The sequence below is a fragment of the Xanthobacter lutulentifluminis genome (assembly GCF_043194675.2).
Classification (GTDB): domain Bacteria; phylum Pseudomonadota; class Alphaproteobacteria; order Rhizobiales; family Xanthobacteraceae; genus Xanthobacter.
Genome location: NZ_CM195525.1, coordinates 511,750 through 734,718, shown reverse-complemented (window position 1 = coordinate 734,718; position 222,969 = coordinate 511,750). Strand labels below are relative to the sequence as shown.

General features: G+C 70.7%; 205 protein-coding genes, 2 tRNA genes, 1 other RNA gene and 2 pseudogenes (2 of these 210 cut by a window edge). 86 read left to right on the top strand and 124 right to left on the bottom strand.

From position 1 onward, the window contains the following. Positions 1-332, bottom strand: partial view of an aldehyde dehydrogenase gene (locus V5F49_RS03340; RefSeq protein ID WP_394114595.1) — the 5' portion only. The gene continues 1,147 nt to the left of window position 1, outside the view; the window shows 332 of its 1,479 coding nt (coding positions 1-332); the start codon lies at positions 330-332; the stop codon falls past the left edge of the window. Between the two features lie 120 nt (positions 333-452). On the opposite strand from V5F49_RS03340, the gene V5F49_RS03335 reads away from it, so the two are divergent. Then, positions 453-1,172, top strand: coding sequence for an IclR family transcriptional regulator (locus V5F49_RS03335; RefSeq protein WP_394114596.1), 720 nt, complete (start codon positions 453-455; stop codon positions 1,170-1,172). Positions 1,173-1,323: 151 nt separating this feature from the next. On the opposite strand, the gene V5F49_RS03330 is transcribed toward V5F49_RS03335, so the two are convergent. The 10 genes from V5F49_RS03330 to V5F49_RS03285 form a co-directional block, all read right to left on the bottom strand. After that, on the bottom strand, positions 1,324-2,493 hold the full coding sequence (locus V5F49_RS03330) for a M20 aminoacylase family protein (protein WP_394114597.1): 1,170 nt from the start codon (positions 2,491-2,493) through the stop codon (positions 1,324-1,326). A 54-nt stretch (positions 2,494-2,547) separates the two neighbouring features. Further along, positions 2,548-3,039 carry an L-2-amino-thiazoline-4-carboxylic acid hydrolase gene (locus tag V5F49_RS03325; protein ID WP_394114598.1) on the bottom strand — a complete coding sequence of 164 codons (492 nt, stop codon included), beginning with the start codon at positions 3,037-3,039 and terminating at the stop codon, positions 2,548-2,550. Between the two features lie 26 nt (positions 3,040-3,065). Continuing rightward, positions 3,066-3,776 carry an ABC transporter ATP-binding protein gene (locus V5F49_RS03320; RefSeq protein ID WP_394114599.1) on the bottom strand — a complete coding sequence of 237 codons (711 nt, stop codon included), beginning with the start codon at positions 3,774-3,776 and terminating at the stop codon, positions 3,066-3,068. A gap of 13 nt (positions 3,777-3,789) precedes the next feature. Then, on the bottom strand, positions 3,790-4,542 hold the full coding sequence (locus V5F49_RS03315) for an ABC transporter ATP-binding protein (protein WP_394114600.1): 753 nt from the start codon (positions 4,540-4,542) through the stop codon (positions 3,790-3,792). Continuing rightward, positions 4,539-5,549, bottom strand: a complete 1,011-nt coding sequence (locus V5F49_RS03310) for a branched-chain amino acid ABC transporter permease (protein WP_394114601.1) — start codon at positions 5,547-5,549, stop codon at positions 4,539-4,541. Before V5F49_RS03310 ends, V5F49_RS03315 begins: the two co-directional genes overlap by 4 nt. Continuing rightward, a complete protein-coding gene (locus V5F49_RS03305) occupies positions 5,542-6,456 on the bottom strand; it encodes a branched-chain amino acid ABC transporter permease (protein WP_394114602.1) in 915 nt (304 codons plus the stop codon). Before V5F49_RS03305 ends, V5F49_RS03310 begins: the two co-directional genes overlap by 8 nt. Before the next feature lie 183 nt (positions 6,457-6,639). Further along, positions 6,640-7,767, bottom strand: coding sequence for an ABC transporter substrate-binding protein (locus tag V5F49_RS03300; RefSeq protein WP_394114603.1), 1,128 nt, complete (start codon positions 7,765-7,767; stop codon positions 6,640-6,642). A 76-nt stretch (positions 7,768-7,843) separates the two neighbouring features. Beyond that, the gene (locus V5F49_RS03295) at positions 7,844-8,350 is read right to left on the bottom strand and encodes an L-2-amino-thiazoline-4-carboxylic acid hydrolase (RefSeq protein ID WP_394114604.1); all 507 of its coding nucleotides are present in this window, start codon (positions 8,348-8,350) and stop codon (positions 7,844-7,846) included. A gap of 48 nt (positions 8,351-8,398) precedes the next feature. Then, entirely contained in the window at positions 8,399-9,700 is a 1,302-nt protein-coding gene (locus V5F49_RS03290) for an NAD(P)/FAD-dependent oxidoreductase (RefSeq protein WP_394114605.1), read from the bottom strand. A 34-nt stretch (positions 9,701-9,734) separates the two neighbouring features. Further along, the gene (locus V5F49_RS03285) at positions 9,735-10,427 is read right to left on the bottom strand and encodes an amino acid racemase (protein WP_509210772.1); all 693 of its coding nucleotides are present in this window, start codon (positions 10,425-10,427) and stop codon (positions 9,735-9,737) included. A 198-nt stretch (positions 10,428-10,625) separates the two neighbouring features. Between V5F49_RS03285 and V5F49_RS03280 the strand changes: the two genes are divergently transcribed. Continuing rightward, entirely contained in the window at positions 10,626-11,087 is a 462-nt protein-coding gene (locus V5F49_RS03280; protein WP_394114607.1) for an Lrp/AsnC family transcriptional regulator, read from the top strand. 109 nt (positions 11,088-11,196) lie between these two features. Here V5F49_RS03280 and V5F49_RS03275 read toward each other — a convergent pair whose 3' ends face one another. The 3 genes from V5F49_RS03275 to V5F49_RS03265 all read right to left on the bottom strand — a co-directional run bounded on the left by V5F49_RS03275 (position 11,197) and on the right by V5F49_RS03265 (position 12,899). Beyond that, a complete protein-coding gene (locus V5F49_RS03275) occupies positions 11,197-12,318 on the bottom strand; it encodes an MFS transporter (RefSeq protein WP_394114894.1) in 1,122 nt (373 codons plus the stop codon). A 71-nt stretch (positions 12,319-12,389) separates the two neighbouring features. Then, positions 12,390-12,686 carry a hypothetical protein gene (locus V5F49_RS03270; RefSeq protein ID WP_394114608.1) on the bottom strand — a complete coding sequence of 99 codons (297 nt, stop codon included), beginning with the start codon at positions 12,684-12,686 and terminating at the stop codon, positions 12,390-12,392. 138 nt (positions 12,687-12,824) lie between these two features. After that, positions 12,825-12,899: transfer RNA gene (locus V5F49_RS03265), tRNA-Thr, on the bottom strand. A gap of 656 nt (positions 12,900-13,555) precedes the next feature. Here V5F49_RS03265 and V5F49_RS03260 point away from each other — a divergent pair. After that, on the top strand, positions 13,556-13,843 hold the full coding sequence (locus tag V5F49_RS03260; RefSeq protein WP_394114609.1) for a hypothetical protein: 288 nt from the start codon (positions 13,556-13,558) through the stop codon (positions 13,841-13,843). A 249-nt stretch (positions 13,844-14,092) separates the two neighbouring features. On the opposite strand, the gene V5F49_RS03255 is transcribed toward V5F49_RS03260, so the two are convergent. Continuing rightward, complete coding sequence (locus V5F49_RS03255) at positions 14,093-15,106, bottom strand: zinc-binding alcohol dehydrogenase family protein (protein ID WP_394114610.1); 1,014 nt, start codon at positions 15,104-15,106, stop codon at positions 14,093-14,095. A gap of 41 nt (positions 15,107-15,147) precedes the next feature. Continuing rightward, on the bottom strand, positions 15,148-16,131 hold the full coding sequence (locus V5F49_RS03250; protein WP_394114611.1) for a zinc-dependent alcohol dehydrogenase family protein: 984 nt from the start codon (positions 16,129-16,131) through the stop codon (positions 15,148-15,150). Positions 16,132-16,230: 99 nt separating this feature from the next. Between V5F49_RS03250 and V5F49_RS03245 the strand changes: the two genes are divergently transcribed. Continuing rightward, a complete protein-coding gene (locus tag V5F49_RS03245; protein WP_394114895.1) occupies positions 16,231-17,106 on the top strand; it encodes a LysR substrate-binding domain-containing protein in 876 nt (291 codons plus the stop codon). A gap of 18 nt (positions 17,107-17,124) precedes the next feature. Here V5F49_RS03245 and V5F49_RS03240 read toward each other — a convergent pair whose 3' ends face one another. The 8 genes from V5F49_RS03240 to V5F49_RS03205 form a co-directional block, all read right to left on the bottom strand. Next, on the bottom strand, positions 17,125-17,886 hold the full coding sequence (locus V5F49_RS03240; RefSeq protein WP_394114612.1) for an SDR family NAD(P)-dependent oxidoreductase: 762 nt from the start codon (positions 17,884-17,886) through the stop codon (positions 17,125-17,127). Positions 17,887-18,020: 134 nt separating this feature from the next. Then, positions 18,021-18,758 (bottom strand): nitroreductase, encoded by a 738-nt coding sequence (locus V5F49_RS03235; protein ID WP_394114613.1) that lies wholly within the window; start codon positions 18,756-18,758, stop codon positions 18,021-18,023. After that, the gene (locus V5F49_RS03230; RefSeq protein WP_394114614.1) at positions 18,755-19,492 is read right to left on the bottom strand and encodes a FadR/GntR family transcriptional regulator; all 738 of its coding nucleotides are present in this window, start codon (positions 19,490-19,492) and stop codon (positions 18,755-18,757) included. Before V5F49_RS03230 ends, V5F49_RS03235 begins: the two co-directional genes overlap by 4 nt. Next, positions 19,476-21,134 carry an acetate--CoA ligase gene (locus tag V5F49_RS03225; protein ID WP_394114615.1) on the bottom strand — a complete coding sequence of 553 codons (1,659 nt, stop codon included), beginning with the start codon at positions 21,132-21,134 and terminating at the stop codon, positions 19,476-19,478. Before V5F49_RS03225 ends, V5F49_RS03230 begins: the two co-directional genes overlap by 17 nt. Before the next feature lie 47 nt (positions 21,135-21,181). Further along, positions 21,182-22,384 (bottom strand): CaiB/BaiF CoA transferase family protein, encoded by a 1,203-nt coding sequence (locus tag V5F49_RS03220; RefSeq protein ID WP_394114616.1) that lies wholly within the window; start codon positions 22,382-22,384, stop codon positions 21,182-21,184. A 14-nt stretch (positions 22,385-22,398) separates the two neighbouring features. Continuing rightward, on the bottom strand, positions 22,399-23,190 hold the full coding sequence (locus V5F49_RS03215; protein WP_394114896.1) for an SDR family NAD(P)-dependent oxidoreductase: 792 nt from the start codon (positions 23,188-23,190) through the stop codon (positions 22,399-22,401). Further along, positions 23,190-24,395 (bottom strand): acyl-CoA dehydrogenase family protein, encoded by a 1,206-nt coding sequence (locus V5F49_RS03210; protein WP_394114617.1) that lies wholly within the window; start codon positions 24,393-24,395, stop codon positions 23,190-23,192. Before V5F49_RS03210 ends, V5F49_RS03215 begins: the two co-directional genes overlap by 1 nt. A 12-nt stretch (positions 24,396-24,407) precedes the next feature. Continuing rightward, a complete protein-coding gene (locus V5F49_RS03205; protein ID WP_394114618.1) occupies positions 24,408-25,547 on the bottom strand; it encodes a phosphotransferase family protein in 1,140 nt (379 codons plus the stop codon). A gap of 272 nt (positions 25,548-25,819) precedes the next feature. Between V5F49_RS03205 and V5F49_RS03200 the strand changes: the two genes are divergently transcribed. The 9 genes and pseudogenes from V5F49_RS03200 to V5F49_RS03160 all read left to right on the top strand — a co-directional run bounded on the left by V5F49_RS03200 (position 25,820) and on the right by V5F49_RS03160 (position 34,171). Continuing rightward, positions 25,820-27,196 carry an ABC transporter substrate-binding protein gene (locus V5F49_RS03200; RefSeq protein WP_394114619.1) on the top strand — a complete coding sequence of 459 codons (1,377 nt, stop codon included), beginning with the start codon at positions 25,820-25,822 and terminating at the stop codon, positions 27,194-27,196. A 100-nt stretch (positions 27,197-27,296) separates the two neighbouring features. Continuing rightward, entirely contained in the window at positions 27,297-28,100 is an 804-nt protein-coding gene (locus tag V5F49_RS03195; protein ID WP_394114620.1) for an ABC transporter ATP-binding protein, read from the top strand. Continuing rightward, positions 28,036-28,938 (top strand): annotated as a pseudogene (locus V5F49_RS03190) (AMP-binding protein); the annotation flags it as partial. The gene V5F49_RS03195 and the pseudogene V5F49_RS03190, both read left to right, overlap by 65 nt. 681 nt (positions 28,939-29,619) lie before the next feature. Beyond that, positions 29,620-30,390, top strand: coding sequence for an ABC transporter ATP-binding protein (locus tag V5F49_RS03185; protein ID WP_394114897.1), 771 nt, complete (start codon positions 29,620-29,622; stop codon positions 30,388-30,390). Between the two features lie 11 nt (positions 30,391-30,401). Then, complete coding sequence (locus V5F49_RS03180; RefSeq protein WP_394114621.1) at positions 30,402-31,292, top strand: branched-chain amino acid ABC transporter permease; 891 nt, start codon at positions 30,402-30,404, stop codon at positions 31,290-31,292. 3 nt (positions 31,293-31,295) lie between these two features. Beyond that, positions 31,296-32,360 (top strand): branched-chain amino acid ABC transporter permease, encoded by a 1,065-nt coding sequence (locus V5F49_RS03175; protein WP_394114622.1) that lies wholly within the window; start codon positions 31,296-31,298, stop codon positions 32,358-32,360. A gap of 59 nt (positions 32,361-32,419) precedes the next feature. Beyond that, entirely contained in the window at positions 32,420-33,223 is an 804-nt protein-coding gene (locus V5F49_RS03170; RefSeq protein WP_394114623.1) for an enoyl-CoA hydratase, read from the top strand. A 126-nt stretch (positions 33,224-33,349) separates the two neighbouring features. Next, positions 33,350-33,637 (top strand): hypothetical protein, encoded by a 288-nt coding sequence (locus V5F49_RS03165; protein WP_394114624.1) that lies wholly within the window; start codon positions 33,350-33,352, stop codon positions 33,635-33,637. 249 nt (positions 33,638-33,886) lie between these two features. Then, positions 33,887-34,171, top strand: coding sequence for a hypothetical protein (locus tag V5F49_RS03160; RefSeq protein WP_394114625.1), 285 nt, complete (start codon positions 33,887-33,889; stop codon positions 34,169-34,171). Between the two features lie 181 nt (positions 34,172-34,352). Here the strand turns inward: V5F49_RS03160 and V5F49_RS03155 are convergent, their stop codons facing one another. From V5F49_RS03155 to V5F49_RS03140, 4 genes are all read right to left on the bottom strand, one after another. Further along, on the bottom strand, positions 34,353-34,868 hold the full coding sequence (locus V5F49_RS03155; protein ID WP_394114626.1) for a Dps family protein: 516 nt from the start codon (positions 34,866-34,868) through the stop codon (positions 34,353-34,355). Positions 34,869-35,229: 361 nt separating this feature from the next. Then, entirely contained in the window at positions 35,230-35,604 is a 375-nt protein-coding gene (locus V5F49_RS03150; protein ID WP_509210739.1) for a response regulator, read from the bottom strand. Between the two features lie 119 nt (positions 35,605-35,723). Beyond that, positions 35,724-36,380: a response regulator transcription factor gene (locus tag V5F49_RS03145; protein ID WP_394114628.1), complete on the bottom strand. Its 657-nt coding sequence runs from the start codon at positions 36,378-36,380 to the stop codon at positions 35,724-35,726. After that, positions 36,377-37,855, bottom strand: a complete 1,479-nt coding sequence (locus V5F49_RS03140) for a sensor histidine kinase (protein ID WP_394114629.1) — start codon at positions 37,853-37,855, stop codon at positions 36,377-36,379. Before V5F49_RS03140 ends, V5F49_RS03145 begins: the two co-directional genes overlap by 4 nt. Before the next feature lie 536 nt (positions 37,856-38,391). Here V5F49_RS03140 and V5F49_RS03135 point away from each other — a divergent pair. Further along, positions 38,392-39,084, top strand: a complete 693-nt coding sequence (locus V5F49_RS03135; protein ID WP_394114630.1) for a helix-turn-helix domain-containing protein — start codon at positions 38,392-38,394, stop codon at positions 39,082-39,084. Positions 39,085-39,236: 152 nt separating this feature from the next. Further along, positions 39,237-39,488 (top strand): hypothetical protein, encoded by a 252-nt coding sequence (locus V5F49_RS03130; RefSeq protein ID WP_394114631.1) that lies wholly within the window; start codon positions 39,237-39,239, stop codon positions 39,486-39,488. 90 nt (positions 39,489-39,578) lie between these two features. Here V5F49_RS03130 and V5F49_RS03125 read toward each other — a convergent pair whose 3' ends face one another. Then, the gene (locus V5F49_RS03125; protein ID WP_394114632.1) at positions 39,579-40,127 is read right to left on the bottom strand and encodes a superoxide dismutase family protein; all 549 of its coding nucleotides are present in this window, start codon (positions 40,125-40,127) and stop codon (positions 39,579-39,581) included. 251 nt (positions 40,128-40,378) lie between these two features. Here V5F49_RS03125 and V5F49_RS03120 point away from each other — a divergent pair, with 251 nt between their 5' ends. Together V5F49_RS03120 and V5F49_RS03115 are read left to right on the top strand one after the other, a co-directional pair. After that, entirely contained in the window at positions 40,379-42,313 is a 1,935-nt protein-coding gene (locus V5F49_RS03120) for a hypothetical protein (RefSeq protein WP_394114633.1), read from the top strand. Beyond that, positions 42,310-43,914, top strand: coding sequence for a PEP/pyruvate-binding domain-containing protein (locus V5F49_RS03115; RefSeq protein WP_394114634.1), 1,605 nt, complete (start codon positions 42,310-42,312; stop codon positions 43,912-43,914). The genes V5F49_RS03120 and V5F49_RS03115 overlap by 4 nt, the downstream gene beginning before the upstream one ends. Positions 43,915-43,998: 84 nt before the next feature. On the opposite strand, the pseudogene V5F49_RS03110 reads toward V5F49_RS03115, so the two are convergent. The 6 genes and pseudogenes from V5F49_RS03110 to V5F49_RS03085 form a co-directional block, all read right to left on the bottom strand. After that, positions 43,999-44,865 (bottom strand): annotated as a pseudogene (locus V5F49_RS03110) (AraC family transcriptional regulator ligand-binding domain-containing protein); the annotation flags it as partial. Positions 44,866-45,471: 606 nt separating this feature from the next. Continuing rightward, positions 45,472-46,293 carry a TIGR00282 family metallophosphoesterase gene (locus V5F49_RS03105; protein WP_394114635.1) on the bottom strand — a complete coding sequence of 274 codons (822 nt, stop codon included), beginning with the start codon at positions 46,291-46,293 and terminating at the stop codon, positions 45,472-45,474. A 33-nt stretch (positions 46,294-46,326) separates the two neighbouring features. Beyond that, positions 46,327-46,965 carry a 5-formyltetrahydrofolate cyclo-ligase gene (locus tag V5F49_RS03100; protein ID WP_509210738.1) on the bottom strand — a complete coding sequence of 213 codons (639 nt, stop codon included), beginning with the start codon at positions 46,963-46,965 and terminating at the stop codon, positions 46,327-46,329. Continuing rightward, positions 46,955-47,109: non-coding RNA, 6S RNA (gene ssrS, locus V5F49_RS03095), on the bottom strand. Before ssrS ends, V5F49_RS03100 begins: the two co-directional genes overlap by 11 nt. Positions 47,110-47,188: 79 nt before the next feature. Further along, positions 47,189-47,572: a cell division protein ZapA gene (locus V5F49_RS03090; RefSeq protein ID WP_394114637.1), complete on the bottom strand. Its 384-nt coding sequence runs from the start codon at positions 47,570-47,572 to the stop codon at positions 47,189-47,191. Positions 47,573-47,577: 5 nt separating this feature from the next. Beyond that, positions 47,578-47,883 carry a DUF4164 domain-containing protein gene (locus tag V5F49_RS03085; protein ID WP_394114638.1) on the bottom strand — a complete coding sequence of 102 codons (306 nt, stop codon included), beginning with the start codon at positions 47,881-47,883 and terminating at the stop codon, positions 47,578-47,580. Positions 47,884-48,227: 344 nt separating this feature from the next. On the opposite strand from V5F49_RS03085, the gene tkt reads away from it, so the two are divergent. The 13 genes from tkt (at position 48,228) to ubiG (ending at position 64,848) form a co-directional block, all read left to right on the top strand. Then, on the top strand, positions 48,228-50,219 hold the full coding sequence (gene tkt, locus V5F49_RS03080; RefSeq protein WP_394114639.1) for a transketolase: 1,992 nt from the start codon (positions 48,228-48,230) through the stop codon (positions 50,217-50,219). A gap of 108 nt (positions 50,220-50,327) precedes the next feature. Further along, positions 50,328-51,335, top strand: a complete 1,008-nt coding sequence (gene gap, locus V5F49_RS03075) for a type I glyceraldehyde-3-phosphate dehydrogenase (protein WP_394114640.1) — start codon at positions 50,328-50,330, stop codon at positions 51,333-51,335. Positions 51,336-51,356: 21 nt separating this feature from the next. Further along, positions 51,357-52,547 (top strand): phosphoglycerate kinase, encoded by a 1,191-nt coding sequence (locus V5F49_RS03070; RefSeq protein ID WP_394114641.1) that lies wholly within the window; start codon positions 51,357-51,359, stop codon positions 52,545-52,547. Between the two features lie 206 nt (positions 52,548-52,753). Further along, the gene (locus V5F49_RS03065) at positions 52,754-53,779 is read left to right on the top strand and encodes a class I fructose-bisphosphate aldolase (protein WP_394114642.1); all 1,026 of its coding nucleotides are present in this window, start codon (positions 52,754-52,756) and stop codon (positions 53,777-53,779) included. A gap of 124 nt (positions 53,780-53,903) precedes the next feature. Then, positions 53,904-54,527 carry a thiamine phosphate synthase gene (locus tag V5F49_RS03060; protein ID WP_394114643.1) on the top strand — a complete coding sequence of 208 codons (624 nt, stop codon included), beginning with the start codon at positions 53,904-53,906 and terminating at the stop codon, positions 54,525-54,527. Continuing rightward, positions 54,524-55,726: a tetratricopeptide repeat protein gene (locus V5F49_RS03055; protein ID WP_394114644.1), complete on the top strand. Its 1,203-nt coding sequence runs from the start codon at positions 54,524-54,526 to the stop codon at positions 55,724-55,726. The genes V5F49_RS03060 and V5F49_RS03055 overlap by 4 nt, the downstream gene beginning before the upstream one ends. A 392-nt stretch (positions 55,727-56,118) precedes the next feature. Beyond that, positions 56,119-56,610, top strand: a complete 492-nt coding sequence (gene pal, locus V5F49_RS03050) for a peptidoglycan-associated lipoprotein Pal (protein WP_394114645.1) — start codon at positions 56,119-56,121, stop codon at positions 56,608-56,610. A gap of 184 nt (positions 56,611-56,794) precedes the next feature. Beyond that, the gene (gene ybgF, locus V5F49_RS03045; RefSeq protein WP_509210737.1) at positions 56,795-57,751 is read left to right on the top strand and encodes a tol-pal system protein YbgF; all 957 of its coding nucleotides are present in this window, start codon (positions 56,795-56,797) and stop codon (positions 57,749-57,751) included. 6 nt (positions 57,752-57,757) lie between these two features. Beyond that, complete coding sequence (tilS, locus tag V5F49_RS03040) at positions 57,758-58,867, top strand: tRNA lysidine(34) synthetase TilS (protein ID WP_394114647.1); 1,110 nt, start codon at positions 57,758-57,760, stop codon at positions 58,865-58,867. Positions 58,868-58,982: 115 nt separating this feature from the next. Then, a complete protein-coding gene (ftsH, locus tag V5F49_RS03035) occupies positions 58,983-60,905 on the top strand; it encodes an ATP-dependent zinc metalloprotease FtsH (RefSeq protein ID WP_394114648.1) in 1,923 nt (640 codons plus the stop codon). A gap of 225 nt (positions 60,906-61,130) precedes the next feature. Continuing rightward, positions 61,131-62,672: a murein biosynthesis integral membrane protein MurJ gene (murJ, locus tag V5F49_RS03030; protein ID WP_394114649.1), complete on the top strand. Its 1,542-nt coding sequence runs from the start codon at positions 61,131-61,133 to the stop codon at positions 62,670-62,672. A gap of 290 nt (positions 62,673-62,962) precedes the next feature. Then, a complete protein-coding gene (trpS, locus tag V5F49_RS03025) occupies positions 62,963-64,000 on the top strand; it encodes a tryptophan--tRNA ligase (protein WP_394114650.1) in 1,038 nt (345 codons plus the stop codon). A gap of 104 nt (positions 64,001-64,104) precedes the next feature. After that, a complete protein-coding gene (gene ubiG / locus V5F49_RS03020) occupies positions 64,105-64,848 on the top strand; it encodes a bifunctional 2-polyprenyl-6-hydroxyphenol methylase/3-demethylubiquinol 3-O-methyltransferase UbiG (protein WP_394114651.1) in 744 nt (247 codons plus the stop codon). 113 nt (positions 64,849-64,961) lie between these two features. On the opposite strand, the gene V5F49_RS03015 is transcribed toward ubiG, so the two are convergent. From V5F49_RS03015 to V5F49_RS02995, 5 genes are all read right to left on the bottom strand, one after another. Beyond that, the gene (locus V5F49_RS03015; RefSeq protein ID WP_394114652.1) at positions 64,962-65,462 is read right to left on the bottom strand and encodes a DUF1178 family protein; all 501 of its coding nucleotides are present in this window, start codon (positions 65,460-65,462) and stop codon (positions 64,962-64,964) included. Then, on the bottom strand, positions 65,459-66,343 hold the full coding sequence (locus tag V5F49_RS03010) for a carbon-nitrogen hydrolase family protein (RefSeq protein ID WP_394114653.1): 885 nt from the start codon (positions 66,341-66,343) through the stop codon (positions 65,459-65,461). The genes V5F49_RS03015 and V5F49_RS03010 overlap by 4 nt, the downstream gene beginning before the upstream one ends. A 129-nt stretch (positions 66,344-66,472) precedes the next feature. Further along, on the bottom strand, positions 66,473-66,727 hold the full coding sequence (grxC, locus tag V5F49_RS03005) for a glutaredoxin 3 (protein WP_394114654.1): 255 nt from the start codon (positions 66,725-66,727) through the stop codon (positions 66,473-66,475). A 60-nt stretch (positions 66,728-66,787) separates the two neighbouring features. Next, on the bottom strand, positions 66,788-67,495 hold the full coding sequence (locus tag V5F49_RS03000) for a ComF family protein (protein WP_394114655.1): 708 nt from the start codon (positions 67,493-67,495) through the stop codon (positions 66,788-66,790). Positions 67,496-67,923: 428 nt separating this feature from the next. Beyond that, complete coding sequence (locus tag V5F49_RS02995; protein ID WP_394114656.1) at positions 67,924-70,560, bottom strand: heavy metal translocating P-type ATPase; 2,637 nt, start codon at positions 70,558-70,560, stop codon at positions 67,924-67,926. 141 nt (positions 70,561-70,701) lie between these two features. On the opposite strand from V5F49_RS02995, the gene V5F49_RS02990 reads away from it, so the two are divergent. Then, complete coding sequence (locus tag V5F49_RS02990) at positions 70,702-70,977, top strand: metal-sensitive transcriptional regulator (RefSeq protein WP_394114657.1); 276 nt, start codon at positions 70,702-70,704, stop codon at positions 70,975-70,977. Between the two features lie 212 nt (positions 70,978-71,189). Here V5F49_RS02990 and rsmD read toward each other — a convergent pair whose 3' ends face one another. Continuing rightward, the gene (gene rsmD, locus V5F49_RS02985) at positions 71,190-71,741 is read right to left on the bottom strand and encodes a 16S rRNA (guanine(966)-N(2))-methyltransferase RsmD (RefSeq protein WP_394114658.1); all 552 of its coding nucleotides are present in this window, start codon (positions 71,739-71,741) and stop codon (positions 71,190-71,192) included. 16 nt (positions 71,742-71,757) lie between these two features. Next, positions 71,758-73,749, bottom strand: coding sequence for a pseudouridine synthase (locus tag V5F49_RS02980; RefSeq protein ID WP_394114659.1), 1,992 nt, complete (start codon positions 73,747-73,749; stop codon positions 71,758-71,760). 179 nt (positions 73,750-73,928) lie between these two features. On the opposite strand from V5F49_RS02980, the gene V5F49_RS02975 reads away from it, so the two are divergent. Then, positions 73,929-74,372: a nucleoside deaminase gene (locus V5F49_RS02975; RefSeq protein WP_394114660.1), complete on the top strand. Its 444-nt coding sequence runs from the start codon at positions 73,929-73,931 to the stop codon at positions 74,370-74,372. A 57-nt stretch (positions 74,373-74,429) separates the two neighbouring features. Here the strand turns inward: V5F49_RS02975 and V5F49_RS02970 are convergent, their stop codons facing one another. The 7 genes from V5F49_RS02970 to V5F49_RS02940 all read right to left on the bottom strand — a co-directional run bounded on the left by V5F49_RS02970 (position 74,430) and on the right by V5F49_RS02940 (position 80,004). Beyond that, positions 74,430-74,834 carry a hypothetical protein gene (locus V5F49_RS02970; protein ID WP_394114661.1) on the bottom strand — a complete coding sequence of 135 codons (405 nt, stop codon included), beginning with the start codon at positions 74,832-74,834 and terminating at the stop codon, positions 74,430-74,432. 146 nt (positions 74,835-74,980) lie between these two features. After that, on the bottom strand, positions 74,981-75,880 hold the full coding sequence (locus V5F49_RS02965; protein WP_394114662.1) for an alpha/beta fold hydrolase: 900 nt from the start codon (positions 75,878-75,880) through the stop codon (positions 74,981-74,983). A 93-nt stretch (positions 75,881-75,973) separates the two neighbouring features. Then, the gene (locus V5F49_RS02960; protein ID WP_394114663.1) at positions 75,974-76,261 is read right to left on the bottom strand and encodes an HdeA/HdeB family chaperone; all 288 of its coding nucleotides are present in this window, start codon (positions 76,259-76,261) and stop codon (positions 75,974-75,976) included. A gap of 144 nt (positions 76,262-76,405) precedes the next feature. Further along, positions 76,406-77,398, bottom strand: a complete 993-nt coding sequence (gene mepA, locus V5F49_RS02955; protein WP_394114664.1) for a penicillin-insensitive murein endopeptidase — start codon at positions 77,396-77,398, stop codon at positions 76,406-76,408. Continuing rightward, on the bottom strand, positions 77,398-78,447 hold the full coding sequence (locus tag V5F49_RS02950; protein WP_394114665.1) for a L,D-transpeptidase: 1,050 nt from the start codon (positions 78,445-78,447) through the stop codon (positions 77,398-77,400). Before V5F49_RS02950 ends, mepA begins: the two co-directional genes overlap by 1 nt. A 331-nt stretch (positions 78,448-78,778) precedes the next feature. Next, a complete protein-coding gene (sfsA, locus tag V5F49_RS02945; RefSeq protein WP_394114666.1) occupies positions 78,779-79,492 on the bottom strand; it encodes a DNA/RNA nuclease SfsA in 714 nt (237 codons plus the stop codon). Further along, positions 79,492-80,004, bottom strand: a complete 513-nt coding sequence (locus tag V5F49_RS02940) for a PaaI family thioesterase (protein WP_394114667.1) — start codon at positions 80,002-80,004, stop codon at positions 79,492-79,494. Before V5F49_RS02940 ends, sfsA begins: the two co-directional genes overlap by 1 nt. 158 nt (positions 80,005-80,162) lie before the next feature. Here V5F49_RS02940 and V5F49_RS02935 point away from each other — a divergent pair, with 158 nt between their 5' ends. Then, entirely contained in the window at positions 80,163-80,492 is a 330-nt protein-coding gene (locus tag V5F49_RS02935) for an SMR family transporter (protein WP_394114668.1), read from the top strand. Between the two features lie 68 nt (positions 80,493-80,560). On the opposite strand, the gene V5F49_RS02930 is transcribed toward V5F49_RS02935, so the two are convergent. Further along, a complete protein-coding gene (locus V5F49_RS02930; protein WP_394114669.1) occupies positions 80,561-81,187 on the bottom strand; it encodes a GNAT family N-acetyltransferase in 627 nt (208 codons plus the stop codon). A gap of 246 nt (positions 81,188-81,433) precedes the next feature. Continuing rightward, positions 81,434-82,702: a glycerate kinase type-2 family protein gene (locus tag V5F49_RS02925; protein ID WP_394114670.1), complete on the bottom strand. Its 1,269-nt coding sequence runs from the start codon at positions 82,700-82,702 to the stop codon at positions 81,434-81,436. 309 nt (positions 82,703-83,011) lie between these two features. Here V5F49_RS02925 and V5F49_RS02920 point away from each other — a divergent pair, with 309 nt between their 5' ends. Both V5F49_RS02920 and V5F49_RS02915 read left to right on the top strand, forming a co-directional pair. Beyond that, positions 83,012-83,914, top strand: coding sequence for a methyltransferase domain-containing protein (locus V5F49_RS02920; RefSeq protein WP_394114898.1), 903 nt, complete (start codon positions 83,012-83,014; stop codon positions 83,912-83,914). Between the two features lie 109 nt (positions 83,915-84,023). Next, positions 84,024-84,482: an acyl-CoA thioesterase gene (locus V5F49_RS02915; protein ID WP_394114671.1), complete on the top strand. Its 459-nt coding sequence runs from the start codon at positions 84,024-84,026 to the stop codon at positions 84,480-84,482. A gap of 94 nt (positions 84,483-84,576) precedes the next feature. Here V5F49_RS02915 and phbB read toward each other — a convergent pair whose 3' ends face one another. Next, the gene (gene phbB / locus V5F49_RS02910) at positions 84,577-85,299 is read right to left on the bottom strand and encodes an acetoacetyl-CoA reductase (protein WP_394114672.1); all 723 of its coding nucleotides are present in this window, start codon (positions 85,297-85,299) and stop codon (positions 84,577-84,579) included. A gap of 206 nt (positions 85,300-85,505) precedes the next feature. Further along, entirely contained in the window at positions 85,506-86,684 is a 1,179-nt protein-coding gene (locus tag V5F49_RS02905; RefSeq protein ID WP_394114673.1) for an acetyl-CoA C-acetyltransferase, read from the bottom strand. Positions 86,685-86,979: 295 nt separating this feature from the next. Here V5F49_RS02905 and phaR point away from each other — a divergent pair, with 295 nt between their 5' ends. Next, positions 86,980-87,609: a polyhydroxyalkanoate synthesis repressor PhaR gene (gene phaR, locus V5F49_RS02900; RefSeq protein ID WP_394114674.1), complete on the top strand. Its 630-nt coding sequence runs from the start codon at positions 86,980-86,982 to the stop codon at positions 87,607-87,609. 415 nt (positions 87,610-88,024) lie between these two features. Here the strand turns inward: phaR and V5F49_RS02895 are convergent, their stop codons facing one another. After that, the gene (locus tag V5F49_RS02895; protein ID WP_394114675.1) at positions 88,025-88,426 is read right to left on the bottom strand and encodes a hypothetical protein; all 402 of its coding nucleotides are present in this window, start codon (positions 88,424-88,426) and stop codon (positions 88,025-88,027) included. Between the two features lie 349 nt (positions 88,427-88,775). Continuing rightward, entirely contained in the window at positions 88,776-88,961 is a 186-nt protein-coding gene (gene rpmF / locus V5F49_RS02890; RefSeq protein ID WP_394114676.1) for a 50S ribosomal protein L32, read from the bottom strand. Positions 88,962-89,308: 347 nt separating this feature from the next. On the opposite strand from rpmF, the gene V5F49_RS02885 reads away from it, so the two are divergent. Next, on the top strand, positions 89,309-90,214 hold the full coding sequence (locus V5F49_RS02885) for a peptidylprolyl isomerase (RefSeq protein WP_394114677.1): 906 nt from the start codon (positions 89,309-89,311) through the stop codon (positions 90,212-90,214). A 70-nt stretch (positions 90,215-90,284) separates the two neighbouring features. On the opposite strand, the gene V5F49_RS02880 is transcribed toward V5F49_RS02885, so the two are convergent. The 4 genes from V5F49_RS02880 to fabD all read right to left on the bottom strand — a co-directional run bounded on the left by V5F49_RS02880 (position 90,285) and on the right by fabD (position 95,692). Further along, positions 90,285-90,695, bottom strand: coding sequence for a hypothetical protein (locus V5F49_RS02880; protein WP_394114678.1), 411 nt, complete (start codon positions 90,693-90,695; stop codon positions 90,285-90,287). 557 nt (positions 90,696-91,252) lie between these two features. Continuing rightward, a complete protein-coding gene (locus V5F49_RS02875) occupies positions 91,253-93,751 on the bottom strand; it encodes a hypothetical protein (protein ID WP_394114679.1) in 2,499 nt (832 codons plus the stop codon). Between the two features lie 96 nt (positions 93,752-93,847). Next, positions 93,848-94,591 carry a 3-oxoacyl-[acyl-carrier-protein] reductase gene (gene fabG, locus V5F49_RS02870; RefSeq protein WP_394114680.1) on the bottom strand — a complete coding sequence of 248 codons (744 nt, stop codon included), beginning with the start codon at positions 94,589-94,591 and terminating at the stop codon, positions 93,848-93,850. A 114-nt stretch (positions 94,592-94,705) separates the two neighbouring features. Next, complete coding sequence (gene fabD / locus V5F49_RS02865) at positions 94,706-95,692, bottom strand: ACP S-malonyltransferase (protein WP_394114681.1); 987 nt, start codon at positions 95,690-95,692, stop codon at positions 94,706-94,708. Positions 95,693-95,962: 270 nt separating this feature from the next. On the opposite strand from fabD, the gene V5F49_RS02860 reads away from it, so the two are divergent. The 6 genes from V5F49_RS02860 to V5F49_RS02835 all read left to right on the top strand — a co-directional run bounded on the left by V5F49_RS02860 (position 95,963) and on the right by V5F49_RS02835 (position 101,276). Continuing rightward, the gene (locus V5F49_RS02860; RefSeq protein ID WP_394114682.1) at positions 95,963-96,934 is read left to right on the top strand and encodes a polysaccharide deacetylase family protein; all 972 of its coding nucleotides are present in this window, start codon (positions 95,963-95,965) and stop codon (positions 96,932-96,934) included. A gap of 296 nt (positions 96,935-97,230) precedes the next feature. Continuing rightward, on the top strand, positions 97,231-97,677 hold the full coding sequence (gene rpsF, locus V5F49_RS02855; protein ID WP_394114683.1) for a 30S ribosomal protein S6: 447 nt from the start codon (positions 97,231-97,233) through the stop codon (positions 97,675-97,677). Continuing rightward, a complete protein-coding gene (gene rpsR / locus V5F49_RS02850; protein WP_168456403.1) occupies positions 97,677-97,937 on the top strand; it encodes a 30S ribosomal protein S18 in 261 nt (86 codons plus the stop codon). The genes rpsF and rpsR overlap by 1 nt, the downstream gene beginning before the upstream one ends. Before the next feature lie 179 nt (positions 97,938-98,116). Beyond that, positions 98,117-99,040, top strand: coding sequence for a DUF2232 domain-containing protein (locus tag V5F49_RS02845; protein WP_394114684.1), 924 nt, complete (start codon positions 98,117-98,119; stop codon positions 99,038-99,040). A 46-nt stretch (positions 99,041-99,086) separates the two neighbouring features. Then, positions 99,087-99,668, top strand: a complete 582-nt coding sequence (gene rplI / locus V5F49_RS02840; protein WP_394114685.1) for a 50S ribosomal protein L9 — start codon at positions 99,087-99,089, stop codon at positions 99,666-99,668. Positions 99,669-100,010: 342 nt separating this feature from the next. Beyond that, on the top strand, positions 100,011-101,276 hold the full coding sequence (locus V5F49_RS02835; protein WP_394114686.1) for a cyclopropane fatty acid synthase: 1,266 nt from the start codon (positions 100,011-100,013) through the stop codon (positions 101,274-101,276). 45 nt (positions 101,277-101,321) lie between these two features. Here the strand turns inward: V5F49_RS02835 and V5F49_RS02830 are convergent, their stop codons facing one another. Continuing rightward, on the bottom strand, positions 101,322-102,770 hold the full coding sequence (locus V5F49_RS02830) for a sodium:proton antiporter (protein ID WP_394114687.1): 1,449 nt from the start codon (positions 102,768-102,770) through the stop codon (positions 101,322-101,324). Positions 102,771-103,069: 299 nt separating this feature from the next. On the opposite strand from V5F49_RS02830, the gene leuS reads away from it, so the two are divergent. Genes leuS through holA form a run of 3 tightly spaced genes read left to right on the top strand, consistent with a single transcriptional unit; the run spans position 103,070 to position 107,333 of the window. Continuing rightward, complete coding sequence (gene leuS, locus V5F49_RS02825; RefSeq protein WP_394114899.1) at positions 103,070-105,724, top strand: leucine--tRNA ligase; 2,655 nt, start codon at positions 103,070-103,072, stop codon at positions 105,722-105,724. Next, a complete protein-coding gene (gene lptE / locus V5F49_RS02820; protein WP_394114688.1) occupies positions 105,711-106,304 on the top strand; it encodes an LPS assembly lipoprotein LptE in 594 nt (197 codons plus the stop codon). Before leuS ends, lptE begins: the two co-directional genes overlap by 14 nt. Before the next feature lie 3 nt (positions 106,305-106,307). Continuing rightward, positions 106,308-107,333, top strand: a complete 1,026-nt coding sequence (holA, locus tag V5F49_RS02815; protein ID WP_394114689.1) for a DNA polymerase III subunit delta — start codon at positions 106,308-106,310, stop codon at positions 107,331-107,333. 11 nt (positions 107,334-107,344) lie between these two features. On the opposite strand, the gene V5F49_RS02810 is transcribed toward holA, so the two are convergent. The 3 genes from V5F49_RS02810 to V5F49_RS02800 form a co-directional block, all read right to left on the bottom strand. Continuing rightward, positions 107,345-108,703: an AmpG family muropeptide MFS transporter gene (locus V5F49_RS02810; protein ID WP_394114690.1), complete on the bottom strand. Its 1,359-nt coding sequence runs from the start codon at positions 108,701-108,703 to the stop codon at positions 107,345-107,347. Positions 108,704-108,823: 120 nt separating this feature from the next. After that, entirely contained in the window at positions 108,824-109,498 is a 675-nt protein-coding gene (locus V5F49_RS02805) for a response regulator (protein ID WP_394114691.1), read from the bottom strand. 102 nt (positions 109,499-109,600) lie between these two features. Next, a complete protein-coding gene (locus tag V5F49_RS02800; RefSeq protein WP_394114692.1) occupies positions 109,601-110,074 on the bottom strand; it encodes a secondary thiamine-phosphate synthase enzyme YjbQ in 474 nt (157 codons plus the stop codon). 117 nt (positions 110,075-110,191) lie between these two features. On the opposite strand from V5F49_RS02800, the gene V5F49_RS02795 reads away from it, so the two are divergent. Next, positions 110,192-111,148 (top strand): alpha/beta hydrolase, encoded by a 957-nt coding sequence (locus tag V5F49_RS02795; protein WP_394114693.1) that lies wholly within the window; start codon positions 110,192-110,194, stop codon positions 111,146-111,148. A gap of 12 nt (positions 111,149-111,160) precedes the next feature. Here the strand turns inward: V5F49_RS02795 and V5F49_RS02790 are convergent, their stop codons facing one another. After that, positions 111,161-111,649, bottom strand: a complete 489-nt coding sequence (locus V5F49_RS02790) for a hypothetical protein (protein ID WP_394114694.1) — start codon at positions 111,647-111,649, stop codon at positions 111,161-111,163. Positions 111,650-111,737: 88 nt separating this feature from the next. Next, positions 111,738-112,361 (bottom strand): 2-hydroxychromene-2-carboxylate isomerase, encoded by a 624-nt coding sequence (locus V5F49_RS02785; protein WP_394114695.1) that lies wholly within the window; start codon positions 112,359-112,361, stop codon positions 111,738-111,740. Between the two features lie 387 nt (positions 112,362-112,748). Here V5F49_RS02785 and V5F49_RS02780 point away from each other — a divergent pair, with 387 nt between their 5' ends. Together V5F49_RS02780 and V5F49_RS02775 are read left to right on the top strand one after the other, a co-directional pair. Further along, the gene (locus V5F49_RS02780; RefSeq protein WP_394114696.1) at positions 112,749-113,102 is read left to right on the top strand and encodes a hypothetical protein; all 354 of its coding nucleotides are present in this window, start codon (positions 112,749-112,751) and stop codon (positions 113,100-113,102) included. Further along, complete coding sequence (locus tag V5F49_RS02775; RefSeq protein ID WP_394114697.1) at positions 113,099-113,551, top strand: phage holin family protein; 453 nt, start codon at positions 113,099-113,101, stop codon at positions 113,549-113,551. Before V5F49_RS02780 ends, V5F49_RS02775 begins: the two co-directional genes overlap by 4 nt. A gap of 6 nt (positions 113,552-113,557) precedes the next feature. Here V5F49_RS02775 and V5F49_RS02770 read toward each other — a convergent pair whose 3' ends face one another. The 6 genes from V5F49_RS02770 to V5F49_RS02745 form a co-directional block, all read right to left on the bottom strand. After that, positions 113,558-114,019, bottom strand: a complete 462-nt coding sequence (locus tag V5F49_RS02770; RefSeq protein WP_394114698.1) for a DNA polymerase III subunit chi — start codon at positions 114,017-114,019, stop codon at positions 113,558-113,560. Between the two features lie 142 nt (positions 114,020-114,161). Continuing rightward, positions 114,162-114,506 (bottom strand): Rieske 2Fe-2S domain-containing protein, encoded by a 345-nt coding sequence (locus V5F49_RS02765; RefSeq protein ID WP_394114699.1) that lies wholly within the window; start codon positions 114,504-114,506, stop codon positions 114,162-114,164. A gap of 304 nt (positions 114,507-114,810) precedes the next feature. Beyond that, complete coding sequence (locus tag V5F49_RS02760) at positions 114,811-116,307, bottom strand: leucyl aminopeptidase (RefSeq protein WP_394114700.1); 1,497 nt, start codon at positions 116,305-116,307, stop codon at positions 114,811-114,813. A 256-nt stretch (positions 116,308-116,563) separates the two neighbouring features. Next, positions 116,564-116,929: a 30S ribosomal protein S16 gene (gene rpsP, locus V5F49_RS02755; protein ID WP_394114701.1), complete on the bottom strand. Its 366-nt coding sequence runs from the start codon at positions 116,927-116,929 to the stop codon at positions 116,564-116,566. A 109-nt stretch (positions 116,930-117,038) separates the two neighbouring features. Beyond that, positions 117,039-118,580: a signal recognition particle protein gene (gene ffh / locus V5F49_RS02750; RefSeq protein WP_394114702.1), complete on the bottom strand. Its 1,542-nt coding sequence runs from the start codon at positions 118,578-118,580 to the stop codon at positions 117,039-117,041. 232 nt (positions 118,581-118,812) lie between these two features. Then, entirely contained in the window at positions 118,813-119,382 is a 570-nt protein-coding gene (locus V5F49_RS02745; protein ID WP_394114703.1) for a hypothetical protein, read from the bottom strand. A 225-nt stretch (positions 119,383-119,607) separates the two neighbouring features. Between V5F49_RS02745 and V5F49_RS02740 the strand changes: the two genes are divergently transcribed. From V5F49_RS02740 to V5F49_RS02725, 4 genes are all read left to right on the top strand, one after another. Beyond that, positions 119,608-120,504: an alpha/beta fold hydrolase gene (locus V5F49_RS02740; RefSeq protein ID WP_394114704.1), complete on the top strand. Its 897-nt coding sequence runs from the start codon at positions 119,608-119,610 to the stop codon at positions 120,502-120,504. 296 nt (positions 120,505-120,800) lie between these two features. Continuing rightward, positions 120,801-121,754 (top strand): amidohydrolase family protein, encoded by a 954-nt coding sequence (locus tag V5F49_RS02735; RefSeq protein WP_394114705.1) that lies wholly within the window; start codon positions 120,801-120,803, stop codon positions 121,752-121,754. A gap of 102 nt (positions 121,755-121,856) precedes the next feature. Next, the gene (locus V5F49_RS02730) at positions 121,857-122,126 is read left to right on the top strand and encodes a DUF6460 domain-containing protein (RefSeq protein WP_394114706.1); all 270 of its coding nucleotides are present in this window, start codon (positions 121,857-121,859) and stop codon (positions 122,124-122,126) included. Between the two features lie 7 nt (positions 122,127-122,133). Further along, on the top strand, positions 122,134-123,459 hold the full coding sequence (locus V5F49_RS02725) for an MATE family efflux transporter (RefSeq protein WP_394114707.1): 1,326 nt from the start codon (positions 122,134-122,136) through the stop codon (positions 123,457-123,459). A 3-nt stretch (positions 123,460-123,462) separates the two neighbouring features. On the opposite strand, the gene V5F49_RS02720 is transcribed toward V5F49_RS02725, so the two are convergent. Next, positions 123,463-123,813 carry a DUF952 domain-containing protein gene (locus V5F49_RS02720; RefSeq protein ID WP_394114708.1) on the bottom strand — a complete coding sequence of 117 codons (351 nt, stop codon included), beginning with the start codon at positions 123,811-123,813 and terminating at the stop codon, positions 123,463-123,465. Between the two features lie 197 nt (positions 123,814-124,010). Between V5F49_RS02720 and V5F49_RS02715 the strand changes: the two genes are divergently transcribed. Next, on the top strand, positions 124,011-124,673 hold the full coding sequence (locus V5F49_RS02715; RefSeq protein WP_394114709.1) for a S24 family peptidase: 663 nt from the start codon (positions 124,011-124,013) through the stop codon (positions 124,671-124,673). A gap of 35 nt (positions 124,674-124,708) precedes the next feature. Here the strand turns inward: V5F49_RS02715 and V5F49_RS02710 are convergent, their stop codons facing one another. Genes V5F49_RS02710 through V5F49_RS02700 form a run of 3 tightly spaced genes read right to left on the bottom strand, consistent with a single transcriptional unit; the run spans position 124,709 to position 127,879 of the window. Then, positions 124,709-125,137, bottom strand: coding sequence for a hypothetical protein (locus tag V5F49_RS02710; protein WP_394114710.1), 429 nt, complete (start codon positions 125,135-125,137; stop codon positions 124,709-124,711). A gap of 37 nt (positions 125,138-125,174) precedes the next feature. Further along, positions 125,175-126,818, bottom strand: coding sequence for a cisplatin damage response ATP-dependent DNA ligase (locus tag V5F49_RS02705; RefSeq protein WP_394114711.1), 1,644 nt, complete (start codon positions 126,816-126,818; stop codon positions 125,175-125,177). Continuing rightward, positions 126,815-127,879, bottom strand: a complete 1,065-nt coding sequence (locus V5F49_RS02700; RefSeq protein WP_394114712.1) for a ligase-associated DNA damage response exonuclease — start codon at positions 127,877-127,879, stop codon at positions 126,815-126,817. The genes V5F49_RS02705 and V5F49_RS02700 overlap by 4 nt, the downstream gene beginning before the upstream one ends. A 60-nt stretch (positions 127,880-127,939) precedes the next feature. Here V5F49_RS02700 and V5F49_RS02695 point away from each other — a divergent pair, with 60 nt between their 5' ends. Then, entirely contained in the window at positions 127,940-128,866 is a 927-nt protein-coding gene (locus V5F49_RS02695) for a methyltransferase domain-containing protein (protein ID WP_394114713.1), read from the top strand. A gap of 6 nt (positions 128,867-128,872) precedes the next feature. On the opposite strand, the gene V5F49_RS02690 is transcribed toward V5F49_RS02695, so the two are convergent. Both V5F49_RS02690 and V5F49_RS02685 read right to left on the bottom strand, forming a co-directional pair. Next, a complete protein-coding gene (locus V5F49_RS02690; RefSeq protein ID WP_394114714.1) occupies positions 128,873-129,379 on the bottom strand; it encodes a tyrosine phosphatase family protein in 507 nt (168 codons plus the stop codon). Next, entirely contained in the window at positions 129,376-129,939 is a 564-nt protein-coding gene (locus tag V5F49_RS02685) for an HD domain-containing protein (RefSeq protein WP_394114900.1), read from the bottom strand. Before V5F49_RS02685 ends, V5F49_RS02690 begins: the two co-directional genes overlap by 4 nt. Positions 129,940-130,146: 207 nt before the next feature. Between V5F49_RS02685 and V5F49_RS02680 the strand changes: the two genes are divergently transcribed. The 3 genes from V5F49_RS02680 (at position 130,147) to V5F49_RS02670 (ending at position 131,442) form a co-directional block, all read left to right on the top strand. Further along, positions 130,147-130,620 carry an NUDIX hydrolase gene (locus V5F49_RS02680; protein ID WP_394114715.1) on the top strand — a complete coding sequence of 158 codons (474 nt, stop codon included), beginning with the start codon at positions 130,147-130,149 and terminating at the stop codon, positions 130,618-130,620. Between the two features lie 47 nt (positions 130,621-130,667). Next, complete coding sequence (locus V5F49_RS02675; RefSeq protein ID WP_394114716.1) at positions 130,668-131,063, top strand: TIGR02301 family protein; 396 nt, start codon at positions 130,668-130,670, stop codon at positions 131,061-131,063. 106 nt (positions 131,064-131,169) lie between these two features. After that, a complete protein-coding gene (locus V5F49_RS02670) occupies positions 131,170-131,442 on the top strand; it encodes a hypothetical protein (RefSeq protein ID WP_394114717.1) in 273 nt (90 codons plus the stop codon). A gap of 407 nt (positions 131,443-131,849) precedes the next feature. Here V5F49_RS02670 and acs read toward each other — a convergent pair whose 3' ends face one another. Next, the gene (gene acs / locus V5F49_RS02665) at positions 131,850-133,805 is read right to left on the bottom strand and encodes an acetate--CoA ligase (RefSeq protein WP_394114718.1); all 1,956 of its coding nucleotides are present in this window, start codon (positions 133,803-133,805) and stop codon (positions 131,850-131,852) included. A 233-nt stretch (positions 133,806-134,038) separates the two neighbouring features. On the opposite strand from acs, the gene V5F49_RS02660 reads away from it, so the two are divergent. Next, positions 134,039-134,410, top strand: a complete 372-nt coding sequence (locus V5F49_RS02660) for a DUF423 domain-containing protein (protein ID WP_394114719.1) — start codon at positions 134,039-134,041, stop codon at positions 134,408-134,410. A gap of 21 nt (positions 134,411-134,431) precedes the next feature. Here the strand turns inward: V5F49_RS02660 and lpxK are convergent, their stop codons facing one another. The 7 genes from lpxK to V5F49_RS02625 all read right to left on the bottom strand — a co-directional run bounded on the left by lpxK (position 134,432) and on the right by V5F49_RS02625 (position 140,229). Then, positions 134,432-135,451 (bottom strand): tetraacyldisaccharide 4'-kinase, encoded by a 1,020-nt coding sequence (lpxK, locus tag V5F49_RS02655; protein ID WP_394114720.1) that lies wholly within the window; start codon positions 135,449-135,451, stop codon positions 134,432-134,434. After that, positions 135,451-136,746, bottom strand: a complete 1,296-nt coding sequence (locus V5F49_RS02650) for a 3-deoxy-D-manno-octulosonic acid transferase (protein WP_394114721.1) — start codon at positions 136,744-136,746, stop codon at positions 135,451-135,453. Before V5F49_RS02650 ends, lpxK begins: the two co-directional genes overlap by 1 nt. Beyond that, entirely contained in the window at positions 136,743-137,438 is a 696-nt protein-coding gene (locus V5F49_RS02645; RefSeq protein ID WP_394114722.1) for a lysophospholipid acyltransferase family protein, read from the bottom strand. Before V5F49_RS02645 ends, V5F49_RS02650 begins: the two co-directional genes overlap by 4 nt. A gap of 135 nt (positions 137,439-137,573) precedes the next feature. Then, a complete protein-coding gene (locus V5F49_RS02640) occupies positions 137,574-137,816 on the bottom strand; it encodes a DUF4170 domain-containing protein (protein WP_394114723.1) in 243 nt (80 codons plus the stop codon). An 11-nt stretch (positions 137,817-137,827) separates the two neighbouring features. Further along, positions 137,828-138,694, bottom strand: a complete 867-nt coding sequence (locus V5F49_RS02635) for a 3'(2'),5'-bisphosphate nucleotidase CysQ (protein ID WP_394114724.1) — start codon at positions 138,692-138,694, stop codon at positions 137,828-137,830. Positions 138,695-138,776: 82 nt separating this feature from the next. Beyond that, complete coding sequence (ubiA, locus tag V5F49_RS02630) at positions 138,777-139,745, bottom strand: 4-hydroxybenzoate octaprenyltransferase (RefSeq protein WP_394114725.1); 969 nt, start codon at positions 139,743-139,745, stop codon at positions 138,777-138,779. Positions 139,746-139,752: 7 nt separating this feature from the next. Next, on the bottom strand, positions 139,753-140,229 hold the full coding sequence (locus tag V5F49_RS02625; RefSeq protein ID WP_394114726.1) for a hypothetical protein: 477 nt from the start codon (positions 140,227-140,229) through the stop codon (positions 139,753-139,755). Between the two features lie 429 nt (positions 140,230-140,658). On the opposite strand from V5F49_RS02625, the gene V5F49_RS02620 reads away from it, so the two are divergent. From V5F49_RS02620 to ilvC, 3 genes are all read left to right on the top strand, one after another. Next, positions 140,659-142,419 carry an acetolactate synthase 3 large subunit gene (locus V5F49_RS02620; protein ID WP_394114727.1) on the top strand — a complete coding sequence of 587 codons (1,761 nt, stop codon included), beginning with the start codon at positions 140,659-140,661 and terminating at the stop codon, positions 142,417-142,419. Between the two features lie 187 nt (positions 142,420-142,606). Further along, on the top strand, positions 142,607-143,122 hold the full coding sequence (gene ilvN, locus V5F49_RS02615) for an acetolactate synthase small subunit (RefSeq protein WP_394114728.1): 516 nt from the start codon (positions 142,607-142,609) through the stop codon (positions 143,120-143,122). 169 nt (positions 143,123-143,291) lie between these two features. Next, complete coding sequence (ilvC, locus tag V5F49_RS02610; RefSeq protein WP_394114729.1) at positions 143,292-144,311, top strand: ketol-acid reductoisomerase; 1,020 nt, start codon at positions 143,292-143,294, stop codon at positions 144,309-144,311. 96 nt (positions 144,312-144,407) lie between these two features. Here the strand turns inward: ilvC and V5F49_RS02605 are convergent, their stop codons facing one another. From V5F49_RS02605 to V5F49_RS02595, 3 genes are all read right to left on the bottom strand, one after another. After that, complete coding sequence (locus tag V5F49_RS02605) at positions 144,408-144,878, bottom strand: YybH family protein (protein WP_394114730.1); 471 nt, start codon at positions 144,876-144,878, stop codon at positions 144,408-144,410. Positions 144,879-145,113: 235 nt separating this feature from the next. After that, entirely contained in the window at positions 145,114-146,706 is a 1,593-nt protein-coding gene (locus V5F49_RS02600; protein ID WP_394114731.1) for a DHA2 family efflux MFS transporter permease subunit, read from the bottom strand. A 32-nt stretch (positions 146,707-146,738) separates the two neighbouring features. Beyond that, positions 146,739-147,941 carry an HlyD family secretion protein gene (locus V5F49_RS02595; protein WP_394114732.1) on the bottom strand — a complete coding sequence of 401 codons (1,203 nt, stop codon included), beginning with the start codon at positions 147,939-147,941 and terminating at the stop codon, positions 146,739-146,741. A 135-nt stretch (positions 147,942-148,076) separates the two neighbouring features. Between V5F49_RS02595 and V5F49_RS02590 the strand changes: the two genes are divergently transcribed. From V5F49_RS02590 to V5F49_RS02575, 4 genes are all read left to right on the top strand, one after another. Then, a complete protein-coding gene (locus V5F49_RS02590) occupies positions 148,077-148,739 on the top strand; it encodes a TetR/AcrR family transcriptional regulator (protein ID WP_394114733.1) in 663 nt (220 codons plus the stop codon). A 147-nt stretch (positions 148,740-148,886) separates the two neighbouring features. Beyond that, positions 148,887-150,788 carry a type I secretion system permease/ATPase gene (locus tag V5F49_RS02585; RefSeq protein ID WP_394114734.1) on the top strand — a complete coding sequence of 634 codons (1,902 nt, stop codon included), beginning with the start codon at positions 148,887-148,889 and terminating at the stop codon, positions 150,786-150,788. Continuing rightward, positions 150,775-152,181: an HlyD family type I secretion periplasmic adaptor subunit gene (locus tag V5F49_RS02580; protein ID WP_394114735.1), complete on the top strand. Its 1,407-nt coding sequence runs from the start codon at positions 150,775-150,777 to the stop codon at positions 152,179-152,181. Before V5F49_RS02585 ends, V5F49_RS02580 begins: the two co-directional genes overlap by 14 nt. Positions 152,182-152,325: 144 nt before the next feature. Further along, complete coding sequence (locus V5F49_RS02575) at positions 152,326-153,258, top strand: amidohydrolase family protein (protein ID WP_394114736.1); 933 nt, start codon at positions 152,326-152,328, stop codon at positions 153,256-153,258. Between the two features lie 28 nt (positions 153,259-153,286). Here V5F49_RS02575 and V5F49_RS02570 read toward each other — a convergent pair whose 3' ends face one another. The 13 genes from V5F49_RS02570 to V5F49_RS02510 all read right to left on the bottom strand — a co-directional run bounded on the left by V5F49_RS02570 (position 153,287) and on the right by V5F49_RS02510 (position 168,804). Next, positions 153,287-154,009 (bottom strand): ABC transporter ATP-binding protein, encoded by a 723-nt coding sequence (locus V5F49_RS02570; RefSeq protein WP_394114737.1) that lies wholly within the window; start codon positions 154,007-154,009, stop codon positions 153,287-153,289. A 10-nt stretch (positions 154,010-154,019) separates the two neighbouring features. After that, entirely contained in the window at positions 154,020-156,011 is a 1,992-nt protein-coding gene (locus V5F49_RS02565; protein WP_394114738.1) for an ABC transporter permease subunit, read from the bottom strand. Between the two features lie 4 nt (positions 156,012-156,015). Then, the gene (locus V5F49_RS02560) at positions 156,016-156,915 is read right to left on the bottom strand and encodes a branched-chain amino acid ABC transporter permease (protein WP_394114739.1); all 900 of its coding nucleotides are present in this window, start codon (positions 156,913-156,915) and stop codon (positions 156,016-156,018) included. A gap of 231 nt (positions 156,916-157,146) precedes the next feature. Beyond that, positions 157,147-158,352, bottom strand: a complete 1,206-nt coding sequence (locus V5F49_RS02555) for an ABC transporter substrate-binding protein (RefSeq protein WP_394114740.1) — start codon at positions 158,350-158,352, stop codon at positions 157,147-157,149. A 494-nt stretch (positions 158,353-158,846) separates the two neighbouring features. Continuing rightward, positions 158,847-159,242 carry a hypothetical protein gene (locus V5F49_RS02550; protein WP_394114741.1) on the bottom strand — a complete coding sequence of 132 codons (396 nt, stop codon included), beginning with the start codon at positions 159,240-159,242 and terminating at the stop codon, positions 158,847-158,849. A gap of 23 nt (positions 159,243-159,265) precedes the next feature. After that, on the bottom strand, positions 159,266-160,132 hold the full coding sequence (locus V5F49_RS02545) for a hypothetical protein (protein ID WP_394114742.1): 867 nt from the start codon (positions 160,130-160,132) through the stop codon (positions 159,266-159,268). A 25-nt stretch (positions 160,133-160,157) separates the two neighbouring features. Beyond that, positions 160,158-162,344: an FAD-dependent oxidoreductase gene (locus V5F49_RS02540; RefSeq protein WP_394114743.1), complete on the bottom strand. Its 2,187-nt coding sequence runs from the start codon at positions 162,342-162,344 to the stop codon at positions 160,158-160,160. Between the two features lie 572 nt (positions 162,345-162,916). Beyond that, a complete protein-coding gene (hisN, locus tag V5F49_RS02535) occupies positions 162,917-163,747 on the bottom strand; it encodes a histidinol-phosphatase (RefSeq protein WP_394114744.1) in 831 nt (276 codons plus the stop codon). Continuing rightward, the gene (locus V5F49_RS02530) at positions 163,737-164,549 is read right to left on the bottom strand and encodes a DeoR/GlpR family DNA-binding transcription regulator (RefSeq protein ID WP_394114745.1); all 813 of its coding nucleotides are present in this window, start codon (positions 164,547-164,549) and stop codon (positions 163,737-163,739) included. The genes hisN and V5F49_RS02530 overlap by 11 nt, the downstream gene beginning before the upstream one ends. Positions 164,550-164,563: 14 nt before the next feature. Further along, a complete protein-coding gene (locus tag V5F49_RS02525) occupies positions 164,564-165,631 on the bottom strand; it encodes an ABC transporter ATP-binding protein (RefSeq protein ID WP_394114746.1) in 1,068 nt (355 codons plus the stop codon). Between the two features lie 11 nt (positions 165,632-165,642). Continuing rightward, a complete protein-coding gene (locus tag V5F49_RS02520; protein WP_394114747.1) occupies positions 165,643-166,530 on the bottom strand; it encodes a carbohydrate ABC transporter permease in 888 nt (295 codons plus the stop codon). Between the two features lie 8 nt (positions 166,531-166,538). Further along, positions 166,539-167,441, bottom strand: coding sequence for a carbohydrate ABC transporter permease (locus V5F49_RS02515; RefSeq protein ID WP_394114748.1), 903 nt, complete (start codon positions 167,439-167,441; stop codon positions 166,539-166,541). A gap of 64 nt (positions 167,442-167,505) precedes the next feature. Beyond that, a complete protein-coding gene (locus V5F49_RS02510) occupies positions 167,506-168,804 on the bottom strand; it encodes an ABC transporter substrate-binding protein (RefSeq protein WP_394114749.1) in 1,299 nt (432 codons plus the stop codon). Between the two features lie 292 nt (positions 168,805-169,096). Here V5F49_RS02510 and V5F49_RS02505 point away from each other — a divergent pair, with 292 nt between their 5' ends. Continuing rightward, on the top strand, positions 169,097-170,068 hold the full coding sequence (locus V5F49_RS02505) for a metallophosphoesterase (RefSeq protein ID WP_509210736.1): 972 nt from the start codon (positions 169,097-169,099) through the stop codon (positions 170,066-170,068). 45 nt (positions 170,069-170,113) lie between these two features. Here the strand turns inward: V5F49_RS02505 and V5F49_RS02500 are convergent, their stop codons facing one another. The 3 genes from V5F49_RS02500 to V5F49_RS02490 are packed head-to-tail and all read right to left on the bottom strand — an operon-like array spanning position 170,114 to position 173,394. Further along, positions 170,114-170,797: an ABC transporter ATP-binding protein gene (locus V5F49_RS02500; protein ID WP_394114751.1), complete on the bottom strand. Its 684-nt coding sequence runs from the start codon at positions 170,795-170,797 to the stop codon at positions 170,114-170,116. Next, positions 170,790-172,016, bottom strand: a complete 1,227-nt coding sequence (locus V5F49_RS02495; protein ID WP_394114752.1) for an ABC transporter permease — start codon at positions 172,014-172,016, stop codon at positions 170,790-170,792. The genes V5F49_RS02500 and V5F49_RS02495 overlap by 8 nt, the downstream gene beginning before the upstream one ends. Positions 172,017-172,071: 55 nt before the next feature. Continuing rightward, positions 172,072-173,394 (bottom strand): efflux RND transporter periplasmic adaptor subunit, encoded by a 1,323-nt coding sequence (locus tag V5F49_RS02490; RefSeq protein WP_394114753.1) that lies wholly within the window; start codon positions 173,392-173,394, stop codon positions 172,072-172,074. 192 nt (positions 173,395-173,586) lie between these two features. Between V5F49_RS02490 and V5F49_RS02485 the strand changes: the two genes are divergently transcribed. Beyond that, on the top strand, positions 173,587-173,889 hold the full coding sequence (locus tag V5F49_RS02485; RefSeq protein ID WP_394114754.1) for a putative quinol monooxygenase: 303 nt from the start codon (positions 173,587-173,589) through the stop codon (positions 173,887-173,889). Between the two features lie 32 nt (positions 173,890-173,921). Here the strand turns inward: V5F49_RS02485 and V5F49_RS02480 are convergent, their stop codons facing one another. Beyond that, positions 173,922-174,863 carry an SH3 domain-containing protein gene (locus V5F49_RS02480; RefSeq protein ID WP_394114755.1) on the bottom strand — a complete coding sequence of 314 codons (942 nt, stop codon included), beginning with the start codon at positions 174,861-174,863 and terminating at the stop codon, positions 173,922-173,924. 8 nt (positions 174,864-174,871) lie between these two features. Further along, on the bottom strand, positions 174,872-175,252 hold the full coding sequence (locus V5F49_RS02475) for a hypothetical protein (RefSeq protein ID WP_394114756.1): 381 nt from the start codon (positions 175,250-175,252) through the stop codon (positions 174,872-174,874). 324 nt (positions 175,253-175,576) lie between these two features. Here V5F49_RS02475 and fabI point away from each other — a divergent pair, with 324 nt between their 5' ends. The 5 genes from fabI to V5F49_RS02450 all read left to right on the top strand — a co-directional run bounded on the left by fabI (position 175,577) and on the right by V5F49_RS02450 (position 180,368). Further along, positions 175,577-176,341, top strand: coding sequence for an enoyl-ACP reductase FabI (fabI, locus tag V5F49_RS02470; protein ID WP_394114757.1), 765 nt, complete (start codon positions 175,577-175,579; stop codon positions 176,339-176,341). An 82-nt stretch (positions 176,342-176,423) separates the two neighbouring features. Further along, a complete protein-coding gene (locus V5F49_RS02465; protein ID WP_394114758.1) occupies positions 176,424-177,833 on the top strand; it encodes a bifunctional enoyl-CoA hydratase/phosphate acetyltransferase in 1,410 nt (469 codons plus the stop codon). Then, on the top strand, positions 177,830-179,047 hold the full coding sequence (locus V5F49_RS02460; protein WP_394114759.1) for an acetate/propionate family kinase: 1,218 nt from the start codon (positions 177,830-177,832) through the stop codon (positions 179,045-179,047). The genes V5F49_RS02465 and V5F49_RS02460 overlap by 4 nt, the downstream gene beginning before the upstream one ends. Further along, a complete protein-coding gene (locus V5F49_RS02455; protein ID WP_394114760.1) occupies positions 179,044-179,697 on the top strand; it encodes a CoA transferase subunit A in 654 nt (217 codons plus the stop codon). Before V5F49_RS02460 ends, V5F49_RS02455 begins: the two co-directional genes overlap by 4 nt. 17 nt (positions 179,698-179,714) lie before the next feature. Next, a complete protein-coding gene (locus tag V5F49_RS02450; protein WP_394114761.1) occupies positions 179,715-180,368 on the top strand; it encodes a 3-oxoacid CoA-transferase subunit B in 654 nt (217 codons plus the stop codon). A gap of 249 nt (positions 180,369-180,617) precedes the next feature. On the opposite strand, the gene V5F49_RS02445 is transcribed toward V5F49_RS02450, so the two are convergent. Together V5F49_RS02445 and V5F49_RS02440 are read right to left on the bottom strand one after the other, a co-directional pair. Beyond that, positions 180,618-183,020 (bottom strand): DUF3141 domain-containing protein, encoded by a 2,403-nt coding sequence (locus V5F49_RS02445; protein WP_394114762.1) that lies wholly within the window; start codon positions 183,018-183,020, stop codon positions 180,618-180,620. Between the two features lie 224 nt (positions 183,021-183,244). Continuing rightward, positions 183,245-184,204, bottom strand: coding sequence for an Lnb N-terminal periplasmic domain-containing protein (locus tag V5F49_RS02440; protein ID WP_394114763.1), 960 nt, complete (start codon positions 184,202-184,204; stop codon positions 183,245-183,247). Between the two features lie 454 nt (positions 184,205-184,658). Here V5F49_RS02440 and V5F49_RS02435 point away from each other — a divergent pair, with 454 nt between their 5' ends. Next, positions 184,659-187,190 (top strand): NfrA family protein, encoded by a 2,532-nt coding sequence (locus tag V5F49_RS02435; RefSeq protein WP_394114764.1) that lies wholly within the window; start codon positions 184,659-184,661, stop codon positions 187,188-187,190. A 21-nt stretch (positions 187,191-187,211) separates the two neighbouring features. On the opposite strand, the gene V5F49_RS02430 is transcribed toward V5F49_RS02435, so the two are convergent. Further along, entirely contained in the window at positions 187,212-187,733 is a 522-nt protein-coding gene (locus V5F49_RS02430; RefSeq protein ID WP_394114765.1) for a MerR family transcriptional regulator, read from the bottom strand. Positions 187,734-187,798: 65 nt separating this feature from the next. On the opposite strand from V5F49_RS02430, the gene V5F49_RS02425 reads away from it, so the two are divergent. Next, positions 187,799-190,072 carry a heavy metal translocating P-type ATPase gene (locus V5F49_RS02425; protein ID WP_394114901.1) on the top strand — a complete coding sequence of 758 codons (2,274 nt, stop codon included), beginning with the start codon at positions 187,799-187,801 and terminating at the stop codon, positions 190,070-190,072. A gap of 203 nt (positions 190,073-190,275) precedes the next feature. After that, the gene (locus V5F49_RS02420) at positions 190,276-190,662 is read left to right on the top strand and encodes a hypothetical protein (protein WP_394114766.1); all 387 of its coding nucleotides are present in this window, start codon (positions 190,276-190,278) and stop codon (positions 190,660-190,662) included. Between the two features lie 231 nt (positions 190,663-190,893). Here the strand turns inward: V5F49_RS02420 and V5F49_RS02415 are convergent, their stop codons facing one another. The 3 genes from V5F49_RS02415 to V5F49_RS02405 all read right to left on the bottom strand — a co-directional run bounded on the left by V5F49_RS02415 (position 190,894) and on the right by V5F49_RS02405 (position 195,204). Next, the gene (locus tag V5F49_RS02415; RefSeq protein ID WP_394114767.1) at positions 190,894-192,099 is read right to left on the bottom strand and encodes a GGDEF domain-containing protein; all 1,206 of its coding nucleotides are present in this window, start codon (positions 192,097-192,099) and stop codon (positions 190,894-190,896) included. Positions 192,100-193,103: 1,004 nt separating this feature from the next. Continuing rightward, positions 193,104-194,288: an MFS transporter gene (locus V5F49_RS02410; RefSeq protein WP_394114768.1), complete on the bottom strand. Its 1,185-nt coding sequence runs from the start codon at positions 194,286-194,288 to the stop codon at positions 193,104-193,106. A gap of 40 nt (positions 194,289-194,328) precedes the next feature. After that, entirely contained in the window at positions 194,329-195,204 is an 876-nt protein-coding gene (locus V5F49_RS02405; protein WP_394114769.1) for an alpha/beta fold hydrolase, read from the bottom strand. A 132-nt stretch (positions 195,205-195,336) separates the two neighbouring features. Between V5F49_RS02405 and V5F49_RS02400 the strand changes: the two genes are divergently transcribed. Further along, on the top strand, positions 195,337-196,260 hold the full coding sequence (locus V5F49_RS02400) for a LysR family transcriptional regulator (RefSeq protein ID WP_394114770.1): 924 nt from the start codon (positions 195,337-195,339) through the stop codon (positions 196,258-196,260). A 215-nt stretch (positions 196,261-196,475) separates the two neighbouring features. Here the strand turns inward: V5F49_RS02400 and V5F49_RS02395 are convergent. Then, positions 196,476-196,551 (bottom strand) — tRNA-Ile (locus tag V5F49_RS02395). A 262-nt stretch (positions 196,552-196,813) separates the two neighbouring features. On the opposite strand from V5F49_RS02395, the gene V5F49_RS02390 reads away from it, so the two are divergent. Continuing rightward, on the top strand, positions 196,814-197,503 hold the full coding sequence (locus V5F49_RS02390) for an SIMPL domain-containing protein (protein ID WP_394114771.1): 690 nt from the start codon (positions 196,814-196,816) through the stop codon (positions 197,501-197,503). A gap of 151 nt (positions 197,504-197,654) precedes the next feature. Next, positions 197,655-198,995 carry an NUDIX domain-containing protein gene (locus tag V5F49_RS02385; protein WP_394114772.1) on the top strand — a complete coding sequence of 447 codons (1,341 nt, stop codon included), beginning with the start codon at positions 197,655-197,657 and terminating at the stop codon, positions 198,993-198,995. 387 nt (positions 198,996-199,382) lie between these two features. Here V5F49_RS02385 and V5F49_RS02380 read toward each other — a convergent pair whose 3' ends face one another. The 4 genes from V5F49_RS02380 to ltnD form a co-directional block, all read right to left on the bottom strand. Further along, on the bottom strand, positions 199,383-200,180 hold the full coding sequence (locus tag V5F49_RS02380; RefSeq protein ID WP_394114773.1) for a DUF2189 domain-containing protein: 798 nt from the start codon (positions 200,178-200,180) through the stop codon (positions 199,383-199,385). A 180-nt stretch (positions 200,181-200,360) separates the two neighbouring features. Next, a complete protein-coding gene (glsA, locus tag V5F49_RS02375; protein WP_394114774.1) occupies positions 200,361-202,250 on the bottom strand; it encodes a glutaminase A in 1,890 nt (629 codons plus the stop codon). Between the two features lie 195 nt (positions 202,251-202,445). Next, on the bottom strand, positions 202,446-202,763 hold the full coding sequence (locus V5F49_RS02370; protein WP_509210735.1) for a hypothetical protein: 318 nt from the start codon (positions 202,761-202,763) through the stop codon (positions 202,446-202,448). A gap of 584 nt (positions 202,764-203,347) precedes the next feature. Beyond that, positions 203,348-204,277, bottom strand: a complete 930-nt coding sequence (ltnD, locus tag V5F49_RS02365) for an L-threonate dehydrogenase (RefSeq protein ID WP_394114776.1) — start codon at positions 204,275-204,277, stop codon at positions 203,348-203,350. Positions 204,278-204,483: 206 nt separating this feature from the next. Between ltnD and otnC the strand changes: the two genes are divergently transcribed. Further along, positions 204,484-205,170, top strand: coding sequence for a 3-oxo-tetronate 4-phosphate decarboxylase (gene otnC, locus V5F49_RS02360; RefSeq protein WP_394114777.1), 687 nt, complete (start codon positions 204,484-204,486; stop codon positions 205,168-205,170). Between the two features lie 81 nt (positions 205,171-205,251). Here otnC and V5F49_RS02355 read toward each other — a convergent pair whose 3' ends face one another. The 5 genes from V5F49_RS02355 to ssuD form a co-directional block, all read right to left on the bottom strand. Next, a complete protein-coding gene (locus V5F49_RS02355; RefSeq protein ID WP_394114778.1) occupies positions 205,252-206,265 on the bottom strand; it encodes a polysaccharide deacetylase family protein in 1,014 nt (337 codons plus the stop codon). Positions 206,266-206,430: 165 nt separating this feature from the next. Continuing rightward, entirely contained in the window at positions 206,431-207,330 is a 900-nt protein-coding gene (locus V5F49_RS02350) for an ABC transporter permease (protein WP_394114779.1), read from the bottom strand. Then, complete coding sequence (locus V5F49_RS02345; protein ID WP_394114780.1) at positions 207,323-208,141, bottom strand: ABC transporter ATP-binding protein; 819 nt, start codon at positions 208,139-208,141, stop codon at positions 207,323-207,325. The genes V5F49_RS02350 and V5F49_RS02345 overlap by 8 nt, the downstream gene beginning before the upstream one ends. Before the next feature lie 7 nt (positions 208,142-208,148). After that, positions 208,149-209,177 (bottom strand): ABC transporter substrate-binding protein, encoded by a 1,029-nt coding sequence (locus V5F49_RS02340; protein WP_394114781.1) that lies wholly within the window; start codon positions 209,175-209,177, stop codon positions 208,149-208,151. 23 nt (positions 209,178-209,200) lie between these two features. After that, positions 209,201-210,373, bottom strand: coding sequence for an FMNH2-dependent alkanesulfonate monooxygenase (gene ssuD / locus V5F49_RS02335; protein WP_394114782.1), 1,173 nt, complete (start codon positions 210,371-210,373; stop codon positions 209,201-209,203). Positions 210,374-210,617: 244 nt separating this feature from the next. Between ssuD and V5F49_RS02330 the strand changes: the two genes are divergently transcribed. The 6 genes from V5F49_RS02330 (at position 210,618) to V5F49_RS02305 (ending at position 219,858) form a co-directional block, all read left to right on the top strand. Then, the gene (locus V5F49_RS02330; RefSeq protein WP_394114783.1) at positions 210,618-211,703 is read left to right on the top strand and encodes an LLM class flavin-dependent oxidoreductase; all 1,086 of its coding nucleotides are present in this window, start codon (positions 210,618-210,620) and stop codon (positions 211,701-211,703) included. Between the two features lie 74 nt (positions 211,704-211,777). Next, a complete protein-coding gene (locus V5F49_RS02325; protein ID WP_394114784.1) occupies positions 211,778-212,641 on the top strand; it encodes an ABC transporter permease subunit in 864 nt (287 codons plus the stop codon). Continuing rightward, complete coding sequence (locus V5F49_RS02320; protein WP_394114785.1) at positions 212,638-213,348, top strand: ABC transporter ATP-binding protein; 711 nt, start codon at positions 212,638-212,640, stop codon at positions 213,346-213,348. Before V5F49_RS02325 ends, V5F49_RS02320 begins: the two co-directional genes overlap by 4 nt. A gap of 24 nt (positions 213,349-213,372) precedes the next feature. Next, positions 213,373-214,365 (top strand): NrtA/SsuA/CpmA family ABC transporter substrate-binding protein, encoded by a 993-nt coding sequence (locus tag V5F49_RS02315; RefSeq protein ID WP_394114786.1) that lies wholly within the window; start codon positions 213,373-213,375, stop codon positions 214,363-214,365. 39 nt (positions 214,366-214,404) lie between these two features. Beyond that, on the top strand, positions 214,405-215,634 hold the full coding sequence (locus V5F49_RS02310; RefSeq protein WP_394114787.1) for an acyl-CoA dehydrogenase family protein: 1,230 nt from the start codon (positions 214,405-214,407) through the stop codon (positions 215,632-215,634). Positions 215,635-216,336: 702 nt separating this feature from the next. Beyond that, positions 216,337-219,858, top strand: a complete 3,522-nt coding sequence (locus V5F49_RS02305; RefSeq protein WP_394114788.1) for a DNA translocase FtsK — start codon at positions 216,337-216,339, stop codon at positions 219,856-219,858. 146 nt (positions 219,859-220,004) lie between these two features. On the opposite strand, the gene V5F49_RS02300 is transcribed toward V5F49_RS02305, so the two are convergent. Together V5F49_RS02300 and V5F49_RS02295 are read right to left on the bottom strand one after the other, a co-directional pair. Next, positions 220,005-221,612 (bottom strand): serine hydrolase, encoded by a 1,608-nt coding sequence (locus tag V5F49_RS02300; RefSeq protein WP_394114789.1) that lies wholly within the window; start codon positions 221,610-221,612, stop codon positions 220,005-220,007. Between the two features lie 152 nt (positions 221,613-221,764). Further along, positions 221,765-222,969, bottom strand: partial view of a sensor histidine kinase gene (locus V5F49_RS02295; protein ID WP_394114790.1) — the 3' portion only. The gene runs 1,108 nt beyond the window's last position; the window shows 1,205 of its 2,313 coding nt (coding positions 1,109-2,313); its start codon lies off the right edge, out of view; its stop codon occupies positions 221,765-221,767.

Genomic DNA, 222,969 nt, shown 5'->3' with positions numbered 1-222,969 from the left:
AACCACTGCGCCACGTTGCGCACCTGGCCCGCCACCTCGGCCATGAGCTTGCCGTTGTCGCGCTGCTCGACCCTGCCGAGCAAGTCCACATTCTCCTCGATGAGCCCCGCGAGCCGGCGCAGCAGCGCTCCCCGTTGGGTGGCGGTGAGCGAGGACCATTCCGGCGAGAGGAAGGCGCGGTGCGCGGCCTCGACCGCGCGGTCGGCATCGGCGGCGGTGCCGCGGGGGATCAGCGCCCACGCCTCGCCCGAGAAGGGCTCGCTGGTCTCGAACCACGCGCCGGACGCCGGATGACACCATGTGCCGTCGATGAAGAGCTGGTAGCGCTCCACTCTTGCCTCCCTAAAAATTCTGCTAGACAGAACTAATTTCTTTCTGATAGAACTATCCCTGCAAACCGGACGTGTCAACAGGCGCCCGGGGTGCGCCGTGCCATTCGTGTGGGGGGCGGAATGTCGTCAGAGGCGGAGAAGGAGGCGAAATCCGCCGGCGGGGTGGAGGCGGTGGACCGTGCCTTCCGCATCCTCGGCGCCTTCAGGGACGGGGATGCCGCCCTCAGCCTGCACGAGCTTGCCGAGCGGACCGGCTACTACAAGAGCACCATCCTGCGCCTCACCGTCTCGCTGGAGCGCGCCGGATGCCTCGTGCGGATGCCGGACAAGACCTATGCGCTGGGGTTCGAGGTGATGCGCCTCGGCAGCCTCTACCAGCGCAGCTTCCGGCTCGACCGGCACGTCCGCCCCATCCTGCGCGAGCTTGTGCGCGAGACGGGCGAGAGCGCGTCGTTCTTCCATCGCGACGGGCCGGTGCGCGTGTGCCTGTTCCGCGAGGATTCCAACCAGCCGATCCGCGATCATATCCGCGAGGGCGACGTGCTCGCCCTCGACAGGGGCGCGGCCGGCCATGTGCTGACCGACTTTTCCCGCAGGCTGGATCAGGATCAGCGGCGGGTGCTGATGGAGCGCCTGCCGGTCGTCTCGCACGGAGAGCGCGATACCGAGACCGCCGCGGTGTCGGTGCCGGTGTTCTCCGGCCGGACCGCGCTGGCCGGCGCGCTGACCCTCTCGGGGCCGCGCACGCGCTTCACCCCGTCCCAGATCGCCATCATGTCGCCGGTCCTGCTCGCCGCCGGGCAGGAGCTCACCGCCATTCTCGGCGGGCAGTGGCGCTGACGCCGCCGGGGTTCCGCCTCGTGCGGGCCGGGCGCGCGCGGTTCCTGCGCCCCGTCACCCGAGAGCCGCCTGCCACCCCTGCGGGGGCGGCATGGCGCACGCCATCCCGGATCAGGACGGCCGACCCGGGCCCGCCCCCCTGGCGAAAGCCCTAGGCAGCCGGCGCGAGCCTGCGCTCGGCGATGGCCACCCAGAGGGATGCGCCCACCGGCAGCGCGTCGTCGTTGAAGTTGTAGGCGGGGGAATGGAGACCCGCGCCGCCCCCCTGGCCCACCCACACATAGGCGCCCGGCTTTTCCTGCAACATGAAGGCGAAGTCCTCGGCCCCCATGCTGGGCTCGATGGTCTCGTCCAGCGTCAGCATGGGCGAGAGGCCGCGCACCACGTCCTGCACGAAGCGCGCCTCTTCCGGTGCATTGATGGTCGCGGGATAGCGGCGCTGGTAGTCGATGGTTGCGGTGCAGCCCATGGCCTGCGCGATGCCGTGGGCGATGGCCTTCAGCCGCGTCTCGATCAGGTTCCCCACCTCCGGCGCGAACCAGCGCACGGTGCCGGTCATCCGGCACGATCCGGGAATGACGTTCCAGGCATCCCCGCCATGGACGGTGGTCACCGACACCACCGCCGAGGCCATGGGCGAGACGTTGCGCGCGGCGATGGTCTGCAGCGCCGCGCCGATCTGGAACATGCAGGCGATGGGGTCGACGCCCTGGTGGGGCATGGCGCCGTGGGCGCCGCGGCCGGTCACCGTGATGTCGAAGATGCCGAAGGCGGCCATCATGGGCCCGGTGGTGAGGCCGGCGCGGCCGAGCGGCAGGTCCGGCCAATTGTGCATGCCATAGACCGCATCCATCGGGAACCTGTCGAACAGCCCGTCCTCGATCATGCGGCGCGCGCCGCCCTCGTTCTCCTCGGCCGGCTGGAAGATGAAGCGCACGGTGCCGTCGATGCTGTCGCTCTTCGACAGGCGGCGGGCGGCGGCCAGCAGCATGGCCATGTGCCCGTCATGGCCGCAGGCGTGCATGCGGCCGGGGTTCTGCGAGGCATAGTCGAGCCCCGTCGCCTCGGTGATGGCGAGGGCGTCCATGTCCGCCCGCAGGCCGATGGTGCGGTCCGAGGTGCCGCGCTTGAGCGTCGCCACAACGCCGGTGCCGCCCAGTCCCGTGTCCACCTCGAGGCCGAACGACTTCAGCTTTTCCGCCACGAAGGCGGAGGTCTCGCGCTCCTCGAAGGCGAGCTCGGGCATGCGGTGGAGGGCGCGCCGCCAGGCGATGGCGTCGGCGATCTCCTCGTTGGTGAACTGGGCGGGCGTGACGCTCATGGGTCGGCTCCGGTCGGCGATGGCGGTGGGGCGGCGCGGCGGGATCGGCGCGGTTCAGCCGGCGGACTTCAGCCGGTAGCGGAAATCGCAGCGCGTGCCGCCCTTCATCAGGGTCTCGGTGCGGGTCAGCTCCATGTCCGGATTGTAGCCGGTGCAGAACTCCCCGTCGCGATTGCACGAGAGCAGGTGGCCGATCTCGCCGAGACCCATCTCGCGGTACATCTCGGCGTAGCGGCAGCGCACCACGTCGAAATCGAGCCGGTCCGGGGCGGCGTGCTTCACTTCGATGGCGAGGGAATCCCCCGCGGTCCAGTTCGGCAGGATGGCGGCGAAATCGGCGAGGTCGGGGTCGCGGCCGAGCTCGGCGCGGAGCTTCGCCCCCTGCGCCACCGCCGAGCGCGACACCGCCTTGTCGAGGGTGGCGCGGGCGACATCCACGCCGTGGCTTTCGGTGAGCACGTCATAGACATGCTTGAGGATCTCGGCCTCGATCCGCCGGCGCTCGATGATGGGCAGGGGGGCTGGCTTTTCGGCTGGCTCTGTCATTGCTTTGGCCTCAGATGGCGCGGGCGTTAGATGGCGTGGGTCTGGCCGCCGAGATAGGCCTCGACGATGCGCGGATCGTTGGCGAGCGTCGCCGCCTCGCCCTCGATGATGATGCGGCCGCTGTCCAGCACGGCGGCACGGTCGGAGATGCGCAGGGCCGCCTTGGCGTTCTGCTCCACGATGAGGATGGAGAGCCCCTCGTCGCGGATCTGCGACACCAGGTCGAAGATGCCCTTCACGAACTTGGGCGCGAGGCCGAGGGAGGGCTCGTCCAGCAGCAGGATCGAGGGTTTCGCCATCAGCGCGCGGGCGATGCACAGCATCTGCTGCTCGCCGCCCGAGAGGGACCCCGCCACCTGCCCCATGCGCTCGCCCAGCTTGGGGAAGAGGGCCAGCACCCGGTCCAGCTCGGCAAGTCCATGCCGGCCGCCGCCGATGACGAGGTTCTCGCGCACGCTCATGGGCGAGAAGATCTGCCGGCCCTCGGGCGCCTGCAACAGGCCGCGGGCGACGATCTCGTTGCTCTTGAGCCGGGTGATGTCCTCGCCCTTGAAGCGGATGGTGCCGGCCTTGGCGCGGTAGACGCCGGAGATGGTGCGCATCAGCGTGGTCTTGCCGACCCCGTTGGAGCCCAGCACCGCCACGATGCCGCGCTCCGGCACGCTAAGGTCGACGCCGTGCAGGATCTCCTGCACGCCCATGGAAACGGTGAGGCCGCGGATTTCGAGAAGGCTCATGGGTCCGCTCCCTTCAGTCTTCCACGCCGAGATAGGCTTCGAGCACCACCGGGTCGGCCCGCACCACCGCCGGCTCCGCATCTGCGATCTTGCGGCCGGAGGCGAGCACCACCACCCGCGAGCAGATGCCCATGACGAGGTTCATGTCGTGCTCCACCAGCATGATCGCCATCCCGGCGCCGTTCAGCGCCTTGATGAAGCGGGCCAGCTCCGCCGTCTCGGAATCGTTGAGGCCGGCGGCCGGCTCGTCGAGGATCAGGAGGTCCGGCTTCATGGCGAGCGCGCGGGCGATCTCCAGATACTTGCGCTTGCCGTAGGAGAGATTGGCGGCGAGCTCCTCCGCCTCGGCGGCGAGGCCGACGCGCTCGATCGCCTCCCAGGTGCGCGCCGAGATGGCGTCCGCGCGGGCGGACCTGCCGAACACGGCTCCCAGCGCCGACTGGCCCATGGCCCCCACCGCGCCCACGGACACGTTGTCGAACACCGACATGTTCGGGAACACGCGCAAGTTCTGGAAGGTGCGGGACATGCCCCGTGCCGCGATCCTGTGGGGCTTCAGGCCGGAGATGGTCTCGCCCTTGAAGCGCACGCTGCCCGAGGAGAGCGGCGTGAAGCCGGAGATGAGGTTGAAGAGGGTGGTCTTGCCCGCTCCGTTGGGGCCGATGACGCCGACCAGCTCGCCGTCCTCCACCCGGGTGGTCACGTCGTCCACCGCAAGGAGACCGCCGAAGCGCCGCGTGACGTGCTCGATCTCGATCAGGCTCATTGCCAGCCGACCTCCCGGTTGGACGGCGCCGCACGCCACTTCAGGCCGAAGCCGCGCCGCACCACGGACAGGGCGGAGACCTCGCCGAACAGGCCCTTGGGCATGAACAGGATGGAGAAGAACATGACGAGGCCCACCATCACGTTGCGCAGGTCGCCGAGGCCGCGCAGCAGCTCCGGCAAGAGGATCAGCACCACCGCGCCGATCACCGCTCCCGGCAGCGAGCCGAGCCCGCCCACGACGATCATCGCCAGGATGAGGATGGAGGTGGAGAAGCCGAAGTCGTTGGGCGAGACATAGCCCGTCGTATAGGCCCACAGCGCCCCGGCGATGCCGGCGAAGAAGGCCGAGATGGTGAACACCTCGATCTTCAGCTTCACGGTGTTGACGCCCATGGCGTCGGCGCACTGGTCGTCCTCGCGCAGCGAGCGCAGGGCGTTGCCGTAATAGGAATGGCTCAGCCGGTGCAGCACGAAGATGGAGACCGACACCAGCACCGCCACCAGGAAATACACCGCCACCGGCCCCTTCACCGGCAGGCCGAACAGGTTGATGCCGGAGAACAGCATCACGCCATTGGGCCCCTTGGTGACCGCCACCCAGTTGAGCAGCACGGTGTTGATCATCTGCCCGATGGCGAGCGTCGCCACCGCGAAGTAGATGGACACGAGCCGCATGGTGGGCAGCGCCACCACGAAGGCGAAGGCCGCCGCCACCAGCCCTGCCGCCGGCAGGCCCCAGATGAAGCCGATTTTCAGGTCGGTGCCCATCAGCGCGGCCACATAGGCGCCGATGCCGTAGAAGGCGGCATGGCCGAGGTGCAGCAGGCCGGCGGCGCCCGTCACCAGATGCAGCGAGGCGGCGAGCAGGGCGAAGATCAGGACCAGGTTCGCCACCTGGAAGAAATAGCCCTTGCCGGCGAAGGCGAGCAGGCCCGGCACCACGGCGAACACGAGGAGAAGCAGGAGGATCTTTCCGACCCACCCCTTGCGCATGAGATCAGACACGTTCCCTCCCCGCTCCGAAGAGACCCTGCGGAAAGAAGATGAGGGTGACGATCAGGAAGCCGTAGGCGACCATGTCGGCCCAGTTGGACGAGATGAAGGTGGTGGCGAGGCCCTCGGACAGGCCCAGCAGCAGCGCGCAGACCACCGCGCCGGGGATGGAGGAGAGCCCGCCCATCACCATGGCCACGAACGCCTTGATGCCGGGCACGAAGCCCATGGCCGGGAAGATGGCGCCGTAATAGAGCCCCACCAGGATGCCGGCCCCGGCGCCCATCATGGAGCCGAGCGCGAAGGTGGTGATGATGGTGCGGTCGGTGTCGATGCCGACGTACTTCGCGCCCAGCGGATTGGCAGACACCGCGCGGATGGCAAGGCCCGCCCGCGTCCGCGTCAGCATGTACTGCAGGCCGGCAAGCATGATGGCCGCCACCGCGAAGATGATGATGTCGCCGGTGACGATGGTGACCGGGCCGAGCTCGATGGGCTTGTTGATGAGATACTCGAACGGCACCGTCTGCATCTGCGAGCCGAAGGCGTATTCGAGGCCCTCGCGGGCGACGATAGAGACCGCCAGAGACGACATCAGCGTCGATTCCCGCATGGCGCGGGATTTCAGCGAGGCCTCGTCCGAGAAGCGGCGGAACGGCTTGAAGGCGATGCGCTCCAGCCCCACGCCCATGGCCGCGCCCACCGCCAGCACCACGAACAGCACCACCAGGAACGGCGGCGCGAACGCGGTGATGAACAGGAGCCCGACGAAGCCGCCGAGCGTGTAGACCTCGCCATGGGCGAAGTTGACCACGTTCAGCACGCCGAAGATCAAGGTGAAGCCGATGGCCATCAGGGCGTAGATGACGCCCTGTGACAGGCCGATGGCCAGTTGCTGGAGATAATACGGGTCGATCACGGAGGGCCCCTTCAGTCGGGTCGCGGACCGCCGGCGAGGCCAGGGCGCTCGGCCCCGGGGTCACCGGATGAGGAATGGACGTGCCGCATCATGCGGGCGGGACATCCGCCGCGCGCGTGGACACCTTGGGCGGATACCGGAACAGGGTCAGCCGGGAGCCGCGGCGGCGTCCCGGCCGCACGCTCACTCCTCGACGGGGGTGAACGCCCCGTTGACGATGCGCACCTTCATCAGCTGCTTCACCGGCTCGCGGTCGGGGCCGAAGGTGGTGGTGCCGGTCACGCCGGGGAAGTCCTTGGTGGCGGCCAGCGCGTCACGCACCTTGGCGCGGGTCACGTTCGGATAGGCCTTCACGATGGCGTCGAGCATGATGTTCACGGCATCGAACGCCTGGGCGGGGAACTGGCCCGGCTCGGCGCCGCGCGCCTTCACCCATTCGGCCACGAAGGCCTTCACCTCGGGCCGGGGGCTGTTGGGCAGGAAGTTGGTGGTCAGCGACATGCCCTCGGCATCGGCGCCGGCCAGCTCGATCACCTTCTGGTTGTGGGCGGCCGAGGTGGAGAAGACCGGAATGTTGATGCCAAGCTGCTTCATCTGCTTGAGGAAGTTCGCGGCATCCTCATAGAAGAACGCGGTGTAGATGGCGTCGGGCCTGGCGCGCTGGATCTTGGTGAGCAGGGCGCGGAAATCCGGCAGGCCGCGGTTGAAATACTCGGTCAGCACCACCTTGCCGCCGCCGGCCTCGAAGGCATCGCCGAAATATTTCACCGAGGTCTGGCCCCAGTCGGTCTGCTCGCCCACCAGCGCCACCTTCTTGATGCCCTTCTTCAGCATCCAGTCGGCATTGTAGGGGCCTTCACCGGCCTGGGTGGTGATGTTGCGGAACTGCCACTCGGAGATCTTGGCATAGTCCGGGTGCGAGGCGGTCTGGGAGAGCTGGGGCATGCCCGCCTCCTTGTAGACCTGCGCCGAGGCCATGGACACGCCCGAGGTGAAGTCACCCAGCACGCCGACGATGGCCGGATCGTCCACGAACTTGCGGGCGATGGACACGCCTTCCTTGGCATCCGAGCGGCTGTCCTCGTACACGATCTCCACCTTCACCGGCAGGCGGCCGGAGGCGTTGAACTGGTTCAGCGCGATCTCTGCGGCTGTCTTGAAGTCCTGGCCGTACTGGGCGGTGCTGCCCGTGAGCGGCAGCTGATAGCCGATCTTGATGGGATCGGCCGCCAGCGCCGGGCCCGCGAACGCGGTGGCGAGGGCAAGCGCCACAAAGGCGCGGCGGCTGGGGGAACGAGGCATCTGCGTCATGGCTCAGGTCTCTGGAAGGGAGGTTTGACCGTTATTGTATATTGTTTGAACGCGAACGAGTGTGCGGCACGAGGTTTCAGGCGGCCGGGCCGGGCTCGACGATCAGGCGGCAGCAGCCTTCCTCGCCGGGGTGCCAGGTCTCGCCCTTGAAGACGAAGCCGGCCGCCTTGAACAGGCCGCCGTCGATGGCGCCGCCGGCCTTGCAGAGGAGCTCGAGGTCCTCGTCGGAGCGCCCCATGGCGGCCCAGGCTTCCTTGAGCGGGCAGCGGTGGAACTTGATCTCCAGCCGCTCGGCATCGCACTGGCGCACCTCGGGCTGGAACAGCACGTCGCCGGCGGGAATGCCGCCGAGGAACCGGTCCTTCAGGCCGGCGAGGTCGGACGGGCCGAGATCGGCGAAGCGCGCGCCCATGGTCACGCCCATGCGGCGGGTGGCCTCGCCCACCAGCTCCACGGCCCGCTCGGTGCCGAACGCCTCGCGCAGCACGTCGAACATGTTGGCATAGGCCGCGGCCCGCATGTTGAAGGCGCCCTGGAGCCACTCGATCGGCACCATGCGGCCGGTGGAGGTGGTGTCGCTCATGTCCTCGTCCTTTTTCGATGGCTGCGGTTGCGTGGCTGTCGGATGGTTTCAGGAGGGCTCGCGGCCATCCTTGTAGCGGTACCAGGCGAGCATGGTCGGGGCGACGAGCCTCGCCACGGCGTGGAAGGGGTAGGGGCGCACGGGGGTGAGCGGCACCGGAAGATCCGCCTCGGCCTTGCCCTCGATGGCGTCGGCGAACACCGGGCCGAGGGCGGTGGACAGCGCGACACCGCGCCCGTTGCAGGCCACCCAGGCCCACAGGCCGTCGGCGACGCGATGGAAGCGCGGCATGCGGTCGTCGGTCATGCCGATGCGCCCGTTCCAGACGAAATCGAAGGTGGGCACGCCCATCTGCGGGAAGATGCCGGCGAGCCGGCGTCCGATCAGCGCCTTCAGGCGTTCCGCGCCATTGAACGGCACGATGAGCGCGCCGCCGCTCACGAGCCGCCCACGCGCGTCCCAGCGGAAGAAGCGCAGGTCGCCGTGGGTGTCCGAAAGGGCCTGCCGGCCGGGCAGGACGGCGGCGCGCACCGCCTCGGGCTGCGGCGCGGTCGCCATCTGCCAGGACAGGACCGGCACGAGGGAATGGGCGAGGCGCGGCGCCAGGCCGGGCACGAACCAGTCGGAATAGCCGTTCGCCGCCATCATCACCTGATCGGCGACGACGCGGCCGCGGTCGGTCGCCACCACCCAGCCGGCGGGCGTGCGCTCGACGCTGCGCACCGGGCTGTGCTCGTGCAGGGTCGCCCCGGCCGCCACCGCTGCTCCGGCGAGCGCGCGGGCGAACGCGAGGGGATTGATGTGGCCGCCGGAGCGGTTGAGCATGCCGCCGTGCCAGTCCCGCGAGCCGGTGAGGCGGGCGGTTTCCGCGGCGTCGAGCAGGCTCACCGGCGCGCCGCGGCGGGCCCAGGCCTCCACCCGCGCGGCGGAGAGCTTCACCCGGCCGGGCGAATGGGCCGGCTGGAACCAGCCGGTCTGCTCCGCCTCGCACGTCAGGTCGAGACGCCGCACCAGGTTGAACAGGTTGGCGGCGCTGTCGCTGACCAATTGGGCGAAGCGCTCGCCCACGTCGCCGAAGCGCTGGGCCATCATGTCCGGCTCGGCGCCGGTCATGGTGGGGATGACCTGGCCGTTGTTGCGCCCGGAGGCGCCCCACCCGGCCTCGGCGGCTTCCACGATCACCACCCGCCGTCCCCGCTCGGCGAGCGCGAGCGCGGTGGACAGGCCGGTGAAGCCCGCCCCGACAATGGCGACGTCCGCCCGCACCTCGCCCTCCAGCTCCGGCAACGGCGGCCGCTTCGGCGTCACCGAGGCCCAGAGAGAAGGGGGAAAGGACACGGGCGTGGACATGGCGACAAGGTTCCGGAGACGGGGCGCTGGGGGATCAGGCCGCGACGGTTTCTACCTCAAGCGACCCGTCGAAAAAATCGACCGCAGCGCGAGCATGCAGCTTGGTGGAATCGAACGCCGGCAGCGGGCTGTCGGTTTCGTCGATCAGCAGGCCGATCTCGGTGCAGCCGAGGATGACGCAGTCGGCGCCCTGGGCGGCGGCCTTGCGGATCACCTCCACGTAGCGTGCGCGGGACGTCTCCTTGATGATGCCGCAGCACAGCTCGTCGAAGATGATGTCATGGACGGCCGCGCGGTCCGCCTCGTCGGGCACGATGGTGTCGAGGCCGAACCGGGCCTTCATGCGGTCTCGGTAGAAATCCTCCTCCATGGTGTAGCGGGTGGCGAGCAGCAGCGGCTTCTTCATGCCCGCCTGCACCAGCGCATGGCCCACCACATCCACGATGTGCAGCAGCGGCACCGGCACCGCCCGCGCCACCGTGTCGGCGACGAGGTGCATGGTGTTGGTGCAGATGAGGATGCAGCCGGCGCCCGCCTTCACGAGGCCATTGGCGGTGTCCGCCAGCGCCTGCTCGGCGAGGTCCCACCGGCCGGCCTTCTGCATGGCCACGATCTCGTCGAAGTTCACCGAGTGGAGCAGGAGGTCGGCGGAGGCGAGGCCGCCCCGGCGGTCGCGCACCAGCTCGTTGATTTCCTTGTAATAAACGGCAGTGCTCTCCCAGCTCATGCCGCCGATCAGTCCGATTGTCCGGGACACAGGACATCTCCCTCAGTGAATGTCCCGGCAACTGTAAAGGCCCTGGCGCGGAGGCTGTGCGCGTTCTTCGGCGTCCGGCAATGATTGTTTGCAATCTGATTGCGAAAATAGCCAGTATGAAGAGAAAATTTTCCGATATTCCGGATCTTCAGACAAACACGGGGCACCATGCTGGACATTCGCGACAAACGAATCCTCGAGACCCTCCAGGAGGACACCACGCTTCCGGTGGCGGATCTGGCCGAGCGGGTGGGCCTGTCCACCTCGGCCTGCTGGCGGCGCATCAAGGCGCTGGAAGAGGATGGGCTGATCGCCCGGCGGGTCGCGCTGATCGACCGGCGCAAGACCAATGTGGCCATGACGGTGTTCGTCGGCGTGCGCACCTCACGCCATTCCATGGCGTGGCTCGATGCGTTCCGGAAGGTGATCCAGGACATTCCCGAGATCGTCGAGGCCTACCGCCTCACCGGCGACATGGACTATCTCCTGCGCCTCGTGGTGCCGAGCGTCGAGGTCTATGACGCCGTCTACAAGAAAATGATCAGCCAGGTGGATTTTACCGACGTGACCTCGTTCATCTCCATGGAGGAGCTCAAATATACGACCGCCGTGCCGCTGCGTTACGCGTGATGGCAGCGGCGGCTTTCGCCCGCGGCACACGGCCGGGAGCGGGACGCGCGTCGTTGCGGCAGGACGCCGAAGCTGCCACCCGTCAGCGCGAGGGCAGCCTCCGGCGCGCTCACCGCGCCCGCCAGAGGACGCCAAGCAGGGCCGCCGCTCCCAGCCACAGCGCCACCAGCGCGCCGAGTACGGCGGCGGGCCCACCCATGGAGAGGAGATATGCCGCGCCGAGCGGGGCGAGGGCCTGCGCCAGAAGCGCCGGACGGGCAAGGCGCCCCGCCAGCGCCGGATAGCTCGGCGCCCCGAACAGGGCGAGCGGCACCGTCCCCTTGGCGATGGAAAAGATGCCATTGCCGGCGCCATAGGCCACAAGCGCCGCCGCCACCAGCGGAAAGCCGGCAGCGAGCAGGATGAGGCCGATGCCGATCAGCCCAACCGCCCAGCTCATCGTCCACAGCGGGTGGTGGCGTCCGCCGCTCAGCTGCTCGATGACGCGCGCGAAAACCTGCGCGGGCCCGATCAGCGCGCCCGCCGCCACGGCCTCGGCCAGACCAAGGCCGCGCGCCTGGAGCAGCGCCAGCACCTGGACCGACATGGTGGACGCGATGGTGCCGGCGAGCGTCACGATGCCGGCGAGCAGAAGGAACGCGGTGCGCTCGCGCCCGTGGAGCGCAACCGGCGGACGCGTCCGGGGGGCGCCGTCCGCGCGTCCCGCCGGGGCGGCGGGAACGGATGCCATCAGCAGGGGCACGCAGGCGAAGGCCTGGATGGCGGCATAGGCGAGGCAGGCGCCGCGCCAGCCGAGATGGGCATCGAGGAAAGCCGAGATCGGCCAGCACACGGTGCTGGCGAAGCCGCCCCAGAGGGTCAGCAAAGTGATCGGCCGGCGCGCCGCAGCCCCATAAAGGCGCCCCAGCGTGGCGAAGGCCGCATCGTAGAGGCTCGCCGCCATTCCCGCGCCGGCGATGCACCAGCCGAGGGCGAACACGGGCAGGCCGGGCGCAAGCGCGATGACGCAGAGCCCGAGGGCGAGCAGCGTGCATCCGCCCAGCAGCACCGGCCGCCCGCCGCGGGCGTCGATCAGCGCCCCCACCTTCGGCGACAGCAGCCCCGCCACCAGAAGCCCGAGCGAGAGGCTCCCCATGATGGCTTGCAGCGTCCAGCCGGTATCCTGCGCGATGGAAGGGGCAAGCACAGCGAGCAGATAGAAGGACGACCCCCAGGTCAGGATCTGCACCATCCCGAGGCCGGCGATGACACGCCCGCGGCCGGCGCCTGCCGCTCCCTCTGCGCCCACGGGAGCCGGCCCGCTCACCGCCCGGCCGCGCCGGGCGCCGGCCGCTCCTCCGGCTGCGCCGCAACCCGCCTGCGCTCGTTGCAGCTGTCTGCGAGGGCCTGCGCGATACCGGGCGCGCGCCGGGGCATCTCCCACAGGCCCGCCGCGTCCAGCCCCCGATGGGGGGACGGCGCCATCCGGCCGGTGTCCCTGCGCGCCCGACCGGCCTGCGCCCGGGAGAACTGGTTGGGAAGGGTGAGCATGAGGGCGCCGAGGCTCTTCAGATTGTCCCGCTTGCCGATGATCTGCCGGAGTTTCTCCGGCCCGTCCACCGGCAACGTCCGCGACCGCCTCGGCAAGACATCCCCGGATGTCGCGCCGGCTCATCGGGGATTGCCCGCCAAGACCGCAGCACGCGCTGCATCACGCCTTGGAGCTTGCCAGCCGTCTTTGACATTCGTGAACTGGAATGGTGCTGCGAGAGAGGATTGAACTCTCGACCTCTCCCTTACCAAGGGAGTGCTCTACCACTGAGCTACCGCAGCGTGCCAAACGGGGGCGAAAGATCCGCCGGCCCGGAAGGCGACGGTTATGCCGTCGTCAGGCGGCCTCCTCTGCCACATGCAGGGGGCGGGTGCAAGGGGCTTTGCATCACGTCGGTCAATGGGCTGGGGATGACGGGCTCCGCAGCGGCGGGATCGACACCGGAAAAAGGGGCTGACCGCGGGACGTGGCGCGCTGCGTCGGGCACCCGAACCGCATGGGGTTGCGCCGGCTCATCGGGTGCGCCGGCCCCGGGGGGCGGGAAGGGGAAAGCCGGCGCCCGCTCCGGAGCTGCCGGCGGGGCGCCGTTGCGAATCGGGGGTGCCGAAGGAACGCACCGAGGCTGCGCGCGGGATGAGGTGGCGGAAGGGAAAGCCGTTGGCGCAGAGCCCGAGCGGACCATCGGGCCGCCGGCACGGTTGGTCCCCTGTTCACAGGCGGGCGCCGGACGGAACGGTCGGGGCCTTGGCGGGGTTGCCTGCACGCGGATCTTGCGCGGGTCTGAGGGCCACATGGACGCGCCGCTCGGCCGGCGGCGGGGCACCGGGGCTGGCCGTCTCCGGCCGCCCGCGAGGCTCCGAGCTGGCCGTCCGGTCTCGGCGCGCCACCGCAAAGGTGGCCCGCTGGCCGCGCTCCATACCTGAAGGAGGAACCTGCCATGACCCGCCCCGACGCCTCGCCGCGCGATCCGATGGAACTGGATGCCTGTGTCGCGGCTCATCGACAGATGCTGGTGCTTCTCTCCACCCTGCTGGCGCGGGACGAAGGGCGCCATGCGGCCATGGTGGAAGCGGTGAGCCAGCAGCTGAGCTTCCATGATGCCCACGAGGACGCCGGACTGGAGGCCGACACCGCCTTCGCCTTCGAACGCCGGGTGGACCTGGAGCTGCGGCGCATTCTCGAGGATGTGGAGGTCGCCCTGCGGGTGGCGCGGGCGGCGGGCTGACCGCGCGCCGGGGTGCAGGTGCCGACATGCGGTTGCCGACATGCCGTTGCCGGCAAGCCGGGGCTGTTGGCATGACCGGCCTCGTCGAGCCGCCTCCGTGCCCCCGCTTCTGCACGCGGCCGACCCCACGGCGCCGCGCGCCGCCCACCCGACGCGTGCGTGTCCGGCCCGGCGACGATATTCGCCCCAGACCTGGCGCATTCGCCGTGACCGGCATCAGGTGCCGCATTCCTGCCGGGCCTCCCGGCCTCAGAAGCCCTCCAGCACCACCTTGCCGATGCTGCGGCCGCTTTCGATGATCGCGTGGGCGCGGCGCAGGTTGGCGGCATTGATGGTGCCGAGGGTCTCCCGCAGGGTGGAGCGCAGCACCCCGGCATCCACCAGATCGGCCACCTCGTTCAGCAGCCGGTGCTGGCGGATCATGTCCGGCGTGCCGTAGAGCGGGCGGGTGAACATCAGCTCCCAATGCACCGAGAGGCTCTTGCGCTTGAGGGGCACGATGTCCAGCGTCTGCGGATCATCGATCAGCGCCAGCGCACCCTGAGGTGCAAGGGCGCGGGTGATGGCCGGCAGATGATGATCGGTGGCGGTGAGGCTCGCCACATACTGCACCTCGCGAATGCCGATGGCGCCCAGCGCCTCGTCCAGCGGCTGGCGGTGGTCGATGGTGTCGTGCGCGCCCATCTGCCGGCACCAGGCGATGCTTTCCGGCCGCGAGGCGGTGGCGATCACCCGCAGGCCGGTCAGGCGACGGGCGAGCTGGGTGAGGATGGAGCCGACGCCGCCGGCGCCGTTCACGATCAGCAGCGCCCCCGCCGCCGCCTTGACGCCGTAGGGCACCTTCAGCCGGTCGAACAGCAGCTCCCACGCCGTGATGGCGGTGAGGGGCAGGGCCGCCGCCTCGGCGGGGCTCAGGCGCGCCGGGCGGCGGCCAACGATGCGCTCGTCCACGGCGTGATACTGCGCGCAGGTGCCGGGCCGGTCGATGGTGCCGGCATAGGCCACCGCATCGCCCGGCCGGAACAGCGTCACCTCGGGGCCGATTGCCTCCACCACGCCGGCGGCGTCATAGCCGAGGATGCGGGCGCTGCCCTCCGGCGGCGTGGCGCTGGCGCGCACCTTCACGTCCACCGGGTTCACCGAGATGGCCTCGATCCGCACCAGCAGGTCGCGCGGGCGCAGCTCCGGCATCGGCAGGTCCAGGTCCACCAGCGATGCGGGGTCGTCGATGGGACGGGGCGAGTGGAAGCCGACGGCTTTCATGGGGAGACCTCGGGCAAGGGGAGGGGGAGGAGGGGCAGGGCTCAGGCGATGTCGATGACAACCTTGCCCATCGCCTTGCCGGCTTCCAGATGCCGGTGGGCGTCGGGCGCGGTCTCGAGGGTGAAGCGGGTGGGATCGACCAGCGGGCGCACGAGGCCGCGGTCGACGAGCCCCGCGAGCTCGGTCAGCAGCGCCCCGTGCCGCGCGCGGCCGATGTCGTGCAGCATCGGGATCAGCATGAAGACCACGTGCAGCGACAGTCCCTTGGCGTGCAGCGGGGACAGGTCGTGCGTGGAGCGCGTGGCGGTGGCGGCCACCCGTCCGTTCAGCGCCGCGGCGGCGAACGAGCGGTCGAGGTTGGCGCCGCCCACCGTGTCGATCACCACGTCGAAGCCGCGCCCGGCGGTCAGCCGGCCCACATACTCGGCGACCTCCTCCCGCGGATAGAGGATGGCGGCCGTGGCGCCGAGGGTCCGGACGAGCTCCGCCGACGCCATGGTCGAGACCGTGGCCGCCACCTGCGCCCCCCGGGCCCGCGCGAGCTGGACCGCCACATGGCCGACGCCGCCGGTGCCGCCATGCACCAGCACATGGTCGCCGGGGCCGGCCGCGGTGCGCGCCAGCGCCTCCATCGCGGTGATGGAAACCAGCGGCAGGGCGGCGGCCTCGCGCATGGAGAGGCTGGCCGGCTTGTGCGCGAGAAGCCGGGCGTCGGCGACGATGAAGTCCGCCAGCGTTCCGCCGAGGCCGCGCACGCCGCCGGCGCAGCCGAACACCGCATCGCCCGGCCGCAGGCCCTCCACGTCCGGGCCCGTCGTCTCCACGGTGCCGGCGACGTCCGAGCCGAGGATGGCGGGCAGGGCCGGGCCGATGGGCAGCCCGCCGCGGATCTTCAGGTCCACCGGATTCACCGAGGTCGCGGCGAGCCGCACCAGCACCTCACCCGGTCCGGGCTCGGGCCGGGGCACCTCGGCGAGGACGAAATTCTCCGGCCCGCCATGGGCCGTCAGCATCTGGGCGCGCATCGCAGCCTCCGCATCGGGACGGCGCCACCCTGCGGGCTTGTCAGCAAGAAGCCAAACGCATAGTTCTAATTCGATCCAGCAGAATGGCTAATGATCGATATGCGCTACCCGGACCTCGACATGGATCTGCTCAGGGCCTTCGTGGCGGTGGCCGAGACCGGGGGATTCACCGCCGCCGCCGAGGTGGTCGGCCGCTCCCAGTCCGCCGTCAGCCAGAAGATCCTGCGGCTGGAGGAAGTGCTGGGCCGTCGCGTCTTCACCCGTTCGAGCCGCTCGCTGACCCTGACCGACGATGGCGCGCGGCTGCTGGTCATGGCCCGCCGGATGCTGGAGCTGAACGATGTGACGGTCCGCGCGCTGCTGGAGCCGCGGGTCGGCAGCCTGCGGCTCGGCGTGGCGGAGGATTTCGTGCCGAACCTGTTGCCCGGCATGCTCACGCGCTTCCAGCGCCTGTATCCGGGCCTGCATCTGGAGCTGCGCACCGGGCTCAGCTGCGAGCTGCTTTCCGCCTATGACGGCGGGCAGATCGACGCGGTGATCGCCAAGAAGGACGGCAACGCCCAGCGCGGCCGGGTGATCTGGCGCGAGCAGCTGGCCTGGATGGCCTCGATCGACCATCGGCCGGACCCCGACCGACCGGTGCCGCTGGTGCTGCTGCCGCCGCCCTGCACTTACCGCGAGGTGATGATCCAGGCGCTCGACGGGGTGCGGCGGGAGTGGTTCGCCGCCTGCACCGCCTCCAGCCTCGTCGGAATCCGCGCGGCCGTGGCGGGCGGGCTCGGCGTCACCGTCCTCGGCCGCTCCTTCATCGGGCCGGACATGCGCGAGCTGCGTGCGCCGGAGCATTGGCCGGCGCTGCCCATGACGGAGATCGTGCTGCTCGGCGAGGAGCGCACCGAGGCGGAGTTCGTGCGGCCGCTGGTGGAGTTCCTGACGGAAAGCCTCGCCGGCGCCCGCGGGGGCGCGGCCGCCTGAGCACCGTCCGCGGCACCGTCAGCGCGCCTGCATCCGCAGCCCCGCGTCCAGCCGCACGACCGTCCCGTTGACCATGCGGTTCGCGATGATGGCGAGCGCCATCTCGGCATATTCGTCCGGCCGCCCGGGGCGCTTGGGAAAGGGGATGATGTCGCGCACGCGGGCCTGAACCTCGTCGGTCATGGCGTCCACCATGGGCGTGCCGAACAGCCCGGGCGCGATGGCGGCCACGCGGATGCCGTGCCGCGCCAGCTCGCGGGCGGCGGGCAGCGTCAGCGAGGCCACACCGCCCTTGGCCGCGGCATAGGCGGTCTGGCCGATCTGCCCCTCGAAGGCTGCCACCGAAGCGGTGTTGACGATGACGCCGCGCTCGCCCTCGGCGTCGGGAGCGTTCCGGGCCATGGCGGCGGCGGCAAGGCGCAGCCAGTTGTAGGTTCCTGTGAGGTTGATCCGGACGATGCGCTCGAATTCGGCGAGGGGACCCGCCTGCTCCGTCTCGATGATGCGCGCGCCCGGCGCGATGCCGGCGCAATTCACCAGAACGGACGGCTGCCCGCGCTCGGCGAGGATGCGGGCGAAGGCGGCCTCGGAGGCGGCGGCATCCGCCACGTCGCAGGCGAGCGTGAGGGCCCCGGCGTCGCGGGCCAGATCGGCCATGCCGTCGGCGTTGAGGTCGACCAGGGCGAGCCGTGCGCCGCGCTCGGCGAGCCTGCGGGCGGTGGCGTGGCCGAGGCCGGAGGCGGCTCCGGTGACGATGGCGAGGGTGCCGGACAGCTCCATGATGGTCTCCTCGGGGTTCGGGATGCGGACATGCGCCCGCGCTCGCGCACCGGTGGGTGCGCGTTGACATCGCGGGGGGACAAGGGGGCGCGTCGCCGGCGCTCAGGCGCGGCGCGACGCGAAACGACGTGCTTTCACCCGACCGGATCGGTCGCGAGCGCGTCGACGAAGCGCACGAAGCGGTCCAGCGGCTCGCGCTCGGTGGCGAAATTGTTCTCCGGCGCGGCGGGGTCGGCGTGGCCAAGCGCCATGCCGCACACCACCATCTGCGTCGGCGGGATCGAAAGGCGCCGGGCGATGACTGCGCCATAGGAGTTGAACGCCGCCTGCGCGCAGGTATCGAGCCCGAATCCGCGCGCGGCGATCATGATGTTCTCGAGGAACATGCCGTAATCGAGCCAGGAGCCGCGCTCCATGTCCCGGTCGAGGGTGAAGATCAGCCCCACCGGCGCGTCGAAGAACAGGAAATTGCGGGCGTGCTGGGCGCGCATGCGGTCCGTGTCGCGGCGGGCGATGCCGAGCGCGCCATAAAGATCCCATCCCACCTTGCGGCGGCGCGCCAGATAGGGCTCCCGCCAGGTCAGCGGATAATAGGCGTATTCGTCCGCGCCCGGCTCGCCGGAGAGGGAGAGGGCGTGCAGCTCCTGCTTGAGGGCCTCCAGCGGCGCGCCGCGCAGAACCAGCACCTGCCACGGCTGGATGTTCGATCCGGACGGGGCACGCGCGGACAGCTCCAGGATGCGGGCGATGGTCTCGTCCGGCACCAGTGTCGGCAGGAAGGCGCGGATGGAGCGGCGGGTGCCGATCGCCTCGGCGGCCGACATGGCCTCGCCATCGGCGCGGGCAGGGGGCGGGGTGACGGGCGCGTTCATTTTCCGGGCATGTCCACGGGTGTTGCCATGTCGAGGTTGGCCAGCTCGTAGCCGCGCTTGAAGTCGAGGATGTGCTTTTCCATCCACTCGCGGGCCTGCTTCTCGTCGTGGTCGCGGATGGCGGCGAAGATGGCCTCGTGGGCCACCAGCAGACGCTCGCCGGCGTTCAGCCGCGACATCACCTTCAGGAACGGCGGGTAGAACAGCTCGGAGAGCGGCAGGCGCGCCATCTGGATGGCACGGTTGCGGGTGGCGCGGGCGACCAGCTCGTGGAACTCGATGTCGAGAGCGGTGAGGCTGGTGGAATCGCGCAGCGCCTCCCGGGTGGCGGCAAGGTTGCGCTCGAGGTCGGCGAGGTCATCCGCGTCGCTGCGATGCGCGGCGGAAGCGGCGGCCGCCGGCTCGATGGCGTACATGGCCTCCCACAATTCCTCGAACGTCACCTGGTGCAGCACCATGGCTGCGGTGAGCCGGCGCGAGATGTCGCCGGAATGGGGAATGGAGGCGTAGAGCTTCTTGCGTCCGGCCTCGCGCTTCACGAAGCCGTTCTGCTCCAGCACCCGGATCGCCTCGCGGATGGTGGAGCGGTTGACGCCCAGCTTCTCCGCCAGTCCGGCCTCGGAGGGCAGGGGGTCTCCCGGCCCGATCTCGCCCGAGAGGATCTTGCCCTCGATGGTGCGCGCCACGAGGCGGAAGGCGGGCTCCACCTGCACCGGGTCAAGCGCGAGCGACATCGGGCACCTTCCTCTCGGCCGCGCGGGCCTTCTCCAGATCGCGCAGCACCTTGCGCTGCACCTTCCCGGTCATGGTCTTCGGCAGCTCGTCGAGAAACTCGATGGCGCGCGGGTACTTGTAGGGAGCGGTGACACGCTTCACGTGATCCTGCAAGGCGGCCGCGAGTGCGTCGTCGCCGCAAAACCCGCGCCTGAGCACCACGAAGGCCTTCACGATCTCGCCGCGCTCGGCATGGGGCGCCGCCACCGCCGCGCATTCCTGCACCGCCGGATGGTCCAGCAGGGCATTCTCCACCTCGGACGGGCCGATGCGGTAGCCGGCCGAATTGATGACATCGTCGTTGCGGCCGCGGTGGTAGAAATAGCCGTCCTCATCCATCATGCCGAGGTCGCCGGTGACGAACCAGCGCCCTTCAGGCCCCTCCACGTGGGCGTTGGCGGTGCGCTCGGGCTCGTCCAGATAGCCGAGCATCATCTGCGGGTTGGGCGTGAGCACCGCGATGTCGCCTTCGGCGCCCGGCGGCAGGCGGTTGCCCGCGCCGTCGATCACCGCCATGTCGAGCCCCGGCAGCGGCTTGCCCATGGAGCCCTCGCGGGTGGGCTCGCAGGGGTAGTTGAGCAGCGTCATCAGCGTCTCGGTCTGGCCGTAGGCCTCGAGGATCGGCACGCCGGTCGCCGCCTCCCAGCGCCCCGCGACAGCCGGGTTCAGCGTCTCGCCGGAGGAGACGGTGTGGCGCAGGCGCGAGAGGTCGTGCTCGGCAGCCCCCGCGTCCACCACCCGGAACAGCTCGGTGCCGGGGGCGCAATAGACCGTGACGCCGTATGTCTCCAGCAGGCGCAGGCGCTCCTTGGGGTCGAACGGGCCGTCGTAGAAGAAGCTCGCCGCGCCGCAGCTCCACGGACCGAACAGGATGGAGGTGCCCGCCTTGCTCCAGCCGGTGTCCGCCGTGCACCAGATGGTGTCGCCGGGGCCGAGGTCCAGCCAGTAGATGGCCGAGCCGCGCCAGCTAAAGAGCCCGCGCGAGGCGTGCAGCACGCCCTTGGGCTGCCCGGTGGAGCCGGAGGTGTAGTAGAGGATCGCCGGATCGTCCGCCGCCACCTCCGCCGCCGGGAATGCCGGGTCGCCGGCGTCCAACGCGGCCTCCAGCGGCTCGAAGCCCGGCGCGCCGCCGAGGGCGAGGCGCACCGGCACCTCGTCCATCACGTCGGCGAACTTGGCGGCATGGGCGCCGCGGGCGATCACCGCGCGCACGCCGGCATGGCGGACGCGATAGGCGATGTCCTTCGCGGTCAGCATCTCGATGGAGGGGATGGGCACCGCGCCCAGCTTCAGGCAGCCGACGATGGCAACCTGCCACTCCGGGATGCGCGGCAGCATCACCAGCACCCGGTCGCCCTTGCGGATGCCCCGCGCCGCCAGCGCCGAGGCGAAGCGGCTGGTGAGGCGGGACATGTCGGAGAAGGAGAAGCGCCGCTCCTCGCCCTCCGCATTGGTCCAGACGAGGGCCGGCCCGTCGGCCTCGCGGGCGAGCCGGTCCACCACGTCGGCGGCGAAGTTGAAACGCTCCGGCACCTGCCAGCGGAAGGTGCGGGCCGTCTCGGCATAGTCGGTCATGTTGCGGGGCTTGTTACGCGGGGCCATGGCGTCCTCCCGGAGCATTGCGCTCTCTTGGTCTCGGTTCACCGTGCTCAGATCACTTTGGCGGCCTTGAGGGCCGCGATCTCCGCTTCCCCGTAGCCGAGCCCCTCCAGCACCTCCGCATTGTGCTCGCCCAGCAGGGGCGGCGGGGAGCGCAGGGTGCAGGGGGTGCCGGAATATTTCACCGGAAAGCCGAGCTGCGGAATGGTGCCTTCCACCGGGTGCTCCATGGACAGCAGCATCTGCCGGTGCCGCACGTGGGGGTCGGCGAAGGTCTCGGCCATGGAGAGGACCGGGCCGAAGGGGATGTCGGCCGCCTCCAGCTCCGCCACCCACTGGTCGCGCGGCTTGCGGGCGAACAGCGCGGCCAGGACCTGCTTCTGCGCCGCCTCCCGCTCGCCCACCGGCCATTGCTCGTCCTTCAGCTCGGGCAGGCCGACCGCGTCGCAGAAGCGGTGCCAGAAATGCTCCTCGATGATGCCGAGCGCCACGTGCCGGCCATCGCCGCAGGCATAGACGTTGTAGCACGGCGCCTGGCCGATGAACGGCCGCTCGCCGCCCCGCGGCTCCAGGCCCGCGAACAGGTGGTCGGCCCCGTGATAGACCAGCCAGGACAGCGCGCCGTCGTGCATGGAGACATCGATGAACTGGCCGCGCCCGGTGGTGGCCCGCGCCAGCAGCGCGGCGAGGATGCCGGTGGAGGCCATCAGCGAGCCGCCGCCCACATCGGCGATGGAGAGGCCCGGCACGATCGGTCCTTCTCCGGCCTTGCCGAACAGCTGCAGCGCGCCGGCCTCGGCGAGGTAGTTCAGGTCATGGCCCGGCTTCAGCCGGCTCGGCCCGTCCTGGCCGTAGCCGGAGATGGCGCAGAACACCAGGCGGGGGTTGATCTGCGCCAACGTCTCGTAGCCGAGGCCGAGCCGGTCCATCACGCCGGGGCGGAAGCCCTCCAGCAGCACGTCGGCCTCCGCGACCAGCTTGAGCAGGATGGCGCGGCCTTCCTCGGTCTTCAGGTTCAGCGTCAGGCTCTTCTTGTTGCGGTTGAGCAGCAGGAACGAGCCGGATTCGGCGCGGTTCAGAGGCGGGAAGGTGCGGTTGTAGTCGCCGCCCTCGGGCTGCTCGATCTTCAGCACCTCGGCGCCGAGGTCCGCCAGCATGAGCGAGCAGAAGGCGCCGGGCAGGAGGCGGGTGAGGTCCAGCACCTTCAGGCCGGCGAGGGCGAGCGGGGTCGCGGTGGGGGTGAGCGCGTTCATGTGTGGCTTCCGGATCAGGCTGCGGTCCAGCCGCCGTCCACCGCCAGCGAGGCGCCGGTGATGTAGGAGGCCGCGGGCGAGGCGAGGAACAGGCAGGCGCCGACGATCTCCTGCGGACGCGCCATGCGCCCCATGGGGGTGCGGCCGTTGATGCGCTCGCTGAGCTTGGGATTGTGGCGCAGGCCCTCGGTCAGGTCGGTCTCGATGTAGCCGGGGCCGACGGCGTTCACGCGCACCCCGCGCCCGGCCCATTCCAGCGCCAGCTGGCGGGTGAGCAGCTCCACGCCGCCCTTGGCCGCGCAATAGGCGGTGGTCCGCGCGAGGCCCACCCGTCCGCCGACCGAGCTGACGTTGACGATGGCGCCTTCCCCCTGCGCCAGCATCACGCGGCCGGCGGCGCGGGCGGCGAGGAACACGCCGGTGAGGTTGGTGTCCACCACCGCCCGCCATTCGTCGAGGGTCGTGTCCTCGGCGGTCTTGTACCAGGGGTTGATCCCCGCGTTGTTCACCAGCACGTCGATGCGGCCGTGGCGTTCGGCGACGGAGCGGACCAGAGCGTCCACGTCGGTCTCGCTGGAGACGTCGGCGGCGATGCCCTCGGCCGATCCGCCCTGCGCGGCGATGGCGGCGGTGGTTTCCTCCAGCGTCGCGGCGCTGCGGCCGGTCAGCACCACATGGGCGCCGGCGGCGGCGAAGCCCTCCGACAGGGCGCGGCCGAGGCCCCGCCCGCCGCCGGTGACGATGACGACCTTGCCGGCGAGGCCGGCGACGGGGGCGGACTGGGGCATGGCGACGGCGAGGCCCATCACGCGGCCCTCCCTTCCGGCATGGCCTTGACCGCCGCGCCGCGCGCGAGGCGGCGGGCGATGTTCCAGCGGTGCACCTCGGATGGCCCGTCGTAGATGCGGAAGCCCCGCACGTCGCGGAAGATGCGCTCCACCTCCGTGTCGCGCGTCATGCCGAGGCCGCCCAGCACCTGGAGCGAGCGGTCGACGATGCGGAAGATGGCCTCCGAGGCCAGCACCTTCACCATGGAGCTCTCCACGTTCGCCTTCTCGCCCTGGTCCAGCAGCCATGCGGCGTGGCGGATGGCGAGGCGGGTGGTGTGGAGGTCGATCTCATTGTCGGCCAGCATGAACCCGACGCCCTCGTGGGACAGGAGGGTGCCGCCGAACGCCTCGCGCCGCGCGGCATATCCGGTGGCGATGTCATGGGCGCGGCGGGCGGCGCCGAGCCAGCGCATGCAGTGGGTGAGGCGGGCCGGAACCAGCCGAGCCTGGGCATGGCGGAACCCTTCGCCGACACCGCCGAGCACGTCGGCGGCCGGCACGCGCAGGTTCTCCAGCGCCACCTCGGCGTGGCCGCCGGTGAAGGAGCTGTCCAGCGTGTCGAGCGCCCGCACGATGCGCACGCCCTCCGCCGGCAGGTCGGCGAGGAACATGGTGGCGCCCACGTCGCGACCGTCCACGATCGTGCGGGCCATGATGATGGCGAAGGCGGCTCCCTCGGCCCCGGTAATCAGCCATTTCAGGCCGTTGATGACGAAGCTGTCGCCATCCTTCACCGCCGTGGTCTTCAGCAGCGAGGGGTCCGCTCCGGCGCCGGGATGGGGCTCGGTCATCAGGAAGCAGGAGCGGGTCTCGCCGGCCGCCATGGGGGCGAGGAAGCGGGCCTTCTGCGCCTCGCTCGCCACCTCGGCGAGAAGGTGCATGTTGCCCTCGTCCGGCGCGGCGATGGCGAGCGCGATGGGGCCGAGCATGGAATAGCCCGCCGCCTCGAACACCACCGCCTTGCCGAGGTGCGAGAGGCCGAGGCCGCCCCATTCGCGGGGCACGTGGGGGCTCAGCAGCCCGGCGGCGCGCGCCCTGGCCACCAGATCGAGACGCAGGGCATCGGTGGGGCCGTGGGCGGTGCGGCGGTCGTCCGCCTCGAACGGCAGCACCTCGTCGCGCACGAAGGCCGCGGTGCGGGCCTCCAGCGCCGCGAGTTCCGGGGGAAGCGCAAAATCCATGGGGCCTCGCCTTCAGAAGTTCTTGTCGTTGACGATGTCGAGGGTGAAGTCGAACAGCGCCTCCGCCAGCGCGCCGAAGCCGGCGTAGCGCGGATCGGTGGTCTCGCCGTTGAGGTGCAGGGTGTGCAGCTGGTGGAACACCACGCCCAGCTTGAGCATGGTCAGCACCCGGTAGGGCTTCAGCTGCGCCAGCGAGCGGCCGGTGGCGCGGGCATAGGCGTCGGCCACCTCGGCGCGGGTGAGGAAGCCGGCGTGGGCGGTGGGCATCTGCGCCAGCTCGTGCATGCAGGGCGGATCGCCTGCCTCGGTCCAGTAGCTGAGCAGGGTGGCGAGATCGAACAGCGGGTCGCCGCGCGTGCCCATGTCCCAGTCCACCACCGCCACCGGGGCGCGGGTGGCGGGGTCGATCAGCACGTTGTCGAGCTTGAAGTCGTTGTGCAGCAGCGTCGGCCGCTCGGCGTCCGGCACCTGCGCGGCGGCGAGCCAGTCGGCGACGGCGCGGGCGGCGGGGGAGAGCCCGCCCGGCTTCACCCGCTCGCCCCGGCCGATCCAGCCGGCGGCGGTGCGGGCGAAGAAGCCGGCGGGCCGGCCGAGATCGGCGAGCCCGACGCTCGCCGGGTCCACCGCGTGGATGGCGGCCAGAGTGTCGACCAGCATGGCGCAGAGCGCGGCGCCGGTCTCCGGCGTGGCGGGCAGGGGGGCGAGGCTGTCGCCCCGCACCGCGAATCCGGGGCGAAATTCCAGCAGCTGGAAAGGCGCGCCGGTGACATCGGCATCGGCGCACAGGTGCAGGCTGCGCGGCGCCAGCGGCAGCGCGCGCCACAGGTTGGAGAGGATGCGGTGCTCGCGCGCCATGTCATGCGCGCCGGGCGGCAGCGGCCCGTCCGGGGGACGCCGCAGCACCGCCCAGCCGTCGCTGAGCCGCACCAGGAAATTGAGATTGGCCAGCCCGCCCGCGAACTGCCGCGGCGTGAAGTCGGTGTCGAGGATCAGCCCGTGACGGGCGAGGTGGGCCGCCACCGCCGCCCAGTCCAGCGCGCGGCTCTCGGCGAGGCTGCGGAGCGCGACGCCGACCGGCGGGGAGACCGGCCCGCGCGGGCCTGGGATGTGGTCCGCCCCTGCCGCCGATGAGGGCGGCGGAGGCGGATGCATGCGAGCGGCTTCGACCATGGGGCACCGAGGGAATGTTCGTTCTGTCGGGCTAAAATTGTCGGACCAAAAATATTTGGTCAAGCCAAAAATCGTCGCTGCAGCGCATCAAAATGGTTGGATATAAACAATCAGTATGTTGAATATAAACGATAAATAGCCATTTTTCGTGTATTCAATGCGGATGTTGACGTCAAATCGTGCTTCGATTTATGGTCGGATCATCCGATAAAAATTGCCGGACCAAAATGTGCCGGCCTCGGGAGGAAGACGCCATGTCTCGAAGCTTCAGCCCACGACGTCTGCCCGCCGTGGCGCGCGCCTGCGCGCTCGGCGTCGCGGCTCTTGCCGGCGCGCTGGCGGGTGCCCTGCCCGCCGCCGCCCAGCCGGCCGCCGGTGCGCCCATGGAGCAGTTCGTGCCCATCGCCATCTACCGCACCGGCCCCTACGCGCCGGGCGGCTCGGGCATCTACGGCGCCTATGCGGATTATCTCGCCCTGGTGAACGCCCGCGACGGCGGCGTGAACGGCGTCAAGCTGGTCTATGAGGAGTGCGAGACCGGCTACCAGCCCGACCGCATGATCGAATGCTACGAGCGCCAGAAGGCCAAGGGCCCCACCGGCGCCGCCGCCTTCACGCCGTCCGGCACCGGCGGCGTCTATGCCCTCATCGATCGCATGACGGCTGACAAGATCCCCTCCGTCACCATCGGCTACGGCCGCACCGATTCCTCCGATGGCCGGGTGTTTCCCTATTTCTTCCCGCTCATCTCCAACTACTGGAGCGAGAACACCGCCACCATCCGCTACATCGCCGAGCGGTCTGGCGGGCTTGAGCAGCTCCGGGGCAAGAAGATCGCCAATGTGGTGATGGATTTTGCCGCCGGCCGCGAGACGCAGGCCATCCTCGACGCGCAGGCCAAGCGCTATGGCTTCGAGGTGACCACCTTCCCCATCGCCCCGCCCGGCCTCGACCAGCGCGCGGTATGGCTGCAGGTGCGCCAGTATCGGCCGGACTGGGTGCTGTTCCGCGGCTGGGGCGCGGCCACGCCCACCGGCATCAAGGAAGCCGCCCGCGCCGGCATCCCGCGCGATCGCATCATCGGCTGGTGGTGGTCCGGATCGGAGGAGGACGTGACGCCGGCAGGCGAGGCGGCCAAGGGCTTCATCACCGCCCAGTTCCACGCCACCGGGCCGAACTATCCGGTGTTCGAGGACATCAAGAAGTACGTCTACGCCAAGGGGCAGGGCAACGTGGAGGAGAACCGCATCGGCTCGGTCTACTACGTGCGCGGCGTGCTGCACGGCGTGACGGTGACCGAGGCCATGCGCACCGCCATGAAGAAGTTCGGCAACCGCCCGCTCACCGGCGACGAGGTGCGCTGGGGCCTCGAGCATCTCGTGATGACGAAGGACCGCATCAAGGAGCTCGGCCTCGAGGGACTGATGCCGGAGATCCAGGTCACCTGCGCCGACCACGAGGGCGGCGGCGCCATCCGCTTCCAGCAGTGGGACGGCACCAAGTGGGTGATGATCTCCGACTGGATCCAGTCCGACCAGTCCATGGTGCGCCCGCTCATCGAGGCTTCCGCCGCCCAGTACGCCCGGGAAAAGGGCATCACGCCGCGCGATTGCGCCAGCGAGACCAACTGAAGCCATCCCCGCCGGCGCGCCGCCCTCCGGGTGCGCGCCGGCTCATGCCGGGGGGCGCACCCCGCCGGCCGGGCCACATCCAGCAAGGGAGAGACCGCCCGTGAGCGAGCAAGGCCCCCTCCTGTCCATCGCCGGGATCGAGGTGATGTATTCCCGGCTCGCGCTGGTGCTGCGCGGGCTCACGCTCAGCGTGCCGCGCGGCGGCATCGTCGCGCTGCTGGGCGCCAACGGCGCCGGCAAGACCACCACCATGAAGGCGATCGCCAACCTGCTGCGTGCCGAGCGCGGGGAGGTGACCCGCGGCGCCATCCACTATGACGGCGCGCGCATCGACGGGCTCGATGCCTCCGACCTCGCCGGGCGCGGCCTCTCGCTGGTGATGGAGGGGCGCCACGCCTTCGGCACCCTGTCCGTCGAGGACAATCTGAAGGTCGGCGCCTTCTCCCGCCGCGACCGTGGCGTCGCCGACAGCCTGGAGCTGGTCTACCGCTATTTCCCCCGCCTCAGGGAGCGGCGCCACCAGCCGGCCGGCCTGCTGTCGGGTGGCGAGCAGCAGATGTGCGTCATCGGCCGCGCGCTCATGGCCCGGCCGCGCATGATCCTGCTCGACGAGCCCTCCATGGGCCTCGCGCCCCTGCTGGTGGAGGAGATCTTCTCCATCATGAAGCAGCTCAACGCGGAGGAGGGCATGACCTTCCTCCTCGCCGAGCAGAACGCCGCCGTCGCCCTGCGCTACGCCACCTACGGCTACCTCGTGGAAAGCGGTCGGGTGGTGCGCGAGGGCCCGGCGGAGGTGCTCGCCGCCGATCCGGAAATCCGCGCGTCCTATCTCGGGCTCGATGCCGCCGGAGCGGCGGGTGGAGCGGCGCTGGCCGTGCGCCGCCGCCCGCGCTGGCTCTCCTGATCCAACCATGGCCGAAGGGACACGACTGCCCATGAACCGCACCTTCGACCCCCGCACGCTGGACCCCGGCGCGCCCGCCGTCCCGCATCCCGAGGCCATCGCGGGGGAGACGCTACCCGGCGCGCTGCTGGCCGCCGCGCGTCGCCATGCCACCCGCCCGGCGCTCCGCCACAAGAGCGGAGGCATCTGGCGCACCTGGACCTTCGCCGAGTATCTGGCCCGCGTCGCCGCCATGGCCCGCCTGCTCGACGGCGCGGGCTTCACCGGCGACGGCCTGCTCGCCACCGTCGGGGAAAACCGGCCGGAGCTTTATGCCGCCGCGCTGGCGGCCCAGGGGCTCGGCGCGGCGGTGATGCCGCTCGGGCCGGAATTCCTGCGCCGGTTCGGCGCGCCCGAAGCCGCGCCCGCCCTGGTGCTGTGCGAGACCGAGGAGGCGGCCCGCGTCTGGCGCGCGGCGGCGGGCGCGGGCGCGCCGCTGCTGCGCCTCGACGAGCTCGGGCCGGCGCCGGATGCCGCGCCGGAGGAGGCCGTCTCCTGGTTCGCCTGGCGCGCCGCCACCGCCGAGGCCGGGCGCGTGGCGCTGGTGCTGCACACGGACGGGGCCGATGGGCCGCCCGATCCGGTCCCGCTCACCCATCGCAGCCTGCTCGCCGGCGGCCGCGCGGCCGTCGCCGGCCTGGCGCTGAGCGCGGCTGACCGGCTGATGGCCTTCCTGCCGCCCTCCGGCATCGCCGATGCCGCCGGCAGCCTGGTGCAGCCGCTGCTGTCCGGCTGCAGCGTGCATTGCGTGGAAGGCCCCGCCAGCTTTCCCATCGATCTGAGGGAGGTCGCCCCCACCGTCCTCGGCGCGCCGGCACGGGCCTTCGAGCTGATCGACCGCGATGCCCGGCGCCGCCTGTCCGCCGGCGGAGCGGTGGTGCGCCTGCTGGCAAAGGCGGCCGAGGCCGGCGCTCCCGGATCGGGACCCGCCTTCAGCGCGCCGCTGCGCAATGCGCTGGGGCTCAGCCACTGCCGCCTTGCCTATGTCACATCGGGCATTCTGGAGCCGGGCAGCGCCGCGCGGCTCGTCGCCTGGGGCGTGCCGCTCGATGCCGACCCCGGGGTTGCCGCGGACGGCAACCTCATCTCCCGCGCCGCTGCGCCCGCCGGGCCCGCGCGGCGGGTCGAGGCGCTGCTGCGCGGGGAGGCGGGCGTCGACCGGGCATGCGTCTCTTATGTGGGGGATGGCAGCGAGACCGGCCTGCTCGCCCGCCTCGCGGTGGCGCCGGCCGGCGAAGGGGAGGATGCCGCCGCCGTCCATGCCCGGGCGGCCGATGCGGTGGAGCGGGTGAATGCGCGGCTCGCCGCCGATCCCCTGCTGCGGCGCGTCCGCATCCGCGCCCTGGAGGTGGCCGCGGAAGGCTTCGCCGCGTCCGATCTCACGCTGGAGGGCGAGGTGCGGCACGCCCCGCCGGTCAAGGTTCACCTCGCCGCGGAAACGGTGCAGGCCCGCGCCGCCCGCCCGCGCGGCGGCCTGCTGATGGACGTTCAGGACGTGTGCGTCGCGTTCGGCGGCGTGAAGGCGCTCACCGATGTTTCGCTGGCCGTGCACGAGGGCGAGATCCTCTCCATCATCGGCCCCAACGGCGCGGGCAAGACCTCGCTGCTCAACGTCATCAACGGGGTCTATCACCCCCGTTCCGGCACCATCACCTTCGCCGGCAAGGCGCGTGCCCGCATGCGCCCGGCCTTCGCCGCCCGCTCGGGCATCGGCCGCACGTTCCAGCACGTCTCGCTGTTCAAGGGCATGAACGTGATCGACAACGTGCTGGTGGGGCGCTCCGCCCGGTTCGGCGGGTCGCTGGTGGGCAAGCTGCTGCGCCTGCCCTCCACCGCCGCCGAGGAGCAGCGCGAGCGCGCCGCGGCCGAGCGCATCCTCGCCTTCCTGGAGCTGGAGCACCTGCGCAAGGCGCCGGTGGCGAGCCTGCCCTACGGCATCCAGAAGCGGGTGGAGCTGGGCCGCGCCCTCGCCACCGAGCCGCGCCTCCTGCTGCTCGACGAGCCCATGGCCGGCATGACCCAGGAGGAGAAGCGCGACATGTGCGGCTTCATCCGCCGGGTCAACGAGAGCTTCGGCACCACCATCCTCATCATCGAGCACGACATCGGCGTGGTGATGGGGCTCTCCGACCGGGTCGTGGTGCTCAACTACGGCCGCAAGATCGCCGATGGCGTGCCCGACGCGGTGCGCGCCAACCCGGACGTCATCGCCGCCTATCTCGGCTCCGCCGCGATGGGCGAGGCCGCCTGAGGGACAAGACCATGAGCGATTTCTCGTTTTTCCTCGAAGTGGTGGTGGGCGGCCTGCTCTCCGGCGTCATGTACACGCTGGTGGCGCTGGGCTTCGTGCTCATCTTCAAGGCCTCGGGCGTGTTCAACTTCGCCCAGGGCGCCATGGTGCTGTTCGCGGCGCTGACCTTCGTCGGCTTCCTGGAGTTCGGCCTGCCCATGTGGGCCGCGTTCCTGCTGGCGCTGGCCGCCATGATGGCGCTGGCGGTGGCCATCGAGCGCACGGTGCTGCGCCCGCTGATCGGGCAGGACCACATGATCCTGTTCATGGCGACCATCGGCCTGTCGATCTTCCTCGAGGGCTTCGCCCAGCTGATCTGGGGCACGCGGGTGCGCGGGCTCGATCTCGGCATCCCCGACGAGCCCATCGAGATCGGCGGCATCCTCATTTCCCAGTTCGACCTGTCGGCCGCGGTGATGGCGGCGGTGCTGGTGGCGGTGCTCTCCGCCTTCTTCTCCTACACCAAGGTCGGGCGGGCGCTGCGGGCGGTGGCCGACGACACGCAGGCGGCGCAGGTGGCCGGCGTGCCGCTGGGCTTCATCTGGGCCGTGGTGTGGGGCGCTGCGGGCTTCATCGCGCTGGTCGCGGGCCTCGTGTGGGGCGCGCGGCTCGGGGTGCAGTTCGCGCTCACGCTGGTGGCGCTGAAGGCGCTGCCGGTGATGATCCTCGGCGGGTTCAACTCCATCGCCGGGGCGATCGTGGCGGGGCTAGTCATCGGCGTCAGCGAGAAGCTCGCCGAGATCTACATCGGCCCGCTGGTGGGGGGCGGCATCGAGAACTGGTTCCCCTACGCGCTCGCCATCGCCGTCCTGCTCATCCGCCCCGCCGGCCTGTTCGGCGCCGCGCGCATCGCGAGGGTCTGACCCATGTTCTACCGTGACGCCGGATCCCTGAAGACCACCTACGCGCAGGAGCAGGCCATCTTCCCGGTGGCGCTGGACCGCTGGGCCGTCCTCGGGCTGGTGGCAGCGGGGGCGCTGGTCGTTCCCGCGGTGGCCGGGCCCTACTGGCTCGGCTCCATCCTGCTGCCGTTCCTCATCCTGTCGCTCGCCGCCATCGGCCTCAACATCCTCACCGGCTATGCCGGCCAGCTCTCGCTGGGCTCGGGCGCCTTCATGGCTGTGGGGGCCTATGCGGCGGTGAACCTCGTGATCCGCCTGCCGTGGATGCCGTTCCCGGTCTCCTTCCTGCTGGCGGGGCTGGTGGCGGCGGCGGTGGGGCTCACCTTCGGCCTCCTCTCCCTGCGCATCCGCGGCTTCTACGTGGCGGTGGCGACGCTGGCGGCCCAGTTCTTCATCGAATGGATCTGCACCCACATCCCGTGGCTGGTGCTGAACACCCCCTCTGGCGTCGTATCCACCCCGACGCTCTTTTTATTCGGCCACGCCTTCTCTTCCGTCTCCTCGCGCTATCTCGTGGCGTTCGTGACGGTGGTGGTGTTGGCGCTGCTCGCGAAGAACCTGGTGCGGTCCTCCGCCGGCCGCGCGCTGGTGGCGGTGCGCGACCACGAGACCGCGGCGGAGCTGACGGGCGTCGATACGGCCCGCGCCAAGCTCACCGCCTTCGCCCTCTCCGGCTTCTATTGCGGGGTGGCGGGGGCCATGTGGAGCTTCCTCTATCTCGGCACGGTGGAGATCGAGGCGTTCTCGCTGCACCGCTCGTTCCAGATCCTGTTCATGATCATCATCGGCGGGCTCGGCTCCATCCTCGGCTCCTTCCTCGGGGCGGGCTTCATCGTGCTGCTGCCGGTGGCCATCGCCAACGCGGCGGTGCTGTTCGGCGAGGCGCTGAAGCCGGACGTCTTGGCCAATCTCGAGCTGATGATCTTCGGCGGCCTCATCGTCTCCTTCCTCATCATCGAGCCCGCGGGCCTCGCCCGGCTCGCGGTGAAGGCGAAGGAGCGGCTGCGCCGCTGGCCGCTGCCGTACTGAGCCCCCGTCCGGCGTCCGCGCGGATGCCGGGCCGTCCGTCCGCCCCTGCCGGAGGCCCCATGACATCGCCCCTTCAGCCCGCCGCGTCGCCGGCGTTCGACCTCATCCGCACCCATGCGGACGGCGCCGTCGGATGGATCACCCTTCACCGGCCGCAGGCGCTCAATGCGCTCAACGCGCAGATGGTGGCGGAGATCCTGCAGGCGCTCGCCGGCTTCGCGGCCGATCCGCAGGTGGGCTGCATCGTCATGACCGGATCCGAGCGTGCCTTCGCCGCCGGCGCGGACATCAAGGAGGGGGCGGACCTCTCCTATCCCCAGACGTTCCTCGACGACTATCTCGCCTCCTGGGACGGTGTCGCGCGGGTGCGCAAGCCCATGGTGGCGGCGGTGGCGGGCTATGCCCTCGGCGGCGGCTGCGAGATGGCGCTGATGTGCGACCTGATCGTCGCCGCCGACACCGCCCGGTTCGGCCTGCCGGAGGTGAAGATCGGCGTCATGCCCGGCGCCGGCGGCACCCAGCGGCTGGCGCGGGCCATCGGCAAGGCCAAGGCCATGGACCTGTGCCTGACCGGCCGGATGATGGACGCGGCGGAGGCGGACCGCCTCGGCCTCGTCTCGCGCGTGGTGCCCGCGGCCGACCTGCTGGCGGAGGCGCAGGCGATCGCCGAGACCATCGCGGGGAAATCCCGGGTCGGCACGCAGGTCATCAAGGAGGCGGTGAACCGCGCGTTCGAGACCTCCCTCGCCGAGGGCCTGTTGTTCGAGCGGCGCACGTTCCACGCCCTGTTCGCCACCGCCGACCAGAAGGAAGGCATGGCCGCCTTCGGCGAGAAGCGTCCGCCGCGCTTCACCGGACGCTAGCCGGCGCGGCGCCCATACGTTGGTATGTCTATTGTATAGAGGCGTATGAGGTGGGCAAACATCCATAGAATTGTTGATTTTCAGGCGGGTGAATACTCTTCGGACATCAACAACGGAGTGTTCGCCATGTCCATCAAGACCTTCATCCTCGCCTCCAGCGTCGCCCTCACCCTCGTGGCCTCGGCCGGCGCGGCCTTCGCCGATCCGGAGATCCAGAAGGAGAACCAGGAGCAGTATGCAGTTTCCGCGCAGGAGAGCCTGCAGCCGGCCTCTGCCGCTGCCGCCGCCCGCGAGGCGCAGAAGCTGACCCGCCCGAGCGCCTTCGGTACCCCCGGCCCCTACTATGTCTCCGAGCGCCCGTTCGCCGAGGGCAATTCCCACTGGGGTCCCGCCCGGAACGCCGACCAGAACTGATCGCGCCGGGCCGCCGTGACAGTGGCCACCCGCTTTGCACGGCGGGTGGCCACGTCCCCTGCGGACGGCTTTCGCGGTCGTCCGGGCCTCCCCTGATCTTCCGTTCGCTCCATGCCGCGGTGGCGGCCAGGGAAGACGCAGCCGACCGGAGCCAGCTGTGGCGCCGAGCGTTGCCGTCCATCGCGATCTGTTCAATTGCCGTCCAGTGAAAATGCGACCCAACACGGTTGATCGATTGATGAGGCGCCGATGAATACACGAACCAAGCTGTTCCTCACCGTCTCTACCCTGGTCTTCATCGGAGCGGGCGTGGTGGGTACCGCCCGCGCGGACAGGGCCTTGCCCTCCGCAATGCGGACCGATGCCGGCGTCTTCGATGCCCGGCCCGGTGTGCCCGGCAACCCGTTCGCGTCCGTCTTCGCGCCCGCACCGAGGCTGCATGCCGCGGCCCGCGCTCCGGTGGCGGTCGCCCCCGCTTCCCGGCCCGATCCGCACTGGGGTCCCTCCGAGGACGCGACCTCGCCGGGCGCCTGAGCCGCCCCACCTTCGTGCCCTTGAAAACGCCGGTGGCCCATGGGGTCGCCGGCGTTTTCGTGTTGTCCGGCTAGGGCTTGCAGCAAGAACGGGTCGGCGCAGCGCGTGGCGCGCGCACCAAAAAGCCGCCGGCACGGGCCGGCGGCAGGTGGCGGCAGGTGGCGGGAGGAGCGCGGAGGGATCAGCGGCTGCGGGTGGCCTCATAGAGGAACCACACGCGCCGCTCGGCGTCATCGATCCACGTCTCGATCAGGCTGGCGGTGGCCACGTCATTGTACGTCCCGCACACCTCGTGGACCTCGCGCAGGTAGGTCACGAGGCGCTTGTTGTCATCGCAGAGCTCGGCCAGCATGTCCTGCGCGGTCACGAAGTCGGCGTCGTTGTCGGCCAGGCGCTGGAGGCGGGCGATGTGCCCCACCGAGCGCAGCGTGGTGCCGCCCACCTTGCGGGCGCGCTCGGCGATGGCATCGGTGGTGGCGAAGATCTGGTCGCCGTGCTCGTCCAGCAGAAGATGGTAATCGCGGAAGTGCGGGCCCGACATGTGCCAGTGGAAATTTTTGGTCTTGATGTAGAGGGCAAAGGTGTCCGCGAGCAGCACCGTGAGCGCACCGGCGATGTCGCGGGTCGCGTCCGCGCCCAGATCGGTGGGGGTGCGCAGGGGCGCTTCGCGACGGGCCTTGGCCTGAGTGGCATCCATGGGAGTGGTCCTTGTGGTGAGGGCGGGTGAGCCGCGCTGTCCGGCGCGGCAGCCGCCGGTGAAAGGCAACGGGGCTGATGGTAGGGACAGGCCGGCCGCGAATGAATCGCGCGCTCGTTTGGCGTCCTCATACGTGGGTATGTCGACAGTCCACCGGCACGGCCCGGACATCGACGCATGCGCCCGGCGCGCCGGTGGGCGCGGGAGCCCGTGCGGCGCCCGCAGGCGAGCCAGCGTGCCCGTGCGGCGGCGGGCGACGTCCGCGGTATGGTGCGAGGGGAGGAGGGAGGCCGGCGCCGGGGGAGCCGGCGCCTGTGCTCCACCGGGATCAGGGGGGCGGGGCCGGGGCGCTGGGAGCGGCTCAGTCCGGCCGCGCCGCGCCGCTGGCCCGCAGCGCGCGGTCGATGCAGTCGATCATGGCATTGCCGTCGAACGGCTTGGCGAGAAAGCCGAAGGTCCCCGCCGCGTCCACCTGGCGGCGGATGCGCTCCTCGGGAAAGGCCGTGATGAAGATGAGGGGGACGCGATCGCCCTCGGCGCGCAGCCGGCCATGCAGCTCCACGCCGCTCATGCCTGGCATCTGGACATCGGTGATGACGCAGGCCGTCCGCTTCCGTTCCGCCGAGCCGAGGAAATCCTCGGCCGAGGCGAAGGAACGCGCGCCGAGCCCGAGCGAGCGGACGAGGCTTTCGGTGGCGAGGCGAACGGCCTCGTCGTCGTCGATGATCGTGATCATCGGAAGGGAAGACACTTCAGGACACCTCTATGCAGGCTGCGGCATCGGCCGCCGCACCGGATTGCCCCGAACAATAGGCCCCCGGCCTGCCGGACTGAATCATACAGACGTTTGCGCGCTTATCCTTTCGCACGGCCGGGGCCGAGCGCCTCGGCCATGCGCACGAGATCGGCGAGGGAGTGGGCTTCCATCTTCCGCATCACGTTGCCACGGTGGATCTTCACGGTGATCTCGCTGAGCCCGACCTCCGCCGCCACCTGCTTGTTCATGAGCCCGGAGGTGACCAGGGCCATGATCTGCTTCTCCCGCTCCGACAGGGTGTCGTAAAGGGTGCGCAGGCGCGCGGATGCGGCTCGGGTCTCGCGACGCTGGCGGTCGATCTCGATGGCGGCGGCGACGGCGTCCAGCATGTCCTGGTCGCGGAACGGCTTGGTCAGGAAGTCCACCGCGCCGGCCTTCATGGCGCGCACCGACATGGGGATGTCGCCGTGCCCGGTCATGAAGATGATCGGCATGTCCATCTCGGAGCGGGCCAGCTGGCTTTGGAAGTCGAGGCCGCTGACGCCGGGCAGGCGGATGTCGAGCACGAGGCAGCGCGGCGCGTCCGGCAGGGTCGCCGCCAGCAGCTCGGCGGCGGAGGAGAACAGCGCCACCTCCAGGCCGATGGAGCGGAACAGGCTGGACAGCGCTTCGCGCAGGTCAGCGTCATCGTCCACCACGATCACGACGGGGGCGCTCGGCGGCGGCGCGGTGCGGCTTTGTGGGCGCAGGGTCACGACAGGGCTTCCTTGGCGGCCGGCTCGCGGGCATCCCCGGCGAGCGGCAGGGTGAATGTGAAGCGCAGCCCTCCGGCCGCGCCCGGCGCCGCATCGATCCGGCCCCCGTGGGCCTCGACGATGGAGCGCGAGATCGACAGGCCGATGCCGATCCCGTCCTTCTTGGTGGAGAAGAACGGCGTGAACAGCCCCGCCAGCTGGTCGGCCGCGACGCCCGGCCCGGTGTCTTCCACGAACAGCGCGACGACGCCCTCCGCGGCGCTCCCGGTGCCGATGCGCAGGCGCCGCCGGTGCTCGGGCACGCCGTCCATGGCCTGGATGGCGTTGAGCGCGAGATTGATGAGCACCTGCTGCAGCTGCACCCGGTCGCCCCTGACGGCGGGCAGGCGGGGCGCGAGGGCGAGATCGAGCTGCACGCGGTGGTTCGAGAGCTCCCGCTCCAGCAGCATCACGCAATCTTCTACCAGCTCGGCGGCCTGGAGCGGAAGATAGTCCGGCTCCCCGCGCCGGGCGAGCGCGCGCAGGCGGGCCACGACCTCGCTGGCGCGGCGGGCGTTCGCGATCATGCGTGTCACGGTGCCCTCCGCCTCGGCGATGTCCGGCACCGGCCGGCGCAGCCAGCGCAGGCAGGCCTCCCCGTTGGTGACCACGGCCGCGAGCGGCTGGTTGACCTCGTGGGCGATGGAGGCGGTGAGCTCGCCCATGGTGGTCACCCGCGTGACATGGGCGAGCTCGGCCTGTGCCTGGTGCAGCTGGTCCTCGGCCTGCTTGCGTTCGGTGATGTCGTGGTTGGTCTCCATGGTGCCGATGGGACGCCCGCGGGCGTCGCGCTGCAGCGACCAGCGGCTCATGGAGATGACCTTGCGGCCGTCGCGGGTGGTGTGCACCACCTCGCCCTCCCATTGCCCGGTCGCCTCCAGCGTGGTGGCGATCTCCTCCCGGGCGCAGGGAAACGCGGTCTTCAGCAGCGCGCCGGCCTTCTGCCCGGTCGCCTCCGCCCGCGACCAGCCATAGAGCAGTGCTGCGCCGCGGTTCCAGTAGGTGATGGTATCGGCGGTGTCGCGGACGAAGATGGCGTCGTGGGAGAGATCGAGCAGCGCCGCCTGATCGCGGAGCGAGCCGGTGACCTCCTGGTTGCGCAGCACCAGCAGCGTCGTCACCGCGATGGCGGCGATGCTGACGAAGCCGCGCATGGTGGCCGGAAGATTGTAGCTGTCGCCGTGCATGATGGTGAAGCTGAGCGCGGTGAGGCCGACGCAGCACCCCGCGACGATCAGCAGCCCCGCCCGCTTGAACACGCCGGCGGCGAGCAGCACGACCACCACGTAGAGAACCGCGATCGCCATATCGAGCGGGGAGAGCGTGTCCACGAGGAAGATGGCGAGGCACAGCACCGCCACCAGCGCGGCCCCGACCCGCCGCGCAGCGGGGCTCTCGGCCGGCACTCCGGACAATGCGCTTCCCAGGCCATACATGGGCGCCTCACGTTCTGGATCGTGCGATCATACGCGCAGCCCCGCCCTCCGGCAGAGGGGCGCCGCACGCACGGTACGGTCCCGGCTATCATTGCGCGTGGCCGTCGTCTTGTCGGATACGACTGCCGCGTTTCAAATTCGCGCGGCCGCGTGCTGCATCTCCGCTCGCGCCGCCCCGGGCGTCCCGTCGCCGCGCGAGTGTCGCCCCCTCCGGAGGGGCGGGGTGACGGCGGCGTCGGCAGGCAACCGATTGCCCCGGCGGCCGCCTCGTGCACCCCGCGCCATCGGGCCCGCGCCTCAAGCGCGCCGCAGACCCGCCGGCGACTGCGGGAGCCGCCGGCACGCATACCAACGTATGGGTTGCCCGGCATTTCATATGGGCCGGCAAAGCCCACGTAGAATGGAGAAGCGCGCGCCGCGCACCGATCCTCGAAGCATCCGCCGGAGCGGGGCGTTCCTTCCTCCCATGCCGGGCGATCCGGCCAGGAGAGAGAGGGACCCGCCGAAAGCCGGCATCACGCCGAGGGGTTCTGCGCATGTCCGTCCACGTTTCCCCGTCCGTCGACGGGCGCCCCGCCCTCACCGATCCGGACGCCGTCGCCGGTGCCGGCCTGCTGGGCCGGGAGCGCGCGCCGCTCGTGGTCCAGCTGCGCCGGGAGCCCGGTGTCCCCGCGCGCGCCGAGGCCCGGCCGTCGAGCGACCAGCCGGAGGTTGCGGCGGACGATCTCGTCGCCCGGCAGCTGGCGCAGGCGCTGGAGGCGGCGCGCGGCACGGCAGGCGAGGGGCTCTATGCCGATGCGCTGCGCCTCGCCCTGCTGGCGCGCTCGCTGGTGAAGAAGGTTCCGGCCCCGGTGCCGGCCGAACAGCCGGCGCCGCCGACGGAACGGGCGAGGTCAGGGCTGGTCGCGTGGCGCCTCAAGCGCGTCCTCGCCTTCATCGACCAGAATTTGGGCGGGGCCGTCACCCTCGCCGACATGGCGCACGCCGCCGGGCTCAGCCGCATGCACTTCGCCGCCCAGTTCCGGGTGGCGACCGGCCTGCGCCCGCACGAGTTTCTGCTCCGTGCCCGCATCGAGCAGGCGCAGGAGATGATGGCGCGGACCCGGGAGCCGCTGGTGCAGATCGCGCTTGCGGTCGGCTTCCAGACGCAGGCGCACTTCACCACCGTGTTCCGCCGCTTCGCCGGCACCACGCCGCACCGCTGGCGTTCCGACCGCGCCGTCGGCTGAACGGGCTTGCGCCTGCGTGCCGGGCTGCGACAACAGCCCGCTGCCGGCTCACGACCCGCATCCTTGATCGCTCGAAGGCGTTCCGCCATGGTGCCTGCCGCGCTGCAACATGTCTGCAGCGCCATGACACACAGCCGATAATGGGGTCCGCCATGCGATCTGCCGCGCGTGCGTTCCTTCATGTCCCGGTGGTCGGATGGTTCCTGAAGGACGCCATCTACGGGCTGCCGGACGCGAAGTATTTCTTCATGGGTAACCTGGTCGTGGTCTTCGCGGCCCTGGTCTATCTCTTCGGGTATCCCTTCCTCATCGTCTACGCGCTGAGCGCGACCGCGATCGCGCTGGTCTCGCTCATCATCCTGACCGCGTCGGACCTGCTGTCGCAGAAAAAGAAGAAGGCGTAAGGCCCGCGCTGCCAGCCGGCACGGGACGCGCGGCGTCCCGGATCGGCCGGGCATCGGCCCGGCCGACCGCTTGTCGGCACCGGATGCCGTTCAGCGCTTGAAGGCGGCGCAGGCGATGCGCGCGCCGGCTCCGCCGATGGGCTGGGTGGTGTGATCGTCCGCATTGGCGTGGATCACCAGCGCGAACCCGTCCGGGTCCAGCAGCCCGTTGGCGCCGGTCAGCCCGACCGGGCTCGTCACCTCGGCCGAGACCGATCCGTCCGTGAAGGCGAAGACGTTGGGCAGGTCGCCCTCGTCCGGGCCGTTCGGGTTGAGCAGCCCGTGCGCCTTGCCGCCGTGGTTCACATGCGCCTTGGAGGCAAGGAACTTCTCGGTGTCGGAGCAGTCCGCCACCGCGTGGAAGTGGATGCCGTGCCAGCCGGCCGGCACCGCGCCGGGCGTGAGCAGGATGCGCACGATGGTCACGCGGTCGGTGCCGGTAGCGGTCGCCGAGCCGAGGGTCCTGCCGTCGTTTCCGGTGAGCGCGCCGGTGACAACGGTGGGCGCCGGAGCCGCGGCGGGGGCGGGCGTCTGCGCCATCGCGGCGGAAAGTCCCGCGGCCAGCGTGGCTGACGCAACGAGCAGGGTCCTCAGAGCCATCGTATCCTCCTGATCCACCGGGCGCGCCATTCGGCGTCGCGCGATCCTATCACCGCGGCCCACCGCGGTCTTGCGTCGACGCCCAGCCCGAATCCCTCCCGCCCCTGCGGCGACGTGGCGGGGCGCGGTGTCGTGCTGCTGTCAGGTTTCTGGCTTAAGTGGTTGAACCAGAACGCCTGCGCAGCGGATCCTGCCCCGTCCCGGCGTGGTCTCGGGAGGCCGCGGCACACGCGCGGCCAGGGATGGGTGCGATGAAGAAGACGCAGATCGTCGAGGTGCTCGGCGAAGGCGGGCTGCTGCTGCCGGCGCTGGTGGAGGCGGCCCTGAAGGCCAACGACCGCGCCAAGCTGCGCATGACGGCCCTGCAGGAGGCCGCGGCGCATGCCCGTGCCCCGCAACAGCCCCTGCGGCCGCTGGAGGCCGAGGCGCGGGACGCCGGCGCGGCCGAGGACGGGCTCGACGCGCTGGTGGGCGGCGCGCGGCCGATGGCCGACGGCAGTGTCGCGGCCCCGGGCGCCCGGCGCATCGTCGAAGGCATCCTCGATGACATCGCCTGCATGGCCGAGCCGCTCGCGGCCGCGGGCCTCGCCACGGCCGGCATGTTCACGCAGCGCCTGACGGAGTTGAGGACCGCGCTCGGCCGCATGGCGGACGACGTGGTGGACGACGGCGTGCTCACGCGCACCACATCGGCGCGCCGCGGGGCGCAGGACACCGCCCACCTGCTGGTGATGGACCTGCACAAGGCGCTCAACCAGCTGGCCGCCAGCCTCGCGGTGGAAACCATCGACGGCGCGCGGGCGCTGGCGATCGCCGACGCCGATCGCCCCCGCATCCAGGCCTTCATGCGCGGGCTCAACGCCACGCGCGGCCTCGCCTTCGGCCATCCCGGCCTCGACACCACCGCCACCCGCAGTGGCGCGCGGCTGGTGCTGCAGAACGACATCGGCACCACCGACGCCCACGTCATCATCGTCACGGTCGAAGGGCTCAGCGCACGCGTGAGCTACACGGACGTGCACCGCTCGCGCGCCAAGTTCTTCATCGGCCTGTTCCGCAGCTTCGATGCCGAATGGACGCCGCTGGCCGAGCGCAGCGCCGACGGGCTCGGCGATGCCGGGCGCTTCCTGATGGTGACAGGCAGCTATGCGGCGCCCGACGAGGCCGCCCTCGACGCCTTCCTGGAGGGCATCGGCGCGCGGCTCGTGTTCCTGATCGACTGGAACAAGGCCCGCAAGCAGCTGCAGACCTTCGTGGACAAGCCCGCCGCCATCCGTCTCCTGACCCGCGCCGCGGGGGCGCGACATGGCCACCGCGCCTTTCTGGAGCTGGGAGGCGCCGAACTGGTGTTCGACGCCATCCGCCGCAGCGCCGAAGGCCGGGTGCCCTACGGCGCCCGCCTCGACCGGGTGCTCGGCGCCGCGGCTGTGGAAAGCCTGCTCGGCGAGGTGCTGCGGCTGACCTCGGAAGGACTTGCCGGCGGCCGCTCGGTGCGGCTCATCCGCGACGAGGTGCGCTCGGAGCTCACCCATCGCTTCGGCTCGGCCGAGCAGGAGATCCTCGGCCTGGCGCTGCGTCAGCTGGGGACGGCGCGGATGCTGGCGGCCATGGTGGCGGAGGCGCTCGACGGCGCCGAGGCGCTTCCGGAAACCGCCCGCACCACCCTGCGCGCCCGCGCCAAGCGGCTGGAGGAGAAGGGCGACGCGCAGGTGCTCGCCGCACGCGACCGCGCGTCCGGCCCGTTCGGGCGGGGGCGGCGCTTCCTGCCCGCCGCCGAGCAGGTGGAGGACGCGACCGACGCGCTGGAGGAGGCGGCCTTTCTGCTCAGCATCGCCCATCCCGCGCGCGAGCGCGCCGCCGCGGCGCCCCTCGCCGAGCTCGCCGGCATTGCCGTGGGCTGCTGCAGCGATCTGGTCCGGGCCGTCGCCGCTGCGAGCGAGGATCCGGCCGGGCGCCGCGAGGACATCACCGCCGCGCTGGAGGCCATCGATGCCGTCAGCGAGGGCGAGCGCCGCGCCGATGCCGCCCAGCGCCGGGTGCTCGCGGCCGCGCTCGGCGACGCCGCGCCGGCGCAGGAGCTTGCCGCCACAATCGAGATCGCCCGCGCCATCGAGGCCGGGACCGATCATCTCGCCCGGGCCGCCCTGTCGCTCAGGGCCGGCATGCTGGAGGAGACCGCGCCGTGACCCGCCACCTTCCCGCCCACAGCGCCGCCGCCCGTCCCATGGCCTTCATCGGGCCGCAGGGCGACACCGCCGCGCTCACCGCGCGCGAATTCGGCTCCAAGGCCGCCCAGCTCTGGCGGATGCACGACCTCGGCCTGAACGTGCCGCCGGCCTTCGTGCTCTCCACCGCCCTGTGCGGTGCGGAACGTTCGCAGAAGCAGGTGGACCATCTGCTCGCGGAAGGCATCGCCCATCTGGAACGCGTCACCGGGCGTGGCTTCGGCGATGCGCGCCGCCCGCTCCTCGTCTCGGTGCGGTCCGGCGCGGAAAAGTCCATGCCGGGCATGCTGGAGACAGTGCTGGACGTGGGCGCCACCGCCGAGGCCGTCCGCGGGCTGATGCGCCTTTACGGCAATCCGCGCCTCGCCTGGGACTGCCGCCGGCGCTTCCTGGAGGCCTATTGCGAGGTGGTGGCCGGCCTGCCGCGGGCACCGTTCGAATCCGCCCTGCGGGCCCTGATGGCGGCGGAGGGCACGGCCGCCGACCGTGAGCTGGACCCGGACGCGCTGGAGCGCCTGTGCGGGCTTTATCTCGACCTGGCGTCCGAGCGCTTCGGCGCGGTCGTCCCGTCCGATCCGGCCGAGCAGCTGCGCGCGGCGGTGGAGTCGGTGTTCCGCTCGTGGGACGCGCCCAAGGCGCAGGAATACCGACGCCTCAACCATCTGGAGGGACTGGCGGGCACCGCCGTGACGGTGCAGGCCATGGTGTTCGGCAATGCCGGCGGCCGCTCCGGCTCCGGCGTCGCCTTCTCGCGCGATCCCGCCAGCGGCGCGCCGGAGCTCTATGCCGACATGCTGTTCGAGGCGCAGGGCGAGGATGTGGTCTCCGGCCGCCGCCAGCCGGTGGGGCTGGAACGGCTGGGCGCCGTCATGCCCGCCGTGGCGCGCGAGCTGGCGGACGGCGTACGCGCGCTGGAGGCCGCCTATCGCGACGTGCAGGACGTGGAGTTCACCATCGAGGAGGGGCGGCTGTTCTTCCTCCAGACCCGTGCCGCCAAGCGCACGCCGCTGGCGGCGCTACGGATCGCGGTGGATCTCGTCGCCGAAGGGGCGCGCTCGCCGGCCGAGGGGCTCGAACTGCTGGAGGGCATCGACCTCGCCGCGCTCGGTGCCCGCCGCTTTATCGGCACGGCAGAGCCGGCGGCGCACGGGGTGCCCGCCTCCCCGGGCACCGCAAGCGGACGCATCGCCTTCGATGCCGAGGCCGCGCGCCGCTTCTGCGAGGGGGGCGAGCCCGTGATCCTGGTGCGCCCGGACGTGGCGACCGACGACATCGCCGGGCTCGCCCTTGCGGCCGGTATCCTGACGACGGTCGGTGGTCGGACCGCCCATGCCGCCGTGGTCGCGCGGCAGCTCGGGCGCGTCTGCGTGGTGGGCTGCGCGGCGCTCGATATGGATGGCAACGCCCGCCGCGCGCGCATCGGCACCATCGAGGTGGGGGAGGGGGACTGGATTTCCCTCGACGGGGACACCGGCGCAGTCTTCATCGGCCGGCGCGAGATCGCGGTGGAAAGGCCGGAGGCCGCCCTTGCCGTGGTCGCCGGGTGGGCGCAGCGCGACTGAGCTCAGTCCGGCCGCGTTCCCGCCGCGCCGCAGGCGGGAGGGCGGCGCCGAGGTCCAGCGGCGCACCGCGCGGGTGAAGCTGGAGCTGGAGCTGTAGCCCATGCGCGCGGCGATGTCCTGGATCGGCATCGTGGAGGCGGTGAGCCCCGCCACCGCCGCCCGCGCGCGCTCGGCCTCGATCAGCCGCGACAGGCTGGTGCTCTCCTGGGCGAGGCGGCGTTGCAGGGTGCGGGTGCTCATGTAGCAGAGGTCCGCCAGCGCCGCGACGGATGGCTCCCGCCCCAGCATCAGCAGCATGGGCAGAACCGCCAGGATCGATCCCGTCAGGGTGCCGTCGCCCCGGATCACCGCGCTGCCCTCGGGCACGGGGCCGAGGTGGATGCGCGGGCCGGGATAGGGCCGGTCCAGCACCGCGTCGGGTAGCCTCACGACCGTCGCCCCGGTGGCGGTGGGCACGACCCGGTTGCCGAACTGCGCGGCCAGCGGCGCCAGCCCCGCCGTGGGATGGGGGGTGAGCTCGATCCGCTCCACGGCGGACAGGGCCGGTCCGGCGAGGCCCGTCGCATCGATGATGAGGGCGGCGCAATATTGCTGGACGTTGGCGAGATCCTCGGTGTCGACGGGCACCCGGAAGGCATGGCGGATGGTGGCGCCGCCGGCGTGGCCCACGATGCTGAACACCTCGTGCGAGCCGTGGTGCGAATAGGCGCGCGTGATCTTCTCGAAGGCCTCCCGCGGCGTCCGTGACGAGCGGATCAGCAGGCCGAGGAAGCCGAGACGGTCCACGCCGGCATGGGCGACGACGCGGCTCGGCAGATCGGGGCCTTCCGCCCGGCAGGCGGCCCGGACGAAGGCAATGCCGGCGCGGAGCGGCATCGGCTCGTCCTCCCGGGAGACCACGGTCGGATCTAACCCAACGTCAATCAGAAGTTGCTCCACCGGCCGCCCCATGTCGCGGAGCAGAATGACGAACGGCGCGAGCGCTGCGGCCCGCACGAGAGGGAGCGTCGTCGTCATGGTCGCCGTGTGTCTCGCCATGCGCGGGTCATGGCCGGATCTTGCCGCAAATGGTGAAGCCGTCATGGCGCGCAAAGTCAACAGCCACCCGGTGCCAGCCGCGATTTCGTCACGGCCCCGCGATGTCGCGGCGCGCTGCGGGAGCGGAGCGAGGCGGTGTGTGCCGGTCCGGGTCAATCCACCCGGGCTGCGGCGCAGCTTGCCTGCTCACCGCCGTTGGCCGCAGTGCGCAAGCTCGCCAGCAGCGGGCTGGTCGCTGCAGGACCGAGCCCAGCTGCGCCACGGGATCTCGCCGCGGATGCGTCGGCTTCTCGGCGGGGCCGTCGCTGCCGCCCTGCTGCATTCCGCGGGGGCGGTCGGCCCCCAAAGCCGGTTCCGGCACCCGTGCCCGTCGTCCAGGCCCGTCGGGCGCGGCGGCGGACGGTTTTGCCGCGGGCGCCCACGCCGCCGAAGCGGCCACAGCGCCGCCCTGCGGCTCTTATCCCTATCCGCACCGCGGCGGAGCCGGGCGCGGGCTCCTGGCCGGCGGCCTGCCGCCCGTCACACCCAGAACGACGGGAGCGTTTCCTCCAGCCCGGCGCCGAGGCGCACGGCGGCGACCTTCACGGCAAGGCCGGTGCGGTCGTCGGTCTCCACCGCGACGCCGGAGAGCGTGCCGGGACCCGTCGCCGGCTCGAACCGGCCGGAGGCGAGCTTGCGGGTGAAGCGCCGCAGCGGCTCCTCCTTGTCCATGCCGATCACGCCGTCATAGGCGCCGCACATGCCGGCATCGGTCATGTAGGCGGTGCCGCCGGGCAGGATGCGGTGGTCGGCGGTGGGCACATGGGTGTGGGTGCCAACCACCAGCGTGGCGCGGCCGTCGCAGTAATGGCCGATGGCCTGCTTCTCGCTGGTGGTCTCGGCATGCACGTCCACCACCACCGCGTCCACCATCTCGCCCAGCGCGGCGCCCTCCAGCGCGCGGTCCAGTGCGGCGAAGGGGTCGTCCAGCGGGTCCATGAAGATGCGGCCCATCACGTTCAGCACCAGCACCCGGGCGCCGTTCTTCGCCTCCACCAGCGCCGCGCCGCGGCCGGGCGTGCCGGGAGGATAGTTCATGGGCCGCACCAGCGCCGGGGCCCGCTCGATGAAGACGAGGGCGTCGCGCTGGTCGAAGGCGTGGTTGCCGAGCGTCACCGCGTCGGCGCCGGCTTCCATGAGCTCGGTGTAGATCGCCTCGGTGATGCCGAAGCCGCCGGCGGCATTCTCGCCGTTCACCACCACCAGATCGAGCGACCAGCGCGCCACCAGCTCGGGCAGGCGGGAGATGACGATTTCCCGTCCGGGGCGGCCGACGACATCACCGAGGAAAAGCATACGCATGGGCGGATTCCATGGGGCCGGACGCGGCCGGGATCAGGGGAGGGGGCGCGTGGCCCAGGCTTCAGCCTCCGTTACCATCATGTCGACCGCTTCGTCATGGGGCTCCGCGGGAACGTGATCGACCTGCTGGCAGGCGAAGGCAAAGCCGAGGGCGCGCACCGGACCCCGCGCGCGCAGCAGGGCGAGGGTGCGGTCATAGAAGCCGGCGCCATAGCCGATGCGGAAGCCGCGCGCGTCGAATGCCGCCAGCGGAACGAACAGGATGTCCGGCGCCACCTCCGGAGCCTCGGGCCCGGGCTCGGGGATGCGGTAGGCGCCCGCAGGCGTGAGGGGTGCCCCCAGCTCCCATTCGCGGAACAGCAGCGGACGGTCGCGACCGAGGATGACCGGCAGGGCGAGGCGCGCCTCCGCGGCGCGCAGCAGGTTGGCCAGGGGAGCGGTGTCGATCTCGTCGCGGAAGGGGGCGAACAGGGCGATGGTGCGGCCGGTGACAGGTCCGTCGGCCAGCAGCGCGGCGCGCGCCATCCCCGCCGCGCGGGCGGCAGCCTCGGCGCGGGCATCGGCGCCCATGGCCGCCCGGCGCTCCAGCGCCAGCGCGCGCAGGCGCTTCTTTTCCGCCGCGATGTCCATGGAGGGGCCGGTGGGGACGGGACGAAAGACGTGCGGAGCCACAAAAGCCGTCGGAGGTCGATCCCGGGAAACCTACAACGTAGGTGGGCGCCATGTGTCCGAGCCCGGAGGCAAGGTCAGGGACAGCTCCCTTAAGGATCGATAAGGCCCCGGGGAAATGTCTCCTAACGAGCCCCGCAGCCCCGCTCGACCAATGTAGGGAGGAACCGCCCCCGGCGCCAGCCCCCGGCCTGTGGATGGCGGCCGCCAATTGCAGCCGCGCGCCTCAGCCCATGCCGATGGTGCCGCGCTCCTTGGGGCCGAGCTGCGCCACCAGCTGCTCGATGCGCTCGGCCACGGAATCGATGGTGCGCGCCACCTCCTCCTCGCTGGCCTCGATGCGCGCGATGGCGGAGGCGCGGGCGTCCCGCTGGCTCTCGATGTCGCTTTCCAGCGCCCGGATGCGGGAGCGTGCCTCGGCCAGCTCGTCGGCGATGGTGATGGCGGTCATCACCACGAGGCGCTGGTCGCCGATCTCGCCGAAAGCGCCGCGCAGCTGGGAGATGCGGCTGTCGATGTCGTGGGCGAGGCGGATGAGGTGCTCTTCCTGCCCCTCGTCGCACGCCATCCTGTACTGCCGGCCGGCGATGGTGACGGAGACGTGGGGCATGGCTGTCAGCCGCCGTGGGTCGCGAGCACGTCGCGGATGGTGCTCATGGCCACGTCGAGGCGGCGGATGATCTCGCGGCCCACCTCCTCCACCTCGGCGGCGTCGGACCTGGCGAGGTCGAGCTCGGCCGCGAGCCGGGCGCGGTCGTTGCCCATGGCGTGGAGCTGGGCCATCAGCGCCTCCTGGTGGCGATCGGCCTCGCGGCGGCGGTCCAGCGCGTCGGTGAGGGAATCGAGCGCCGCATGCAGGCGCTTGGTGGCCGCCTCGATGGGGGCGTCCTGCAGCGGGGGGCGTTGCTTCAGCGCATACATTGGCAAACTCTAGCCGAGTCGGGCGGCGCGGCGCCAGCCATCCCGGGATTGTCAACACAATCGCAGGCGGCAGGGAAGATCGCTCGCCCGTTATGCTGCATGTGCGAATGACGCAGCGCAGCACTTTTGCTGCACCCGCGACGATGCAGCGCGGGGCGCTTTACCCGCAGCGACTTGACGTTCGTGGAGCGGGCAGGTTTGACAGCCCTGCGAGCCTTGGTACAAGGCGGCCCGCCATAGGCCGCGTGACCCAGGGGTTCTGCACCCTGCGGGGTCTGCCACTGCACGAGGGTGTCTCTTGCGGGCGGCGCGTGCCGGAATCCGGCGCGGGAGAAACAGAATTCATGCTGAGCCGCACGCCCCACGATCGCCTCGCCAACGCCATCCGCTTCCTCGCGGTGGACGCGGTGGAAGCCGCGAACAGCGGCCATCCTGGCCTTCCGATGGGGGCGGCGGACATCGCCACCGTGCTGTTCACCCAGGTGCTGAAGTATGACCCCGCGAACCCGGCCTGGCCGGACCGCGACCGGTTCGTGCTCTCCGCCGGCCACGGCTCCATGCTGCTCTATGCGGTGCTGCATCTTGCCGGCTTCCGCAGCGTGAGCATCGACGACATCAAGTCGTTCCGCAAGCTCGGCTCGCGCACGCCGGGACACCCCGAGAATTTCGTCACCGAAGGCATCGAGACCACCACCGGCCCGCTCGGGCAGGGCATCGCCACCGCCGTGGGCATGGCCATGGCCGAGCGTGCGCTCGCCGCCCGCTTCGGCAAGGACGTGGTGGACCATCACACCTACGTGCTCGCCTCCGACGGCGACCTCATGGAAGGCATCAGCCAGGAGGCGGCGGACCTCGCCGGCCACCTCAAGCTGAACAAGCTGATCGTGATGTGGGATGACAACGGCATCTCCATCGACGGCGCCACCTCCATCTCCGGCTCCACCGACCAGCTCGCCCGGTTCGCGGCGTCCGGCTGGGCCACCACCCGCATCGACGGGCACGATCCCGAGGCGATCCTCGCCGCGCTGAAGGCCGCCAAGGCCTCCGACCGGCCGACCCTGATCGCCTGCCGCACCACCATCGGCTTCGGCTCGCCCAAGAAGGCCGGCTCGGAGAAGGTGCACGGCTCGCCGCTCGGCGCCGAGGAGATCGCCGCCACCCGCGCCGCGCTCGGCTGGGAGGCCGCGCCGTTCGAGATCCCGGCCGATGTGCTGGAGAGCTGGCGCGCCGCCGGTGCCGCCGGCACCGAGGCCCGCACGGCATGGGAGAAGCGGCTCGCGGCCCTGCCCGAGGCCGATCGCGCCGAGTTCACGCGCCGCATGGCCGGCACCCTGCCGGAGGCGCTGGAAGGCGCCATCGTCGCCGCCAAGGCCAAGGCGGTCGCCGATGGCGGCGCCGTCGCCACCCGCAAGTCGTCCGAGCTGGTGCTCGACGTCGTCACCCAGGCGGTGCCGGAGATGGTGGGCGGCTCGGCCGACCTCACCGGCTCCAACAACACCAAGGCGAAGGGCGCCAAGGCGATCACGCCGGACGACTTCTCCGGCTCGTTCGTCCATTGGGGCGTGCGCGAGCACGGCATGGCCGCGGCCATGAACGGCATCGCCCTGCACAGGGGCCTCATCCCCTTCTCCGGCGGCTTCCTGGTGTTCTCCGATTACTGCCGCCCCTCCATCCGCCTCGCGGCGCTGATGGGCGAGCGGGTGATCCACGTGCTCACCCATGATTCCATCGGCCTCGGCGAGGACGGCCCGACCCACCAGCCGGTGGAGCATCTGGCCGCCCTGCGCGCCATTCCGGGCCTCTTGGTTCTGCGCCCCGCCGACACGGTGGAGACCGCCGAGTGCTGGCAGATCGCCCTTGAGGCGAAGGACCGTCCCTCGGCGCTGATCCTGTCGCGGCAGAACCTGCCGCTGCTGCGCACCGACGCCACCGCCGAGAACCGCTCGGCCGGCGGCGCCTACGAGATCGTCGCGGCTTCCGGCAAGGCGCAGGCGAGCCTGTTCGCCACCGGCTCGGAAGTCTCGCTCGCGGTTGCGGCCGCCAAGCTTCTGGAGGCGCAGGGTGTGCCCACCCGCGTCGTCTCCATACCCTCGTTCGAGCTGTTCCTCGAAAGGCCCGCCGCAGAGCGGGCGCAGGTGATCGGGGATGCCCCGGCGAAGGTGGCCGTCGAGGCCGCCATCCGCATGGGGTGGGACGGCATCGTCGGCTCGGATGCCGCCTTTGTGGGAATGACCTCGTTCGGCGCCAGCGCGCCAGGAAAGGATCTCTTCGCCCATTTCGGAATCACGCCGGAAGCAGTCGTGGGCAAGGCCCTCGAACAGCTCCGGCAGGCCTGATCACAGGCGCACGGCGGGCGCGAGGAAGCCGGGCCGCGGAGTTCGCCGCGGCCGCGGAATGCAGATTCGGAGAGGCCGGGCTTCAAGCCGGCTCATGGAGGACCCATTATGAGCGTCAAGGTGGCCATCAACGGTTTCGGTCGCATCGGGCGTAACGTGCTGCGCGCCATCATCGAATCGGGCCGGACCGACATCGAGGTGGTGGCGATCAACGATCTCGGCCCGGTGGAGACCAACGCCCACCTGTTCCGCTTCGACAGCGTGCACGGCCGCTTCCCCGGTGAGGTGAAGGTGGCCGGTGACACCATCGACGTGGGCCGCGGCCCCATCAAGGTGACCGCCGTGCGCAACCCGGCCGAGCTGCCCCACAAGGAGCTCGGCGTGGACATCGCGCTCGAGTGCACGGGCATCTTCACGTCCAAGGACAAGGCCTCGGCGCATCTCGCCGCCGGCGCCAAGCGCGTGCTGGTCTCGGCCCCCGCCGACGGCGCCGACCTGACCGTGGTGTACGGCGTCAACCACGCCAAGCTCACCGCCGAGCACCTGGTGGTGTCCAACGCCTCGTGCACCACCAACTGCCTCGCCCCAGTGGCCAAGGTCCTCAACGATGCGGTCGGCATCGAAAAGGGCTTCATGACCACCATCCACGCCTACACCGGCGACCAGCCCACGCTGGACACCATGCACAAGGACCTGTACCGCGCCCGCGCCGCGGCCATGTCCATGATCCCGACCTCCACCGGCGCCGCCAAGGCGGTGGGCCTCGTGCTCCCCGAGCTGAACGGCAAGCTGGACGGCACGTCCATCCGCGTGCCGACCCCGAACGTCTCGGTGGTGGACTTCAAGTTCATCGCCAAGCGCGCCACCTCGAAGGACGAGATCAACGCGGCCATCCTCGCCGCCGCGGCCGGTCCGCTGAAGGGCATCCTCGGCACCACCGACCAGCCGAACGTCTCCATCGACTTCAACCACGACCCGCACTCCTCCACCTTCCATCTCGACCAGACGAAGGTGCTCGAGGGCACGCTCGTGCGCGTGCTGTCGTGGTACGATAACGAGTGGGGCTTCTCGAACCGCATGGCCGACACTGCTGTCGCCATGGGCAAGCTGGGCTGACCGGGCAAAGGGGGCGCCATCATGATCGCCTTCCGCACCCTCGATGAGGCCGATCTCGCGGACAAGCGCGTGCTTGTCCGCGTGGACCTCAACGTTCCCATGGAAGGCGGGCGCGTCACCGACGCCACCCGCCTCAAGGCCATCCTGCCCACCATCCGGGACATCACCGGAAAGGGCGGCAAGGTGGTCCTGCTCGCCCACTTCGGCCGGCCCAAGGGCCGGGACGAGAGCCAGTCCCTGGCGCCCGTCGCCAAGGCGCTGGAGGGCCAGCTCGGCCAGACGGTCGCGTTCGCCGACGATTGTGTCGGCGAGGCCGCGGCCGGCGCCATCTCCGGCCTCAACGCCGGCGGGGTGATCGTGCTGGAGAACACCCGCTTCCATGCGGGCGAGGAAAAGAACGCGCCGGACTTCATCGAGGCCCTCGCGTCCCTCGGCGACGTCTACGTGAACGACGCCTTCTCCACCGCCCACCGCGCCCACGCCTCCACCGAGGGTCTCGCCCGCAAGCTGCCGGCCTATGCCGGCCGCTCCATGGAAAGCGAGATCTCGGCCCTCACCAAGGCCCTCGAGGCGCCGGCCCGTCCGGTGCTCGCGGTGGTGGGCGGCTCCAAGGTGTCCACCAAGCTCGAGCTCCTCGGGAACCTCGTGCGCAAGGTGGACATTCTGGTCATCGGCGGCGGCATGGCCAACACCTTCCTCGCCGCTCTCGGCAAGAAGGTGGGCAAGTCGCTGTGCGAGCACGAGATGCTCGGCACCGCCCGCGAGATCCTGGAGAAGGCCAAGGCGGCCGGCTGCGAGATCGTGCTGCCGGTGGATGCGGTGGTGGCCAAGGAGTTCAAGGCCAACGCGGCGCACCGCGTGGTCAGCGTGGACGACGTGGCCGACGACGAGATGATCCTCGACGCCGGACCGGAGACGGTGGCCGTGGTGGAGCAGAAGCTCGACGCGGCGAAGACGGTGGTGTGGAACGGGCCGTTCGGCGCGTTCGAGCTCACCCCGTTCGACGCCGCCACGGTGGCGGTCGCCCGGCTGGTGGGCAAGCTCACCCGCAAGGGCGCGCTGCTCTCGGTGGCCGGCGGCGGCGACACGGTGGCCGCGCTGAACCATGCCGGCGCGGCGGAGGAGTTCTCCTACGTCTCGACGGCGGGCGGCGCCTTCCTCGAATGGCTGGAAGGCAAGGTCCTGCCGGGCGTCGAGGCGCTGCGCCGCTGACGGCCGAGCCCCGGGCGAAAGCGCGTCCGGCGGCGTGATTTGCTGCGTCGCGGCAGCTTCTTTTGCTGCGGCGCACTGTGTAAGATGATCAACGGACCCGCGCCGATCCGCCTTCCGGCCGATCGCGGCGCGGGTCTCATCCCGACGGGGCCGCAGCGCCTCGCAACCAGCCCGCCGAGGGGCGGCACAACGGCAGGTGAAGGCACATGACGGCTGAGCTCGACACGATCGCGCAGAAGATGGTGGCCGACGGCAAGGGCATCCTGGCGGCAGACGAGAGCAGCGGCACCATCAAGAAGCGCTTCGATGCCATCGGCGTCGAATCCACCGAGGAGAACCGCCGCGACTACCGCGAGCTGATGTTCCGCTCGGAAGGCATGGCCAAGTACATCTCCGGCGTCATCCTCTATGACGAGACGATCCGCCAGAAGGCGAAGGACGGCACCCCGCTCGTCACCCTCATCGAGAAGTCCGGCGCGATTCCCGGCATCAAGGTGGACGCCGGCGCCAAGCCGCAGCCGTTCTGCCCGGGCGAGACCATCACCGAGGGCCTCGACGGCCTCGGCGGCCGCCTCAAGGAGTATTATGATCTGGGTGCCCGCTTCGCCAAGTGGCGCGCCGTGATCGACATCGACACCGCCGCCGGCATCCCCTCCTACACCTCGCTGCGCGCCAACGCCCATGCGCTGGCCCGCTACGCGGCCCTGTGCCAGGAGGCGAAGATCGTCCCGATCGTGGAGCCGGAAGTGCTCATGGACGGCAGCCACGACATCGACACCTGCTACCGCGTCACCGAGTGGGCGCTGAAGACGGTGTTCGAGGAGCTGTACTACCAGCGCATCCGCCTCGAGGGCATGGTGCTGAAGCCCAACATGATCGTTCCCGGCAAGAAGAGCCCGAAGCAGGCGTCCGTCGCCGAGGTGGCCGAGAAGACCGTGCGGGTGCTGAAGTCCTGCGTGCCGTCCGCGGTGCCGGGCATCGCCTTCCTCTCGGGCGGCCAGTCGGACGAGCAGGCCACCGCCCACCTCGACGCCATGGTGAAGCTCGGCGGCCTGCCGTGGAAGCTCACCTATTCCTACGGCCGCGCGCTGCAGGCCGCGCCGCAGAAGGCGTGGTCGGGCAAGGCCGAGAACGTGGCCAAGGCCCAGGCCGCCTTCACCCACCGCGCCCACATGAACTCGCTGGCCGCCCTCGGCCAGTGGACCGCGGACGAGGAAAAGAAGGCCGCCTGAGCGCGTCTTTCACCATTCTGGGAAAAGGGCCGGCACACGCCGGCCCTTTTTCGTATGGTGCCTTCCCCGGCGTCCGCGCCGGCCCGCCCCTAATTTGCCGATTTCTTGGCTGACCGATCTGCCCATGGCCCAACACATGCCGCCTCCCGGCGCCCGCCTCATGCTCGTGTTCACGCTCACGCCCGATCTGTCGGCGGAACGGGCCCTTGCCGCCGCGCGTGCCGGCGATGTCGCCGCCATGGTGCTGCGCGTGCCGGAGAACGGCGGCGCGGCGACCGCGCACCTGCGCGAGGTCGCCGATGCCGTGCAGCGGGCCGGCGTGGCGGTGGTGGTGGAGGGGCCGGACGCGCTGGCGGAGGCCGCCGGGCTCGATGGCGTCCACGTGGCCGATCCCGCCCGGCTGGCGGCGACCCTCAAGGCGCTGAAGCCGAAGTCCATCGTCGGCGCGGGCGGTCTCGGCACCCGGCACGATGCCATGGTGGCCGGCGAGAGCGGCGCCGATTATGTGTTCTTTGGCGGGCTCTCTCCCGCAGCCGGCGATTTCCCGCGCGCGCTCGATCTGGTGCGCTGGTGGGCCGAACTTTTCGAGGTGCCGAGCGTCGGGCTCGCCGCCAGCCTTGACGAGGTGGAGGCGCTGGCCGCCGCGGGCGCCGACTTCGTGGCCCTGGCCGAGTCCCTCCACGGCGGCGCGGCTGATGTGGTGGCCGCGGCCCAGGCGCGCGTGGACGCGGCCGGCGGCGCCTCATGAGCATGCGGCGCGTGACCGGCCAGCGTCCTGTGACCATCGTGCGTTCCGCGCTGGAGGCGCCGCGCTGCGCGCGGCCGCGCGCGCTGCTGATTCTGGCGCTGGCGCTGGTGGTCGGCGGCCCCGCGCTCGCCCAGACGGCGCCGGCCCAGTCGCCCGCGCCCGCCGCCAATCCGGATGCCGGCAAGCCCGCGCCCGCGCCCAAGCCCGCGCCCAAGCCGGCCGCCAAGCCGGATGCGAAACCCGCTGCCAAGCCGGCCGCGAAGCCGCCGCAGAAGGGCAAGGAGCCCGCGCCCACGGCCCGCGAGGCGCCGCCGCTGCTCGGCCCGCAGATCACCTATCCGAGCCTCGACACCCCCGGCGGCAGTGGCGATCTCGCCTATGGCGCCTACCAGCGGGGCTATTATCTGAGCGCCTTCAACGAGGCGCTGAAGCGCGCGCGCGCCGGCGCCGACCCTGCCGCCATGACCCTCCTCGGCGAGCTTTATTCCTCCGGCTATGGCGTGCCGCTGGATTCGAACAAGGCGGTGGAATGGTACCGCAAGGCGGCCGATGCCGGCTCGTCCGCGGCGCTGTTCGCCCTCGGCAACCTGACCCTGTCCGGACAGGGCGTGAAGGCGGACGAGCCGGCCGCCGCCAAGCTGTTCCGGCAGGCGGCGGAGAAGGGCAGCGGCGCGGCGGCCTACAATCTCGGCCTGCTCTACCTGCAGGGCCGCAAGATCCCCAAGGAGCCGTCCGAGGCGGCCCGCTGGTTCGAGCTCGCAGCCGCCAAGGATATCGAGGACGCGCAGTACGCGCTGGCGGTGCTGCTGAAGGAAGGCAACGGGGTGGAGCGTGACGTGCCCGCCGCGGCGCGCCTGATGGCAAGCGCCGCCAAGCTGGGACACATCACCGCGCAGGTGGAATTTGCCATCATGCAGTTCAACGGTGTCGGGGTGCCGAAGGACGAGGCTGCCGCCGCCGCCATGTTCCGCAAGGCCGCGCTGGGGGGCAACGCCATCGCCCAGAATCGCTATGCGCGGCTGCTCTCGGTTGGCCGCGGCGTGGGGCAGGACAAGGTGCAGGCGGCATCCTGGCATCTGCTCGCCAAGCGGCACGGCCTCGGCGATCCCATGCTCGACGACATGGTGGCCCAGCTCACCCCCGCGGATCGCAAGAAGGCCGAAGCGCAGGCCGCGCGCTGGGATGCCGGCCGCTCCTGAGCCGCGCTCCTGAGCCGTTCGCCGCGCCGCGCCGGCTGTTGCCGTTCTGCAACGCCTTATCCCGCCGCGCGTCTGCCCCTCGGGCAGCACGTGCTCGCCATGATGACGCCATGAGCCGGCATCAGTGAAGGAGCCGTCGACGGAACGGCATGGCCGCGCCGTCGTCCCCACCGGAACAGCCGCAAGCGCTCCTGCATCCATGTGCGGGCAAGCCGGCGCATGCGGCTGGTGGGCGGGCATAACGTCTTGGAAACCATGGCGCACGGGAAGGCCCCCGCGCCGGCGGTTTCGGGGCGCTCAGGCGGCCGAGGGGCCGCGCGCGGAACGTTCGCTTAACCGGACGGCTGATAGATCGAAGCCTCCGGTCCAGCGTTGAGAAGGGAGATACCGGAATGCGTTTCCTCAGGCTAGCTCGCGGCTTCCGGTTCGCGGCTCTGTTCGGCTTCGCGCTGGCCCTTGCCGCGTGCGCCAACAATCAAAACCAGAATGCCGGCGTCGGCGGCGCGGGCGGCCCGCCCGGCTCGCCGCAGGAATTCGTCGTCGCGGTGGGCGATCGCGTGTTCTTCGAGAGCGATCAGACCGATCTCACCCCCCAGGCGCGCGCCACGCTCGATCGCCAGGCCCAGTGGCTGCAGCAGTGGAACCGCTACACCTTCACCATCGAAGGTCACGCGGACGAGCGCGGCACCCGCGAGTACAACATCGCCCTCGGTGCCAAGCGCGCCCAGAGCGTGCGCGACTATCTCGCCTCGCGCGGCATCGACTCCTCCCGCATGCGGACCATCTCCTACGGCAAGGAGCGTCCGGTCGCGGTCTGCAACGACATCTCCTGCTGGTCGCAGAACCGGCGCGCGGTCACGGTGCTGAACGCCGGCGGCGCCTGATCGCCCACCGGTGCCATCGAAAAGGGCCGGCGCCGCTCGCGGCCGCCGGCCCTTTCGCTTTGGGGCCTGCACATGCCCCGCAACCCGTTGGCGAGTCACACTTTGGACGTGATCGCCGCCCTAATGTGGAGCGGCCCGGAGCATCGGTTCCGGCATTCCCTCCCGCCCTAGCCTTGGACCCATGATGATGCGCCTGCCGCTGGTCGGTGTTCTCGCCCTCTCGCTCAGTGCCGTCGCCCTGCCGGCTGCCGCCCAGAATGATGGCGGCCTGTTCGGCAACATCTTCAAGCCGCCGGGCACCACCCAGGAGCCGGTCCGCGCCAGCGACGATTCCGAGATGGTGTCGCGCATGGAGCGGCTCGAATCGAGCCTGCGCCAGCTCACCGGCCAGGTGGAGCAGCTCCAGTTCCGCAATCAGCAGCTGGAGGCCCAGGTGCGCCGGCTCGAGGAGGCCGGTGGCGCCGCCCCCGCTGGCCGCGCGCCCGCCGCTGCCACGCCCGCGGCCCCCGTTGCCGCGCCGACGCTGCCGTCCGGGCGGCCCGCCACCGTGCCCGGCCCGCCAGGCCGCCGCTCCGATGCATTCGATCCCAACATGGACCCCACCGCCCCCGGGGCGCCGCAGCCGCTCGGCTCGCCAGCCAGCACCGCGCCGCCGGCGCGCGCCGCCGACGCGGGTCGCACCATCGGCGGCGCCGGTCCGGTCACGCCGCCGGGCGGCGTTCCTTCCTCCGGCACCCAGGTCGCGGCGCTGCCCTCCGGCACATCGCGCGAGCTCTACGACGCCGGCCAGGCCCAGCTGCAGCGGCAGGACTATGCCGGCGCGGAGCAGACCTTCCGCCAGATCATCCAGAGCGCGCCGGGCGACCGCATCCAGCCGGATGCGATGTTCATGCTGGGCGAGAGCCTGTTCCTGCGCCAGAACTACGGCGACGCCGCCGCTTCCTTCCTGGAGGTCTCCACCAAGTATCCCACCTCCGCCCGCGCGCCGGAGGCGCTGCTGCGTCTTGGCCAGTCGCTGGCCGGCCTCGGCGAGAAGGAAACCGCCTGCGCCACGCTGCAGGAGGTGGACCGCAAGTACCCCCGCGCGCCGTCCTCCCTCCGCCAGGCGGTGGAGCGCGAACAGAAGCGCGTGGGATGCTGAGGCGCGATGGCGGCAGGCACGCCTGATCCCGCATCTCCTGTTGCCGACGGCGAGCTGGAGGCTCTGCTCGCGCCGCTTGCCGGCTTTGAACGGGTGCTGATCGCCGTCTCCGGCGGCCCCGATTCCTCGGCCCTTCTGCATTTGTCCGCCCGCTGGCGCGCCTTGCGCGGGCATGGTCCCGAGCTGCTGGCCGCGACCGTGGACCACGCGCTGCGCGCCGAATCCGCGCAGGAAGCCGCGGCGGTCGCAGCTTTGGCGGCGCAGCTCGGCGTCTCCCATCAGATCCTACGCTGGGACGGTGCCAAGCCGGTGCGGGGCATTCAGGAAGCTGCGCGCGGCGCGCGCTATGCCTTGCTGACGGAGGCCGCCCGCGCGGCCGGCGCCGGCGCCATCGTGCTCGCCCATACCCTGGATGATCAGGCCGAGACGGTGCTGTTCCGGCTGGCCCGCGGCTCCGGCCTTGCCGGCCTTGCCGGCATGCGGGCCCTGTCCGATCGGGACGGCCTCGCCCTGGTGCGTCCGCTGCTGGACGTGCCCAAGACGCGCCTTGTGGCGACGCTCGCCGCGGTCGGCCTGCCGTTTGCCGAGGATCCCAGCAACCTCGACCTGCGCTTTGCCCGCCCGCGCCTTCGGACGCTGGCGCCGGGGCTGGCGCGGGAGGGCCTCGATGCGCGCCGGTTGGCGGTGCTGGCGCGACGCATGGCCCGGGCCGATGCCGCGCTGGAGCAGGCGGCCGATGCCGCCGAGGCAGTGCTGGACCGGCCGGCCGCAGGGGAGGGGGGTGTCGTCGCCATGGTCGTTGCCATGGACGCGGCGGGATTCGCCGCCCTGCCGGGCGAGGTGGGGCTGCGCCTGCTCGGCCGCGCCATTGATCGGGTCGGCACCGAGGGGCCGGTTGAGCTGGCCAAGCTGGAAAGCCTGATGGATGCCTTGAGCGCGGCCGATGCCGCAGCCGGCGGCCCGTTTCGTCGCACCCTTGCTGGTGCTCTGGTAAGTCGCCACAAGGGTCTGCTGCAGGTGTCGACGGCTCCGGCCCGCCGGGCGGAGGCGCCGCTCGCGTCGAATTCACACGGCGCGGCGCCGGGTGTCCTTGGCAAGAGGGGGCCTCGCTCCTAGATTAGGCAGCGGACGGTGTGGGAGGTCCCGCCGACGGCCGAGAGCGCGGGAGTTTTTCCTTCCGTATCGTAAGGCGTCGCGCTCAGCCCCGCCCGGCTGTCCCCAAGAGGGTTCAATGAACGCCAATCTACGCAATTTCGCCCTGTGGGTGATCATCGTTCTGCTGCTGCTGGCGCTGTTCTCGCTGTTCAACAGCCCGGGCCAGCGCACCAACGCGAACGAAATCTCCTTCTCGCAGCTCCTCAACGACGTCGACGCCGGCAAGGTGCGCGAGGTGGTGATCGAGGGGCCGAACATCACCGGCACCTATTCGGATCGCTCCGGCACCTTCCAGACCTACGCGCCCAACGACCCCTCGCTGGTGCAGCGTCTGTATGGCAAGGGCGTGCAGATCACCGCCCGCGCGCCGACGGACAACGTGCCGTGGTTCGTGAGCCTGCTGGTGTCTTGGCTGCCGTTCCTGGCGCTGATCGGCGTGTGGATCTTCCTGTCGCGCCAGATGCAGGGCGCCGGCGGCAAGGCCATGGGCTTCGGCAAGAGCCGCGCCAAGCTCCTCACCGAGGCGCACGGCCGCGTCACCTTCGACGACGTGGCCGGCATCGACGAGGCCAAGAGCGACCTGACCGAGATCGTGGACTTCCTGCGCGACCCGCAGAAGTTCCAGCGCCTCGGCGGCCGCATCCCGCGCGGCGTGCTGCTGGTCGGCCCCCCCGGCACCGGCAAGACGCTGCTCGCCCGCGCCATCGCCGGCGAGGCCAACGTGCCGTTCTTCACCATCTCGGGCTCCGACTTCGTGGAGATGTTCGTGGGCGTCGGCGCGAGCCGCGTGCGCGACATGTTCGAGCAGGCGAAGAAGAACGCGCCGTGCATCATCTTCATCGACGAGATCGACGCGGTGGGTCGCCACCGCGGGGCCGGCCTCGGCGGCGGCAATGACGAGCGCGAGCAGACCCTCAACCAGCTGCTGGTGGAGATGGACGGCTTCGAGGCGAACGAGGGCATCATCCTCATCGCCGCCACCAACCGTCCGGACGTGCTCGACCCGGCGCTGCTGCGTCCCGGCCGCTTCGACCGCCAGGTGGTGGTGCCGAACCCGGACGTGGTGGGCCGCGAGCAGATCCTGAAGGTGCATGCCCGCAAGATCCCGGTCGCGCCCGACGTGAACCTGAAGACCATCGCCCGCGGCACCCCCGGCTTCTCCGGCGCGGACCTCGCCAACCTCTGCAACGAGGCGGCGCTGATGGCGGCCCGGCGCAACAAGCGCATGGTCACCATGCAGGAGTTCGAGGACGCCAAGGACAAGGTGATGATGGGCGCCGAGCGCCGCTCGCTGGTGATGACGGAGGAGGAGAAGCTCCTCACCGCCTATCACGAGGGCGGCCACGCCATCGTCGCCCTCAACGTCCCGGCCACCGACCCGGTGCACAAGGCGACCATCATCCCGCGCGGCCGCGCGCTGGGCATGGTTATGCAGCTGCCGGAGCGCGACAAGCTCTCCATGAGCTACGAGCAGATGACCTCGCGCCTCGCCATCATGATGGGCGGGCGCGTGGCCGAGGAGCTGATCTTCGGCCATGACAAGGTCACGTCCGGCGCCGCCTCCGACATCGAGCAGGCCACCCGCCTCGCCAAGATGATGGTGACCCGCTGGGGCTTCTCCGACCTGCTCGGCCAGGTAGCTTACGGCGAGAACAACGAGGACGTGTTCCTCGGCATGTCCATGCAGCGGCACCAGAATGTGTCGGAAGCCACCGCCCAGACCATCGACAAGGAGGTCAGGCGGCTCGTGGACGAGGGCTATACCGAGGCCAAGCGCATCCTGACCGAGCGCGCGGACGACCTTGAAGCCCTCGCCCGTGGCCTTCTGGAGTACGAGACGCTCTCGGGCGACGAGATCGTGGACCTGCTGAACGGCAAGACGCCGAACCGGGAAAGCGTGATCGAGCCGTCCAACCCGCGCGGTTCGGCCATCCCCACCACCAAGCGCCCCCGCCCCGGCGGTGCCGGCGGCTCCATCGAGCCCCAGCCCCAGGCCTGAGGTCGATCGATCAAGAGAAACGCCCGCGCAAGCGGGCGTTTTTTATTGGCCGCAGCGTGATCGCGTGGAGCATGGGCAGCGCCTCGCCGCCGGCCTCGGAGGACGGGCGCCCCCGGCGACGCAGACACGCATCGACACCCGCGCCCCAGGTTGCCATAACGCCCGGTACCGCCGGCCCGCTGTCTCTCCAGGGGACGGCCCGTCACTCCATCCGCCGTCTCGCCCATGTCGCTCCTTGCCCGCACCTCCATCGTCTCGGCGGCGACGCTGCTCTCGCGCGTGCTGGGATTCGTGCGGGATGCGGCCACCGCCGCGGTGCTGGGGGCGGGGCCGGTGGCGGACGCGCTGGTGGCGGCGCTGGCGCTGCCCTTGCTCGCGCGCCGCCTGCTTGCGGAAGGCGCCTTCAACCTCGCCTTCATTCCCGCCCTTGCCCGCGCCGAGGATGAGGGCGGCGCCGCTCCGCAGGCCCTCGCGGCCGCGACGCTGGTGCTGCTGTTCGGGCTGCTGCTCCTCTGTGCCGTGCCGGCCTCGATCTTCATGCCGCAGCTGATCCGCCTTTTGGCGCCGGGCTTCGAGCCGGGCGGGCAGCGGGCGGATGTCGCCATTCTCTGCGGGCGCGTGGCGGTGCTCTATCTGCCGCTTGCCGGCCTCGCGGCCATCTATGGCGGTGTGGCCAATGCCGCCCACCGCGTGACGCTGCCGGCGCTGGCGCCGGTCGCCGCCAACATGACGGTGCTGAGCGTCATTGCCGTCCTCATCGCCGATGGCCTGATGGAGAGCGATGCCGCCGCCTTCGCCATCGCGCTCGCCACGGTCGCCGCGGGGGTGGCGCAACTGGTGCTGATGATGATCGCGGCCCGCGGCTGCCCGGCCCGGCCGATGTTCTCCCGCGCCATGCGCGCGCGGATGGGTGAGCGGATCGGCGCGGCGCTCGGCGTGGTGCGGGCAGCCTCGCCGGCGCTCCTGTTCGCCGGGCTCAGCCAGTTCCGGCTGATCATCGTGGCGGCGGCGGTGTCCGCCAGCCCGGGCGCGGTGGCGGCCCTCAACTACGCCCAGCGGCTCATGGATCTCCCTCTCGGCCTCGTCGGCGCGAGCGCCGGGGCGGTGCTGGTGCCGGCCCTGCTGCGGCGGCAGGGCGCCGGGGAAGCATCCGAGGCGGCGGGGCGTGCCGTGCTCGCCGCGCTCGCCTTCGCCTTGCCGGCCGCGACCGGCCTCGCCGTGCTGGCCGAGCCGATCGTCACGGTGCTGTTCCAGCGCGGCAGCTTCGATGCGGACGACGCCCGGCTGACCGGCGCGCTGCTGGCGGTGCTCGCCGTGTCCCTGCCGGCGCAGGGGCTGGAGCGCATCCTGTCCGCCACCGCCGCCACCTCCGGTCTTGTGCGCGCGGCCGAGCGGATCGCGCTCGCCTCCCTGGTCCTGTGCGTGGCCGCTGCCGCTGCCCTCGGTCTGGGCGCGGGACCCACCGCAGCCGCGGGTGCCGTGGCGCTTTCGGCCTTCGCCTCCATCGGCGCGCTGGGGACCGTGCTGCTGCGGCGGGGCGCGTTGGCCCTGTCGCGCGCGGTCATCCTCTCCGCACTCGGCCTTGCCGCCGCCAGCGCGGTGATGGGCGGATCCGTGCTGGCGCTTGCTGCCGCATGGCCCGCGCCGGAAGGGCAGGTGCCTGCGGCCATCCGGCTGGCCGTGCTCGTGGGCTGCGGCGTCGCGGCCTATGGCGGCGTCGGCCTGGGGTTCAAGGCGCTCCTCGGGCGGCGGATCGGCCCGGCCTGAGGACGTTGCCGGCCGGGCCGCGTGGTGCCGCTGCGGGGTTTCACATGCGGCCGGCGCATCAGCGGGAACCGGCTTGCGAGGGGTCGCGCGGCGCCCCGCCCCTTGCGCCGGCGGGGCGGGGGTGGCATGACGCGGCCATCGTCTCCCGGGTCGGGCGCAGCGCCGCCGGGGGCTCATCCCTGCGGGTCGCGGAACGCATCCCGGCGCCGGCCGAGCCGGTCCGCCGCGATGCGCCGCCGGGACCGGCCTGCGAGCGGCGGCCGGTGCCGCCCGCTCATTTGGAGGTCGCCATGGCGGCGGTCGCGGAACGCGTATTCTCTGGCGTGCAGCCTACGGGCAACCTGCACCTCGGCAATTATCTCGGCGCCATCAAGCGCTTCGTGGAGCTGCAGAAGAGCCACGAGTGCATCTATTGCGTGGTGGACCTGCACGCCATCACCGTGTGGCAGGACCCCGAGGAGCTGAAGCGCCACACCCGCGAGGTCACCGCCGCCTTCATCGCCTGCGGCATCGATCCGGCCGCCCACATCGTCTTCAATCAGAGCCAGGTCTCCGGCCACGCCGAGCTCGCCTGGATCTTCAACTGCGTCGCCCGCATGGGCTGGCTGAACCGCATGACGCAGTTCAAGGAGAAGGCCGGAAAGGACCGCGAGAACGTCTCGGTCGGCCTGTTCGCCTATCCCGACCTGATGGCGGCGGACATCCTGCTCTATCGCGCCACCCATGTGCCGGTGGGCGAGGACCAGAAGCAGCATCTGGAGCTGACCCGCGACATCGCGATGAAGTTCAACAACGACTTCGGCCCCTCCATCGCCGCCCACGGCCATGGCGAGGGCTATTTCCCCCTGACCGAGCCGCTGATCGCCGGCCCGGCCACGCGGGTGATGAGCCTGCGCGACGGGTCGAAGAAGATGTCCAAGTCGGATGTCTCCGACTTCTCGCGCATCAACCTCACCGACGACCGCGACGCCATCGCCTCCAAGGTGCGCAAGGCCAAGACCGATCCCGAGCCGCTGCCGTCCGAGGAGGAGGGCCTCAAGGGCCGGCCGGAGGCGGACAACCTCGTCGGCATCTTCGCCGCGCTCTCGGATCGCACCAAGGCGGAAGTGCTGGGTGACTTCGGCGGCGCCCAGTTTTCCGCCTTCAAGGGTGCGCTGGTGGATCTGGCGGTGGACAAGCTCGGCCCCATCGGCGCCGAGATGAGCCGCCTGATGGCCGATCCCGCCGCCATCGACGCCATCCTGATCGAGGGCGCCGACCGGGCCCGTGTCATTGCCGACCAGACTATCGCCGACGTGAAGGATATCGTGGGCATGGTCCGCGGCTGATGCGGGGGCGGGCGCCGGGCGTGCCCGCCTTGCCCCTCCCACGGGGCGGGGCTAATGCTGGTGCCCCGCCATGAGGCCGTCCGCGCGACGGCCGAGGAGGCCCGATGTCGCAGATGAACGCCACCGTCGATCCCGAGGAGGTCGCGCGCTTCGACGCGCTCGGCGCCCAGTGGTGGGACGTGAAGGGCAAGATGGCCCCGCTCCACGCCATGAACCCGGCCCGGCTGGCGTTCGTGCGTGACGCGCTGGTGCGCCATTTCGGCCGCGACGACCGCTCGCTGCGCCCGCTCAAGGGCCTCAGCCTCGTCGACATCGGCTGCGGCGGCGGGCTCCTGAGCGAGCCCCTGACCCGCCTCGGCGCGCACGTGACCGGCATCGATCCGGCGCCCGGCAACATCGAGGTGGCGCGGGCCCATGCCGACGCGTCGGGCCTTGCCATCGCCTATCGCGCGGTGACGGCGGAGGAACTGGCCGAGGCCGGCGCGCGCTTTGACGTGGTGGTGGCCCTCGAGGTGGTGGAGCACGTGGCCGACGTGGGCCTGTTCATCCGCACTGCCGGCCGGCTGGTGGCGGAGGGGGGCGTGCTGGTGCTCTCCACCCTCAACCGCACCGCGCGCAGCTTCGCGCTTGCCATCGTCGGCGCCGAATACATCCTGCGCTGGCTGCCGCCCGGCACCCACCGCTGGGACAAGTTCATCACTCCCGAGGAGCTGGAAGCCTCCCTCGCCGCCGCAGGCTTTGCCGCGCGCGAGAAGGCGGGCCTCGCCTACGAGCCGCTGTCCGGCGACTTCCGGCTGACCGAGGACCTGTCGGTGAACTACTTCCTGGTGGCCTCCCGCGAGGGCTGAGCCGCCGTCGGGCGCTGTGACAATCGCTCGCGGTAAGACCGCGCGATGCTGAGGGAATTGCGGATCGTTGCGGTGAGCGGATCGTCGCGGTGAGGCGTGGCGCCAACGGCACCCTAGTTGCGCTCGTCCGGCAGCACGGGGAGGGGGAACACCTCCACCTCCTCCTCATGGAGCGCCTTCACCTCGTCCACGGTGGCCTCGCCGTAGATGGCGCGATGCTCGATCTCGCCGTCGTGCATCTTGCGCGCGAGGTCGGGGAAGGCGTCGCCCACATAGTCGGAATTCTGCACGATGTGCTCGCGCAGCTGGCGCATCAGCGTGCGCAGCTCCGCCTCGGGACGGGTCATCATCGAAACGGGTGGTGGATCCGCGGCTTCGGCGGGGGCCGCAGGCGCGCTCGCGGGCACGCCTTCGGCCTCCGGCTGCGGCATGACGGAAGGGCTGCGGTCGGTGCGGGCGACGGAGGGGGCCATCACCGCCTTCTCGACCTCGGCAGAGCCGCAGGTCGGGCAGGCGACGAGCCCGCGCTGGTGCTGGGCATCGTAGCTCGACGAGGAGGGGAACCAGCTCTCGAACTGGTGCCCCGCCGCGCAGTTGAGCGTGTAGCGGATCATGACGACGCGCGCACCACGTGCAGGTGCCCGATCTGGCCCGGTTCGGCGATCTCGAACCGCCGGCCGTTGGAAAGGGAGGGGACGCGGCCGCGCGCGGCGGCCACTTCCTTCAGGTCGAGCTCGGCGAGCACGACGCCCGGATCGGTGCCACCCTCGGCGATGACGCGGCCCCAGGGGTCCACCACCAGCGAATGGCCATAGGTGTCGCGGCCATTCTCGTGGCGGCCGCCCTGGGCGGCGGCGAGCACATAGGCGCCGTTCTCGATGGCACGGGCACGCAGCAGCACGTGCCAATGGGCCTCGCCGGTGGGGCGGGTGAAGGCGGCGGGCACGGTCAAGACCTTCGCCCCGCCTTCCGCCAGCGCGCGATACAGCGACGGGAAGCGCAGGTCGTAGCAGATGGACAGGCCGAGGCGGAACTGGTCCACCTGCGCCAGCACGGCCCGCTCGCCGGGGCGGTAGGCGGAGGATTCGCGGTAGCTCTCGCCGTTGCCCAGATCCACGTCGAACATGTGGATCTTGTCGTAGCGGGCGGTGATCTCGCCCTCGGGCGAGATGACGAAGGCGCGGTTGGCGGCGCGCTTGTCGCCCACCTTCAGCGCCAGCGAGCCGATGTGCAGCCAGATGCCGAGCTCGCGCGCCAGCGCGGTGAGGGCGGCGAGGGTGGCGTCCTCCGCCTCTTCCTTCAGCTTCTCGAACAGCAGCGGCCGCTCGAGCTCCATGATGTTGGTGGTCTCCGGCGTCTGGACATAGCGCGCGCCCCCGCGGGCGGCCTCGCGCACCAGCGCTACGGTGGTCTCCAGGTTGGCGGCGGGGTCGCGCCCGCTGCGCAGCTGGACCAGCGCGATGCGAAGGGTCTCGGATGTGTCGGCGGAGGTCATAGGGTGCGGTCTTTCCTCGGTGCTGAACCCGCCCGTTCCGTCATGCGCCCCTTGGACAGGAGCGCCTCCCCAGACAGATAGGATGTTGTTTCAGTCTTGCACGGGTTCGAGCGCCACGGAACGAAAAGCTCAGGCGGCGAGCTGGTCCAGCCGGCCGGCGTCCTCCAGCGCGTAGAGGTCATCGCAGCCACCCACATGGGTGTCGCCGATGAAGATCTGCGGCACGGTGGTGCGGCCGTTGGCGCGGCGCGTCATCTCCTGCTGGCCATCCTTGTCGGTGGTCACGTCGATCTCGGTGAAGGTCCAGCCTTTGCGCCGCAGCAATTCCTTGGCGGAATGGCAGTAGGGGCAGTAGCTCTTGGTGTAGATCTCGATGGGCTTCATGATGTCACGATGGTTGCACGACGGCGGGGCACCGTCACGAAAGCGTCGCATCATAAGGCCTCACGCGAAATCGACAACCCGCGCAAATGTCAGGGCATCCACCCCCGAGGCCCCCGCGCGCCGCAGGGCTAGGGCGCAGGCGTCGAGCGTCGCGCCGGTCGTGTAGACGTCATCCACCAGCAGCACCCGCCGTCCCGCCAGCACCGATGCTGCATTGCCGCAGGGCGCGAACGCTCCCGCCACGTTGGCGCGGCGCTCGGCACGGCCGAGCGAGGTCTGGGTGCGCGTCGCCCTGCGCCGGGTCAGCAGGTCGGCGCGCTGGGGCAGGCCGCTGGCGGCGCCGATGTGGCGGCCCAGCATGGCCGCCTGATTGAAGCGCCGGCGCCAGAGCCGGACGGCATGCAGCGGCACCGGCACGATCAGGTCGGCGGAGGCGATCAGCTCCGCCCCCGCCTGCGCCATCAGCCGGGCCATGGGGGCGGCCACGTCGAGGCGGTCGGCGTACTTCAGCTTGTGCACCAGATCGCGTGCCGCGTCGGTGAAGGTCACGGCGGCGCGGGCGCGGTCGAACGCGGGCGGGCTGTCCAGCGCGTCCGGGTGGATGCGCGGCGCGCCGTCGTCGAAGGCGAAGGGGGCGCCCGTGCGCTCGCAGCAGGGGCTGGTGATGAAGGAGAGGCGGCCCCAGCAGGTCCCGCACAGGCCGCCCGCCGATCCGGTGACGGTGCCGCAGCCGATGCAGGTGGGCGGCAGGGCGAAGCCGAGCACCATCCCCGCCACGCCCCGGACGACGCCGGCGGAGGCCGCGAGCGCGGTGCGGGGATGGCGGAGGAAGCCGTCCGCGCCGAACCGGGCGGCGCGGGGAGGGCGTTCACCCGTCGCCGCACGCGCCGGGTTGAACGAGGGCGAGCGGGCGCGCGCGCCGGAGCGACGCGGTGTGGTGTCGTCTTCGGGATCTGGCGAATGGAAAGGGGCTGTCCCGGTCCGGCCGTCCTGCCGATGCGCAACCTGCACGTACGCATCGTCTGGCCCGGCGCCGGTCACGGCTCGCGCGGCGCCGGCAGCCCATGCGGGCAGCCTCCAGCGGCTCCGGCCGGTCGAAACCGGTCCGTCCGCATCATCCCCTGCCTCCGAGACCGGCCGATCCATCGCGCCCCCCGCACCAATTCTGCGCGCGGGGGGCGCGCTGTAAAGTGCCGTCAGCGCGGGCGCCAGCCGCGCAGCGTGAGGGCGTTGGCGATGACGCTCACGGAGGACAGCGCCATGGCTGCCGCCGCCACCATGGGCGACAGCAGCAGCCCGAGCGAGGGATACAGCACGCCCGCCGCGATGGGCACGCCCGCCGCGTTGTAGACGAAGGCGAACAGCAGGTTGCGGCGGATGTTGGCCATGGTCGCCCGCGACAGGCCGCGGGCATGGGCGATGCCGTTGAGGTCGCCCTTCAGCAGGGTGATGCCGGCGCTTTCCATGGCGATGTCGGTGCCGGTGCCCATGGCGATGCCCACGTCCGCCACCGCCAGCGCCGGCGCGTCGTTGACGCCGTCGCCGGCCATGGCCACCACGTGGCCCTCCTTGCGCAGACGGTGGACCACATCGGCCTTGTGGTCCGGCAGCACTTCGGCCTCCACCTCGGTGATGCCGAGGCGCTTGGCCACGGCGAGCGCGGTGGTGCGGTTGTCGCCGGTGAGCATCACCACGCGGACACCATCGCGGGCCAGCGCCTTCAGCGCGGCTTCGGTGGTGTCCTTCACCGGATCGGCGATGGCGACGATGCCGGCCGCGTGTCCGTCGATGGCGACGAAAACCGCGGTCGCACCCTCGCGGCGGAAGCCCTCCGCGATGGCGGTCTGGTGATCGGTGGGGATGGCCAGCTCGCTCATGAAGGCGGCATGGCCCACCGCCACGCGATGGCCGTCCACCTGGCCGGTGATGCCCTTGCCGGCGGGGCTCTCCACGCCCGAAGGCTCGGCGAGGGCGAGACCGCGCTGCGTCGCCGCATGCACCATGGCGGCGGCCAGCGGATGCTCGCTCGCCCGTTCGAGGCTGGCGGCGAGGCGCAGCACCTCGTCCTCGGGGTAGCCGTTGAAGGCGCGGACCGCCACCACGCTGGGCTTGCCCACGGTGAGGGTGCCGGTCTTGTCCACCACCACCACGTCCACCTTCTCCATGCGCTCCAACGCCTCGGCATTCTTCACCAGCACGCCGAGCTGCGCGCCGCGGCCGACACCCACCATCACCGACATGGGCGTGGCGAGGCCCAGCGCGCAGGGGCAGGCGATGATGAGCACGGACACCGCGGCCATCAGCGCGAAGGTCAGGCGCGGCTCGGGACCCACCGCCATCCACACGGCGAACGCCGCCACCGCCGCGGCGAACACCAGCGGCACGAACCAGCCGGAGACCTGATCGGCCAGGCGCTGGATCGGCGCGCGCGAGCGCTGGGCCTGCGCCACCATCTGCACGATCTGGGAGAGCAGGGTGTCGCGCCCCACCTTCTCGGCCTTCAGCACGAAGGCGCCGGAGGCGTTCAGCGTGCCGCCGATGACGCTCTCGCCCGCCTCCTTGCTCACCGGCAGGGATTCGCCCGTGACAAGGCTCTCATCCACCACCGCGCGGCCTTCGGCGATGATGCCGTCCACGGGCACCTTCTCGCCGGGCCGCACGCGCAGGCGGTCGCCGGGCGCCACCAGCGCGAGGTCGACCTCCTCGTCCGTGCCGTCGGCGCGGATCCGCAATGCGGTGCGCGGCGCGAGGGAGAGCAGCGCCTTGATGGCGCCGGAGGTGCGCTCGCGGGCACGCAGCTCCATCACCTGCCCGAGCGCCACCAGCACCGTGATGACGGCGGCCGCCTCAAAGTAGACCGGGACTCCACCCTCGTGGGTGTGGAAATCATGCGGGAACAGGCCGGGCGCGAAGGTGCCGGCGAGCGAATAGAGATAGGCCACCCCCGTGCCCAGCGCGATTAGGGTGAACATGTTGAGATGGCGCGTCTTCAGCGACAGCCAGCCGCGCTCGAAGAACGGTTTGCCCACCCACAGCACCACCGGTGTCGCCAGCAGGAACTGCACGTAGTTGGAGGTCTGCTGCGGCAGCAGGTGCAGGCCGAGCAGGTGCTGGCCCATCTCCAGCACGAACACCGGCAGGGTCAGCGCGAGGCCGATCCAGAACCGGCGCGTCATGTCCACGAGCTCGTGGTTCGGCCCCTCGTCGAGGGTGACGATCTCCGGCTCCAGCGCCATGCCGCAGATGGGGCAGATGCCGGGCCCGATCTGCCGGATCTCCGGGTCCATGGGGCAGGTGTAGACCGTGCCCTCCGGCACCTCCTGCGGCGGCGGGGGCGCGGCGCCGCCCACATAGCGCACGGGATCGGCCTTGAACTTGGTCTCGCAGGAGGAGGAGCAGAAGAAATAGGGCTTCTTCTCGTGCCGCGCGGAATATTTCGCCGTGCCGGGCGAGACCATCATGCCGCAGACGGGGTCCTTCACGGGAGCGAGATACTTGTCCGGCTCGGCCTCGAACTTGGTCTTGCAGCCGTTGCAGCAGAAGAAATAGGTGCGCCCCTCATGCACCGTCGTGGGCTTGCCGGCCTCGGGGTCCGTCTTCACGTCCATGCCGCAGACCGGGTCCTTCACGGTCTCGGGCAGGGCCTCGGCCGGGCGCGGGGCGGCGGTGAGGTCGAGCGGGGGAGGAGCGGTGCCGCCGCAGCAGTCGCCGCCGGCAGCTGGCGTCGCCGGGTGGGGCGGGGCGGTGAGGTCGAGGGGCGGGGGCGCCTTGCCGCCGCAGCAGTCGTGGCCGCCCTCGGCGTTCGAATGATCGTGCGGGTGATCGTGTGCCATGGGCGGCTCCGGAAAATGCGGGTGCCAGCAGAAGGCCATTTCGCGAACAGCGGCCTTGCGCTGGCTCATGTTCAGGCTGCGCAATTACCCCAGGGGGGTATTCTGCTTGCTGAATATACCCATCGGGGGTATATGGCAAGCATGCACAGTCCGAACAAGGAACAGGTTCTCAAGCGTCTGAGCCGGATCGAAGGCCAGGTGCGCGGTCTCTCCCGCATGGTGGAGGAGGACCGTTACTGCATCGATGTCATCACCCAGATCTCCGCCGTCCGCGCCGCGCTCAAGCGGGTGGAGGAGGAAGTGCTGCGCGAGCATGTGGCCCATTGCGTGGAGCATGCCATCCGCTCCGGCGATGCGGAGGACCAGCGGCGCAAGGTGGCCGAACTGATGGATGTGATCGTCCGCGTCGAGCGCTGAGGCCGCGTGCGTCTCGTGCCTTCCGCGTGGCGGGCGGAATGACCCAGGGTATTGATCTAAAGATAGATTCGCGCAAACCGGCGGTCCGGCGCGGGAATGCGCTCATCCCGCGCGTCGGCGGCGCTCGGGCGAGCGGACGTCCTGAAGCGAGCTCCCGTGAGCCAGCTCCCCGGGGGCATGCAAGCCATGAGGCGATGGGATCGCGTCGCGGCTCAGGCCCGTTCCAGGAAGATCAGCTCGCTCTCGTCATAGGCGCGGCGCTCGATCTCGTGGAAGCCTTCGGGCGTCACGAATGCGCCCGTGCGCTCCTCGACGATCACCAGCGCATCGTCGGTCAGCCATCCGCCCGCCAGCGCCCCGGCCAGCGCCTGCTCGGCGAGGCCCTTGCCGTAGGGCGGATCGCAGAACACCAGTCCATAAGCCTCGCCCGGCCCCATGTCGCCGAGGCGGGTGGCGTCGCGACGGAAGATCCTGGTGACGCCGGTGAGGCCCAGCGCCTCCACATTGTCGCGGATGAGGCCGCGCGCTTCCGCCGCCTCTTCCACGAACAGGGCGAGCCGCGCCCCGCGCGAGACCGCCTCGATGCCCAGCGCGCCGGTGCCGGCGAACAGGTCCAGCACCCGCGCGCCGTCGCAGGGATCGCCATAAGCGTGGGCGAGCATGTTGAACAGGCTCTCCCGCAGCCGGTCCGAGGTGGGCCGCGTGAGGCTCGATGACGGGCCCTTCAGCGTGCGCCCCTTGAGCGAGCCGCCGACGATGCGCATGGATCAGCGCCTCGGCTCAGCGCTTGCCGCGCGGGCCGCCCGGCTTGCCGCCACCGGGCTTGCCACCACCCGGCTTGCCACCACGGGGGGCGCCCTTCGCGGGGCCACCCGGACGTCCGCCGGGCTTGGCCCCGAACTTCCCGCCGGGCTTGCCACCTGGCTTGCCGCCAGCCTTGAATCCGCCCGGCTTGCCGCCGCCATCGCCGAAGCCACGCCCCGCCGGCCGCTCGCCGCCCGCGCGGAACGGACGGTCGCCGCTCGGGCGGTCGCCCGACGAGCGCTCTCCTGCGGGGCCACGGCGCGGCCGGTCCTCATAGTCCCGGCCTTCGGGACGGGCACGACCGCGGGCCGGCTTGTCCTCATATCCGCCGCGTCCCTCGGGACGGGGGCGGAACGGACGGTCGCCGCTCGGGCGCTCGCCCGACGAGCGCTCCCCTGCGGGGCCACGGCGCGGCCGGTCCTCATAGTCCCGGCCCTCGGGACGGGCGCGGCCACGGGCTGGCTTGTCCTCATATCCTCCGCGTCCCTCCGGACGAGGGCGGAACGGACGGTCGCCGCTCGGGCGCTCGCTCGACGAGCGCTCCCCTGCGGGGCCACGGCGCGGCCGGTCCTCATAGTCCCGGCCTTCGGGACGGGCGCGGCCGCGGGCCGGCTTGTCCTCATATCCGCCGCTGCGACCTTCCGAGCGCACGCCATAGGCGCGGCCGCCCTGCGCGCGCTCGTCGTCGCGGCGGGGACCGGAGCGCTTGAAGCCGCCTTCGTCGCCATATCCGCGACGCGGCCGCTCCTCGCCCGATCCGGAGCGGCGGGCGTCGTCGCGGCGGGGCGGGCGGGTGTCGAGCTCGGGCGGACCCCTGCGGCCGGGCCCTCGGCCCCCCGGCTTGCCGCCGCGCGCGGGCCCTTCCTTGGAGGCGACCACACGCTCCACCTTCACCGCGCGGCCCTTGCGGTCGGCCACCGTGCCGACGCGCTCGGTATCGCGCTCCTCGCTGGCGCGCCGACGCGGGCGCGGGCCGGCGGGATGGATGAAATCCTCCGCCGGGGCGGCGAAATCCTCGTCGCGCGTCGAGCGGCGGGCCGGCTTCTTGAGGCCGCCGGCCGTGTCGGCGGCAGCCTGCTTGCGGCCGGCGGGGCGCGGCGCCGGACGGGGGCGCTCCTCCTCCACCTCGCGCTCGACGAGCGGGCCTTCGAAGTCCGCGCCGGCGGCGGCCGCGAGATCCGCGCCGATCTGGTCGCGCAGCACGCGGGTGCGCACCTCCTCGACGGCGCCCTCGGCGATCTCGCCCAGCTGGAACGGGCCGTAGGAGACGCGGATCAGCCGGTTCACCTTCAGGCCGAGTGCCCCGAGCACGTTGCGCACCTCACGGTTCTTGCCCTCGCGCAGGGAGACGGTGATCCAGCAATTGGCGCCCTGCACGCGGTCGAGCTCGGCCTCGATGGGGCCATACTCCACCCCGTCCACCGTGATGCCCTTGATGAGCGCGTCGAGCTGGGCCTGGTTCACCTCGCCATTGGCGCGCACGCGGTAGCGGCGCAGCCAGCCGGTCTCGGGCAGCTCCAGCACGCGGGCGAGGCCGCCGTCGTTGGTGAGCAGCAGCAGGCCTTCGGAATTCAGGTCGAGCCGGCCGACGCTGACGAGGCGGGGCAGGCCCTGCGGCAGGATCTCGAACAGCGTGGTGCGGCCCTCGGGGTCGCGGTTGGTGGTCACGACGCCGCGCGGCTTGTGATAGATGAAGAGGCGGGTGCGCTCGCGCTCCGGCAAAGGCTCGCCGTCGATGGTGATCGTGTCCTCGGCCGTCACGGTGACGGCGGGGCTGGTGAGCACCTCGCCGTTCACGGCCACGCGCCCTGCCTCGATCCATTCCTCGATCTCGCGGCGCGAGCCGAGCCCGGCGCGGGCCACCACCTTGGCGACGCGCTCGGCCTCCTTCGGGGCGGCGGCTGGCAGTTCGCGCTTCTGGCGCGGAACGCGGTTCTTGTCCTTGCGGGGCGGGGATGTGCGCGGCATGCAGGAATGGGCCAGGGCGTTTTCGGGCGAAGAGGGCAACCGGGTCGCGTGAAGAAAACGCATCAAGCAAAAGGGTCTTGCGCATCTCCGCGATTCAACGGAACGGAAAAATGCTCTAGCACAGCCCGGTCCGCGCCGCGAGCGCGGCGATGGACGGGGCGCGGGACGACAGGGGCAGCATGTCCGGAACCTTCATGCAGATGGCGCTGAACGAGGCGCGCGCGGCGGCGGAGCGCGGCGAGGTGCCGGTGGGCGCCGTGCTGGTGCGCGGGGCGGAGGTGATCGCCCGCGACGGCAACCGCACCCGCGAGCTGAACGATCCCACCGCCCATGCGGAGATGCTGGTGCTGCGCGCGGGCGGGGGGCTGCTGAAGTCGGAGCGGCTCTTGAACTGCGACCTGTACGTGACGCTGGAGCCCTGCGCCATGTGCGCGGCTGCGCTGTCGTTCGCGCGCGTCCGGCGGCTCTATTTCGGCGCGTCCGATCCCAAGGGCGGGGGGGTGGAGCACGGCCCGCGCTTCTATTCGCAGCCCACCTGCCACCACGCGCCCGAGGTTTACGGCGGCATTGCCGAGCGGCAGGCGGCCGAGGTGCTCAAGGCCTTCTTCCGCGATCGGCGCTGAACGCCACCGGAGGCGGCTCCGCCGGGGCGCAGCCGCCCCGGCGGGGCGGCGGACGGATTATCGAACCGCCTTCAGGTCGATGAAGCTGCGATTGTTCGGCTCATACTGGAAGGCGTAGGCCTTGCCTTCGGCGCAGCTCTGCCCCTGGGTGGCACGGCGCTGCAGCTTGTAGGTGATGTTGAAGCGGCCCTGCCGCAGATCGGAATCGAACCGCACCCGCAGGTCCGGCGAGCGGTTCTCGTTCTGCCGGTCGTAGGTGTGCGAGAACCAGCGGGTCCCGCCGGGCGCGATGGAATACGCGTTCCACGCGCCGTCACCCACCTGGATGGCGTAATTGATGGTGGTTGCGGTACGGTTGTAGATGCAGGCGATGCCGTAGCGGTTCGCCGCATAGGCGGTTTCATGGCCAAGCATGAGCGTGGCAATGGTCAAGATGACGATGGATAGTGCTGTGGTCTTCATGGCATATCCCTCCGGATCATGCCGCCGCTCTTCTGGCGCGCGACATCCGTGGCTGCCCTGATGCTTGGGGAAGCCGAAGGGAACTTCATCCGCCGTTTGGGGGATGGCGCGGTGCCGGGCGGTGCCGCCTGGCTGCCGCGCCGCGGTCAGGCGAGGAAGGGCAGGACCGCCGCGAGCGTGCGCTCCGGCGCCTCCTCGGCGAGGAAGTGGCCGCACTCGATGCCGGCGCCGGTGACATCCGGCGCGAACGCCTTCCACGCCTCCAGCGGGCTCGCCCCGCGGGCCGGAATGCCGGAGCTGCCCCACGCCACGAACACCGGGCAGGAGAGGGTGCGCCCGGCGGCGATGTCCGCCTCGTCATGGGCGAGGTCGATGGTGGCGCCGGCGCGGTAGTCCTCGCACATGGCGGTCAGCCGGTCCGGGGAGGAGATGGCGGCGCGATAGTGCGTCATGGCACGGGGGTCGAAGGCCGAGAGATCCTTGTTCGCGGTCCAGCTGGCCATGGTCCAGTCGAGGAACCACGCGGGCTTGGAGCCGATCAGCTTCTCCGGCAGGGGCTTCGGCTGCGCCAGCATGGACCAGTGGTACACCTGCAGCGCGCGCGCCCGGTCCATGCGGTGCCACATGACGTAGGTCGGCACGATGTCGAGCAGCACCAGCCGGTCCAGCCGGCCGGGATTGTCGAGGCCGAGCCGGTAGCCGACCCGCGCGCCGCGATCGTGCCCCATCAGCGCGAAATGGGCGAAGCCGAGGCGCTCCATCACCTCCACCATGGCAGCGGCCATGGCGCGCTTGGAATAGGGCGCATGGCCCTCGCCGGCCTCCGGCGCCGCGCTCCAGCCGTAGCCGGGCAGGTCGGGAATGATCAGCGTGTGCTGCTGCGCGAGCTTCGGCGCCATGCGGTGCCACATGACGTTGCTCTGCGGGAAGCCGTGGAGCAGCAGCAGCGGCGCGCCGGACCCGCCCTGGCGCAGGAAGATGCGGCCGGCGCTGGAATCCACGTAGTGGGATTCGAAGCCGGGATACAGGTCGGACAGGTCGGACATGGTGCCTCCTTCTCGCCGGCGCGGCGCCGGGGGCGGCTGGGACGGGAGCGATGCGGCAGGGCGGCCCGATGCGCGGACCGGGCCCGGCGTCGATCAGTCGAACACCTCGTCGGCGGCGGTGATGAGGCCGACGCTGGGCGCGGACGCGCAATAGGCCGCGAGCTTCTCGGCATTCGCCACGAAGGTGTCGGTATCGATCACCGGCGGGGCGTCGTCGTCCTTGTAGTAGGCGTCGAGCCACGTGAGGATGATGGTGATGGTCGGCTTGTCCGCCTGGAGGAACTGCTGGCAGGTCATGGTGGAGAGGTCCCACTTTTCGGCCGCAGCGGGATGAAGCCCCGCCAGCAGGATAACGGCCGCGACGACCAGATGTTTCACCATTGCGCCCTCCCGGGAAGCTGCGGCCTTGCCGGCCGGCTGCCGCATCATGCGCCCGGGCGCGAACCCGCGCCAGCGGTGACGGGCGGCCTTTCCGGAGCAAGATCGCGCGATGGCGCGCAGCAGGAGCGGCAGGCAGGCGCGCGCTCAGCGCGCGCCGAGCACGGCGGCGCAGGCGGGGGGCAGGTCGGTCAGCGTCAGCGGCGGCTTGGGCTTGGACGGCTCCTTCTCCGGCTTCGGGTGCAGCACCTCGTCGGTGAACCACCAGTCCAGCTCGGCGCCGCAGCCCTCGCCGGTGGGCGGCGCCTCCTGCGCGCGGCACTCGGGGCTGCCGGCCGGGCAGGTGAGGCGCACGTGCATGTGGTAGTCGTGGCCCCAGTAAGGCCGTACCTTCGCGAGGAAGGAGCGGTCGCCGGTCGCCTCGCGGCACAGCGCCTTCTTGATGGCGGCGTTGACGAAGATGCGCTCCACCCGCGGATCGAGCGCGGCGGCGCGGACCACCTTCCAGTGGTCGGGGCGCCAGTTGGCGGGGTCGATGTCCTTGCGGTCCGCGCGCACCATCATCGAGGCGGAGAGCTTCTCGCGCTCGTCCCGCGTCAGCTCGCGGCCGGGGCTCGGGGTCAGCCAGATGTCGGCATCGAGCCCCACCTGGTGTGAGGCGTGTCCGGTAAGCATGGGCCCGCCGCGCGGCTGCGCCATGTCGCCCACGAGGATGCCGTTCCATCCCGCCACCTTCGGCACCTGCGCGGAGAACCGCTCCAGGAAGGCGACGAGGTCCGGGTGGCCCCAGTTGCGGTTGCGCGACAGGCGCATGACCTGCCAGTTCGGCCCGTTCACCGGCAGCGCCTCGCCGCCGGCAAGGCAGCCCTTGGAATAAAAGCCGATGGAACGGGCCGCGAGGGGGGCGGGCCCATCCACCCGGCCGAACAGCTCCTTGGCGGGGGTGCTCGCGCTCGCAGGCTTCGCGGCCCCGCCGCCGGCGGCAAGGCCGGCGGGCGGCGCCAGCTGCTGCGCCCGGGCCGCGCCCGGGCCGGCGAGCAGGCCGGCGAGCAGGGTGAGCCCCGCCGCCCGGAGCAGGGGGCGCGCGATGGGGCGCGCGGCGCGGGAGCGCGTGCGGCCTGCCAAAAGGGCGGCAGCCATCAGCTCGTGGCCTTGTGGGTGAGGATGACGAAGTCGCCGTCGCTGCGGGTGCCGGGGTGGGCCGGCAGGTCGGTGACGAACAGGGTGGCGCCGGGCGTCACCAGCGCCGCCACCTGCCGGTTGATGGAGGGGTCCACGGCGATGCGCGCCAGCGCCTTCTGGGCCGCGCCGGCCGGCGCGTTGCCGCCCTCGTAGGACACGGCGCTCCAGCGCGGGGCGGCGCCGTCCTTGCTCATGAGCACGTAGACCACATTGCCGAGCGGCGTCTGCGGATCGCGGATGGTCACCGGACCCTGCACCGTGGTCTGGGCGCCGCGCAGCACGGTGATGGTCCTGTCCGCTCCGCTCACCACCATGGAGACCGGCTCCGGCGGGGCGGGCGCGATGGGGACCGCAGCGCCGGCCGCGGCCGCCACCTGCGCCTGATCCTCCGGCGGCGCGCCCTGGCCGGTGGCGGCGACGGCGAGCTGCTGCTCCAGCCCCTCGCCCATGAGCAGGCCGGGATGGAGCACGTCCTCCGGCGCCGAATGGCTGTCGGCGATGATGACCGGCGTGCCCAGATGGGTGATGCCGAACACCAGCTTGGAGAAAGCGAGCGGCAGATGCACGCAGCCGTGCGAGGAGGGATAGCCCGGCAGTCCGCCCGCATGCAGCGCGACGCCGGACCAGGTGAGGCGCTCCGTGTAGGGCATGGAAGCGTTGTTGTAGATGGAGGAGTGGTGGTCCACATCCTTGCCGAGGATGGTGAACACCCCGGTCGGCGTCTGGTGCCCCTCCTTGCCGGTGGACACGGTGGTGACGCCGATGCGCACGCCGTTGCGATAGACGTAGCCGCGCTGGTCCGACAGGTTCACCACGATGGCGACGAAGCCGTCCGGCGCGCGCTCGGGATACCACACCCACTCGCCCGGCTTCATGGCCTTGATGGCGGCGATGTCGGGATCGTTGGCGGCGACGACGGGCAGCAGCGCATCCAGCATCAGGGCGCCGGCCAGCGTCGTGCCGAGCTTGAGGGCGCCGCGCCGGCTCAGGCGGTGGAGGAGCGGCATGAGGATCTCCCACGTGTGAATGGGGCGGGTTCGGCCAAGGCAGGGTCCAGCGAAACGGATACGCCATCGCGTGACGACAATGCGTTAACGCTCCATGTGTGGCGCGCCCGGCCGGCCCTGTCCATGCCGCCGTGGCCCCTGCATCCGGAACGCGCCGGCCCGCGCCCGTCGCGCCGCCGTCTTCCCTGCCGGGAGCCGCATCGCGGCGGGGCGGTTGGGTGGCGAGGCCGGCACGGCAGCGTTCCGGCGGCTCCTGCGCCGTTCGCCGGGGGCGCATCGCTCAAAATGGCATGCGGGCAGATTCGCGCGGGCACCCCTCACCCCTGACCCCTCACCCCACCATCGGCACCGCCCGCTCCACCGCGATCCCCTCCGGCGTGACGCGGCAGGCGAGGCCGAGCGCTTCCACCCCGAGACCGCGAGCGCGGTCGAAGGCGCGGCCGTAGGCGCCGTCGAGGTCGCGGGCGAGGGCGATGGCCTCAGCCGAGCCGATCTGGCTGACATAGACCATCACCGCCCGGTTGCCGCGGCCTGCCTCCTCCGCCAGCTCGTCGAGATGCTTGGCACCGCGCGCGGTCACGCAATCGGGGAATTCGGCCCGGCCGGGGGTGCGCATGAGGTGGACGTTCTTCACCTCCACGAGGCACAGCGGGCGGGCGTCGTCCTCCAGCTGGATGTCGATGCGGCTCGCGCGGCCATAGCGCACCTCGCGCCTGAGGCGCGCATAGCCGGCCAGCTCCGGCACGCGGCCGGAGGCGATGGCCTCGGCCACCAGCAGGTTGGGGTGCATGGTGTTGACGCCCACCAGCTCCGGTCCGGCGCCGAAATCCGCCTCCACCAGCTCCCAGCTCAGCGGCAGCTTGCGCGCGGGGTTGGCGGAGCGGGAGAGCCAGACCCGGCTGCCCGGCGCATCCAGCCCCAGCATGGCGCCGGAATTGGCCACGTGGGCGGTGGTCTCGGTGCCGTCCTCCAGCACCACGTCCGCGAGGAAGCGCTTGTAGCGCCGGACCAGGCGGCCTTCGATCAGAGGCGTGGCGAACAGCATCAGCCGCGCGCGGGCCCGGCCGCGTCGTCGCTGCGGCCGTGCAGGCAGATGAGGGTCTGGCTGCCGCTCGCCACATGGACCCGGGCGCCGTCCTGCTCGGCGTGCACATCGAGCCGCACGATGGTGAGCGTGCGCCCGGAGCGCACCACCTCGCCCACCGCCACCAGCCGCTCGCCCCGGCCGGGCGCCATGATGTTGATCTTGTATTCCACCGTCAGCACCGTCGAGCCGGGCGGGAACAGGGAGAAGGCGGCATAGCCGCCCGCCGTGTCGGCGATGGCACCGATGGAGCCGCCGTGGAAGAAGCCGTGCTGCTGGGTGACGCGCGCGGAAAACGGCAGCACCACCTCCACCCGTCCCGGCGCCACCGCGCCGAGGTGGGCGCCGATGGTGTCCATGAACGGCTGGCGGGCGAAGCTGTCGCGCACCTTGGTCTCGTAGGCGGGATCGGCGGGCGCGAAGGCGGCGGGCGCGGGATGCGGGCCGGGATGCGGAGGAGGCTGGGAGGTCATGGGCACCGGGGGAGGGTGGGAAGGTGTCGCGCGACCATAGCCGAGTTCGGCCTCGGCGCGCATCTCCCGCGGGGCGGCGGCCGGCCCTTGTGCCGCGTTGACAGGGGCGTGGCGCGCGTCCCTTGTCGGGCACCACCCCGCCCACCGGAACGCCGCCCATGAGCTATCTCTACCTTGCCATCGCCATCGTGGCGGAGGTCATCGCCACGTCCGCCCTCAAGGCGACGGAGGGCTTCAGCCGTGTGGGGCCCTCGGCGCTGGTGGTGCTGGGATATGCGACAGCCTTCTACTGCCTGTCCCTCACCCTGCGCGAGCTGCCGGTGGGCATCGCCTATGCCATCTGGTCCGGGGTGGGGATCGTCCTGGTCACCGCCATCGCCTGGCTCTGGTACGGCCAGAAGCTCGACCTGCCGGCGCTGGTCGGCCTCGCGCTCATCATCGCCGGGGTGCTGGTGATCAACATTCTGTCGAAGAGCGTCGCCCATTGAACAAGCAGGCAACGAAAGAAAAGGCGGCGCCCTGGGGCGCCGCCTTGCCGTCGGGGCAGACGGGGTGATCAGCCGGTGACGAGCTCGCCTTCGTCGCGAGCGCTCTCGGGCATCAGCAGGTCGAACAGCCGGCCGGTGGCCAGGCGCTGCGCCTGCAGCACCGCACCGGCCATGCCCTGCGCATCCGCCGCCGCTTCCTGCGCCAGCGAGAGCGCGGTGGGGAAGGGGGCGGTGAGCTCGGCGACGACCTCGTCGGTGTCGAACGTCAGCTCCGCGTCGAACTTCCGCGCGATCTGCTGCATCCGCCGGTTGTGGGCCAGGCAGTTCATGCACAGCGTGCGGATGCCGCGATTGCGGGCGGTGAGGATCACGCGCTCCAGCAGCAGGCTGCCGAGGCCGTGATTCTGATATTCGCGCTCCACGCTGAAGGCGGCTTCCGCTTCGCCCGGCAGCACATCGCCCATGGGGTACAGCTCGGCGGCGGCACGCAGCTCGCCGTCCACGAAGCACCCATGCACGATGGCGCCGGTGCGGAACACCCGCGACGCATAGCGCTCAACAAACTCGGCGGATACCGCAGAGCCGAACCTGGACCGGCGGCTCTCCTGATCGAGCCTCAGGAGATGATCGCGAAACAGCGCGGCCTCTCCGGTCCAAAGCTTGCGGATGATCCCCGGTGCGACCTGTTCGGTCATGGTAGTCTCCAGACTTGGCGTCTTGGAAAGCCCCCGGTTCCTCCGCAACGGAACTTATGTGCATTGCAGCAAAGGTCAATACCCCTGACCTTAACGAATAGGGCAATCTCCTGACCAAAATCCGGCTCATGCGGCATAGATGATTGATTTAAATCAATAAAATTACGCCATGCGTCCAGCGCAGCGCGGCTAGGTCGCTGCCACAGGCCTCGCGCACCTGCGGTTGCAGTGCCGAAGGCGGGCCGCCTACCGCACCAGGATGGCGCGGAAGTCGTTCACGTTGGTCAGGGTCGGCCCGGTGATGACCAGACGGTCGAGGGCCGAGAAGAAGCTGTAGCCATCGTTGTTGGCGAGGTAGGCGGCGGGATTGGCGCCCTTCCGCGCCGCCTCCTCCAGCACCGCCGAATCGAACCAGGCGCCGGCATTGTCCTCGGTGCCGTCCACCCCGTCGGTGTCGCAGGAGATGGCGGAGACCCCCTCCCGCCCCTTCAGCGCGATGGCGAGGGCCAGCAGGAACTCGACGCTGCGGCCGCCCCGGCCCTTGCCGCGGACGGTGACGGTGGTCTCGCCTCCCGAGAGCAGCACGCAGGGCGCGGCCGCCGGCATGCCGTGGGCGGCGGCGCAATTAGCGATGCCGGCGAACACGATGGCGGCTTCCCGCGCCTCGCCCTCGATGGCGTCGCCGAGGATCAGCGGGGTGAGGCCATAGGCGCGGGCGCGGGTGGCCGCGGCCTCGAGCGCCATCAGCGGCGTGGCGATCATGTGCACCTCCTGGCCGGGCAGGGCGGCGCCGTCCACGGTGTTGGCGCGGATCACCCGCTCCAGCCGCTCCGTCACCGCGATGCCCCAGGCGCGCATGAGCTCGAGCACCGCATCGGGATCGGACGCCTCGGGAATGGTCGGGCCGGAGCCGATGGCGGCCGGATCGTCGCCCGGCACGTCGGAGATGAGGTAGGTCACCGCCCGTGCCGGTGCGATGGCGGCGGCGAGGCGCCCGCCCTTGATGGCGGAAACCGACTTGCGCACCCGGTTCATCACGCCGATGGGCGCGCCGGACTTCAGCAGCGCGCTGTTCAGCGCCTGCTTGTCCTCCAGCGTCAGGCCCTCCGCCGGCAGGGTCAGCAGCGCCGAGGCGCCGCCCGACATGAGGCTCACCACCAGATCATCCGGCCCGGCGCTGCGGGCGAGCTCCAGGATGCGGCGGGCGGCATCGAGGCCGGCCTGGTCGGGCACCGGGTGGGCGGCCTCGACGATCTCGATATGCTGGGTCTCGCAGCCGTGGCCATAGCGGGTGACGATGAGCCCCTCGCACGGGCGGCCCCATTCCGCCTCGAACGCGCGCGCCATGCGGGCGGAGGCCTTGCCGGCGCCGATGACGATGGTGCGACCGCCCTTGGCCACGTCGGGCGGGGCCGGCAGGCGATCCCTGAATTTGCCTTCCGGCAGCGCTGCAGCGAGCGCCGCGTCGAACAGGCCGAGAAGGATGTCCCTGTCGGACAGGGTCTCACTCGCCATGGCGTCCTCCCGCCCGCGCCGGCCGGGGCGCGGAATTGCGATTATTTTCCCATCGGCTGTACCGGCCGGCCGGCGGTCGATCAATGCCGGGAAGCGAAAGGGACCTTTAATGCCGTGCGCAAGGTGACGGCCGGGCGGTCGCCGGGCGGCGTTCCGTGGCCGCCGGACTTTGTGCGCCCGGGAGCGGCGCCGGGTTACGCGCGCTGCTTGCGGCGCGTCCCGAGGGGACGGCATCGGGCCCCCGCCATCCTGGCCTCCGGGGCTCCGAGGTGTGGTGCATCGGCGGCGGCGAGCGCCTATATGGGCGGCATGAGCGATGCGCCCCACCTCGTCTTCGACCGGCCCCTGGTCCGCCGCCGCCTCGCGCGCGCTGCCCGCATCGGCCCCGAGCCCTTCTTGCTGGAGCGGGTGGCGGAGGACATGGCGGATCGGCTCGCCGCGGTGAAGCGCCGGTTCGAGACGGCGGTGGATCTCGGCACGCCGGCCGATGCCCTTGCCCGGGCGCTGGCCGGCCATGCAGGAGTCGGGCGCCTGTTGCGGGCGGCACCGCTGGCGATCGAGGGGGCGCGCGCGGATCTGGTGGCCGACGAGGAGGCGCTGCCGTTCGCGCCGGCGTCGCTCGATCTCATCGTATCGGCGCTGTCGCTGCAGAGCGTCAACGACCTGCCCGGCGTGCTGGCGCAGGTGCGCCGCGCGCTGCGGCCCGACGGGCTGTTCCTCGGCGCGCTGCTCGGCGGCGGCAGCCTCGCCGAGCTGCGCCAGTCCTTCGCCATCGCCGAGAGCGAGACCACGGGCGGCCTCTCGCCGCGTGTCGCACCGTTCGCGGACGTGCGCGACCTCGGCGCGCTGCTGCAGCGGGCCGGCTTCGCTTTGCCGGTGACGGACGTGGACCGCGTGGTGGTGCGCTACGCCAATCCCTTCTCCCTGTTCGCCGATCTGCGGCGCATGGGAGCGGCCAACGCGCTCGCCGAACGCCGGCGCGTGCCGTTGCGCCGCGCCACCCTGCTGCGGGCGGCCGAGGTGTATGCGGAACGATTCGCCGATCCCGACGGCCGCCTGCGCGCCACGTTCGAGATCGTCTATCTGCTGGGGTGGGCCCCGCACGAGAGCCAGCAGAAGCCCATGCGGCCTGGCTCCGCGCGGATGCGCCTTGCCGATGCGCTCGGCGCGCGGGAAGTGCCGTTGCCGCCGGACGAGGGGGCCGGCGGCTGATCGCCCCGGTCGCGATGGCGCGCGGGGCAATGCCTTCTGAAGCTTTAGAGGTGCCCTGCAGGCGGGACGTGCTCTAGAACGGGGGACGCATCAGCAGCGGGGGAAACGCATGAGCGGACAGTCCGGGACCGGCGGCGGGCGGGAGGAGCCCGTTCTCATCGACGGCTTCAGCCATCTGCGCTCCATCAGCACGCGATGGGCCGACGTGGACGTCTACGGCCACGTGAACAACGTGGTCTATTATTCCTACTTCGACACGGTGGTGAACGAGCAGCTCGTGGCCGCCGGCGCGCTGGACCCGCAGACGAGCCCTGTCATCGGCCTCGTGGTGGAGACGCGCTGCACCTATTTCCGCAGCCTCACCTATCCGGCACCGGTCATCGCCGGCATGCGGGTGTCGAAGCTCGGCTCCTCCTCGGTGCGCTACGAGATCGCCCTGTTCCAGGGGGAGGACCCGCGCGCGGCGGCGCAGGGGCACTTCGTCCATGTCTATGTGGATCGCGCCAGCCAGCGCCCGGTGCCGATTCCAGACCCGGTGCGGGCGCTGCTGGTGCCCCTCGTGGTGTGAGCCTGAAACGCACATGCCCCGGACGAGCCGGGGCATGGCGACATATGGCGGAAGCGGCCCGGACGGCCGCGCGCGGCGGCGGGCGCCGGCCGGATCAGACGATGTACTGGGCGCCGTTGATGGTCAGCGTCGAGCCGGTGATGAAGCTGGCCTCGTCGGAGGCCAGGAACACCACGGCGCGGGCGATGTCCTCCGGCTCGCCGAGGCGGCCGACCGGGATGGTCGCGACGATCTTGGCCAGAGCCTCCGCGGGCACCGCGCGCACCATCTCGGTGGCGATGTAGCCGGGGCAGATGACGTTCGCGGTGATGCCGAGCTTGGCATTTTCCTGCGCCAGCGCCTTCACGAAGCCGATCTCGCCGGCCTTGGCTGCGGAATAGTTGGTCTGGCCGAACTGGCCCTTCTGCCCGTTGATGGACGAGATGCAGACGATGCGGCCGAACTTGCGGTCGCGCATGCCCTCGATCAGCGGGCGGGTCATGTTGAAGGCAGAGTTCAGGTTGGTGTTGATCACCGCCTGCCACTGCTCCAGCGACATCTTGTGGAACTGGCCGTCACGGGTGATGCCGGCGTTGTTCACCAGCACCTCGACGGGACCCACCTCGGCTTCAACCTTGGCGAGGCCGGCCTTGCAGGATTCGAAATCGGAGACGTCCCACTTGTAGGCGGGAATGCCGGTCTTCTCGGTGAAGGCCTTGGCGGCCTCGTCGTTGCCGGCGTAATTCGCGACCACCGTGTAGCCAGCGCTCTTCAGCGCGACCGAGATCGCCTCGCCGATACCCCGCGTGCCGCCCGTGACCAATGCGACGCGTCCCATGGTTCCCTCCTCGCTCTATTGGCTCGACCTGACGTAGCAGCACCCGTCCCGGGCGGATCGAGCCACACCCGGGTCGGGACTTAGCAAGCGAATCTTTCTCCCGGAAAACAGCCGGCCGCGATGGAACGTCGCGGACCGCGGGCGCCGAAGCGGCCGGGGCCGGCCCGCCGGGAACGCATGTCCCGCGCGGGCCGGAGCCGGACCGGTCAGTCGCGCTCGACGCACATGGCGATGCCCATGCCGCCGCCGATGCACAGGGTGGCAAGGCCCTTCTTGGCATCGCGCTTCTGCATCTCGTGCAGCAGGGTAACCAGCACGCGGGTGCCGGAGGCGCCGATGGGGTGGCCGATGGCGATGGCGCCGCCGTTCACGTTCACCTTCGAGGTGTCCCAGCCGAGGCCCTTGTTCACCGCGATGGCCTGGGCGGCGAACGCCTCGTTGGCCTCGATCAGGTCGAGGTCGTCCTTGGACCAGCCGGCCTTCTCCAGCGCCAGCTTGGAGGCCGGGATGGGGCCGGTGCCCATGACGGACGGATCCACGCCGGCCTGCGCCCACGAGACGATGCGGGCCAGCGGGGTCTTGCCTTCGGCCTTGGCGCGGGCGGCGCTCATCAGCACCACGGCGGCCGCGCCGTCGTTGATGCCCGAGGCATTGCCGGCGGTGACGGAGCCGTCCTTGGCGAAGGCGGGCTTCAGCTTGGCCATGGCCTCGATGGTGGCGCCGTGGCGGATGTACTCGTCGGCGTCCACCACCACGTCGCCCTTGCGGGTGGAGATGGTGACGGGGACGATCTCATCCTTGAACCGGCCGGACTTCTGGGCCGCTTCCGCCTTGTTCTGGGAGGCGACGGCGAACTCGTCCTGCTCCTGGCGGGTGATCTGGAATTCCTTGGCCACGTTCTCGGCGGTGTTGCCCATGTGGTAGCCGTTGAAGGCATCCCACAGGCCGTCCTTGATCATGGTGTCCACGAAATCGGCGTTGCCCATGCGCACGCCATTGCGCAGGTGCGCGGCGTGGGTGGACTGGCTCATGGATTCCTGACCGCCGGCGACCACCACCTCGCTGTCGCCGTTGGCGATGGCCTGAGCGCCGAGCGCGACCGAGCGGAGGCCCGAGCCGCACACCATCTGCACCTCATAGGCAGGGGCGCCGATCGGCACGCCGGCCTTGAGCGACGCCTGGCGGGCGGGGTTCTGGCCCTGGGCGGCGGTGAGCACCTGACCGAGAATCACCTCGCTCACCTGATCCACCGGAATGCCGGACCGCTCCAGCGCGGCCTTGATGGCGATGGCGCCGAGCTCATGCGCGGGCAGCGGCGCCAGTGCGCCGTTGAACGAACCGACGGGGGTGCGCACTGCGCCGACGATGACGACCTCGTCCTTCATGTTTCTCTCCTGGGGAAGATCGGGCGGGCGGCTTTGCGCCTCATTGGACGTGAGGTGTTGAAAACTCGGCCCCTATCGTGGCCGGGCCGGACGATGTGTCAATGACCCACCTCATGGCAAGGGCGAGAAGCCCGCGACGGGATTCAACCTTCGTCTGTGCGACGTGCGCAAGACACAACGGCGCGTGTCTGGCGCGTGTGCACAATGGACGCGGGCATCGCACACAAAGTGGTAGCTCTGCCCATAAAAACGCCCTAACCTGCCGATCCGAGCAAGGAAAACGGATGACCGGACGATGGCAAAGTCTACAGAGCCAGTCACCATCAAGAAATACGCCAACCGCCGTCTCTACAACACGGGGACCAGCACCTACGTGACCCTCGAAGATCTCGCCAACATGGTGAAGGATGGCGAGGATTTCGTGGTGTACGACGCCAAGAACGGCGAGGATATCACTCACTCCGTGCTGACCCAGATCATCTTCGAGCAGGAAAACAAGGGTCAGAATCTTCTGCCCATCGCTTTCCTGCGGCAGATCATCCGGTTTTACGGTGACAGCATGCAGATGCTGGTGCCGCGCTATCTGGAAGCGTCCATCGACAGCTTCACCAAGGACCAGGAAAAATTTCGCGATCACGTCACGAAGACGCTGACGGGCGGCGGATTTTCTGGCCTGGACGACCATGTTCGCCGCAACATGGACATGTTCGAGCGCGCCTTCCACATGTTCCTGCCCTTCCCGAAGGGCGAGGAAGGCGCCGCAGCACCCGCCACGACGCCCCCTGCTGCCACGCCTGCTGCCCCGGCTCCGGCCGAGCGGACCGACGAGCTGGACGCGCTCAAGCGCCAGATGGCGGACATGCAGGCCAAGCTCGAGCAGTTGGTGCCGAAGGGCGAGGCCAAGCCGGACGACAGCAACGGCTGAGATGGGTCCGGCGCCGCTGTTCGAGAGAGCCCGGCGCCGGATTTCCCTTGGGGTGCAGGCAGGAGCCGCGCCCGGAGGCATTGGCGCGATTCAATTCAAGGCCAAGGTCCGGCCCCGCTGCGCGCGGGCCGCTGCGCCGCAGCGCTAGGCGCGCCCACAGCTGAGGCGTTCCCGGCCCGTTTTGCGCATGAACCTGTTCGCCCGGGCGCCCTTCACTCGGGCGCTCTTAACTTGGGCGCCATCCATCGGCCGCCCAAGCCGGCGCGCATCAGGGACAAGACGGAGCGGGGACAAGACGGAGCAGGCAGGTGCCGCACCGCGGATCGATCCCGTCGAAGCCGGCCGCATTTCCCTCGATCGCGGACAGTGATCCGCCTTCGGATCGCTCCAGCCGATTCCCGCGGCGCAGGCCGGCCTATTCGCGCGGCTCGACCGAGAAATCGCGCTGCGCCACGCGCACCGACACCGAAAAGCCGGCCACCACGTCCAGCAGCATGATGCACAGCAGCAGGGCGAACACGGAGTTGCCGGCCTGGCGCACCAGCAGGAACTCGGTGATGCCCACCACGAACACCAGCATGGACAGCATGTGATCGATGATGGAGCGCGACGTGATGCGCGTCGCCTTCAGGATCTCGAAGAACAGGAAGAACAGGCTGAGCGCCACGAAGGCCTCGGCCATGCTGATGGTCCACTCCGCCCCCGACAGCATGGAAACCGTCGTCAGCGTGGTCGTCCATTCCATGCCGGGCATCAGGAAGGCGATGATGTTGTAGATCGCGAGGGGGACGATCAGCAACGGGACGGGCGTCAGCATGTGTGCTCCTCGGGCCGTTGGCCGCGCGAGCGAATCCTCGGATGCTCGCCGCGGTGCAGCGGACTGGGTGACACATCAGCCGCGGAAAGTCACGGCCTCGCCCTGCCCGAGGGGAAATGCGGGGGCGCGATTCCCGGACCGGAGGGCGCGGCGAGAATCGGCAGACGGGAAGCTTGCCGCGGCCCGACAGATCGCGCGCGGTACCATGCGGGCGCACAATCGCGGCGCACAAACGACAACGAGGCGCACAAACGACAAAGGCGCCCGAAGGCGCCATGACGCGGACGCGGGGCGCGCGTCCATCAGGCTCGGCACAAGCGGGAGGCGCCGGCATGCCGGCGCCCGCCGGTCAGGCCTCGGCCTTCACCTTCAGGACCTGGCGACCGCGATACATGCCGGTCTTCAGGTCGATGTGGTGGGGACGGCGCAGCTCGCCCGAATCCTTGTCTTCGACATAGGTGGGCTGCTTCAGCGCGTCGGCCGAACGGCGCATGCCGCGACGGGACGGCGAGGTCTTTCTCTTCGGGACAGCCATTGTCCAAACTCCTGAACGGCGTAACGTGAAGGACGCGTGGGTCGACGATCGACTGCGGCGGCCTTCCGGCTCATGAAACCCGTGGTCGGCGAACACGTCGCCGGAGAGCCGAGGTGCAACCCGCCGGGGCGGGGCGCGCGGGGCTCGCCGAGCATTCAGCATTCCCGATTGAAGGCGCGCCTTATACAGGCTCGCGCTGCGGAGCGAAAGCCCCGCCGCGCCGATTTCCCGCCGCGTCTTCATCCATCCCCTATGCCCCAACAATGCCCTCTTGTCAGTCAAGGAGTGCTGCGCGAGGTTGCGCCCCGCTTCGGGCAGCCCGAAGACATTCCGAGGAAACCGGACCCATGATGCGTTCCGCAAGCACCCGTCTTTTCGCCGCCGCGCTGGCCGCGTCGGTCTCCGTCGCCGGCGTCGGAGCCGCGCTGGCGCAGCAGGCCGCGCCCGCCGCGCAGGCGGCCCCGGCCTCCGACCCGGTGGTCGCCACCGTCAACGGAACGCCCATCCGCCAGAGCGAGGTGACCATCGCGCTCGAGGATATCGGCGGCGGTCTGCCGCCCCAGCTGCAGGGCCCGCAGCGGGAGGAGTATGTGCTCTCCTTCCTCACCGACATGACCCTTCTGGCCAAGGCCGCCGAGGCCCAGAAGCTGGACCAGAGCCCCGAATTCCAGCAGCGCCTCGCCTATGCGCGCACCAAGGCGCTCATGGAAGCCATGATGATGCAGGAGGCCAAGAAGGCGGTGACCGCCGAGGCCAAGCGCAAGACCTATGACGAGTTCGTCAAGTCCGCCCCGGCCGAGGCCGAGGTGCGCGCCCGCCACATCCTGGTGGAGGACGAGACCAAGGCCAAGGAAATCGCCAAGAAGGCCAAGGCCGGCGAGGATTTCTCCAAGCTCGCCAAGGAAAACTCCAAGGACAGCGCCGACGACGGCGGCGACCTCGGCTACTTCACCAAGGAGCAGATGGTGCCGGAGTTCGCCGAGGCGGCCTTCAAGCTGGAGAAGGGCCAGGTCTCCGATCCGGTGAAGACGCAGTTCGGCTGGCACGTCATCAAGGTGGAGGACAAGCGCCAGAAGCCGGTTCCGAGCTACGAGCAGGTCGAGGACCAGGTGGAGCAGTACCTCGTGCGCAAGGCCCAGGCCGACATGGTCACCAAGCTGCGCACCGACGCCAAGGTGGAGAAGACCGCCGCCCCGGCCGCGCCCGCGACCCCCGCGGCGCCGGCCCCCGCGGCCGATCCCGCCAAGAAGTGAGCCGCGTCGCGGCCAACGACAGGGGGCGCTTCGGCGCCCCCTTTTGATTCTTGCGTCCGTCGGCGCTGCGTCAGATCTCCTCCAGAGCCGCCTTCGCCCGCGCCTTGAGCTTTGCGGCGTCGAGGGGCGTGTCCTTCTCCGCTTCCACCACCAGGGCGCCGAAGCTTGCGGCGAGCGCGGCGCAGACGCCGAGGGCGCTGATCTCCTCCCGCACATCGCCGCTCCAGCGCAGATCGATGGCCACGTCCCGCGCCGCGAGCGCCCCGGCAAGGGCGGGGGCCGGGGCGTCGGCGGCGCGGAAGCGCAGGGTGAAGCCGGCATCCTCGCCGTCGAGCGTGCGGGGCAGGTAGCCGGACGATTCGAACGGCACATAGCCGTCGTCCAGCATCAGCTTCAGCTTCAGGGCGTCGATGGCGGTCTGCAGGGCATCGCGGGCGGGCACGTCCGCGCGGGCGAGATAGGCGACAAGGGCGCGCGCCATGGCGTCTCCTCCAATCAGGCGAATGAAAAGGGTGCCGCCGGGCGGCCCGGCGGCAGGCTGAAACGGGCAAAGTCTAGTGGATTTCCCCTGTTCCGCACGGGCGCCGTGGCGCGAAACGGCGTCGCGGCCGGGAAAGGCAGAACCGTGGCGCGTCCGGGGATGCGGGTGCCGGGTCGAGGGCAGGCCGGCGCGGTGGCCGGGACCGGCCCCGATCCGCCTTCCGACTGCGTTCCGGCCGGTCACCGAGCGGGCGCGTGGTGGCCCGAGGTTCCGGCCTCGGCGGCGATGGCCGCCTGCCTCCGCGCCCCTCGCGCGTCTGGCGCTGTCGCTTCCATGGGAATTGCGCGGGCACCTCCGCGCCATCGCTGAAGATGGTGGAAATGGCCTCTGGGAGGCGGCTCCGGACGAAGCCGCGCGGGGCGCGCACGGGCCGTGTTCGCCGGCTGTCGGCGGGGGCAAGCGTCCGTGCCTCCGCGCCGTGCGCCCGCGGGGGATCGCGATGCAACCTGCAGCCCGCTCCCGCCGTCCACTCCCTGCCGCCCACTCCCTGTCGCCCCTCAGCGCTGCGGCGCGCCGGTGCAGGTGCGGGACGGGGTGGCGAGGGCGGTCCACACCGCTTCCACGGCCACGGCGTTGTTGCAGCGGTCTGCGGTGGGCTCCAGCTGCTCGTGCAGGTTCATCTGCACCGGCTTGGAGAGCCACCAGCTCATGGAGACGTCGCGGATCTTCTCCGGCGTGGCGGAGCCGACCGGGCAGCGCCCGTCCGCCGCCTCGGGCCACACCTTGATCTGCGCGAGGCTGGCGGCGCAGCGGGTGCCGAAGCGCTGGTCGAGCCAGTAGGCCGCTCCGGCCACCGCGAGGCGCCCCCGCCCGCTGCGCACCGCGCCGATGGCGCCCACGGGGCCGCCCACCTCGGTGAAGGCGGCATGGTCCTCCGCATCCGGCACCACCACGCCGCGCGCGGTGCGCTCCTCGGTGAGCACGCTGGCCGGATCGTTGGAGATGACGAGGATGAACGGGGCGAGGCGCGGCTCCACGTCGGTGATGGCCTGGGCCAGCTCCAGCGCGCTCTGGGCGCCGAAATTCTCGAAGTAGCCTCCGTCCACGATGCGATCCACCACGTCCGTGTCCACCTGGTAGATGGAGCCCGGCGGGGAGATCACCGGAAAGCGCGCGGAATTGGTGGCGGCGGTGGAAAGGCGCACGTCGAGGTCCGACCGGACCAGCCCGTGGAAGTCGATGGCGTGGGTGAAGATGGGGCACTCGGCGTTCGGCCCGCCCGAGGGGCAGCGTCCGGCCGCGGCGAAGGTGGGCAGCAGGTCGGTGGTGACGATGCGCTGGCCGGTCTCCACCGAGGTGCCGTTCAGCACCAGGAACGGCACCCACCGCGCCGGATCGCGCGGTGCGCCGAGGAATGGCGCCGCCATGCGCCCGGCGGCATCCGGCAGGGCCTTGCCACCGGCGTCCGCCACATGGCGGGAGAAGCTGTGCTCCCAGGCCTCCTCCAGCAGCGCCGCCCGATCGCGCAGGAACAGCTGCACCTGATCGTGGAAGGCGAGGCCGAAGAAGGTGGCGGTGAGGTAATCCCCGCCGGTCATGGATTCGAGGCAGTCGCGCCAGCCGCCGATGGCACCGCCGAACCAGTGGGCGGGCGGAACGGCGGGGCAGGGCGGAGCGTTGCCGGCCCGCGCGCCCAGAGCCGCAGCCACCACCGCCGCGCCGTAGGACCCGCCCGACACGCCGGAGATGGCGAAGATGCGGGTGGCCATGTCCTGCCCGGCCAGCGCCTGCTCCACCTCGGGGGAGAAGCGCCCGTCGTCCCGCGCCGCGCGGGCGATCCGCGAGCCGTCGGCGCGGGTGAAGCCGAAGGCCTGCCGGTGGCGCTCGAAATCGAGGAAATGGCCGATCACGCTGGCGGTGAAGAAACCGGCGCGGCTCGCCCCGCCCGCCGCCGCGACGATGAGGGGGCGCGGGCAGGCGCCGGGGTCCTCCGCGCAGCCATTGGCCTGCATCCACAGGTGGACCGCCTGTGCCAGCGAGGTGCGGCGATAGGCGGGCTCTTCGGCGGTCAGGGTGCGCACGCCGTGGTTGTCGCCGAACACATAGACGCCGATGGCGCCCGCCACGAACAGGCCGGTGACGAGCGGGGCGTGGAAGCGCCGCCCCACCGAGGAGAGATAGGACAGGATCGGCACCCAGCCGCCGAAGATCAGCGGCACGGCGAAGGCGAGGGGAAGCCGCGCGGCCAGCCAATGGGGGCTGGCGGCCAGAACGACGATCACCAGCGCGGCATAGGCGAACAGCACCACGCGGCCGGTGGCGTGGAGGTCGTCTGCCGGGTCGCCCGGACGGCTTTCGATGCCGAGCAGGCGGAACACGCCCGCGAGGCGGCGCCCGAGGGCGGCATCGAACCGGGCCAGCCGGCTCTTCCGCGCGCCGCCGCGCATCAGCGTGTAGGCATAGAAGACGGGCACTGCGGCCAGCATCACCCAGCCGAGCCGCACCAGCTGCACACGGGCGGCATCCATGGCCGGCCGGTCGGCGAGGGTGGGCAGGTTGGCTATGGCGGCGAACGCGCCGACGGCCATGGCCACAAAGGTGAGCGCGCCGAGGATGCGCGGCACGTGCCGCACCATCAGGCCCATCGGGAGGTCACGGTCCTTCCCCGCGGCGCGGGCGGCGGCGGTGCGGCGGGCGCACAGGTCCGCCAGCCCGGCATCCGTCTCCATCAGCAGGCGCGCGGCGTAATGCACCGGCATGGCCCACAGCACGAAGACGGCCACGGCCAGCGCCGCCATCGCCCGGGAGATGCCGGCGGCGGCCCCCACCGGCGCGCCGGCCATGGCCACATCGAGGGTGACGTCCTGCGCCTGGGTCACGAAGGCCATGAGGGCGAGGCCGAGGACGACGCTCGCCAGCGGCACCCGCACCACCCACAGCACCAGCGCGAAATCGAGGATGCGCCGCCAGATGCGGCCGGGAAGGGACCGGGGAAAAGGATCAGGCTGCCGGGAAGCATGCTGCCCGGCCTGCGGCGCGATCGGCTCGATCCTCATGCGTGCCTCCAGTCCCCGCACGCATGGGCAGAATACATGCCCGGCGGGCGCCGGACAACGGCCGGCAGCGCTTGCCACGCTGCCGGCCGGAAGGCGTCAGATCATCGCCATGCCGCCGTTGACGTGCAGGGTCTGGCCGGTGACGTAGCCGGCCTCGTTGGAGGCGAGGTAGACGCAGGCGGCGGCGATGTCCTCGGGGGTGCCGAGCTTGGCGGCCGGCACGGCCTTCAGGATGCCCTCGCGCTGCTTCTCGTTGAGCGCGTCGGTCATGGGGGTGGCGATGAAGCCGGGGGCGACGCAGTTCACGGTGACCCCGCGCGAGGCCACTTCCTGCGCCAGCGACTTGGACATGCCGATCATGCCCGCCTTGGCGGCGGCGTAGTTGCCCTGGCCGGCATTGCCGGTGACGCCGACGATGGAGGTGATGGAGATGATGCGGCCGGAGCGGCGGCGCATCATGGTGCGCACGGCGGCGCGGGCGAGGCGGAAGGCGGCGGTGAGGTTCACCGCGATCACCTGGTCCCACGCCTCGTCCGACAGGCGCATGAAGATGTTGTCGCGGGTGATGCCGGCGTTGTTGACGAGAATGTCGATGTGGCCGCCCAGCGCCTCCTCGGCTGCGGGCACCAGCTTCTCCACCTCTTCCACGTTGCCGAGGTTGCACGGCAGCACCACGACGCGCTCGCCGCCGAGCTCGGCCGCCAGGGCGTCGAGGGCCTCGCGGCGGGTGCCGGAGACGGCCACGGTGGCGCCCTGCGTGTGCAGCGCCTTGGCGATGGCGCCGCCGATGCCGCCGGTCGCGCCGGTGACGAGCGCGGTCTTGCCGGTCAAATCGAACATGTCAGCCCCCAGTGTGTGATTGGTTTTCGGCGCCAGCGCCGATTGATGCGCGGAAAATGCGGCGCGCCCCGCCGGCGGTGACCGGCGGGGCGCGAAACGGGAAGGCGGTGCCGGTCAGGCGGCCGAGGCGGCGGCGTTGCGGGCGGCGATGAAGGCGGCCACGTCCTCGGGCGTGCCCACGGCGCTTGCGGCGATCGACTTGTCGATGCGCTTCACGAGGCCGCACAGCACCTTGCCGGCGCCCACCTCGACCATGCGGGTGACGCCCGCGCCCGCCATGTAGATCACGCTCTCGCGCCAGCGCACCGTGCCGGTGACCTGCTCCACCAGCAGGCGGACGATCTCGGCCGGGTCGGTGACCGGGGAGGCGCGCACGTTGGCCACCAGCGGCACGCGCGGGGTCATGACGGTGGAGCCGGAAAGGGCCACCTCCATCGCTTCGGCGGCGGGGCCCATCAGGCGGCAGTGGAAGGGGGCGGACACGGGCAGGAGCACCGCCTTCAGCGCGCCCTTCTCCTTGGCGATGACGATGGCGCGCTCCACGGCGGCCTTGGTGCCGGAGACCACCACCTGGCCCGGCGCATTGTCGTTGGCGGCCTCGCAGACATCGTCGCCGGCGGCCTCGGCGGCCACGGCCACGGCCTGGTCGTAGTCGAGCCCGAGCAGGGCGGCCATGGCGCCCTCGCCCACGGGAACCGCCTCCTGCATGGCGCGGCCGCGGATGCGCAGGAGCCGCGCCGCCTCGGTGATGGTGAGCGCGCCGGCGGCGGCGAGCGCCGAATATTCGCCCAGCGAATGGCCGGCCACGAAGGCGGCCTCGCGGGCCAGATCGAGCCCGGCCTCGGCCTCGAGCACGCGCAGGGCGGCGAGCGAGACCGCCATCAGCGCCGGCTGGGCGTTGGCGGTGAGGGTGAGCACGTCGGCCGGCCCTTCCCACATCACCTGGGTCAGGCTCTCGTTCAGGGCGGCGTCCACCTCGTCGAACACGGCCTTGGCGGCGGGGAAATTGTCCGCCAGCGCCTTGCCCATGCCCACGGCCTGGCTGCCCTGGCCGGGGAAGATAAAGGCGGTCTGCGGTGCTGTACGCGGCCCTTCCGTCATGGGCGCCCTCCCGATCATCAAAATTGGGGAGGGGAGAGACACCGGGATTGTGGGCGAGTCAAGGCAAGGCACCTTGACTTTGGGGAATGCAGGGTGTTCGCCTCTCCTGCTTCACAATTTGTGCATACGGCTCAGGCGAAAGTCGCGCACCGGATGCGCAGCAAACCGGGGTATGGTTTCCCGGCGCAGACAGGAAAGTGGTTCGTCGTGAAGGCTCACTGGGGTTTCATCGCAATCGTCGTCGCCGGCCTTTCAGGGGCAGCGCCGGCCGTGGGGCAGACCCTTCAGCCGGCCGCGTCCCCGTCCACCGCTGCCCGGCCGCTGCCGACCATGACGCCCTCCGGCGGCTATGCCACCACGCAGACGGCCGGCGAGGTCGCCGCCCCGGCCATGGCTGCGCCTGCGCCCGCTTCCGCCGCTGCTGCGGGCACCTCGCCCCAGCACCTGGTGGCCTATTCCGCCGCCCATGTGGACGGCCCCTACATCGCCATCACCTTCGATGACGGCCCCAATCCCGAGACCACGCCGCGCCTTCTGAAGATGCTGGCGCAGCGCGGCATCAAGGCCACGTTCTTCGTGCTCGGCAGCCGGGCCTCGGCCTCCCCGGAGATCATCAAGCAGATGATCGCCGAGGGACACGAGGTGGCCAACCATTCCTGGGATCACCCGCAGCTGCCCAAGATCCCGGTCGCCGCAGCCGACAAGCAGATCGGCGACACCAATGCCGCCATCGAGCGCATCACCGGCAAGTCGCCGCTCTATGTGCGTCCGCCCTACGGCGCCATGACCCCGGCGCTGCGCGCCCACCTGCGGGAGAAGTTCGGCTCCACCTTCGTCTACTGGTCCGTGGACCCGCTGGACTGGAAGGACCGCAACCCGCAGGTGATTCACGACCGCATCGTCGCGAACGTGCATTCGGGCGCGATCATCCTGGTGCACGACATCCACCCGACGACGGTGGACGCCATGCCGAAGACCTTCGATGACCTTCTGGCCAAGGGCTACAAGTTCGTCACGGTCTCCCAGCTGATCGCCATGAACAAGTCGGTGCCGGAGCCGAAGGTCGCGCTGAACACGCCGGCGCCGCAGAAGAAGAAGCCGAAGCCGGCCGGCACGCCCACCGCGGCCACGGCGTCCGGCACGGCCAAGCCCGCGACGACGAAGCCGGCCTCCGCCAAGCCTGCTTCTTCCGCCAACCCCGCCTCGGGTGCCAAGCCGGCCGCCACCTCCGGCCTGTTCTGAGCCGGGGCGCGGCCCGCGTCCTTCCGCCCGTTCCTTCCGCCCGCGAGGCCGGCGCGGAAAACGCCCGCCCGGGCCGGCGTGGCCTTGCTTTGTGCGGGAGATCTGCTATACGCCGCGCTTCCGTCGCACCCGGCCGGGGGCTGAACGGACGGCCTGTCGTCGCCTCGGCGTCACAGGCAGGGCCTGATGGCCCGCCGTCCCGTGTCCCCGCCTTCCGAGCTTCGCGCCTTTCCGAAAGGCAAGAAGGGCTTGGCGCCGGTGGACGGAAGGACAAGAACTGAAAGGCAGACGAACACATGCCGCTTTACGAGCACGTGTTCCTCGCGCGCCAGGACGTGACGGCGCAGCAGGTCGAGGAACTGACCACCCGCTTCAAGGGTGTGATCGAGGCGAATGGCGGCTCGGTCGGCAAGACCGAGTACTGGGGCGTGAAGTCCCTGACCTATCGCATCAACAAGAACCGCAAGGCGCACTTCACGCTGCTGAACATCGACGCCCCCGCGGCGGCGGTGCAGGAGCTGGAGCGCCAGCAGCGCATCGACGAGGACGTCCTGCGCGTCCTCACCCTGCGCGTCGAGGAGCACGAGGAAGGCCCCTCCGCCATGCTGCAGAAGCGCGACCGCGACGACCGCGGTGAGCGTGGCGAGCGCGGCGAGCGTGGTGACCGCGGCTTCGGTGGTCGTGAGGACCGCCCGCGCCGTCCGCGTCCCACTGAAGAGACCCAGGCCGAGGAGGAAAACTGATGGCTTTCGCTTCGTCCGGTGGCGCCGGCGGCGGTCAGCGCCGTCCTTTCTTCCGTCGTCGCAAGACCTGCCCGTTCTCCGGCCCGAATGCGCCGAAGATCGACTACAAGGACGTGCGGCTCCTGCAGCGCTACATCTCCGAGCGCGGCAAGATCGTCCCCTCGCGCATCACGGCGGTCTCCGCCAAGAAGCAGCGCGAGCTGTCGGCGGCCATCAAGCGCGCCCGCTTCCTGGGCCTGCTGCCCTTCGTGATCCGCTGATCGCGCAACGATGACCGGGTGCCCCCCGTGGGAGGGCACCCTTTTTCCAATCGGCGACGCGCCGCGGGGCCTGAACCCCGGGGCGTCTGCTGGGGCGGCCTGCGGGCTTCGCCTCTAACCGCGACCGCGGGACAGCTAGTCGGATGACACGTCTTCTGCTCATAGGCCTGGCGGCCGGATTGGCTTCCGCACTTCTCGCCGCGAGCGTCGCGGTGGGCTCGGTGCTGGGCGTGCCCTTCTTCTACCTGTCGCCCCTGCCGGTGATGATCGCCGGCATCGCCTTCTCGCCCATCGCAGCCATCGTCTCGGTCGCCACCGGCGGCCTCGCGCTGCTGCTCGCGTTCGGCGGCACCTTCCTCGTGACCTATCTCGTGGGCATCGGCGGCCCGGCCTTCGGCCTGTCCTACGCGGCCATGCTGGCGCGCAGCGACCCGGCCGGCCGTGACGGGCTGGTGTGGTTCCCGGTGGGCGGGCTGGTGCTGATGGCAGCCGGCTTCGCAACCGTCTCGGTGATCGTGGCGCTGTTCGCGGTCGCCGGCACCTACGAGGGCTACCGCACGGCCGTCACCGCCGCGTTCGAGGCGCTGATCTCGGCCCAGGGCCTGCCGCCGGGCGCCGGCGTGGTCGAGGACCCTGCCGCCATGGGCCGGCTCATCGCGGCCATCCTGCCCGCAATGGCGGCGGTGATGACCATGGTGTCCCAGCTCGTGTGCCTCTATCTCGCCGGCCGCGCCGCGATGATCTCCGGCCGGTTCGCCCGGCCGTGGCCGAAGCTGTCGGCCTTCCGCCTTCCGCCGGCCACCTCGCTGGTGCTGGCAGTGGCGCTGGCCCTTTCCATGGCCGGCGCGCTGCTGGGGCTGTCGGCCTCCGCCGCCACCGCCACCATCCTCGCCGCCTATGCGCTCGCCGGCTTCGCCGTGGTCCACGCGGTGACCGAGGGCCATTCGGCCCGCACCCTGATCCTCTCCGCGCTCTGGGTGACGGCCATGGTGCTGGGCTGGCCGGTGCTGGCCATGGCGGCGCTGGGTTTCGTGGACGGCGTGCTGGACCTCAGGTCCCGGATCGCCCGCGGCAACGGGCCGCCCGCCGCCAACGATCGCTGACTTTCAATTCCCGTCATTCCCGAACACATCGAACAGGAGAACCAAAATGGACGTCATTCTTCTTGAGCGCGTCGCCAAGCTCGGCCAGATGGGCGAAGTGGTGAAGGTGCGCGACGGCTACGCCCGCAACTTCCTGCTGCCGAACGGCAAGGCCCTGCGCGCCACCAAGGCGAACAAGGACCGGTTCGAGACGATGAAGATCGAGCTCGAGGCCCGCAACCTGGAGCGCCGCAAGGAAGCCGAGGCCGTGGCCGAGAAGCTCAACGGCCAGAGCGTCGTGATGCTGCGCCAGGCCGGCGAGAGCGGCCAGCTCTACGGCTCGGTCTCCACCCGCGACATCGCCGAGGGCTTCACCGCCGCCGGCTTCCACCTCGATCGCGGCCAGATCGTGCTGAACCACCCGATCAAGACCCTGGGCCTGCACGTGGTGCCCGTGACCCTGCACCCCGAGGTCGAGGTGAGCGTGCAGGTGAACGTCGCCCGCAACGCCGAAGAGGCCGAGCGCCAGGCCCGCGGCGAGGACGTCCGCACCGCCCGCGACGAGGACGCCGAGATCGAGGCCGAGCTCGCCAGCGAGCGTGCCGAGATCGCCGCCGAGCTGGAGGCCGAGGAGGGCGCCGAGGGCTGATCCTCCGGAGCGCCTCCGCCGCCCCCGGGCGGCACGGCACGGACTGACGCAGCGGCGTCCCGGCGAGAGCCGGGGCGCCGTTCGCGTTTGCGGGCGGCTTCGCGACCTCGTGTGGAGGTGCCGGGTTGCAGTCGCCGCGCGTTGGTGTTTTCATCTTGGGCGTAGCGACCATCCGCCGCGGCCGGTCAGACGTCGGAATCTTTTCGATCCCGCGAGAACCGGTGCCGTGGCGTGCGCGTTATTGCCCGTGCGGCGTGTCGCGGGAACGCTCGCGTGTGGATGGCGGTATTTGGTTAAGCGTTGATCGGGGGTGGCATCTCGGGGGCACAGCGGAGGCGGCCGATGGAGCGGTTGCTGGAAAATCTGTTGCGACGGGTCATGGTCCACGGTGCGCTGACCTTCACGACCGCATCGGGACGAACGCTCAGGGTCGGCGCGCCATCGGCGGATATGCCCGAGGTGGCCGTGCGCTTCACGGATGCCGCGACCGAGCGCGGCATCGTCGTCGATCCCGAGTTGCGGCTGGGCGAGGCCTACATGGACGGCACGCTGCGCATGGAGCACGGCGACATCGCCGACCTGCTGCACCTGCTCATGTCCCAGCCCTGCGCCGTCAATCCGACCATGCCCGCGCGGCTGCTGCATGTGGTCCGCCTGATGGGGCGGCGCGCCGCGCAGTTCAACCCGCGCGACCGCGCGCGGCGCAACGTGGCGCACCATTACGACATCGACGGGCGGCTCTATTCCCTCTTCCTCGATCACGACCGGCAGTACAGCTGCGCCTATTTCGAGCATGAGGGGCAGAGCCTGGACGACGCCCAGCTGGCCAAGAAGCGGCATGTCGCGGCCAAGCTGGTGCTCGATCGCCCCGGGCTCGAGGTGCTCGACATCGGCTCGGGGTGGGGCGGCCTCGCCTTGTATCTCGCGGAGATGGCGGACGCCCGGGTCGCGGGCGTGACCCTGTCACAGGAGCAGCTCGCCTTGTCCCGCGCCCGCGCCGCCGAGCGGGGGCTGGCGGATCGGGTCTCGTTCACGCTCACCGATTATCGCGACGTGAGCGGGCCGTTCGACCGCATCGTCTCGGTGGGCATGTTCGAGCACGTGGGGGTCGATCATTTCGGCGCCTACTTCCGCAAGGCCCGCGCGCTTTTGAAGGACGACGGCGTGATGCTGCTGCACGCCATCGGCCGCTCGGACCCGCCGGGCGTCACCAACCCGTTCATCGCCAAGTACATCTTCCCCGGCGGCTACATCCCCGCCCTGTCGGAGGTGCTGCCCCACATCGAGCGGGCGGGGCTGGTGGTGACGGATGTCGAGCTGCTGCGCCTGCATTATGCCGAGACGCTCAAGGCCTGGCGCCAGCGGTTCCTGGCACGGCGGGAGGAGGCGGCGCGCCTCATCGACGAGCGGTTCTGCCGCATGTGGGAGTTCTATCTCGCGGCCAGCGAGATGGCGTTCCGCTTCCAGGGGCTCAACGTGTTCCAGATCCAGCTGGCGCGCCGGCAGGAGGCGGTGCCGCTGACCCGCGCCTATCTGGAGCGGGCGGAGGAACGGCTGCGGCGGCGCGAGGCGGCGGCGCGCCCGCCGCTGCGGCTGGCCGGCGAATAGCGGTTCACGGCGGGGCGGCCCTCGCCCCGCCGGTCGCCCGTCGCCTCAGATGAAGTAGAGGAATGTCAGCAGGGCGAAGCACGGCACCAGGAAGGTGATCGACCACGCCATGTAGCCGAAGAAGCTCGGCATCTTCACGCCGCGATGGCGGGCGATGGACAGCACCATGAAGTTCGGCGCGTTGCCGATATAGGTCATGGCACCCATGAACACCGCGCCGGCCGAGATCGCCTCCAGCGTCACCGCCAGCGGGCCCATGAGCTGGTGCGGATCGCCGCCGGCGAGGTTGAAGAAGACGAGATAGGTGGGCGCGTTGTCGAGGAAGGCGGAGAGCGCGCCCGTCAGCCAGAAATACCACACGTTCACCGGCTGCCCGTCCGGCCCCGTCACCAGCTCCACCAGCGGCGAGAAGGCGCCGCGCGAGCCGGCCTTGAGGATGGCGATGACCGGGATGATGGTGAGGAAGATGGCGGCGAACAGCTTCGCCACCTCGCGGATCGGCTCCCAGTCGAAGCCGTTGCGCTCGCGCACCAGCGCCGGGGTGATGGCGAGCGAGATCAGCGCGAAGGCGATCAGCAGCACGTCGCGGGCGATCCACTGCAGCTCCACGTGGGTGCCATAGAGGTTGAAGGTGACGCCCGGCTTCCACAGCGCCGAGATCAGGATGGCGCCGATGATGCCAGCGAGCAGCGGCAGGTTCTGCGCGCCGCGCAGGCCGAGGCGCTCGGTGGGCGGGGTGGGGTCGGCACGCCGCGCGCCGGCATCCTCGCGGGCGTAGAAATAGCGATCGAGCAGGTAGTAAGCCACCAGCAGCAGGGCTGCGATCACCGCCGTGTCGTGCAGCAGGTGGGTGGTGGTCCAGAAGAAGCTGACGCCCTTGAGGAAGCCGAGGAACAGGGGCGGATCGCCCAGCGGGGTCAGCGAGCCGCCGATGTTGGACACCAGGAAGATGAAGAACACCACCGTGTGGACGTTGTGGCGCCGCTCGTCATTGGCGCGCAGCAGCGGGCGGATGAGCACCATGGAGGCGCCGGTGGTGCCGATGAGGCTCGCGATCACCGTGCCGATGGCGAGGATGAGCGTGTTCACCTCCGGCGTGCCCTTCAGGTTCCCGGTGACGAGAATGCCGCCGGAGACGGTGAACAGGGCGAACAGCAGGATGATGAAGGGGATGTATTCCAGCAGGGCGGTATGCACCACCTCGTGCGCCATGGCCGGCGCGCCATAGGTGGCGGCGAACGGCACCACGAACGCCAGGCCCCAGAACAGCGCCACCTTGCCGTAATGGTGATGCCAGAAATGGCTCGCCAGCAGCGGGAACAGGGCGATCGACAGCAGCATGCCCGCGAACGGCAGGGCCCAGAGCGGCGAGAGTCGCGCGCCGTCGAGCACCAGCATCCCCTCTGCCGCGAGGGCGGGGGAGGGGGAGGCGAGGAGGAGGGACAGGGCAGCGGTGCCGCACGCAAACAGGATCCCGCGACGCTGCACTGCCATTGCCACCCTCCAGATCATCCCACAGGGTTTGATGGACGAAGGCGCCGCGCGTGGCAAGCCTTGTCAGGCCCGGCGCGCCGGCCGCGCCGCTGCCGGTCCGCGAGGCGTGATCGCTGCGCCTGCTTTTGATGCGCGGCAGATGCGGCTCCGGATGCGCCCGCCCGCGCCGCTGGTGCCCGGGTGCGGCGGGCGGGGGGAGAAAGGTTGACCGGCGGGCGCGTTTCTGTCCTAGTCCGCGCGCTTTTACCCCCGACGGACCCATGACCCAAGATCGCACGCCGGACCGCGCCCAAGACAGCATGCAGGACCCCTCCCAGGCCGAGAAGACGCCGGAGCGCTACAACGCCCGCGAGGCCGAGCCGAAGTGGCAGAAGGCCTGGGCCGAGCGCGGCATCTTCCGCACGCGCAACGACGATCCGCGCCCGAAGTTCTTCGTGATGGAGATGTTCCCCTATCCGTCGGGGCGCATCCATATCGGCCATGGCCGCAATTACGTGATGGGCGACGTGCTGGCGCGCTACAAGCGCATGCGCGGCTTCAACGTGCTGCACCCCATGGGCTGGGACGCGTTCGGCCTGCCGGCGGAGAATGCCGCCATCGAGCGCGGCATCCATCCCAAGAGCTGGACCTACGAGAACATCGCCTCCATGCGCGAGCAGCTCCAGCTGCTCGGCCTCTCGCTGGACTGGAACCGCGAGATCGCCACCTGCGACCCGTCCTATTACGTGGAGCAGCAGCGCATCTTCCTCGATTTCCTGGATCACGGCCTCGCCTATCGCAAGGAAAGCGAGGTGAACTGGGATCCGGTTGACAACACCGTGCTCGCCAACGAGCAGGTGATCGACGGGCGCGGCTGGCGCTCCGGCGCCATCGTGGAGCGGCGCAAGCTCTCCCAGTGGTTCCTGCGCATCACCGATTTCGCCCAGGAGCTGCTGGACGCCATCGACACCCTCGACCGCTGGCCCGAGAAGGTGCGCCTGATGCAGCGCAACTGGATCGGCCGCTCGGAAGGGCTGGAAGTGCTGTTCGAGTTCGCCAAGGCGGGGCTTGCGCGCCTGCCGGCGGGCACCAAGGCGGTGAAGGTCTACACCACCCGCCCCGACACCCTGTTCGGCGCCTCTTTCCTCGCCCTGTCGCCCGATCATCCGCTCTCGCGCCATCTGGGCGAGAAGGATCCGGCGCTCGCCGACTTCATCGCCGAGTGCAAGAAGGGCGGCACCTCGGCCGAGGAGATCGAGACCCAGGAGAAGAAGGGTTACGCCACCGGTCTCGAGGTGGTGCATCCGCTCGATCCCAAGCGGACCGTCCCGGTTTATGTCGCCAATTTCGTGCTGATGGACTACGGCACCGGCGCCATCTTCGGCTGCCCGGCCCACGACCAGCGCGACTTCGACTTCGCCACCAAGTACCGCCTGCCCATCGTCCCGGTGGTGCTGCCGCCGGAGACCGATCCCGGCGCCTTCTCGGTGGCGGACGGGCCCTATGACGGCGACGGCACCCTGTTCAACTCCGGCTTCCTCGACGGCATGAGCGTGCCGGACGCGAAGGAGGCGGTGGCCCGCCAGCTGGAGCGCTTCCGCGTCGGCGATGCGCCGCAGGGCGCGCGGCGCGTGAACTTCCGCCTGCGCGACTGGGGCATCTCGCGCCAGCGCTACTGGGGCTGCCCGATCCCGGTCATCCATTGCGACGCGTGCGGCCCGGTGGGCGTGCCGCGCGAGCAGCTGCCGGTGGAGCTGCCGGACGACGTGACCTTCGACCGCCCCGGCAATCCGCTGGACCGCGCCAAGGCGTGGCGCGACGTGCCGTGCCCCAAGTGCGGCAAGCCGGCCCGGCGCGAGACCGACACCATGGACACCTTCGTGGATTCGTCCTGGTACTTCCTGCGCTATGCCTCGGACAATGTGGCCAAGCCGCTGGACAAGGCCGCGGTCTCCCACTGGCTGCCGGTGGACCAGTATATCGGCGGCATCGAGCACGCGATCCTGCACCTGCTCTACTCGCGCTTCTTCACCCGCGCGCTGAAGAAGTGCGGGCGCGTGGACCTGGACGAGCCGTTCGCCGGCCTCTTCACCCAGGGCATGATCGTCCACGAGACCTACAAGGATACCGACGGCAAGTGGCTGTTCCCGGAGGAGGTCAAGCTCCTCGGCACCGGCAAGGCGGTGAAGATTTCGGACGGCTCGCCGGTCACCGTCTCCCCGCCGGAGAAGATGTCCAAGTCCAAGCGCAACGTGGTGGCCCCCGAGGTGGTGGCCGACACCTACGGCGTGGACTGCGCCCGCTGGTTCATGCTCTCCGACACCCCGCCCGAACGCGACAGCGAGTGGACGCAGGGCGGCATCGAGGGCGCCTGGCGCTTCGTGCAGCGCGTGTGGCGGCTGGTGAACGAGGCGGTGGAGCTGGGCGCCGCGCCCGGTGCGCCGCGCCCGGGCGCCTTCGGCGAGCAGGCGCTGGGCCTGCGCCGCGCCGCGCACGTCCTTGTCGCGACGGTGGCCGAGGATATCGAACGGCTGCGCTTCAACGTCGCCGTGGCCCATATCCACGAGTTCGCCAACGTGTTCGGCAGCGCGGTCGCTGCCGCCCGCAACGCGAAGCCGGTTCCCGAAGACCTCGCCTTCGCCCTCACCGAGGCGGCGCAGATGCTCGCCGCGGTGGTGGCGCCCATGGTGCCGCACCTCGCTGAGGAATGCTGGGTCGTGCTCGGCCACGACACGCTCGCGGCCGAGGCCGCCTGGCCTCAGGCCGAGCCCGAGCTGCTGCGGCAGGACACGGTCACACTTCCGATCCAGATCAATGGCAAGAAGCGCGACGACATCGTCGTCCCGCGCGAGGCGACCGCCGCCGAGGTGGAAGCGGCGGTGCTGAAGCTGGAAAGCGTGCAGCGGGCTCTCGACGGGCGCGCGCCGAAGCGTATCATCGTGGTGCCGCAGAGGATCGTGAATGTCGTTGCCTGATCCCTCGTACCCCGCGTCCCGCCCCGTGCCGTCCCGCGCGGGCATCTTGGCGCGCCTCGCGCTGGTCGGCGCGCTGTCGGCCGGCCTCGCCGGCTGCTTCCAGCCGCTCTATGCGGACAACGCCCCGGTGGGCGGGCCCGCGCTGATCGACAAGCTCAAGGATGTGGAGATCATCCAGATCCAGGGCCGGCTCGGCAACGAGCTGCGCAACGACCTGATCTTCGATCTCACCGGCGGCGAGGGGAACCCCAAGGGCGCCCCGCTGCAGATGGTGATCTCGGTGGATTCGTCCACCTCCTACGCGCTGGTGAACTCGGCCTCGGGCCTGCCCGAGAACCAGATCATCCGCGTCACCGCCAACTGGCGCCTCATCAAGGCCGGCGACGAGAAGAAGAAGGTGCTGGCGCAGAATTCCGCCACCGGCACCGCCACCATCGACGTGAGCGACCAGCGCTTCGCCAACTACAGCGCCTCCATCGACGCCGAGAAGCGCGCGGCGCGCTCGGTGGCCGAGCAGATCAAGGCCCAGCTCTCCGCCTATTTCATCCGCACCGCCAACACGCCCGGCTCGGGAAGCTGAGCCATGGTCGCGGTGCGGCCCGGCGACGCCGAGGCGGCGCTCGCCCGGCGCGACCGCTCGAAAAGCGTGGTGCTGGTGTTCGGTCCCGACACCGGGCTCGTGCATGAGCGGGCCGAGGGGCTCGTGCGGCGGTCCGTGCCTGACGCCCACGACCCGTTCGCGCTGGTGCGCCTGGAAGGCGACGAGCTCGCCTCCGATCCCCGCCGCCTCATCGACGAGACCTCCACCATCGGCCTGTTCGGCGGCGAGCGGGTGATCTGGGTGCGCGCCGGCGCGCGCAACATCGTGCCAGCGCTCCAGCCCGTGCTCGCCGGCCCGTGCGATGCGCTGGTGGTGGTGGAGGCCGGCGACCTGAAGAAGGGCGCGCCCCTGCGCTCCCTGTGCGAGAACGCCCCCAACGCCCTTGCCATCGCCTGCTATGCGGACAGCGAGCGCGACCTCGCCCGGCTGGTGGACACGATGATGGCCGAAGCCGGCCTCGCCATCGACCGCGATGCCCGCGAGCTTCTGGTGTCGCTCATCGGTGGTGACCGGCTCGCCTCGCGCGGGGAGATCGCCAAGCTCGCCCTTTATGCCGCCGGAACCGCGCGTGTCAGCCTGGACGATGTGCGCGCCATCGTCGGCGACGCCTCGGCGCTGGCGCTGGACGATGTGGTGGATGCCGCCCTCGCCGGCGAGACGCGCGATGCGCTCGCCGCCCTCGGCAAGGCGTTCGGCGCCGCCACAAGGCCGGATGCGGTGCTGGGCGCGCTGCTGCGGGCGCTGGCTTCGCTGCATCCCATGACGCTGGCGGTGGCGTCCGGCGCGAGCCCGGACCAAGTGGTCGGCTCGGCCCGGCCGCCGGTGCATTTCTCGCGCAAGCCGCGGCTGGAGAAGGCGTTGCGCGGGCTTGATCCCGACCGGTGCCTGAAGGCCATGCTGGCGGTGGACGAGGCGGTGCTGGCTGCCCGCCGCAATGCGCCGCTGGCCCCGGCCATCTGCGAGCGCGTGGTGCTTCAGGTGGCCCAGCAGGCCGCGCGGCGGCGCTGAGGCAGGGCGCGTCAGGCCGGCGCGCCGTCGGCCCTCAGAGCGCGGAAATGGCCCTTCATCTGCAGCCACGCCAGCGCCACCATGCCGGGAATGCCTGCCACCGAGGTGAGGATGAAGAACAAGGGCCAGCCCGACGCCTCGGCGATGGCGCCGCTGGAGGAGCCGAGCAGGGTGCGGCCCACCGCGGTGAGGGCGGTGAGCAGGGCGTATTGCGTCGCCGTGTGCTCGCGCGCGCCGCACAGGGCGGAGAGGTAGGCGACGAAGATCACCGTGCCGATGGCGCTGGTGAAGTTCTCCACCAGGATCACACCCGTCAGCACCGAGACGTTCGGCCCGGCGTAGGCCTGCAGGGTGAAGCCGAGGTTGGAGGTGATCTGCAGCAGCCCGGACACCCACAGGCAGGTGCCGAGCGGATGGGCGCGGGCGAGCCACGCCCCGGCGAAGCTGCCGGCGATGGTGCCGCCGAAGCCCACCACCTTCACGATCTCCACGTAGGTCGTCTTGCTGAAGCCGATATCCAGCACGAACGGGCCGGTGAGCACGCCGGCGAAAGCGTCGCAGAACTTGAACAGCATGACGAACAGCAGGATCGTCACCGCCTGGTCGCGGCGCAGGAACTCGCCGAAGGCGCCCACCGTGGTGTGCACCAGCCGGGCGCCCATGCTCTCGTCCGGCGCGCGCTCGGGCGCCTTCGGCTCGCGGGCGAACAGGGTGGCGAGCATGCCCACCGCCACGGTGCCGGCAGCGAGGGCATAGCCCCAGAACCAGCTGGTGGCGCGCGGCAGGCCGAGGCCGTCCTCCAGATAGGCCACGAGCGCGATCACGCCGGCGCCGGTGGCCAGCATGGCGATGCGATAGCCGGTGACGTAGCCGGCCATGCCGGCGGCCTGCTCGCTCGACGTATCGAGCCGCTCGACGCGGAAGGCGTCGACGGCGATGTCCTGGGTGGCGGAGGCGATGGTCACCGCCAGCGCGCAGGCGGCCACCGCGAACGGGGCGGTGGTCGGGTCCTGCAGCGCCAGCGCGGCGATGGCGGCCATCAGCACGATCTGGCAGGCGAGGAGCCAGCCCCGCCGCCGCCCGAGCAGGCGCGACAGCACCGGCACGTCGATGGCGTCCAGCACCGGCGCCCACAGGAATTTCAGCGTGTAGGGCAGGCCAACGAGGCTGAACAGGCCGATGGCCGTCAGCGTCACCCCCACGTCCTTCATCCACAGCGCGAGCGTGCCACCGGTGAGCGCCAGCGGCAGCCCGGAGGAGAAGCCGAGCAGGCTGACGGTGAGCACGTCGCGCCGGGTGTAGAGGGCGAGCGCATCCCTGAACGAGCGGCGCGCGGGCGCCGCGTCGGGGCGCAGGGTTTCGTCGGTCATGGCGTGGCGGTCCTTCTGCCCGGCGGGCCGGATCGGCTCTTATCCACCCCGACCGGTGAATGTGCCCCTACCAAGGCAGACGCGCGGGAACGCGCGCCGCCCTCGCCGCGCGGCGCGTCGTCAGGCCTGCGGATGGCTCCACAGGCCCTGCTCCACCTTGGACACGGCGATCACGGCCTGGGTGCGGCTCTCCACCCCGAGCTTCTGCAGGATGGCGGAGACGTGGGCCTTCACCGTCGCCTCGGAGACGGAGAGCTCATAGGCGATCTGCTTGTTCAGCCGCCCCTCCGACAGCATCATCAGCACCCGCACCTGCTGCGGCGTGAGGGTGGCGAGGCGGGCGATGATGGCGTCGGTCTCGGCATCCGACTTGCCGGGCGTGTTGAGATCCGGCGGGGTGAAGGTCTCGCCCGCGAGCACCTCGGCGATGGCATCGCGCATGTGGGCGACGGCCATGGTCTTGGGAATGAAGCCGGAGGCGCCGAGATCGATGCAGCGGCGGATGACCGCCGTCTCCTCGTTGCCGGAAACCACCACCACCGGAAGGCTGGTGTACTGGGCGCGCAGATAGATCAGGCCCGAGAAGCCACGGGCGCCGGGCATGGTCAGGTCCAGCAGGATGAGGTCGAATTCCTGGTCCCGTTCCAGGAGCGCCGTCAGGTCGTCGAAGGTGCCGACCTCCTCGATCACGGTGTCGGGCTGGCGGCCCAGCACCGCCTCGCGCAGCGCGCCGCGGAAGAGGGGGTGGTCGTCGGCAATCACAAGGCGCAGGCTGCTCCCGGCGTCTTCTCCCATGCTCCCTCCCGAAAGGTCGGCCCTTTTAGTCGCGGCAGCCTTGAACCTGCCACGAATCGGTTTCCCCGATCATCAATCCATGGCGAAGCCGTGACAAGCCGATCACGCGAAATGACCAATTGTTCCCGTGAACGCAAGAACGATCTCGCGCCGGTGCGGCCGCGCGCGGTGCTCGATGAGGTAGATGCCCTGCCAGGTTCCGAGCAGCGCCCGGCCGCCGCCGACCGGGACCGAGAGCGACGTGTCGCTGAGCAGCGTGCGCACGTGGGCCCGCATGTCGTCCGGTCCCTCGGTGTCGTGCACCCAGCCGAAATCGCGCGGCGCGAGGACGCGCAGGGCCGAGATGAGATCGGTGCGCACGTCCGGGTCGGCGTTCTCCTGGATGGTCAGCGAGGCCGAGGTGTGGCGGCAGAACACCGTCAGCAACCCGTCGCCGGCCTCGATCTGCGCGAGGAAGGCCGCGGCCTCGCCGGTGAGGTTGGTGAAGCCCTCGCCGGTCGTGTCCACGCTCAGGCGGGTCTCGGCATGGCGCACCTGCGCGGTGATGGTGGGCGGGGTGCGGCGGATGCGGGACATGGGGGCTCCTTGGCGCGCTTGCGTCCGGTCGGTGCCGCACGTACCAGTTTTCCCACCCGCCCGTCTCCCGCCCGTGGCGCCCGGCGCCCGCGGACCCCGCCCGAGGACCCCCCGCTCATGTCGAAGCTCGTTCTGGATGCCGCCGTCTTCTCGCCGGGGGCGATCGCGCCCGACACCCGCATGGTGAATGACGCCATCGTGAAGGCCATGCGCGCTGTCCCGGACCGCTGGGCGGTGCCGCTGGCGGAGATCCGCGCCTCGCGGCAATCCGGGCAGGGCGTGTTCCCGTTGCCGCCCGAGAGCCGGCGCGCCACCGATGAGACCATCCCCGGCCCGCGCGGCCCCGTGCCCGTGCGCATCTACCTGCCCGACGGCGCGCCGCGCGGCGTCTATCTGCACATTCACGGCGGCGGCTGGACGGTGGGCTCGGCCCGCGAGAACGACGGGCTGCTCGACCGCATCGCCGCCAACACCGGCCTCGCCGTGGTGTCGGTGGACTATGCGCTCGCCCCCGAGGTGCCCTATCCCGCCGGTCCCGACGACTGCGAGGCCGCCGCCCTCTGGCTTGTGAAGGAGGGCAAGGCGCGGTTCGGCACGGAGCGCTTCGCCATCGGTGGCGAATCGGGCGGGGCGACGCTGTCGGTCGCGACACTGGTGCGGCTGCGCGACCGGCACCGGATCACGCCTTTCTCGGCCGCCGTCCTCACCGCCGGCTGCTACGACCTGCGCCTCACCCCGTCCGCCCGCAACTGGGGCGACCTGCCGCTGGTGCTGAACACCCGCGACATCAATTTCTTCGTGGGCAACTACCTGCGGCTCGCCGGCAGCGCCGACGAGCCGGACGTGTCGCCGCTGCTCGCGAACCTGAAGGGCCTGCCGCCGGCCCTGTTCGGCGTGGGCACGCTGGATGCGCTGGTGGACGACACCCTGTTCATGGCCAATGCCTGGGTGGCGGCCGGAAACGCGGCGGAGCTGGATGTCTATCCCGGCGGCTGCCACGTCTTCATCGGCTTTCCCGGCACCATCACCGACACCGCGCTCCGGCGCATCGACGCCTTCCTCTCCGACTTCTGAGGCGGAGCGGCGTCACAGCCGCTCCTGTCCGCCGGGGCCGCGCATCTCGTCGATCAGGCCCTTGAGGCGGCGATAGACGCGCTCGGCATAGTCCAGCGCCCGGTCGAACTCTGAAGCCTCCGGCGAAGGCGCTGCGCCGGGGGCGGGCGGTGTGCCCGGAGCCGGCGGGACGGGAGGCAGGGACGGGCCCGCCGCCATCTGCCGCCGCAGGGTGTCGAGCTCGGCCGCGAGCCGCGCGATCTCCGCCTCATAGGCGTCGCGGGTGTCGGGCACCGCCTCGCAGGTGTAGCCGGCTGGCCGCTTGGCGCAGAGCGAGACGCGCCCGGTCTCGCGGTCGAGCTTCAGGGCGCCGCCCTCCACCGGGGCGAACGCGAAGCGCGGCGCCTGCACCTCTGCCGGCAGGCCCTGCGCCGAGGCGCCACCGGCCGGCCCCACGGCTGCGCCGAGGACGAGCAGCCCGCCCAGCGCCAGCTGGCGCGGATCTGCGATGCGACGGATCATGGTGGCCTCCCTCGTGCCGGTGCGGGGCTGCCCGGCACCTTCCCTTCAGATATGCCGCGCGATCCCGGCCGGAAGGGGGCGGGGCGGCTCACACGTCCGGACGGAACGCCGCGCGGCCGCTCGCGAGGGCGTCGTTCAAAAGGTCGATGCGGTCCTGGCCCCAGAACACTTCGCCGTCCAGCACATAGGAGGGGGCGCCGAACACGTCGGCGGCCAGCGCCCGCGCGCGGTTTTCGAGATAGATGGCCTCAGCCGCCGGCGCCTGTGCGGCGGCGACCAGCTCGGCGCCCGGCAGCCCGGTCTCGTCGGCGATGGCGGCCAGCACCTGTGGGTCGGCGAGGTTCTCCTGACGCTGCCACACGCCGGAGAAGATGCGGGGCAGCAGATCGTCCACCGAAAGACCGGCGGCGAGCGCGGCAATGACGGTGCGGTCCGCGAGCGCGCCGTCGAACGGCCAGAACGCGGGATGGACGTGCAAGTCCACGCCCCGCTTCACCCGCCAGCGCTGCAGCTCCAGGATGCGGTAGCGCTGGCGCTGGGGCGCGCGCTGCGCCAGCGGCAGCCCGCCGGTCTCCGCGAACACGGGCCCGAGCGACACCGGATGGATCGCCACGGACGCGCCATGGCGGCGCGCCACCTCCATGAACGGGGCATGGCCGAGGAAGGTCCACGGGCTGACGCAGGAAAAGAAGTAGTCGATGGTGCGGGGCATGGGGGCAACCGGGCGGGGCAGGGGGACGTGAGGGTGGGGGCGGCATCCTAGTCCGGGACCGGAGCGGATTGCACGCCCCGATGCGCCGCGCCGCCTGTCCCGAACGGCCGGTGGCCGGCGTCGACATGGGGGCAGCACGGCGCGTCTTCGGGCCATTGAGAATGCCGTGGCGCGGCAGAGGGCTGCGCGCCGCCCGCGGAGCCGACCGGACGCGCGGAGCACGGCGGGAAGCCTGTCGTCCCGCGTGCGGAAGGCGGGATCCCGGGCGGCCCCGATGGTGTTGTCCTCCGGCGTCGCGGACGGAAACCATTCCGGCGGCTTCGGCTTGACAGGGGCCGCGGCCGGGTTCCCTCTGGCTGCGGCGCGTGGCGACCTTGCGGAGGCATCATGGACGATGCGAGCCATGCGGAATTGCTGAGGATGCAGGCGGAGCTGGCCGGCTCGGCCGCGGCCCCGGGACATGGCACCGCCGCACCGGATGCGGTGGACGATCCGGCGGAGGCGCCGGAGGCCGGTCCGGCGCAGGGGCCGGGCTGCGGGGCCGGCGGCCTCGTCGGGCGGCTGTGCGTGGCGCTCGACGAGGTGCGGGGCAAGGTGCGTCGCCGTCCCCTCGCCGGCATGGCGGTGGCGCTGCTGGCCGGCGCGGTCGCCGGCCTGATTCTGGTTCCGCCGCCCCCGCGTCCGGACATTCGCAAGCCCGCCGCCGGCGAAAGGCCGCGCGCAGGAGGAAACGCTCGATGAACCTGGACCAGCTCTCGCGGCACCTGCGCATTCTTCTGCGCACCAACACCATCATCGCGGAGATCCACCTGCGCCACATGGTGTCGCGGGCGGGCCTGTTCGCCTTCGCGGCGCTGGTGGCGAGCTTCGGCGTGGTGATGCTGGGCGTTGCCCTGTTCCTCGCGCTGGAAGAGACCATGGGCGCCAAATGGGCGGCGGTGGTGGTGGGCGCCGGCGGGCTCGCGCTGGGGCTGATCGTGGCGGTCATCGGCGCCCGGCTGAAGCCCTCGCGGGAGCTGGACCTCGCCAATCAGGTCAACCAGTCGGCGCTCGATGCGGTGCAGGCGGACCTGCGCGCCACGGGCGCCTCGTTCTCGCAGTTCGCCTCGCTCGCCGCCGTCCCCAGCCTCGTCACGCCGGTGCTGACCCTGCTGCTGCGGCTGGTGCGCGGCCGGCCGCGGCAGGGCTGAGCGGCCTCAGGCCTTGCGGACCCAGCGGCCGTTCTCGTCCTGCTGCCAGTAGGTGAGGGCGTGGCCGCCGGTGGCCGCGAGCGCCTTGGCCTCCCGCCAGCGCTCGCGCGCCTGCGCCACCTGCTCGTCGTCCCGCCCGTCGAACAGATGCACCACCCGCACGTACGGCGCCGGATCGGCCAGCGGCACCGCATCCACCAGAAAGCGCACCTGCGCGCCGTTGGGGTTCGCCTCGCTGGTGGCCAGCAGCACCGGCTGGCGCTCGGGCTGGGGCTGGGTTTCCGTGCCGTGGGGCAGGAACGACGCCTCGGAATAGGTCCACAGGTGGGAATCAAGCGCGTCCCGCCGCTCCGCCGAGCCGCATTGCACAGCGCACCGCCAGCCGCGCTCCAGCGACTTCTCGAGGAGCGTCGGCAGCACCTGCTCCAGAGGGCGGCGCTCCAGGTGGTAGAAAAGAATTTCGGTCATCGCGCGCTGGACGGGGAGGAGAACACACCCCCTCCGCATCGTGGGGCGGGAGCCGGACGAGCATAACGCGTCCTGCCCCGGCGCGGCACATCAATCGCGTCGGCTCGGCACGTCTTCCGACGGTGGCGGAGGGGTCGATCGCTCAGGAGGCGGCGGGCGCCCGGGCGGGCTTCACCACGCCCACGTCCACCTGGATCTCGTTGCCCTCCACCCGCAGCTCGTAGGGATGGAGCGCATTGCGCACGAGGTGGGTGACGCACTTGCCGCTCACGGCATCGAAGCCCCAGGCATGATGCGGGCAGGTCATGGTCGCGCCATTGAAGGTGGCGTCGGTCAGCGGCACGTCGGCATGGGGGCAGCGGCCACGATAGGCCTTCAGCTCGCCGCCCTTGGGCCAGAGCAGCAGCACGCTCTTCTTGCCCGCCTGAAAGAGGCCCATGCCCCCTTCGCTCACGGCGTCGGTGTGACAGATGAAGGTGAAGGCCATCGCGTCCGCCCCTTGAACAGCACAGTTCGAGAGAGGCGGAAGCAAGTTGCGGACCAGCGCGAAGAATGCAGGCAAGGCCAGGGATTTCGCGCCTGGATTGTCGCAAAGGCGACGCCGGACCGTGCGAGCGCGCGGCAAACCGGCCAGCGGCCTCGACGCCGTCGCCCTCCGGCTTGACCGGAGGAAGGAGGGTGCGGATTGCACGGGCCGCGGAGCTTGGTGCCGCCGTCCGAATGCCGCCCTCCGGTCGTGCCGGAGGGCGGTAGCGAGAGAGATACGGGCGGCACAGGTGACGCCCTCGGCCTCAGCCCTCGTAGTGGTCCTTCACCAGCTGGTCGAGCAGGCGCACGCCCCAGCCCGAGCCCCAGCTCTTGTTGATGTCGGAGGCCGGCGAGGCCATGGCGGTGCCGGCGACGTCGAGGTGGGCCCAGGGCGTCTTCTCCACGAACCGCTGCAGGAACTGCGCGGCGGTGATGGAGCCGGCGTTGCGGCCGCCGGTGTTCTTCATGTCCGCGAACTTGGAATCGATGAGCTTGTCGTAGGCATCGCCCAGCGGCATGCGCCACACCCGCTCGCCGGTGGACTGCCCGGCCTCGGCGATGCGGCCGGCCAGCGTGTCGTCGTTGGAGAACAGGCCGGCATATTCCGAGCCCAGCGCCACCAGGATCGCGCCCGTGAGCGTGGCAAGGTCGATCATGAACTTCGGCTTGAAGCGGTCCTTCGCGTACCAGAGCACGTCAGAGAGGACGAGCCGGCCCTCGGCGTCGGTGTTGATGATCTCGATGGTCTGGCCCGACAGGGAGGTGACGATGTCGCCGGGGCGCTGGGCGGCGCCGTCGGGCATGTTCTCCACCAGGCCGATAAGGCCCACTGCGTTCACTTTCGCCTTGCGGGCGGCCAGCGCATACATGAGGCCGGTGACGCAGGCGGCACCGCCCATGTCGCCCTTCATGTCCTCCATGCCGGCGGCCGGCTTGATGGAGATGCCGCCGGTGTCGAAGGTCACGCCCTTGCCGATGAAGGCCACCGGCGGCTCGTCCTTGGGGCCGCCGTTCCAGCGCATGACGACGACACGGCTCTCCTTGATGGAGCCCTGGCCGACGCCGAGCAGAGCGCGCATGCCGATGTCGGCGAGCGCGGCATCGTCGAGGACTTCCACCTCCACACCCACGGATGAGAGATGCTCCTCGGCGCGGCGGGCGAACTCGGGCGGGTCGAGCACGTTGGAGGGCTCGTTCACGAGGTCGCGGGCGAACAGCACGCCGTCGCCCACCGCCTCACGCGCGGCAAAGGCGCGCTTGGTGCCGGCCTCGTCCGAGACCAGCAGCGTCACCGTGAGGGCGGCGCGCTCGGCATCGTCCTTCTTCTTCGTCTTGTAGCGGTCGAACGTGTAGCTGCGCAGGCGGATGCCGAGAGCCACCTCGGCCGCGGCCTCGGCGGAAACCTTCACGCCCGGCAAGTCCAGAACCACCGTCGCCTCCTTGGCGGAGGCGGGGATGCGGCCGGCGGCGACACCGCCCAGCTTCAGGAAGTCGGCCGGCTTCAGCTCACCCGCCTTGCCGACGGAGATCACCACGAGGCGCGGCGCATCGAGCCCGGCGGGGGCGAGCAGCTCCAGCGCGCCGAAGGCCTTGCCCTTGAAGCGCTCGGCATCGAAGGCGCGGGTCAGCGTGGCGTCGGCGCCCTTGACGATCTTCTGGGTCTGCGTCCCGAAGGCGAGGGTGTCGTCGGTGAGCACGATCACGACGCCCTTCGGCGCGGCGGTCAGCCTGGCGAACGAGACGGTGACGGGGTTGGACATCGGGCGCTCCGGGCGGGGAGGGAATCGGTCGGAACCCCATGTCTAGACCGGCCGGCGGCAGGGCGGAACCATCCTTGCCGTCGCGTCCGAGCTTGGGGTCAGGGCTTACATAGTCCCGCAGCGGGCGATGGGAAGGGGCGGGGCGCGGGGCGGCCCCGGAAAACCGGCGCGATCACCTGGATGGCGCAACAAAAAAGGGGGCGCGCGGCGCCCCCTTTCGCGTGTCCTGGAGCCGTGCGCGGGGCACGGCAACGCCTCACTCGGCGGCTTCGCCACCGGCGGCGGCGGCGGCCTTGTCGGCCTTCTCCTTGGCGCGCTCCTTGGCCTTCTCGCCGGGCTCGGCCTTCTTCGGGTTGTTCCTGGCCTCGCGCTTCAGCAGGCCGGCGGCGTCCAGGAAGCGGGCGACGCGGTCGGTGGGCTGGGCGCCCTTCTCGAGCCAGGCCTTGGCCTTCTCCACATCGAGCACCACGCGGGTCTCGGAATCCTTCGCCAGCAGCGGGTTGAAGGTGCCGATCTTCTCGATGAAGCGGCCATCGCGGGGGGCGCGGGCGTCGGCGATCACGATGCGGTAGTAGGGACGCTTCTTGGCGCCGCCGCGGGCGAGACGGATCTTGAGGGACATGGGTCTTTTTCCTTTTTAAACGAGAGACTTGATGTTTACGGGTTCGTGAGTTCAAAGCCGCGCTCCGGTCCCGCCCGCAAGGCGGAGGGGAGCGCGGAGCGGTTCGGCGCTACTTCTTCTTGCCGGGGCCTCCGAGGCCGGGGAGGCCCTTCGGCAGGCCGGGCAGGCCGCCGGGGAAATTGGGCGGCAGGCCGCCGCCCGGCAATCCGGGGAAATTCGGGGGCAGGCCGCCGGCACCGCCGCCGCCCTTGCCCATCTTCTCCGCCATCTCCTGCAGCATCTCGGGCGAGGGACCGCCGCCGCCGAAGCCCATCATGTTGGCAAGGCCGGCCAGCGGGCCGCGCTTGCCGGCGGCGCCGCCCATGGCCTTCATCACGTCGGCCATCTGGCGGTGCATCTTCAGCAGGCGGTTGATCTCCTCCACCTTGGTGCCGGAGCCGGCGGCGATGCGGCGCTTGCGCGAGGCGTCGAGCAGCTTGGGCGCGCGGCGCTCCTTCGGCGTCATCGAGTTGATGATGGCCACCTGCCGCTTGAACACCTTGTCGTCGAGGTTGGCGGAGGCGATCTGGTTCTTCACCTTGGCGACGCCCGGCAGCATGCCCATGAGCCCGCCGAGCCCGCCCATCTTGGCCATCTGCTCCAGCTGGCCACGCAGGTCGTCAAGGTCGAAGGTGCCCTTGCGCATGCGCTCGGCGGTGATCTTCGCCTTCTCGATGTCGATGGCCTCGGCGGCCTTCTCCACCAGCGCGACCACATCGCCCATGCCGAGGATGCGGCCAGCCACGCGATGGGGATCGAAGTCCTCCAGCGCGTCCATCTTCTCGCCGGTGCCGAGCAGCTTGATGGGCTTGCCGGTGACCGCGCGCATGGATAGCGCCGCGCCGCCGCGGCCGTCGCCGTCGGCGCGGGTGAGCACGATGCCGGTGAGGCCGACGCGGCCATCGAACGCCTTGGCGGTGTTCACCGCGTCCTGGCCGGTGAGGCTGTCGGCGACGAGCAGCACCTCGTGCGGGTTGGTGGCGGCCTTCACCTCGGCCACCTCGGCCATCAGCGCTTCATCGAGCGTCACGCGGCCGGCGGTGTCGAGCATCACTACGTCGTAGCCGCCGAGCTTCGCCGCCTCGATGGCGCGCTTGGCGATCTGCACCGCGGACTGGCCGGCGACGATGGGAAGGGTCGCGACCTCCACCTGCTTGCCGAGGGTGGCGAGCTGCTCCATGGCCGCCGGGCGGCGGGTGTCGAGGGAGGCCATCAGCACGCGGCGCTTGCCGCGTTCGGTGAGGCGCTTGGCGATCTTGGCGGTGGAGGTGGTCTTGCCCGAGCCCTGCAGGCCGACCATCAGGATCGGCACCGGGGCGGGGGCGTTCAGGTCGATGGGGTCGGCGTCGGAGCCCAGCGTCGCCACGAGCTCGTCGTGGACGATCTTCACCACCATCTGGCCGGGGGTGACGGACTTGATGACCTCGACGCCCACGGCGCGGTTCTTCACCCGGTCGGTGAAGGAGCGCACCACGTCGAGCGCCACGTCCGCCTCGATCAGCGCCCGGCGCACCTCGCGCATGGCCTCGCCGACGTCGGCCTCGGTGAGAGCGCCGCGCCGCTTCAGCTTGTCGAGAATGCCGCCAAGGCGGTCGGAAAGGTTATCGAACATGGGCGTCCATGTGGTTGGGTCTCACGCCGGACACGCCACGCCTCGCCGCCGCGCGCGGTCCCGGAACCAAGGCCCCGGAAGCCAACGCAAAGCACGCCCGAGGGCGCACAGCGCTGTCGGGCGGTGACCTCCGGACCCTCGGTCCGGTCGGCGGATCGGCATGGCCGTCCTTGTGAAGGGTGAGGCTGTTAGCAGGTTTGGGCCCGTGAGGCAAATGCGGCCCGGGACCGCCTCAGGTCCGGATCGCCGCGCCGGCAAGCGCCACCGCGAGGAAGGCGAGCCACAAAGCGGCCGCGCGACGATAGAGCAGGGGCGTCGTGGCACGGCCCCGATTGAGCATGGCGCCTCCGCCAGCCCAGATCAGCGCCACCCCCAGGATGGAGGCGGCGAACAACCCGAGATGGAGCGGGAATTCCGGCGCCGTGCCGCGCGGCAGCAGGGTGAGGCCGATGATGAGCCCCTTCGGATTGAGCAGCGTGGTGACAAACACGCGCCGCGCCGTCACCGCCCCGCCGGCTGCCTCCGTCGTGCGGATCCGCCACAGCCCGACAGCAAGGAAGGCCACCCACGCCGCCGCGGCGAGCTTGACCGCGCTGGCGACCAGCGGCTCGCGGGCGAGGAACTCGGTGCCGAGCACGGCGAGGGGAACCGTCACCAGCAGATAGGCCGCGATCTCCGCCGGCATCAGCCGCACGGACCGCGCCAGCCCCGACGACGCGCCGGAGAGGGCGAGCAGGGTGTTGGTGGGCCCAGGGGTCAGCAGCAGCGCCCATATGGCGACGAGGAAGGCGAGCGTTCCCATGGACGATTGTGCCCCGTGATACGGTGCGTGGAATGTGGACTTCGGCATCCGGAGGACCCGACGGCCCCGCAGACTTTCCCCGGCGCCGAACACTAGGCGCCGGCGGGGGCGCCGCAAACCGCAAGCGGTGTCGCATGGGGATATCCCTTAGGCGCGGGAGCTGTTGCAGGCATAGTGATCGGCGCGCACCCCGCGCGCCCGCCGGATACCGGCACGGGAGGACGCATGCCTGACACAGCCACGCCCGCCACGCCGCCCGCTTCCCCGCAGGTGGTTCCGTTCCCGCCCGGCTTCCGCACCGAGGAGATCGCTGCCAACGGCACCACCCTCCACGTCCGCGTCGGCGGCAGCGGCCCGGCGGTGCTCCTGCTGCACGGCTATGGCGAGACCGGCGACATGTGGGGCGCGCTGGCCGCGGCTCTGGCGCCGGACCACACGGTGGTGGTGCCTGATCTCAGGGGCATGGGCCTCTCGGCGAAGCCCGCGGGCGGCTATGACAAGAAGACCCAGGCCGGCGACGTCGCCGGGGTGCTGGACGCGCTGAAGATCGACAGGGTGGCGCTCGTCACCCACGACATCGGCAACATGGTGGGGTTTGCCTTCGCCGCCCTGCATCGCGACCGCGTGACCAGGTTCGCCCTCATCGACGCGCCCCTGCCGGGCGTGGGCCCCTGGGACGAGATCCTGAAGAACCCGCTGCTCTGGCACTTCCGCTTCGGTGGGCCGGACATGGAGCGGCTGGTGGCGGGGCGCGAGCGCATCTACCTCGACCGCTTCTGGAACGAGTTCTCCGCCGATCCGAGCCACTTTTCCGAGGCGGCGCGGGAGCATTACGCGGCGCTCTACGCCCAGCCGGGCGCCATGCGGGCGGGCTTCGCGCAGTTCGCGGCATTCGATCAGGATGCGGCCGACAATGCGGCCTTCCTGGCGCAGGGCAAGCTCTCCATGCCGGTGCTGGCGCTGGGCGGAGAAAAGTCATTCGGCCTCGCCATGGCCGAGGTCATGCGGTTCGCCGCCACCGATGTGCGCGGTGATGTGGTGCCGGGCAGCGGGCACTGGATCATGGAGGAAAATCCGGCCGCGACCATCGCGCTGGTCCGCGCTTTCCTGGAAGCAGGGTGAAAACGCCCGCCTCGCGCTCTTCGACCGGTGCCGTTGCCCGCGGGCCAAAAAGGCCCTCGCGCGTTGCCCGCGGCCGTGCCCGGCGCTAGCCTGCGATGCGGCCGAGCTTCAGCCCCGGCTCATCATCGGAGGCACCCTTGCCGAGCACCCACGACAGCAGCGCGGGCGCCGTGTCCGCCTCTCCGGGCCTTGATCGCCGCACGCTCATGGGCGGGGCAGCCGCCGTCGCGCTTGGCCCGGCGGCGGGCGCCGGCGCCGCGGAGCGTGGGGCCACGGCGGGAGGGCAGGGAGGACCCATGCGCAAGATTGCCCTCGAGGAGCACTTCACCACGCCGGAGCTTTCCCGCCGCTACGTCGCGCGGCCGACCCGCAGCGACGCCCTGTTCGCCGACATCGAGCGCCGCCTCGCCGATTTCGACGCCCTGCGCCTCGAGGCCATGGACCGCGCCGGGATCGCCCTCGCTGTGCTCTCGGTGACGACGCCGGGGGTGCAGGCGGAGAAGGATGCGGCCACCGCCACCCGTCTCGCCCGGGAGGCCAACGATGTCCTCGCCGCCGAGGTGGCGCGCCAGCCCAAGCGCTATGCCGGCTTCGCCCATCTGGCGCTGCAGGACCCGGCCGGCGCCGCCGACGAGCTGGAGCGCTGCGTGCGCCAGCTGGGCTTCAGGGGCGCCCTCATCAACGGCCAGACCAACGGCACCTATCTGGACGCCGACAGCTGCCTGCCGTTCTGGGAGCGGGTGTCGGCCCTCGACGTGCCGGTCTATCTGCATCCCGGCCAGATGGCCGATGCCCCCGCCATGTTCGCCGGCCGGCCGGAGCTCGACGGCGCGGTGTGGGCCTGGACCGCGGACACCGCCACCCACGCGCTGCGGCTGGTGTTCGGCGGCACCTTCACGCGCTTTCCCAATCTCAAGGTCATCCTCGGCCACATGGGCGAGACGCTGCCCTACCTGCTGTGGCGGCTCGACAGCCGCTGGGCCTGCACGCTCGGGCGGGATCTGGCTCCGGAAGAGAAGCCTTCCGCCATCTTCCGCCGCCACTTCGCCATCACCACCTCGGGCGTGTGCGACCCGTCCGCGCTCGCCGACGCCATCGCCGCGGTGGGTGAGGACGCGGTGATGTTCTCGGTGGACTATCCCTATGAGGACACGCAGGTGGCCGCCGGCTTCATCGACACCGCCCCGATGAGCGAGGCGGTGCGCGCCAAGATGTGCCACGCCAACGCCGAGCGCATCCTGAAGCTCTAGCCGCGCGGCGCGCCCCTCCCGCCCCGGCGGCCGCCGTGCTAGAGCGTCTTGGAACCCGCCGCGCGCCGGGACGTGCGGGGCGCCGGGCTTGAGGAGAAGGCCATGTCCGAGAACAACGAGCTCACACGCTTCTTCGGCGGCTCCCCCGCCTGGGTGCTGGTGCGCCTCGTGCTGCTCTCGGTGGTGGTGGGCGTCATCCTCGCCGCGCTGGGGCTCGACCCGCGCAACATCCTCACCAGCCTGGAGCGGCTGGTGCGCAGCCTGTTCTCCTTCGGCTTCGAGGCGGTGGAGAACCTGTGGCGCTACTTCCTGCTCGGCGCGGTGATCGTGGTGCCGCTGTGGCTCATCATGCGGCTGTTCGGCCGGCGCTGATCCGGCCATGACACAGGCTTCGGGGGTGCCGGAGGTCACGCACCGGCGCGTGCTGGCCATCGCCCTGCCCATGACGGTGGCGCACCTCACCACGCCGCTGCTGGGCGTGGTGGATGCGGCCGTGGTGGGGCGGCTGGGCGATGCGGCGCTGCTGGGCGGCGTTGCGCTGGCCGCCGTCATCTTCGACATGCTGTTCTGGATCTTCGGCTTCCTGCGGATGGGCACGGTCGGGCTCGCGGCGCAGGCGCTGGGGCGCAGCGACGGCACGGAACAGCGCGCCGTTCTCGCCCGCGCGCTGCTGCTGGCGCTGGCGCTCGGCCTTGCGCTGGTGCTGCTGCAGGCGCCCATCGCCCGGCTGGCCCTCACGCTTGCCGGCGCGAGCCCGGCCGTGGACCGGGCCGTCGGCGACTATTATGCCGTGCGCATCTATGCGGCGCCCTTCACCCTCGCCAATTACGTCGTGCTGGGCTGGCTCGTGGGGCTCGGCCGCACCGGCCGGGCGCTGGCCCTGCAGGTGGGGATGAACGTCCTCAACATGGCGCTCAGCGCCGCCCTCGTCCTCGGCGCCGGCTGGGGCGTCGCGGGCGCGGCGGCGGGCACGCTCGCGGCCGAGATGGCGGGCGCTGCTGCGGGCGTGGTGCTGTGCGTGCGGATGCTGGGCGGCAGCCTCGCGGTGCCGCGCGCCGTGCTGCTCGACCGCAGCCGGCTGACCGAGGCGTTCCAGCTCAACCGCGACATCATGATCCGCACCGCGGCGCTGATGTTCGCCTTCTCCTTCTTCGCCGCACAGGGGGCGCGGGCGGGCGACGTGACGCTGGCCGCCAACGCGATCCTCAACAACATGGTGCTGGTGGCCGCCTATTTCCTCGACGGCTTCGCCACCGCCGCGGAGCAGATCTGCGGCGCGGCCGTGGGCGCGCGCCGGCGGGGCGCCTTCAACGCGGGGGTGCGGCTCTCGCTCGGGTGGGGGTTCGGCTTCGCGCTCTGCGCCTGCGCCCTCTATCTCGTCGCCGGGCCGGCCATCGTGGACGCCATGACCACCAGCCCCGAGGTTCGCGCCGCGGCGCGCGACTTCCTCGTCTACGCCGCGCTTCTGCCGGTGGCGGGCGTCGCGGCCTATGCGTTCGACGGGGTCTATATCGGCGCGCTCTGGTCGCGCGACATGCGCAACCTGATGCTGGCCGCGCTGGCGGTCTATCTGGCGGCGTGGTGGGCGCTGCGGGGGCTCGGCAACGACGGCCTGTGGCTCGCGCTGCTCGCCTTCCTGCTCGCTCGCGGCGGGCTCCAGGCCCTGCGCCTGCCGGCGCTGGAGCGGCGCACTTTCCCGGCCTGAGGGTCAGGCGAGGTCGGGGAACAGGTGCGCGCCGTCGGCGCCACGCGGCAGCACGCGCACCCAGCGCACCGCCGACAACGGCAGCGGCCCGTAGAGATGGGGAAACAGGTCACCCCCGCGGGAGGGCTCCCACCGCAACGCCGCACCCAGCGGCGCCACGGCGACCGCCACCAGCTTCAGCCCGTCCTGACCGGCGAAGTGCCGGGCGGCGGTCTCGCGCACCTGCGCCGCGGTGGAGAAGTGGATGAAGCCGTCCTGGTGATCCACCGGCGCGCCGGCGAACAGTCCGGCGCGCTCCGCCTCGGCCCACAGGTCGGCGGGGCAGATCTTGAAGACGAGGTCTGGGGCGGTCATGGCGGGCTCCGGAGCGTGGCTGGCCGCCGTCCTAGCGTCACGCGAACGAAACGGCAACCCGATGCGTCCCATGGTTGCATGCGGACTGTTTTCCTGTACAAATAGGGAACAAATTCTTATGGTGCGCCGTGTGCGCGGCCCGCCGGTGCGGAGGCGCATCTCGGGACAGGCAATGCGGGCGGGGAGCGCGAGGTGCCATGCTCACTCATGGAGAGGTCTGGCGCGCGATCGATCATCTCGCCGAGCAGCACGGCCTGTCCACGTCCGCGCTGGCGCGCCGGGCCGGGCTGGACCCCACCACCTTCAACCGCTCCAAGCGCATCACCACGGACGGACGGCTGCGCTGGCCCTCCACGGAGAGCATCGCCAAGGCGCTGGCCGCCACCGGCACCAGCGTGGAGGACTTCTTCGGCCTGTTCGCCACGGCGCGACCGGCCCACGACGCGCCCGGCTTCGCCGAGGACCCCGGCGCGACCCACGTGATCCCGCTGATCGGCCTCGCCCAGGCCGGGTCCGGCGGCTATTTCGACGACGCCGGCTTTCCCGTGGGCAGCGGCTGGGACGAGATCAGCTTTCCCGGGGTGCGCGACATCCATGCCTATGCGCTGGAGATCGCCGGCGATTCCATGCAGCCGGTCTATCGCGACGGCGACATCGTGGTGGTCTCCCCCGCGGCCGAGCCCCGGCGCGGCGACCGGGTGGTGCTGAAGACGAAGGAGGGCGAGGTGCTCGCCAAGGAGCTGATGCGCAAGACCGCCCGCCAGGTGGAGCTGCGCTCCCTCAACCCCTCCCACGAGGACCGCCAGATTCCCCTCGACCAGGTGGAATGGCTGTTCCGCATCATCTGGGCGAGCCAGTAGACGCCAGGTTCATTGTGGATCGCAGCAATGGATTCTCAGAGGCAATCGGTGAGCAGTTGGATCAGCGGGATGGCAAGAACAACTGGCGAAAATGCGAATACCATCAAGGAGATGGCAGTCGTTCCTGACAGTTGTCCAAGAGTTAAATATCTCACGAGCCTGTTTGTCAGGGAATTATCCGTGAGTTCGGCGTGGTGGCTGATCCATTTGGAGACCCATCGCCAGCCGAGGGCCAACAGACAAATCCAAACCGTCCACGCTGCCGTAACCTGCACCGCGTTCCAAAGGGTTATGCCCGGGCTCCTGACCAAACGCCATCCGGCGCACTGCCCGGTGGTTGGCTCGAACACCTTGAGGAAGATGAGTGTCAGGAGCGTCACAATGAACATGGTCCATGCCGAGAACCGCAGGACCTTTCCCGTAAGCACCGGGTCAAACGGCGGTGGCGGCGCGGCGGCAGGCATGGCTTAGGAGATCCAGGGTTGTGGGCAATGACGCACCTTAGCCCAGAAGCGCCTCCAGCATCTCCAGCCGGTCGGCCTCGCCGGGCGGCTTGTCCCACCTCAGGCGGGCGATGCGGGGGAAGCGCATGGCGATGCCGGAGCGGTGGCGGGTGGAGCGGGCGAGCCCCTCGAACGCTACTTCCAGCACGAGGCCCGCCTCCTTCTCGTGCACCACCTCCCGCACCGGGCCGAAGCGGTTGACGGTGGAGCGGCGCACGAATGCGTCGATCTGCTTCAGCTCCTCGTCGGTGAAGCCGAAATAGGCCTTGCCCACCGGCACCAGCACATCCGCCCCGTCCTCGCCCTGCGTCCACACGCCAAAGGTGTAGTCCGAATAGAAGGACGAACGCTTGCCGTGGCCGCGCTGGGCATACATGAGCACGGCATCCACCGTGTGCGGGTCGCGCTTCCACTTCCACCACGGGCCCTTGGGACGGCCGGGCAGATAGGCGCTGTCGGCGCGCTTCATCATCACGCCTTCCACCGCGCCGGCATCCGGGCCGGCGCCGGCCGAGGCCGGATCGCGGCGCGCGGCGGCGAGGTCGTTCCAGGTGCTGAAGGGGACCATCGGCGAGATGTCGATGCGCCCCGGTCCCAGCCGCGCCACCAGCGCTTCCAGCCGCGCGCGCCGTGCCGTGAAGGGCAGATCGCGCAGGTCCTCGCCGTCCTCGGCCAGGAGGTCGTAGGCGCGGATATGGGCGGGGAACTCCGCCATCATCCGCACCGTGACCGTCTTGCGGTTCAGCCGCTGCTGCAGCACGTTGAAGGGCTCCACGCGCCCCTCGCGGACGATCAGCAGCTCCCCGTCCAGCGCTCCGTCGAAGGCGATGGCCTCGGCGAGATCGGGGAAGGCGCCGGAGATGTCCTCGCCGGTGCGCGAATAGAGCCGCACCATGCGCACGCCGTCCGGGCCGGTGCCCGCCGCCGCCTGCACGCGGATGCCGTCCCATTTCCACTCGGCGCGGAAATCCTCGGGCTGGAGCGCGGAGAAGTCCGCTTCCTCGATGGCATGGGCCAGCATCACCGGGCGGAACGGGGCGGGATTGGCCGAGACCGGGCGCGGCCCACGGCCCTCCACCCAGGCGAACAGCGTCTCATACGGCGGCTGAAGGCCGGGCCAGACCAGCTCCACGTCGTCGGCCGTCACCTCCGTGAGGCCGCCGCCGAGGCTGGCGACGGCGGTCTTGGCGAGGCGGGCGGAGGCGCCCACCCGCATGGCGCCGGTGATGAGCTTGAGGAGCGCCCAGCGCCCGGTCTCGTCCAGCCCGTCGAGCCAGTCGGCGAGATGCCGGGGCAAGGCGGTGCGCGAGAGAGTGGACAGTCCGTGGACGATCTCCGACAGGTCCGGCGCGTGGGCGGCGGCCCCTTCCGGCCGCGGCCACATGAGGGCGACTGTCTCCGAGAGGTCGCCCACGTAATCGTAGGACATCTCGAACAGCACCGGGTCCGACCGCTCCATGATGAGCGCGCGCACCAGCCCCGGCTTGGCATTGGCGAAGGAGAGGGCGCCGGTGAGGGCGGCCAGCGCATAGCCGCGCTCGGGATCGGGCGTCGAGCGGAAATAGTCCGCCATCAGCCGGATCTTGGCGTTGCGCCCGGCCTCGTAGGACATGCGGTCGAGCAGCGCGGCGAAGCGGTTCATGCCTCCCCCTCCGGGGCGGGCACCTCCGGGGGCGCCTCGGGGGCGGGAACGGCCGGCTCCTCGTCCTCCTCGCCATAGCCGACCATGTGGAGCGGGCGGGCACGCAACTGGCGGGTGGTCGCCCAGTGCACCAGCGCATCCTCCGCCCCGTGGGTGACCCACAGCTCCTCGCAGCCGGTGGCGCGGATGGTGGCGGTGAGGCCGTCCCAGTCCGCATGGTCGGAAACCACCAGCGGCAACTCGACGCCGCGCTGGCGGGCACGGGCGCGCACCCGCATCCAGCCCGAGGCGAAGCACGCCACCGGATCGGAGAAGCGGCGGGCCCACAGGTCGGTCATGGAAGAGGGCGGCGCCAGCACCACGGCGCCGGCGAAGGCGGCCTTGGGCGCGCCCTTCACCGGCCGGATGGGGCCGAGATCGCGCCCGCCGGCGACGTAATAGTCGGTGATGGCGGCGAGGGCGCCATGGATATAGAGCGGCGCATCGTGTCCGGCGGCGCGGATCAGCGCCATCATGCGCTGGGCCTTGCCGAGGGAATAGGCGCCGACGATGTGCGTGCGCTCCGGGAAGACGCGCACAGAGGCGAGCAGCTTGTCGGTCTCGCCGGCGGCGTCGGGATGGCGGAACACCGGCAGGCCGAAGGTGGCCTCGCTGACGAAGACGTGGCAGCGCACCGGCTCCAGCGGCGGGCAGGTGGGATCGGCGGCGTCCTTGTAGTCGCCCGACACCACGATCACGAGCCCGTCCTTCTCGATGCGCACCTGGGCCGAGCCGAGCACATGCCCCGCCGGATGCAGGCTGACGCGGACGCCGTTGATCTCCACCGTTTCCCCATACGCCAGCGCCTGCGTGGCGCCGGCGAAGGCGGGGCCGGAGCGGATGGCCATCAGGTCCAGCGTCTCGCGGGTGGCGAGCACGCTGGCATGGCCGGGCCGGGCATGGTCGGAATGGGCATGGGTGATGATCGCGCGCGGGACGACGCGCGTCGGGTCCACGTAGAAGTCGCCGATGGGGGAATAGAGCCCTTTCGGCGAGGGACAGAGCAGGTCTTCCGGGCGCATGTCTTTATCGGGCGGGTTCCAGCCTATATGGGATGCGCCGGATTGTTTCGCGAGGGACCCGTGGCCGCTTCCGCCTTCATCGCCTCTTCCGGCGATCCCGTGCTCGACCGCCGGCTCGACTGGGCGCGCGCTTTCCTGGAGGAGGGCGACGCGGCCGCCGCTGCCGAGCTGCTGGCGGAGACGGTGGCCGATGCCGCCCATTTCGCCGCCGGCTGGTTCCTGCTCGGGGAGGCGCGGCTGGCGCTCGCCGACACGGCGGGCGCGGCGGAGGCGTTCGGGCGGGCGCGGGCGCTCGATCCCGATGATGCGCTGGGAGCCGGGCTCCGGCTGGCCCGCCTCGGCGCGGCGCCGACGGGGGAGGCCATGTCGCCGGCCTATGTGCGCACCCTGTTCGACCAGTATGCCGACCGCTTCGACGCGGCCCTGCGTGGCAAGCTCGCCTATCGCGGGCCGGAGCTGCTGCACGATGCGGTGGCCCGCGCCTCGACCGCCCTCGGCCGGCCGTGCGCCTTCGCGGCCGGGCTGGACCTCGGCTGCGGCACCGGCCTTGCGGGCGTGCTGTTCCGCGACCGGGTTGAAAAGCTCGACGGGGTGGACCTCTCGCCGGCCATGCTGGCGAAGGCGGCCGCCCTCGGCCTCTACGCCCGGCTGGAGGAGGCGGAGCTCGGTTCCGCGCTCGCGGCCGCCGCCCCGGCCAGCCTCGACCTCATCATCGCAGCCGATACCCTGTGCTACGTGGCGGACCTCGCGCCGGTGTTCACCGAGGCCCGGCGGGTGCTGGCGCCGGGCGGCCTGTTCGCCTTCACCCTCGAGACCCATGACGGCGATGGCGTGCTGCTGCGCGACACCCTGCGCTATGCCCACGCCGCCGCGCTGGCGCGCGACCTCGCCGCAGCGGCCGGGCTTGCCGTGGTGCTGCTGGATGAGGCCTCCACCCGCTCGGAGAAGGGCGTGCCGGTGCCGGGGCTGGTCTGCGTGCTGGCCTGAGCGGCCTCATCTCACCGGCAGACAGAAGGGCTCGCCCTCGAACGCATCGGCGCCGCGGCCGATCGAATGGATGGCGGCGATCATCCGCCCGTCGCGCCGCAGCGCCGCATCCGCCAGGGCGACGATGCGCGGGTTGGGCGTGGCGGTGGGCGAGGCATGGCGCAGCCGCTGGGCCAGCTCCAGCTCGTCGCGGTCGGGCAGGAGAGCGCACAGCGTGGCATAGGCCGCCGCCGTGGAGCGGGAGATGCCGGCATAGCAGTGGATCACCAGCGGCGCCTCGCGCGGCCAGGCGCGCACGAACTCCAGCAGCTCGTTCATGTGCGCCTCTTCCGGCGTCACCATGCCCTCGATCTCGCTGACGATGTCGTTGATGCCGAGGAACAGGTGGTTGGTAGGGTCCACGTTGCTGGGCCGCGTGAACACCGTGCTGCCGTTGACGAGGGTGATGACGTGCCGCGCGCCGGTGGTCTCCACCGTCTCGTGCAGCTTGGCGAGCGAGCAGACATGAATCATGGCGCAAGCTCCTCGAACCGTTTCAGAAACCGTGCCTTCGCGGTTTCTGCCTCCCATGGGGTGAGATAGTCCTTTTCCTGCTCAGCGTCGAGCCGGGCGGGGCGGCCGAAGAAGGCCTGCGCCTCCGCCGCGGTGAAGCCAGCGAGGCGGGTTGCCTCGAAATAGGCGGCGGCCCGGTCGGCGGACTTGGCGATCTTCACCAGCGCCTCCGGCCACACCGGCGGCAGGGAGAAGCGGATGGAGATGGCGGCGAGCAGGCGCGCCTCCACGGCCTTGTAGTCGCCCCCCAGCACCGCCTTGAACGGGGAGATCATGTCGCCGATCACATATTCGGGCGCGTCGTGCAGCAGCACGCACAGGCGCCAGCGCCGGTCGAGATCCGGATGCGCGCGGCGCGACAGGCGCTCCACCAGCAGGCTGTGCTGGGCCACCGAGAAGATGTTGCCGCCTGAGGTCTGCCCGTTCCAGCGCGCCACCCGGGCGAGGCCGTGGGCGATGTCCTCGATCTCCACGTCGAGGGGGGAGGGGTCGAGCAGGTCCAGCCGCCGGCCGGACAGCATGCGCTGCCAGGCGCGGGGCGGCTGGGCCTTGCCGGGGCCGGCGGGCCGGGCGGGGGGCTGGCGCGCCGGGGCAGGGGAAGTGTCGTCGGTCACGAATCGCGTGCTCCGCTGGAGCGGGGAGGGTAAGCTGCCGCCCGTCCATCACAAGCTGCCCGTCGCAGGCGGACGGTATCGCCACCCCCGGATCGCCACAGCCCGAGCCCTGCCATGACCGAGACGTCGATCGCTCCCGCGCCCGCCCCGCAGGATGACCCCGCGCCCGTGCGCCCCACCCTGGCAGCCAGCGCGGCGGTGTTCCGCGGGCCGCTGGTGCTGCTGGCGCGTCGCGCCGCCAATCCCGGTGCCGGCCTGTGGAGCCTGCCGGGCGGGCGGGTGGAGGCGGGGGAGACGCTGGTGGAGGCGGCCGCCCGCGAGCTGATGGAAGAGGTGGGGGTAACGGCAGACATCGTCGGCCTGGCCGCGGCGCGGGACATCATCGTCCGCGACCGGGAGGGCGAGCTGAAGGCCCATTTCGTGGTGCTGGCCCATGCCGCCCGCTGGCGGGCGGGCGAGCCCATACCCGGCGCGGAGGCGGCGGAAGTGGGCTGGTTCCGTCCCAACGAGGTTGCCGGCCTGCCGACCACGGACGGGCTGGCCGACGTGGTGGCCGAGGCCGCCCGCCTCGTGCTGGAACAGCCTTGACCCAACGCGCCGCGGGCGGCAGGAGAAGGTGTCGAAACGGCATTCGCATGCGCATCCATCGTCTTCTTCTCGCCGGCGCCCTCGCCCTGAGCCTCGCCACGCCCGCCGCGGCCGCCGGTCCGGCGGAAGGGGCGCCGCCGCCCTATGACCCGGACCTGCTGCGTCTCGCCGAGATCCTCGGCGCGCTGCACTACCTGCGGCCCCTGTGCGGGGTGAGCGCCGAGGCCCAGCGCTGGCGCAACGAGATGCAGGCGCTGATCGACACCGAGCAGCCTTCCGACGCCCGCCGCGCCAAGATCATCTCCAGCTTCAACCGCGGCTATTCCAGCTATGCCGAGGTGTACCGCACCTGCACGCCGGCGGCCCGCGTGGCGGTGGACCGGCAGCTGGACGAGGGCTCGCGGCTCGCTCACGACATCGTGGTGCGCTACGGCGGAAATTGACGCCGCCGCGTTAACCTTTTGGTCAGAACTGGCCTGAACGGCGCCGCGCGGCGTGCTAGAGAATGCCGTGCGCCGCCCTGATTTTCCGCGGTGCGGAGGCCCTGCCGTGTCCACCTTTCCCACCCCCGCCATCGCGCTTCCCGAGATTGCCGACATGGCCGCTGACGATCGCCACGTGGCGCTCACCTATCTGAACGACGCCTGGGTGGAGGCGGTGCGCGAGGGGATCGAGGAAGACTGCCTGGTGCAGGCCGCCCTGTTCACGGCCCTGCGCAGCCTCGTCGCCACCTATGGCGAGAGCGCCAGCGCGGAATTCGTCACCCGCCTCGCCGAGCGCGTCGAGGCCGGCGAATACACGGTCGCCACCAGCACCCACTGAGCACCCCGCGCCCAATCTCGCCCCCGTCCCGACTTCCAGCGCCCAGACACGATCTCCCCTGCCGCCGCGCCGGACGACACCGGCGCGCGGAGGGGATGTCGTGCGTCGGAGTGGCTGGCCGATCCACCGCGAGCTCCTCGCGGCCGGGGTGATCAGGGCCCGGGGGGATCAGACGCGAATCCGGAGCGGCGTCCCGTCGGCCCATGGCGGGGGCGCGTGATCGGCTGCCATCGCGTCACCCTGCCGGCGGATGCAACATGGCCGTTGCCGGCGGCGGTCCGGCCGCATCGTGCGCGTCGTTTCCGTGCGCAGGTGCCGTCCCGTCCTGTCCCTGGCCCCAAAACGCAACCGGCGCCCTTGAGGGGCGCCGGCGCTGGTTTCTCGACCGTGTCCAGGTGCGATGCGCCTCAGGCGGCGGCGTCGCGCTTGTTCTGGCGGTTGTGGATGAGGTCGTCCACCACGCCGGGATCGGCGAGGGTGGAGGTATCGCCCAGGCTCTCGAACTGGTCCTCGGCGATCTTGCGCAGGATGCGGCGCATGATCTTGCCCGAGCGGGTCTTGGGCAGGCCCGGCGCGAACTGGATCAGGTCGGGGGAGGCGATGGGGCCGATCTCGCGGCGCACCCAGGCGATGAGCTCCTTGCGCAGCTCCTCGGTGGGCTCCTCGCCGTCCATCAGCGTGACATAGGCATAGATGCCCTGGCCCTTGATGTCGTGCGGGAAGCCGACCACGGCCGCCTCGGACACCTTGGGATGGGCGACGAGGGCGCTTTCCACCTCGGCCGTGCCCATGCGGTGGCCGGACACGTTGATCACGTCGTCCACGCGGCCGGTGATCCAGTAGAAGCCGTCCGCGTCGCGGCGGCAACCGTCGCCGGTGAAGTACTTGCCGGCATAGGTGGAGAAATAGGTCTGCTCGAAGCGCTCATGGTCGCCGTAGACCGTGCGCATCTGGCCCGGCCACGAGTCCGCGATCACGAGATTGCCCTCGCAGGCGCCCTCGAGGACCTGTCCGGCCGCGTCCACCACTTCCGGCACCACGCCGAAGAAGGGACGGGTGGCGGAGCCGGGCTTCAGCTTGGTGGCGCCGGGCAGGGGGGTGATGAGGATGCCGCCGGTCTCGGTCTGCCACCAGGTATCGACGATCGGGCAGCGCTCGTCGCCGACCACGCGGTGGTACCACTCCCAAGCTTCCGGATTGATGGGCTCGCCCACCGAGCCGAGCAGCCGCAGGGAGGCGCGCGAGGTCTTCTTCACCGGCTCCTCGCCCGCCTGCATCAGCGAGCGGATGGCAGTGGGGGCGGTGTAGAAGATGTTCACCTTGTGCTTGTCGATCACGTCCCAGAAGCGCGAGACCGACGGATAGTTCGGGATGCCCTCGAACATCAGGGTGGTGGCGCCGTTCGCGAGCGGGCCGTAGACGATGTAGGAGTGGCCGGTGACCCAGCCCACGTCGGCGGTGCACCAGTAGATGTCGCCGGGGTGATAGTCGAAGATGTACTGGTGCGTCATGGACGCATAGACGAGATAGCCGCCGGTGGTGTGCAGCACGCCCTTCGGCTTGCCGGTGGAGCCGGAGGTGTAGAGGATGAACAGCGGATCTTCCGCGTTCACCGGCTCGGCCGGGCACTCGTCGGTGACCATGGCGGCGGCTTCGTCGTAATAGACGTCGCGGCCGGGGGTCATGTTGACCTTGCCGCCGGTGCGACGCACCACGATCACGTGGTCCACGCCGCCGTCGATCTGGTCGATGGCCGCGTCCACATTGGCCTTCAGCGGCACCTTGCGGCCGCCGCGCAGACCCTCGTCGGCGGTGATGATGACCTTGGAGCCGCAGTCGGACACGCGGCCGGCCAGGCTGTCGGGGGAGAAGCCGCCGAACACGATCGAGTGAATGGCGCCGAGCCGCGCGCAGGCGAGCATGGCGAACGCCGCCTCGGGGATCATCGGCAGGTAGATGGTGACGCGGTCGCCCTTCTCCACGCCGCGGTTGCGCAGCACGTTGGCGAGCTTGTTCACCTCGGAGGACAGCTCGCGATAGGTGATGTTGCGGCTCTCGTCCGGGCTGTCGCCTTCCCAGATGATGGCGACCTGATCGCCGCGGGTCTCGAGATGGCGATCGACGCAGTTGTAGGCGACGTTGGTTACACCGTCCTCGAACCACTTGATGGAGACGTGGCCGGGATCATACGAGGTGTTCTTCACCTTGGTGTAGGGCTTGAACCAGTCGATCCTCTTGCCGTGCTCGCCCCAGAAGGCGTCGGGGTCCTTGACCGAAGCGGCATACATCTCCTCGTAGCGCGCATTGTCCACGTAAGCCTTTGCGGCCCAGTCGGACGGAACGTCATAGACCTTGTCGGACATTTTCTGCCTCCCTCGCGCGGGCGCGTGCCGCGATCCTTCATTCGTAGCGGTTGAGCCGCTTTGGTTGCGCCGGATTATGGGGAGCGTGCCTGTGCTCCACAAGGCGTCGCCAAGGCAGACTTTGGGTGCATAGCCGTAAGTCGTCCAACGTCTGGTCGTTGCACTGCAGCAACCAGCCGCGTTTTCTGTTCCCGCCGGGCAGCTTATGGATGGCATCTTCAGGAGGAGCCGTCATGCCGCCCGTCATCCGTGTTCTTGTTGCCGTCGCCGCGCTGATGGGCGCCGCCGGCGTGGCGGCCTCGGCCGCAGCCGCGCATGTGGGCGGCGGGACGAATCTGGCCACCGCCGCGCACTTCCTCCTGTTCCATGCCGCCGCCATCGTCGGCCTCGCCGCGCTGGCGGCCCAGGCCGGGCGCGGGCGGATGGCCGTGACCATCGGCGCCGCCGCGATCGCCGCGGGCGCGTTCCTGTTTTCGGGGGATCTGGCGCTCAGGGCCTTGATGGAGGTCAAGCTCCTGGGCGGCAGCGCGCCGGTGGGAGGCGTGGCCATGATCGCCGGGTGGCTCGTGGTCGCGCTCGCGGCGCCGTTCCTGCGCCGGGCCTGACCCTCCGGGGGCGGGAGATCCTCAGCCCGCGCGGGCGCGGAACCGCTCCTCCGCGCGGGCGACGAGCGCGGCGAGGGCATCGGCCTCCGCCATGCGGAGCGTCACCGGCAGGACGGCGATCCGCGGGCCGAGGGCCGCGCGATCGGCGGCGGAAAGGCGCGCGAAGTCCTTCTGCGTGGTCGCGAGCAGCGCGCCGCGCGCCTGCGCCTCGGCCGCGAGACGGGCGAGCTCCTCCGGACGATAGGGGTGGTGATCGGCGAAGGGGTGTCGCGACGCCACGGTGAGGCCCTCGGCCTCCAGGGTCGCGAAGAACTTTTCCGGCCGGCCGATGCCCGCGAAAGCCACCAGCCGCTGCCCGCGAAGGGCCGCGACGGCGGCGGGGTCCGGCGCGAGGCTGCCGTGAAGGATGGCGCAGCCCGCGGCCGCCGCCTGCCGGGCGACGGCGTCTCCGGCCACGCCCGGGCCCATCACCAGCACTGCATCGGCCCGCGCCAGCTGCGGCCCGAGGGGCGCCCGCAGGGGGCCGGCCGGGGTGACGCAGCCATTTCCGGCGCCCACCGCCCCGTCCACCACCAGCACCGCCGCATCCTTGTGCAGCGACGGGTTCTGGAAGCCGTCGTCCATGACGATGTGCGTCGCCCCGGCCGCCACCGCCAGGGCCGCCCCCTCCAGGCGCCGGCTGCCGGCGACGATGGTCGGGGCGTGGCGGGCGAGGAGCAGCGCCTCGTCCCCCACGAGGTCCGCGCCATGATGCTCCGGGTCCACCACCAGCGGCTCCGAAGCCGAGCCGCCATGCCCGCGCAACAGCGCGAACGGGCGGGCGCCGCGCGCGGCCAGAAGATCGAGCAGCGCGATGGCGGTGGGCGTCTTGCCGGCGCCGCCGACGGTGGGGTTGCCCACGCACAGGACCGGCGCGCCGACGCGTCCGCCCGCCCGTGCCATGCGATGCAGCGCGACCGCCCCCACTGCCGCGCCGAAGGGCCAAAGCAGCGCCGAGGCGAGACCGGGGCGGCGCCACCAGAAGCCGGGCGCGCCCGGCATCAGCGCGCCTCGAGGCGGATCTGGATGAGATAGGGCTCGACGGCCGAGAGCGTGTGGTCGAGCGCGCCGCCGAGCGCCGTCACCGTGGCATGGGCGGCATCGGCCATGCGGCCGTGCAGCTGCACGTCCTTCAGAAGGGCGTAGGCGGCGCGGGCGATGCCCAGCGCGTCCGCCACCTCGGCCGCACCCTGGTCGGCATCGAGCTGCTGGTAGATGGCGTCGAAATTCCACACGTGGGGGCCATGCAGCACCACCGAGCCCAGCTTTGCCGGCTCGATGGGGTTCTGCCCGCCGTGCTCCACCAGGGAGCCGCCCATGAACACCACCTGCGCGAGCCGGTAGAACAGGCCCATCTCGCCGATGGTGTCGGCCACGTAGACGCCGGCTTGCGGGTCGGGGTCCTCGTCCATGCTGCGCTGGCGCACGGAAAAGCCGCGCGCCTCGGCGAGGTCCGCCACTTCGTCGCCGCGCTCGGGGTGGCGCGGGGCGATGATGGTGAGCAGGTCCGGGATCTTGGAGGCGAGCATGCCGTGCGCTTCGAGCACCAGCTCCTCCTCCCCCTCGTGGGTGGAGGCGGCGAGCAGCACCGGGCGGTTGCCGATGGCGCGGGAGAGGTGGTTCAGCTCGGCCGGGTCGGCGGCCGGGGGCGGGGCATCGAACTTCAGGTTGCCGCTCACCTCGACGCGGGGCGTGCCGAGGGCGCGGAAGCGGGCGGCGTCCTCCTCGCTCTGGGCAAGGCACAGGTCCACCCGCGAGAGCAGCGCCCGGGCGCTCTTGGGCAGGCGCGACCAGCGCTTGGCCGAGCGCTCCGACAGGCGGCCGTTCACCAGCACGATCGGTGTGCCCCGCCGGCCGAGCTCGGCCAGCAGGTTGGGCCACAGCTCCGATTCGGCGAGCAGGACGAGGTCCGGCTCCCAATAGTCGAGGAAGCGGGAGACGAAGCCGCGCGCATCCAGCGGCATGAACTGGTGGATGACGCCGGGAGGCGCCCGCCGCTCGGCGATGCGGCTGGAGGTGAGGGTGCCGGAGGTGAGCAGCACCCGGAAGCCGCGAGCGTCCAGCCGTTCGATCAGCGGCAGCACCGAGATCACCTCGCCGACGCTGGCGCCGTGCACCCACACCAGCGGCCCGTCCGGCCGCTCGGCGCTGGCATGGCCGCGCCGCTCGGCGAGCCGCTCCGGATCCTCCTTGCCCTTGCGCACCCGGTAGGAGAGCCAGGCCGGGGCCAGCAGCGAGGCGGCCGAACTGGCGCCCCGGTACAGGCGCAGGGTCAGGGGGAGGGCGCGACCCTTCATGCCGCGTCGATCCCGGCGAGGGCCTCGGCCCGGGCGGTCACCGCCTCGAGGCGCGCCTGCACCAGCTCGCGCGCGGCGGCCAGCGCCGCCTCGTCGGCGTCACGCGGCACGAACACGGGCTCGCCCACGACGGCGGCACCACGGCCGAACGGCAGGTTGAGGCTGGCGCGGTCCCAGCTCTTGAGGGTGATCCGGTTTCGGGTGGCCATGGCGAGCGGGATGATAGGGCGTCCGGAATACCGCGCAATGGTGACGACGCCCATTCCCGCCTTGCGGGCGATCTTCGGCACGTCCGCCGTCATCGCGACGTTGACCCCCTCGGCCAGGGTGTCGAGCATCTCGTAGGTGGCGGAGACGGCGCCCTTGCGGTGGAAGTCGCGCCGCGAGGTGGCGCCCGAGCCGCGGATGGTGCCGACCCCCAGCCGCTCGGCGGCGATGGCGTTGATCTCGGCATCGGCATGGCGGGAGATGAGCACCTTCGCCTTGTGGTGCGGCTTCATGGCGAACGGCGTGAGGAAATGCTGCCCGTGCCAGAAGGTGACGATGACCGGCATGTCCTCGTCGATCCGCTCGAAGATGTCCGGCGGCTCGATCACGAACCGCGTGGTCTTCGCCACGAGCTTGAAATACGAGGCGAAAGTCGATCCCGCCGCCAGCTGGAAGGTCCTGTTCGCCCGCAGTCGTCGCCACATATTCAGGTCTGCTCGCTTCTAAAACGCTCCGGCCGGCATGCAGCGCACGCCGACCGGATAATGCGTGGGAAAGATGATCGTCGATGCCGCCTGCCGCGCGATCCCGCAAGGGGGCGCAGCCAGGAGGCGGAAGGCTCAGTCGCCCTGGACCTTGCCGGTCTCCGGATCGAGCAGCCGGTGCAGGTGCACCACGAAATAGCGCATCATGGCATTGTCCACCGTCTGCTGCGCCTTCGCCTTCCAGGCCGCCGCGGCGCTCGCATAATCGGGAAAGATGCCGACGATGTCGAGCTTGGAGAGGTCCTTGAACTCGCTTCCCTCGATGGAGGCGAGCTCGCCGCCGAAGACGAGGTGGGGCAATTGCTTGGTCTGGGTCATGGCGCGTCCAATCAGGGGCTGAAAAAATCGGAAAGCTGCGGGGCGGCCAGCGTCGCGGCGTGGAGCGCGTCGCCGGCGCAGACCAGCGCCGGGTGGCGCGGGTCGGCCCTGTTATAGATCAGGTGCGCGCCCGCGCGCGTGGTGAGGCGGGCCGCGGCCTCGTGCACCACCAGGTCGGCGGCGGCGAGGTCCCAGTCGGCGCTGTTGCCGGCGGACAGGGCAAGGTCGATCTCGCCGGTTGCGACGCGGGCGAGACGCAGCGCGAGGGACCGGATGCGCGGCAGGCGCTCCACCGGCGCCACGCGGGCGATGGCGTCCATGTCAGACGGAGGCCCGGCGACGCGGGCACCCGCAAGCCCGCCGCGCGGCGGAGCGGCGAGCCGTGTCCCGTTGCGCTGCGCGCCGTGGCCGGCGAGGGCGGTGAACATTTCCTGCGTCACCGGCGCGAACAGGGCTGCCGCCACCGGCCGCCCGTCCTCCACCAGCGCGGCCGAGACCGCCCAGTCCGGCCCGCCGGCCATGAAGGCGCGGGTGCCGTCGATGGGGTCCACCACCCACACGCGCCGAACGGCGAGGCGCGCGGGCGTGTCGGCCGATTCCTCCGAGAGCCAGCCGATGGCAGGGTCGAGCGCTTCCAGGCTGCGGCGCAGGAAGGCGTCCACGGCCATGTCGGCCTCGGTGACGGGGGAATCATTGCCCTTGGTCCAGGAGCGGACGCCGGCGCGGGACATGGAAAGGGCCATCTCGCCGGCCTCCGCGACCACATCGACCAGCCGGCGCGCCAGCGCAGCCGTCTCCGCGGAGGCGGGGTGGGGGGTGGCAAGGACCGGCGCGGCGGTTCCCGGATCGCCGCGGCCGCTCGTCGTCTCGACGCTCATGGGCCTGCCAAATAGGCGGCGTCGCGCCGGGAGGCAAGACGACTTCCGTTGCGCCGCGTCAAAGCACCGCCGGCCATGGCGGTCACGGCAGCAGCGGCGCGAGGGTGTTGGGCACCAGCGTGTCGAGGGCGAGACCGGCGAACAGGATCAGCCCGGCGTCGCGGTTGGACTTGAACACGGCGAGGCAACGCTCGGGATTGTCGATGTCGAGCCGGCGCACCTGCCCGTACAGATGCACCGCGAAACCGGCGAGGCCGAGCCAGGCGAACGGGCCGGCCGAGACCGCCAGCAGCGCCGCGCCGAACAGGAACACCACCACCGCGTAGCACAGCGCCACCACCAGCGGGGTGCTGCGCCCGAACAGCAGGGCCGTGGACCGCACGCCGACGATAGCGTCGTCCTCCTTGTCCTGGTGGGCATAGATGGTGTCGTAGGCGAACACCCACACCACGCAGCCGGCGAACAGCAGCAGCGCGGGATCCGAGATGGTGCGCAGCACCGCGGCCCAGCCCATCAGCGCGCCCCACGAGAAGGCGATCCCCAGCGTGAGCTGCGGCACCGAGGTGATGCGCTTCATGAGCGGGTAGACCGCCACCACGCCGAGCGAGGCGAGCCCGGTGACGATGGCGAAGTGCGGCAGGGAGAGCAGCACCGCGAGGCCCACCAGCGCCTGGAACACCAGGAAGGCGAGGGCGGCCCCGACGCTGACATCACCGCTGGCGACAGGGCGATTGCGGGTGCGCGCCACCTGCCGGTCGATCTTGCGGTCGAGGATGTCGTTCCAGGTGCAGCCGGCCCCCCGCATGGCGATGGCGCCGATGGTGAACAGCACCAGAAGCCGCAGATCAGGGTAGGCGGCATCCACCGCCATGGCGGCGAGCGCGGTGGACCACCAGCAGGGCAGAAGCAGCAGCCACCAGCCGATCGGCCGGTCGATCCGCGCCAGCCGCAGGTAGGGTCGCACCGCGACGGGCGCGAGGCGCTCGACCCAGTGGCCGCGCACGGAGTCGGCGACGGGGGGGCTCACGCCCTCGGGGGACCTGGAACTCAATCGGGCCTCACTTCAGCGCATTGCCGTTCAGCGTGTCGAACACGCCCGTGCTCTTGGACGGGCTGAGGCTGTAGCCGGTCGTGATTCCCAGCGCGCTGGACATGGACCCCTGCGGCGGGGGCTTGCCGCCGCCCGGCGCGGCGGCGCCGTTGGCCGCGGCGTCGCAGATCTTGTCGCGGATGCCGGCGGTGCGCTTGCTGCTGGTGGCCGCGCCCTCGATGGCCTGGGGCGGGATCTGGCACCAGTCCTTGTTGTCGCTCAGGAACTTCACCCACTTGGCCTCGGAGGCCGAATAGGCCCGGAACAGCGGGCACAGGACCTTGGGGTCGTTGTTCTTCTTGATGGCGGCCTGCAGCGACTTGCCCTTCTCCTCCAGCTCCGTGCGGAGAGTCGTCACGTCGCTCTGGCAGTCGGCGAGCGCGGCGCCTGCCGAAAGCGCGGTTCCCACCAGCGCGGCAGACATGGCGAGCGTCAGTTTGTTCATGAGGCCTTGCCCCTCCTCATTCCGCCCCAGCAGAATGTTGCGTGTGATATACAGAGCCGACACTTGGGGCAATATCGCGGCGGACCGTGCGGCATGGTCGCGCGAATTCCCTAAGGGAATATGCCGGCGGATGGGCCAAAAAGCCAATGCCGGCGCTTGACTGGCGGCGCATGCGTCGCTAGCTTCGCGCAACTTTTGAAAGGGACGGCGCCGACATGCGCAAGATCGTTGTTATTCTTGTAGGGTGGCGCGCCACTTTTTGTCCAGCCTGAGGGCTGTGGCAATCGAGGTGGCGCGCGACGAGGGGCCTTCGGGCCCCTTCGTCGTTTCAGGGCCCGGCCTCTGGCTCCGGGCCGGGGATGAAAGTCGATCAGCAGCGCGGCCCGGCGGGTCGCCCGGGACCTCAGGGGTTCCGAGGGAGTTCGAGACATGAGCAAGCAGATGACCGGCGCCGAGATGGTGATCCAGGCCTTCGCCGACCAGGGCGTCGAGCACATCTTCGGCTATCCGGGCGGCGCGGTTCTGCCCATCTATGACGCGCTGTTCCACCAGAACGCCATCGAGCACATCCTGGTGCGCCACGAGCAGGCTGCGGTGCACTCGGCCGAGGGCTATGCCCGCTCCTCCGGCAAGGTCGGCGTGGTGCTGGTCACCTCCGGCCCCGGCGCCACCAACGCGGTCACCGGCCTCACCGACGCGCTCATGGATTCGATCCCGGTGGTCTGCATCACCGGCCAGGTGCCGACCCAGCTCATCGGCAACGACGCCTTCCAGGAGTGCGACACGGTCGGCATCACCCGCCCCTGCACCAAGCACAACTATCTGGTGCGGGACGTCAATGATCTCGCGCGGGTGTTGCATGAGGCGTTCTACGTGGCGCAGAACGGCCGCCCCGGCCCGGTGGTCGTCGACATCCCCAAGGACGTCCAGTTCGCCACCGGCACCTACGTCGGCCGCGAGAACATCCAGCACAAGACCTACCGCCCCAAGCTGAAGGCCGAGGACGCGCAGATCGCGGCCGCGGTGGAGCTGATCGCCTCGGCGAAGAAGCCCATTTTCTACACCGGCGGCGGCGTCATCAATTCCGGCCCCGAGGCCAGCCGCCAGCTGCGCGAGCTGGCGCGGCTCACCGGCGTGCCCGTGACCTCGACCCTGATGGGCCTCGGGGCGTTCCCGGCCGCCAACCCGCAGTGGCTGGGCATGCTGGGCATGCACGGCACCTACGAGGCCAACATGGCCATGCACGGCTGCGACGTGATGGTCTGCATCGGCGCGCGCTTCGACGACCGCATCACCGGCCGCCTCGACGCTTTCGCGCCCGGCTCGAAGAAGATCCACATCGACATCGACCCCTCGTCCATCAACAAGAACGTCAAGGTGGACCTGCCCATCATCGGCGACTGCACCCGCGTCCTCGAGGACATGGTGGCGGCGTGGAAGGCGCGGTCCCTGAAGGTGGACAAGGCCGCCCTCGAGGCATGGTGGATGCAGATCGACCGCTGGCGGGCGCGCAACTGCCTCGCCTACCGGCCGTCCGACACCATCATCAAGCCGCAGTACGCCATCGAGCGCCTGTACGAGCTGACCAAGGACAAGGACGTCTACATCTCCACGGAGGTGGGGCAGCACCAGATGTGGGCGGCGCAGTTCTTCCGCTTCGAGGAGCCGAACCGCTGGATGACCTCCGGCGGCCTCGGCACCATGGGCTACGGCCTGCCCGCCGCCATCGGCGCGCAGAAGGCCCACCCGGACGCGCTGTGCATCGACATCGCCGGCGAGGCCTCCATCCTCATGAACATGCAGGAGATGTCCACCGCCATCCAGTTCGACCTGCCGGTGAAGATCTTCATCCTGAACAACAAGTACATGGGCATGGTGCGCCAGTGGCAGGAGCTGCTGCACGGCGGCCGCTACTCCCACTCCTACTCCGAGGCGCTGCCCGACTTCGTGAAGCTGGCCGAGGCCTACGGCGGCGTCGGCATCCGCTGCGAGAAGCCGGGCGACCTCGACGGCGCCATCGAGGAGATGATCTCCATCAGGCGCCCGGTCATCTTCGACTGCATCGTGGACCAGCAGGAGAACTGCTTCCCCATGATCCCGTCGGGCCGCGCCCACAACGAGATGATCCTCGGCGACATGGCCGTGGACCTCGACGCGGCCATCACCGACGAGGGCAAGATGCTGGTGTGATCCGGACCCGGGCGGCTCCGGCCGCTCGCCGCGCCACGGCTTCTCTCCCAAGCGCGCGGGAGCCGGGTCGCGCAGCGGGCCGCCCGGCCACCCGATCCGACCCCGCACCCCCGTATTCCTGTCCCCTCCCGTTCCGGGGAGGGGTGCCTCCCTCAGCGCCCTGCGCATCCTCCATCCGAGACATTCCATGTCCCAGACCCCCGAGCCCATCGAGCGCCACACCCTCTCCGTCCTCGTCGACAACGAGCCGGGCGTGCTGGCGCGCGTCATCGGCCTGTTCTCCGGCCGCGGCTACAACATCGACAGCCTCACCGTGTCGGAGGTGAGCCATGAGGGCCACCTCTCGCGCATCACCATCGTCACCACCGGCACCCCCATGGTGATCGAGCAGATCAAGAACCAGCTGGACCGTCTGGTGCCGATCCACCGGGTGCGCGACCTGACGGTGGAGACCCCGTCGCTGGAGCGCGAGCTTGCCATGGTGAAGGTGCGCGGCGTGGGCGACGCCCGCGGCGAGGCGCTGCGGCTCGCCGAGGCGTTCCGCGCCCGGGTCATCGACGCGACGCGGGAGAGCTTCGTGTTCGAGATCACCGGCAAGTCCGACAAGATCGACCAGTTCGCCTGGCTGATGGAGCCCCTCGGTCTCGTGGAAGTGGCGCGCACCGGCGTGGTCGCCATCTCCCGCGGCCCGGAGGCCATGTGAGCCGGCGTGTAGCCCCGTTCATCACCTGAGTCAGTCCGCGCGCGCCGGACAGGGCCGGAAACCGGCCCTCCGGCGCGAACGGCTGTTCCCATTTCCCGCGATCCGGTGCAAAGGGACGCCCGGCGCGGATCCAACCGACATTGAAGACAACGCCCACAAGGAGACACCGATGCGCGTTTACTACGATCGCGATGCCGACCTGAACCTGATCAAGGGCAAGAAGGTCGCCGTCGTCGGCTATGGCAGCCAGGGCCACGCCCACGCGCTCAACATGCGCGACTCGGGCGTGAAGGACGTGGTGGTCGCGCTGCGTCCCGGCTCCGCCACCGCCAAGAAGGCCGAGGCCGAGGGCTTCAAGGTGATGAGCCCCGCCGATGCCGCCAAGTGGGCCGACGTGGTGATGATGCTCACCCCCGACGAGCTGCAGGCCGACATCTATCGCGAGAGCCTCGCCGACAACATGAAGCACGGCGCTGCCCTGCTGTTCGCGCACGGCCTCAACGTGCACTTCAACCTGATCGAGCCCCGCAAGGACCTCGACGTGCTGATGGTCGCCCCCAAGGGCCCCGGCCACACCGTGCGCTCCGAGTACCAGCGCGGCGGCGGCGTGCCGACCCTCATCGCCATCGCCCAGGACGCCACCGGCAACGCCCATGACCTCGGCCTCTCCTACGCCTCCGCCATCGGCGGCGGCCGCGCCGGCGTCATCGAGACCACCTTCAAGGAAGAGTGCGAGACCGACCTGTTCGGCGAGCAGGTGGTGCTGTGCGGCGGCCTCGTGGAACTGATCCGCGCCGGCTTCGAGACGCTGGTGGAAGCCGGCTACGCCCCCGAGATGGCCTATTTCGAGTGCCTGCACGAGGTGAAGCTCATCGTCGACCTCATCTATGAGGGCGGCATCGCCAACATGAACTACTCCATCTCCAACACCGCGGAGTATGGCGAGTACGTCACCGGCCCCCGCATCATCACCGCCGAGACCAAGGCCGAGATGAAGCGCGTGCTCGACGACATCCAGACCGGCAAGTTCACCCGCGACTGGATGCTCGAGAACAAGGTGAACCAGGCCTCCTTCAAGGCCGTCCGCGCCCGCGCCAACGCCCACCCCATCGAGGAAGTCGGCGAGAAGCTGCGCGCCATGATGCCCTGGATCAAGGCCAAGGCGCTGGTGGACAAGACCAAGAACTGATCTGGCATGGACCGCCGTCGAGAACGGCGGTCCCTGACCGGGCGTCATGCGAAGGCCGGCGGTGCTCCCGCCGGCCTTCTGCGTTCTGGGACGCCCCTAGCGCACCCCCTCCACCGGAAACGCCACATAGCGGGCGATGCGCCAGGCGCCGTCCGGATCGCGGCGGAACACGTCGAGGCCGATGTCCTGCGTGCGGGTGGCTGTGCCGGCGTGCTGCTCGGTCAGCGTCCAGATGAGGCGCACGCTGGCGAGGTCGCCGGACACCAGAATGTCGTGGATCTCGAAGGCGTAGGTCAGCCGCCGGTCGGGCGCGGCGAGGGCCCTTGCGATGCGCGCGCACACCGCCGCCTTGTGGCCGGCCGGGGCGCCCTGCATGTCGGACTGGAGATCGTCGGCGAACAATTCGCAGGTGGTGGCGGCATCTCCGCGGTTGAACGCGTCCGTCCACGCGGCAAGCCGGGCGCGAATGGCGGCAGCATCACGCTCAGCCGCGGTATCGGCCGCCGCGCCGCCGGTGGCCGCGAATGCCGCGAGCGCGCACAGGATGACAGCAACGCTCCGTCGCATAGGCCCCCCGGGGATAGGGGCGCGGACGGTGCCGCCCGCGCCCTGGGGCGATTGTAGAGCGGGACGCGACCAGATTGAATCCAGCGGAGGGGTGAATCGCCGTCTCACTCGAGGTACGGCACGCACGTGCGGCAGCCTTGGACACGGCAGCCTTGGACACGGCGATCGAGGCCGCGGTGAGCGTGCCGCCGTCGTCCCGGTGCGCTCGGCCCGATCCTCTCCCCCTGACCGAGGCTCAATGCCCCCCGCCACCGCCGCCGCCCGGCCGCGTCCGGCGCATCAGCGGCGCGGCGAGGACCAGAGCAAGGAACAGGAAGGTGAGCAGGTAGAACACGTCGGCGAAGGCCATCACCAGCGCCTCCCGCCGCACCAGCAGCGCCATCTGCTTCAGGGCCGCGTCGGAGGCGAGGGAGCCGAGGCCGGCGAAGGCGCCGGACATGCTCTCCAGCCGTTCCACCGCCGCAGCGCTCCCCCACTGCACCTGCTCGTGCAGGCGGGCGAGGTGCAGGTCCCAGCGATGGTTGAGCACGGTGTTGATGAGCGCGAGCCCCACCGCGCCGCCGAGGTTGCGGGTGAGGTTGAACAGGCCGGAGGCATTCTTCAGCTGCTGAGGCGGCAGGGTGCCCAGGGAAATGTTGTTGATGGGGATCATGCAGATCATCAGCGAGGTGCCGCGCAGGATCTGCGGGATCAGAAGCTCCCAGAAGTCCCAGTCCTTGGTGATGCCCGTCACCTGCCACGTCCCGAGCGCGAAGCCGGCGAAGCCGAGGGAGATCATCACCCGCGGGTCGAGCTTCGTCATCAGCCGCCCGGCGATGGGGGCGGTGAGGAACATGGCGATGCCGGTGACGAACATGGTCTCGCCGATCATCAGCGCCGAATAGCCCCGCACCCGCCCGAGATAGATGGGGTAGAGGTAGGTGAGCCCATAAAGGCCGATGCCCATGACGAAGCTGAAGGCCGAGCCCACCGCGAAATTGCGGTTGGTGAAGGCGCGGATGTCCACCACCGGCTCGCGCGCCATCAGCACCCGGGCGAAGAAGGCGACCGCGGAGACGGCGCACACGACCGCGAAGGTGGAGATGGCGGTGTCCTCGAACCAGTCGTTGGTGGGCCCTTCCTCCAGCACGAACTCGAGGCTGCCGAGGAAGCCGGCCATGAACAGGAGGCCCCACCAGTCGAACCGGTCCAGCAGGGAGAAGTCCGGCTCGTCGAAGTCGATCAGCGTCACGGCCGCCAGCACCACCAGGATGCCGGGGATGACGTTGACCAGAAACAGCCAGTGCCAGGAGAACAGGTCGGTCAGGTAGCCGCCGACGGTGGGGCCGATGGTGGGCGCCAGCGTCGCCACGAGGCCGATCATCGGCGCGACGATGGGCTGCTTCTCCTTCGGGAACACCGAATAGGCGGCGGCGAACACCGTAGGGATCATGCCGCCGCCCAGAAATCCCTGCAGCGCGCGATAGGCGATCATCTGCTCGATGGAGGTCGCCGTCGCGCACATGAAGCTCATGACGGTGAAGCCCGCCGCCGAGGCCGCGAACAGCCAGCGGGTGGAGAGCGCCCGCGACAGGAAGCCCGACAGTGGGATCATCACCACCTCGGCGATGAGGTAGCTGGTCTGCACCCAGGAGATTTCGTCGGAGGAGGCGGCGAGGCCGGCCTGGATCTCGGCCAGCGAGGCGGAGACGATCTGGATGTCCAGGATCGCCATGAACATGCCGAACACCATGCACAGGAAGGCGAACATGCGCCGCCCTTCCACCCCTGCGGAGGGGCGGGCGGGGGGCGCCGAGGTGGGGGGCCCCGAGACGGTGATGTCGGTCATGGGTCGCCTCCGCAGGCGGGACGGCGCCGGCCTCAGGAGGCGTCGGCGCGGGTGTTGACGACGGCGGTCACCGACATGCCAGGCCGCAGGTCGTGCCGGGCGAGGCCGTCGGCATCGATGGCAATGCGGACGGGGATGCGCTGCACGATCTTGGTGAAGTTGCCGGTGGCGTTCTCCGGCGGCAGCAGGCTGAACACCGAGCCGGAGGCCGGGGAGACGCTGACCACGGTGCCGGTGAAGTCACGGTCGGGGTAGGCGTCCACCCACACCTTGACCTTCTGTCCGGGATGGATGCGGTCGAGCTGGGTTTCCTTGAAGTTGGCGTCCACATAGACGCCCTCCAGCGGCACGATGGCGGTGAGGCGGGTGCCCGGCTGCACCAGCTGGCCCACCTGCACGGCGCGGTTGCCCACCACGCCGTCGATGGGCGCGCGCACCACGGTGAAGTCGAGATCGCGCCGGGCCTGGTCGCGGGCGGTGCGGTATTCGTCGAGGACGCGGGCGGCTTCCTGCCGCTGCGCCTTCAGCACATCCACGGCGGCCTCGGCGGAGGCGACGGCGGCGGTGGATGCGGCGACGCTCGCCTGCGCCTTGTCGCGATCGGCCCGGGCATTGTCGAGCGTCGAGCGGCTGGCGTAATTGGCGCTGGCCAGCTTGTCCTGCCGCTCGAATTCCAGCTGGGTCCGCTGCAGGTCCGCCTTGGCGGCGGCGAGCTGGGCCCGGGCCTGATCCACGGTGGCGTCGGCGGCCTTTTCCTGCTGGTCGAAGCGGGTGAGGGCGGCTTCCTGGGTGGCGATCTTGTTCTCGGCGGCCTTCAGGGTCAGCTGGAAGTCGCCGTCGTCGATCCGCGCCACCACGTCGCCGGCCTTGACCCACTGGTTGGCCGCCACATCGACCGCGCGGACATAACCGCCCACCTTGGCGGCGAGCACCGAGGTGTCCGCGCCCACATAGGCGTCGTCGGTTGAGATCTCGAATCGGCCGACCGTCCACCAGTGCATGCCGAACCAGCCGCCCGCGCCCAGCGCCACGGCCAGCACCGCCCCGAGGATGAGGCGGCGGCGCGATGGCTTGGGCGCTGCGGGGGACTGCGCCGCGGGCGCCTCGGCCGCAGGGGCCGGCGGCGCGTCCGGGGCGGGGCGCGGCGGCGCATCGGCGGGACGGGCCTTCAGCACCGTCACGCCCTCCGGCGCCGGCACGCTGCCCGCGGTCTCGATCCTGTTCGCCTGGGACACTGTGCCCTCCCGATGGCGGTTGAAAAACTGAACGGTTTAGTCCACATACCCTACATTGAACTGAACCGTTCAGTCAAACGCTTTGACAGGCGCCCCCGCGGAACCTTATGCAGGGACATGTCAGGAAGGTTGGAGATGACGCATCCCATCAAGGGCGCCGTCGCGGAGCTCACGGCGGCGACCGATCATTCGGAGCCGGAGGCGCGCAAGCGCCGCGACATCATCGACGGCGCGCGCCGCGTGTTCTTCGACAAGGGCTTCGACGGCGCCAGCATGGACGAGATCGCCCGCGCCAGCAGCGTCTCGAAGGCCACCATCTACGTCTACTTCCAGAGCAAGGAAGACCTGTTCCAGGCGCTGGTGGCGGTAGATCGCCGCAAGTCGGCCGAGCGGCTGTTCGAGTTCGACCCCAATGATCCCGACGTGGCGAGCCTGCTGCACCGCATCGGCGTGTCGTTCATGACCATGATGGTCCAGCCGGATCACATCCGCCTCGTGCGCATGGTGATCGGCGCGGCGGAGAAGTTTCCCGCCGTCGGCCAGACCTTCTTCGAGACCGGCCCCTGCCATGGCGGGCGGCGCCTCGCGGAGTTGCTGTCGCGCCAGACCGAGCTTGGCCATCTGGCGGTGGACGACTGCGACATGGCGGCCTTCCAGTTCTTCAATCTCTGCCAGGGCAACCAGGTGAAGGGCCTCATGTTCGGCACCGGCCGCGCGCCCACGGCGGCGGAGATCGAGAGCACCGTGGCCTCGGCCGTGCGCGTGTTCCTCGCGGCCTACGGCTCCCGCGGGAGCTGATCCGCCCTGCACGCCAAAGCTGTGCTGCGGCGGGCCTTTTTCGCTTGATCCATCCCTCCGGCGGTGCATTTTACCATCGGAGGCGATCACAATGGCTTTGACCGAGGAGCGGCGGCGCGTCGATCCGTGCCTGCATGGCATGGGCGCATGAGCGTTGCGCAGTCCGCGCGTGGCGCCAGTTCCGCGCCCGCCCCTACGGCGCTCGATCACGCGTTGCGGGCGGTGCGCCCCGCGTTCATCGCGGTGATCGTGTTCAGCTTCTTCATCAACCTTCTGGGCCTCAACGCCTCCATCTACATGATGCAGGTGTACGACCGGGTGCTGTCGAGCCGCAGCATCGAGACGCTGGTCTTCCTCACCCTCATCACCGGCTTCCTCTACATGGTCTGGGCGGCGCTGGAGGGGGTCCGCACCCGCGTGCTGGAGCGGGCCGGCGTCGCGTTTGACGGCAAGGTGAACACGGCCGTGTTCGACGCCATCCAGCGCGCCGCGGTGCGCGAGCGGGCGGCCGGGCAGACGCAGAGCCTGCGCGACCTCGACTCGGTGCGGGAGTTCTTCGCCGGTCCCGGCCTGACGGCTTTGTGCGACCTGCCGTGGATGCCCATCTACGCCATCTGCGCCACCATGCTGCACCCCTATTACGGCCTGCTGGCGCTCGGCAGCGCGCTCCTTTCGGGCGGGCTCGCGGTGCTGAACAACCGGGTCACCCGCGGCAGCCTCGCCGAGGCCAACCGCAAGAGCATCACCGCCAGCAATCTCGCCGCCGCCACCCTGCGCAACGCCGAGGTGCTGCAGGCCATGGGCATGTCGGCCGAGCTGCGGCGGCGCTGGACCACGGTGCGCGATGCCGCCATGGGCTGGCAGGGCGTGGCCGGCGACCGGGGCACGGTGCTCGTCTCCCTCACCAAGTTCAACCGCGCGCTGGTGCAGAGCATCGTGCTCGGCCTCGGCGCCTATCTCGCCATCCAGCGGGAGATTTCGCCCGGCATGATCATCGCCGGCTCGATCCTGGTGGGGCGGTGCATCCAGCCCATCGAGCTTGCGGTGGGCAACTGGAAGTCGGTCGTGAACGCGCGTTCCGCCTACGAGCGCGTGCAGCAGCTGCTGCGCAGCGCGCCCGAGGCCGGCAGCCGCCTGCGCCTGCCCGACCCGCGCGGGGAACTGTCCGTCGAGGCGCTGTTCGTGCGCGCGCCGGGCCGCGACGTGCCGGTGGTGCGCAACCTGTCGTTCCGCCTGCCGGCCGGCACCAGCCTCGGCGTCATCGGCCCGACGGCGGCCGGCAAGTCCAGCCTCGCCCGGGCGCTGGTGGGGGTGTGGCCCGCGGTGTCCGGCTGCGTCCGGCTCGACGGGTCCGATCTCACCCACTGGGACGAGACCCAGCTCGGCCAGGCCATCGGCTACCTGCCTCAGGACGTGGAGCTGTTCGCCGGCACCATCGCCGAGAACATCGCGCGCTTTACCGCGGCCGATTCCGTCCACATCGTCGCCGCCGCCCGACTGGCCGGCGTCCATGACCTGATCCAGCACCTGCCGCAGGGCTACAACACCCAGATCGGCGAGGGCGGCACGGCGCTGTCCGGCGGCCAGCGCCAGCGCATCGGCCTCGCGCGGGCGGTGTTCGGGCTGCCGGCGCTCATCGTGCTCGACGAGCCGAACGCCAGCCTCGACCCGCCGGGCGAGCTGGCGCTGGCCGAGGCCCTGCGCCAGCTGAAGGCGGCCGGGCGCACGGTGGTCACCATCACCCACCGTTCGGCCGCGCTGGGGCAGTGCGACATGGTGCTGGCGCTCAAGGATGGCGTCGCCCAGGCGTTCGGCCCGCGGGAGGAGGTCATGTCCCGCCTCATGGGCGCGGCCCCGCCCGCGGGGCCCCGTCCGCCGCTCGCCGCGGTTCCCGGAGGTGCCGTCCCCACGTCGCCGGAGGGCGCGCCGCGCAGGGACAACGGCCAGATGCCGCCCTCCCAGATGGCGCCTTCCCAGATGCGGCCCTCCCAAGAGCGGCCCTCCCAAGAGCGGCCCTCGCATGCGGAGCCGTCTCATGTGGGGCCGTGACGTGTGGCATCCCGCGCGCTGGTTCCGGCGCACCCCTGCGCCCCCCGACGGGGCGTCCGTTTCGCCCGCCGGCGCGCCCGCCATGGCCGCCGCACCGCCGCCGCCTTCGGATTACCGCAGCATGGCGCTGGTCGGTTATGGCCTGATCGCCTTTACCTTCTTCGGGATCGGCGGCTGGGCGGCGCTGGCACGGGTCGACAGCGCCGTGATCGCGCAGGGCCTCGTGGCGGTGGAGAGCAAGCGGCAGGTGGTGCAGCATCTGGAGGGCGGCATCATCGCCGAGATCCAGGTCCAGGAAGGGCAGGAGGTGGCCAAGGACCAGGTGCTGTTCCGCCTCGATCCCACCCAGCCCCGGGCCAATGACGAGGCCGCCCTCGCCCAGCTGCGCGCCGCGCTGGCGCTGGAAGCGCGCCTTGTCGCCGAGCGCGACGAAGCCCGGGACATCACCTTCCCGGTCGAGCTGACCCGAAATGCCGCCATTCCCATGGTGCGGGACGCCCTCGCCGACCAGATCACCCAGTTCCGGGACCGCCGGGCCTCGTTCGAAGGACAGGTCGGCATCCTGAACAGCCGCATGGAGCAGTTCGGCCACGAGATCGAGGGCCTCAGCCAGGAGCGCCTCTCGGCCGAGCAGCAGCTGGTGTTCATCGAGGACGAGCTGGCCGCGGTGCGCGCGCTGGAGCAGAAGGGGCTGGTGAACAAGACCCGCGTGTCTTCCCTGGAGCGGGAGAAGGCGCGGCTCGACGGCATGGTGGGCCGCAACTTCGCCGACACCGCCAAGGTGCGCGGCTCGGTGGGCGAGATGAAGATGCAGATCGCCCAGCTGCGCCAGCAGCGCGCCGAGGAGATCGGCGACCAGCTGCTGGAGGTGCGCCAGAAGCTCGCCGACCTCTCCGAGCGCGCGCGCGTCACCGGCAACGTGCTCGGCCGCATCGACATCCGCGCCCCGCGCGCCGGCACGGTGCAGAACATCAACGCCAAGGTCTACACGGTGGGCGCGGTGGCCCGGCCCGGCGACACGCTGCTGGAAATCGTGCCCCACGATGCGCCGCTGGTGGTGGATGCGCAGGTGCCGGTGCAGGACATCGACCGGCTGCACCGGGGCGACGAGGTGGAGGTGCGCTTTCCCGCGTTTCACGGGCACACGACGCCCATGGTGCTCGGCCGCCTGCTGTCGGTCTCGCGCGACCGGCTGGTGGACGAGGTGACGCACCAGCCCTACTTCCTCGCCCGCGTGGCCGTGGCGGAGACCGACATCCCCTCACCCCTCAAGCAGCGGCTGGTGCCGGGCATGAACGCCGAGGTCGCCTTCTATGCCGGCAAGCGCACGGTGCTGAGCTATCTCATGCGCCCCTTCACCGACGCGCTCACCCACTCCTTCACCGAGCGCTGACACGCCGGTCGCTTGCCATGCGGCCGCCCGCCATGCCCAACTCGGGCGCGGCCCTGGCGGTCGCGGCGGGCAGCCGGAGACATGGCCATGAGCGGACGGCACGACAGGCCGGCATACGACAGGCCCGCACACGACAGGCCCGCCATGGAGGCCGTTCGCCTCGATCGGCGCGGCCTCCTCCTCGGCGCTTCCGCGGTCGCCATGGCGGCAGCTCTCGGCGCGGGAGCGGCGGTGGCCGGAACAGGCGGCCCTGTCGACGCCCACAGCCACAGCTGGGGCGGCGACAGCGCCCGCTATCCCATGGTGCGCGGCCAGACAGAACGGGACCGCGATCCGCCGGCCTACAGCATCGAGACCCTGCTCGGCCGTGAGGCCGCAATCGGCGCCGTGCGCGTCGTGCTGGTGCAGCACATCGGCTATTTCGGGTATGACAGCAGCTATCTCACCGCCGCCGCCCAGGCGCATCCGGGCACCTTCGCCGTGGTGGGCGCGGTGGACGACCGCCGGCCCGATGCGCCGCAGGCCATGCGCGCCGCCAGGGCGCAGGGCGTGAAAGGCTTCCGCCTGCGGGGTGTGGACACCGCCGCCTGGCTCGCCGCGCCGGCGATGGCCGAGATGTGGTCCACGGCGGCGGCGGAGAAACTCGTGCTGTGCCCGCTGCTGCGGGACAGTCCGGACATGAGCGATGACGCGCTCGTCCACATGGCCGAGCTGTGCCGGCGTTTCCCTCAGACCGCGGTCTGCCTCGACCACATGGCCCATGTGATGCCGGGCGATGCGCGCCAGCTCGACCGGCTGCTGGCGCTCGCCGAATTCCCGCTGGTGACCGTGAAGATCTCCGGCCTCAACAAGTTCGACGCGCCGCCCTACGACCGGGTGATCCCGCAGTTGATGGCGCTGCTCGGCGCCTTCGGGCCGGAGCGGCTGATGTGGGGCAGCGACATGCCGGTGCTGGAGCGCGATCCGCCCAACACGCTCGCCGCCGCCTTCGATTTCATCGCCCGCCGTGCCCCGCTGGACGACACCCAGCGCGGATGGCTCCTGAAAGGCACGGCGGAGCGCGTCTTCTTCACCTGAGGCGTGCGCCCGTTGCGGGGCGCCGCCGTCAGTGCGCGTGGCCGAGATAGGCGGCGCGCACGGCGGGGTCGTTGCGCAGGTCGGCCGCCGGGCCGCGCGCGCTCACCCGGCCGTTCTCCAGCACATAGCCGAAGTCGGCCACCTCCAGCGCCGCGGCGGCGAACTGCTCCACCAGCAGCATGGTGATCTTCTCTTCCTTCAGCCGGGCGATGGTGGCGAACACCTCGGCCACCAGGCGTGGGGCGAGGCCCATGGAGGGCTCGTCCAGCAGCAGCACGCGCGGGTTCAGCATCAGCGCGCGGGCCATGGCCAGCATCTGCTGCTCGCCGCCGGAGAGGGTGCCGGCCAGCTGCGCGCGCCGCTCGGCGAGGCGGGGGAACAGGGCGAACATGCGATCGAGATCCGCCTCCACGTCGCCGCGCGGCCGCGCTCCGGTGAGGCGCGGGAAGGCGCCCAGCAGCAGATTGTCGAGCACCGACTGGGTGGGGAACACGCGCCGCCCCTCGGGCGAGTGAGCGAGGCCCTTCTTGGTGATCTTGAAGGAGGGCAGGCCGGTGAGGTCCTCCCCGCCCAGCCGCACCGTGCCCTGCTCCGGCGCGATCATGCCGGATATGGCGCGCAGCGTGGTGGTCTTTCCGGCGCCGTTGGAGCCGATGAGGGTGACGAGCCGGCCTTCCTCCACCTGGAGGGAGAGGCCGTGCAGCACCTTCACCTTGCCGTAGCCGGCCACGAGATCGGTCACCTCGAGCATGGCGCGCTCCTTATTCGGCGGCGGCGGCAGCGCCGCCGAGATAGGCTTCGATCACCCGCGGGTTGGCCTGCACCTCGGCCGGCTTGCCCTCCGCGATCTTCTGGCCGAAATCGAGCACGGTAACCGTGTCGCACAGGCCCATCACCACATCCATGTGGTGCTCGATGAGCACCAGCGTGACGCCGGCGTGCCGCACCTTCCGGATGATCTCCACCAGGTGGCGGATGTCCGGCGCGGTGAGGCCGGCGGCGGGCTCGTCAAGCAGCAGCAGCTCGGGGTCGAGCGCCAGAGCGCGGGCGATCTCCAGCAGCCGCTGCTTGCCGTAGGGCAGGTTGCGCGCCTCCTCGTTGGCGAGGTCGGCGAGGCCGACGAAGTGCAGCAGGCTCATGGCCCGCTCGCGCGCCGCCTTCTCCTCCCGACGGATGCGCGGCAGGCCCAGCGCCACCTCGGCGAAGGTGGCGCTGTAGGTGTGGTGGAGGCCCACCAGCACGTTCTCGATCAGCGTCAGCTCGGCGAACAGCTGCACGTTCTGGAAGGTGCGCGCGATGCCCTCCGCGGCGATGTCGGAGGAGGTGCGCCCGGCGATGTTCTTGCCGCGGAAGCGGATGGCGCCGGCGGTGGGCACATAGATGCCGGTGAGCACGTTCATCATGGTGCTCTTGCCGGACCCGTTGGGGCCGATGAGGCCGTGGATGGTGCCCGGCGTCACCGCGATGCTGACCGTGTCGAGGGCTTTCAGGCCGCCGAACTGCATCACCACGCCATCCACCTGAAGCAGCACGCCCTCATGCGGGATGTGCGAGGCGGTGACCGCCTTGCCGTGGGTGTCGGCCTCGATGAGCGCGTGGGTCCGCACCAGATCCGGCCACAGCTGGGCGGCGGTGCGCTTGAGGAAGCCGACGATGCCCTCCGGCAGGTAGTAGACCACGAACAGGATCATCACGCCGAAGATGGCGAGCTTGTAGTCCGTGATCTTCTGCAGCATCAGCGAGAAGGCGAAGAAGACGAGGCACAGCACCACCGGGATGGCGTTGCGCACCCGGTTCTCCGGGTCCTTCACGAAGGCCCGCGCCCCGGCGATCACCGCGATCAGCGCGATGGCGCCGGCGATGTAGCGGAACAGCACGATGTCCGAGAGCAGGTTCGGCAGGAACACGATGATGACCGCGCCGAGGATCGGCCCGAGCCGCGACTTGCGCCCGCCCACCGTCACCGCCAGCAGGAACTGGACAGAGAGCTCGAAGCCGAAGTTGTTCGGGGCGATATACTGCTCCGAATAGGCGAACAGCGCGCCCGCGAGGCCCGCGAGGCCGGCGGAGACCACGAACGCCAGCACCTTGTGCTTGTAGACCGACACGCCCATGCAGTCGGAGGCGATGGGGCTGTCGCGCAGCGCCTCGAACGCACGGCCGAGGTGGGAGGCGAGGATGCGGTTGATGACGATCAGCGTCAGCACCAGCGCGGCGGCGGCGATGTAGTAGTATTCCACTTCCTTCATGCGCTTCAGCGACATGTCGAACAGCGGAATGCTGTCGCCCAGCCAGCGCAGGTCGAGGAAGAGCGGCGTCGTCAGCTTGATGCCCAGCGGCCCGTTGGTCAGGTCCGTCATCTCGTTGATGAGGATCTGCACGATGGTGCCGAACGCCAGCGTCACCATGGCGAGGTACGGCCCCGTCACCCGCAGCGCCGGCAGGGCCAGCACGATGCCGAACACGGCCGCCACGATGATCGCCAGCGGCAGCGCCGGCCAGAAGCCGATGCCGAAGTGCATGGCGAGGCAGCCGGCGGTGTAGGCGCCGATGCCGAACAGGGCGGCGTGGCCGATGGAGACCTCGCCCGTGTAGCCGAACACCACATCGAGCCCGAGCAGCAGGATCGAGAAGATGGCGATGGTGATGGTGAGGTGCAGATAGTACGGGCTCGTCACCACGAACGGCAGCACGACGAGCAGCGCGAGGCCGATCAGCGGCCCGCCGACGGAGAGGATGCGGCGCGCGAGCATGCCGTCAGACCTTCTTGATGGTGGCGCGGCCGAACAGGCCGGACGGCTTCAGCGACAGGACCAGCAGCAGCAGCACCAGGCCGGGCACGTCCTTGTAGCCGGTGGAGATGTAGAAGCCGGTCAGCGTCTCGGTGATGCCGAGGATCAGTCCGCCGACGATGACGCCCATGCCGCTCGACAGGCCGCCGATGATGGCCACCGCGAACGCCTTGAGGCCCAGCACCGCGCCCATGGTGGCCCCGGTGAGGGTGACCGGGGCGATGAGCACGCCGGCGAACGCCGCCGTCATGGAGGACAGGGCGTAGGAAAAGGTGATGACGCGCCGCGTGTCGATGCCCATCAGGCCGGCCGCGTCGCGGTCGTTGGCCGTGGCCACCACCGCCTTGCCGAAGATGGAGCGGCGGTTGAAGATCTCCACCGCGAGCATGATGGCGAGCGCGCCGACGACGATGGCGATCTCCATGGGCTGGATGCGCACCGGCCCGATGACGATGGCCGCCTCCGGCAGCGGCGAGGGGAAGCGCAGCGCGTCGCGGCCCCAGATGTTCTCGGCGAGATTGCGGAAGATGATGCCGAGCGCGATGGTGGCCATGATCCACCCGGCTTCCGACTTCGCCTTCACCGCCTGCCGCACGCCCAGCCATTCCACCACCGCGCCCTGAGCGAGGCCGAAGGCGAACACCACGGGCAGCATCAAGAGGTAGGCCCACAGGGTGCCGAGCGCCTGCCCGATGAGGAAGTTGATGGTGGTGAGCCCCACCAGCGCGCCCAGCATCAGCGCTTCGCCCTGGCCGAAGTTCAGGGTCTTGGAGGTGGCGAAGGTGAGCTGGTAGCTGAAGGCGATGACGCCGTAGATCATGCCCACGGCGATGCCGCTCACGATGAGCTGCAACAGAATGTTCATGGCGGTCTCCGGAAGGGCGCGCGGCCTTCGCGTCGGGGCGAAGGTTCCGTTCGGGCCAGCCGCCGCGCTACGTGGCGCGGCGGTCCGGCGGGGCGTTGCGTCTGTGTGGGGCGCCGGCGCGAAGCAGGGAAGCAGCAGCGCTCCCCGCCCCGGCGTGCGCGGTGCCGGCCGGAGCCCTGGCGCCGGACCGCGGATCACCCGCGCCCGGACCGGGACCAGCCGGCGTCGGCGTCAGTTGTTCGCCTTCACCCGCACCGCCTTGTCGCCGGCGATGTCTTCCGGATGGGCGGCGACGACGCGGCCGTCCTTCACCAGGCCGAACACCGGGATGTTGGCGGTGATGGCCTCGTGGTCGGTGGCGCTGAACGGCTTCTCGTAGACGGTCACGACGCCTTCCACCTTGGTGCTCAGGTTCTCCAGCGCCTCGCGGATCTTGCGTCCGTCGGTGGAGCCGGCCTGCTTGATGGCGGCGGCCAGCAGCAGCACCGAGTCATAGCCCTGCGCGGCGGAGACCGGAGAGGGCATGCGGTCGATCTTGTAGGCCGCCTGATAGGCCTCGATGAAGGCCTTGCGCTTGGGGGTGTCGGGCAGCTGGATGAAGGTCTGCGGCATCATCGCGCCGTTGCCGTTGGGGCCGGCGGTGTCGATGAAGTTGGCCATGGAGAGGGTCCACGAGCCGATCATCGGCACCTTCCAGCCGAGCTTGGCCATGCCGTTGGCGATCTGCGCCAGCTCCGGGCCGATGGCGTAGGTGAGGACGACGTCGGCGCCGGCCTCCTTGGCGCGCAGCAGCTGCGCGGTCATGTCGGTGTCGCCGATGTTGAACTTCTCTTCCGCCACCGGCTTCACGCCGAGGCCGGCGAGGGCCTTCACGAGATCGGCGCGGCCGAGCTGGCCGTAATTGGTGCTGTCGGCGAGGATGGCCGGCTTCTTGAAGCCCTGCCGCTTCACCGCTTCCTCGGCGATCATGGCGCTCTGGATGGCGTCGTTGGCCGAGGTGCGGAAGATGTAGTTCGACTTGTTGTCCGGCGGCAGGAACTGCTTGGAGATCAACGTGCCGGTGGCCACGTTGTTGATCACCGGAATCTCGGCTTCCTGATAGAAGCGCTGGGAGGCGAGGGCCACGCCGGTGTTGATGTAGCCGAGGGTGGCGACGACGCCTTCCTTGTTGATGAGCTCCTGGGCGATCTGCACGCCCACCTCGTTCTTCGCCTCGTCATCGCGCTCGATGAGCTGCAGCGGACGGCCCAGCACGCCGCCGTTCTTGTTCACCTCGTCCACCGCCAGCTTCACGCCGTCGCGCATGCTCACGCCCATGGAGGACGAGCCGCCGGTAAAGGGCCCGCTCAGGCCGATCTTGATGGGTTCCGCCGCAATGGCCGCGCCGGACAAGGCGATGCCTGCGGCCAGCGCCGCAATCATTCCGCTCAGTCGCATGTTTCACTCCCTGGCGGCCCTGTCCCGGGCCTTTTGTTCTCGAACGGCTTACCGCCGGCCGGACTTCAATCGTTTAAGGCAATCCCTGCGGAAGTGCCATAGTGACGCAGGGGAAATATCGGGGGCGGATGCCAGCCCCGGGGAAGCTTCCCCGGCAGGCCACGGGCGCAACCGGTAGGGGTGTGAGCCGTATCGGAACAAGGAGTTGGAGCGTTCGCGCGCGCACGTCGCGGCCGGACGGCGTTCCCGGAACCGCGTATGCGACCTTCGTCGTAGAAGCGCGGGCGGGACCGCCGGGGCGGGGGGAAAGGGGGCGCTGGCACGCGGGCTGCCGGCCGCACGATGGCGCATCGGAATCAGCGCCGGTGCGGTATCCGGTCCGGGCTTTGGGCCCATCCGGACTGCGGCATTCCGTCGGACGGAGGCTGCCGGTCCGGCCGCCTCCGTCGCCGCCGCAGGGGCCGGCCCGAGCATCGCCCGGGCCAGCGCCCGGCTCAGTTGTGCGAGGTGCGGGTGGCCGCGGTGCGCTCGGCCCGGCCGGGCAGCAGGCGGGCGAACGACGTCTCGTTGTCGTCGTTCCAGATCACCTTGTCGCCGGTGAGGGCCACGAACACGCAGTTCCAGCTCGGCTTCTTGCCGTTCTCCTCTTCATAGGCGAAGCAGAGCTTGTTGCCGGCGATGCGCCACCAGCCTTGATAGGAATCATGCTTGTTGTGGCCGTAGATCACGCCGTTCGGGCTGAGGTATTCGGCATAGAACTCGCCGTTCTCGATGCCGACGATGGTGTTGCCGATCATCCGCGCGCGGATCTCGTCGGCGGTCAGCTCCATGTCGGACGCGTGGGCGAAGGTCGCCACCAGGGCGATGCCCGCTGCTGCGAGTAGTCTCATGACACGATCTCCTCGTGTGGTCCCTATTCCACCAGGTGGGAGAACAGGGGGTAGGAGGTGGCGACCAGCTCCAGCAACAGGACGACGAGGATCCACGCCTCGATCCGCGTGCCGCGGTAGAACTGGGACGCCTCGGTGATGCGGTTGTTGATGAGCTCGTGATAGTCGAAGGCGAAGTCCAGCGGCTCGCCCAGCGCCTCGAGCCGGTCGTAGAGGTTGGCCTGCAGCGCCAGTTCCGCGAACAGGCGCTTGGATGCGCCGGTCAGCTCCGGGTCGAGCTGCTCCAGCGCCTCGTCGTTGAGCAGCGCGCGGCGGTTCAGCTCGGCGACGCGCTCGGTCATGGCCCCGACCGGCCCGGCGCGCCGGCGGATGTCGCGCCGGGTCACGGTGTGGGTGAGCCGCGCGTCGTGCTTGATGGCGCCCCACACCTGCGGCATGGCCGCCTCGATCTCGCTCGTGTCCCGCTCCAGGACGGTGAACCGGACGAGCGCGTCGCAGGCGTCGCCGAACTGGTCCGGCGGCGCGTAGACAATGGCGCGGGCGTTGGTCCAGACCACCCGCGCCGTTCTCAGGCCGGCGCGCACCACGCGCCCGTTGTCCTTCAGCCCCTCGAAGGGAATGCCCTCGAGCCAGGTCTCGTCGGCATCCTCCGGTGCCTGCGGCGGCATCCAGAGCAGGGAGAGCGAGCGCCCGCCGGCGTCGTCGGCGCGCGAGGGCGGATAGGCGGCGTCCACCGGCTCCGCCAGCACGTAGGTCGGACGCGGCGAGCCCACCCTGATGGTCCGCGCTCCGGCGGCGGTCAGGTCCGCCGGGGGCGGCGCGTCGAGGAAGCGCAGGCGCCAGGCGCGGGCGTCCATCTCGACGGAGGGATTAGGCAGTGTGCGTTGCATGGCTGTACCCCTTCTCGGGAGAGGATCACGGCATGGCGGCCACGCGGCCGACCAACGCTCGGACGGGAACGCGATCATCGTCGTAGAGATGCTCGGCGATGATCCGGGCGACCTCGGCCGCCGCGGCGAGATCGTGCGCCGCGGTCGCAGCGCTGGCCTCGTAGATGCAGTACTTGAGGCTCTCCTGATCCTCGAACCATTCGCTGGGCGCGACCCCCGCCACCACCGACCGGCGCCAGAGGGAATCCAGCCGCGCCGGGTCGGCAAGGGCGAAGCGGAAGCCGAGCGACAGCAGGAGGTCCGACCAGCCCCAGCGCGAGGTGAGCGTGCGGATGCCGTCGAGCATCTCGTGCCGCTCGATCAGCTCCACCGGCAGGTCGGTGGAGACGGAGCCGAGGATCATGCCGCGCGCGGCCACCCGGCGGATCTCCTTGAGCACGCCGGTGAGATGGTCGCGCTCCATGCGGCAGAGGCCGGTCTCCACCACCAGGTCGAACGAGCCGTCCGGGAACGGCAGGCGTTCCGGGCAGATGCGCACATTGTGCCGGCGCAGGCGCGTGGGCGTTCCCTCCCAGGCCGCACGGCAGGGCTCCACGCCCAGCGCCTCGAAGCCGAGGGCGCGCAGGTCCGACACCAGCTGCCCCGAGCCCGAGCCGAAGTGCAGGATGCGCGCCCCCGGCCCCAGATCCCACGCCAGCTCCGCCACCTCGGCGATGTAGCTGCCGGAGAGGGCGCCGTGCCGGCCCGCCGGTTGTGCGCCGGCGGAGCGGGTGCGCGCCGGGATTTCCGGCGGGCGGAAGCGGGCGCACCGGCGCGCCAGCACCTCGCTGACGATGATGTCGGAGGCGGCGTCGGCGGAATCCAGCACGCCGTTCAGCGTGGCGTCGAACATGTAGTCGCCCACCACCAGGAAGCCCGGATGGGCCTTGGCCGCCGGCCGGTGGTTCACATAGGCCGAGCGCTCGGGATAACCGCCGGGAATGGCGTTCACCGAGGCCATCCAGCGATGGATGCGGCGATCCACCAGCATCCGCCGCGCATCGCCGAACTGGGGCGGCAGGGCATCGAGGCAAAGCTGCTCGATGTCGTTGTCCGCCATGTTGGCGAGCCCGAGGGCGGCGTTGCCGGCGATCAGGAAGCCCAGCGCGCCCCATGGGCCGATGGGGGTGCGCGCGCCTTCGTCGTAGGCGCAGCAGCCGTCGAACGCATCCAGCATCCACCAGGCGCCGGAGATGTGCTCGCGCCAGAACGGACGCTCGAAAAGCAGCGTGGCGCGCAGGTAATGGCCGGGCCGATCGAAGTAATCGATGTGCCGATCCATCGCCGCCTTCAGGCCCGGCGAGCGCCAGTCGATGATGGACAGGGCGGTGAGGGGAAGCGCCACCACCACGTAGTCGGCCACCACATGCTCCATGGTGCCGTGGGTGCAGACATCGATCTGGAAGCGGCCGTCGAACAGCGGCGTCACGGCCTTGACGGTGGAGCCGAGGTGGATGTCGGCGTCGATCTCCTCGACGAGGCGCTCGACGATCTGCCCGTTGCCGCCCACCACCGAGAAGACATCCATGTATCCGGGCACATCCATGAGGACATTCTTCAGGAACGTCAGCCCGTTCGTGAGATGCGGCGGCGCGGCGACATCGCTGTGCGCCATGATGCGCACGTAGCGCCGCGCGATGTCGCTGGTGATTTCCTCGTAGAGCGTCTCCTCGCCGGACCGGCGGGCCCAAGCGTGGTGGTTGTCCACGTCGCGGGTGCTGGAATAGAAGTCGTCCTGGCTCAGGAGCTCGGCGCACTTCTCGCGAAAGCGCACCACCTGGTCGCGCGCCTCGGCGCCGAAGATCTCGCCGAGCGTGTCCACGTCATGGATGACGTGGCCGTCGAGCACGCAGGCGCCACCGGCGATGTGGCGGATCTCGAGGCCGAGCTCGGTCTCGATGAGATGGCGCAGGGGGTCCGGCCCCAGGGCGGAGTAGTCGTAGATCTCTGCGACGCCGGCCTCATAGGGGCCGACGCCGGCGAATTCGCCGGTCACGATCTTTCCGCCCAGCCGGTCGCTGGCCTCGAAGATGCTGATGCGACAGGCTTCGCCGAGCTTCTCGGACAGGTGCTTGGCCGTGAGCAGACCGCCCGGGCCGCCGCCGATGATGGCGATGGAGCAGGTATCAGCCGGGCTGCCGGGAAACTGTGCCGGCAAAGGAATGTATTGCATGTGCGGCCTCCTCCGGATAGCCGACGTCAACGGCAGGGACGGCTGTATGCCGGGGGACACGGAACGGGGGCGGGGTCGCCGCGTCAGGCGCGCACGCCTCCTCCTGCGCCGGAGGTCTGCGTCCGGCGGTCCTCATCGGGTCTGTCGTGTCTGCTGTCGCGTGACGTCAAGACACGCGGATCTGGCATGATCTCGCGCGGGGCTGATTTCTGTTCGCCCGGAACGGGTTTGTTGTCTTGCTTCGAGCGAATACGAAATCCATAGCATGGCCGGACTTGGCCATAAATACACGCGTCGCGCCCATTCTTTGACGTTGTTTCGCCATATTCTCCGGTTCCTGCGAACACGCAGATTCAGCCGGGCTCCCGATTTGCGAAAAGTGGCGTGCCGCCGGCTACCTTTTCTGCCGTAGCGGCATTGTGTGGGGAAAAAGGTATCTGCCTGCAACGACTTGGACGCAGGTCGCGTCTTTGTGAATTGAATCGACACGTGATTGTCGCACGCGAAGGTGTCGTTTCACGAATACTGGCGCCCGGCTACCGTTAAGCCGGGCTAAGCCCTGCACCGAGCCATCAGGCTGCCGCGGGCCGCAGGGTCGCGAGCGCCGCGGCGTGCAGGTCGGCGGTCGCCGCCGCCACCACCTGCCCGCGCGAGGCCAGGGTGAGGGGCGCGCCGGTCCAGTCGGTGATGACACCGCCCGCGCCTTCCACCACCGGAACGAGCGCCATGAAATCGTACGGCTTCAGGTCGGCCTCCACCACCAGCTCCACGTGGCCGCTGGCGAGCAGCCCGTAGGCGCAGCAGTCGCCGCCGAAGCGGCGCAGCGCCACCTGCGCCTCAAGCGCCGCGAATGCGGCGGCCTCGGCCGGATCGAACATGTCCGGCGAGGTGGCGTAGAGGCGTGCCTCGACCAGCCGGATCACCGGGCTGGTGCGGCAGGGGGCGCCGTTGAGGCAGGTCGCGGCGCCGGCCACGCCCACCCAGCGTTCCCCGAGCGCCGGCACCTCGATCACCCCCACCAGCGGGCGGCCATCCACCAGCGCCGCGACAAGGGTGCCGAACAGGGGCAGTCCGGTCATGAAGCTCTTGGTGCCGTCGATGGGATCGACCACCCATATCACGCGCCGGTCGAGGCCCACCGCGTCCTCCTCCTCGCCGAGGATGCCGTGGTCGGGCCAGCGCTCTGCGATTGCGGTGCGCAGCGCGCGCTCCACCGCCCGGTCGGCGGCGGTGACGGGGCTGAGGTCGGCCTTCCAGTCCACGCCCACGGGGGTGCGGAAATAGGACAGCGCCAGCGGGCGGGCGAGGTCGGCCAGGTGCGCGGCGAAGGCGGCAAGCGCCTCGGCATCCGGCAGGGCGGCGCCGGCCGTGGGGGACGGGAAGGGGGAGAGGCTATTGCGCATAGTCAAGCCTGCGGCCGCTGCCGCCGTTGCTGTCCGCCAGCGGCGGCGCCTCCACGATCCGCGCATGCTCCAGCTGCCCGCGCACCGAGGCCGGCGGCGTCGCATCGCTCACCAGCACGTCCACGGCCGACCAGTCGCAGACCTGGATCAGGCCGGGCTTGGCATATTTGGAGCTGTCGAGCAGCAGCATCACCCGGTCCGCCAGCGGGATCATGGCGCGCTTGAACTCGGTCTCGAACAGGTCGAAGTCCATGCAGCCGCGGGTGGGGGAGGCGGCGGCCACCGACATGACGAACAGGCTGGGCGTGAACTGCGAGGCGAAGTCGATGGCCGACGGACCGATGATGGTGCGGTCGTCCGCGCGCAGCTCGCCCCCCGGCAGGATCACCCGGTGGTGACGGCCCGCGGTGGAGAGGATCTGCGCCACCTCCATGGAGAAGGTGATGGCGGTGAGCCGCCCCGGGCGAGGCGCCAGCACCTGCGCGAGGAAGCAGGAGGTGGAGGAATTGTCGAGCAGGATGGTGGCCTCTTCCTCGATCAGCTCGGCCGCCGCGTGGGCGATGCGGCGCTTGGCGGGGGCCTGCTCCCGCAGCCGGCGGTCGAAGGGGGCCTCCCATTCGGCCACGTTGAGCCGCACGCCGCCGTGGAACTTGTCCACGAGGCCGGCTTCGGACAGCGCCTTCAGGTCACGCCGGATGGTCTCGTCGGAGACGGTGAAATGCTCCGCGAGGTCGGTGATGGTGGCGGAGCGCCGCTCCCGGAGCAGCTCCACGATCTGCTGCTGGCGCACGGTCTGGGCCATGGTCGGCTCCCCGGTCAGGCGAGGGCGCGGCCGCTGGCCGCGTCGAACAGGCGGGCCCGCTCCAGGTCGAACACGAGGCCCACCTGGGCGCCCGGCTCCGGCGCCCGCGTCACCGGCGTGCGCGCCACCAGACGGTCGGCGCCCACGCGGATCTCCGCCAGCGCTTCGGAGCCGATCAGCTCGGTGCGCTCCACCACGCCCTGCGCCATGGCGCCGTCGGCGGGGCCCACCGTCACCTCCTCCGGCCGGATGCCGAGGAAGACATCCGCCACCCCGGGGCGCTCCGGCACGTGGACCGAGAAGGCGGGGTGGCTCACCACGCTGCCGGTGCCGTTGGGGCTCAGGTCGCAGCGCAGCAGGCTCATCTCCGGCGAGCCGATGAAGGTGGCGACGAAGGTGTTGGCGGGCCGCATGTAGAGGTCCATGGGCGCGCCAACCTGCTGCAGGCGGCCTTCGGAGAGGATGGCGACGCGGGTGCCCAGCGTCATCGCCTCGATCTGGTCGTGGGTGACATAGATGACGGTGAGCCCCAGCTCCTTGTGCAGGCGCTTCAGCTCGCCGCGCATGTGGGTGCGCAGCTTGGCGTCGAGGTTGGAGAGCGGCTCGTCGAACAGGAACACCTTGGGCTGGCGCACCAGCGCCCGGCCGATGGCCACGCGCTGGCGCTCGCCGCCGGACAGCGCGTTGGGCTTGCGGTCGAGCAGGTGAGTGATGTGCAGGATCTCCGCCGCCTCGCGGATGCGCCGGTCGATCTCGCCCTTCGAGAGCTTCGATGTCTTCAGCAGCCCGAACGCCATGTTCCGGTATGCGGTCATGTGCGGATAGAGCGCGTAGGACTGGAACACCATGGCGATGTCGCGCGCCTGCGGCTCGGCGTGGGTCACGTCCCGCCCGTCGATGAGCAGGCGGCCGGCCGAGATCTCCTCCAGCCCGGCGACCATGCGCAGGGTGGTGGACTTGCCGCAGCCCGAGGGGCCGACCAGCACCATGAATTCCCTGTCCGCCACCATCAGGTCCACCGCATGCACGGTGGGCCGGCCCTGGTAGGACTTGCTCACGCCCTGAAGAACCACTTCGGCCATGCTCGATACTCCTACTTCAGGCCCGCGTGCATGAAGCTGTCCACGAAGCGCCGCTGGAAGATGACGAAGAACAGGAGCAGCGGCGACACCACCACGACGGTCGCCGCCATCAGCCGCGTCCAGTCGGCGCCGCTGTCGGACTTCGCCAGAAGGCCGAGGCCGATGGGCAGGGTGCGCACCCGCTCGGAATTGGTGACGAGCAGCGGCCACATGTAGTCGTTCCAGTGGGTCACCACCGCGATGATGGAGAAGGCCACCAGCGTCGGCTTCACCAGCGGCAAATAGACGTGCCACAGGATGCCGAGATGCCCGCACCCGTCGAGCCGCGCCGCGTCGGCAAGCTCGGTCGGCACCTGCCGGAACGCCTGGCGCAGCATGAAGGTGCCGTAGCCGGACGCCACGAACGGCACGATCAGCGCCGGCAGCGAGTTGAGCAGGCCCAGCTCGCGCACCGTGACGAAGTTGGTGAGGAAGGTGGCGTAGATCGGGAACATGATCTGCAGCAGGAACAGCGTGAAGAGGATGTTCTTGCCGGGGAAGTTCAGCCGCGCGAAGGCATAGGCGGCGAGCGTGATGGTCACGAGCTCGCAGGCGAGGATGCCGCCGGTGGCGAGGATGGAGTTGATGAGGTAGGTGCCGAACGGCGCCACCGCCATGGCCGCGGGATAGTTGCTCCACTGCGCCACCGCCGGCAGGAAGCCGGCATTGGGGTCGAACACCTCCACCCGCGTCTTCAGCGAGGTGACGATGATCCACACCAGCGGGCTGATCCACAGCGCGAGGATCGGCAGCAGCACGGCGTGCAGCCAGTTGCGGCGCAGCGCCTTGCGCAGCTTCAGCAGCGTGCCACGGGAGGTGGCGGGGGCGGACAGGGTGAGAGGGTCGTCGAGGGTCGCCATGCCGTGCCTCAGCGTCCGAGGTAGTGGACACGCCGGCCGAACACCAGCGCGACGAGGGTGATGAGGCCGCCGACGAACAGGAGCAGCACGTTCGCCAGCGTCGAGGCGTAGCCGATGTCCTGATACTGGAAGCCGTTCTGATAGATGTAGAAGGTCAGAACGTTGGTGGCGTCCGCCGGCCCGCCCTGCGTCATCACGTAGACGTAGTCGAAGATCTGGTAGGAATGCAGCAGGCCGATGATGACGACGAAGTAGAGCGTCGGCGAGATCAGCGGGATGGTGATGTGGATGAGCCGGTTCCAGGCGGACACGCCGTCGAGCCGTGCCGCCTCGTAGAGGTCCGAGGGCACCATCTGCAGGGCGGCCAGCAAAATCAGCATGAAGTAGCCGGAATACTTCCAGATGCTCATGATGATGATGGCGATCATCGCCGTATCGGAATTGTACAGCCACTCGAGCTTGGGCAGGCCGAGGAGGGCGAGCGCATCGTTGATGGGTCCGTAGCCCGGCGCATAGAGGAACACCCACACCATGCCCGCCGCCACCGAGGGGATCATCACCGGATAGAAGAAGGCGGAGCGGTAGAAGGTCATGCCCCTCAGCTTGCTGTCCAGCGCCACCGCCAGCAGCAGCGCGCAGCAGATGGCCGAGGGAATGGTGACGAGGGTGTAGAAGGCCGTGTTGCCGAGCGACTTCCAGAACAGGCCATCGGTCCACAGCCGCTCGTAATTTTCCCAGCCGAGGAAGAACATCTTGTCCGAACCCAGCATCACGTCGTGGAAGCTGAAGTAGACGGAGCGGATGATCGGCCAGTAGGTGAAGGCGCAGAGGAAGACCAGCGAGGGCAGGAGCAGCAGATAGGCGAGCCCCGCCTCCGACACACGGGCGCGCAGCGCGGAACCTCGAACCATTGCGATCCTCATCTTCTGCGGGCGGGAAAATGGCGCCCGCCCCGAAGGACGGGCGCCCGTTTCGTCACGAGCGGCGGCGCAGCAGGCGCTGGATCTCGCGGTTGGAATTTTCCGCGGCTTCCTTCAGCGCGGCGTCGGGCTGGATCGAGCCGGCCAGCGTGCGGTCGAGCGCGCTCTTCAGGTACTCGCGGACCTTGTGATAGCCGGGCACCTGCAGGAAGGCGCCGGCATAGGCCGACTGCTCAAGCGCCACCTTGGCCTGCGGCACCTTCTCCAGGTACGCCTTCATCTCCGGCGTCTCCCACGCCGACTTGCGCACCGCGAGATAGCCGGTGTCGCGGCCCCACTGGGACTGCACCTCGGTGGAGGTCATCCAGCGCGCGAAGGTCCAGGAGGCCTCGATCTGCTTGTCGGTCTGCTTCTTGGCGATCATGATGGGGCCGCCGCCTTGGCAGGCGCCGAAGGTCTTGTTCTTCGGCATGAAGGCGACATCCACCTCGAACGGCGAGGACTTGCGCAGGTTCGTCAGCGAGCCGGTGGAGTGGTAGAGCATGGCGGTGCGACCGGCCATGAAGTCGTTGGCCGAGCCTTCCCAGGTGGAGGCCGGCGGCATCACGCCCGCCTTCACCATCTTCACCCAGAACTCCAGCGCGTCGACCGCCTCGGGCTTGTCGAACAGCACCTTGTCCTTGGTCCATGGCACCAGGGCGTTCTGGCGGCAGTAGCACTCGAAGATCCAGTCGTGCCAGCCGCCGCCGATGGTGAGGCCCCAGCGCTTCAGCTCGCCGTTCTCGCGCACGGTGAGCACCTTGGCCACCTCGAGCAGCTCGTCCCAGGTCACCGGCGCCTTGGCGATTCCGGCGGCCTTCAGCGCGTCCTTGTTGAGGTAGAGCACCGGGGTGGAGGGCTGGAACGGCAGGCCGTAGAGCTTGCCGTCGGAGATGCAGGTCTCGAGGAAGCCGGGGATGAAATCCTGATAGATATCATCGGCCTTGGCCTTGGACGTGATGTCCGCCAGCGCGTCGAGGCCGAGGAAGGTCTGCAGCGCCGAGTTGATGGGCAGCCAGGTGGCGGGCGGCTCGCCGACGCCGAGCGCGGTGATGACCTTCTGCTCGGTGTTGTCGTAGCTGCCGGCGTAGATCGCCTCCACCTCGATGCCCTCGTGGGCGGCGTTGAACTTGGCGATCATGGCCGAGACCAGGCGATTGATGTCGCCCGAGACACCGACCGGATACATGAACTGGAGCTTCACCTTGTCCGCCGCGCGGGCCCGGCCGCCGCTGAGGCCGGCCACTGCCGCCGCCGCGCCGCCCACTAGGACGCCGCGCCGGGAAATGTGGGAAAATGTGGAATTGACCGACATCTCTTACCTCTCACAGAGCGAGTGGGCGTCGAGCAGGCGAGCGCCGCCCGCCGCCGATGGGCGGCTGGATGAGCCTTGTGCTGTAACTCCCCAGGGGGTGCGCCCGGCGGTTCAGATCCGCCCCCGGCGCGCTGTGTTTTCTGTACCGGTTCGGTGACAGTGGTGTGACCCTAACCCTGGGGAATTTGGAAATCGAGGCTATAAAATGAGCAAGATGCACAAATAACCACATAATCCCTCAGGCGCCTCGACCTGACGCTGCGCAAGCCCTAGAAGACAGGCGACGGAGCGTGTGGAAGCCGCCGCCGTCCGCCGGGTGAGATGTTGGAGCTTTCGTTCGATGCTGATGGCGCAGATCACCGATTTTCACGTCACTCCGGCGGGCCGGCTGGCGGGCGCAGTCGATACCCGCACGGCCTTCACCGCCCTCGTCGACCACCTCGCCCGGCTCGCGCCGCGGCCCGACCTGCTCATCGTCAGCGGCGACCTCGGGGAGGTGGGCGTCGAGGAGGAATACGCCTTCGTGCGGGAGGGGCTGGAGCGCCTCGCGATCCCCTTCCTGGCCGTGCCCGGCAACCACGACCGGCGTGCGCCCATGCGCGCCGTTTTCGGTGCGCGGCACGATGATCCCAGCGCCGTTTTCGGTGCGCGGCACGATGATCCCAGCGCCGTTTTCGGTGCGCGGCACGATGATCCCAGCGCCGTTTTCGGTGCGCAGCACGATGATCCCAGCGCCGTTTTCGGTGCGCAGCACGATGATCCCAGCGCTGCTTTCGGTGCTGGATCGATCCATCTCGGCGTGGTGCGCGATATGGGGGCGTTGCGCATCATCGGCCTCGACACGCTGGTGGAAGGTCACTCCCACGGCGCCATCGCGGGCGACCAGCTGGCCTGGCTTGCCGCCGCGCTCGAAGGCGCCGCGGACCGGAAGGTGCTGATCGTCATGCACCACCCGCCGTTCGTCACCGGCATTCCCGCCATGGACGCCATCGGCCTCAGGGAGGGACGGGCGGAGCTCGAGGCGCTGCTGCGGGGGCGGGCGAACATCCTCGGCATCCTGTGCGGGCATGTCCATCGCGCCATCGTCGGCAGCTTCGCGGGGCACCGCGCGTTCATCGCCCCATCGGCCAGCCACCAGTTCGCGCTGGACTTCGCGGGCGCCGGCTTCCGCGTGGTGCGCGAGGCGCCGCAGATCGCCCTCCACCGGGTGGAGGACGGGGCGCTCGTGACATGCCTCGTTCCCGGCCCCGCGCTTTCCTGGTGAGGCGCGGCCCCTCGCGGCGCCAGACGGTCGTCCCCGGCGCGCGTATCAGTCCGCGATGCGGCCGTCCACCACGCGAATAATGCGGTCGCAACGGCCGGCGAGGTCCATGTTGTGCGTCACCAGCAGGAAGGTGGTGCCGTGGCGCGCGTTCTCGCGGCGCATCAGGGTGAACACGTCGTCGGCCGAGCGTGTATCGAGGTTGCCGGTCGGCTCGTCCGCCAGCACCAGATCCGGCTGCATGGCGAGGGCCCGGGCCACCGCGACACGCTGCTGCTGGCCGCCGGACATGTGGGTGGCCTTGTTGCCGGCCACGGCCCCGAGCCCCACCTCGCCAAGCAGCTCCAGCGCGCGCTTCTCCATCTGCGCGGAGGGAAAGCGCCGGTCCGCCAGCAGGGGCATCATCACGTTCTCCAGCGCGGTGAAGGCGGAGATGAGCAGGTGCGACTGGAATACGAAGCCGATGGTGTGGCCGCGCAGGCGTGTCAGCTCGCCCTCGCCGAGCGCGCCGGTGTCGCGGCCGTGGATCAGGATGCGGCCGGATGTCGGCCGGTCGAGCAGGCCGATGATGTTGAGCAGCGTGCTCTTGCCCGATCCCGACGGACCGATCAGGGCGACGAACTCCCCGCGCGCCAGCGAGAGGTCGATGCCGTGCAGCACCTCGGTCTCGGAGGGAAGGCCGAGGTTGTAGGATTTGCGGATCTGTTCCAGCCGCAGGATCGGTTCAGCCACGGATCGCCACCACCGGATCGAGACGCGCCGCACGCAGAGCCGGCACCATCGCCGCCAGGATGCCGGTGAGGCTGGCGAGCAGCGCCGTCTCCACGAACAGGGACTGCTGCAGCACCAGCGGAAACAGCTCGCTGCCGTCGGCCTGCCGGGCGAGCGCATGCCAGTAGATCAGCGCACCGGCGCCGATGGCCGATCCCACCAGCGAGCCGAGGAAGCCGAGCAGCCCGCCCTGCAGCAGGAACACCGCCAGCACCTGCCCGCGCCGCGTGCCCATGGCGCGCAGGATGCCGATGTCGCGCGAGCGCTGGATCACCGACACCACCAGCACCGCCGCGATGCCGAACGCCACCGAGATGGCGACGAACACGCGGATGAGCAGGTTGGTGTTCTTCTGCGCCTGCACGGCGGTGAAGAACTGGGCGTTGGTCTTGATCCAGCTGTCGGCCTGCACCCGCTCGGTGGCGCCGATGGCGCGGGCCACGTCGTCGGCGGCGTAGATGTCGTGGACCGCGATGTCGATGGAGGTCGCCCCGCCGATGATGCCGAGCAGCGACTGGGCGGTGCGCAGGGCAACGAAGGTGGAGCGCTGGTTGGCCGCCTTGTTGCCGAGGTCCATCAGGCCGGTGATGGTGAGGGTGCGGGTGGCGCCGCTGGCGGCGCGCAGGTTCAGCTTGTCGCCCACGGTGGCGCCGAGATCCTTGGCGAGCTCGGTGCCGATCAGGATGTCCTCGGAGGTCAGGCGCGGCTGGCCGGCGACGATGTAGTCCGGCACGCGCACGATGCGGAAATAGGTCTCCGGCTCCACCCCCGTCATGGTCACGGAGCGGCTGGCATCGCCACGCGCCGCCAGCACCGATCCGCCGGCGGTGGGCGAGGCCTGCGCCACCTGCGGCATGGCGCGGGTGGCGGCGATGATGCGTGGCCACTGGTCGATGGAGATGATGCGCTGGCTGGGCCGCTGCACCACCGCATCCTCCAGCGTGCCGGGCGCGTCACGGAGCGGGCGGGCGATCTGGTCCGGCGGCAGGAGCTGCACATGGGCCTGCGAGGTGAGCACCCGCTTCAGGAAATTCTGCTCCAGCCCCGCCAGCATGGCGGTCATGAACACGATGACGCCGACGCCGATGGCGATGCCGATGAGGATGAACAGCGTCTGCAGCCGGCCCTCGCGCAGGAAGCGCACGGCGGTGATCCACTCGAAGGGCAGGAGCGGGCTCATGGCGCGATCTGACTCATGGCAGCGGGCTCATGGTAGCAGGCTCATGGCAGCTGGCTCATGGCTTGCTCGCCCCCGCCGCGCCGGGCGCGAGCGGCCGCAGCCGCGCGCCGGGGCCGATGGCGATGCCGTCCGGCACCACGAGATCGCCGGCCGCGAGCCCTTCGGTGATCTCCACGCGGGCATTGCCGCGCAGGCCCAGCCGCACCGGCTGGCGCACCGTGCGCCCGTCCCTCACCAGCATCACCCACGGGGCGGCCGAGGCGAGGTCGCGCACGGTGTTGAGCGGCACGGACAGGACATTGTCCCGCCGCGCGGTCTCGATGTCCACGGAGACGGTCATGTCCTGCCGCAGGTAGGCCGGCGGGTGGGGTACCGTCAGCTTCACCTGCACGGTGGCTCGGGTGATGTCGATGCCCGGGTTGATGTAGGTGAGCGTCGCGGCGAACCGCTCGGCCGGAAAGGCGTCGGCGGAGGCGAGCGCCGGCTGGCCCAGAGCCAGCATGCCGAGATTGCGCTCGTCGATGTCCGCCACCAGCTGCACGTCGCCGGCGGGGGCGAGCACCAGCAGCACGCGGCCGGGCTGGACGATGGTGCCGCGCTCCACCTTGCGGGCGATGAGCACGCCGTCGCGCGGAGCGGTGATGGTGGCGTAGGCGAGGCGCGAGCGCGCCGCCTCCAGCGTGGCGCGGGCCTGGTCCAGCTCGGTCTGGGCCATCACGAAATCGCTGCCGCCGGTGCTGGCGGTGAACACCTGGAACTGCGCCGCATTCACCTGCGCGCGGGCCTGGTCGAGGGCCCGCTGGGCATCGTCGAGCGCGGCCTTGGTGGCATTGCCGTGGGCGGCGAGCTCGGACGTGCGGTTATAGCTCGCCTGGGCGTTGCGCAGAGAGGCCTGCGCCTGCGCAAGGTTCTCCTTCGCCACCGGCAGCGTCAGCTCCGTGAGCTGGCGCATGCGTGCCTCCGCCTGCGCCACCGCCCCCTGCGCCTGCACGAAGACGGCGTTCAGCTCCTCGCGCTGGATGGCGACGAGCGGCTGGCCGCTGGTGACGCTCTGGCCTTCCTCCACCAGCACGTCGGCCACCATGCCGGTGATCTGCGCGCCGATCTCCACCCGGAACGGCGTCTCCACATGGCCGCTCGCCACCACGGTGCGCACGAGGTCGCCGCGCTCCACCCGCGCCACCGTGATCTCGGGGCCGACGAGGGCGCGGCGGACCTGCCAGCCGCCGAAGGCCACAAGGGCGATCGTCACGGCAACCAGCCAGCGGTGGGCCCACAGCACGGCGATGCGCCCGCGCACAGGTCGCGTGGGCGCGGGGGAGGGGGTATCCGGCAGGGGCTGGCCGGCGGGCGTGGGCTCTGTCTTCACGATCGGCATCTTCACGCGGTCGCGGGCGAGGTCAACGGCCTGTCGGCGCGGCCGCGTCGCCCTGCCGCGCGGCACGTCGATCCGTCGCGAGGCATCGCCCGCTGGCGCCGGGGACGGAAACGCGGTGGCAACCTCGCTGCGCCACTTTGCGCCATCGCCCGCTCGCCGGAGCGGGACCGGACCTTGCGGAGAGCCAGAACCATGAGCGCCTCACCCCTCACCGTCATCGCCGTGACCCGCGCCAAGCCGGGCCGCGCAGATGCCCTGCGCGCGGCGCAGGAGCAGCTGGTGGCGGACACCCTGCGCGAGGACGGATGCCTGCGCTATGAGCTGCATCAGTCCCTGGAAGATCCGCATCTCTTGATCTTCGTGGAGAGCTGGCAGAGCGAGGAGAAGCTGCAGGCGCACCTCACCGGCGCCGCGATCGCCCGCTTCGACGCCTCCGGCCCGCGGGCCCATCTCGCCGATCTGGTGATCCACCGGATGGAGAAGATCGCGGGATAGGAGCGCCGGCAGGCGAGCGAGGCTCCCGCCCCTCAGCTGCAATTGGTGACCTGGTTGGAGCAGATGCCGCGCCACCAGCCGCGCCGGCCGTCGCGGCTCTTCGTCAGCGCCCAGTTGGCTGAGCAGGCGTAGAGCTCAACCAGCGCGCTGTCGATGGCAAGGGTGCCGTCCGGCGTCGCCGCGCCCTCGCCCGGCGGGAAGTCCTGCGCATCCACATGGGGCGCCTGCATCAGGTGCTGCACCGGCATCTGCGAGTTGGCATAGGCGCCGCCCGCCTCCGAGGCGCGGATCCAGCCGGTGCCGGAATAGGTCTTCGGATAGGAGCGGGGCGGGGGATCGTCATAGGGCGCGCCGGGCGGGGTGGCGCCGGTGATGCGGAACCAGCCGGCCTTGTAGCCGGTGATCTTGAACTCCACGCGCCACCCGGCCTCCGAACCCTGGCCGGACTCCGGCGTCTCGTGCATCGGGGCGAGGCGGCCGACCACCTTCGCGGTGTCGGAAGGGGCGGCGCGCACGGCGATGCCCTTCTTCCCGTCATCCATGGCCCAGGCGGAAAGGGCGCAGGGCTCGATGCCCGGCTCGGCCTTCCGCTTCGCCGCAAGCTTGCGCTCCAGCGCCTGCATCTCCTCGTCGAGATCATCCCGCGGGCGCTCCTCGGCCCGGCGCGGGCGCAGGCTGGCGGACGCGACCGCGAGGGTGCCGTTGTCCGACGTCAGCACCACCTCGAGCACCTGCCCCGGATCGAGCGCGCTGCCCGGCGTGGCAGGATTGTCCGCGCCCGCCGGGTAGACCGCGATGGCCGCCTTCAGCCCGCCCTCGTCGAGCAGGATCACCTGCCCGGCGACAAGGCCCGGCGGCAGCTTCGCCCGCGCGGCGGCGATCCACGGAGCCTCCTCGCCCCGCGCCGGCAGCGCGAGGGCGACGAGCGACGCGGCCAGAGCGACAGCGGGTCCGACGCGGCGGCCGGCAAACATGGCGGGCCTCACTGGGGCGCGACCACGCGGAGCGGCGTCGCATAGGGCTCCACCCTGAGGCTGTCGTGGCCGAGGATGCTGATGCGGCGCAGCGGCGCCTGCTCCAGCTGCCCGTCGGGCGCCTTGCGCACGGCATACTGCCAGACCGTCAGCTCGCCCTTGTCCTTCAGCGCCCGGCCCACGGCCGTCACGTCGCTGCCGCCGATGGCCTTGGCCTCCTCGGGGCTCAGCCCCACCACGACCTCGTCGCGCACCGTGACGATCTTGAACAGGTTGACGGACTGCGCCAGCGCGCCAGTGGCGAGCACGGACGCCAGCGCGCCGGCGGCGGCCAGCGTCGCGGTGGTGCGGCGCAGGGCGCGCATCGAGAAAGGCGTGACAATCGACATGATGGGCTCCCGGCTCCAGCTCGACCGCAGCGGACGCGCATCCGCATCGTCCGTCAAGCGTGGCCATAAAGCCCCGCGGTACATGAACGCCAGCCGAACGAAGTCATGCCCCGCCATCGCGCAGTGAAGCGGGGGGCAGCCGTGTCTTGATCCATGTCAATCGCCGTCCCGCCCGTAATAAAAGGGTCAAGGGCACCAACTAGAACCGCATTCGGGGGACGTGTCGCGCTGTCTTCACGGATCGGGCGATGCCGCATCGACGCCAACAAAGGCGACGTGGGAGAATGTCCGTCCCCGTCACATGCGTGGAAGAGCGGGGGCGGCATGTTTTCACTTCAGGGTCACAAGGCGCTGGTGGTGGGTGTCGCCAACGACCAGTCCATCGCCTGGGGCTGCGCCAGGGCGCTGCGGGCGCAGGGCGCGGAGCTTGCCATCACCTATCTCAACGAGAAGGCCGAGCGCCACGTGCGCCCGCTGGCGGAGGAGCTGGGCGCGAGCCTGATCCTGCCGCTGGACGTGAGCGTGCCGGGCGAGCTCGACCGCGTGTTCGACGAGATCGCCGCCCGCTGGGGCCGGCTCGACACGCTGCTGCACTCCATCGCCTTCTGCCCGAAGGAAGACCTGCACGGCCGCGTGGTGGACTGCTCCGCCGAGGGCTTCGCCCTGGCCATGGACGTCTCGGTCCACTCCTTCCTGCGCATGATCCGCCGCGCCGAGCCGCTCATGGGTGAAGGCGGCACCTGCATGACCGTGTCGTTCTACGGCGCGGAGAAGGTGGTCGAGAACTACAACATCATGGGGCCGGTGAAGTCGGCGCTGGAATCGGTGGTGCGCTACGCCGCCGCCGAGCTGGGCGAGAAGCGCATCTCCGTCCACGCCCTCTCGCCGGGGCCGCTGAAGACCCGCGCGGCCTCCGGCATCGGCCATTTCGACGACCTGCTGAACGCCGCGGCCGAGCGCGCGCCCACCCACCTGCTCGCCTCCATCGAGGACGTGGGCGCCTACGCCGCATTCCTCGCCAGCCGCGAGGCGGCCAACGTGACGGGCGGCGTTCACCAGATCGACGGCGGCTACAGCATCATCGCCTGAGCGACCGGCAGGGGCCGCCGCGCTCCGGCCGGCGCGGGCACACGAGAGGCCGCGGGCGCGGCGCACCACGGGGCAGACCGACATGAAGCGCGAGAACCGGACCTTCGACGAGCTGCAGGTGGGGGAGAGCGCGGAGCTCAGGCGCATCTGCACGGCGGATGACCTGTTCGTGTTCGCCACGGCCTCGGGCAACCACAATCCGCTGCACCTGCCGGGCTACGACCTCGACGCCGACGGCGCCGCCGACCCGGTGTCGGCGCCTTCCATGTGGGTCGGCTCGCTGATTTCCGCCGTGCTCGGCAACATCCTGCCCGGCGCCGGCACGCTCTACCGTTCCCAGACGTTCCAGTTCCTCGGCCGCGCGCGTGACGGCGACGACCTGATCGCCCGCGTCCGCCTCACCGAGAAGCGCGCGGACGGCACCGTGGTGTTCGCCACCTCCGTCCGCCGCGAGGAGCCGGAGGAGATGCTGCTCGAGGGCGAGGCGGTGGTGGTGGCGCCGCGCCGCAAGTTCGTGTTCGAGGAGCAGGACGTGCCCGGCCTGCTGGTGGAGCGCCATCGCCATTTCGACGCGCTGGTGGCGCGCGCCGAGACCCTGCCGCCGCTGGCGGTGGCGGTGGTGGCGCCGGAGGAGCCGAATGCGCTCGGCGGGGCGCTGCTGGCCGCCCGGCACCACCTCATCACGCCGATCCTGATCGGCAGCCGGCGCAAGATCGAGGCCGCCGCGCGCGCGGGCGAAGAGAGCCTCGACGGCATCGAGATCATCGACATCGCCGACCATTCCGCCGCCTCCAACGCCGCGGTGGATCTGGTGGCCGACGGCCGTGCCGGCGCGCTCATGAAGGGCCATCTGCATACCGACGAACTGCTCCATGCGGCCCTGCGCAAGGAGCGCGGCCTGCGCGCCGGCCGGCGCTTCACCCACATCTTCGTCATGGACGTGCCCGGCCTCTCCCATCCGCTGCTGGTGACGGATGCGGCCATCAACATCCAGCCGGACCTCGCCACCAAGGTCGACATCGTGCAGAACGCCATCGACCTCGCCATCTCGCTGGGCATCGCCGAGCCGAAGGTGGGCGTGCTCTCGGCGGTGGAGACGGTGAACCCGCAGATCCCCTCCTCGGTGGACGGGGCGCTGCTCTCCAAGATGGCCGAGCGCGGCCAGATCCATGGCGGCGTGGTGGACGGGCCGCTCGCCATGGACAACGCCATCGACATCGCCGCAGCCCGCACCAAGGGCATCTCCTCGCCGGTGGCGGGCCGGGCCGAGGTGCTGGTGGTGCCGGATCTCGACGCCGGCAACATGCTGGCCAAGCAGCTCACCTACATCTCCCACGCCGAGGGCGCGGGCATCGTCATGGGCGCGAAGGTGCCCATCATCCTCACCTCGCGGGCCGACAGCGCCAAGGCGCGCCTTGCCTCCTGCGCGGTGGCCGCCATCCACCACGCCCGCATCGCGGGCCTCGCCGCCAAGGAAGGCGCCGCCTCATGACGCTGCCGGTCACCCTCACGCTGAATGCCGGCTCATCCTCCCTCAAGTTCAGCCTCTACGACATCTCCGGCGAGCCGGCGCAGATGGCCATCGGGCTGGTGGAGAACATCGGCCGCCAGCCGCGCCTGAAGGTGGACCTGGGCGAGGCCCTGCCGCGGGTCGCCCGCGACCTGTCCGCCGAGGAGGCGTCGGACCACGTGAGCGCCCTTGCGACCGTGCTCGCGCTGCTGCGCCAGCATTTCCCCACCGCCCGCGCCAGCGTGGTGGGGCACCGGGTGGTGCATGGCGGCCCGCGCTATTCCGAGCCGATGGCGGTGACCGACACGGTGATGGCGGAGCTGACCCGTCTGTCCCCCTTCGCCCCCATCCACCAGCCGCACAACCTCGCCGGCATCGCGGCGGCCAAGGCGGCGTTCCCGGATGCGCTGCAGGTGGCCTGCTTCGACACCGCCTTCCACCGCCACCATCCCAAGGCCAACGACGTGTTCGCCCTGCCGCGCGAGTATTACGACAAGGGCATCCGCCGCTACGGCTTCCACGGACTCTCGTACGAGTACGTCTCCGGCGAGCTGAAGCGCATCGCGCCGCAGCTGCACGCCGGGCGGGTGGTGGTGGCGCATCTCGGCAACGGCGCCTCCATGTGCGGCATCCTCGGCGGGCGCTCGGTGGCGTCCACCATGGGCTTCACCGCGCTCGACGGACTGCCCATGGGCACGCGCGTGGGGCAGGTGGACCCGGGCGTGATCTTCTACATGGTGCAGCAGGAGGGCCGCACCATCGACGAGGTGCGGGACATCTTCTACACCCAGTCCGGCCTGCTCGGCCTCTCGGGCATCTCCAACGACATGCGGGTGCTGGAGAGCGCCGGCGTGCCGGAGGCCAACGAGGCCATCGACTATTTCGTGTTCCGCATCCGCCGCGAGCTGGGCGGCCTTGCCGCCGCGCTGGGCGGGCTCGACGCGCTGGTGTTCTGCGGCGGCATCGGCGAGAACTCGCGCAAGATCCGCCGGCGCATCTGCGACGGGCTGGACTGGATCGGCCTCGAGCTCGACCATGATCGCAACGACGGCAACGCCCGAGTCATCTCGACGGACTTCAGCCGCGCGCGCATCATGGTCATTCCGACCAACGAGGAAATCGTGATTGCCCGCGCCGCCCGCCGCCTCCTGGGGGAACACGGGGGCGGCGCGGCCGGGGAGAAGGGGGAAGCATGAGGAAGGCGATCCATCCCGAGGATGCGGCGGCGCTCGTCCCGGACGGCGCGGTGGTGCTCATCGGCGGCTTCATGGGCGTCGGCACGCCCGAGCGCATGATCGACGCGCTGGTGGCGCGCGGGGTGCGCAATCTCACCGTGGTGGCCAATGACGCCGCCATGCCGGGCCGCGGCATCGGCAAGCTGGTGAGCGCGGGAGCCGTCTCGCGGGCCATCATGTCCCACATCGGCCTCAACGCGGAGATCCAGAAGAAGATGATCGCCGGCGAGGTGGAGGTGGAGCTGGTGCCCCAGGGCACGCTGGTGGAGCGCATCCGCGCGGCCGGCGTCGGCCTCGGCGGCGTGCTCACCGCCACCGGCCTCGGCACCCCGGTGGAGGACGGCAAGCAGGTGGTCGAGATCGACGGCCGCCGCTTCCTGGTGGAGAAGCCCATCCACGGCGACTTCGCGCTGATCGCCGCCCAGCAGGCCGATTATGCCGGCAACCTCATGTATTCGCTCACCGCGCACAACTTCAATCCCATCATGGCGCTGGCCGGCCGCACGGTGATCGTGGAGCCGGAGCTGATCGTGCCGGTGGGGGTCATCTCGCCCGATGCGGTGAAGACGCCGGGCGTGCTCGTCGACCACATGCTTGCGAGGGCCGCGTGATGGATGCCCGGACGCCCATGAGCGCCAAGGAAGTGATCGCCCGCCGCGTGGCGCAGGAGATCAAGCCCGGCATGCTGGTCAACCTCGGCATCGGCCTGCCGAGCATGGTGGCCAATTTCATCCCCCACGACTACGGCGTGTTCTTCCAGGCGGAGAACGGGGTGATCGGCCTCGGCGCCCGCCCGCCGGAGGGCATGGAGGATCCGCACCTCACCGACGCCGGCGGCGGCTTCGTCACCGCCGTGCCGGGCGCGGCCTCTATCGACAGCGCCATGAGCTTCGGCCTGATCCGCGGCGGCCATCTCGACATGACCGTGCTGGGCGGCCTGCAGGTGGACGAGCACGGCTATCTCGCCAACTGGATGGTGCCGGGCAAGATGGTGCCTGGCATGGGCGGCGCCATGGATCTGGTGGCGGGCGCCAAGCGCGTGGTGGTGGCCATGGTCCACTCGGCCAAGGGCGAGGCGAAGATCGTGCCCGAATGCACGCTCCCCCTCACCGCCATGCGCCGGGTGAGCCTGATCGTGACCGAGCTGGCGGTGATCGAGCCCACGCACGAAGGGCTGGTGCTGCGCGAGCGTGGGCCGGGCGTGAGCATCGACCAGATCCTCGCCCAGACCACCGCCAAGCTCATCATCGAGGACGACGTTCCCGACATGTGCATCGGCTGAGGCACAGGACCGAAGCCGCTCCAACACGGCCGTATGATTGAAGGAAAGGGCCGGGCGATGCGCGTCCGGCCCTTCGCCGTTTGATCTGTCTGCGGGACGCCATGCGCGTCGCCCGTCCGCCTGCCCGCGGCGCACCGCGCCGGCGGTGCGGGCACGATGCGGCACGCAAACCCGGTCCGCTCCCGCTCCTCGGCCAAGGCCGGCGCCGCAAGAGGATGCGGCGCCCGCTCCGATGCCCCGTCCCGGCGCCTATTGCGCGGCGACCGTGAGCGACGTCAGCGGATCTTCCAGCACGTCCAGCGTTGCCGGCGGCAGGCCCAGCACCTGGCGGAAGCGCTGGAGCATGGCGAGGGTGCGCGGCTCCATGTCGGCGAGGGCGCCCGGCACGTATTGCACCACCTCGGCGGCGCGGCGGCGCTCCTCGGGGGTGCGCAGCAGGTCCGGCAGGGTGTCGATGGCGGCGGCGCCGGCATATTCCACGATCAGCGTCTGCTCATGGATGATCTGCGCCCGCCGCGCCGTCGGCAGGGAGCGGAACGGCTCGTCCTTCGTGAGCACCCGTGCCGAACGCTCCAGCCGGTCGCGGCGCACGGTGCCGCGGGCCTCCGCCAGCAGGATGAGCATGCGGATCACAGCCTCAACGAAGCCGCCCGAGGACACGTGCAGCAGCGCCGACTGCACCTCCGGCAGGCCCACGAGTTCCTCCTTCGACTTGCGGGTGCGCTCGAAGTTGAAGGCACGGCCGAACCAGCGCATCTGCGGCGTGGCGTAGATGGAGAAGAAGGCCACCTCGTACCAGGCGTCGCGCACGTCGCGGATGATGTCGAGCGACTGCTCGAAGGCGTCGGCCAGCAGCTTCTCCGCCAGCACGAACGGGTTGTCCTCGGCCGCCGGCTGGCGCGCCTGCGCGGTCGCCTCGGCGGCGGCGGGCAGGGCGCCGCACAGCGGGTTGCGCGAGGAGAGCAGGGCGCGCTGCAGCCGCAGCGGATGCATCTGGCGGCCGATCTCGGCGCTCGCACGCGTCACGCTCGCCTGCACCAGCGGGCGGGCGAAGATGTCGTAGAGCTCGCCCTGCAGTTCGGACATGCGCTCCACCGCGCCGAACGGCACCTCGTCCTGCCGCCCGTCGCCATAGCCGGGCAGGTCCGAAATCCGGCGCTCGGCGAAGGAGACGGTGAAGTGCTTGGAATGGCCTTCGCCCGCCACGTCCTCGATGACCATCTCGTACAGGCCCGGGGCCAGGGCCTCGATGGTCTTCAGCGTCGATGCCACCTCCGCATGCTCGCGCTTGGCGATGGAGGAGGAGACGAAGATGCCGAGGTGCCCGATGGAGTCGTGCACCATGTAGACGATGCGCTGACCGCGGATGCGGATCTCGGTCTCGTCCGCATACGCGTCCATGATCCAGTTCAGCGCCTGCTTGACGGGGGTGATGTTGTCCCCGTGGCTGGCGAAGACGATGATGGGCGAGCGGATCTGCTTCACGTCGAGCGCGCGGCCGTGCTCGAGGCGTGCCTCGTTGCGGGCCAGCTTGTTGCCCACGAACAGCTCGCGCACGATCCACACGATCTCCGGCTCGTTCAGCAGGAAGAAGCCGGACCACCACTTCTCGAACTCGAGGAAGCGGCCGCGCTCGCTGTCCACCTTCTCGAACAGGTCGTAATACTTGCGGAACCAGGTGCGGCCGGGGTTCAGCATCTCGAAGTTGAGCACCAGCCACGCGCCGTCGAACACGCCGTCGCCGAAGTCGGACCAGAACATGGGCAGGACCTGCCCGCCGAGCAGGCCGGCGTTGTAGCGCATGGGGTTGGCGCCCACGTCGCCGGACCACGTCTCCACCGGCGCGCCGTTCAGCACCAGCGGGCCGGTGATGTCGGGGTTGGACGCGCCCAGGACCAGCGTCGCCCAGCCGCCCTGGCAGTTGCCGATCACCACCGGCTTCGGGGCGTCGGGATGGGCGGCCTGGACGTGCCGCACGAAGGCGGCCTCGGCGCGGGTGACGTCGGCCAGCGTCTGGCCGGGCTCGGGCTCGCGCCGGAACGAGGTGAAATAGACCGGGTGGCCGGCCTTCAGCGCCACGCCCACCTGGCTGTCGGCCTTGAAGCCGCCGATGCCGGCGCCGTGCCCCGCTCGCGGGTCGATGATGATGTAGGGCCGCTTGCTGTCGAGAACCTCGACGCCCTCCGGCGGCTTGATCCGCAGCAGCATGTAGTTCGAGGGACGCGGCAGGTCGCGGCCGTCCACCACCACGTCGTAGTCATAGATCAGCACCGGCGGGCAGCCGGCCGCCTCGTGGGCGAAGAAGGTGTCGCCGCGCTCGCGCAGGGCATCGGCCACCAGCACCGCCCGCTGCGCCCGGTCCTGCAGGTAGGCGCGCGCGTCGCTCACCAGCGCCAGCGGCGGCCGGCCGGGCTTCGTCACCTCGGCCACGAGGCCGGTCAGGGCGTTGAAGGTGGTGCGCAGCCGCTCGCCATGGGTGGCCGAGATGTTGCTGAAGTGCCGGCCCGCCGCCTTGGAGGTGAGCTCGCCCACGCCAGACCATTCCGACATCTGGGCGGTGAGCGCCAGCGCGCGCTGGCGCGCGGTCCAGGCATTGCCGTCGGTGACGGCGTTGAAGAACGGATTGACGTAGTCGGAGTGCGGCAGACGCATGTCCAAGCGAACCTCCATGCCGCGGGCGCCGGCTCCGGCCGCCACGCGCGGGAATGTAATGGCCGGGGGGAGGGCCATCTCGCGCGTGAGGCTAGCGCACCAACATTGCAGGCAAATGGCTGTCGCGGATCAATTGCGCTGAGCCGGCAAATCACTCCGTGTCGGGGCAGAACAACGCGCCGCGGCGACAGAAAAGACCGTTCCGCGCCTGCATCTCCGCAGTCTTATTGCGCGCCGTGAGCGCGGATCGCCGATGAATATGGCGCAGTCGCGCCACGCTGGGGCGGGATCACCGCCTCCCGGCGCACCTGATCGAGCGGCCGGTCGCGCGGGATCAGTGCGTGGTCGTAGAGATAGTCCGGCAGATAGCCCGAGAGCAGGATGCGCCAGTCGAACGGCACGCCCGGCTCCACCAGCCGGGCCAGGTCGTAGATCACCGTCGTGCAGTTGGAGGTGGCGGTCTGGTAGAAGGCCGGGTGGGCGGCCAGATCGTTGGCGAGCGCGACGTAGGACAGGAACAGCCGACGCGCCTGATCGGGCGTCACCTTGAGCGGATAGAGCGAGACCGTCTCGCCGCGCGCATCGGTGCGCAGGCGCACGATGTCGTTCTCGTCCGCCGCGATCAGCGCCAGCTCGAACTCCTTGAAGAAGCCGCCCACCTCGGAGAAGGCCTCGGTGCGCTCGCGGCGGATCTCCACCGAGAACACCACCCGCTCCCCGGTGGAAAAGCCGAAGCCGATGAGGGTGTGGGCGATGGCCGGGTTGCCCCAGACCGAGCTGAACAGGTCCACCGACTGGAGCGTGTCCAGCTGGTAGAGGCGGGTTTCCCAGCGGGGGGAGAAGTCGGTCTCGCTGCGCCAGACGAAGTTGCGCACGTTGTGCAGGATGACCTGATTGCCCTCCACCTCGCCGGTCACCGTGCGGGAGACTTCCGGCGCCCAGTCGCGACTGTCGGACGGGCGGATGGACCCCCACCACAGGCCGACCGCAAGAACGAGCGCGGCCGTCCCCGCCCACGCCAGCGCCTGCCGCCGCAGGGCGAGCACCGCCAGCCCGACGGCCGCGACCACCGTTCCGGCCATGGCGAGGGAACGCCAGCCGTCCGGCGCCTGATAGGCGAGGGCGGTGAGGGTCCACGTGGTGGCGAGCGCAAGGAGGACGACCAGCAGGACGATGCCCGCCACGCGCGCCCGGCGCCGCCGGGAAGGGGCAGGGGTGGCATCGGCCGGCGGAGGGGGAGGTGGGGTCTGGGTCATGGGCGCGGGGGCAGGAGGGCGATTGCGAAGGAAGGATCGGCCGCCCTGTAGCCCCTGCGGCCCCGGAATGCCAGCGCGCGGGCGCCTGCCGAAGCTCCTCGGCAAGCGCCGGCGGGCGGGTGTGGACTGCCTGCGCACCGCCCCGGATGTGTGGGAGCGGCGGTGTCGTGCGGCCGCACGCCCCTCCGGGGCGCGCGGGGCCCGGGTCAGCGATCGCGCTTGGCCGGCGCGCGGACCGCACCGCCGCCGATGGCTTCCGGCGACGTCGGCAATCCTGCCGAACCGTGCCTTCGGGAGCAGCAAGGGAGCGTCGCCGGGCCGGGGCCTGTCCACCGGCCGTTAACGTTAACTGGGGATTAAGCGGACGCTGCGACGTTGAGGCATGTCTGCCGCTCAACCTCTCGCTGAACCCGTCCCCGGCCCGATCCGGGCGAGGCCCGCGCGCCGCGCGGGTGCCGGCCTCGCGCTGGCGCTCGCGCTGCTCGCGTCCACGGCGCCGCCTGCGCGCGCCCAGAATGTGGAGCTGTCCGGCGCAGCCTGGGCGGCCGCGGACAAGGCCTACGCCGCCCAGCGCGAGCAGCGCTACGCGGAGGCGGAGGCCTATGCGCGCGAGGCGCTGAAGCTGCGCCCCGATGCGCCCCAGCTCTGGCTGATCCTGATGGATGCGCTGGAATGGCAGGGCAAGCTGGACGAGGCCGTGGCCGTCGGCAACAAGGCGCTGGCCCAGGGCATCACCGACCAGTCGCTGGTGGCGCGCCTGCGCTCCCTCAGCAGCAAGCTCGCGCAGGCGCCCGGGCTCGCCGCCAACAAGGCGCTGGAGGCGGGGAACGCCCGGGCCGCCGCCGAGCAGGCGCGCAAGGCCATCGCGCTGGTGCCGGATGCGCTCACCTACCGCATGCAGCTCGTCTATGCGCTGATCGCCGCCGGAGACCTGCCGGCAGCCGAGAAGGCCGCGAGCGAGGCCATGCAGGTCGATCCCCAGTCCTTCCTTCCGCGCGCGCTGCGCGGCTACCTGCGCGAGCGTCAGGGCCGCATCGCCGAGGCGGAGGCCGATTTCGACGCCGCGCTGGAGGATGAGGTGCTCACCGGCGCCACCGGCCGCGAGGTGCGGATCGTGATCGCCGACGCCGCCATCGCCGCCGGCCATCCCGAGCGGGCGATCCGCATCCTGGAGGCGACGGGGACGCCGGATGATCCTGCGGTGGCGCTGCGGCTGCGCGCCGCGCGCCAGCAGATCAAGACCCCCGGCATGGTCTCGGCCAAGGCGTGGCAGAGCCTGCCGGTTCCGTTCCAGAAGTGCGTCGAGACGCCTTACGGCCCGGCGTGCAGCCTGTGGCCGGCGCAGGCGCCGCCCGGTGCCGCGCTGGCCGCCCTCAACCCTTCGGCGCCCGGCTACGCTGCCGCTACCGCCGCTTACGCCGCGTTCGGCCGCAAGGATTACGGCGGCGCCATCCGCGAGGCCCGTCGCGCGCTGGCCGCCGAGCCGGGCAACATCAACTATCGCCTGCTGCTGCTGAACGCGCTCCTCGCCGGCGGCCAGCACGCGGCGGCGCGCGACGAGGCGCGCCAGCTGCTCGCATCCGGCAAGCTGCCCCCCGCGCAGGTGCGCCCGGTGCGGCTTTCGCTCGCCGATGCGGCGCTGTCGGCCAAGCAGCCAGAGCTCGCCATCTGGGCGCTCCAGCCCTATGCCGGCGAGGACAGCTACGAGGTGCAGGCGCGGCTCGGATATGCCTATCTCGCGCTGGAGGACCGGGAGGCGGCGCTGGCCGCCTTCACCCGCGCCGCAGCCGGCGCCCGCACGGCGCAGGAGCGCATGGCGATGCTCTCCGCGCGCATCGGCGTGCTCGCGCAGCTCGACCGGAAGGACGAGGCGCGGCAGCTGTTCCTGTCCGCCTACGAGAGCGGCGCCCTGCGCGGCATGAAGGCGGTGGACCTCGCCGTTCTGGCCAGCCAGGCGGGAGAGGACGATCTCGCCTACGCCTATTTCTCCGAGGCCAACGGCCGCTGGGGCCTGCGCGGCACCACCCTGATCGAGGCGGCCACCAATGCCCGCCGCACCTACCACAACGCCGAGGCGGTGGATTACCTGAAGTCGGCCATCGACGAGGCGCGCGAGGGCAAGCTCGCGGTCGATCCGCAATATCTGTTCGGCCTGCGCCGGCAGGTGTCGGAGCTGACGCGCACATGGGGCGCCTATGCTTCGGTGAACTATGGTCCCGTCGGCGTCGCCCCAGGCTCCTATCTCGCGCCGCCGTCCCCCGGCGCCAGCAACACGGTGGGCGCCGGCGGCGAGATCTTCTGGCGGCCGCCGGGGATCGGCTACCGCGACGGCTCCATCTTCGAGCTGTTCGTCCGCGGCTTCGGCACGCTCTATGCCGACGCCGGCGGCCCGACCGGGTTCGATACGATCCAGGGATCGGTGGGTGCGCGGTGGAAGCCGATCAAGAACGAGAATCTCGTGTTCGAGATCTCCTATCTCTTCCCCGTCGGCCAATATGCGCGCGAGGATCTCCTGCTGCGCGCCGCCTGGTCGCGGGGGGAGGGCACGGACCTGCGGGTGGACGTGGACACCTGGCGCGCGTGGCAGATCTATGCGGACTACAACTATTTCGTCAGCCTGCCGGAGACGATCGCCACCTTCGAGGGGCGCTACGGCCAGGCGTTCCGCATGGATGCGCTGTCCGACCATCTGGTGCTGTGGCCGTATCTGGCCATCGGCGGCGGCTATGACACAGCCTATGCGACGCCGTTCGCGCTCGGTGCCGGACCCGGGCTGACGGCCCGCTACTGGTTCAACGAGGACGAATATTCCGCGCCGCGCTCCTACATCGACCTGACGCTCCAGTACCGCTGGAAGCTGGCCGGCGACGACCGTGCGCAGGGCGTGTTCGCCGGCGCCTTCCTCTCCTACTGACGGGCCACGCCGCCGCCTCAGTCAGGCGTCGCCCCGGCCAGCCGTGGCCTTGCTGCGGGCGCGCGCCTTCGGCTTCGGCGGCCCTTTCGCGGCGCCCGCCGGGGCCTCCGCCGCGTGGAAGCTGCACTGGCCGTGGTCGGACAGCGTCTCGATGACACGACACTCGGCGACGCGCCCATGGGCGCAGGCGCGCACCATCTGCGCCAGCTCGGCCTCCAGCGCCTTGAGGAACGAGATCCGCTGGCGCACCTCCTCCAGCCGCGCGCTGGCGATGGCGTCGGCCTCGGCGCAGGACTGGTCCGGACGGTCCTGCAGGGAAAGCAGGGCGCGGATGGCGTCGAGCTCGAACCCCAGCTCGCGGGCGTGGCGGATGAAGACGAGCCGCCGCACCTCCGCCGGGCCGTAGAGCCGCCGGTTGGCCTGCGTGCGCACCAGCTCCGGGATCAGGCCGGCCTGCTCGTAGAAGCGGATGGTGGGCACCTTCACCCCGCTGGCGCGGGCCGCCTCGCCGATGGTGAACGCCGCTGCGACGGTGCCGGACATGGGGCTTGCTCCTCTAGTCACTAGAGCATCTAGGGTGCGCCGGTGACAAAGGGAAGGGTTGCATGATGAACGCCCCGGAGGCCCGGACGCGCTTCCGCGTGACCGGCATGGATTGCGCGGCCTGCGCCGCGAAGATCGAGGTGGCGACCCGCCGTCTCGATGGCGTGGTGGAGGCCAGCGTGTCGGTTGCCAGCGGCACGCTCGTGGTGCGCCACCGGCCGGATGCCGACCTCTCGGCGCTGGCGCCGCGCCTGAGGCCCATGGGCTACGAGCTGCTCGCGGATGCAGGCGAGGCGTCGGCCTCCGCCGTGGCGCCGTGCTGCGGCGGGCATGCCGGCCATGACGATGACGGTCACGACCATGACGGGCATGAGCACGGAGCGCATGACCATGCTGGCCACGACCACGCGGGGCACAGCCATGCCGGCCGCGACCACGACCACGCCGCGCCCCCATCGGCCGGAACGCCGGCCGCGTTCTGGTCCAGCCCCAAGGTGCGGCTGACGCTGGCGAGCGGTGCGGCCTTCCTCGCCGCCTTCGCTTCCGGCCTCGTGCTGCCGCAAGCCCAGACGGCGCTGTTCATCGCCGCCATGCTGGTGGGGCTGGTGCCCATCGCGCGGCGCGCCTTTGCCGCCGCCACCAACGGGATGCCCTTCACCATCGAGATGCTGATGACGGTTGCGGCGGTGGGCGCCGTCATCATCGGCGCGGCCGAGGAGGCGGCGGCCGTCGTGTTCCTCTTCCTCGTCGGCGAATTGCTGGAGGGCTTCGCGGCCGGGCGCGCCCGCGACGGCATCCGCGCGCTGGCGGCGCTGATGCCGAAGACGGCGCTCGTCCGGCGCGGCGAGGGCTTCGTGGAGGTGGATGCGGCGGGGCTGGCCGTCGGCGACGTCATCCTCGCGCGCCCGGGCGACCGGATCGCCGCGGACGGCGAGATCGTCGCCGGCGCCGGCGGCATCGACGAAAGCATGGTCACGGGCGAGAGCGCGCCGGTCACCAAGGGCGTCGGCGCCGGCGTGTTCGCCGGCACCGTCAACGGCGAGGCTGCGCTCACCGTGCGCGTCACCGCCGCTGCCCGCGACAACACCATCGCCCGCGTGGTGAAGCTGGTGGAGGAGGCGCAGGAGGCGCGTGCCCCCACGGAGCGCTTCATCGACCGCTTCTCGCGCTATTACACCCCGGCCGTGGTCGTCCTCGGCGCGCTGGTGGCCCTCGTGCCGCCGCTGCTGCTGGGCGGCGCGTGGGAGGAATGGATCTATCGCGGCCTTGCCATTCTCCTCATCGGCTGCCCGTGCGCGCTGGTGATCTCGACCCCCGCGGCCATCGCCTCCGGACTGTCCGCGGGCGCGCGGCGCGGGCTGCTCATGAAGGGCGGGGCGGTGCTGGAGACGGCGGGCAAGGTGAACGTCGTCTGCCTCGACAAGACCGGCACGCTCACCGAGGGCCGGCCGCAGGTGACCGATATCCTGGGCGTGAGCCTGCCCGAAGCCGAGGTGCTGCGCCTCGCGGCAGCGCTGGAGACCGGTTCCAGCCACCCGCTGGCGCGCGCGATCCTGGACCGGGCGGCGGCGGACGGCGTGACGGTGCCGGCGGCGGGCGATGCCCGCGCCCTCGCCGGCAAGGGCGTGCGCGCCAGCGTGGAGGGGCGGGATGTGTTCCTCGGCGCGGCCTCCGCGATCGCGGAGCAGGGCGTGCCCGACGCGGCCTTCTCAGACCGCCTCGCCACGCTCAACGACGCGGGCAAGACGGTCTCCGTGCTGCTCGTCGACGGGGCCCTCGCGGGCGCCATCGCCATGCGCGACGAGCCGCGCCCGGATGCGGCCGCCGGCCTTGCCGCGCTGCGGGAGCGGGGGCTGCGCGTCCTCATGCTCACCGGCGACAACCCCCGCACCGCCGCCGCCATCGGCCGGGCCCTCGGCATCGAGGTGCAGGCGGGCCTGCTGCCGCAGGACAAGCAGCGCATCGTCGCCGGGCTGCGGCAGTCGGGCGCGGTGGTGGCCAAGGTGGGTGACGGCATCAACGACGCGCCGGCCCTCGCCGCCGCGGACATCGGCATCGCCATGGGTGGCGGTACCGACGTGGCGCTGGAGACGGCGGACGCCGCCGTGCTGCATGGACGGGTCCGCGACATCGCCGCCATGTTCGACCTGTCGTTGCGGACCATGCGCAACATCCACCAGAACATCGCCATCTCGCTGGGGCTGAAGGCAGTGTTCCTGGTCACGACCATCGCCGGCATCACCGGCCTGTGGCCCGCGATCCTCGCCGACACCGGCGCCACCGTTCTGGTGACCGCCAACGCCCTGCGCCTTCTGGACATCCGCGCCCGGGAGGGGTGAGCGCGCGAGGCAAGCCGCTCCGGCCCGCACGGGCGGCGGCACCGGCACCGCCGGCGAAAGCTGTGGCCTGGCCGCGCCGGCAGGCGCATGATCCGCCGGTGCGGCCGAGCCGGTGCCGGTGCCGAAGGTCGCGCGAGCAGGTGGGCCATGTGAATGGCGGCGCCCGCACAGTCCGACGCCATCCGCACCGCGGGGATCACCCCATGCCGTACATCTTGCTGGCTGCCATCATCAGCATCCTGCTGCTGCAGGGGACGGGCGCCATTCCGCTGGACAGCGTCGGTGGCTCGATCGTCATCGCGGGCGCCGTTCTCGTGGGCGCCGTGGTCGTCGCCGTCCATGAGGCCTGGACGAAGAAGCGAGGCGTCCTCGGCTGGATCGTGAACATCGTCATCGCATGTGTCGGCGCGCTCGTCGTGGCCCCGCTCGGCGGCGCGGTGATGGTGATGCTGCTCTCGCCGTTCATGGACGGGTCGTCGTCGCTGGCCGCCGCAGGCGGCTTCCGGATGGGCGTTGCCCTGGCCGGCCAGATGGCCATCACCCTGCTGGGGGCGTGGGGCGCTCTGCGCCTCGTGAGCCGGTGGCGCTGAGCCTGCGCGGCCAACGCGCGCTCGCCCGCGCCCCGGACCGGGACCACGCGGACAGGCCCGGCGCGGCCCGCGAGCCGATCGCGCTTCGTCCGTGCCCCATGCTTCCCACATACGCCGCTGGGAATGTCGCGCCGGAGGAGCGGCCCTCGGCGCAGGTGCCACGGATCGTGACGGGGAACTGCTGGTGACGTGGATGGGAGAAGGGCGCTGCGCACCGACGGCTGGCCGGGGTCAGGCCTCGTCGGCCGTCAGTTCCGTGTCGACCGCGACCTGATTGCGGCCGTTGCGTTTCGCGGCATAGAGCATCCGGTCCGCCCGATGCATCACCTCGATCAGCTGTTCCCCGGTCCGCCATTCGGCGACGCCGAAGCTCGCGGTGACCGTCACATGGTTCGGCAGGCCCGAGAAACGCGTGAGCTCCACCGCCTGGCGCAGGCGCTCCGCGAACTCGGCGGCTCCCCTCCTGCCTGTCCTCGGGAGCAGGACGACGAACTCCTCTCCGCCCAGGCGCGCCGCCACGTCCCGCGGGCGCGTCTTGGCCTCCAGCAGGAGGGCGAACTCGACCAGCACCCGGTCGCCCGCGGCATGGCCGAACCTGTCGTTGATGCTCTTGAAATGATCGACGTCGCAATAGACGACGCTCATGGCCTCCGGCGACCGGTTGGCGGCGGCCTCCGCCCGGACGAGGAAGCTGCGGCGGTTGGCGATGCCCGTCAGCGGATCGACCGCCCCTTCCCGCCGCAATTCCTCGATCACGTCCCCCACCACTGCGCCCAGCAAGGTCAGCGAGATGAGGAACGTGCTGATGAGCAGGGTGAAGTTCAGCACCTGCCAGAACGGCGAGTGGCGGAAGATCGGCCCCGCGGCCTTCATGTCGAACCCCGGCCGGGACGCGTCCATGGAATAGATCTCCTGGGACACCGACATGGTGAGGATGGTGCGCGGGAAAAAATGCAGGCCGAAAATAAGGATGAGCCAGAAGATCAGCCGGTCGAGCCCCCGTTGCGGTCCCGCCCGGGCGATGCAGACCGCCGCGACCAGGAACATGAGGCCGAAGCCGAAGTGCTGCACGTAGATGCGCATCACCAGATCGCGCTGGATGTAGAAGAAGTAATATTTCAACGCCATCAGGATCGCGGCGATTAAAAAGAGGAGGAGTTCTCCTTCCTTCACGCCCAGCCGCGCCCATACGCCCTTGATCAGGAACAGGATGGCGAGCGTATAGAGCGTTCCTGCCACCATGGTGTTGTGGCCGGTATCGGACGGAATGCCCAGCATCTGCGAGAGCGAGGCCATGGCGAACGTCAGGAAGGTCGCCGTGAACAGCAGGATGTAGCGGCGAGACCTCTGGAACAGCCATGCGCCGAGGAAGGCTGCGGCGAAGATCACCGAGACCGCTGGGCCCGTATAGAGGTAGATGTCGGTGACGGGTGTCACGGTCGCCCTCACCCAGCCCCGAACCCGCGCACCCGCGCCCCCGCAGCAGCGCCCTCCTTGCCCACCCGATGCCCCTCCCGGTATGGCCGCATGTCCGTTCCATAGGGGCGGCTTTGCCGTCCGGGTCAAGCGTCAATCAGGCGGCGCGCCGGAACCTAGCAATGGCCGCGAAGGCAGGATCGGGAGCTGAGGGAGGCCGAGGCGCGCCGCCGAACGTGCCCGGGCCTCCGCGAACGCCGCGGGCCGGAGGGGCGGACAGCCATTCAAGAATACTATTTAAGATCAGTCTGATGGTTGGGAGCCTAGGCGATAGCGGCGAAGAATACTTCAAATCCCGGCGGTGCGCTTGGAGTGCCCGGTTCGGACTTTGCCGGGATCAGGCGGAGGAGGGCGCGACCGTCGGCGCCCCCACGCCCGGTTGAAGATTTGCGCTATGCTACTTCGTCGCATGTTCCGCGGCGAATGTAACGCTATGGTTGCATCGTCAAGGCAGGGGGTGCGAATGGTCAGGCTGGGGCGAGTGGTGATCATGGCCGCAATGCTGGCGGCTGTCGGCGGGTGCCAGCTCTCAAATCCCAGACTTTTCGTGACCCACCACCCACCCCAGATGGGGCCGGTCCCACAACCGGGAACCGACTTTGCCGTGCATCCGTGAGGCCCGGCTATAGCCGCGCGCCTGTGGAGCCTTCATCCCTGTCCAGCCCGCGCTCTTTTCATGGGTGCGGCTGGAGCCACGTCCCGTCCGGGAATGGCAGCATCACCGGCGGATGCTCCAGGCGTATCCGCCTGTGGTTCAGGCGCAAAATGGCGGCCGCGCGAGGTGAGGCTGGGCACGCTCGGCGATCCCCGTTCCACCGCACCCGGTTGATGAGGCACGGCGCTCGGCAGCATCGCCCTGCCAGTGGTTCTGGCCCGCGCGAAAATGCGCCCAGGCACCTCCTTCCTCACGCGGCGGGGCAGGGCCTTTCGGAGGGGCTGCGGATCACCGTGAGATTGATCGTCGGTCAGCCCTTGCAGGCCGAATCCGCCGGAACCGAGAGGCGTGCGACGGTGGCGATGCGCCGGGCTGCGAGCTCCGAAACCAGGAAGGCGGCTCCGAGAAGACCCGCGCCGACGAAGCCGAGGTCATGGCCGCTGAGTGCCCGGAGGCCCAGCGCGCCGACGATGCCCGCGGTCGTGACGCCGAAATAGGTGCACGAGGTGTTGAGGCCGACCACGATGGGGGCGATCGCGGGCGCCAGCGTCACCAGACGATGCTGCTGCGGCTCCAGGATGCCCCAGCCGCAGGCGCCCCAGATGGCAATGGCCAGAACGGCCGTCCAGGCGTTGGCGCTCGACCAGGGCATCAGCGCGGTGTTGACGATCAGCACCGTCAGCATCGCGACGACGACCTTGCGTGACCCGATCCTGTCGATCAGGCGACCCGCAAGCAGGTTGGAGGCCGTTCCCGCGATCCCCCACATCACCAGCAGGCCGCCGATCATCGCAGGGCTGCCGCCGATGGCACGGTCGAAGACGACGGCAAAATAGGTGTACGGGATGAAGATCCCGCTCATGGCGAGCAGCGTCGTCGCGAGCGTCAGTCCGATACGGGCGTCGGCAAGCGGCGCGAGGCGCTGGCGAAGCGTAACCGCGGGCGGCAGCGGCATCTCCGGCAGGAATGCCCAGACGCCGAGACAGGATGCAGTCCCGAGCGCCGCGACGAAGACCATCGTCCACCGCCAGTCGCCGAGGCCGCCGATCACGGCGCCCGTCGGCGAGCCCAGCGCGGTGGCCGTCGTCAGGCCGGCCACGATGACGGCGAGCGCGAAGCCCCGGCGCTCCGGCGGCACAAGCATGGAACCCGCCCCCATTGCGGTGGGCGAGAACATCGCGGCGCCGAGGCCCGCGACCGCCCGTGTCAGCAGGGCAATTGCGAATGTCGGGGAAACGGCCGTCGCCAGATTGGCCACCACGAACAGCGACAGGCCCGCGAGAAGAAGACGCTTGCGGGCGACCGATCCGGCGAGCGCTGCGATCGTCGGCGCCAGGACGGCGTAGGTGATCGCATAGACCGTCGTCATCTGGCCCGCGGCGCCGATGCCGACGCCGAAGGCGCGCGAGATCTCCGGCAGCACGCCGGCGATTACGAAGCTGTCGGTTCCCAGCGCGAACGTGCCGAGAGCCAGCGTGAGCAGGCGTCTGTCCATGACCTGAGATCCTCGATGCTGGAGGGCCCGAATGGCGGGATCAGCCGTTGCCGCGCGGGGCGGCAAACACCGCCTTGATCTCGGCAGCGACCTGCGCGGCATTCTCGTCGAGCACGAAGTGGCCGCTGTCGAGCCAGACCAGCTTCGCGTCGGGCAGGTCGCCCAGATAGGCGCGGGCGCCGGGCGGGATGAAAAACGGGTCGTGCCTGCCCCAGACGATCAGCGTCTTCGGCTGGTGCTCGCGGAAAGCCGCCTGCCACTGCGGATAGAGCGCGATGTTGCTCTTGTAGTTCTCGAGGAGGTCGACCTGATAGTCCTGTGTGCCAGGTCGATCGAGCAGCGCCTGATCGAGCACCCAGTTGTCCGGATTGATGGCTTCCGGTTCCTTTGCGCCCACCAGCCAGTGGAATTTCGTGCCTTCCAGGCTGACGAATTCGCGCGCCGCCTTCTCGGTTTCCGGCGTACGGTTCTCCCACAGCGGCAACAGCGCCTGCCTGGGCGCCTCGCCCACACCCTCGAGATAGGCATTGGCGTTCTGGATGATGAAGCCGCTCACCTGTGCAGGGCGGCGCGTAAACAGGCGAAAGCCGACCGGACCGCCGTAATCCTGCATGTAGAGGATGTACGAGGTCAGCCCCAGGACATCGACGAGTCCTTCGACATGGGCCGCCAGATTGTCGAAGGTATAGCTGAAGGTGTCGCGCGGCGGAGCATCCGAATGGCCGAAGCCGATGTAGTCGGGGGCGACGAGGTGAAAGGCGTCCGCCAGGGCGGGCATCAGGTCCCGGAACATCTGGCTGCTCGTCGGAAGGCCGTGCAGCAGCAGGATCGTTGGCGCCGCGGGATCACCGGCCTCGCGGTAGAAGACCTTTCGCCCGTTCACGACGGCGGTGCGGTGGTAGATCCGGCTGTTCATTGAATTGACCCCTTGTCGATCCGGGCTCGGGCGCCGCGCCGGCGCCGCCTTGATGACTGCATTTGTGGGGCTTTCCAAAATCGGGCGGAAGACGCTAAAATTGGGAAAGACCCTCCCATTCCCTGGAAGGCCATGGATCGCCTGGAAGCCATGTCGGTGCTGCTCTCGGCGGTGGAGAGCGGGAGCTTGTCGAAGGCGAGCCGGAAGCTCGGGCTGCCGCTGGCGACGGTCAGCCGCAGGGTCTCCGAGCTGGAAAATCACCTGAAGGCGACGCTGCTGGTGCGGTCGGCGAAGGGCCTGGAGCTGACGCCGACGGGGCGGTCATACGTCACGGCCGCGAAAGCCATTCTGGAGCAGTTGACCGAGGCGGAGCGTGCCGCCGCGGGGGAGTACACCGAGCCGAAGGGCGAACTTGTTGTGACCGCGCCGATCATGTTCGGCCGGCTCCACGTTCTGCCGGTGGTGACGCGCTTCCTGGATGCCTATCCCGAAGTGGCGGTCGGTCTTGTCTTCACGGATCGGGTCACGCATTTCCTGGATGATCAGGTCGATGTCGCGCTCCGCATCGGCGCCCTGCCGGACAGCAGCCTGATTGCCTCCCGGCTCGGAACGGTGCGGCATGTGGTGTGCGCAAGCCCCGATTACCTGGCCTCGAACGGGATCCCCGCGACGCTCGATGACCTTGCGCGGCACCGCGTGATCTCGTTCCAGAGCGTGTCCGCGCTGAGCACCTGGGATTTTCAGGCCGATGGCGTCGACGTCGCCGCCTCGTTTCGCTCGCGGCTCAGCGTCAACACCATCGATGCGGCGATTGAAGCCGCTCTATCCGGCGCGGGCCTCGTCCGAGCGGTTTCCTACCAGGTGTTCGATCACGTCCGGAACGGCAAGCTCGTCATCGTGCTCGATGCCTTTGCACCCCCGCCGCGGCCTGTGCATCTCGTCTACGACAAGCAGAACCGGCTGCCGCTGAAGCTTCGTGCGTTTGTCGACTTCGTCGTTCCCCGGCTGCGCGAGCGCATAACGAGTGCGGCCGTGTTGAGCTTCGACGCGGCCTAGCGGGCTTGGGGTTCGATATCGTCGCTGACGACAGCTTCACCACGAAGCGGGGGAAGGATGCGGTGGGACAGCAAGGCGACCGCGCGCAATTCCGATCGGCGCCGGCGGGACACGTGATGACCTCGCGCTCCTGCCTTCTCCGCGCGCTCGGGGAGTGACGGCTTCGATGCGACCATGAAGGAGACCGCAAAATCCTTGTAGCTATCTGATTTTATTGGTGGGCCCGGAGGGACTCGAACCCCCAACCAGACCGTTATGAGCGGTCAGCTCTAACCATTGAGCTACAGGCCCGGCACGGCGCCGCGGAAACGGGTCGGCCTTGGAAAGCTGCTGTAGCAATCCCACCGCCGGCGAACAACCGCATCGGCGGCACGGCGCGCCGCGAGAGCGTGCAAAAGGCGTGGATGCCCGCCGGGCTGCCCGTGTCCGCCGCAATGGCGCCGCCTTCGCAGGGTCGTCTGCGGCGCGGACAAGGTCCTGAAACAGCGAAGGGTTCCCGATCATGCCTCATCTTCCGTCCGCCCCGGCGTCAGCTCCGCGCGCGCGGCGCCGCATGTTCGCGTCGGCGGTGGCCCTTGCGCTGCTGAGCGGCGGGCCGGCCGCGGCCGCCACGCTCACCGTGGTGGGCGAGGCGCGGATGACCGCGCCGCCGGACATGGCGGTCCTCACCACCGGCACCGTCTCCACCGCCAAGACCGCGGACGACGCCCTTGCCGCCAATTCCAAGGCGGTGACCGAGGTGATCGCCGCGCTCAAGGCGCAGGGCATCCCGGCCAACGACATCGCCACCTCCAACTTTTCCATCCAGCCCCAGTACGTCTACCCGCAGCAGGGCTCGCGAGAGCCGCCGAAGCTCGCCGGCTTCGAGGTGCGCAACGGCGTGCGCGTGACGGTGCGCGACCTCGCCAGGCTCGGCCCGCTCCTGGACAAGGCGGTGCAGTCGGGCGCGAACCAGGCGTCGGGCCTCTCCTTCTCCCTCGCCGAGCCGGAGAAGATCGAGCGCGAGGCGCGGGTGGCCGCCGTCAAGGATGCCATGGAGCAGGCGCGCGTGCTCGCCGAGGCGGCCGGCCTGCGGCTCACGCGCATCACATCCATCCAGCCCGAGGGGCCGGCCGGCGTGCCGGTGATGCCCGCGCCCATGATGATGAAGGCCGAGGCCGCCCGCATGAGCGTGCCGGTGGAGGCGGGCGAGGTGGAGATGCGCGCCCGCATGGTGGTGGTCTACGAGGCCGAGCCGCGCTGAGCCCGCGCGTCGCGCCGCGGCCCTGCCCGGCGCGACGCCGCAGTGCAGCAGGAATATTGACCGAATCGGGTGCGACGCTGCGGTTTCCGGCGTATGCACGGAGGCGAAGCAACTCACCTCCCCGTCCAAGGGGCCTGTCGCGGGTAAGCTCATGTCCTCTCGCTGGGGTTGGCAGATGCCGCCGGTGGCCGGCGCATCGACGGGACGGCGCGTCCAGTACGCCGCTCTGCCCTATCGCGTGCGCCGCGACGGCGAGGTGCAGATCCGCCTCATCACCTCCCGCGAGACGCGCCGCTGGGTGATCCCCAAGGGCTGGCCCATCAAGGGCCTCACCCCGCCAAAGACGGCGGCGCGGGAGGCCTATGAGGAGGCTGGGCTCGTGGGCGTGATCTCGCGCGAGCCGCTGGGCCTCTACACCTACGAGAAGCGGCTCGGCACGCGTTCCGTGCTGTGCGACGTGCTGGTGTTTCCGCTCAAGGTGAAGCGCTCGCTGCAGAAATGGCCGGAGCGGTTCCAGCGTTACGGGTTCTGGTTCTCCATCGACAGCGCCGCCGCCGCCGTTCAGGAGGAGGACCTGTCCGAGCTCATCCGGGCCTTCGGCGGTGTCATGGCCCGCCAGTGGGCGGCCAAGCAGAGCGAGAAGTCGGAAGAGGCGGGCGCCCGCGGCAAGGACGGCAAGCCGGGCCGTTCGCCGGCGGATCTGGACGCCGCCGCGCCGAAGAAGGCGAAGGCCGCCAAGGGCAAGAACGCGGACCGGACCGGCGCTGCCGGGACGGCCGGCGAGATCGTGCCGCCGGGCGGCGGTTCCGCCTCCGCCGCGCCGGCGCCGGACACCACCGCACCCGCCGAAAAGGCCGGCCATCCCAAGAAGATGTCGGGTGGCAAGGCCGCCCGGACCATTGCCGCGCCGGTCGCGTCGGACGCCGGCGAGCGGCAGGCCGCTGGGACGCAGGATGCGGATGGTGCCCGGCCGAAGCGCGCCAAAGCCAAGGCGGGCAACGGAAAGAACGACAAGGCGGCGGCCGTCCCGGACCTGACGGAGGCACGGGACCGGTCGTCTGCCGGACGGGACGTGGGCGAGGAGGCGCGCCCGGCGGCCGAATCAGCCGCTGCCGATCCTGCCGGCGCCAAGGCCAAGGTCGGCAAGGCGCCGGCGGCCAAGGCCAAGCCGGAAAAGGCCAAGCCGGAAAAGGCGAAGGCCGACGAGGCGAAGCTTGCCGGACGCGAGCCGGGAGGAGAAGCGGCCGGCCCCGTGCCGGTCGCGGCCAAGCTCGATCAGGCCGGGATCGGGAAGGCGGGGCCGGATAGCGGCAAGGCCGCCAAGGCCAAGCCGGCCAAGGCCAAGTCGAACAAGCTCAAATCCGCCAAGGTCAAACCGGTCAAGGCCAAGCTCGCGAAGGCAAAAGCCGCCGGGACGAAGCCGGATGAGGACGAGCCGACCGAGGCCGGGCCCACGGTATCGCAGCTGGAAAAGCCCAAGCGTCGGTCGTGACGGCGCGCGCCGCGCCCATCACCAAGGCGCGGTGGACAGCGACGCGCGCAGGAAGCGCTGCGAAGACACGTGGCTGACGAGCCGATCCGAGCCGGGAATCCGCTCCATCCGCAGCGCGGCCCGTGCTGGCGATCTCATGCCGTGGCGCCGCATCCGGCCGCAGCCTCATCCGGCCGCAACCTCATCGTAGGCGCCCTCAGCCTCGGACTTCTGCCGGCTCGCGCCGGCAACGGACGCGCGTGCGCGGCTTGTCTCCGTGGAGATTTCACCGGCGTCGCGCCGGCGGGCCGGCCCCTTAAACGAAGCGGGCGGCCCGCCGTGGAAGGCAGGGCCGCCCGTTGGGTGAAGCTGCGGGATGCGCCGTTCCTGCGCACCCCGGTTGGGAGTTCAGTCCGCCGGCTGCACCGCGCGGCGGTACAGGTGCCAGGTGGCGTGCCCCAGCACCGGCAGCACCACGACCAGCCCCAGCAGGCAGGGCAGCGCGCCGACGACGAGCAGCGCCACCACCGTCACGCCGAAGGCGATCATCGGCCCGGGGCTCATCAGCACCGCCTGCACGCTGGTGATCATGGCGGTGACCACGTCCACGTCGCGGTCCATCAGCAGCGGGAACGACACCACCGTGATGGAGAACAGCCCGAGCGCGAGCGCGGCGCCCACCACGTGGCCCACCGCGAGGAAGCTCAGCCCGTCCGGGGTATGCAGCACCACCTGGATGAACTCCTTCAGCGTGCCGAAGGAGGCGAAGCCGAGGAAAAGGGCGAGCAGCAGCCGCACCTGGTACATCCAGATGATGAAGGCGAAGATGGTGACGAACGCCATCCACCCCAGCTCACGCTGGCGCTGCGCGAAGACGGTGGACATCACATGGCTGAAGGTGGGCGTGCGGCCTCCCTCGATCTCCCGGCTCACGTCATAGAGGCCGGCCGCCACGAACGGGCCGATGAGCACCGAGCCGGCGAACAGCGGATAGGCCAGATAGCCGATGTCGAGCGCGAACACGCAGGACAGGATGAGGATGCCGCCGAAGGCATAGATGGCGCCGAAGAAGGCGCCGATGGCCGGCGCGCGGTTGAAATCCTGCACGCCGGCGAGCAGCGACGCCTTCACATCCGCGAACGTGATGGCCCGGACGACGGGCGCTCTCGACACGGCTGGCGCCGGCTGATCGATAACATTGGCCATGGTCTCACTCCCTGAGGGGCCCTGAGGGCCGCCTTCTGCTTTTGGTCAGAGAGTGCGGGCGTGCCGGGGGGGTGTAAAGGGTTTTATGCGACGTCCTGCCTCAGGACGTCTTGCCCTAGGACAACATGTCGCAGAACCGGGCGCGGCAATCCAGCCGCCCGTCCGCCGCCGGCCGCAACGTCAGTTGGTGAGCATGTCGATGCGGGCCGTCGCCATGCGGATGCGCCCCGCGAGCAGCACGGCAAGGTTGCGGATGATGCGGTCCGCCCCGGCCGGATGCAGCCCGGCGAAGGCGTGGAACTGGTCGCGCGTCAGCTCCAGGCACACCACCTCCGTGTCGGCGAAGATGTCCGCGGTGCGGGGCTCGTCGATCAGCGCCAGCTCGCCGAACACCATGCCCGGCGCGAACGTGGCGAGGCGGGCGTCCGCCACCGAATGGGCGCTCGCCATGCCGCGCAGCAGGAAATAGACGTGGGAGGAAGCGTCGCTGGCCGCGAGGATGCGCGTGCCAACCGGGAAGCTCACCCGCGTGCCGAGGCGGGCGAGGTCGGCGATCTCCTCCGGCGAGAGGCCGGCGAGCAGCGCCTGCCGGCTCAGGTCGGCCTCCACCCCCACCTGGGCGAAGCCGCCGTGGCGATAGACGATCTGGTCCTCCGCCCATTCCACCGCCGCGTCGTAGCTCGGGAAGATGCGCACCCGCACGCCTTCGTCCCTGAGCGCGCGCAGCTGCGCGCCGAGCGGGGCGGCCACGTCCACGCCGGCGATGACGGCGGTGGTGGAGGGCGGCAGCTGGCCCTTCAGCATGCCGGTGAGCAGCCGCAGGCCCGCATCGGTGATGGTGGAGACCCGGTGCAGGTTGAGGATGAGGAATTCGGGGACGCTCGCGGGGTCGGTGAGGCGGCGGGTCACGTAGTCCATGGTGGCGAGCGAGAGCTTGCCCGCCAGCTCCAGCACGCGGATGGCGCCGGAGCGGGCCTGCAGGATCGCCTGGGCATGGGGCTGGCGGCCGGGCTTGGGCGGCACGGTGCGGAAGTCGTAGTCCGCCGCCACGCTGGTGCGCACGTCGTCCCGGCGCGAGAGCAGGTGCAGGTCGAACGCCTCCGACAGCGCCGCGCAGGTGCGGATGCCGCGCACGCTGTTGCCGTGGGCGTCGAGCCGGGGCGAGAACACGCCGAGCCCGAGCTGGGAGGGCAAAGCGGCAAGGATGCCGCCGCCGACACCGCTCTTGGCCGGCACGCCCACGCGGTAGATCCACTCTCCGGCGAAGTCGTACATGCCGGAGGAGATCATCACCGCCAGCGTGCGGGCGACCGCATAGTTGGAGGCCACCTGCTCGCCGGTGACGGGGTTCACGCCGTGGTTGGCGAAGGTGGCGCCCATCACCGCGAGATCGCGGGCGTTCACCAGCACGGAGCACTGCCGGAAGTAGGTGTCGAGCACATGGTCCACCTCGCCGCGCACGCCGCCGTAGGTGCGCAGGAGATAGGCGATGGCGCGATTGCGGTCGCCGGTCTGGCGCTCGGATTCGAACACCGCCTCGTCCACCCCCAGCGTGCGCCCGGCGAACCGCCCCAGGGTGGAGCGGATAAGCTCGAACGCCTCGTCCCCCGCCGCATCGGCGATGAGGCCGCAGCAGGCGATGGCGCCGGCGTTCACCATGGCATTGAACGGCCGGTTGTCGGCCTTCAGGCGGATGGAGTTGAACGCCTCGCCGCTTGGCTCCACGCCGATCGTCGCCTCCACCCGCTCCGGGCCGAGCATGTCGAGGGCGAGAGCGAAGACGATGGCCTTGGAGATGGACTGGATGGTGAAGGGAACCGCCGTGTCGCCGGTCTCGTAGACGTAGCCATCGGTGGTGGCGACGGCGATGCCGAACTGGTCGGGATCGGCCTTGCCCAGCTCCGGGATGTAGGAGGCGACCTCGCCCTCGTCCAGCGACACGAACCGCGCGTGGGCGTCGCGGATGGCGCGCAGCAGGGGCGTTTCGAGGGGCGCGGAAGAGGACGGGGGCAGAATCGGCACGGCAGCGGGCTCCTGGATCGCACCGCCAAGTGAAGGCGCCTGCCGCATTTATTGCAACGCCGAAGCGCGCGTCCTTTGGTCCGGGGCGGTTCTTTGCGATGCAGCGGGGGACGGAGGGGCGCTGAGGACAGGCCCCGGCGGTCAGACGACAAGCGCCGGCGGAACCCGCGGGGCAGACGACCGCGCCCGTTGCCGGCATGCGCAGCAGGGCGGACGGGGCGCCTGCCCCCCGCCGACCGAGGCTCAGTTGCGGCGCAGCCGGGCGACGAAGGCGGCGATGGCGGCCTTGCAGGGGGCTAGCACCTCCTCGCGCTGGTCCTTCAGGCACTGGAGCAGGGCGGCATCGTCCGACTGGTCGGGACACAGCTTCGGCGCATCCACGGCGCAGGCGGCGCGCAGGGCCCGCCCCTCGGAGGGGCTCACCGGCTGCATCGGCGCCTGCGCGCCCGCCGGAGACGCGACGGCGAGGCCGATCGCAGCGACGGAGAGGAGCATGCGGGCGGGGCGGGGCATAAGGCGGTCCTGTCTGCGCTGCGCGGCGAGGCCGGATTCGTCAGCCATCGACCCCCCTACATCCTCAATCGCCGATCCGCCAGAGGGGCCACACCCCAGCTTCCGGGAACCGGCTCTTGCCGCGGGCAGCGCCCGGCCGGGGAGGGCGTTCCAAGGAGGCCGGCGGAACCGACCTTTCCCGTGCCGGCCCGGTCGCCTGCCGCGACGCGCAGGGAGCGTGGCTGCCGATCTCGCGGCGCCACCCGGGGCACCATCGCCCGAACTGTCGCGCGTGGCCCATCGCATCCCGGAGAGCCGGCTCCGCCGACCTGCGGGGAGGGGCGGGCACCGTCGTCGGGCACCAAGAGCGCGCCTCCCGCGGCCGGCAGCACGCCGGCCCGGCGGAGGCGCGCATCGGCCGCGCAGGGGATCGGCTGGCGCGGCCACGCGTGCCGTCTTCGGAGGCGTCGGTCCGAAGCGCCGCGGCGGGCCGCCACCCGCCTCCGGGATACGCCGACCGGAAAGCCGCAGCGGGGAGGCGGTTGGTGGCCGGCATTGGCGCGGGCGCCGTCATGGGGGCGAAGATCCGCGCATGGCCACACTGCCCGGAGCCGGGCATCTGCGTCCCGGGCCTTGCCCCGGCCCCGGGCCCCTCACCCCGGCAGGGTGGTGCCGCTGATCTGGGCGTAGAGCCGGGCCACGGAGGCATCGTCGTCGCGGCCCATGCCGGCGCCGGAGGCGGCGAGGAACATCTGCAGCGCTGCGGCGGCGACCGGTACCGGGAAGCGCGCGGTCCGGGCCATGTCCTGGATGATGCCGAGGTCCTTCACGAAGATGTCCACCGCGCTGCGGGGCGTGTAGTCGCCCTCCAGCACGTGGGGCATGCGGTTCTCGAACATCCAGCTGTTGCCGGCCGAGGCGGTGATGACCTCGTAGACCTTCTTCAGGTCCAGCCCCTGCCGGGCGGCGAACGCCATGGCCTCGGACGCGGCGGCGATGTGCACGCCGGCCAGCAGCTGGTTGATCATCTTGAACGCCGCGCCGGCCCCGGCCGCGTCGCCCAGAGCATAGACCTTGGCCGCCATGGCATCGAGGGCGGGCCTTGCCTTGGCGAAGGCGGCCGGCGTTCCCGAGGCGAGGATGGTCAGCGCGCCTTCGGCCGCCCGCTGCGCGCCGCCGCTGATGGGGGCATCCAGATAGTGCCGGCCGGTGGCCTCCAGACGCGAGGCGAGGCTGCGCGCCGCCTCCGGGTCCATGGTGGCGCTGGAGATGAACACCGCGCCTTCCGGCAGGGTCTGCGCCACGCCGCCGGGGCCGAACAGGATGGCCTCGGTCTGCGCGGCGTTCACCACCACACTCACCACCATGTCGGCGCCGGCTGCGGCCTCGGCGGGATTGGCGGCGCCGCGGCCACCGGCGGCGGTGAAGCGCGCAACCGCCTCGGCGCCCACGTCGCAGCCGGCGACGTCCAGCCCGGCGCGCAGCAGCGACTGGGCCATTCCGAATCCCATGGAGCCGAGCCCCACCACGCCGGCACGGCGGGGGGCGGCGTGCGTTTCCTGTTGTGTGGTCATTGCGCTCATCCCTTCCGGAGGCGTGCGACGCGCGGGCCTGCCGCCCGGCGCCGGCTCCGTTGTAAAGTTTGCGCGGGCGCGGATCAAATCGTTTAAGGTGAGGCGGATGGCACGCCGCCGAACGCAGTGCGGGAGCTGTTGCGCGCGGGGGCGCGGTCCGGTTTGCTGGCACCCCCGCCGGCGCGGGCGCACGAAACGGGGGAGGGGAGGGGGCCATGGACGAGAGCAGGCTGCGCGAGGAGATCTGCCGGTTCGGCCGCTCCCTGTTCGAGCGCGGGCTGACGCCGGGCTCCTCCGGCAACATCAGCGTGCTGCTCGACGACGGCGGCTGGCTGGTGACGCCCACCAACGCCTCCCTCGGCTTCCTCGATCCCGCGCGCATCTCGCGGCTGGACGGGGCCGGGCGCCTCGTCTCGGGCGATGCGCCCACCAAGGAGATCCCGCTCCACGGCGCGCTCTATGACACGCGCGGCTCGGCGCGGGCCATCGTGCACCTGCACTCCACCCATGCGGTGGCGCTCACCATGCTGCCGGAGATCGATCCCCGCGCCGCCCTGCCGCCCATGACGCCCTATTGCCTGATGCGGGCCGGCCAGACGGCGCTGCTCCCTTATTACCGTCCCGGCGATCCGGCGGTCGCCGATGCCATCAAGGGTCTGGCGGGGCGCTATTCCTCGGTGCTGCTCGCCAACCACGGGCCGGTGGTGGCGGGCGACACGCTGGAGGCGGCGGTGTTCGCCACCGAGGAGCTGGAGGAGACGGCGAAGCTCTACCTGCTGCTGCGCGGCCTCAACCCGCGCTATCTCTCGCCGCAGCAGGTGGACGACCTGGTGCGGGTGTTCGGCCTCACCCTGCCGGCGCCGGACGCGCACGATCACCACCATCCCCACGGGCCGCGCTGAAACGACTGCGGCGCCCGGCCCAAACGCCTGCGGCGCCCCGGAGGTCCGGAGCGCCGCGCGGTCTTCAGCGAGGAGAGGGGTTCAGTAGACGCCGGCGGCGCGCTGCTGGGCCGGCTGCTGCGGCTTGGGCGCCGCCGGCTTGGGGGCGGACGCGGTGGCGCCATCCTTCGGCTTGGGTTTCTGCGCGTTCTTCTGCTGCGCGCCCTGCGGCTTGGCGCCGTTGGCGGGCAGCGCGGCGACCGTCACCTTGGGCGCCTTGTCCATGGCGACGAGGTCGGAAATCGTGCCGAACTTGTAGCCCTTGGCGATGAGATCATCGATCACGCGCGGCATGGCGGCGACGGTGGTCGGGTAGATGTCGTGGGAGAGCACGATGGCACCCGGCTTCACCTGCGCCATGATGGCGTCGTAGACGGCCTGGGTGTTGCGGTTCTTCCAGTCGTTCGGGTCCACCGCCCAGTTGACGATGGTCAGGCCGTACTTGTCCTCGATGTAGGTGCGCAGCGTCGGCTTCATGGAGCCGTAGGGCGGGCGCAGGTAGATGGGCTTCTTGCCGGTGACCTGGAAGATGGCCTCGGAGGTGTTGCCCAGCTCCTTGTCCACGCCGGCCTGGCTGATGCGGGTCAGCTGCGGATGGCTCCAGGAGTGGCTGCCGATCTCGTGGCCCTCGTCGGCGATCATCTTCAGCACCTCGGGGTGCTTGGCCACCATGTTGCCGAGCACGAAGAAGGTAGCCTTGACGTTGCGCTCGCGCAGGATCTGCAGCAGCTGCGGGGTGGTCTCGGGGCTCGGGCCGTCGTCGAACGTCAGGGCGATGTAATTGCCCTCCAGGTTGAACGACTTGTACGTGTAGCCCTTGCGCGGGGTGGCGGCGGGGGCCGGCGCCGGGGCGGGAGCGGGCGCCGCGGCGGGGGCTGCGACGGCGGCCGCAACCTGCTTGCCCTGGGCCTGCCCCGACTGCTGGGCCGGCTGGCCGATGGACTGGGTGGTGGCCGGGCCGTCGTCCTTCGGCGCCTTCAGCATGGGACCGATGATGGCCCCCACGCCCACAGCGCTCGCGACCACAAAACCAGAGACGATGAGAAGTGGCTTCACGGCGTCGGCATCCCGGAATGAATTCTGTTCCCGTTCAACCTCACGCGTTTTTGTGGATAAATCGTGAAGCGCAGCCGTTGCGGCGCCTAAATTGATGAATTCCGCAACGTCAATTGATCCCCGCCGGCCGGATCGGTGGTGGATACTACCTCCACGCCGCCGGCATCAGCGCTGCAGGCCCCACCGCCGCACCGTGCGCTGCTCCACCGCGCGGAACAGGGCTTCCACCGCGAGGCCGATCAGGATCACCGTCACGAGGCCGGCGAACACGCGGTCGGTGAGCAGCTCGTTGCGGCTGCGGTAGACGAACCAGCCGAGCCCGCCCGAGCGGGAGGAGACGCCGAACACCAGCTCCGCCGCGATCAGGGTGCGCCACGCGAACGCCCAGGCGATGCGCAGGCCGGACAGCAGCGATGGCAGGGCGGCGGGCACGAGGATCAGCGCCACATAGGCCGGGCCCTTCAGGCCGTAGTTCCGGCCGACCAGCCGCTGCGTCTCCGGCACCTGCTCGAAGCCGGTGAGGGCGGCGAGGGCGAACGGCCACAGCACGGCGTGGACCATCACCAGCAGCAGGCTCGCCTCGCCGAGGCCGAGCCACAGCATGGCCAGCGGCAGGAGCGCGATGGCCGGCAGCGGATTGAACATGGCGGTGAGGGTCAGCAGCACCTCGCGCACGAACGGCACCGCGATGGCCACCGACACGAAGGCGAGCCCCAGCGCCACGGCCAGCGCATAACCCTTCACCAGCACGGTGAGGGAGGCGATGGCAGCGGGCAGCAGGTCCTCGTGGGTCAGCGCCTCCACCAGCGCCGAGGCGGTGGCGGTGAAGGTGGGGAACAGCAGCGGATTGTTCTGCAGCGTCGCCGCGACCTGCCAGATCACCGCCATGCCCGCCAGCACCACGGCGCGGCGCACCAGCGTGACCTGCCACACCCGTCCGGCCACCGCCGCGAGGCGGGCACCGGGGGCGGGCGGGACAGCGGTGGCGGACGCGGGCGCCGGCGCCGGGATGCCCGCCGCAGGCGCGGGCGAGGCCGTGATGCCGGAGACAGTCACGTCAGACATGTCGGCCTCCGCCGGCAAAGAGAAGGGCATCCACATCGCGCACAACGGCCTCGAACGCAGAGGTGCCGCGATCCGCAAGGCCGAGGCCGGCGGTCTCGAAGGTGGCGATGGTGCGCCCGGGATGGGCGGCCAGAAGATGCAGCCGGGTGCCGACCAGCACCGCCTCGTCGATGGCGTGGGTGACGAACACCAGCGTGAAGCGCTGCTCCTCCGCCAGCGCCAGCAGGTCTTCCTGCAGGGTGCGGCGGGTGAGGGCATCGAGCGCGGCGAACGGCTCGTCCATCAGCAGCACCTGCGGCTCGGCCGCGAGCGCCCGGGCGATGGCCGCGCGCTGCTTCATGCCGCCGGACAGGGTGTGGGGATAGGCATCGAGGGCGCGGGCAAGGCCCACCTTCACCAGCGCAGCCTCGGCCCGCTCGCGCGCCTCCCGGGCCGGCATGCGGCGGGCGACGCGCAGGGGAAACGCCACATTGTCGCGCACGCTCTTCCACGGCAGGAGCTGGTCGAATTCCTGGAACACCACCACCCGGTCCGGCCCCGGCCCGGCCACCGGCGCGCCGCGCACCTCCACCGTGCCCGCGGTCGGCCTGATGAAGCCGGCCAGCGCCTTGAGGATGGAGGACTTGCCGCAGCCCGAGGGTCCCAGCAGCACCAGTCGCTCGCCCTCGGCGACGGAGAAGCTCACGTCCTCCACCGCGCGCAAGCGCCCGGCGGGGCTCGCATACTCGAGGGTGAGGCCGCGCGCCGCCAGCACCGGACGGGCGGGCGCGGGGGGCGGCGGGGGCAGGGACTGCACGGGGGCGGCGGTCATGGCGTCCTCAGCTTCCCGAGGCCGCGTGCAGATCCTCGAAGGTGAATTCCTTCCAGCTCGTCGGCTTGGCCTTGATGGCGCCGATGCGGTTGAGGAAATCCGCGAACTTCAGCGTGCCGAGGGGCACGGTGGTGTACTGCACCTCGGGATCCGACAGCACCTCGGCGATGAAGGCCGGATCGAGCCTGGACTGCTCGACCTTCACATAGATCGCGGCCGCCTCCTTCTTGTTGGCCTCCACCCATTTGGTGGCCTCGTTGAAGGCATCCACGAAGGCCTTGTAGGTCTTCGGGTTCTCGGCGCGGAACTTGACCGTGGCATAGGCGACGGTGGGGGTCGCGGGGCCGCCGAGCACGTCATAGGACGACAGCACCTTGTGCACCTTGGGGTCCTTGAGCGCCTGGTTCTGGAACGGCGGGTTGGACAGGTGGGCGGTGATCTCGGTGCCGCCGGCGATGAGGGCGGCGGTGGCGTCGGGGTGGGGCAGCGTCACCATCAGGTTGTCGAGCTTCCTGGCATTGCCCGGCCCGAACGCCTGCTCCGCCGCCATCTGCAGGATGCGCGCCTGCACCGACACGCCGGCGGCCGGGGTGGCGACGCGGTCCTTCTCGGTGAAGTCGGCGATGGTCTTCACGTTCGGATTGTTGGTGAGCAGGAAGTTCGGCTGCGCCCCGAACGCCCCGACGATCTTGACCTCGTTGGCGGTGCCGCGGGTCTTGTCCCACAGGATGAGGAACGGGCCGATGCCGGCGGAGGCGATGTCGATGGTGCCGGCGAGCAGCGCGTCATTGATGGCGGCGCCGCCGGACAGGCGGGTCCATTCCACCTTGATGTCGATGCCGAGCGCCTTGCCGTGCTTCTCGATGAGGCCCTGGTCCTTCATCACGTGGAACGGCGTGTAGAGCGTGCCGAACTGCTGAGAGATGCGCAGCAGCCCCTCCGCACGGGCGGGCAGCGCGCCGAGGGTGGCGCCGAGGGCGATGCCGGCGGCCGCGAGGCCGAGCAGGGAGCGGCGGGCGAGGGAACGGCGGATCATGGTTGTTCTCCTGTGGCCCGGGCTCAGGACGCGGCGGCGAGACGCCGCTCCGCGCTGTGGGAGCCCACGGCGAACTCATTGACGATGTTGTCGGAAACCTTGCGGCGGCGGCCATCGATGCCGAGCTCGGGGAACAAAAGCTCGGCGACGCGGTAGGCCTCCTCGAGGTGCGGGTAGCCCGAGCCGATGAAGGTCTCGATGCCGATCTCCTGATATTCGCGGATGCGCGCGGCCACGCTCTTCGCGTCGCCCACCAGCGCGGTGCCGGCGCCGCGCCGCACCAGGCCGATGCCGGCCCACAGGTTGGGGGCGATCTCCAGCCGGTTGCGGTCGCCGGGCTGGAGCGCCGCCATGCGCGCCTGGCCCACCGAGTCCATCTCGTCCTTGAAGCGCTTCTGCGCGTTCTCGATCTGCTCGTCGGAGATGCGGGAGATGAGCTTGTCCGCCGCCGCCCAGGCCTCGGCCTCGGTCTCGCGGACGATGAAGTGGATGCGCAGGCCGAACTTCAGCTTGCGCCCGCGCCTTGCGGCGCGAGCCTGCACGTCGGCCAGCTTGTCCTTGAGCAGGTGGGGCGGCTCGCCCCAGGAGAGGTAGGTGGTGACATGCTCCGCCGCCACCTCGTGCCCGGCCTCGGAGGAGCCGCCGAACCACAGCGGGGGATGGGGCTGCTGCACCACCGGGAAATCGAGCCGGCCGTGCTGCACCTGATAGTATTTGCCGGAGAAATCCACCGTCCGCCCGGCCACCAGATCGCGCCAGATGGAGAGGAATTCGTCGGCCTGCGCGTAGCGCGCGTCGTGGTCGAGGAAGATGCCGTCGGCGGCAAGCTCGGCGGGATGCCCGCCCACCACCACGTTCAGCAGCAGCCGTCCGTCGCTGAGCCGGTCGAGCGCGGCGGCCTGCCGGGCGGCGAAGGCGGGCGAGGTCACGCCCGGCCGGAGCGCCACCAGGAATTTCAGCCGCTCGGTGGCGGTGGCGAGGCCCGATGCGGTGATCCAGCTGTCCTCGCAGCTCTGCCCGGTGGGCAGCAGCACGCCCTTGAAGCCGAGCCGGTCCACCGCCTGCGCGACCTCGCGGAAATAGGCGAACTCCGGCGGCCGCTGCCGGGTCTCCGAGCCGAGATAGGCACCGTCCCCATGGGTCGGGATGAACCAGAAGAGGTCGGGCGCGGACGGGGTCGGGACGGCGGCGGACATGGCGGCTCCTGCTTTTCCCGGCAGGATTGCGGAGAATAGTTGATATTGTCAATTGAGAATGTAGAAAAATAATCCGCTGTCGCAAGCCGGGGCGTCACGGCTGGAAAAACACGTGTCTACACAAAGTGTTGTCCGACCATGTCAACCGCGCCTGCGCGGCGCGAGCGCATTCGTGCGGACCTCGCGGGATTGACAGCCGTTGAAATAAAATTTTGTCTATCGAAAAAATGGAGATTAGTCCGCCATGTCCGCAACTCCCCTCCGCATCGGCGTGTGGGCCCCCGTCCACGGGCCGCGTGCCGCGCTCCAGGACCCGGCCGAGCCGTTCGATGCGTCGTGGGAGCACAACCGCGACACCGTGCTGGAGGCCGAGGCGCTGGGATATGACGCGACCCTCGTCGCCCAGCACACCGTGAACCCCCACCTGCCGGATCACGACCAGCTGGAGGCGTGGACCGGCTCCGCAGCCCTCGCCGCGCTCACCAGCCGCATCGAGATCATCGCCGCCATCAAGCCCTATCTCTACCACCCGGTGGTGCTGGCGAAGATGGCGCTGCAGATCGAGAACATCTCGCGCGGGCGCTTCTCCTTCAATCTCGTCAACGCCTGGAACCGCGCCGAGTTCGAGAAGGCCGGCATCCCCTTCGGCGAGCATGACGAACGCTACGCCTACGGCCGCGAATGGGTCGGCGTGGTGGAACGCCTGCTGCGCGGCGAGGCGGTGACCCATCTCGGCGAGCACTTCCGGCTCGACGACTATCTCCTCACCCCCCGCGACCTCCACCGGGCCCGCCCGCGCATCTATCTCGGCGGGGAATCCGAGCCGGCGCGCGCGCTCGCGGCCGAGCGGGCGGATGTCTACTTCATCAACGGCCAGCCCCTCGATGACGTGAAGGCCATGATCGCCGACCTCGGCGCCCGGCCGCGCGCGGCGGTGCCGCTCTCCTTCGGCCTTGCCGCCTTCGTCATTGCCCGCGAGACCGAGCGCGAGGCGGAGGAGTATCACCGCCACCTGCTCGCCCTGGCCGCCCGCGATGCGCCCGCCCGGGCCGCGCAGGCAGGCCGCACCGATCCCAACGTGGTCATGGTGAAGACCTTCGCCAAGTCGCCGCGCGTCGGCACGAATGGCGGCACGGCAGCGGGGCTCGTGGGCAGCTACGATCAGGTGGCCGAGCGCATCCGCGCCTTCCACGCCGCCGGCATCGAGCTGTTCATGCTGCAGTTCCAGCCGCTGCGCTCCGAGCTCGCGCGCTTTGCCGCCGAGGTGTTCCCGCGCCTCGGTCGGGCGGCGCCGCCGCGTCTCGTGCAGCGCCAGTCGCAGGCGGTGTGAGCGCCTGCCCGCCCGCCCCGCCAGTCCTGTTCCACACAGAATTCGCCCCGAAAGCGTCCCGTCCCGAGGTGCCCGTGACCCACGCCGATCCCACTGCAGCCCTTGCCCTGTCGGCCCTCGCCGCCGGGCCCCAGCCGGCACCGGCGCGCCCACGCCGCGCCCCGCTCGGGCGTCGGACGCTGCTCGCGCTGTCATGGGCGGCGCCGCTGCTGCTGGTGGTGGTGTGGGAGGCGCTGGCGCAGGCCGGCCATCTCTCCCCGCAGGTGCTGCCGGCGCCCAGCAAGGTGCTGCGCACCGCCTGGAAGCTCGCCACCACGGGTAGCCTGCTGGCCGATCTCGGCACCAGCCTGCTCCGGGCGGCGATCGGATTTGCCATCGGCGGCAGCATCGCCTTCGTGCTGGGCATCCTGGTCGGCTTCTCGCGCCTCGCCGAGGCGCTGGTGGACCGCAGCGTGCAGATGGTGCGGGCCATTCCCTTCCTCGCGCTCCTGCCCATGGTCATCGTGTGGTTCGGGGTGGGCGAGGGGCAGAAGATCTTCCTGGTGGCGCTGGGCGTCGCCTTCCCCATCTACATCAACACGACGCTGGGCATCCGGCAGGTGGACCCGAAGCTGCTGGAGCTCGGCCGCGTGCAGGGGCTCTCCACCTGGCAGACCATCCGGCGCATCGTCCTGCCGGGGGCGCTGCCCTCCATCCTCACCGGCGTGCGCTATTCGCTGGCCACCGCGTGGCTGGCGCTGGTGGTGGCGGAGACCATCGGCGCCCAGTCCGGCATCGGCTTCCTCGCCATGGATGCGCGGGAGTTCCTGCGCACCGACGTGGTGGTGCTCACCATCGTCATCTACGCGCTGATCGGGGTGGTGGCGGATTCCGTCGCCCGCCTGCTGGAGCGGCGGATGCTGGCATGGCATCCCAATTTCGGCGGAGCGCAGCGATGAGCGCGCTGTTCGCCGATGCCGCCCCCGCCGTCCGCGTCAGCGGACTGCGCCGGGCCTATGGCGCGCGGGTCGTCATCGACCGGCTCGACCTCGTGATCCAGCGTGGCCAGTTCGTCGCCCTCCTCGGCGAGAGCGGCTGCGGCAAGACCACGCTCCTGCGCGCGCTCGCCGGGCTCGATCCCATCGACGGCGGCCGCATCGAGGCGCCGCGCCGGCCGGCGGTGGTGTTTCAGGAACATCGCCTGCTCCCGTGGGACAGCCTGTGGCGCAACGTGGCCCTCGGCCTGCCGGCGGAGGATGCACGCGAACGCGCCGCCGCGGCGCTGGCCGAGGTGGGCCTCGGCGGGCGGCTGGACGACTGGCCCCGCAACCTCTCCGGCGGGCAGGCGCAGCGCGTGGCCCTCGCCCGCGCGCTGGTGCAGGAGCCCGAGCTGCTGCTGCTGGACGAGCCGTTCGCCGCGCTCGACGCGCTCACCCGCATCCGCATGCACCTGCTGGTGAAGGCGCTGGTGGCGCGCCACCGGCCGGGCGTGCTGCTGGTGACCCACGACGTGGACGAGGCCATCGCGCTCGCCGACCGCGTGCTCGTCATGCGGGGCGGCGCCATCGCCGCCGAGCACCGGCGTCCCGCGCCCGGGAGCCCGGCCGCCACCCGCGCCACCCTCCTCGCCGAGCTCGGGGTCGAGAACGACCTCGGCGCCGCCTGATCCCTCCCTCACCGAGATCTGCCCATGTCCTCCCTGCTGCACCCCTCGCGCCGCCATCTCCTCGCCCTCGCCGGGGCGGGTGTCGCGGCCGGCCTTCTGCCCGGCGGCGCCGCGGCCGCGCCCGACACCCGCAACACCGACACCGTGCGCCTGACCTGGGGCTTCCACGGGCTGACGCTGATCGCCAAGGAGCGCGGCACGTTCGAGAAGGCGCTGGCCGAGAAGGGCATCAAGGTGGAATGGCTGGGCCCGTTCCCGAACCACGCGCCGACCCTGCAGGCGGTGACCGGCGGCACCGCCGACTTCGGCTTCGGCGGCTCCACCACGCCAGCGCTGGCGGCCATCATCGCCGGCTCGCCGCTGGTGTTCAGCCAGTTCGTGCTCTACGAGCCGCGCACCACGGCCATCATCGCCCGCGAGGGCTCGGGCATCCAGAGCGTGCCGGATCTGGTGGGCAAGTCGGTGGCGGTCAACCGCTCCGGCCTCGGCGAGTTCCTGCTGGTGGCTGCGCTGGAGAAGCACGGCGTCGACCGCTCCAAGGTGAAGTTCGTCTACCTCAACCCGCCGGATGCCGCGCCCGCGCTCGCCTCCGGCAAGGTGGACGCATGGTCCATGTGGAGCCCGGGCGTTGATATCGCGCGGCTCGAATACAAGGCGCATGATGTCTTCGTGGAGGGGCGCGACCTCGATTTCTACATCGACTACAGCTCCTATGTGACGAGCCGCAAGTTCTCGACCGAGAACTCCGCCATCGTCCGCGCCGTTGCCGCCGCCTACGAGGCCGAGGCGAAGTGGGTGAACGGCAACGTGGTCGAGGCCGAGACCATCGTGCAGAAGCGCGCCGGCTACAGCGACGTGATCCGCGACCAGTTCATCGAGCGCCGGCGCACCTACCAGCTCATTCCGGTGTCGGACAAGGCGTTCGTGGCCAACCTGCAGAAGGCCGCCGACTGGCTGGTGGCGCGCCGCATCCTGCCCGAGCCCATCATCGTCTCCGACCATCTCGCCCAGCTCTGAATTCTGTTTGCCCCCCGTTCCAGCGTCAGGTTGTCCATCATGAACAAGCCCGTCACCGATCTCGCCCTCCGCCTGCCCGTGCCGCCCGTGGCCGAATTGTCCCAGTGGCAGCGCCTGTTCGATCACATCGGCGCCGGGGCGGCCGAGCGGGAGCTGAAGCGCATCCTGCCGTTCGAGGCGGTGGACCTGCTGAAGCAGGCCCGGTTCGGCGCCCTGCGGCTGCGCAAGGAGGACGGCGGGGCGGGCGCCAGCTTCCGCGAGCTCTACGGCCTGACGCTGCACCTCGCCGCCGCCGACGCCAACGTGGCGCACATCTTCCGCAACCACTTCACCGTGGCCGAGCAGTATGCGCGCAATCCCTATGACGCGCGCAGCAAGGCCTGGCAGGAGGCGGTGCGGGACGGCGCCATCTTCGGCCTCGCCTCCACCGAGTCCGGCTCCAGCCCGGCCGGCGGCTTCGCGCCGGACACCAGGCTCGTTCCGGAGGGCGACGGCTTCCGCCTCGAGGGTGTGAAGTATTATTCCACCGGCACCCTGTTCGCCGATTCCATGCTGGTGCGCGCGGGCGATGCCGAGGGGCGGGTGGCGGCGGTCATCATCCCCACCGCGCGCGAAGGCATCGAGATCGTGGACGACTGGGACGGGGCGGGCCAGCGCCTCACCGCCTCGGGCACCACGCGGTTCCACAATGTGCGGGTGGAAGCGGACGAGGCGGTGTTCGACACCCCCGGTCTCGGCTATGGCCTCGCCTATTCCAACACCCAGGCGCAGCTGTTCCTGACCACGGTGGTGGCCGGCATCGTGAAGGGCATCCTGGACGACGCGGTGGCGCTGGTGCGCCGGCGCAAGCGCAGCTTCTACTATGCGCCGACGCCGAGCCCGGTGGACGATCCCTTCCTGCACCAGACCATCGGCCAGATCGCCGGCAATGCCTTCGCCGCCGAGGCCATCGTGCTGGCCGCCGCCGATGCGCTGGAGCGGGCGAGCGACGCGCGCGAAGCGGGCGACGACCGGGCCGATGCCCTCGCCGCCGCCGCCGCCCGGGCTGCCGCCCAGGCGAAGCTGGTGGTGGACGATCTCGCGCTGCGCTCCGGCTCGCTGCTGTTCGAGGCGGGCGGCGCCTCCGCGACCGAGCGCAGCGCCAATCTCGACCGTCACTGGCGCAACGCCCGCACCATCGCATCCCACAATCCGGCGAGCTACAAGGCGCAGGCCATCGGCGCCTTGCTGGTGAAGGACACGCCCCTGCCGGCCAAGGGCTTCTTCTGAGGCCGGACGCGGGGCCGCGCCTGCCGCCGGCAGGATCGTGGACCCGCGCCGGCCCGCCCCGCAAGGCTGGTTGGCGGTCGCCGGTGAATCCGGCGGCCGGGCCTGTGCAGGAAGGCGATTTCCCTGAGAGATCGCTCTCGCAAGATCGGGCCCGGAAGGTGCCGGCAGCCAGAGCTTCCCGCCGCTCGGGAGCTCAGGCCGCATCCCGGGCATCGCATCGGTCATCATCTCCAGTCGAATGCAGCGCGGGGCCGGCGGGAAACCGCCGGCCCCGCATCGTTTCGGCGGCGACCTCCGGCAGTGGCGACGCCCGGTGTCGCGGACACTTCCATGTCGGCGGCCCGTTTCAGGGACCTCCCGCCGGCGAGGTCCAGCGCTCGGACGGAGACTTCCCTCATACCGGCAGACCAGGGAGCCGGCCGTCCCGCCACATGCCGCGCCCGGTTCCGCGCCTGAACCGCGCGATTACCTGTCTTTGACCATCGGACATGGCGAACGCCCCTGTAATCCGTCACCTCACCGGCTGCCCGGGCTGCTCTCTGTCGGTGGCCAAGGACGGCGCGCGACCGCGCTGGCGGCAGGATCACGTCATCCACAGGGCGGGCGGCATCATGGCACCGTTGATGGCGGTGCAAACCTCCCCTTAACGCCGGGGGCCTAAGCCTCTTGGAACGGCGCCGGTGCTGCGGATTACGGATCAGCATGTCTTCCTTCAACCGTCCTCCGAGACCCTTCCAGTTTCCCGCCTACGACTCGCAGGCGGACTATGCCCCGGGGGCTGGCTTCGGCCGGCCGGGCGCCGCCCTCGACGCCTTCGCGCGGGGCGATGATCGCGCGTTCGGCGCCGCCCATGCGCGCGCCTATCCGCCGCCGCAGGATGCCTATTCCCATGGCGCCGATTCCTATGCGACGGATGGGGTCATCGATCCGCATGAGCCGACGCACAGCTGGCTGGATCTGGAGCTCATCCCGAGCTGGCTGCGGCCGTTCACCCTCGACGCCAACACGCGCTTCACCCGCACGCCCGATCTCTATCTGCGCCCCCGCGAGGCCGAGGCCGAGGCCGAGGCGGAGGTGGCCATCGCCGCTGCGACCGAGACCGCTCCTGCGCCGGACATCTCCAGCCGGAGCTGGCATTTCGTGCTCGATCCGACCGATGACGATCCCGTCGCCGCGCCCTTCACGTCCCACTGGTCCGAGCCGCCGGCGCACCCTGCCGACACCGCCGGCGTGACCGGGGAGGCGTGTTCGGACGCCGCGACGGACTGGGATCGCCCGGCCTTCATCGAGCACGGCCTCGCCACGCCGCCGGCAGATGCGGAGCCGGCCGACACGCCCCTGCCTCACGAGCAGCAGGCGCCCGCCGATGTCATGCTGGACGGCACACAGGAGCAGGGTCTTCCACAGGCGGAGGCGCTCGCGTCGGGCTTTGTGCTTGACGCCAGCCTTCAGGCGCCCGTGATGGATGCCATCAAGGCCGGAGCGCCCGATTGTGCGTTCCTTGCCGAGGCGGAGGCCGCCGCCGTCCCCGCCTCTGTCGGCCTTGATTCCGGCGATGCCGTCACCGGCGATGGCCATGCGGCAGCGCCGGCCCTCGCCGCGATCGAGGCTGCCGACCATCGAGAAGCAGCCCCCACCGCCGTCGATCCGGACACTTCCGTCGAGGAGCCGCTGGCCCCGCACATGGCGGCGCTTGGCCGCCTCGTCGTCATCGGACGCGCGGCCCTGCCGCCGGCTCCGGCCTCGGATCAGGATATCGCCGCCGCCGCGACGCTGGCGCCCCCCGCCGCGCGGGACGACGTGCCGCCGCCGCCGGAGGCCGCAGGCGACGGCGCGGCGCCGTGGTGCGATGCCACTGCCAATGCCCCCGACGCACGCGGTGCGCAGGGCCAGGGTGAAGCCGAGGCCGCCGCGGACGCTGCGGGGACCGCTTTCCTGGACGCCGACGGCACCAGCTGGACCCCGGCCGTCGACGATTCCGCGACGTTGGAAGACGCTGCTCCGTTCGAAGACACTGCCCCGTTCGAAGACACTGCCGAACCGGTCGTCCTGACCGAAGCCTACGACCTCGCCCCCGCGGCTCCCTTCGAGCCGTTCGCAGCGGACGTCGCGCAAGAGGCTTCAGGGTCGGACGCCGACGCGATGAATTGGCCCGCCGAGGATGCTGCTGCGTTCCCGGCCGACACCGCGCCCCCGTCGCCGCCCGTCGAGGCGGCGGACGCCTTCGAGGGTATCGCCGCCGAGCCCGCCTTTGCCGAGGCCAATGCGGCCGAAGCCATGCCCATGGACGATGCGTTCCCGCTGCTTGCGGATACGGGTCTCGATGGTGCGGAGATGGGTTCGGACGTGGCCGTCGATCCGGCCATCCCGGTTCTGGCCGATGAGGCGCCGGCGGAAGCCGGGCCCGCCGCCGCGCAGGACCTCGCTTCCCCCGCGACGGGTGCGGACGATGCGGATGCGTCAGGCGCCGGGGCGGTTGCCGCTGTCGCCGCGCCGCTGGCCTCGCCTGTGGGGATCGCATCCCTGTGGTCGCCGTACCAGCAGGTGGTGACGGCGCATTTCCTCGGCGGCGCTGCCCCGTTCACGCCCGCCGCGCCGCTGCCGGCCGCGCCCGCTCCCGTTGCCTCCCATGCGCCTGTTGAGCAGCCGCCGTCCTCGCCGGCCGAAGCCGCAGTGGCGGCGGACACGGCGGGCGAAATCGTGGCCGGCTATGACCTGCCGCCGCTCGACCTCCTGCGCGAGCCGCCGGTGGTGGAGCCGGACTATGAGCTGTCCGAGGAATTCCTCGACCAGTCCTCCACCATGCTGCAGCAGGTGCTGCGCGATTTCGGCGTGCGCGGCGAGATCATCGACGCCAATCCCGGTCCGGTGGTCACCCTCTACGAGTTCGAGCCGGCGCCGGGGGTGAAGTCCTCCCGCGTCATCGGCCTCTCGCCCGACATCGCCCGCTCCATGAGCGCCATCTCCGCCCGCGTGGCGGTGGTGGAGGGGCGCAACGTCATCGGCATCGAGCTGCCCAACCGCCGGCGCGAGACGGTGTGGCTGCGCGAGCTGCTCGCCAGCCACGAGTTCGCCGAGGCGCGGCCCAAGCTCGGCCTGTGCCTGGGCAAGACCATCGGCGGCGCGCCGGTGATCGCCGATCTCGCCCGCATGCCGCACCTGCTGGTGGCGGGCACCACCGGCTCGGGCAAGTCGGTGGCCATCAACACCATGATCCTGAGCCTGCTCTACCGGCACACGCCGGAGGCCTGCCGGCTCATCATGATCGACCCCAAGATGCTGGAGCTCTCCATCTACGAGGGCATTCCGCACCTGCTCACCCCCGTCGTCACCGACCCGAAGAAGGCGATCATCGCCCTCAAGTGGGCGGTGAAGGAGATGGAGGAGCGCTACAAGAAGATGAGCCGCCTCGCGGTGCGCAACATCGACGGCTACAACGCGCGGGTGAAGGAGGCGGCGGAAAAGGGCGAGGTCATCACCCGCAACGTGCAGGTGGGCTTCGACAAGGAGACCGGGGAGGCCCTGTTCGAGGAACAGGAGATGGACCTCACGCCTCTGCCCTACATCGTCGTCATCGTCGACGAGATGGCCGACCTGATGATGGTCGCCGGCAAGGAGATCGAGGGCGCCATCCAGCGCCTCGCCCAGATGGCGCGCGCGGCGGGCATCCATCTCGTCATGGCGACGCAGCGGCCCTCGGTGGATGTCATCACCGGCACCATCAAGGCCAATTTCCCCACCCGCATCTCGTTCCAGGTGACCAGCAAGATCGACAGCCGCACCATCCTCGGCGAGATGGGCGCGGAGACGCTGCTGGGGCAGGGCGACATGCTGTTCATGGCCGGCGGCGGGCGCATCACCCGCGTGCACGGGCCGTTCGTCTCCGACGCCGAGGTGGAGCACGTGGTGTCCTACCTCAAGGCGCAGGGCGGCCCGGATTATCTGGACGCCGTGGTGCTGGACGAGGACGCCGAGGCGGACGACGAGGACGAGGCGGTGTTCGACCGCTCCGGCCTCGGCGAGGCGGGCGGCGACCTCTACGAGCAGGCGGTGGCCATCGTCATGCGCGATCGCAAGGCCTCCACCTCCTACATCCAGCGCCGGCTGCAGGTGGGCTACAACAAGGCCGCGAGCCTGATGGAGCGCATGGAGACCGAGGGCATCGTCGGCCCCGCCAACCACGCCGGCAAGCGCGAGATCCTGACCTTCTCCAGGCCCGGCTGAGGCGGGCGGCGCGCGCCGCCCGTTCCCGCCCCCGGTGAGGCGCGTCAGCGCCGCACCTTCTTTGCTGCGTGAGGCGCGCCAGAGCCGCGGTTTTTGCTGCGTGAGGCGCGCGTCAGCGCCGCGCTCTTTCCCGCGTGAGGCGCGCGTCAGCGCCGCACGAAGGTGCCGAGGCCGTTGTCGTCCAGCAGCTCCACCCGCATGCGCCCGTCGGTGAACGTCACCTGCGAGACGGAGCCGGGCGGGGCCGTCTCCTGCCCCTCCGGCCGGAAGGTGAAGGCATCGCCGCTCCAGTGGGCGAGGGTGAAGCGGCGGGGTTTGGGCCCCACGCTCAGCACGAGGCGGCCGGCCTCCTCTCGCACGGTCGCATCGCCGAAATAGGGATTGGCATAGGTGCCTTCATAGGCCGCGAGCGGGTTCGCCGGCGCGGGGTTCGCGGGCGGGGATTTGCCGGCGAGCGCGCCGAGCGGCGTGTACATCGGGTCGATCAGCGGCGCATAGGCCGCGAGCCAGTCGCGCGTGACCTCGCCGAACTGCACGAGGTCCATGAAGCTCATGGAGATGGCCTCCGGCAGGCCGACCGGCTGGGCATTGGTGAGGGTGACGATGCCCAGCCTTTCGGTGGGCAGCAGCGCGAACTCGGTGGCTGCGCCCAGGATGAAGGCGCCCGAATGGTCCAGCATCACCCGGCCGGAGGGGGTGACGCCGGCGCCGAAGCCGTAGCCGTAGAAGCCCGAACGGGCATCCGCCGCATAAGCCGGGGAGGAGATCGTCTCCGGCCGCATGGCCGGGAGCAGCGCTGCCTGCGGCACCACCTCGCGCCCCTCGAACGTGCCGCCGCCGAGCACGAAGCCCAGCCAGCGCGCCATGTCCCGCGCCGTGGAGGAGACCCCGCCCGCCGGCGCCTGCGCGTCCGGATCGCGCTGGTACTTCGCCGCGAACGCCCCATCCTGCCGCACGTGGGGCACCGCGCGGTCCGCCCGCGCCATGAAGTCGGCGAAGCGCGAGGAGGTGGCGGTCATGCCGAGCGGCTTGTAGAGCACCTCATCCGACAGGCTCGCCCAGTCGGTGCCGGCGGCGGTGGCCACCGCCTCGGCGGCCGAGGTAAGGCCGAAATTGGTGTAGGCATAGCTGGCGCGGAACGGGGCGAGGGGCAGCTCGCGCAGGCGCTCCATCACCTGCCGGCGGTCGAAGCCCAGGTCCTCCAGCTCGTCGCCGGCGTGGTCGGGCAGGCCGGAGCGGTGGCTGTAGAGATCGCCGATGGTGACGTGCGCGCCCACCCACGGGTCCTTGAGCGTGAACCACGGCAGGATCGTCTCGACCGGCGTGTCCCATTTCACCGTGCCGCGCCCCACCGCATGGGCCACCACGCCCGCCCCCACCGCCTTCGACAGGGAGGCGAGCTGGAACACCGTGTCGGCGTCCACCGGCGCGCTCTCGCCCGCCTTGCGCACGCCATAGCCCTTCACCAGCAGCGGCCGGCCCTCATGCACCACCGCCACCGCGACGCCCGGCACGCCCGACCGCTTCATGAGGTCCGCGACGATGCCGTCGAGCCGCGCCACCGCCTGCTCGATCCGTCCCGCGGGGAGGGGATAGGCCGTCACCGTCTGCGGCGGCGGGCGGGAGGCATCGATCGCAACGGCGCCGGGCAGGGTCTGTGCGGCGGCGGGTGGCGCGAGCAGCAGGGCGGCGAGGAGGGGGAGGAGAGGGCGTGGGGTGGGGCGCGGCCAGGTCTGGCGCGGCGAGGTTTTCATGGGGCGGCCTCCAGTCGGGGACGCCATGCCGAGCGCCCGTTGCAAACAGGCTTAGAGCATTTTCGAGGGAAGTGGAGACCGGTAGGCACGCAGTGTATGTGTCGCCTCACCGCGCGCTGCCGACGGGGGCCGGCAGCGACAGCGTCTGAGCCTCACATCACCGCCGCGAGCCGCGGCGTCTCGTTGGAGTTCGCGGCGCGGCCGTTCACCGGGAGGCGGACGAACACCGTGGTGCCCCGGCCCTCGATGGAGCGGATGCGCATGGCGCCGCCGTGCAGCTCCACCAGCGATTTCGCGATGGCGAGGCCGAGGCCCGAGCCCTTGTGGGTCTTGGTGAACTGGCTTTCCACCTGCTCGAACGGCCGGCCCAGGCGGGCGAGGGCGTCGCGGGCGATGCCGATGCCGCTGTCCTCGATGGCGATCACCGCCGCGGTGCCGTTCACCCGCGCCTTCACCGCGATGCGCCCGCCCTCGGGGGTGAACTTCACCGCGTTGGAGAGCAGGTTCAGGAGGATCTGCTTGAGCGCCCGGCGGTCGCCCTTGATGGCGAGGTTCTCGGCCGCCGCCATGGTCATGGTGATGGCCTTCTCGTCGCCGTTCACCGCCGTGACGCGCATGGCGTCGGCGATGATCTCGTCGAGGGCCACGTCCTCCACCTCCAGCTGCATGCGGCCCGCCTCGATCTTCGACATGTCGAGGATGTCGTTGATGACGTCGAGCAGGTAGGTGCCGGAGCCTTTGATGTCGGTGCAGTATTCGGCGTATTTCTCCGAGCCGAGCGGGCCGAACATGCCGCTCTCCATGATCTCCGAGAAGCCGATGATGGCGTTGAGCGGCGTGCGCAGCTCGTGGGACATGTTGGCGAGGAACTCGCTCTTGGCGCGGTTGGCGTCCTCGGCCTTGTTGCGCTCTTCCGAATACTTCTCCGCGAGCTCAGCCAGCTGCTGGGCCTGATGCTCCAGCGTCTGCTGGCTCTTGCGCAGGTCCGCCACCAGCGCCATCAGGCGCTTCTCATTGTCCATGAGGCGCTCCTCGTGGCGCTTCATGGTGGTGATGTCGGTGCCCACCGAGACGTAGCCGCCATCCTTGGTGCGGCGCTCGGCGATCTTCAGCCAGCGGCCGTTGGAGAGCTGCGCCTCGAACGCGCGGGAGCCTTCCTCCGGCTTGTCCTCGGGCTTCAGCGGGGTGCGGGTGATGGGGTGGCGGCCCACCGAGGCGATGGTGTCGAACGGCGTGCCGACGGCGATCGCCTCGTCGGGCAGCTCGTGCAGGGACTGGAACTTGGAATTGCAGAGCACGAGGCGGTTGTGGCTGTCCCACAGCACGAAGGCCTCGGAGATGCTCTCGATGGCGTCGC

Bases quoted from the DNA above. Each gene is read 5' to 3' on its own strand.
- V5F49_RS03335 (WP_394114596.1), top strand. From the start codon at position 453: ATGTCGTCAGAGGCGGAGAAGGAGGCGAAATCCGCCGGCGGGGTGGAG.
- V5F49_RS03330 (WP_394114597.1), bottom strand. From the start codon at position 2,493: ATGAGCGTCACGCCCGCCCAGTTCACCAACGAGGAGATCGCCGACGCC.
- V5F49_RS03325 (WP_394114598.1), bottom strand. From the start codon at position 3,039: ATGACAGAGCCAGCCGAAAAGCCAGCCCCCCTGCCCATCATCGAGCGC.
- V5F49_RS03320 (WP_394114599.1), bottom strand. From the start codon at position 3,776: ATGAGCCTTCTCGAAATCCGCGGCCTCACCGTTTCCATGGGCGTGCAG.
- V5F49_RS03315 (WP_394114600.1), bottom strand. From the start codon at position 4,542: ATGAGCCTGATCGAGATCGAGCACGTCACGCGGCGCTTCGGCGGTCTC.
- V5F49_RS03300 (WP_394114603.1), bottom strand. From the start codon at position 7,767: ATGACGCAGATGCCTCGTTCCCCCAGCCGCCGCGCCTTTGTGGCGCTT.
- V5F49_RS03295 (WP_394114604.1), bottom strand. From the start codon at position 8,350: ATGAGCGACACCACCTCCACCGGCCGCATGGTGCCGATCGAGTGGCTC.
- V5F49_RS03290 (WP_394114605.1), bottom strand. From the start codon at position 9,700: ATGTCCACGCCCGTGTCCTTTCCCCCTTCTCTCTGGGCCTCGGTGACG.
- V5F49_RS03285 (WP_509210772.1), bottom strand. From the start codon at position 10,427: ATGAGCTGGGAGAGCACTGCCGTTTATTACAAGGAAATCAACGAGCTG.
- V5F49_RS03280 (WP_394114607.1), top strand. From the start codon at position 10,626: ATGCTGGACATTCGCGACAAACGAATCCTCGAGACCCTCCAGGAGGAC.
- V5F49_RS03275 (WP_394114894.1), bottom strand. From the start codon at position 12,318: ATGGTGCAGATCCTGACCTGGGGGTCGTCCTTCTATCTGCTCGCTGTG.
- V5F49_RS03260 (WP_394114609.1), top strand. From the start codon at position 13,556: ATGACCCGCCCCGACGCCTCGCCGCGCGATCCGATGGAACTGGATGCC.
- V5F49_RS03255 (WP_394114610.1), bottom strand. From the start codon at position 15,106: ATGAAAGCCGTCGGCTTCCACTCGCCCCGTCCCATCGACGACCCCGCA.
- V5F49_RS03250 (WP_394114611.1), bottom strand. From the start codon at position 16,131: ATGCGCGCCCAGATGCTGACGGCCCATGGCGGGCCGGAGAATTTCGTC.
- V5F49_RS03245 (WP_394114895.1), top strand. From the start codon at position 16,231: ATGCGCTACCCGGACCTCGACATGGATCTGCTCAGGGCCTTCGTGGCG.
- V5F49_RS03240 (WP_394114612.1), bottom strand. From the start codon at position 17,886: ATGGAGCTGTCCGGCACCCTCGCCATCGTCACCGGAGCCGCCTCCGGC.
- V5F49_RS03235 (WP_394114613.1), bottom strand. From the start codon at position 18,758: ATGAACGCGCCCGTCACCCCGCCCCCTGCCCGCGCCGATGGCGAGGCC.
- V5F49_RS03230 (WP_394114614.1), bottom strand. From the start codon at position 19,492: ATGTCGCTCGCGCTTGACCCGGTGCAGGTGGAGCCCGCCTTCCGCCTC.
- V5F49_RS03225 (WP_394114615.1), bottom strand. From the start codon at position 21,134: ATGGCCCCGCGTAACAAGCCCCGCAACATGACCGACTATGCCGAGACG.
- V5F49_RS03220 (WP_394114616.1), bottom strand. From the start codon at position 22,384: ATGAACGCGCTCACCCCCACCGCGACCCCGCTCGCCCTCGCCGGCCTG.
- V5F49_RS03215 (WP_394114896.1), bottom strand. From the start codon at position 23,190: ATGGGCCTCGCCGTCGCCATGCCCCAGTCCGCCCCCGTCGCCGGCCTC.
- V5F49_RS03210 (WP_394114617.1), bottom strand. From the start codon at position 24,395: ATGGATTTTGCGCTTCCCCCGGAACTCGCGGCGCTGGAGGCCCGCACC.
- V5F49_RS03205 (WP_394114618.1), bottom strand. From the start codon at position 25,547: ATGCATCCGCCTCCGCCGCCCTCATCGGCGGCAGGGGCGGACCACATC.
- V5F49_RS03200 (WP_394114619.1), top strand. From the start codon at position 25,820: ATGTCTCGAAGCTTCAGCCCACGACGTCTGCCCGCCGTGGCGCGCGCC.
- V5F49_RS03185 (WP_394114897.1), top strand. From the start codon at position 29,620: ATGGACGTTCAGGACGTGTGCGTCGCGTTCGGCGGCGTGAAGGCGCTC.
- V5F49_RS03180 (WP_394114621.1), top strand. From the start codon at position 30,402: ATGAGCGATTTCTCGTTTTTCCTCGAAGTGGTGGTGGGCGGCCTGCTC.
- V5F49_RS03175 (WP_394114622.1), top strand. From the start codon at position 31,296: ATGTTCTACCGTGACGCCGGATCCCTGAAGACCACCTACGCGCAGGAG.
- V5F49_RS03170 (WP_394114623.1), top strand. From the start codon at position 32,420: ATGACATCGCCCCTTCAGCCCGCCGCGTCGCCGGCGTTCGACCTCATC.
- V5F49_RS03165 (WP_394114624.1), top strand. From the start codon at position 33,350: ATGTCCATCAAGACCTTCATCCTCGCCTCCAGCGTCGCCCTCACCCTC.
- V5F49_RS03160 (WP_394114625.1), top strand. From the start codon at position 33,887: ATGAATACACGAACCAAGCTGTTCCTCACCGTCTCTACCCTGGTCTTC.
- V5F49_RS03155 (WP_394114626.1), bottom strand. From the start codon at position 34,868: ATGGATGCCACTCAGGCCAAGGCCCGTCGCGAAGCGCCCCTGCGCACC.
- V5F49_RS03150 (WP_509210739.1), bottom strand. From the start codon at position 35,604: ATGATCACGATCATCGACGACGACGAGGCCGTTCGCCTCGCCACCGAA.
- V5F49_RS03140 (WP_394114629.1), bottom strand. From the start codon at position 37,855: ATGTATGGCCTGGGAAGCGCATTGTCCGGAGTGCCGGCCGAGAGCCCC.
- V5F49_RS03135 (WP_394114630.1), top strand. From the start codon at position 38,392: ATGTCCGTCCACGTTTCCCCGTCCGTCGACGGGCGCCCCGCCCTCACC.
- V5F49_RS03130 (WP_394114631.1), top strand. From the start codon at position 39,237: ATGCGATCTGCCGCGCGTGCGTTCCTTCATGTCCCGGTGGTCGGATGG.
- V5F49_RS03125 (WP_394114632.1), bottom strand. From the start codon at position 40,127: ATGGCTCTGAGGACCCTGCTCGTTGCGTCAGCCACGCTGGCCGCGGGA.
- V5F49_RS03120 (WP_394114633.1), top strand. From the start codon at position 40,379: ATGAAGAAGACGCAGATCGTCGAGGTGCTCGGCGAAGGCGGGCTGCTG.
- V5F49_RS03105 (WP_394114635.1), bottom strand. From the start codon at position 46,293: ATGCGTATGCTTTTCCTCGGTGATGTCGTCGGCCGCCCCGGACGGGAA.
- V5F49_RS03090 (WP_394114637.1), bottom strand. From the start codon at position 47,572: ATGCCCCACGTCTCCGTCACCATCGCCGGCCGGCAGTACAGGATGGCG.
- V5F49_RS03085 (WP_394114638.1), bottom strand. From the start codon at position 47,883: ATGTATGCGCTGAAGCAACGCCCCCCGCTGCAGGACGCCCCCATCGAG.
- tkt (WP_394114639.1), top strand. From the start codon at position 48,228: ATGCTGAGCCGCACGCCCCACGATCGCCTCGCCAACGCCATCCGCTTC.
- gap (WP_394114640.1), top strand. From the start codon at position 50,328: ATGAGCGTCAAGGTGGCCATCAACGGTTTCGGTCGCATCGGGCGTAAC.
- V5F49_RS03070 (WP_394114641.1), top strand. From the start codon at position 51,357: ATGATCGCCTTCCGCACCCTCGATGAGGCCGATCTCGCGGACAAGCGC.
- V5F49_RS03065 (WP_394114642.1), top strand. From the start codon at position 52,754: ATGACGGCTGAGCTCGACACGATCGCGCAGAAGATGGTGGCCGACGGC.
- V5F49_RS03060 (WP_394114643.1), top strand. From the start codon at position 53,904: ATGGCCCAACACATGCCGCCTCCCGGCGCCCGCCTCATGCTCGTGTTC.
- V5F49_RS03055 (WP_394114644.1), top strand. From the start codon at position 54,524: ATGAGCATGCGGCGCGTGACCGGCCAGCGTCCTGTGACCATCGTGCGT.
- pal (WP_394114645.1), top strand. From the start codon at position 56,119: ATGCGTTTCCTCAGGCTAGCTCGCGGCTTCCGGTTCGCGGCTCTGTTC.
- ybgF (WP_509210737.1), top strand. From the start codon at position 56,795: ATGATGCGCCTGCCGCTGGTCGGTGTTCTCGCCCTCTCGCTCAGTGCC.
- tilS (WP_394114647.1), top strand. From the start codon at position 57,758: ATGGCGGCAGGCACGCCTGATCCCGCATCTCCTGTTGCCGACGGCGAG.
- ftsH (WP_394114648.1), top strand. From the start codon at position 58,983: ATGAACGCCAATCTACGCAATTTCGCCCTGTGGGTGATCATCGTTCTG.
- murJ (WP_394114649.1), top strand. From the start codon at position 61,131: ATGTCGCTCCTTGCCCGCACCTCCATCGTCTCGGCGGCGACGCTGCTC.
- trpS (WP_394114650.1), top strand. From the start codon at position 62,963: ATGGCGGCGGTCGCGGAACGCGTATTCTCTGGCGTGCAGCCTACGGGC.
- ubiG (WP_394114651.1), top strand. From the start codon at position 64,105: ATGTCGCAGATGAACGCCACCGTCGATCCCGAGGAGGTCGCGCGCTTC.
- V5F49_RS03015 (WP_394114652.1), bottom strand. From the start codon at position 65,462: ATGATCCGCTACACGCTCAACTGCGCGGCGGGGCACCAGTTCGAGAGC.
- V5F49_RS03010 (WP_394114653.1), bottom strand. From the start codon at position 66,343: ATGACCTCCGCCGACACATCCGAGACCCTTCGCATCGCGCTGGTCCAG.
- grxC (WP_394114654.1), bottom strand. From the start codon at position 66,727: ATGAAGCCCATCGAGATCTACACCAAGAGCTACTGCCCCTACTGCCAT.
- V5F49_RS03000 (WP_394114655.1), bottom strand. From the start codon at position 67,495: ATGGTGCTCGGCTTCGCCCTGCCGCCCACCTGCATCGGCTGCGGCACC.
- V5F49_RS02995 (WP_394114656.1), bottom strand. From the start codon at position 70,560: ATGGCACACGATCACCCGCACGATCATTCGAACGCCGAGGGCGGCCAC.
- V5F49_RS02990 (WP_394114657.1), top strand. From the start codon at position 70,702: ATGCACAGTCCGAACAAGGAACAGGTTCTCAAGCGTCTGAGCCGGATC.
- rsmD (WP_394114658.1), bottom strand. From the start codon at position 71,741: ATGCGCATCGTCGGCGGCTCGCTCAAGGGGCGCACGCTGAAGGGCCCG.
- V5F49_RS02980 (WP_394114659.1), bottom strand. From the start codon at position 73,749: ATGCCGCGCACATCCCCGCCCCGCAAGGACAAGAACCGCGTTCCGCGC.
- V5F49_RS02975 (WP_394114660.1), top strand. From the start codon at position 73,929: ATGTCCGGAACCTTCATGCAGATGGCGCTGAACGAGGCGCGCGCGGCG.
- V5F49_RS02970 (WP_394114661.1), bottom strand. From the start codon at position 74,834: ATGAAGACCACAGCACTATCCATCGTCATCTTGACCATTGCCACGCTC.
- V5F49_RS02965 (WP_394114662.1), bottom strand. From the start codon at position 75,880: ATGTCCGACCTGTCCGACCTGTATCCCGGCTTCGAATCCCACTACGTG.
- V5F49_RS02960 (WP_394114663.1), bottom strand. From the start codon at position 76,261: ATGGTGAAACATCTGGTCGTCGCGGCCGTTATCCTGCTGGCGGGGCTT.
- mepA (WP_394114664.1), bottom strand. From the start codon at position 77,398: ATGGCTGCCGCCCTTTTGGCAGGCCGCACGCGCTCCCGCGCCGCGCGC.
- V5F49_RS02950 (WP_394114665.1), bottom strand. From the start codon at position 78,447: ATGCCGCTCCTCCACCGCCTGAGCCGGCGCGGCGCCCTCAAGCTCGGC.
- sfsA (WP_394114666.1), bottom strand. From the start codon at position 79,492: ATGCTGTTCGCCACGCCTCTGATCGAAGGCCGCCTGGTCCGGCGCTAC.
- V5F49_RS02940 (WP_394114667.1), bottom strand. From the start codon at position 80,004: ATGACCTCCCAGCCTCCTCCGCATCCCGGCCCGCATCCCGCGCCCGCC.
- V5F49_RS02935 (WP_394114668.1), top strand. From the start codon at position 80,163: ATGAGCTATCTCTACCTTGCCATCGCCATCGTGGCGGAGGTCATCGCC.
- V5F49_RS02930 (WP_394114669.1), bottom strand. From the start codon at position 81,187: ATGACCGAACAGGTCGCACCGGGGATCATCCGCAAGCTTTGGACCGGA.
- V5F49_RS02925 (WP_394114670.1), bottom strand. From the start codon at position 82,702: ATGGCGAGTGAGACCCTGTCCGACAGGGACATCCTTCTCGGCCTGTTC.
- V5F49_RS02920 (WP_394114898.1), top strand. From the start codon at position 83,012: ATGAGCGATGCGCCCCACCTCGTCTTCGACCGGCCCCTGGTCCGCCGC.
- V5F49_RS02915 (WP_394114671.1), top strand. From the start codon at position 84,024: ATGAGCGGACAGTCCGGGACCGGCGGCGGGCGGGAGGAGCCCGTTCTC.
- phbB (WP_394114672.1), bottom strand. From the start codon at position 85,299: ATGGGACGCGTCGCATTGGTCACGGGCGGCACGCGGGGTATCGGCGAG.
- V5F49_RS02905 (WP_394114673.1), bottom strand. From the start codon at position 86,684: ATGAAGGACGAGGTCGTCATCGTCGGCGCAGTGCGCACCCCCGTCGGT.
- phaR (WP_394114674.1), top strand. From the start codon at position 86,980: ATGGCAAAGTCTACAGAGCCAGTCACCATCAAGAAATACGCCAACCGC.
- V5F49_RS02895 (WP_394114675.1), bottom strand. From the start codon at position 88,426: ATGCTGACGCCCGTCCCGTTGCTGATCGTCCCCCTCGCGATCTACAAC.
- rpmF (WP_394114676.1), bottom strand. From the start codon at position 88,961: ATGGCTGTCCCGAAGAGAAAGACCTCGCCGTCCCGTCGCGGCATGCGC.
- V5F49_RS02885 (WP_394114677.1), top strand. From the start codon at position 89,309: ATGATGCGTTCCGCAAGCACCCGTCTTTTCGCCGCCGCGCTGGCCGCG.
- V5F49_RS02880 (WP_394114678.1), bottom strand. From the start codon at position 90,695: ATGGCGCGCGCCCTTGTCGCCTATCTCGCCCGCGCGGACGTGCCCGCC.
- V5F49_RS02875 (WP_394114679.1), bottom strand. From the start codon at position 93,751: ATGAGGATCGAGCCGATCGCGCCGCAGGCCGGGCAGCATGCTTCCCGG.
- fabG (WP_394114680.1), bottom strand. From the start codon at position 94,591: ATGTTCGATTTGACCGGCAAGACCGCGCTCGTCACCGGCGCGACCGGC.
- fabD (WP_394114681.1), bottom strand. From the start codon at position 95,692: ATGACGGAAGGGCCGCGTACAGCACCGCAGACCGCCTTTATCTTCCCC.
- rpsF (WP_394114683.1), top strand. From the start codon at position 97,231: ATGCCGCTTTACGAGCACGTGTTCCTCGCGCGCCAGGACGTGACGGCG.
- rpsR (WP_168456403.1), top strand. From the start codon at position 97,677: ATGGCTTTCGCTTCGTCCGGTGGCGCCGGCGGCGGTCAGCGCCGTCCT.
- rplI (WP_394114685.1), top strand. From the start codon at position 99,087: ATGGACGTCATTCTTCTTGAGCGCGTCGCCAAGCTCGGCCAGATGGGC.
- V5F49_RS02835 (WP_394114686.1), top strand. From the start codon at position 100,011: ATGGAGCGGTTGCTGGAAAATCTGTTGCGACGGGTCATGGTCCACGGT.
- V5F49_RS02830 (WP_394114687.1), bottom strand. From the start codon at position 102,770: ATGGCAGTGCAGCGTCGCGGGATCCTGTTTGCGTGCGGCACCGCTGCC.
- leuS (WP_394114899.1), top strand. From the start codon at position 103,070: ATGCAGGACCCCTCCCAGGCCGAGAAGACGCCGGAGCGCTACAACGCC.
- lptE (WP_394114688.1), top strand. From the start codon at position 105,711: ATGTCGTTGCCTGATCCCTCGTACCCCGCGTCCCGCCCCGTGCCGTCC.
- holA (WP_394114689.1), top strand. From the start codon at position 106,308: ATGGTCGCGGTGCGGCCCGGCGACGCCGAGGCGGCGCTCGCCCGGCGC.
- V5F49_RS02810 (WP_394114690.1), bottom strand. From the start codon at position 108,703: ATGACCGACGAAACCCTGCGCCCCGACGCGGCGCCCGCGCGCCGCTCG.
- V5F49_RS02805 (WP_394114691.1), bottom strand. From the start codon at position 109,498: ATGGGAGAAGACGCCGGGAGCAGCCTGCGCCTTGTGATTGCCGACGAC.
- V5F49_RS02800 (WP_394114692.1), bottom strand. From the start codon at position 110,074: ATGTCCCGCATCCGCCGCACCCCGCCCACCATCACCGCGCAGGTGCGC.
- V5F49_RS02795 (WP_394114693.1), top strand. From the start codon at position 110,192: ATGTCGAAGCTCGTTCTGGATGCCGCCGTCTTCTCGCCGGGGGCGATC.
- V5F49_RS02790 (WP_394114694.1), bottom strand. From the start codon at position 111,649: ATGATCCGTCGCATCGCAGATCCGCGCCAGCTGGCGCTGGGCGGGCTG.
- V5F49_RS02785 (WP_394114695.1), bottom strand. From the start codon at position 112,361: ATGCCCCGCACCATCGACTACTTCTTTTCCTGCGTCAGCCCGTGGACC.
- V5F49_RS02780 (WP_394114696.1), top strand. From the start codon at position 112,749: ATGGACGATGCGAGCCATGCGGAATTGCTGAGGATGCAGGCGGAGCTG.
- V5F49_RS02775 (WP_394114697.1), top strand. From the start codon at position 113,099: ATGAACCTGGACCAGCTCTCGCGGCACCTGCGCATTCTTCTGCGCACC.
- V5F49_RS02770 (WP_394114698.1), bottom strand. From the start codon at position 114,019: ATGACCGAAATTCTTTTCTACCACCTGGAGCGCCGCCCTCTGGAGCAG.
- V5F49_RS02765 (WP_394114699.1), bottom strand. From the start codon at position 114,506: ATGGCCTTCACCTTCATCTGTCACACCGACGCCGTGAGCGAAGGGGGC.
- V5F49_RS02760 (WP_394114700.1), bottom strand. From the start codon at position 116,307: ATGTCCAACCCCGTCACCGTCTCGTTCGCCAGGCTGACCGCCGCGCCG.
- rpsP (WP_394114701.1), bottom strand. From the start codon at position 116,929: ATGTCCCTCAAGATCCGTCTCGCCCGCGGCGGCGCCAAGAAGCGTCCC.
- ffh (WP_394114702.1), bottom strand. From the start codon at position 118,580: ATGTTCGATAACCTTTCCGACCGCCTTGGCGGCATTCTCGACAAGCTG.
- V5F49_RS02745 (WP_394114703.1), bottom strand. From the start codon at position 119,382: ATGGGAACGCTCGCCTTCCTCGTCGCCATATGGGCGCTGCTGCTGACC.
- V5F49_RS02740 (WP_394114704.1), top strand. From the start codon at position 119,608: ATGCCTGACACAGCCACGCCCGCCACGCCGCCCGCTTCCCCGCAGGTG.
- V5F49_RS02735 (WP_394114705.1), top strand. From the start codon at position 120,801: ATGCGCAAGATTGCCCTCGAGGAGCACTTCACCACGCCGGAGCTTTCC.
- V5F49_RS02730 (WP_394114706.1), top strand. From the start codon at position 121,857: ATGTCCGAGAACAACGAGCTCACACGCTTCTTCGGCGGCTCCCCCGCC.
- V5F49_RS02725 (WP_394114707.1), top strand. From the start codon at position 122,134: ATGACACAGGCTTCGGGGGTGCCGGAGGTCACGCACCGGCGCGTGCTG.
- V5F49_RS02720 (WP_394114708.1), bottom strand. From the start codon at position 123,813: ATGACCGCCCCAGACCTCGTCTTCAAGATCTGCCCCGCCGACCTGTGG.
- V5F49_RS02715 (WP_394114709.1), top strand. From the start codon at position 124,011: ATGCTCACTCATGGAGAGGTCTGGCGCGCGATCGATCATCTCGCCGAG.
- V5F49_RS02710 (WP_394114710.1), bottom strand. From the start codon at position 125,137: ATGCCTGCCGCCGCGCCGCCACCGCCGTTTGACCCGGTGCTTACGGGA.
- V5F49_RS02705 (WP_394114711.1), bottom strand. From the start codon at position 126,818: ATGAACCGCTTCGCCGCGCTGCTCGACCGCATGTCCTACGAGGCCGGG.
- V5F49_RS02700 (WP_394114712.1), bottom strand. From the start codon at position 127,879: ATGCGCCCGGAAGACCTGCTCTGTCCCTCGCCGAAAGGGCTCTATTCC.
- V5F49_RS02690 (WP_394114714.1), bottom strand. From the start codon at position 129,379: ATGATTCATGTCTGCTCGCTCGCCAAGCTGCACGAGACGGTGGAGACC.
- V5F49_RS02685 (WP_394114900.1), bottom strand. From the start codon at position 129,939: ATGCTGTCCGGCCGGCGGCTGGACCTGCTCGACCCCTCCCCCCTCGAC.
- V5F49_RS02680 (WP_394114715.1), top strand. From the start codon at position 130,147: ATGACCGAGACGTCGATCGCTCCCGCGCCCGCCCCGCAGGATGACCCC.
- V5F49_RS02675 (WP_394114716.1), top strand. From the start codon at position 130,668: ATGCGCATCCATCGTCTTCTTCTCGCCGGCGCCCTCGCCCTGAGCCTC.
- acs (WP_394114718.1), bottom strand. From the start codon at position 133,805: ATGTCCGACAAGGTCTATGACGTTCCGTCCGACTGGGCCGCAAAGGCT.
- V5F49_RS02660 (WP_394114719.1), top strand. From the start codon at position 134,039: ATGCCGCCCGTCATCCGTGTTCTTGTTGCCGTCGCCGCGCTGATGGGC.
- lpxK (WP_394114720.1), bottom strand. From the start codon at position 135,451: ATGCCGGGCGCGCCCGGCTTCTGGTGGCGCCGCCCCGGTCTCGCCTCG.
- V5F49_RS02650 (WP_394114721.1), bottom strand. From the start codon at position 136,746: ATGAAGGGTCGCGCCCTCCCCCTGACCCTGCGCCTGTACCGGGGCGCC.
- V5F49_RS02645 (WP_394114722.1), bottom strand. From the start codon at position 137,438: ATGTGGCGACGACTGCGGGCGAACAGGACCTTCCAGCTGGCGGCGGGA.
- V5F49_RS02640 (WP_394114723.1), bottom strand. From the start codon at position 137,816: ATGACCCAGACCAAGCAATTGCCCCACCTCGTCTTCGGCGGCGAGCTC.
- V5F49_RS02635 (WP_394114724.1), bottom strand. From the start codon at position 138,694: ATGAGCGTCGAGACGACGAGCGGCCGCGGCGATCCGGGAACCGCCGCG.
- V5F49_RS02625 (WP_394114726.1), bottom strand. From the start codon at position 140,229: ATGAACAAACTGACGCTCGCCATGTCTGCCGCGCTGGTGGGAACCGCG.
- V5F49_RS02620 (WP_394114727.1), top strand. From the start codon at position 140,659: ATGAGCAAGCAGATGACCGGCGCCGAGATGGTGATCCAGGCCTTCGCC.
- ilvN (WP_394114728.1), top strand. From the start codon at position 142,607: ATGTCCCAGACCCCCGAGCCCATCGAGCGCCACACCCTCTCCGTCCTC.
- ilvC (WP_394114729.1), top strand. From the start codon at position 143,292: ATGCGCGTTTACTACGATCGCGATGCCGACCTGAACCTGATCAAGGGC.
- V5F49_RS02605 (WP_394114730.1), bottom strand. From the start codon at position 144,878: ATGCGACGGAGCGTTGCTGTCATCCTGTGCGCGCTCGCGGCATTCGCG.
- V5F49_RS02600 (WP_394114731.1), bottom strand. From the start codon at position 146,706: ATGACCGACATCACCGTCTCGGGGCCCCCCACCTCGGCGCCCCCCGCC.
- V5F49_RS02590 (WP_394114733.1), top strand. From the start codon at position 148,077: ATGACGCATCCCATCAAGGGCGCCGTCGCGGAGCTCACGGCGGCGACC.
- V5F49_RS02585 (WP_394114734.1), top strand. From the start codon at position 148,887: ATGAGCGTTGCGCAGTCCGCGCGTGGCGCCAGTTCCGCGCCCGCCCCT.
- V5F49_RS02580 (WP_394114735.1), top strand. From the start codon at position 150,775: ATGTGGGGCCGTGACGTGTGGCATCCCGCGCGCTGGTTCCGGCGCACC.
- V5F49_RS02575 (WP_394114736.1), top strand. From the start codon at position 152,326: ATGGAGGCCGTTCGCCTCGATCGGCGCGGCCTCCTCCTCGGCGCTTCC.
- V5F49_RS02570 (WP_394114737.1), bottom strand. From the start codon at position 154,009: ATGCTCGAGGTGACCGATCTCGTGGCCGGCTACGGCAAGGTGAAGGTG.
- V5F49_RS02565 (WP_394114738.1), bottom strand. From the start codon at position 156,011: ATGCTCGCGCGCCGCATCCTCTCCGTCGGCGGGCCGCTGATCGGCCTC.
- V5F49_RS02560 (WP_394114739.1), bottom strand. From the start codon at position 156,915: ATGAACATTCTGTTGCAGCTCATCGTGAGCGGCATCGCCGTGGGCATG.
- V5F49_RS02555 (WP_394114740.1), bottom strand. From the start codon at position 158,352: ATGCGACTGAGCGGAATGATTGCGGCGCTGGCCGCAGGCATCGCCTTG.
- V5F49_RS02550 (WP_394114741.1), bottom strand. From the start codon at position 159,242: ATGAGACTACTCGCAGCAGCGGGCATCGCCCTGGTGGCGACCTTCGCC.
- V5F49_RS02545 (WP_394114742.1), bottom strand. From the start codon at position 160,132: ATGCAACGCACACTGCCTAATCCCTCCGTCGAGATGGACGCCCGCGCC.
- V5F49_RS02540 (WP_394114743.1), bottom strand. From the start codon at position 162,344: ATGCAATACATTCCTTTGCCGGCACAGTTTCCCGGCAGCCCGGCTGAT.
- hisN (WP_394114744.1), bottom strand. From the start codon at position 163,747: ATGCGCAATAGCCTCTCCCCCTTCCCGTCCCCCACGGCCGGCGCCGCC.
- V5F49_RS02530 (WP_394114745.1), bottom strand. From the start codon at position 164,549: ATGGCCCAGACCGTGCGCCAGCAGCAGATCGTGGAGCTGCTCCGGGAG.
- V5F49_RS02525 (WP_394114746.1), bottom strand. From the start codon at position 165,631: ATGGCCGAAGTGGTTCTTCAGGGCGTGAGCAAGTCCTACCAGGGCCGG.
- V5F49_RS02520 (WP_394114747.1), bottom strand. From the start codon at position 166,530: ATGGCGACCCTCGACGACCCTCTCACCCTGTCCGCCCCCGCCACCTCC.
- V5F49_RS02515 (WP_394114748.1), bottom strand. From the start codon at position 167,441: ATGGTTCGAGGTTCCGCGCTGCGCGCCCGTGTGTCGGAGGCGGGGCTC.
- V5F49_RS02510 (WP_394114749.1), bottom strand. From the start codon at position 168,804: ATGTCGGTCAATTCCACATTTTCCCACATTTCCCGGCGCGGCGTCCTA.
- V5F49_RS02495 (WP_394114752.1), bottom strand. From the start codon at position 172,016: ATGAGCCCGCTCCTGCCCTTCGAGTGGATCACCGCCGTGCGCTTCCTG.
- V5F49_RS02490 (WP_394114753.1), bottom strand. From the start codon at position 173,394: ATGCCGATCGTGAAGACAGAGCCCACGCCCGCCGGCCAGCCCCTGCCG.
- V5F49_RS02485 (WP_394114754.1), top strand. From the start codon at position 173,587: ATGAGCGCCTCACCCCTCACCGTCATCGCCGTGACCCGCGCCAAGCCG.
- V5F49_RS02480 (WP_394114755.1), bottom strand. From the start codon at position 174,863: ATGTTTGCCGGCCGCCGCGTCGGACCCGCTGTCGCTCTGGCCGCGTCG.
- V5F49_RS02475 (WP_394114756.1), bottom strand. From the start codon at position 175,252: ATGTCGATTGTCACGCCTTTCTCGATGCGCGCCCTGCGCCGCACCACC.
- fabI (WP_394114757.1), top strand. From the start codon at position 175,577: ATGTTTTCACTTCAGGGTCACAAGGCGCTGGTGGTGGGTGTCGCCAAC.
- V5F49_RS02465 (WP_394114758.1), top strand. From the start codon at position 176,424: ATGAAGCGCGAGAACCGGACCTTCGACGAGCTGCAGGTGGGGGAGAGC.
- V5F49_RS02460 (WP_394114759.1), top strand. From the start codon at position 177,830: ATGACGCTGCCGGTCACCCTCACGCTGAATGCCGGCTCATCCTCCCTC.
- V5F49_RS02455 (WP_394114760.1), top strand. From the start codon at position 179,044: ATGAGGAAGGCGATCCATCCCGAGGATGCGGCGGCGCTCGTCCCGGAC.
- V5F49_RS02450 (WP_394114761.1), top strand. From the start codon at position 179,715: ATGAGCGCCAAGGAAGTGATCGCCCGCCGCGTGGCGCAGGAGATCAAG.
- V5F49_RS02445 (WP_394114762.1), bottom strand. From the start codon at position 183,020: ATGCGTCTGCCGCACTCCGACTACGTCAATCCGTTCTTCAACGCCGTC.
- V5F49_RS02435 (WP_394114764.1), top strand. From the start codon at position 184,659: ATGTCTGCCGCTCAACCTCTCGCTGAACCCGTCCCCGGCCCGATCCGG.
- V5F49_RS02430 (WP_394114765.1), bottom strand. From the start codon at position 187,733: ATGTCCGGCACCGTCGCAGCGGCGTTCACCATCGGCGAGGCGGCCCGC.
- V5F49_RS02425 (WP_394114901.1), top strand. From the start codon at position 187,799: ATGAACGCCCCGGAGGCCCGGACGCGCTTCCGCGTGACCGGCATGGAT.
- V5F49_RS02420 (WP_394114766.1), top strand. From the start codon at position 190,276: ATGCCGTACATCTTGCTGGCTGCCATCATCAGCATCCTGCTGCTGCAG.
- V5F49_RS02410 (WP_394114768.1), bottom strand. From the start codon at position 194,288: ATGGACAGACGCCTGCTCACGCTGGCTCTCGGCACGTTCGCGCTGGGA.
- V5F49_RS02405 (WP_394114769.1), bottom strand. From the start codon at position 195,204: ATGAACAGCCGGATCTACCACCGCACCGCCGTCGTGAACGGGCGAAAG.
- V5F49_RS02400 (WP_394114770.1), top strand. From the start codon at position 195,337: ATGGATCGCCTGGAAGCCATGTCGGTGCTGCTCTCGGCGGTGGAGAGC.
- V5F49_RS02390 (WP_394114771.1), top strand. From the start codon at position 196,814: ATGTTCGCGTCGGCGGTGGCCCTTGCGCTGCTGAGCGGCGGGCCGGCC.
- V5F49_RS02385 (WP_394114772.1), top strand. From the start codon at position 197,655: ATGTCCTCTCGCTGGGGTTGGCAGATGCCGCCGGTGGCCGGCGCATCG.
- V5F49_RS02380 (WP_394114773.1), bottom strand. From the start codon at position 200,180: ATGGCCAATGTTATCGATCAGCCGGCGCCAGCCGTGTCGAGAGCGCCC.
- glsA (WP_394114774.1), bottom strand. From the start codon at position 202,250: ATGCGGCAGGCGCCTTCACTTGGCGGTGCGATCCAGGAGCCCGCTGCC.
- V5F49_RS02370 (WP_509210735.1), bottom strand. From the start codon at position 202,763: ATGGCTGACGAATCCGGCCTCGCCGCGCAGCGCAGACAGGACCGCCTT.
- ltnD (WP_394114776.1), bottom strand. From the start codon at position 204,277: ATGAGCGCAATGACCACACAACAGGAAACGCACGCCGCCCCCCGCCGT.
- otnC (WP_394114777.1), top strand. From the start codon at position 204,484: ATGGACGAGAGCAGGCTGCGCGAGGAGATCTGCCGGTTCGGCCGCTCC.
- V5F49_RS02350 (WP_394114779.1), bottom strand. From the start codon at position 207,330: ATGTCTGACGTGACTGTCTCCGGCATCACGGCCTCGCCCGCGCCTGCG.
- V5F49_RS02345 (WP_394114780.1), bottom strand. From the start codon at position 208,141: ATGACCGCCGCCCCCGTGCAGTCCCTGCCCCCGCCGCCCCCCGCGCCC.
- V5F49_RS02340 (WP_394114781.1), bottom strand. From the start codon at position 209,177: ATGATCCGCCGTTCCCTCGCCCGCCGCTCCCTGCTCGGCCTCGCGGCC.
- ssuD (WP_394114782.1), bottom strand. From the start codon at position 210,373: ATGTCCGCCGCCGTCCCGACCCCGTCCGCGCCCGACCTCTTCTGGTTC.
- V5F49_RS02330 (WP_394114783.1), top strand. From the start codon at position 210,618: ATGTCCGCAACTCCCCTCCGCATCGGCGTGTGGGCCCCCGTCCACGGG.
- V5F49_RS02320 (WP_394114785.1), top strand. From the start codon at position 212,638: ATGAGCGCGCTGTTCGCCGATGCCGCCCCCGCCGTCCGCGTCAGCGGA.
- V5F49_RS02315 (WP_394114786.1), top strand. From the start codon at position 213,373: ATGTCCTCCCTGCTGCACCCCTCGCGCCGCCATCTCCTCGCCCTCGCC.
- V5F49_RS02310 (WP_394114787.1), top strand. From the start codon at position 214,405: ATGAACAAGCCCGTCACCGATCTCGCCCTCCGCCTGCCCGTGCCGCCC.
- V5F49_RS02305 (WP_394114788.1), top strand. From the start codon at position 216,337: ATGTCTTCCTTCAACCGTCCTCCGAGACCCTTCCAGTTTCCCGCCTAC.
- V5F49_RS02300 (WP_394114789.1), bottom strand. From the start codon at position 221,612: ATGAAAACCTCGCCGCGCCAGACCTGGCCGCGCCCCACCCCACGCCCT.